This is a genomic window from Halorubrum hochsteinianum, from assembly GCF_023702125.1.
GTDB classification, from domain to species: Archaea; Halobacteriota; Halobacteria; order Halobacteriales; family Haloferacaceae; genus Halorubrum; species Halorubrum hochsteinianum.
The window spans coordinates 666,577-891,263 of record NZ_CP098415.1; the positions used below are offsets into that span (position 1 = coordinate 666,577).

At 70.9% G+C, this 224,687-nt stretch carries 217 protein-coding genes, 4 tRNA genes and 1 pseudogene (1 of these 222 running past the window's edge); 99 read left to right on the forward strand and 123 right to left on the reverse strand.

The features are described from left to right. The first annotated feature begins 8 nt into the window (after positions 1-8). From NAF06_RS03280 to NAF06_RS03290, 3 genes are all read left to right on the forward strand, one after another. On the forward strand, positions 9-269 hold the full coding sequence (locus NAF06_RS03280; RefSeq protein ID WP_008582060.1) for a glutathione S-transferase N-terminal domain-containing protein: 261 nt from the start codon (positions 9-11) through the stop codon (positions 267-269). 1 nt (position 270) lies between these two features. Next, positions 271-780 carry a redoxin domain-containing protein gene (locus tag NAF06_RS03285; RefSeq protein ID WP_008582063.1) on the forward strand — a complete coding sequence of 170 codons (510 nt, stop codon included), beginning with the start codon at positions 271-273 and terminating at the stop codon, positions 778-780. 76 nt (positions 781-856) lie between these two features. Further along, positions 857-1,486: an L-threonylcarbamoyladenylate synthase gene (locus tag NAF06_RS03290; protein ID WP_008582065.1), complete on the forward strand. Its 630-nt coding sequence runs from the start codon at positions 857-859 to the stop codon at positions 1,484-1,486. A 39-nt stretch (positions 1,487-1,525) separates the two neighbouring features. Here NAF06_RS03290 and NAF06_RS03295 read toward each other — a convergent pair whose 3' ends face one another. The 4 genes from NAF06_RS03295 to NAF06_RS03310 form a co-directional block, all read right to left on the reverse strand. After that, positions 1,526-1,792, reverse strand: coding sequence for an HAH_0734 family protein (locus NAF06_RS03295; protein WP_008582067.1), 267 nt, complete (start codon positions 1,790-1,792; stop codon positions 1,526-1,528). Between the two features lie 126 nt (positions 1,793-1,918). Beyond that, positions 1,919-2,662: a creatininase family protein gene (locus NAF06_RS03300; protein ID WP_008582069.1), complete on the reverse strand. Its 744-nt coding sequence runs from the start codon at positions 2,660-2,662 to the stop codon at positions 1,919-1,921. Between the two features lie 79 nt (positions 2,663-2,741). Continuing rightward, complete coding sequence (locus tag NAF06_RS03305; protein WP_008582071.1) at positions 2,742-4,559, reverse strand: ribosome biogenesis/translation initiation ATPase RLI; 1,818 nt, start codon at positions 4,557-4,559, stop codon at positions 2,742-2,744. Between the two features lies 1 nt (position 4,560). Continuing rightward, positions 4,561-4,869, reverse strand: a complete 309-nt coding sequence (locus NAF06_RS03310; RefSeq protein ID WP_006629623.1) for an EMC6-like membrane protein — start codon at positions 4,867-4,869, stop codon at positions 4,561-4,563. Positions 4,870-5,153: 284 nt separating this feature from the next. Between NAF06_RS03310 and NAF06_RS03315 the strand changes: the two genes are divergently transcribed. After that, positions 5,154-5,435: a MarR family transcriptional regulator gene (locus NAF06_RS03315; RefSeq protein ID WP_004598013.1), complete on the forward strand. Its 282-nt coding sequence runs from the start codon at positions 5,154-5,156 to the stop codon at positions 5,433-5,435. Between the two features lie 80 nt (positions 5,436-5,515). Here NAF06_RS03315 and NAF06_RS03320 read toward each other — a convergent pair whose 3' ends face one another. Further along, complete coding sequence (locus NAF06_RS03320) at positions 5,516-5,821, reverse strand: DUF7536 family protein (RefSeq protein WP_425601823.1); 306 nt, start codon at positions 5,819-5,821, stop codon at positions 5,516-5,518. Positions 5,822-5,961: 140 nt separating this feature from the next. Between NAF06_RS03320 and NAF06_RS03325 the strand changes: the two genes are divergently transcribed. Beyond that, positions 5,962-6,936 (forward strand): C-terminal binding protein, encoded by a 975-nt coding sequence (locus tag NAF06_RS03325; protein WP_008582078.1) that lies wholly within the window; start codon positions 5,962-5,964, stop codon positions 6,934-6,936. Between the two features lie 31 nt (positions 6,937-6,967). Here NAF06_RS03325 and NAF06_RS03330 read toward each other — a convergent pair whose 3' ends face one another. Then, positions 6,968-7,834, reverse strand: coding sequence for a DUF6663 family protein (locus NAF06_RS03330; protein WP_008582080.1), 867 nt, complete (start codon positions 7,832-7,834; stop codon positions 6,968-6,970). A gap of 206 nt (positions 7,835-8,040) precedes the next feature. On the opposite strand from NAF06_RS03330, the gene NAF06_RS03335 reads away from it, so the two are divergent. Further along, positions 8,041-8,724, forward strand: coding sequence for a methyltransferase domain-containing protein (locus NAF06_RS03335; RefSeq protein WP_008582082.1), 684 nt, complete (start codon positions 8,041-8,043; stop codon positions 8,722-8,724). 27 nt (positions 8,725-8,751) lie between these two features. Here the strand turns inward: NAF06_RS03335 and NAF06_RS03340 are convergent, their stop codons facing one another. Both NAF06_RS03340 and NAF06_RS03345 read right to left on the reverse strand, forming a co-directional pair. Then, the gene (locus NAF06_RS03340; RefSeq protein ID WP_049908613.1) at positions 8,752-9,195 is read right to left on the reverse strand and encodes a type IV pilin N-terminal domain-containing protein; all 444 of its coding nucleotides are present in this window, start codon (positions 9,193-9,195) and stop codon (positions 8,752-8,754) included. Between the two features lie 99 nt (positions 9,196-9,294). Further along, complete coding sequence (locus tag NAF06_RS03345; protein ID WP_008582086.1) at positions 9,295-10,656, reverse strand: DUF7096 domain-containing protein; 1,362 nt, start codon at positions 10,654-10,656, stop codon at positions 9,295-9,297. A 215-nt stretch (positions 10,657-10,871) separates the two neighbouring features. Between NAF06_RS03345 and NAF06_RS03355 the strand changes: the two genes are divergently transcribed. The 7 genes from NAF06_RS03355 (at position 10,872) to NAF06_RS03380 (ending at position 17,815) form a co-directional block, all read left to right on the forward strand. After that, entirely contained in the window at positions 10,872-12,224 is a 1,353-nt protein-coding gene (locus tag NAF06_RS03355) for a helix-turn-helix transcriptional regulator (RefSeq protein WP_008582088.1), read from the forward strand. Positions 12,225-12,348: 124 nt separating this feature from the next. Next, positions 12,349-13,137 carry an electron transfer flavoprotein subunit beta/FixA family protein gene (locus NAF06_RS03360; RefSeq protein WP_008582091.1) on the forward strand — a complete coding sequence of 263 codons (789 nt, stop codon included), beginning with the start codon at positions 12,349-12,351 and terminating at the stop codon, positions 13,135-13,137. Continuing rightward, entirely contained in the window at positions 13,137-14,081 is a 945-nt protein-coding gene (locus NAF06_RS03365) for an electron transfer flavoprotein subunit alpha/FixB family protein (RefSeq protein WP_008582094.1), read from the forward strand. The genes NAF06_RS03360 and NAF06_RS03365 overlap by 1 nt, the downstream gene beginning before the upstream one ends. An 88-nt stretch (positions 14,082-14,169) precedes the next feature. Further along, entirely contained in the window at positions 14,170-15,153 is a 984-nt protein-coding gene (locus tag NAF06_RS03370; RefSeq protein ID WP_008582095.1) for a replication factor C small subunit, read from the forward strand. Between the two features lie 433 nt (positions 15,154-15,586). Beyond that, positions 15,587-16,120 (forward strand): metallophosphoesterase, encoded by a 534-nt coding sequence (locus tag NAF06_RS03375; protein WP_008582097.1) that lies wholly within the window; start codon positions 15,587-15,589, stop codon positions 16,118-16,120. A 391-nt stretch (positions 16,121-16,511) separates the two neighbouring features. Further along, positions 16,512-16,640, forward strand: a complete 129-nt coding sequence (locus tag NAF06_RS15445) for a DUF7859 family protein (protein WP_256470648.1) — start codon at positions 16,512-16,514, stop codon at positions 16,638-16,640. After that, on the forward strand, positions 16,640-17,815 hold the full coding sequence (locus tag NAF06_RS03380) for an inorganic phosphate transporter (RefSeq protein ID WP_008582099.1): 1,176 nt from the start codon (positions 16,640-16,642) through the stop codon (positions 17,813-17,815). The genes NAF06_RS15445 and NAF06_RS03380 overlap by 1 nt, the downstream gene beginning before the upstream one ends. A gap of 35 nt (positions 17,816-17,850) precedes the next feature. Here the strand turns inward: NAF06_RS03380 and ygfZ are convergent, their stop codons facing one another. The 3 genes from ygfZ to NAF06_RS03395 form a co-directional block, all read right to left on the reverse strand. After that, positions 17,851-19,008 (reverse strand): CAF17-like 4Fe-4S cluster assembly/insertion protein YgfZ, encoded by a 1,158-nt coding sequence (gene ygfZ, locus NAF06_RS03385; RefSeq protein ID WP_008582101.1) that lies wholly within the window; start codon positions 19,006-19,008, stop codon positions 17,851-17,853. Positions 19,009-19,126: 118 nt separating this feature from the next. Further along, positions 19,127-19,426 (reverse strand): DUF6432 family protein, encoded by a 300-nt coding sequence (locus NAF06_RS03390; RefSeq protein WP_008582103.1) that lies wholly within the window; start codon positions 19,424-19,426, stop codon positions 19,127-19,129. A 63-nt stretch (positions 19,427-19,489) separates the two neighbouring features. Next, the gene (locus NAF06_RS03395; protein WP_008582105.1) at positions 19,490-20,011 is read right to left on the reverse strand and encodes an archaemetzincin family Zn-dependent metalloprotease; all 522 of its coding nucleotides are present in this window, start codon (positions 20,009-20,011) and stop codon (positions 19,490-19,492) included. Between the two features lie 39 nt (positions 20,012-20,050). Between NAF06_RS03395 and NAF06_RS03400 the strand changes: the two genes are divergently transcribed. Together NAF06_RS03400 and NAF06_RS03405 are read left to right on the forward strand one after the other, a co-directional pair. Beyond that, entirely contained in the window at positions 20,051-20,551 is a 501-nt protein-coding gene (locus NAF06_RS03400) for a UPF0146 family protein (protein ID WP_008582107.1), read from the forward strand. A gap of 101 nt (positions 20,552-20,652) precedes the next feature. Further along, on the forward strand, positions 20,653-21,516 hold the full coding sequence (locus tag NAF06_RS03405; protein WP_008582110.1) for a TIGR01548 family HAD-type hydrolase: 864 nt from the start codon (positions 20,653-20,655) through the stop codon (positions 21,514-21,516). Between the two features lie 48 nt (positions 21,517-21,564). On the opposite strand, the gene NAF06_RS03410 is transcribed toward NAF06_RS03405, so the two are convergent. The 3 genes from NAF06_RS03410 to NAF06_RS03420 all read right to left on the reverse strand — a co-directional run bounded on the left by NAF06_RS03410 (position 21,565) and on the right by NAF06_RS03420 (position 22,327). Next, positions 21,565-21,640, reverse strand: a tRNA-Ile gene (locus NAF06_RS03410). A 42-nt stretch (positions 21,641-21,682) separates the two neighbouring features. After that, the gene (locus tag NAF06_RS03415; RefSeq protein ID WP_049908609.1) at positions 21,683-22,150 is read right to left on the reverse strand and encodes a group I intron-associated PD-(D/E)XK endonuclease; all 468 of its coding nucleotides are present in this window, start codon (positions 22,148-22,150) and stop codon (positions 21,683-21,685) included. A gap of 68 nt (positions 22,151-22,218) precedes the next feature. Next, a tRNA-Asn gene (locus NAF06_RS03420) sits at positions 22,219-22,327 on the reverse strand. A 160-nt stretch (positions 22,328-22,487) separates the two neighbouring features. Between NAF06_RS03420 and cca the strand changes: the two genes are divergently transcribed. Beyond that, complete coding sequence (gene cca / locus NAF06_RS03425; protein ID WP_008582114.1) at positions 22,488-23,897, forward strand: CCA tRNA nucleotidyltransferase; 1,410 nt, start codon at positions 22,488-22,490, stop codon at positions 23,895-23,897. 67 nt (positions 23,898-23,964) lie between these two features. Here the strand turns inward: cca and NAF06_RS03430 are convergent, their stop codons facing one another. The 4 genes from NAF06_RS03430 to NAF06_RS03445 form a co-directional block, all read right to left on the reverse strand. Next, on the reverse strand, positions 23,965-24,279 hold the full coding sequence (locus NAF06_RS03430; protein ID WP_008582116.1) for a hypothetical protein: 315 nt from the start codon (positions 24,277-24,279) through the stop codon (positions 23,965-23,967). Positions 24,280-24,375: 96 nt separating this feature from the next. Then, on the reverse strand, positions 24,376-24,738 hold the full coding sequence (locus NAF06_RS03435) for a CrcB family protein (RefSeq protein WP_008582118.1): 363 nt from the start codon (positions 24,736-24,738) through the stop codon (positions 24,376-24,378). Continuing rightward, positions 24,735-25,139, reverse strand: coding sequence for a fluoride efflux transporter FluC (locus tag NAF06_RS03440; RefSeq protein ID WP_008582120.1), 405 nt, complete (start codon positions 25,137-25,139; stop codon positions 24,735-24,737). The genes NAF06_RS03435 and NAF06_RS03440 overlap by 4 nt, the downstream gene beginning before the upstream one ends. Before the next feature lie 63 nt (positions 25,140-25,202). After that, a complete protein-coding gene (locus NAF06_RS03445) occupies positions 25,203-26,339 on the reverse strand; it encodes an ATP-binding protein (RefSeq protein ID WP_049908611.1) in 1,137 nt (378 codons plus the stop codon). Between the two features lie 104 nt (positions 26,340-26,443). On the opposite strand from NAF06_RS03445, the gene NAF06_RS03450 reads away from it, so the two are divergent. Further along, on the forward strand, positions 26,444-26,920 hold the full coding sequence (locus tag NAF06_RS03450; protein ID WP_008582124.1) for a DUF7382 domain-containing protein: 477 nt from the start codon (positions 26,444-26,446) through the stop codon (positions 26,918-26,920). 25 nt (positions 26,921-26,945) lie between these two features. Here the strand turns inward: NAF06_RS03450 and NAF06_RS03455 are convergent, their stop codons facing one another. The 3 genes from NAF06_RS03455 to NAF06_RS03465 all read right to left on the reverse strand — a co-directional run bounded on the left by NAF06_RS03455 (position 26,946) and on the right by NAF06_RS03465 (position 29,098). After that, positions 26,946-27,746, reverse strand: a complete 801-nt coding sequence (locus tag NAF06_RS03455) for a protein-L-isoaspartate O-methyltransferase family protein (protein ID WP_008582127.1) — start codon at positions 27,744-27,746, stop codon at positions 26,946-26,948. 93 nt (positions 27,747-27,839) lie between these two features. Further along, positions 27,840-28,472 (reverse strand): protein-L-isoaspartate(D-aspartate) O-methyltransferase, encoded by a 633-nt coding sequence (locus NAF06_RS03460; RefSeq protein WP_008582128.1) that lies wholly within the window; start codon positions 28,470-28,472, stop codon positions 27,840-27,842. Positions 28,473-28,594: 122 nt separating this feature from the next. After that, entirely contained in the window at positions 28,595-29,098 is a 504-nt protein-coding gene (locus NAF06_RS03465; RefSeq protein WP_008582130.1) for an Hsp20/alpha crystallin family protein, read from the reverse strand. Positions 29,099-29,209: 111 nt separating this feature from the next. On the opposite strand from NAF06_RS03465, the gene NAF06_RS03470 reads away from it, so the two are divergent. The 3 genes from NAF06_RS03470 (at position 29,210) to cysS (ending at position 33,877) form a co-directional block, all read left to right on the forward strand. Next, positions 29,210-30,595 (forward strand): cryptochrome/photolyase family protein, encoded by a 1,386-nt coding sequence (locus NAF06_RS03470; protein ID WP_008582132.1) that lies wholly within the window; start codon positions 29,210-29,212, stop codon positions 30,593-30,595. 75 nt (positions 30,596-30,670) lie between these two features. Then, the gene (gene ilvA, locus NAF06_RS03475) at positions 30,671-31,933 is read left to right on the forward strand and encodes a threonine ammonia-lyase (protein WP_008582134.1); all 1,263 of its coding nucleotides are present in this window, start codon (positions 30,671-30,673) and stop codon (positions 31,931-31,933) included. A 468-nt stretch (positions 31,934-32,401) separates the two neighbouring features. Continuing rightward, positions 32,402-33,877: a cysteine--tRNA ligase gene (gene cysS, locus NAF06_RS03480; protein WP_008582136.1), complete on the forward strand. Its 1,476-nt coding sequence runs from the start codon at positions 32,402-32,404 to the stop codon at positions 33,875-33,877. Positions 33,878-34,382: 505 nt separating this feature from the next. Here the strand turns inward: cysS and pheA are convergent. The 5 genes from pheA to NAF06_RS03505 form a co-directional block, all read right to left on the reverse strand. Then, positions 34,383-35,189, reverse strand: a complete 807-nt coding sequence (gene pheA / locus NAF06_RS03485; RefSeq protein ID WP_008582138.1) for a prephenate dehydratase — start codon at positions 35,187-35,189, stop codon at positions 34,383-34,385. Between the two features lie 87 nt (positions 35,190-35,276). Further along, a complete protein-coding gene (locus NAF06_RS03490; protein ID WP_008582141.1) occupies positions 35,277-36,455 on the reverse strand; it encodes a DR2241 family protein in 1,179 nt (392 codons plus the stop codon). A 2-nt stretch (positions 36,456-36,457) separates the two neighbouring features. Next, a complete protein-coding gene (locus NAF06_RS03495) occupies positions 36,458-37,327 on the reverse strand; it encodes a CbiX/SirB N-terminal domain-containing protein (protein WP_008582143.1) in 870 nt (289 codons plus the stop codon). 61 nt (positions 37,328-37,388) lie between these two features. Further along, entirely contained in the window at positions 37,389-37,901 is a 513-nt protein-coding gene (locus NAF06_RS03500) for a DUF7523 family protein (RefSeq protein ID WP_008582144.1), read from the reverse strand. Between the two features lie 68 nt (positions 37,902-37,969). Continuing rightward, the gene (locus NAF06_RS03505) at positions 37,970-39,583 is read right to left on the reverse strand and encodes a BCCT family transporter (protein ID WP_008582147.1); all 1,614 of its coding nucleotides are present in this window, start codon (positions 39,581-39,583) and stop codon (positions 37,970-37,972) included. Positions 39,584-39,815: 232 nt separating this feature from the next. Between NAF06_RS03505 and NAF06_RS03510 the strand changes: the two genes are divergently transcribed. The 5 genes from NAF06_RS03510 (at position 39,816) to NAF06_RS03530 (ending at position 43,651) form a co-directional block, all read left to right on the forward strand. Further along, on the forward strand, positions 39,816-40,151 hold the full coding sequence (locus tag NAF06_RS03510) for a hypothetical protein (protein WP_008582149.1): 336 nt from the start codon (positions 39,816-39,818) through the stop codon (positions 40,149-40,151). Positions 40,152-40,181: 30 nt separating this feature from the next. Beyond that, positions 40,182-40,733 (forward strand): copper resistance protein CopD, encoded by a 552-nt coding sequence (locus NAF06_RS03515; RefSeq protein WP_394294981.1) that lies wholly within the window; start codon positions 40,182-40,184, stop codon positions 40,731-40,733. A 262-nt stretch (positions 40,734-40,995) separates the two neighbouring features. Continuing rightward, entirely contained in the window at positions 40,996-42,642 is a 1,647-nt protein-coding gene (thsB, locus tag NAF06_RS03520; RefSeq protein ID WP_049908615.1) for a thermosome subunit beta, read from the forward strand. A 307-nt stretch (positions 42,643-42,949) separates the two neighbouring features. Then, positions 42,950-43,204 (forward strand): glutaredoxin family protein, encoded by a 255-nt coding sequence (locus NAF06_RS03525; RefSeq protein ID WP_006629582.1) that lies wholly within the window; start codon positions 42,950-42,952, stop codon positions 43,202-43,204. A 78-nt stretch (positions 43,205-43,282) separates the two neighbouring features. Further along, positions 43,283-43,651, forward strand: coding sequence for a DUF192 domain-containing protein (locus NAF06_RS03530; protein ID WP_008582157.1), 369 nt, complete (start codon positions 43,283-43,285; stop codon positions 43,649-43,651). A 49-nt stretch (positions 43,652-43,700) separates the two neighbouring features. Here NAF06_RS03530 and NAF06_RS03535 read toward each other — a convergent pair whose 3' ends face one another. The 7 genes from NAF06_RS03535 to NAF06_RS03565 form a co-directional block, all read right to left on the reverse strand. After that, positions 43,701-45,242, reverse strand: a complete 1,542-nt coding sequence (locus tag NAF06_RS03535; RefSeq protein WP_008582159.1) for a PAS domain-containing sensor histidine kinase — start codon at positions 45,240-45,242, stop codon at positions 43,701-43,703. A gap of 132 nt (positions 45,243-45,374) precedes the next feature. Further along, the gene (locus tag NAF06_RS03540; RefSeq protein WP_008582161.1) at positions 45,375-47,972 is read right to left on the reverse strand and encodes a DNA topoisomerase I; all 2,598 of its coding nucleotides are present in this window, start codon (positions 47,970-47,972) and stop codon (positions 45,375-45,377) included. A gap of 102 nt (positions 47,973-48,074) precedes the next feature. Further along, entirely contained in the window at positions 48,075-48,242 is a 168-nt protein-coding gene (locus NAF06_RS03545) for a hypothetical protein (RefSeq protein ID WP_008582163.1), read from the reverse strand. Positions 48,243-48,780: 538 nt separating this feature from the next. Then, on the reverse strand, positions 48,781-49,275 hold the full coding sequence (locus NAF06_RS03550) for a hypothetical protein (protein WP_008582165.1): 495 nt from the start codon (positions 49,273-49,275) through the stop codon (positions 48,781-48,783). Between the two features lie 385 nt (positions 49,276-49,660). Further along, positions 49,661-49,742 (reverse strand) — tRNA-Ser (locus NAF06_RS03555). 27 nt (positions 49,743-49,769) lie between these two features. Continuing rightward, positions 49,770-50,030, reverse strand: a complete 261-nt coding sequence (locus tag NAF06_RS03560) for a DUF7981 family protein (RefSeq protein ID WP_008582168.1) — start codon at positions 50,028-50,030, stop codon at positions 49,770-49,772. Next, the gene (locus NAF06_RS03565; RefSeq protein WP_008582170.1) at positions 50,031-50,411 is read right to left on the reverse strand and encodes a RidA family protein; all 381 of its coding nucleotides are present in this window, start codon (positions 50,409-50,411) and stop codon (positions 50,031-50,033) included. It lies immediately after the preceding gene. Positions 50,412-50,533: 122 nt separating this feature from the next. On the opposite strand from NAF06_RS03565, the gene NAF06_RS03570 reads away from it, so the two are divergent. Continuing rightward, the gene (locus NAF06_RS03570) at positions 50,534-50,935 is read left to right on the forward strand and encodes a DUF7577 domain-containing protein (protein WP_006629575.1); all 402 of its coding nucleotides are present in this window, start codon (positions 50,534-50,536) and stop codon (positions 50,933-50,935) included. A gap of 64 nt (positions 50,936-50,999) precedes the next feature. Here NAF06_RS03570 and ubaA read toward each other — a convergent pair whose 3' ends face one another. From ubaA to NAF06_RS03585, 3 genes are all read right to left on the reverse strand, one after another. Next, on the reverse strand, positions 51,000-51,812 hold the full coding sequence (gene ubaA, locus NAF06_RS03575; RefSeq protein ID WP_008582172.1) for an SAMP-activating enzyme E1: 813 nt from the start codon (positions 51,810-51,812) through the stop codon (positions 51,000-51,002). A 96-nt stretch (positions 51,813-51,908) separates the two neighbouring features. Next, on the reverse strand, positions 51,909-53,285 hold the full coding sequence (locus NAF06_RS03580; protein WP_008582174.1) for a DUF4864 domain-containing protein: 1,377 nt from the start codon (positions 53,283-53,285) through the stop codon (positions 51,909-51,911). A gap of 136 nt (positions 53,286-53,421) precedes the next feature. Beyond that, a complete protein-coding gene (locus NAF06_RS03585; RefSeq protein WP_006629572.1) occupies positions 53,422-54,012 on the reverse strand; it encodes a 50S ribosomal protein L15e in 591 nt (196 codons plus the stop codon). A gap of 348 nt (positions 54,013-54,360) precedes the next feature. Between NAF06_RS03585 and NAF06_RS03590 the strand changes: the two genes are divergently transcribed. The 10 genes from NAF06_RS03590 (at position 54,361) to trxA (ending at position 64,221) form a co-directional block, all read left to right on the forward strand. Continuing rightward, complete coding sequence (locus NAF06_RS03590; protein WP_008582175.1) at positions 54,361-55,518, forward strand: nicotinate-nucleotide--dimethylbenzimidazole phosphoribosyltransferase; 1,158 nt, start codon at positions 54,361-54,363, stop codon at positions 55,516-55,518. Then, a complete protein-coding gene (locus NAF06_RS03595) occupies positions 55,515-56,831 on the forward strand; it encodes a cobyrinic acid a,c-diamide synthase (protein WP_008582176.1) in 1,317 nt (438 codons plus the stop codon). Before NAF06_RS03590 ends, NAF06_RS03595 begins: the two co-directional genes overlap by 4 nt. Then, positions 56,828-57,904 (forward strand): CobD/CbiB family cobalamin biosynthesis protein, encoded by a 1,077-nt coding sequence (locus NAF06_RS03600; protein ID WP_008582177.1) that lies wholly within the window; start codon positions 56,828-56,830, stop codon positions 57,902-57,904. The genes NAF06_RS03595 and NAF06_RS03600 overlap by 4 nt, the downstream gene beginning before the upstream one ends. Continuing rightward, positions 57,895-58,728: an adenosylcobinamide-GDP ribazoletransferase gene (gene cobS / locus NAF06_RS03605; protein WP_008582178.1), complete on the forward strand. Its 834-nt coding sequence runs from the start codon at positions 57,895-57,897 to the stop codon at positions 58,726-58,728. The genes NAF06_RS03600 and cobS overlap by 10 nt, the downstream gene beginning before the upstream one ends. Beyond that, on the forward strand, positions 58,728-59,462 hold the full coding sequence (locus tag NAF06_RS03610) for a GTP--adenosylcobinamide-phosphate guanylyltransferase (protein ID WP_008582179.1): 735 nt from the start codon (positions 58,728-58,730) through the stop codon (positions 59,460-59,462). Before cobS ends, NAF06_RS03610 begins: the two co-directional genes overlap by 1 nt. Further along, positions 59,459-60,538 (forward strand): aminotransferase class I/II-fold pyridoxal phosphate-dependent enzyme, encoded by a 1,080-nt coding sequence (locus tag NAF06_RS03615; RefSeq protein WP_008582180.1) that lies wholly within the window; start codon positions 59,459-59,461, stop codon positions 60,536-60,538. The genes NAF06_RS03610 and NAF06_RS03615 overlap by 4 nt, the downstream gene beginning before the upstream one ends. After that, positions 60,531-61,283, forward strand: coding sequence for an adenosylcobinamide amidohydrolase (locus tag NAF06_RS03620; protein WP_008582181.1), 753 nt, complete (start codon positions 60,531-60,533; stop codon positions 61,281-61,283). Before NAF06_RS03615 ends, NAF06_RS03620 begins: the two co-directional genes overlap by 8 nt. Further along, a complete protein-coding gene (locus NAF06_RS03625) occupies positions 61,280-62,011 on the forward strand; it encodes a cob(I)yrinic acid a,c-diamide adenosyltransferase (RefSeq protein ID WP_008582182.1) in 732 nt (243 codons plus the stop codon). Before NAF06_RS03620 ends, NAF06_RS03625 begins: the two co-directional genes overlap by 4 nt. 19 nt (positions 62,012-62,030) lie before the next feature. Beyond that, the gene (locus NAF06_RS03630; RefSeq protein WP_008582183.1) at positions 62,031-63,641 is read left to right on the forward strand and encodes a cobyric acid synthase; all 1,611 of its coding nucleotides are present in this window, start codon (positions 62,031-62,033) and stop codon (positions 63,639-63,641) included. 94 nt (positions 63,642-63,735) lie between these two features. Then, a complete protein-coding gene (gene trxA, locus NAF06_RS03635; protein ID WP_008582184.1) occupies positions 63,736-64,221 on the forward strand; it encodes a thioredoxin in 486 nt (161 codons plus the stop codon). Positions 64,222-64,230: 9 nt separating this feature from the next. On the opposite strand, the gene NAF06_RS03640 is transcribed toward trxA, so the two are convergent. Beyond that, a complete protein-coding gene (locus tag NAF06_RS03640; protein ID WP_008582185.1) occupies positions 64,231-64,926 on the reverse strand; it encodes a helix-turn-helix domain-containing protein in 696 nt (231 codons plus the stop codon). Between the two features lie 187 nt (positions 64,927-65,113). On the opposite strand from NAF06_RS03640, the gene NAF06_RS03645 reads away from it, so the two are divergent. From NAF06_RS03645 to NAF06_RS03660, 4 genes are all read left to right on the forward strand, one after another. Continuing rightward, complete coding sequence (locus NAF06_RS03645; RefSeq protein ID WP_049908616.1) at positions 65,114-66,040, forward strand: hypothetical protein; 927 nt, start codon at positions 65,114-65,116, stop codon at positions 66,038-66,040. Positions 66,041-66,119: 79 nt separating this feature from the next. Beyond that, on the forward strand, positions 66,120-66,755 hold the full coding sequence (locus NAF06_RS03650; protein ID WP_251106153.1) for an IS6 family transposase: 636 nt from the start codon (positions 66,120-66,122) through the stop codon (positions 66,753-66,755). Between the two features lie 87 nt (positions 66,756-66,842). Next, positions 66,843-68,960 (forward strand): formate dehydrogenase subunit alpha, encoded by a 2,118-nt coding sequence (gene fdhF, locus NAF06_RS03655; RefSeq protein ID WP_008582202.1) that lies wholly within the window; start codon positions 66,843-66,845, stop codon positions 68,958-68,960. A gap of 132 nt (positions 68,961-69,092) precedes the next feature. Then, positions 69,093-70,844: a globin-coupled sensor protein gene (locus tag NAF06_RS03660; protein WP_239638697.1), complete on the forward strand. Its 1,752-nt coding sequence runs from the start codon at positions 69,093-69,095 to the stop codon at positions 70,842-70,844. Positions 70,845-70,925: 81 nt separating this feature from the next. Here the strand turns inward: NAF06_RS03660 and NAF06_RS03665 are convergent, their stop codons facing one another. Further along, positions 70,926-71,096: a hypothetical protein gene (locus NAF06_RS03665; protein ID WP_160162865.1), complete on the reverse strand. Its 171-nt coding sequence runs from the start codon at positions 71,094-71,096 to the stop codon at positions 70,926-70,928. 53 nt (positions 71,097-71,149) lie between these two features. Then, positions 71,150-71,455: a MazG-like family protein gene (locus NAF06_RS03670; protein ID WP_049908618.1), complete on the reverse strand. Its 306-nt coding sequence runs from the start codon at positions 71,453-71,455 to the stop codon at positions 71,150-71,152. Between the two features lie 123 nt (positions 71,456-71,578). On the opposite strand from NAF06_RS03670, the gene npdG reads away from it, so the two are divergent. Together npdG and NAF06_RS03680 are read left to right on the forward strand one after the other, a co-directional pair. Further along, entirely contained in the window at positions 71,579-72,247 is a 669-nt protein-coding gene (npdG, locus tag NAF06_RS03675) for an NADPH-dependent F420 reductase (protein ID WP_008582210.1), read from the forward strand. Between the two features lie 601 nt (positions 72,248-72,848). Continuing rightward, positions 72,849-73,691 carry a polyprenyl synthetase family protein gene (locus NAF06_RS03680; protein ID WP_008582213.1) on the forward strand — a complete coding sequence of 281 codons (843 nt, stop codon included), beginning with the start codon at positions 72,849-72,851 and terminating at the stop codon, positions 73,689-73,691. 27 nt (positions 73,692-73,718) lie between these two features. On the opposite strand, the gene NAF06_RS03685 is transcribed toward NAF06_RS03680, so the two are convergent. Genes NAF06_RS03685 through NAF06_RS03705 form a run of 5 tightly spaced genes read right to left on the reverse strand, consistent with a single transcriptional unit; the run spans position 73,719 to position 79,963 of the window. Then, a complete protein-coding gene (locus tag NAF06_RS03685) occupies positions 73,719-75,029 on the reverse strand; it encodes an ABC transporter ATP-binding protein (protein ID WP_008582215.1) in 1,311 nt (436 codons plus the stop codon). Further along, entirely contained in the window at positions 75,026-76,297 is a 1,272-nt protein-coding gene (locus tag NAF06_RS03690) for an ABC transporter ATP-binding protein (RefSeq protein ID WP_008582217.1), read from the reverse strand. The genes NAF06_RS03685 and NAF06_RS03690 overlap by 4 nt, the downstream gene beginning before the upstream one ends. After that, entirely contained in the window at positions 76,294-77,313 is a 1,020-nt protein-coding gene (locus NAF06_RS03695) for an ABC transporter permease (RefSeq protein ID WP_008582219.1), read from the reverse strand. The genes NAF06_RS03690 and NAF06_RS03695 overlap by 4 nt, the downstream gene beginning before the upstream one ends. Position 77,314: 1 nt before the next feature. Then, positions 77,315-78,307 carry an ABC transporter permease gene (locus NAF06_RS03700; protein ID WP_049908620.1) on the reverse strand — a complete coding sequence of 331 codons (993 nt, stop codon included), beginning with the start codon at positions 78,305-78,307 and terminating at the stop codon, positions 77,315-77,317. Positions 78,308-78,337: 30 nt separating this feature from the next. Then, positions 78,338-79,963, reverse strand: a complete 1,626-nt coding sequence (locus tag NAF06_RS03705) for an ABC transporter substrate-binding protein (protein ID WP_008582223.1) — start codon at positions 79,961-79,963, stop codon at positions 78,338-78,340. Positions 79,964-80,147: 184 nt separating this feature from the next. Here NAF06_RS03705 and NAF06_RS03710 point away from each other — a divergent pair, with 184 nt between their 5' ends. The 6 genes from NAF06_RS03710 (at position 80,148) to NAF06_RS03735 (ending at position 86,277) form a co-directional block, all read left to right on the forward strand. Further along, positions 80,148-80,603 (forward strand): DUF7529 family protein, encoded by a 456-nt coding sequence (locus NAF06_RS03710; protein WP_008582226.1) that lies wholly within the window; start codon positions 80,148-80,150, stop codon positions 80,601-80,603. A 74-nt stretch (positions 80,604-80,677) separates the two neighbouring features. Further along, positions 80,678-81,391: a phosphoribosyltransferase family protein gene (locus tag NAF06_RS03715; RefSeq protein WP_008582228.1), complete on the forward strand. Its 714-nt coding sequence runs from the start codon at positions 80,678-80,680 to the stop codon at positions 81,389-81,391. A 126-nt stretch (positions 81,392-81,517) separates the two neighbouring features. After that, a complete protein-coding gene (locus NAF06_RS03720) occupies positions 81,518-82,897 on the forward strand; it encodes an NCS2 family permease (RefSeq protein ID WP_008582230.1) in 1,380 nt (459 codons plus the stop codon). A 132-nt stretch (positions 82,898-83,029) separates the two neighbouring features. Continuing rightward, the gene (locus NAF06_RS03725) at positions 83,030-84,472 is read left to right on the forward strand and encodes a glycerate kinase type-2 family protein (protein WP_008582232.1); all 1,443 of its coding nucleotides are present in this window, start codon (positions 83,030-83,032) and stop codon (positions 84,470-84,472) included. A 121-nt stretch (positions 84,473-84,593) separates the two neighbouring features. Beyond that, positions 84,594-85,652, forward strand: a complete 1,059-nt coding sequence (locus NAF06_RS03730) for an alanine dehydrogenase (protein WP_008582235.1) — start codon at positions 84,594-84,596, stop codon at positions 85,650-85,652. Positions 85,653-85,725: 73 nt separating this feature from the next. Next, entirely contained in the window at positions 85,726-86,277 is a 552-nt protein-coding gene (locus NAF06_RS03735; protein ID WP_008582238.1) for a dihydrofolate reductase, read from the forward strand. Positions 86,278-86,320: 43 nt separating this feature from the next. Here NAF06_RS03735 and NAF06_RS03740 read toward each other — a convergent pair whose 3' ends face one another. The 7 genes from NAF06_RS03740 to gatB all read right to left on the reverse strand — a co-directional run bounded on the left by NAF06_RS03740 (position 86,321) and on the right by gatB (position 93,525). Continuing rightward, positions 86,321-88,831 (reverse strand): extracellular solute-binding protein, encoded by a 2,511-nt coding sequence (locus NAF06_RS03740; protein ID WP_008582240.1) that lies wholly within the window; start codon positions 88,829-88,831, stop codon positions 86,321-86,323. A gap of 178 nt (positions 88,832-89,009) precedes the next feature. Continuing rightward, on the reverse strand, positions 89,010-89,792 hold the full coding sequence (locus NAF06_RS03745) for a 23S rRNA (uridine(2552)-2'-O)-methyltransferase (protein WP_008582242.1): 783 nt from the start codon (positions 89,790-89,792) through the stop codon (positions 89,010-89,012). A gap of 116 nt (positions 89,793-89,908) precedes the next feature. Continuing rightward, positions 89,909-90,403 carry a hypothetical protein gene (locus tag NAF06_RS03750; protein ID WP_239638699.1) on the reverse strand — a complete coding sequence of 165 codons (495 nt, stop codon included), beginning with the start codon at positions 90,401-90,403 and terminating at the stop codon, positions 89,909-89,911. Positions 90,404-90,455: 52 nt separating this feature from the next. Then, a complete protein-coding gene (locus NAF06_RS03755; protein ID WP_008582246.1) occupies positions 90,456-91,004 on the reverse strand; it encodes a GNAT family N-acetyltransferase in 549 nt (182 codons plus the stop codon). Further along, on the reverse strand, positions 91,001-91,216 hold the full coding sequence (gene samp2 / locus NAF06_RS03760) for a ubiquitin-like small modifier protein SAMP2 (RefSeq protein WP_008582248.1): 216 nt from the start codon (positions 91,214-91,216) through the stop codon (positions 91,001-91,003). Before samp2 ends, NAF06_RS03755 begins: the two co-directional genes overlap by 4 nt. Positions 91,217-91,258: 42 nt before the next feature. Continuing rightward, positions 91,259-91,579, reverse strand: coding sequence for a hypothetical protein (locus tag NAF06_RS03765; protein ID WP_008582251.1), 321 nt, complete (start codon positions 91,577-91,579; stop codon positions 91,259-91,261). Between the two features lie 458 nt (positions 91,580-92,037). Beyond that, positions 92,038-93,525 (reverse strand): Asp-tRNA(Asn)/Glu-tRNA(Gln) amidotransferase subunit GatB, encoded by a 1,488-nt coding sequence (gene gatB / locus NAF06_RS03770; protein WP_008582264.1) that lies wholly within the window; start codon positions 93,523-93,525, stop codon positions 92,038-92,040. A gap of 302 nt (positions 93,526-93,827) precedes the next feature. On the opposite strand from gatB, the gene NAF06_RS03775 reads away from it, so the two are divergent. Continuing rightward, the gene (locus tag NAF06_RS03775) at positions 93,828-97,250 is read left to right on the forward strand and encodes a PAS domain-containing protein (RefSeq protein ID WP_251106184.1); all 3,423 of its coding nucleotides are present in this window, start codon (positions 93,828-93,830) and stop codon (positions 97,248-97,250) included. A gap of 51 nt (positions 97,251-97,301) precedes the next feature. Then, positions 97,302-97,856, forward strand: coding sequence for an orotate phosphoribosyltransferase (pyrE, locus tag NAF06_RS03780; protein ID WP_008582268.1), 555 nt, complete (start codon positions 97,302-97,304; stop codon positions 97,854-97,856). Between the two features lie 19 nt (positions 97,857-97,875). Here the strand turns inward: pyrE and NAF06_RS03785 are convergent, their stop codons facing one another. Further along, the gene (locus tag NAF06_RS03785) at positions 97,876-98,838 is read right to left on the reverse strand and encodes an AAA family ATPase (RefSeq protein WP_008582271.1); all 963 of its coding nucleotides are present in this window, start codon (positions 98,836-98,838) and stop codon (positions 97,876-97,878) included. Between the two features lie 143 nt (positions 98,839-98,981). Between NAF06_RS03785 and NAF06_RS03790 the strand changes: the two genes are divergently transcribed. Continuing rightward, positions 98,982-99,066, forward strand: a tRNA-Ser gene (locus tag NAF06_RS03790). A 94-nt stretch (positions 99,067-99,160) separates the two neighbouring features. Here NAF06_RS03790 and NAF06_RS03795 read toward each other — a convergent pair. From NAF06_RS03795 to NAF06_RS03805, 3 genes are read right to left on the reverse strand one after another with little or no spacing between them, the layout of a single operon-like run. Beyond that, the gene (locus tag NAF06_RS03795; protein WP_008582274.1) at positions 99,161-99,784 is read right to left on the reverse strand and encodes a diacylglycerol/polyprenol kinase family protein; all 624 of its coding nucleotides are present in this window, start codon (positions 99,782-99,784) and stop codon (positions 99,161-99,163) included. Between the two features lie 4 nt (positions 99,785-99,788). Continuing rightward, positions 99,789-101,579 (reverse strand): glycine--tRNA ligase, encoded by a 1,791-nt coding sequence (glyS, locus tag NAF06_RS03800; protein WP_008582276.1) that lies wholly within the window; start codon positions 101,577-101,579, stop codon positions 99,789-99,791. Beyond that, a complete protein-coding gene (locus NAF06_RS03805) occupies positions 101,580-102,428 on the reverse strand; it encodes a CBS domain-containing protein (RefSeq protein ID WP_008582279.1) in 849 nt (282 codons plus the stop codon). 286 nt (positions 102,429-102,714) lie between these two features. Between NAF06_RS03805 and NAF06_RS03810 the strand changes: the two genes are divergently transcribed. Then, positions 102,715-102,936, forward strand: a complete 222-nt coding sequence (locus tag NAF06_RS03810) for a DUF7556 family protein (RefSeq protein ID WP_008582282.1) — start codon at positions 102,715-102,717, stop codon at positions 102,934-102,936. 72 nt (positions 102,937-103,008) lie between these two features. Here NAF06_RS03810 and NAF06_RS03815 read toward each other — a convergent pair whose 3' ends face one another. The 4 genes from NAF06_RS03815 to NAF06_RS03830 all read right to left on the reverse strand — a co-directional run bounded on the left by NAF06_RS03815 (position 103,009) and on the right by NAF06_RS03830 (position 106,940). Then, on the reverse strand, positions 103,009-103,905 hold the full coding sequence (locus NAF06_RS03815) for a ketopantoate reductase family protein (RefSeq protein ID WP_008582284.1): 897 nt from the start codon (positions 103,903-103,905) through the stop codon (positions 103,009-103,011). Between the two features lie 124 nt (positions 103,906-104,029). Continuing rightward, on the reverse strand, positions 104,030-105,286 hold the full coding sequence (locus NAF06_RS03820; RefSeq protein WP_008582285.1) for a pyridoxal-phosphate dependent enzyme: 1,257 nt from the start codon (positions 105,284-105,286) through the stop codon (positions 104,030-104,032). Further along, positions 105,286-106,242 carry a succinylglutamate desuccinylase/aspartoacylase family protein gene (locus NAF06_RS03825; protein WP_049908622.1) on the reverse strand — a complete coding sequence of 319 codons (957 nt, stop codon included), beginning with the start codon at positions 106,240-106,242 and terminating at the stop codon, positions 105,286-105,288. The genes NAF06_RS03820 and NAF06_RS03825 overlap by 1 nt, the downstream gene beginning before the upstream one ends. 62 nt (positions 106,243-106,304) lie before the next feature. After that, the gene (locus NAF06_RS03830; RefSeq protein WP_251106145.1) at positions 106,305-106,940 is read right to left on the reverse strand and encodes an IS6 family transposase; all 636 of its coding nucleotides are present in this window, start codon (positions 106,938-106,940) and stop codon (positions 106,305-106,307) included. Between the two features lie 156 nt (positions 106,941-107,096). Here NAF06_RS03830 and NAF06_RS03835 point away from each other — a divergent pair, with 156 nt between their 5' ends. Further along, the gene (locus NAF06_RS03835) at positions 107,097-109,289 is read left to right on the forward strand and encodes a caspase family protein (protein ID WP_008582296.1); all 2,193 of its coding nucleotides are present in this window, start codon (positions 107,097-107,099) and stop codon (positions 109,287-109,289) included. On the opposite strand, the gene NAF06_RS15550 is transcribed toward NAF06_RS03835, so the two are convergent. Beyond that, a complete protein-coding gene (locus tag NAF06_RS15550) occupies positions 109,286-109,417 on the reverse strand; it encodes a DUF7503 family protein (protein WP_008366192.1) in 132 nt (43 codons plus the stop codon). The two genes, NAF06_RS03835 and NAF06_RS15550, sit on opposite strands and share 4 nt — an antisense overlap. Positions 109,418-109,639: 222 nt before the next feature. On the opposite strand from NAF06_RS15550, the gene NAF06_RS03840 reads away from it, so the two are divergent. Continuing rightward, positions 109,640-109,888: a hypothetical protein gene (locus tag NAF06_RS03840; protein WP_008582298.1), complete on the forward strand. Its 249-nt coding sequence runs from the start codon at positions 109,640-109,642 to the stop codon at positions 109,886-109,888. A gap of 91 nt (positions 109,889-109,979) precedes the next feature. Further along, positions 109,980-110,777, forward strand: a complete 798-nt coding sequence (locus tag NAF06_RS03845) for a helix-turn-helix transcriptional regulator (RefSeq protein WP_008582300.1) — start codon at positions 109,980-109,982, stop codon at positions 110,775-110,777. Between the two features lie 17 nt (positions 110,778-110,794). Here the strand turns inward: NAF06_RS03845 and NAF06_RS15450 are convergent, their stop codons facing one another. Both NAF06_RS15450 and NAF06_RS03850 read right to left on the reverse strand, forming a co-directional pair. Then, positions 110,795-110,917 carry a hypothetical protein gene (locus NAF06_RS15450; RefSeq protein WP_256470649.1) on the reverse strand — a complete coding sequence of 41 codons (123 nt, stop codon included), beginning with the start codon at positions 110,915-110,917 and terminating at the stop codon, positions 110,795-110,797. A 97-nt stretch (positions 110,918-111,014) separates the two neighbouring features. Further along, positions 111,015-111,548, reverse strand: coding sequence for an inorganic diphosphatase (locus NAF06_RS03850; protein ID WP_008582301.1), 534 nt, complete (start codon positions 111,546-111,548; stop codon positions 111,015-111,017). A 364-nt stretch (positions 111,549-111,912) separates the two neighbouring features. On the opposite strand from NAF06_RS03850, the gene NAF06_RS03855 reads away from it, so the two are divergent. Beyond that, positions 111,913-112,263 carry a PadR family transcriptional regulator gene (locus NAF06_RS03855; protein ID WP_008582303.1) on the forward strand — a complete coding sequence of 117 codons (351 nt, stop codon included), beginning with the start codon at positions 111,913-111,915 and terminating at the stop codon, positions 112,261-112,263. 101 nt (positions 112,264-112,364) lie between these two features. Here NAF06_RS03855 and NAF06_RS03860 read toward each other — a convergent pair whose 3' ends face one another. The 3 genes from NAF06_RS03860 to NAF06_RS03870 all read right to left on the reverse strand — a co-directional run bounded on the left by NAF06_RS03860 (position 112,365) and on the right by NAF06_RS03870 (position 114,801). Further along, positions 112,365-113,162, reverse strand: a complete 798-nt coding sequence (locus NAF06_RS03860) for a DUF7108 domain-containing protein (RefSeq protein ID WP_008582305.1) — start codon at positions 113,160-113,162, stop codon at positions 112,365-112,367. Continuing rightward, complete coding sequence (gene rnhA, locus NAF06_RS03865; protein WP_008582307.1) at positions 113,149-113,745, reverse strand: ribonuclease HI; 597 nt, start codon at positions 113,743-113,745, stop codon at positions 113,149-113,151. The genes NAF06_RS03860 and rnhA overlap by 14 nt, the downstream gene beginning before the upstream one ends. A gap of 213 nt (positions 113,746-113,958) precedes the next feature. Continuing rightward, entirely contained in the window at positions 113,959-114,801 is an 843-nt protein-coding gene (locus tag NAF06_RS03870; protein WP_008582308.1) for a halocyanin domain-containing protein, read from the reverse strand. Between the two features lie 179 nt (positions 114,802-114,980). Here NAF06_RS03870 and NAF06_RS03875 point away from each other — a divergent pair, with 179 nt between their 5' ends. The 3 genes from NAF06_RS03875 to NAF06_RS03885 all read left to right on the forward strand — a co-directional run bounded on the left by NAF06_RS03875 (position 114,981) and on the right by NAF06_RS03885 (position 118,126). Beyond that, positions 114,981-115,493, forward strand: a complete 513-nt coding sequence (locus NAF06_RS03875) for a molybdopterin-binding protein (protein ID WP_008582310.1) — start codon at positions 114,981-114,983, stop codon at positions 115,491-115,493. Between the two features lie 167 nt (positions 115,494-115,660). Beyond that, a complete protein-coding gene (locus tag NAF06_RS03880) occupies positions 115,661-116,656 on the forward strand; it encodes a transcription initiation factor IIB (protein ID WP_049906479.1) in 996 nt (331 codons plus the stop codon). Positions 116,657-116,797: 141 nt separating this feature from the next. Then, positions 116,798-118,126 (forward strand): Nre family DNA repair protein, encoded by a 1,329-nt coding sequence (locus NAF06_RS03885; protein ID WP_008582314.1) that lies wholly within the window; start codon positions 116,798-116,800, stop codon positions 118,124-118,126. Positions 118,127-118,342: 216 nt separating this feature from the next. Here NAF06_RS03885 and NAF06_RS03890 read toward each other — a convergent pair whose 3' ends face one another. From NAF06_RS03890 to NAF06_RS03905, 4 genes are all read right to left on the reverse strand, one after another. Further along, positions 118,343-120,142 carry an aldehyde ferredoxin oxidoreductase family protein gene (locus tag NAF06_RS03890; protein ID WP_008582317.1) on the reverse strand — a complete coding sequence of 600 codons (1,800 nt, stop codon included), beginning with the start codon at positions 120,140-120,142 and terminating at the stop codon, positions 118,343-118,345. A 56-nt stretch (positions 120,143-120,198) separates the two neighbouring features. Next, the gene (locus NAF06_RS03895; RefSeq protein WP_008582318.1) at positions 120,199-120,495 is read right to left on the reverse strand and encodes a DUF7130 family rubredoxin-like protein; all 297 of its coding nucleotides are present in this window, start codon (positions 120,493-120,495) and stop codon (positions 120,199-120,201) included. A gap of 462 nt (positions 120,496-120,957) precedes the next feature. Beyond that, complete coding sequence (locus NAF06_RS03900; RefSeq protein ID WP_008582329.1) at positions 120,958-121,956, reverse strand: radical SAM protein; 999 nt, start codon at positions 121,954-121,956, stop codon at positions 120,958-120,960. A 164-nt stretch (positions 121,957-122,120) separates the two neighbouring features. Then, entirely contained in the window at positions 122,121-122,756 is a 636-nt protein-coding gene (locus NAF06_RS03905; protein ID WP_251106145.1) for an IS6 family transposase, read from the reverse strand. Positions 122,757-122,827: 71 nt separating this feature from the next. On the opposite strand from NAF06_RS03905, the gene NAF06_RS03910 reads away from it, so the two are divergent. After that, a complete protein-coding gene (locus NAF06_RS03910; RefSeq protein ID WP_008582343.1) occupies positions 122,828-123,550 on the forward strand; it encodes a DUF6517 family protein in 723 nt (240 codons plus the stop codon). A 113-nt stretch (positions 123,551-123,663) separates the two neighbouring features. Beyond that, complete coding sequence (locus NAF06_RS03915; protein WP_008582345.1) at positions 123,664-124,773, forward strand: DUF373 family protein; 1,110 nt, start codon at positions 123,664-123,666, stop codon at positions 124,771-124,773. Between the two features lie 36 nt (positions 124,774-124,809). Here the strand turns inward: NAF06_RS03915 and NAF06_RS03920 are convergent, their stop codons facing one another. The 5 genes from NAF06_RS03920 to NAF06_RS03940 form a co-directional block, all read right to left on the reverse strand. Continuing rightward, positions 124,810-125,862 (reverse strand): cell division protein CdpA domain-containing protein, encoded by a 1,053-nt coding sequence (locus NAF06_RS03920; RefSeq protein WP_251106185.1) that lies wholly within the window; start codon positions 125,860-125,862, stop codon positions 124,810-124,812. Between the two features lie 82 nt (positions 125,863-125,944). After that, positions 125,945-127,006 (reverse strand): phosphotransacetylase family protein, encoded by a 1,062-nt coding sequence (locus NAF06_RS03925; protein WP_008582354.1) that lies wholly within the window; start codon positions 127,004-127,006, stop codon positions 125,945-125,947. After that, on the reverse strand, positions 126,999-129,173 hold the full coding sequence (locus NAF06_RS03930) for an acetate--CoA ligase family protein (RefSeq protein WP_008582356.1): 2,175 nt from the start codon (positions 129,171-129,173) through the stop codon (positions 126,999-127,001). The genes NAF06_RS03925 and NAF06_RS03930 overlap by 8 nt, the downstream gene beginning before the upstream one ends. Before the next feature lie 89 nt (positions 129,174-129,262). Beyond that, on the reverse strand, positions 129,263-130,966 hold the full coding sequence (locus NAF06_RS03935; protein ID WP_008582358.1) for a PAS domain-containing sensor histidine kinase: 1,704 nt from the start codon (positions 130,964-130,966) through the stop codon (positions 129,263-129,265). A 100-nt stretch (positions 130,967-131,066) separates the two neighbouring features. After that, a complete protein-coding gene (locus tag NAF06_RS03940) occupies positions 131,067-131,453 on the reverse strand; it encodes a winged helix-turn-helix domain-containing protein (RefSeq protein ID WP_008582360.1) in 387 nt (128 codons plus the stop codon). Positions 131,454-131,567: 114 nt separating this feature from the next. Here NAF06_RS03940 and NAF06_RS03945 point away from each other — a divergent pair, with 114 nt between their 5' ends. The 6 genes and pseudogenes from NAF06_RS03945 to NAF06_RS03970 all read left to right on the forward strand — a co-directional run. Next, complete coding sequence (locus NAF06_RS03945; RefSeq protein ID WP_008582361.1) at positions 131,568-132,203, forward strand: helix-turn-helix domain-containing protein; 636 nt, start codon at positions 131,568-131,570, stop codon at positions 132,201-132,203. A 64-nt stretch (positions 132,204-132,267) separates the two neighbouring features. Beyond that, positions 132,268-132,426, forward strand: a complete 159-nt coding sequence (locus NAF06_RS03950; RefSeq protein WP_192813797.1) for a DUF7560 family zinc ribbon protein — start codon at positions 132,268-132,270, stop codon at positions 132,424-132,426. A gap of 150 nt (positions 132,427-132,576) precedes the next feature. Continuing rightward, the gene (locus tag NAF06_RS03955) at positions 132,577-133,032 is read left to right on the forward strand and encodes a pyridoxamine 5'-phosphate oxidase family protein (protein WP_008582367.1); all 456 of its coding nucleotides are present in this window, start codon (positions 132,577-132,579) and stop codon (positions 133,030-133,032) included. Between the two features lie 90 nt (positions 133,033-133,122). Then, positions 133,123-133,524 carry a type II toxin-antitoxin system death-on-curing family toxin gene (locus NAF06_RS03960; protein WP_049908625.1) on the forward strand — a complete coding sequence of 134 codons (402 nt, stop codon included), beginning with the start codon at positions 133,123-133,125 and terminating at the stop codon, positions 133,522-133,524. Between the two features lie 30 nt (positions 133,525-133,554). Beyond that, positions 133,555-133,725, forward strand: coding sequence for a hypothetical protein (locus tag NAF06_RS03965; RefSeq protein ID WP_008582370.1), 171 nt, complete (start codon positions 133,555-133,557; stop codon positions 133,723-133,725). A 55-nt stretch (positions 133,726-133,780) separates the two neighbouring features. After that, positions 133,781-133,945: pseudogene (locus NAF06_RS03970) on the forward strand (pyridoxamine 5'-phosphate oxidase family protein); the annotation flags it as partial. A gap of 384 nt (positions 133,946-134,329) precedes the next feature. Here the strand turns inward: NAF06_RS03970 and NAF06_RS03975 are convergent. The 8 genes from NAF06_RS03975 to NAF06_RS04010 all read right to left on the reverse strand — a co-directional run bounded on the left by NAF06_RS03975 (position 134,330) and on the right by NAF06_RS04010 (position 141,809). Further along, entirely contained in the window at positions 134,330-134,623 is a 294-nt protein-coding gene (locus tag NAF06_RS03975; RefSeq protein WP_008582373.1) for a type II toxin-antitoxin system RelE family toxin, read from the reverse strand. Further along, entirely contained in the window at positions 134,616-134,810 is a 195-nt protein-coding gene (locus NAF06_RS03980; protein ID WP_049908627.1) for a DUF7557 family protein, read from the reverse strand. The genes NAF06_RS03975 and NAF06_RS03980 overlap by 8 nt, the downstream gene beginning before the upstream one ends. Positions 134,811-135,116: 306 nt before the next feature. Beyond that, positions 135,117-135,566, reverse strand: a complete 450-nt coding sequence (locus NAF06_RS03985; protein WP_192813798.1) for an HVO_A0114 family putative DNA-binding protein — start codon at positions 135,564-135,566, stop codon at positions 135,117-135,119. A 12-nt stretch (positions 135,567-135,578) separates the two neighbouring features. After that, positions 135,579-135,917, reverse strand: a complete 339-nt coding sequence (locus tag NAF06_RS03990) for a toxin-antitoxin system TumE family protein (protein WP_008582380.1) — start codon at positions 135,915-135,917, stop codon at positions 135,579-135,581. Positions 135,918-136,201: 284 nt separating this feature from the next. After that, complete coding sequence (locus NAF06_RS03995) at positions 136,202-139,540, reverse strand: BGTF surface domain-containing protein (RefSeq protein ID WP_008582382.1); 3,339 nt, start codon at positions 139,538-139,540, stop codon at positions 136,202-136,204. An 813-nt stretch (positions 139,541-140,353) separates the two neighbouring features. Continuing rightward, the gene (locus NAF06_RS04000; protein WP_008582385.1) at positions 140,354-140,641 is read right to left on the reverse strand and encodes a type II toxin-antitoxin system RelE family toxin; all 288 of its coding nucleotides are present in this window, start codon (positions 140,639-140,641) and stop codon (positions 140,354-140,356) included. Further along, entirely contained in the window at positions 140,631-140,927 is a 297-nt protein-coding gene (locus tag NAF06_RS04005; protein ID WP_008582388.1) for a ribbon-helix-helix domain-containing protein, read from the reverse strand. Before NAF06_RS04005 ends, NAF06_RS04000 begins: the two co-directional genes overlap by 11 nt. A 249-nt stretch (positions 140,928-141,176) precedes the next feature. Further along, positions 141,177-141,809, reverse strand: a complete 633-nt coding sequence (locus NAF06_RS04010; RefSeq protein WP_008582391.1) for a TetR/AcrR family transcriptional regulator — start codon at positions 141,807-141,809, stop codon at positions 141,177-141,179. 261 nt (positions 141,810-142,070) lie between these two features. Here NAF06_RS04010 and NAF06_RS04015 point away from each other — a divergent pair, with 261 nt between their 5' ends. Both NAF06_RS04015 and NAF06_RS04020 read left to right on the forward strand, forming a co-directional pair. After that, positions 142,071-143,705 carry a COG1361 S-layer family protein gene (locus tag NAF06_RS04015; RefSeq protein WP_008582393.1) on the forward strand — a complete coding sequence of 545 codons (1,635 nt, stop codon included), beginning with the start codon at positions 142,071-142,073 and terminating at the stop codon, positions 143,703-143,705. Positions 143,706-143,708: 3 nt separating this feature from the next. Then, a complete protein-coding gene (locus tag NAF06_RS04020; protein ID WP_008582394.1) occupies positions 143,709-146,177 on the forward strand; it encodes an efflux RND transporter permease subunit in 2,469 nt (822 codons plus the stop codon). A 48-nt stretch (positions 146,178-146,225) separates the two neighbouring features. Here NAF06_RS04020 and NAF06_RS04025 read toward each other — a convergent pair whose 3' ends face one another. Both NAF06_RS04025 and NAF06_RS04030 read right to left on the reverse strand, forming a co-directional pair. Then, positions 146,226-146,957 (reverse strand): G protein-coupled receptor family protein, encoded by a 732-nt coding sequence (locus NAF06_RS04025; RefSeq protein WP_049908631.1) that lies wholly within the window; start codon positions 146,955-146,957, stop codon positions 146,226-146,228. Then, the gene (locus NAF06_RS04030) at positions 146,950-148,602 is read right to left on the reverse strand and encodes a methyl-accepting chemotaxis protein (protein WP_008582400.1); all 1,653 of its coding nucleotides are present in this window, start codon (positions 148,600-148,602) and stop codon (positions 146,950-146,952) included. The genes NAF06_RS04025 and NAF06_RS04030 overlap by 8 nt, the downstream gene beginning before the upstream one ends. 176 nt (positions 148,603-148,778) lie before the next feature. On the opposite strand from NAF06_RS04030, the gene NAF06_RS04035 reads away from it, so the two are divergent. Together NAF06_RS04035 and NAF06_RS04040 are read left to right on the forward strand one after the other, a co-directional pair. Then, entirely contained in the window at positions 148,779-149,228 is a 450-nt protein-coding gene (locus tag NAF06_RS04035) for an acyl-CoA thioesterase (RefSeq protein ID WP_008582402.1), read from the forward strand. A 263-nt stretch (positions 149,229-149,491) separates the two neighbouring features. Continuing rightward, positions 149,492-151,258 carry an L-lactate permease gene (locus NAF06_RS04040; protein ID WP_008582404.1) on the forward strand — a complete coding sequence of 589 codons (1,767 nt, stop codon included), beginning with the start codon at positions 149,492-149,494 and terminating at the stop codon, positions 151,256-151,258. A gap of 194 nt (positions 151,259-151,452) precedes the next feature. Here NAF06_RS04040 and NAF06_RS15455 read toward each other — a convergent pair whose 3' ends face one another. Both NAF06_RS15455 and NAF06_RS04045 read right to left on the reverse strand, forming a co-directional pair. Then, on the reverse strand, positions 151,453-151,575 hold the full coding sequence (locus tag NAF06_RS15455) for a hypothetical protein (RefSeq protein ID WP_256470650.1): 123 nt from the start codon (positions 151,573-151,575) through the stop codon (positions 151,453-151,455). A 228-nt stretch (positions 151,576-151,803) separates the two neighbouring features. Continuing rightward, a complete protein-coding gene (locus NAF06_RS04045) occupies positions 151,804-154,899 on the reverse strand; it encodes an FAD-binding and (Fe-S)-binding domain-containing protein (protein WP_008582405.1) in 3,096 nt (1,031 codons plus the stop codon). A gap of 134 nt (positions 154,900-155,033) precedes the next feature. Here NAF06_RS04045 and NAF06_RS04050 point away from each other — a divergent pair, with 134 nt between their 5' ends. Continuing rightward, entirely contained in the window at positions 155,034-155,402 is a 369-nt protein-coding gene (locus NAF06_RS04050) for a VOC family protein (RefSeq protein WP_008582407.1), read from the forward strand. A 376-nt stretch (positions 155,403-155,778) separates the two neighbouring features. On the opposite strand, the gene NAF06_RS04055 is transcribed toward NAF06_RS04050, so the two are convergent. The 3 genes from NAF06_RS04055 to NAF06_RS04065 form a co-directional block, all read right to left on the reverse strand. Continuing rightward, positions 155,779-156,690, reverse strand: coding sequence for an HpcH/HpaI aldolase/citrate lyase family protein (locus NAF06_RS04055; RefSeq protein WP_008582409.1), 912 nt, complete (start codon positions 156,688-156,690; stop codon positions 155,779-155,781). Between the two features lie 104 nt (positions 156,691-156,794). Beyond that, entirely contained in the window at positions 156,795-157,682 is an 888-nt protein-coding gene (locus NAF06_RS04060) for an ABC transporter permease (RefSeq protein WP_008582411.1), read from the reverse strand. Next, complete coding sequence (locus NAF06_RS04065; protein WP_008582413.1) at positions 157,679-158,734, reverse strand: ABC transporter ATP-binding protein; 1,056 nt, start codon at positions 158,732-158,734, stop codon at positions 157,679-157,681. Before NAF06_RS04065 ends, NAF06_RS04060 begins: the two co-directional genes overlap by 4 nt. 56 nt (positions 158,735-158,790) lie before the next feature. On the opposite strand from NAF06_RS04065, the gene NAF06_RS04070 reads away from it, so the two are divergent. Next, positions 158,791-159,249 carry a hypothetical protein gene (locus tag NAF06_RS04070; RefSeq protein WP_006629484.1) on the forward strand — a complete coding sequence of 153 codons (459 nt, stop codon included), beginning with the start codon at positions 158,791-158,793 and terminating at the stop codon, positions 159,247-159,249. Positions 159,250-159,294: 45 nt separating this feature from the next. Here NAF06_RS04070 and NAF06_RS04075 read toward each other — a convergent pair whose 3' ends face one another. The 4 genes from NAF06_RS04075 to NAF06_RS04090 all read right to left on the reverse strand — a co-directional run bounded on the left by NAF06_RS04075 (position 159,295) and on the right by NAF06_RS04090 (position 161,525). Next, positions 159,295-160,251 carry an ABC transporter substrate-binding protein gene (locus NAF06_RS04075; protein ID WP_008582417.1) on the reverse strand — a complete coding sequence of 319 codons (957 nt, stop codon included), beginning with the start codon at positions 160,249-160,251 and terminating at the stop codon, positions 159,295-159,297. Between the two features lie 70 nt (positions 160,252-160,321). Continuing rightward, a complete protein-coding gene (locus NAF06_RS04080) occupies positions 160,322-160,507 on the reverse strand; it encodes a hypothetical protein (protein ID WP_008582419.1) in 186 nt (61 codons plus the stop codon). A 62-nt stretch (positions 160,508-160,569) separates the two neighbouring features. Next, positions 160,570-160,842 carry a DUF8101 family protein gene (locus NAF06_RS04085; RefSeq protein ID WP_008582422.1) on the reverse strand — a complete coding sequence of 91 codons (273 nt, stop codon included), beginning with the start codon at positions 160,840-160,842 and terminating at the stop codon, positions 160,570-160,572. Then, the gene (locus tag NAF06_RS04090; protein ID WP_049908633.1) at positions 160,839-161,525 is read right to left on the reverse strand and encodes a class I SAM-dependent methyltransferase; all 687 of its coding nucleotides are present in this window, start codon (positions 161,523-161,525) and stop codon (positions 160,839-160,841) included. Before NAF06_RS04090 ends, NAF06_RS04085 begins: the two co-directional genes overlap by 4 nt. A 293-nt stretch (positions 161,526-161,818) precedes the next feature. Here NAF06_RS04090 and NAF06_RS04095 point away from each other — a divergent pair, with 293 nt between their 5' ends. Beyond that, the gene (locus NAF06_RS04095) at positions 161,819-162,577 is read left to right on the forward strand and encodes an HFX_2341 family transcriptional regulator domain-containing protein (RefSeq protein WP_008582427.1); all 759 of its coding nucleotides are present in this window, start codon (positions 161,819-161,821) and stop codon (positions 162,575-162,577) included. A gap of 44 nt (positions 162,578-162,621) precedes the next feature. Here NAF06_RS04095 and NAF06_RS04100 read toward each other — a convergent pair whose 3' ends face one another. The 12 genes from NAF06_RS04100 to NAF06_RS04155 all read right to left on the reverse strand — a co-directional run bounded on the left by NAF06_RS04100 (position 162,622) and on the right by NAF06_RS04155 (position 175,361). Beyond that, the gene (locus NAF06_RS04100; protein WP_008582429.1) at positions 162,622-163,704 is read right to left on the reverse strand and encodes a DUF8127 domain-containing protein; all 1,083 of its coding nucleotides are present in this window, start codon (positions 163,702-163,704) and stop codon (positions 162,622-162,624) included. Positions 163,705-163,824: 120 nt separating this feature from the next. Beyond that, positions 163,825-164,001 (reverse strand): hypothetical protein, encoded by a 177-nt coding sequence (locus NAF06_RS04105; protein ID WP_192813799.1) that lies wholly within the window; start codon positions 163,999-164,001, stop codon positions 163,825-163,827. Between the two features lie 74 nt (positions 164,002-164,075). Next, positions 164,076-165,128 carry a zinc-dependent alcohol dehydrogenase family protein gene (locus tag NAF06_RS04110; RefSeq protein ID WP_008582431.1) on the reverse strand — a complete coding sequence of 351 codons (1,053 nt, stop codon included), beginning with the start codon at positions 165,126-165,128 and terminating at the stop codon, positions 164,076-164,078. A 90-nt stretch (positions 165,129-165,218) separates the two neighbouring features. Further along, on the reverse strand, positions 165,219-165,392 hold the full coding sequence (locus NAF06_RS04115) for a hypothetical protein (RefSeq protein ID WP_160162866.1): 174 nt from the start codon (positions 165,390-165,392) through the stop codon (positions 165,219-165,221). A gap of 107 nt (positions 165,393-165,499) precedes the next feature. Then, complete coding sequence (locus NAF06_RS04120; RefSeq protein ID WP_008582433.1) at positions 165,500-166,504, reverse strand: alcohol dehydrogenase; 1,005 nt, start codon at positions 166,502-166,504, stop codon at positions 165,500-165,502. Positions 166,505-166,602: 98 nt separating this feature from the next. After that, on the reverse strand, positions 166,603-167,760 hold the full coding sequence (locus NAF06_RS04125; RefSeq protein ID WP_008582435.1) for a sensor histidine kinase: 1,158 nt from the start codon (positions 167,758-167,760) through the stop codon (positions 166,603-166,605). 82 nt (positions 167,761-167,842) lie between these two features. Continuing rightward, positions 167,843-168,787: a glycosyltransferase family 2 protein gene (locus NAF06_RS04130; RefSeq protein ID WP_008582437.1), complete on the reverse strand. Its 945-nt coding sequence runs from the start codon at positions 168,785-168,787 to the stop codon at positions 167,843-167,845. 107 nt (positions 168,788-168,894) lie between these two features. Then, complete coding sequence (locus NAF06_RS04135) at positions 168,895-171,039, reverse strand: ABC transporter ATP-binding protein (protein WP_008582440.1); 2,145 nt, start codon at positions 171,037-171,039, stop codon at positions 168,895-168,897. Continuing rightward, a complete protein-coding gene (locus tag NAF06_RS04140) occupies positions 171,032-171,943 on the reverse strand; it encodes an ABC transporter permease (RefSeq protein WP_008582442.1) in 912 nt (303 codons plus the stop codon). The genes NAF06_RS04135 and NAF06_RS04140 overlap by 8 nt, the downstream gene beginning before the upstream one ends. After that, positions 171,943-172,920: an ABC transporter permease gene (locus tag NAF06_RS04145; RefSeq protein ID WP_008582444.1), complete on the reverse strand. Its 978-nt coding sequence runs from the start codon at positions 172,918-172,920 to the stop codon at positions 171,943-171,945. Before NAF06_RS04145 ends, NAF06_RS04140 begins: the two co-directional genes overlap by 1 nt. Next, on the reverse strand, positions 172,917-174,578 hold the full coding sequence (locus tag NAF06_RS04150; RefSeq protein WP_239638700.1) for an ABC transporter substrate-binding protein: 1,662 nt from the start codon (positions 174,576-174,578) through the stop codon (positions 172,917-172,919). The genes NAF06_RS04145 and NAF06_RS04150 overlap by 4 nt, the downstream gene beginning before the upstream one ends. A gap of 24 nt (positions 174,579-174,602) precedes the next feature. Next, positions 174,603-175,361: a DUF1028 domain-containing protein gene (locus tag NAF06_RS04155; RefSeq protein ID WP_008582449.1), complete on the reverse strand. Its 759-nt coding sequence runs from the start codon at positions 175,359-175,361 to the stop codon at positions 174,603-174,605. A 345-nt stretch (positions 175,362-175,706) separates the two neighbouring features. Between NAF06_RS04155 and NAF06_RS04160 the strand changes: the two genes are divergently transcribed. The 7 genes from NAF06_RS04160 (at position 175,707) to NAF06_RS04190 (ending at position 185,354) form a co-directional block, all read left to right on the forward strand. Then, positions 175,707-176,603, forward strand: a complete 897-nt coding sequence (locus NAF06_RS04160) for a glycerophosphodiester phosphodiesterase (protein WP_008582451.1) — start codon at positions 175,707-175,709, stop codon at positions 176,601-176,603. Positions 176,604-176,782: 179 nt separating this feature from the next. Then, positions 176,783-179,233 carry a type II/IV secretion system ATPase subunit gene (locus NAF06_RS04165; RefSeq protein ID WP_049908653.1) on the forward strand — a complete coding sequence of 817 codons (2,451 nt, stop codon included), beginning with the start codon at positions 176,783-176,785 and terminating at the stop codon, positions 179,231-179,233. After that, positions 179,230-181,275, forward strand: coding sequence for a type II secretion system F family protein (locus tag NAF06_RS04170; RefSeq protein WP_008582455.1), 2,046 nt, complete (start codon positions 179,230-179,232; stop codon positions 181,273-181,275). Before NAF06_RS04165 ends, NAF06_RS04170 begins: the two co-directional genes overlap by 4 nt. Before the next feature lie 88 nt (positions 181,276-181,363). After that, positions 181,364-182,047 carry a hypothetical protein gene (locus NAF06_RS04175; protein ID WP_008582457.1) on the forward strand — a complete coding sequence of 228 codons (684 nt, stop codon included), beginning with the start codon at positions 181,364-181,366 and terminating at the stop codon, positions 182,045-182,047. Between the two features lie 367 nt (positions 182,048-182,414). Next, positions 182,415-183,107: a CRISPR-associated protein Cas4 gene (locus NAF06_RS04180; RefSeq protein WP_049908635.1), complete on the forward strand. Its 693-nt coding sequence runs from the start codon at positions 182,415-182,417 to the stop codon at positions 183,105-183,107. Between the two features lie 292 nt (positions 183,108-183,399). Beyond that, positions 183,400-184,962 (forward strand): alpha-isopropylmalate synthase regulatory domain-containing protein, encoded by a 1,563-nt coding sequence (locus tag NAF06_RS04185; RefSeq protein WP_008582461.1) that lies wholly within the window; start codon positions 183,400-183,402, stop codon positions 184,960-184,962. An 80-nt stretch (positions 184,963-185,042) separates the two neighbouring features. Beyond that, the gene (locus tag NAF06_RS04190; protein ID WP_008582462.1) at positions 185,043-185,354 is read left to right on the forward strand and encodes a DUF8081 domain-containing protein; all 312 of its coding nucleotides are present in this window, start codon (positions 185,043-185,045) and stop codon (positions 185,352-185,354) included. A 27-nt stretch (positions 185,355-185,381) separates the two neighbouring features. Here NAF06_RS04190 and NAF06_RS04195 read toward each other — a convergent pair whose 3' ends face one another. Together NAF06_RS04195 and NAF06_RS04200 are read right to left on the reverse strand one after the other, a co-directional pair. Next, a complete protein-coding gene (locus NAF06_RS04195) occupies positions 185,382-185,759 on the reverse strand; it encodes a group I truncated hemoglobin (RefSeq protein ID WP_008582465.1) in 378 nt (125 codons plus the stop codon). Positions 185,760-185,805: 46 nt separating this feature from the next. After that, complete coding sequence (locus NAF06_RS04200; RefSeq protein ID WP_008582467.1) at positions 185,806-187,251, reverse strand: MATE family efflux transporter; 1,446 nt, start codon at positions 187,249-187,251, stop codon at positions 185,806-185,808. A gap of 141 nt (positions 187,252-187,392) precedes the next feature. Here NAF06_RS04200 and NAF06_RS04205 point away from each other — a divergent pair, with 141 nt between their 5' ends. After that, positions 187,393-187,800 carry a gamma-glutamylcyclotransferase family protein gene (locus tag NAF06_RS04205; RefSeq protein WP_008582469.1) on the forward strand — a complete coding sequence of 136 codons (408 nt, stop codon included), beginning with the start codon at positions 187,393-187,395 and terminating at the stop codon, positions 187,798-187,800. A gap of 213 nt (positions 187,801-188,013) precedes the next feature. After that, positions 188,014-189,225, forward strand: coding sequence for a threonine ammonia-lyase (gene ilvA / locus NAF06_RS04210; RefSeq protein WP_008582471.1), 1,212 nt, complete (start codon positions 188,014-188,016; stop codon positions 189,223-189,225). Between the two features lie 476 nt (positions 189,226-189,701). Here ilvA (NAF06_RS04210) and NAF06_RS04215 read toward each other — a convergent pair whose 3' ends face one another. From NAF06_RS04215 to folP, 4 genes are all read right to left on the reverse strand, one after another. After that, a complete protein-coding gene (locus NAF06_RS04215; RefSeq protein ID WP_008582473.1) occupies positions 189,702-190,778 on the reverse strand; it encodes an NAD(P)/FAD-dependent oxidoreductase in 1,077 nt (358 codons plus the stop codon). A 95-nt stretch (positions 190,779-190,873) separates the two neighbouring features. After that, positions 190,874-191,641, reverse strand: coding sequence for a class I SAM-dependent methyltransferase (locus NAF06_RS04220; RefSeq protein ID WP_008582475.1), 768 nt, complete (start codon positions 191,639-191,641; stop codon positions 190,874-190,876). Positions 191,642-191,710: 69 nt separating this feature from the next. Then, a complete protein-coding gene (locus tag NAF06_RS04225) occupies positions 191,711-193,282 on the reverse strand; it encodes a DHH family phosphoesterase (RefSeq protein WP_008582477.1) in 1,572 nt (523 codons plus the stop codon). Between the two features lie 106 nt (positions 193,283-193,388). Next, complete coding sequence (gene folP / locus NAF06_RS04230) at positions 193,389-196,007, reverse strand: dihydropteroate synthase (RefSeq protein WP_008582479.1); 2,619 nt, start codon at positions 196,005-196,007, stop codon at positions 193,389-193,391. A 454-nt stretch (positions 196,008-196,461) separates the two neighbouring features. On the opposite strand from folP, the gene NAF06_RS04235 reads away from it, so the two are divergent. The 4 genes from NAF06_RS04235 to NAF06_RS04250 all read left to right on the forward strand — a co-directional run bounded on the left by NAF06_RS04235 (position 196,462) and on the right by NAF06_RS04250 (position 199,644). Further along, entirely contained in the window at positions 196,462-197,562 is a 1,101-nt protein-coding gene (locus tag NAF06_RS04235) for an ABC transporter ATP-binding protein (protein ID WP_008582481.1), read from the forward strand. Continuing rightward, positions 197,559-198,314, forward strand: a complete 756-nt coding sequence (locus NAF06_RS04240) for an ABC transporter permease (protein ID WP_008582483.1) — start codon at positions 197,559-197,561, stop codon at positions 198,312-198,314. Before NAF06_RS04235 ends, NAF06_RS04240 begins: the two co-directional genes overlap by 4 nt. Positions 198,315-198,387: 73 nt before the next feature. Beyond that, positions 198,388-198,531 (forward strand): DUF7560 family zinc ribbon protein, encoded by a 144-nt coding sequence (locus NAF06_RS04245; protein WP_008582485.1) that lies wholly within the window; start codon positions 198,388-198,390, stop codon positions 198,529-198,531. 99 nt (positions 198,532-198,630) lie between these two features. Then, positions 198,631-199,644: an aldo/keto reductase gene (locus NAF06_RS04250; RefSeq protein ID WP_008582488.1), complete on the forward strand. Its 1,014-nt coding sequence runs from the start codon at positions 198,631-198,633 to the stop codon at positions 199,642-199,644. 30 nt (positions 199,645-199,674) lie between these two features. On the opposite strand, the gene hisH is transcribed toward NAF06_RS04250, so the two are convergent. The 7 genes from hisH to NAF06_RS04285 form a co-directional block, all read right to left on the reverse strand. Continuing rightward, a complete protein-coding gene (gene hisH, locus NAF06_RS04255) occupies positions 199,675-200,334 on the reverse strand; it encodes an imidazole glycerol phosphate synthase subunit HisH (protein WP_008582489.1) in 660 nt (219 codons plus the stop codon). A gap of 90 nt (positions 200,335-200,424) precedes the next feature. After that, the gene (gene phnE, locus NAF06_RS04260) at positions 200,425-201,393 is read right to left on the reverse strand and encodes a phosphonate ABC transporter, permease protein PhnE (RefSeq protein WP_008582491.1); all 969 of its coding nucleotides are present in this window, start codon (positions 201,391-201,393) and stop codon (positions 200,425-200,427) included. Beyond that, entirely contained in the window at positions 201,390-202,214 is an 825-nt protein-coding gene (locus NAF06_RS04265; protein ID WP_049908640.1) for a phosphonate ABC transporter ATP-binding protein, read from the reverse strand. The genes phnE and NAF06_RS04265 overlap by 4 nt, the downstream gene beginning before the upstream one ends. A 27-nt stretch (positions 202,215-202,241) precedes the next feature. Further along, a complete protein-coding gene (locus NAF06_RS04270) occupies positions 202,242-203,243 on the reverse strand; it encodes a PhnD/SsuA/transferrin family substrate-binding protein (RefSeq protein ID WP_008582496.1) in 1,002 nt (333 codons plus the stop codon). 96 nt (positions 203,244-203,339) lie between these two features. Beyond that, positions 203,340-203,969 (reverse strand): uracil-DNA glycosylase, encoded by a 630-nt coding sequence (locus NAF06_RS04275; protein ID WP_008582500.1) that lies wholly within the window; start codon positions 203,967-203,969, stop codon positions 203,340-203,342. Positions 203,970-203,993: 24 nt separating this feature from the next. Continuing rightward, the gene (locus NAF06_RS04280; protein WP_008582502.1) at positions 203,994-204,626 is read right to left on the reverse strand and encodes an endonuclease dU; all 633 of its coding nucleotides are present in this window, start codon (positions 204,624-204,626) and stop codon (positions 203,994-203,996) included. After that, a complete protein-coding gene (locus tag NAF06_RS04285) occupies positions 204,623-204,805 on the reverse strand; it encodes a DUF5786 family protein (RefSeq protein WP_006629442.1) in 183 nt (60 codons plus the stop codon). The genes NAF06_RS04280 and NAF06_RS04285 overlap by 4 nt, the downstream gene beginning before the upstream one ends. 112 nt (positions 204,806-204,917) lie before the next feature. Between NAF06_RS04285 and NAF06_RS04290 the strand changes: the two genes are divergently transcribed. After that, positions 204,918-205,559: an MBL fold metallo-hydrolase gene (locus tag NAF06_RS04290; RefSeq protein WP_008582507.1), complete on the forward strand. Its 642-nt coding sequence runs from the start codon at positions 204,918-204,920 to the stop codon at positions 205,557-205,559. A 174-nt stretch (positions 205,560-205,733) separates the two neighbouring features. Here NAF06_RS04290 and NAF06_RS04295 read toward each other — a convergent pair whose 3' ends face one another. Together NAF06_RS04295 and NAF06_RS04300 are read right to left on the reverse strand one after the other, a co-directional pair. Next, positions 205,734-205,883: a 50S ribosomal protein L40e gene (locus tag NAF06_RS04295; RefSeq protein ID WP_006629440.1), complete on the reverse strand. Its 150-nt coding sequence runs from the start codon at positions 205,881-205,883 to the stop codon at positions 205,734-205,736. Positions 205,884-205,945: 62 nt separating this feature from the next. Next, positions 205,946-206,215: a thioredoxin family protein gene (locus NAF06_RS04300; protein ID WP_004598787.1), complete on the reverse strand. Its 270-nt coding sequence runs from the start codon at positions 206,213-206,215 to the stop codon at positions 205,946-205,948. Positions 206,216-206,388: 173 nt separating this feature from the next. Between NAF06_RS04300 and NAF06_RS04305 the strand changes: the two genes are divergently transcribed. The 3 genes from NAF06_RS04305 (at position 206,389) to hisE (ending at position 207,577) form a co-directional block, all read left to right on the forward strand. Further along, entirely contained in the window at positions 206,389-206,550 is a 162-nt protein-coding gene (locus tag NAF06_RS04305; protein ID WP_077152317.1) for a preprotein translocase subunit Sec61beta, read from the forward strand. Between the two features lie 83 nt (positions 206,551-206,633). After that, complete coding sequence (gene pdxT, locus NAF06_RS04310; protein WP_008582510.1) at positions 206,634-207,227, forward strand: pyridoxal 5'-phosphate synthase glutaminase subunit PdxT; 594 nt, start codon at positions 206,634-206,636, stop codon at positions 207,225-207,227. Next, positions 207,224-207,577, forward strand: coding sequence for a phosphoribosyl-ATP diphosphatase (hisE, locus tag NAF06_RS04315; RefSeq protein WP_008582512.1), 354 nt, complete (start codon positions 207,224-207,226; stop codon positions 207,575-207,577). Before pdxT ends, hisE begins: the two co-directional genes overlap by 4 nt. 7 nt (positions 207,578-207,584) lie before the next feature. On the opposite strand, the gene NAF06_RS04320 is transcribed toward hisE, so the two are convergent. Then, complete coding sequence (locus NAF06_RS04320) at positions 207,585-207,974, reverse strand: SHOCT domain-containing protein (protein ID WP_251106186.1); 390 nt, start codon at positions 207,972-207,974, stop codon at positions 207,585-207,587. A gap of 70 nt (positions 207,975-208,044) precedes the next feature. Between NAF06_RS04320 and NAF06_RS04325 the strand changes: the two genes are divergently transcribed. Beyond that, positions 208,045-208,965, forward strand: a complete 921-nt coding sequence (locus NAF06_RS04325) for a glycerophosphodiester phosphodiesterase (protein WP_008582515.1) — start codon at positions 208,045-208,047, stop codon at positions 208,963-208,965. Between the two features lie 214 nt (positions 208,966-209,179). After that, on the forward strand, positions 209,180-211,441 hold the full coding sequence (locus NAF06_RS04330; protein WP_008582516.1) for a hypothetical protein: 2,262 nt from the start codon (positions 209,180-209,182) through the stop codon (positions 211,439-211,441). A 44-nt stretch (positions 211,442-211,485) separates the two neighbouring features. On the opposite strand, the gene NAF06_RS04335 is transcribed toward NAF06_RS04330, so the two are convergent. After that, complete coding sequence (locus NAF06_RS04335) at positions 211,486-212,265, reverse strand: creatininase family protein (protein WP_008582519.1); 780 nt, start codon at positions 212,263-212,265, stop codon at positions 211,486-211,488. Between the two features lie 126 nt (positions 212,266-212,391). Between NAF06_RS04335 and leuS the strand changes: the two genes are divergently transcribed. The 6 genes from leuS (at position 212,392) to NAF06_RS04365 (ending at position 224,358) form a co-directional block, all read left to right on the forward strand. Beyond that, a complete protein-coding gene (leuS, locus tag NAF06_RS04340) occupies positions 212,392-215,076 on the forward strand; it encodes a leucine--tRNA ligase (protein ID WP_008582521.1) in 2,685 nt (894 codons plus the stop codon). Positions 215,077-215,148: 72 nt separating this feature from the next. Next, on the forward strand, positions 215,149-216,579 hold the full coding sequence (gene kynU, locus NAF06_RS04345) for a kynureninase (protein WP_008582523.1): 1,431 nt from the start codon (positions 215,149-215,151) through the stop codon (positions 216,577-216,579). Between the two features lie 99 nt (positions 216,580-216,678). Next, complete coding sequence (locus NAF06_RS04350) at positions 216,679-219,309, forward strand: PAS domain-containing protein (RefSeq protein ID WP_008582525.1); 2,631 nt, start codon at positions 216,679-216,681, stop codon at positions 219,307-219,309. An 87-nt stretch (positions 219,310-219,396) separates the two neighbouring features. Next, on the forward strand, positions 219,397-222,342 hold the full coding sequence (locus NAF06_RS04355; protein WP_192813800.1) for a DEAD/DEAH box helicase: 2,946 nt from the start codon (positions 219,397-219,399) through the stop codon (positions 222,340-222,342). A gap of 77 nt (positions 222,343-222,419) precedes the next feature. After that, the gene (locus tag NAF06_RS04360; protein WP_008582529.1) at positions 222,420-223,925 is read left to right on the forward strand and encodes a stage II sporulation protein M; all 1,506 of its coding nucleotides are present in this window, start codon (positions 222,420-222,422) and stop codon (positions 223,923-223,925) included. A gap of 85 nt (positions 223,926-224,010) precedes the next feature. Beyond that, positions 224,011-224,358: a PLD nuclease N-terminal domain-containing protein gene (locus tag NAF06_RS04365; protein ID WP_008582532.1), complete on the forward strand. Its 348-nt coding sequence runs from the start codon at positions 224,011-224,013 to the stop codon at positions 224,356-224,358. Position 224,359: 1 nt separating this feature from the next. On the opposite strand, the gene NAF06_RS04370 is transcribed toward NAF06_RS04365, so the two are convergent. Continuing rightward, positions 224,360-224,687, reverse strand: partial view of a DUF6276 family protein gene (locus NAF06_RS04370; protein WP_008582534.1) — the 3' portion only. 62 nt of this gene lie beyond the right edge of the window; the window shows 328 of its 390 coding nt (coding positions 63-390); the start codon falls outside the window, past its right edge — the gene reads right to left on this strand; it ends in the stop codon at positions 224,360-224,362.

The window sequence follows — 224,687 nt, forward strand, 5'->3', positions numbered from 1 at the left end:
CGAGGCGCATGAGCGAGCCACAGATCACCCTGTACCGGCTCCAGGCGTGTCCGTTCTGCGAGCGCGTGGTCCGGACGCTGAACGAGCTGGACCTCGAGTACCGCTCCCGATACGTCGAGCCGATGCACTCCGAGCGCGACGTCGTCAAGCGCGTCTCCGGCGCGCGGAGCGTCCCCGCGATCGTCGACCGGGAGACCGGCGTCACGATGTCGGAGAGCGCGAACATCGTGGAGTACCTGAACGGGACGTACGGCGAGGGAGGTGCCTGAGATGGTCGACTTCGACGTCGTCTCCCTGCCGGAGACCGACCACGTCGCCGAGGGCGAGGTCGCGCCCGACTTCACCCGCCCGCTCGTGAACGACGAGTACTGGGAGGACCGCGCGCTCGCCGACGCCGTCGACGGGCCGACGCTCCTGCTCTTCCACCCGATGGACGGTGCCTTTCAGGGGACGTACCTCTACAACACCGTCGACGACCACGGCTGGGCCGCCGACGTGGACGTCCTCGGGGTCTCCATCTCGACGCCGTACGCTCACAAGCGCCTGCTCGCCGACCGCGGCGACGGCGTCCGGGTCTTTTCCGACCCGGGCGCGGGCGTCATCGAGGAGTACGGGCTCGCCCACGACATCGACGGCATGACCGGTATCACGGAGAGCCGGCCGGCCGTGTTCCTCCTCGACGCCGACCGCACCGTCGAGTACGCGTGGGTCGCGGACGAACACCCCGCGTTCCCCGACGCCGAGGCGATCGACGACGCGGTCGCCGACCTCGTCGACTGAGCGGCCGAACGCTGCCGGTCGGTCCGGATATCGCACACGCGTCACCCTTTTTCAACTCCGCGACGAACGGACGCGCGTGACCGCCGACACGAGCGACGACCGGCCGGATCGAACCGAGGCGCTGCGCGCGGCGGCGACCGCCGTCGAGCGCGGCGACCTCGTCGTGTACCCGACCGAGACGGTGTACGGGCTGGGCGCTGACGCGCTCGACGCCGCCGCCGTCGAACGCGTCTTCGAACTGAAGGGGCGGGACCGAGACGATCCCCTCTCGCTCGGCGTCGCGAGCGTGGACGACGCGCTCCGGTACACCCGACCGACCGAGTTGGCCGTCGCGTTCGCCCGGGCGTTCCTCCCCGGGCCGGTGACCGTCGTCGTCGAACGCGACGACCGGGTGCCGGACGCGCTCACCGCCGGCCGCGACCGCGTCGGGATCCGCGTGCCGGACCACGACATCGCGCGGGCGCTGCTCGCCGAGACCGGCCCGCTCACCGCGACGAGCGCCAACGTCTCCGGGACGGGCAGCGTCACGCGTCTCGACGGACTCGACGGCCGGATCCGAGAGGGGGCCGCCGCCGTGATCGACGGGGGCGAGACGCCCGGCACCGAGAGCACGGTCGTCGACCCCGAGGCCGGGGAGATCCACCGCCGCGGCGCGATGGCCGGTGCCATCGAGGCGTGGCTGGCGGAACCTCCGGTGGACGGGTGAGGAGAGCTGAAAAGGGCCGGGTCGGAGCTTCGCGTCCGGTCAGACCGAGAGTTCGCCCTTCGCTTTGATCACGTCGAGGTCCTCGGCGTCGACGGTCTCGACGTCGAGCCAGTGCGGGACATACTCGCGTTTGTCGTAGGCCTCCCGCTCCGCTTCGGTGCCGACCGTACACCAGAGCTGCGGCTCGTCCGGGCCGTGCCAGCCGCCCTGAACGTTGATGCCGAAGCACACCAGCTCCTCGCCGTCGTGTTCGATCACCGCGTCCCGCCGGATCCCCGGGTCGCCGCGGACGATGAGGTGTTTCATGTGCCGGCGTTCGCGTGTTCCGGGCTTAATCGCTTCGATACCGCGGGTCGGACCGGGGGCCGCTCCCCGCCGCGCGAGCGGGGCCCCCTCACCGCCCCGCGTCGAGTTTATCACCCCGCGTCGAACTCACCAACCCGCGTCGAGGTCGGCGACGAGCGCGTCGAGGATCGCCCGGGTCGTCTCGGCCACGATCGGTTCGAGCGCGTCGGGGTCGCTGTTCGTCGGGTCGCCGAGCCCGCCCAGTTCGGTCACCTCGTCGAAGTACTCGTAGCTCCGGGTCTCGGGCAACTCCGCGGCCTCCTGCGGCTCTTTCCTCTCGGTGCGAACGAGGTCCGGGCGGTACAGCTCGACGAAGCTCGTCTCGTGGTCGCCGGCGTGGCCCCACCCCTCGCCGTACGCCGACTCCAGGTCCTCCCGCGCGAAGTCGGTCCAGTGGACGAAGTGGACCGTGAGGTCGGTGTCGCGGCCGAGCCGGTCGGCGGCGACCGACAGCGGCTCGCGGTTCCCGCCGTGGCAGTTCAGAAGGAGCAGTCGGTCGACGCCGTGCGCCGCGACCGACTCGCCGATGTCGCGGACCACGTCGACGTACGTCTCCGTCGAGAGCGTGACGGTCCCCGGGAACCGCATGTGGTGTTCGGACTGGCCGTACGGCAGCGGCGGGAGCCGCAGGAGGTCGAGGTCGGACTCGTCGGCGGCGTCCACCAGCTCGGCGGTGAGGTGGTCCGCGCGGAGCGTGTCGGTCGACACGGGGAGGTGCGGGCCGTGCTGCTCGATGCTTCCGGTCGGGAGGACCGCGAAGTCGGCGTCGTCGACCGCCGCGTCCGCCTCCTCCCACGTCATGCCGGACAGGTCGGCGTCCGTCTCTGGCATGGGGAAGCGTCCGAAACCGAGCGAGGAAAGGTTCTGGGTAGCGGCGAGGGCGAGCGAGCGGACCGACGGCCCCGTCGCTTCAGCCCGAGTAGTAGTACTCGCCGTCGCGCTTCTGCTGGCTGTCGAGCTGCGACCCCGGCTTGTTGATCCGGGGGCGGCCGGTGCGCTCGTCGCGGCGGAAGGTGATGTCGAGGTCGGCGAGGAAGTCGTTCATCCCGGCGCGCATCTCCTGCGGCGGCGCGGCGCGCCCGCGCTCGGCCGGCTCGCCGTCGAACACCATCAGGCGGTCGGCCAGCAGGTCGATCATGTAGATGTCGTGGTCGACCACCATCACGGTCGCGTCGTGGTTCTCGGCGTAGCGGCGGATCGCGGTCGTCGCCCGCACGCGCTGTTCCACGTCGAGGTGCGCGGAGGGCTCGTCGAGGAGGTACAGGTCGGCGTCCTCGGAGAGGCACGCCGCGATGGCGACGCGCTGGCGCTCGCCGCCGGAGAGGTCCGAGAGGTTCTGCTCCATCACGCGTTCGAGCTGGAGCGGCTGGGCGATCTCCGTGTTCCAGTACGAGGAGCCGAACTCGTCGGTGATGGACGCGAGGAACGCGTCGACGCGCATGTGCTGATCGATGTCGATGTACTGCGGCTTGTAGGAGATGTCGAGCGCGAAGTCGAGTTCGCCCTCGTCGGGCTCTAGGTCGCCGGTGAACAGCTTCGCGAGCGTCGACTTCCCGATCCCGTTCGGGCCGACGACGCCGAGCACCTCGGAGCGGTTGATCTCGCCGCCCTCGACGTGAAGCTCGAACTCCCCGTCGCCGTACGACTTCGTCAGGTCGGGGTACTCGATCAGCGTCTCGCTCCGGGAGGCGACTCGCGGTGCGTGCTCCTCGAAGGTGATCGCCGACGGGCGGATCCGCATGTTCTCGTTGTCGAGGTAGCCCTTGAGGTACTCGTTGATCCCGTTGCGGACCGACTTCGGGTCGGTGATGACCCCGTACGCGCCCGGCTCACCGTACGCGACGTGGAGGGTGTCGGCGAGGAGATCGAGGATGGCGAGGTCGTGTTCGACGACGAGCATCGAGCGGTCCGCGGCGTCGTCCGCCAGCTCGCGGATGAGGCGGGCGACGATCATCCGCTGGCCGATGTCGAGGTACGGCGTGATCTCGTCGAGGAAGTAGAAGTCGGCGTCGCGCGCGAGACACGCCGCGATGGCGACGCGCTGGAGCTCGCCGCCGGAGATGGAGTCGATGTCCTGGTCCATCACCGGGCGGATGTTGAGCCGGTCGACGAGGTCGTCGAGCGCCCCGCGCTCGTCGGTGCGCTCCAACAGCTCCCGGGTGTTGCCGTCGAACTGGTTCGGGATCTGGTCGACGTACTGCGGCTTGCGCGCGACGGTCACCTCGCCGTCCTTCAGCGATTCGAGGTAGTTCTGGAGCCCGGTGCCGCGGAAGCGGTCGAGCACGCACTCCCAGTCGCCGTCGGCCGCGTGGTCGCCGAGGTTCGGCACCATCTCGCCGGCGAGCGCGTGGACGGCGGTCGACTTCCCGATCCCGTTCGGCCCGAGGATGCCGGTGACGCTGCCCGGCTCCGGCGTGGGGAGCCCGTACAGCGAGAAGGCGTTGTCGCCGTATCGGTGGACCGGGTCGTCGTCGAGTTCGGAGGGGAGGTTGATGATCTCGATGGCGTCGAACGGGCAGGAGTTGACGCAGATGCCGCAGGTCTCGCCCAGACAGATCTCCTCGGAGATGTGGATCTGTTCGGGGTCGCCCTCCGCCGCGTCCTCGCCCCGCTTCGTGATACACTCCTTGCCCGTCCGGTTGGGCGGGCAGTCCTTCATACACTCGTAGTTACAGCGGTCGGGCTGACACCGGTCGAGGTCCACGACCGCGATGCTGTCGTCGGCCATCTCAGACCCCCAGATCGACGGCCGAGGTCAGCAGCACCGTGTAGCTGATGAACCAGAGGGTGAACGTGAGAAACGCCACGTAGAGGTTGTCCTTGATGCCGAGGTCACCGACGCCGACCGCCTTGAACACCGGGTACTGGACGATGACGAACGCGCCCAGCACGAAGACCGCGGTGGTGCTCGCGGCGGCGGCGGGGTCGGTCCCGACGTAGGCGGCCGAGACGAGGCCGGCGGCGATGCCGGCGAGACAGCAGATGGTCGTGACGACCACGCCGCGGGCGTGGTCGGACAGGCCCGAGTCGTCGCTCATGCCTTCGGATCCGCGAGCGCACGTGAAAAACCGTTCGTTCCGGGCGTCGGCCGGTTGCGTCCGAGCCGATCGCGGGGCCGATCCGAGTCGCCCGTCGGGTGCGCGCCGCCGCGGCCGAGGCGCGCGCGAGCCGAATCGCTGACTGACTGGTCAGTCTAGCGGGCAAAAACCGGGTATTATTACTGGTTTTGAACGCAAAATGCGGCGTATATCTCCGGTAAACGGCGTTTTCGCGGGGTTGCTCCATCAACATTTATGAGCGTGTGCGGTTTCGAACCGTAACGATGGAAGGAACCCAAACGGAGGGCCTCGACGACCTCCCCCCGAGCGCCAAACTCGTCTTCAAGGTGCTCGAATACAACGGACCGCTGACCCAGAAGGGGATCGTCCAGGAGTCGATGCTGTCGGCGCGAACCGTCCGATACGCGCTCGAACGGCTGGAGGGCATCGGCGTCGTCGACGAGGACGTCTACTTCGCGGACGCCAGACAGAACCTCTACAAGCTCACGGAGCCGGCACAGGAGTTCACCGCCGACGAGAGCGAGGCCTCCTGTACGGCCGACTGACGCGTCACCGTCGATCGCTCCGATCTCTTCGTCTTTCGTGCCGACGGTCCGGAGCGGCGCGTGCCGGTCGCTCCGAGCGACTACTCCGGCGGCTCCGCGTCGGTCTCCCGCGCGCCGCGGACCGCCGCGGCGATCGTGAGAGCGACCGCGACCGACAGCGCCGACGTGGCCGCCAGCACGAACGCCAGGAGGAGGAACCAGACGTCCGGCCCGAACAGCGGGTACTCCCGCGTGTCGATCACCGGACCGAGCAGTTCGAGCGTGCGGACGAGGTACAACAGCACCGCGAGCAGCGCGCCGACCGCCGCCCCGACCCGGGCGTTGCGGTAGAACGACAGCGACTCCAGCAAGACCAGCATCGGGGGTTTCGATGGCTCGTCGCTCACGTCAGGGTGTACGGCCGGCGGCCGCAAAGAGCCATCGGAACGGAGCGGTCCGACGCGGTTCCTCACGATCGAAACGGACGTATGAGGGCCTGACAGCGTTAGTGGCAGGCGTCAAGTGGGTCGACCGAGAAGCGCGGCGTATGCCCCGAGTCGTGCTGTCGGCGTTCCCGATGATAGACCCGGAGACGTACCGCGAGGTCCTCGCCAGCGCAGTCGACGAGCCGGTCGAGATCGAGGTCGCGGAGCTGGGCTCGACCGAGCGGCTGATCGAGGCGGCCGCCAACGCCGACGCGGTCGTCACCGACATCAACACCCCGGTGACGGAGGCGGCGCTGGAGGCCTCGGACCTCGACGTCGTCGTCCGCTCGGCCGTCGGCGTTGACAACGTCGACGTCGCGGCGGCGGCGGAGCGCGGCGTCACCGTCACCCGGGTCCCCGACTACTGCACCGAGGAGGTGGCGACCCACTCGGTCTCGCTACTTTTCGCCTGCCTGCGTTCGCTGAAGCCGTACGACGGCGCGGTCGACGACGGCGGGTGGGGCTGGGAGGCCGGCGAGCCGATCCGGCGCGTGAGCGCGTCGACGATCGGCCTGCTCTCGTTCGGCCCGATCGCGGAGCGCGCGGCCGAACAGCTCTCCGGGTTCGACGCCGACCTCGTCGCGTACGACCCGTTCGTCGACGCCGACGAGATGGCCGAGCACGGCGTCGAGAAGGTCGACTTCGAGGGGCTGTTCGACCGCGCCGACCACGTCGGCGTCTACGCGCCCCTGACGGACGCGACGCGGGGGATCGTCGACGCGGACGCGCTGGGGCGGCTGAGCGAGGACTCGGTCCTCGTCAACGTGAGCCGCGGGCCGGTGGTCGACGCCGACGCCCTGCTCGACGCGCTGGAGACTGACGGCATAAAGGCGGCCGGGCTCGACGTGCTCGAAGAGGAACCCCCCGAGGACGACCCGCTCGTCGGCCGCGACGACACGCTCGTCACGCCGCACGCGGCGTGGTACAGCGAGGAGGCGAAAGACGACCTGAACCGGAGCGGCGCGGCCGACGTGGCGGCCGTCCTCAACGGCGAGACGCCGGACGGCCGGGTCGACCCCGACGCCGACTGGCTGTAAGCGGGCGGGTCAGGGAAACGAGAACCGGGCGCTACAGGCGGTCGAGCGCGTCGAAGTCGTCGCCGTCTTCGTCTCCGGCGTCGAGGTCGTCTCCGCCGAAGTCGTCTCCGCCGAGGTCGTCTCCGCCGAGGTCGTCTCCGCCGAGGTCGTCTCCGCCGGAGTCGTCGCCGTCGGTCGGGTAGCTCGCGTCGAGTCCGGCGGCGAGGCCGGGACCGAGGTCGTACGTGTCCCGGACCGTCTGCGCGAGGACGCCGTCGCGGTCGAAGACGACGTAGACGGCGACGAACTCGTGTGCCGCCGGGCGCAACGCGAACACCTCCCGCGGGTCGTCGTCCTCGCGGGAGTCGTTCACGCGCGCGACGAGCGGCTCGATCGGGAGCCGGCCCGACCGGACCTCCTCGAAGGTGTCGCCGCTGGGGCCGTCCGCGAAGAGGTACAGCGCGCCGTTGGGGTCGCCGTCGTTCGAGCGGGTCGTGATCGAGCCGACCGGCTCCCCCTCGGCGCGGATCTGCTCCCAGGTCTCGACGGCCGCCTCGAACATCCCCTCTACCCCGTCGGCGAAGCGGAACCGCGTCTCGCGGACGACCTCGACCTCGCGGAAGCGGGCGGAGCCGTCGGTCCACGCGAGCGTCGCGTCGACGACGAAGCCGGGGCGGAGCCCGTCGACCGCGTCCGCGAGGTCGCCCTCGTACCCCTCCGCGGCCGCGTACAGGGGGTCGTACCGGTCCTCGGCGTCGGGGTCGGTCGGGTCGACCGGGCCGTCGGCGAGCTCGACGAGGACGAACTCCTCGGCGTCGGCCGTCGGGGTCGAGTCGGTCCCCGCGTCCGCGTCGCCGTCGATGTCCGGCCGCTGGCGGCGGTCGTGGACGCGGAACCGGCCGCTCGTCGTCGGGTCCATACCCGACGGTGGGGCGGCGGGCGGAAAAGCCGGTCGGAAGCGAGCGGACCGACCGAAGAGGCGGTCGGAAGCGAGCGTACCGGCCGAAGAGGCGGTCGGAAGCGAGCGGACCGACCGAAGATACAGGCGGAAGCGCCCCCACGGCGGGGCGTGAATCGCCCGCGGATCCGTGTCGTTATGGGGCGGGCGGCCCAAGGAATCGGCAAATGGGGATCCTCGAGGACAAGTCGAACGCCCGGCTCTTCTACAAGTACCTCTCGAAGGTGTACGACCAGATTAACAGCTTCAACTGGAACGAGGAGATGCGCGCGGAGGCGCTCTCGTGGCTGGAGTTCGGCGACGACCCGAAGGTACTCGACGTGGGGTGTGGCACCGGGTTCGGCACCGAGGGGCTGCTCGAACACGCCGACGACGTCCACGGGCTCGATCAGAGCATCCACCAGATGGAGAAGGCGTTCGAGAAGTTCGGGCGACACGACCGCGTGAACTTCTACCGCGGGGACGCCGAACGCCTCCCGTTCCGCGACGACGCGTTCGACGTGGTCTGGTCGTCCGGGTCGATCGAGTACTGGCCGAACCCCGTCGAGGGACTCCGGGAACTCCGTCGCGTCGCGAAGCCCGGCGGACAGGTGCTCGTCGTCGGTCCCGACTACCCGCACAACCCGGTCCTCCAGCGGGTGGCCGACGCGATCATGCTGTTCTACGACGCCGACGAGGCCGACCAGATGTTCGCCGAGGCCGGCTACGAGGAGTTCGAACACCACATCCAGCAGGCCACCCCGCAGAGCCCGCGAGCGATCACGACCGTCGCTCGGGTCCCGGGCGGCGACGAGGCGGACGACGCGGACGGCGACGAAGCCGACGGCGACGAGACGAACGCCGACGAGTAGCGCGTCGCCGACGCCGCGAGGACGTTCTCATTCGGACTCGACGACCGTCTCCAGCGACGCGACCGGTTGCCCGTCGACCGCGATCTCGACGGTCACCGTCCGGCCCGGCGCGAGCGTCGGGTCGTTGGTCCCGGCGACGCGGAACGTCGCCGTGTCGCCGGCCCGCCACGCGTCGTCGCTGGCGGCGTTGAACGGGCCGGTCGGCCCCGGACGGAACCCGGCCGCCGAGAAGAACGGGACCGGCGGCTGCTCGTCGAGCGGTTCGCCGTCGACGCGGACGCGGACCGTCGCGGCCGCGACGTCGATCGGGTCGCCGCCGCGGTGGTAGATCGAGACGCGGTCGTCGGTCGCTGACAGCGACAGCACCGCCGACGGTGCCGGTTCGGTCGGCGCGTCGAGCGTCGCGGTCGCGACGCCGCCGGCCAGCACGACCGTGATCGCGATCAGCAGCACGCCCGCGACGGGAGCGATTCCGCGACCGCCGCGGCGAACGACTGGTGACACGGCGGTGGTGGCGCGGGTTCGTACATAAGGAGTCGCACGCCCGGTCGGCTCGGTCCGGGAGGGGGATCACTCGTCGCCGACCGGCCTCGGCGTCGGGAGCGGGTCGATGTCGCCGACGACGACGACGCGGGGCTCGTCGACGACCGTGATGCGGTACGTCTCGGACGGGGAGAGCGTCCGGACGACCCCGGCCCCGTTCGTCGTGCCGATGGCCTGACTGTCGCCGTCGCCGACCGACTTGGTGACCGTGACGCCGGGGACCGGCTCGCCCGTCTCGTCGTCGAGGACGGTGACGGTCACCGGGCCGCCGGGGTAGGTCCGCTCGACCGTGACGTTGAACCCGTCGCCGCTCTCCGAGACCGGTTCGCTGTCCGGGAACGCGGCCAGATCGATCCGCTGGTGTTCGACGAACACCCGCTCGGTCCCCCCGCTGACGAAGGTGCGGAGGGTGCCGAACTCGTGGGGGATCGTGATCCGCTGGACCGCGCCCGCGCCGAACGCGTCCGGCTCGCGGAGCGCCGCCGTCTCGGGGTACGCGGCCTCGGTGACCTCGATCGCCAGATCGTTCGAGATGGGGCCGCCGCCGCGGTCCCAGCGGTCAGTCCGGAAGACCTCGCGGACGTACTCGCCGTCGACGGCGGTCGCGAGCACGACCGCGCCCTGACTCGACGCGACGTACATGTCGGTCTGAGGCGACTCTCCCCTGGCGGTCGCGAGCGCCTGCTCGCGGACGGGGCCCTCGTACACCTGTAGCGCCACCTGTAGCTCGTCGAGCCGGCTCGGGGAGCTGAAGCCGTCCGTCGCCTCGGCGAGCGTGTCGATCTCGTCGAGGCGCTCGTCGTACTCGCGGGCGGTCGCCGCGATCCGGACGAGTTCGTCGACCAGTTCGCGGTCAGACAGTTCCCCGGCGGCGTGCGCGGCGAAGGCGTTCGCCTGTCGGCTCTCGAGCGCCACCTCCGCGCGCTCGATCCGGTTGATCTCCGCGAGGATCTGCTGTTGGCGCTCGACGGTCGAGTCGGCGTCTTCGATCCGACTGACGACGGCCGCGGTCTCCACCGCGGCGTCGGCGTCCGCGGTCGCGAACCCGAGCGACGAGCCGAGGTCCGGTCCGCGCGAATACGTGCTGACGCGCGCCTCCGCGCCCGGCGGCGTCGACAGGGTGCGGAGCGTGAGGTTCGCTCTGTCGACCTGCGGTGTCGACATCTGTTCGGCGAGGGACGACGACCCGGAGGAGGAGGTCAAACCGGATGGGGCGGTCGAACCGGGAGAGACACTCGGTCCCGGGGAGACGCCGGAATCGTCGACAGCGCCCGGGTCGGAGGGGACGGTCGAACCGCCGGACGACGGGGACGCGCCCGGCGCGGCGACGGTCGCGACCGGTCCCGCGAGCAACAGGACCGCGACGACGGCGGCGAGGAGGGCTCTCATCGTCCGTCGATTCGCCCCGTGACACAAAAAATCCACCTACTGCGACCGCTCGTCCGGCGAGTCCGCCCGCGCGGACCGAACCGCCGACGGCGATCGGATCGCCGTCGGCGGACGCGCCGGCGACATTCGACGGCGGTGGCGGCATTCGACTGGTTTCGTGTCAAAAAACAGCGTATGGAAAGCGTTTTGCCCGGCGCGCGAGTGGGCCGAGACGTATGCGGAACCCCGCTCTTCGCGCGCTTCTGGCCGCGGCCGTCGCGTTCGCGCTGATAGCGAGCGCGGGCGCTGCGGTCGGCGGCGCGGTCGCCGTCCCTTCCACCTCCCACGCGGACGAATCCCCGCCGACCGCCGCCGTCGGCGGCGACGCGCCGCGTCCCGCCGAGTCGCCCTCCGTCGAGCGCCGGGCGACGGCGCTTCGACAGCAGACCGACGACGCCATCACGTCGCCGTCGGCGACGCGGATCCTCGTCGAGTTGAACCCAGACCGCAGCGCCGACTGGACCGTGGCGGTCCGGTACTCGCTGGCGGACGAGAACGAGACGGCCGCGTTCGAGACCGCCGGCGAGCGGTTCCGTTCGGGCGAGGTCGGCCCGAGCGCCGACCTGTTCGAGGGGTTCCGTCGCGAGGCGAACCGCAACGTCGACCGGTCGATGTCGATTCGGGACGTCGACCGCGAGTTCGTCGTCCACGAGGACACCGGGGAGTTCGACGTCGCGACGGAGGAGGCGGTCGCGGTCGGCGAACTGCGGCTGACGTTCACCTGGACGGCGTTTCTCGCGCAGGACGGCGAGAGCCTCGTGCTCGGGGACGCGCTGACGACGCCGGGCAACGAGACGTGGCTCCGGAGCCTCGAAGCGTCGCAGACGCTGGAGGTGGCGACGCCGGAGGGGTACACCGTCACCGGAACGCCGAGCACGGCCGTGACGCGGCTCTCCGACGGCGACGTGATCATCGAGGGCCCCCAGACGTTCGACGGCGGCGAGCCGGTGGCGATCGTCTACGGGCCCGCCGGCACGCCGCCGTGGGGCACGATGCTGGCCGCGCTCCTGCTCGCGGCGACCCTCGTCGCCGGGAGCGTCGTGGGATACCGCCGGATCAACGCGGAGGAGGCCGAAGCCGGCGGAGCGGTCGCGAACGGCGACGAGACGGGGAGGAGAGACGAGGGCCCGAATCCCGTCACCGGTCCGAACGGGAGCGGGAACGGCGGTCCGAACGGGAGCGGGAACGGCGGTCCGAACGGGAGCGGGAACGGCGGTCCGAACGGGGACGGCGGCCCCGAGACGGACGCCGGGGAAGCCGGGGATGCGGACGACGACGGACCGGACCTCTCGCTGCTGTCGGACGAGGAGCGCGTCGAGCGGCTCCTCGACGAGAGCGGCGGCCGGATGCGACAGGCCGACATCGTCGCCGAGACCGGGTGGTCGGACGCGAAGGTCTCGCAGCTGCTGTCGGCGATGGCCGACGAGGGGCGCGTCGAGAAGCTCCGGCTGGGCCGCGAGAACCTCATCTCGCTGCCCGACGACGGAGACGACGAGGACGCCGACGGGAGCGGCGGCGTCGACGACTGAGCGGTCCGACAGCGACTGAGCGGCCCGACGGCGGCTCGGAGCCTCGATCGGAGAGGGAGGAAACCGCTGGTCCGCCGTCGCGCGTTCCGAAAACCATTACAGGGCGAGCGGCCCAGTATCGATCATGAAGGTTCTGGTGACCGTCAAGGAGGTCGCGGAGGCGGACGACGACTTCGCGATCGAGGGGACCGACATCGCCGAGTCCGACCTCGAGTACGACCTCAACGAGTGGGACGACTACGCGGTCGAGGCCGCCGTCCAGTTGGCAGAGAGCGGGGTCGCGGACGAGGTCGTCGCCGTCACCGTCGGCCCGGAGCGCTCCGAGGAGACGATCCGGATGGCGCTCGCGAAGGGCGCTGACCGCGCGGTCCGCGTCTGGGACGACGCGCTGGAGGGGTCGTTCCCTGACGTCGCCTCGAAGGTTGACCTGTTCGAGGCCGTCGTCGACGAGGAGGAACCGGACCTGATCCTCGGCGGCGTTCAGGCGGCCGACACCGGGTTCGGCGCGACCGGCGTCGCGCTCGCCGAGCGGATCGGCTTCGAGCACGCCGCGGTCGTCAACCACCTCGACGTCGACGCGGACGAGGGGATCGCGCACGTCCACCGCGAGCTTGAGGGCGGCGTCGAGGAGCTGACCGACGTGGACCTCCCGGCGGTGTTGACCGTCCAGACCGGGCTCAACGAGCCGCGGTACGCGAGCCTCCGCGGGATCCGGCAGGCGCAGCGCAAGGAGATCGCCGCGAAGGACCTCTCCGACCTCGGTCTGACCGCCGACGACGTCGAGAGCGCGCTGACGATCACGTCGATGTACGAGCCGGAGAGCGAGTCCGACGCGGAGATCATCGAGGGCGACGCCGGGGAGTCCGCGGGTCGCCTTGCGGAGGTCCTGCGGGAGAAGGGGGTGGGCGCGTGATGAGCGTGCTCGTCGTCGCCGAACACCGCCGCGGAGACCTCCGAGACGTCTCGTACGAGGCGATCACCGCCGGGCGAGAGCTCGCCGACGAGCGGGACGGCGACCTCCACGTGGCCGTGGTCGGCGGCGACGTCGACGCGTTCGCGGAGGAGCTGAACCGCGAGGGCGTCGACGCGATCCACGCCGTCGACGACGGCGAGGAGTTCGACCACAACGCCTACCAGGCGGCGGCCGCGGAACTCGCCGACCGGATCGACGCCGGCGCGGTGGTGCTGCCGAACTCGGTCAACGGCCTCGACTACGCGCCGGCGCTCGCGGAGGATCTCGGCGTCACGCTCGTGACCGACGCAGTCGGGATCGAGTACGACGACGGGCTCACCGTCACCCGCGAGATGTACGGCTCGAAGGTGGAGACGACCGTCGATGTCGCCGGCGACCGATTCGTGCTCACGGTCCGCGGCGGCGAGTGGCCGCCCGCCGAGGGAGTCGGCGACGCGACCGTCGAGACGGCCGAGGTCGACCTCCCCGAGTCGGGCGCTCGCGTCACGGGCTTCGAGGAGGTCGGCGGCGGCGACGTCGACATCGCGGACGCCGACGTGCTCGTCTCGGTCGGCCGCGGCATCGAGGAGGAGGAGAACCTCGAACTCGTTGAGGAGCTCGCGGACGCGCTCGGCGCGACGCTGTCGGCCTCCCGGCCGATCGTCGACAACGGCTGGCTGCCGAAGAACCGGCAGGTCGGCCAGTCCGGGAAGGTCGTCACGCCGGACGTGTACATCGCGGTCGGCATCTCCGGCGCGGTCCAGCACGTCGCCGGCATGAAGGGCTCTGACACGATCGTCGCGATCAACACCGACCCGAACGCGCCCATCTTCGACATCGCCGACTACGGGATCGTCGGCGACCTCTTCGACGTGGTTCCCGAACTGGTCGACGAGTTCGCCTGAACGCGAGTTCGGCCGAAGCGGTTCGGGGACCGACTCGACCGCTCCGTTCTCGGTTCGTTTATCACCCCGCCGACCCTCGGATCCGGCAATGAGCGAGGGCGACGAGCAGACGGCCGCGACCGCGACGGGCCGGGAGATCTGGATCGAGAAGTACCGCCCGCAGACGCTCGACGACATCCACGGGCAGTCGGAGATCGTCGAACGGCTTCAGAGCTACATCGCGCAGGACGACGTGCCGCACCTGCTGTTCTCGGGCCCGGCCGGCATCGGGAAGACGACCGCGGCCACCGCGATCGCCCGCGAGATCTACGGCGAGGACAACTGGCGCGGGAACTTCCTCGAACTCAACGCCTCCGACCAGCGCGGGATCGACGTGGTGCGCGACCGGATCAAGGGGTTCGCCCGGTCGTCGTTCGGCGGCGACTTCCGGATCGTGTTCCTTGATGAGGCGGACAGCCTCACCGATGATGCACAGTCAGCGCTCCGCCGGACGATGGAGCAGTTCTCCGACAACACGCGCTTCATCCTCTCGTGTAACTACTCGTCGAAGATCATCGACCCGATCCAGTCCCGCTGTGCCGTCTTCCGCTTCTCGCCGCTCTCGGACGAGGCGGTCGGCGGGATGGTCCGCGAGATCGCGGCGGCCGAGGATATCGAGGTGACGGACGAGGGGATAGACGCCCTCGTGTACGCGGCCGACGGCGACATGCGCCGCGCGATCAACTCGCTTCAGGCCGCGGCGACGACCGGCGACGTGGTCGACGAGGAGGCGGTGTACGCGATCACGGCGACGGCGCGCCCGGAGGAGATCGAGTCGATGGTGACCGACGCGCTGAACGGCGACTTCGCGCGGGCGCGGTCGACGCTCGACACGCTGCTCACGGAGACGGGGATGGCCGGCGGCGACGTGATCGATCAGCTCCACCGCTCCGTCTGGGAGTTCGAACTGAGCGAGCGCGAGGCGGTGCGGCTGATGGAGCGCATCGGCGAGGCGGACTACCGGATCGCCGAGGGCGCGAACGAGCAGGTCCAGTTGGAGTCGCTGCTCGCGGCGCTTTCATTGGACGAATAAGTCCGTTCCGGGCCTCTACTCGTCTTTTTATAAATCGTTGACCGCGGATCTGCGGTGAACACCGCCGAAGCCCAGCCGCTCGGCCAGACGTATTCGCTAATAAATCGCTGACCGACACGAACGCCGCCGAAGCCCCAGTCGGGAGGCGGGCGCACGCTCGTTGCGGTCCTCAGTCGGTCGCTACCGCTCCCTCCTTGCGGTCCTTACATCGCCTGCGCCCGCCTCCCGACTGCCCCTTCGAGTCCACCCTGCTCCGCAACAGCCCCGCACCTCACGCCTCCCCAGCCTCGTCGGGCGCAGCCTTCGGACTCCCTTCGGTCGTCCTCGGTGCGCCCGACTCCCTCGCGCGTGCGGTTCGCGCCCTGGCGGGCGCTCACCGGCACGCGCCGCGGCAACGGGTAGTGTTTAAATCGCGGCGGCGGCGAGGGTCGGTATGCTCGTCGTCGTCTCCGACACGCACGCACGCGAGGAGTCGAAGCTTCAGGGACGGACCGCCGAGGCGGTCCGCGAGGCCGACCTCGTGATCCACGCCGGCGACTTCTACCGCGAGCCGGTCCTCGACGCCTTCCAGTCGGCCGCCGCGAGTCTCCGGGCCGTCTACGGCAACAACGACGACGCCGCGATCCGCGACCGGGTCCCCGAGGTGCGGACCGTCGAGTACGGCGGAGTGCGGTTCGCCGTCACGCACCGCCACCGCAGCGGGGACACCGGGCTCGTCATGCTCGGTCGCGGCCGCGACGCGGACGCCGTGATCTGCGGCCACAGCCACCGCCCCCGCTTCGACGACTCCGGCGGATTACCGATACTGAACCCCGGGAGCCACGCGCAACCGCGCGGCAACCGCCCGGCACACGCGGAGCTGACCTCGTCGGATGAGAGCGAGGGGGCCGGGTTGGACGGCAGACTGGTGACGCCCGGCGGCGAGACTTTCGAGACGTTTCAGATCGCGGGCGGGAGCTCGGAGTAGCGGGGAGTAGAGCGGGTCGCCGTCGCGGACGGCGGGGACCGGAACGCGACGCCCCGCGACGGCCCGGCCGGCCGACGGTCGTGTGCACGGTAGAGGACCCGGACTGCTGCGGGTGCGGGTGCCGGCGGTCGGTCGCACGGTGGGGGAGGGGTACCGGGCAGGGGAGGGAGCGTGCGAATCCGATCCGCCGGCGCGTCGGTCGGCGGTTCGAGCGTTTGAGGGCCGAAGCGGGGGTCGCACCAGTACGTACCGCGGCTGACAACATATACGTGGCTGAGAGACAAGCGGGCGTTTTAGTCACCGATCGCTCCGTCGGGGCGGCCGCGTCGCCGGGTGGTCGGGCGACTCGCCGCCTCGAAACTTATAACCGCGCCCCGACGGATTCGAACGTATGCTCCCGGTCCAGCCGCTGGTCGTCCTGCTGTTGGTGGGTCTTCTCGGGCTGTTCTTCTTCGGGTTCCTCCTCGTCCGTCGCACGGTGACGGGACTGAACGAGGGGTACAACGACGGGCGGAACTGATGGTCCTCGTCACCGCCGCGACGCTGGTCGTCGCCGCCGCCGCCAGCCTCTTCATGGCGTGGTCGATCGGTGCCGGCTCGTCGGGGTCGACCCCGTTCGCGCCCGCGGTCGGCGCGAACGCCATCTCCGTGATGCGGGCCGGGCTCGTCGTCGGCGTCCTCGGGCTGCTCGGCGCGATACTCCAGGGCGCGAACGTGACGGAGGCGGTCGGGACCGAGCTGATCGGCGGGGTGACGCTCACGGCGGTGGCGGCCATCGTCGCGCTCGTCACGGCCGCCGCGCTGGTCGCGGTCGGCGTCTTCGCCGGCTACCCGATCGCGACGGCGTTCACCGTCACCGGCGCGGTCGTCGGCGTCGGGCTCGCGATGGGCGGCGACCCGGCGTGGCCGAAGTACGCCGAGATCGCGACGCTGTGGGTGCTCACCCCGTTCGTCGGCGGCGGCGTCGCCTACGGCGTCGCCCGGACGCTCATCGGCGATTCGCTGCCGGAGCGCCCGCTCACGGCCGTCCTCGCCGGACTCGTGGGGGCGATCCTCGCGAACGTCGGGTTCGCGCTGCTCGGTCCCGCCGGGGAGCAGGCGTCGGTCGCGGCCGTCCTCGGGTCGGGACTCGGGATCGGCGGCGCGGGGGCCCCGGCGGTGAGCCTCGCGGTCGCCGCGCTCGTCGCGGTCGCCGTGTACGCTGACCTCGGCCGCGACCGCGAGGGCGCACAGCGCCGGTTCCTGCTCGCGATGGGCGGCCTCGTCGCGTTCTCGGCGGGCGGGTCGCAGGTGGGCCTCGCGATCGGCCCGCTCGTCCCGATCTTCAGCGAGGTCGGCGTCCCCGTGTGGGCGCTGCTCGTCGGCGGCGGGGTGGGGCTGCTGGCCGGGTCGTGGACGGGCGCGCCCCGGATGATCAAGGCCATCTCGCAGGACTACGCCTCGATGGGACCGCGGCGGTCGATCTCGGCGCTCATCCCGTCGTTCGCGATCGCGCAGACGGCCGTCGCCTTCGGGATCCCCGTCTCGTTCAACGAGATCATCGTCTCCGCGATCGTCGGGGCGGGGTACGCCGCCGGGGACGCGGGCGTGAGCCGCAAGAAGATGGGGTACACGGTTCTGGCGTGGATCGGGTCGCTCGTCGGCGCGTTCGCGCTCGGGTTCGTCGTCTTCTCGGCCGTCGACTTCGCGCTGTGAATCCTTCCGGTCGGTTTGCGGGACGGTCCGAACGCTCAGACGGGTAGCTCCGGGTACGTCGGGAGCCGCGCGGACCGGGCGCTCCCGTCGACGAACGGGAGGTCGGCGGCGGTCGCGGCGACCTCGTCGCCGTCGACCCGGACGGCGACCCCGTCGAGGTCGGCGTCGAACGCAACGAGCGCCAATGCGATCGGTACGTCCGTCGCGGGCCCGACCGCGGCGCGCGTGACCTCGCCGACCGCCTCGTCGCCGTCGAAGACGGCCGCGCCGGCGGCGGGGAGCGCGTCGTCGATCCCCCCCGGGTCGGCGTCCGCGTCGACGTCGGCGACCGCCTCGGCGAGGCCGTCGAGTTCGAGGCCGACGAGTCGCCGGCTCGGCCGGCCCTGATTCTCCACGCGGGAGACGACCTCCTGCCCGACGTAACACCCCTTGTCGAAGTCGAGCGCGTTCCGGAGGCCGAGGACGTTGGGGACCGTCCCGGCGAGTTCGTACTCGAAGAGGGGCGTTCCGGCCTCCGTGGCGAGCGCGTCCCACGTCCGGTAGCCGAAGGGCGTGGCGTTGAGGCCGCGGTTGATCAGGGTGTCGAACACGTCCTCGGCGTCGGCGGCGGCGCAGACGATCTCGTAGCCCTCCTCGCCCAGCGGCGCGTCTGTCGCGATCACAGAGACGCCGGCGTCGACCATCGACCCGCGGACGAACGAGAGCGGCTCCTCGGGCGCGCCGGGACCGCCGAGGACGGACGCGACCTTCTCCGTCGACTTGGGGCCGTGGACGCCGAACACGCCGAACTCCTCGGAGACGTCGTCGATCTCGACGTCCTGGATGAACACGTTCTCCGCCCAGTCGGCGGCGACCGACTCGACCCGTTCCGGCGGGAGGAAGACGAGCAGGCGCTCGTCGGCGTTGTACACGTACATGTCCGTCTCGATCCCGCCCTGCGGGTCGAGGAGCAGGGCGTAGGTCCCCTCGCCGTCCTCGGTCGGGACGCGGTTCGAGACGGCGTTGTCGACGAACTCGACGCGGTCGCTCCCCCGGACGGCGAGGACGCCGTACCCCATCTCGATCACGCCGGCGACCTTGCGGACCGCCTTGCCGACGCGGACGGGCTTGCCGTAGTGGTCGACCACCTCGCGACCGCCGCGGTCGCGGTACGCCGCGCCGTGCGCGTCGTGGGTGCCGGAGACGAGTGTCATGGTCGCAGGGACGCGATCGAGCGTCAAAAGGCCGCCGTCTCCGGCGGCGCGGGACGAGACGGTAGCGAGGGGGCGATGGTAGTGCGGGGCGAAACGACGGCGGCGCGCGACGAGGCGGCTACAGCCCGATCCGGTCGCGGATCGCGTCGACGAGGCTCTCCGAGGAGTCGTCGTCCGGCGCGTCCGGGTCGGGGACGACCCGGTCGTGGGCGTACACCCGGACGCGCTCCTCGGTCTCGACGACGATCAGGGAGTCCTCCTTCAGCGCGGAGAGCGCCTCCTCGACGGCGTCGATGTCGGCGTCGACGGCCGCGCGAAGTTCGAGGACCGTCATCCCCTCGTCGCCGCGGTCGACGAGCGCGTCGAGCAGCGCGACCTCGACGTCCGGCCGGTCGCGGTATTCCGGCTTTGCGGCCATACGCGTCCCTTGTACGGGGCGGACTTTACGTCTACCGGCGACGCGTCCGGAACGAACGGGCGGTCAGCGAACGAGCCGAGAACAGGTGCCACAGAGGTTCTCCTCTTTCACGTCGACCTCGCGGACGGTGGGGGAAAACGACATCACGCACTTGCTGTTGTCGCAGTGTTCCAAGCCGAGCGTGTGCCCGATCTCGTGGACGACCTCCTTGCGGACGCGGTCGCCGAACACGTCGACCGCGGGCTTCGTGGAGACGCCGCCGTCGGAGGAGGTGCGGAGGCGGTGCGTGGAGATGACGGAGCCGCTCCCGTTGAGGTACGCGAGGCCGAACACGTAGTTCCGGCGGCGGTAGTAGAGGTCCTCGGGCGTGATTCCGATGTTCTTCTCGCCGCCGCCGACCCGCGTGACCGTCTCGATGAGGTCCTCGGCGCGGTACTGGGAGCGGTCGGCGTCGAACGCGGACCCGGGGATCGGCTGATCGTCGTGGACCGTCACGTCGCAGTCGTACACGGAGCGCAGCGCGCCGGAAGCCTCCCGCTTCACTTGGGGGGTGACGTCTCCGACGGGGACGATGTCCACGAGCATGGAACCGCTTTTGGCCGCCGCAATCATAAAGCCCGCGCCGTGGGGCCACCACCGCCGTCGGAACGGGCGCTCGTCGACGCCCTCGACCGATACGAGCGACTGATCGAGGTCGGCGTCGGCCGGCGTCCGGGCGTCGCCATCGCGCTCGCGGACCGCGGCCGCGAGGTGGTCGCGGTCGACGTCGCGGTGAGCGACGCGGCACGGGATGCGGCGAGCGAGACGTGGGAAGCCGGCGGCGGGTCGCTCCGGGTCGTCGCCGCGGACGTGACGGCGCTGGCGACCGACGACGACCGAGCCGTCGGCCGCGCGCTCGGACTCGACGCGGACGAGTGCGGTGACGGCGCGGACGCGTCGGACGCGACGCGCGTCGACGCCGTGTACGCGCGGAACCTCCCCGCCGAACTCCAGTCGCCGACCGTCGCGCTCGCCGGGCTGCTCGACGCCGACTGCCTGTTCACCACGCTCGGGTTCGAGGAGCCGGTGGTCGAGGTGCGGCGGCGCTCGGCGGGGTCGGGGACGGTCGTGTACGTCGCGCGGTGACCGGCGGGTCCCGTCGACCGAGGAACGGGAGGGGCGAGACGGAACCGGCGACGGCGACCGCGAACCCGAACGTTCATTCCGCCGCCAGCCGGGGTAGCGGTATGCAGGTCGACGCAGTGGTCCTCGACATCGACGGGGTGTTGGTCGACGTGGCGGACTCCTACCGGCGGGCGATCCTCGAGTCCGTCGACCGGGTGTGCGGGAAGCCGATCGATCCGGCGGCGGTTCAGGCGTTCAAGGACGCCGGCGGGTTCAACAACGACTGGGAGCTGACGGACGCGGCCGCGCTGTTCGTGTTGGCCCGCCGCGAGGGGCTCCGAATGGACATCGACGAGTTCACCGACCGAGTCCGCGAACTCGGCGGCGGCCTCGACGCGGCCAAGGAGGTCGTCGGCGACCTCCCGCGGGTCGCGCAGGCCCGAGTCCGCGACCAGTGGGACCGGGACGCGCTCCGCGAGACCTTCCAGGCGCTGTACCTCGGCTCGGAGCTGTACCGGGAGCTGGAGGGCGGCGAGCCGCCGGTCGAAACGGACGGGTACATCCACGACGAGCCGACGCTCGTCGACCCCGAGACCATCGCCGACCTCACGGCGCGGTTCGACGTGGGCGTCCTCACCGGCCGGCCGGCCGCGGAGGCCGACATCGCCCTAGAGCGCGTCGGCTTCGACGTGCCCGACGACCGCCGGTTCACGATGGACGACTGGGAGGAGGGGAAGCCGCACCCGCGGGCGCTCGTGGAGCTCGCGGAGCGGTTCGACGCCGAGCGGGTCGCGTTCGCGGGCGACACCCTCGACGACGTGCGCACCGCGCGCAACGCCGACGAGGCCGATGCGACCCGGATCTACTACGGAATCGGCGTGCTGACGGGGGGACTGACGGGCGACTCGGGCCGAGAGAAGTTCGCCGAGAGCGGCGCGGACGCCGTCGTCGAGGACGTGAACGAACTGGTGGACCTGTTGGAGTAGTCGGCAGTAAATCGGATTCCGGGGATCGCAGTGCGGATCGGCGGAAAATGGGCCTTGCCGGATTTGAACCGGCGATCAATTCGTTATGAGCGAATCGCTTTGAACCAGACTAAGCTAAAGGCCCGTAGGCGTTCGGTACACGAGGCATACTCTTTAGGTTACCGCATTACCCCGATCGGAGCCGATCGAGGACGGCGTCAAGCCGGTAGTCCGCGTGCCAGTTCACGTTCGCCCGGTTGCCGTTCTCGGCAGGTTCGTACCTGATCGTCATCTGAGTCTCGGCCGTATCTTCGATCGGGACCAAGTACACCTCGTCATGGACAGGCACGTAAACCGCGAAGAGATCGACGCGTCCGTCGTATCCCTCCCGCTCGTATCCCGAACTCTTCGTCCGCGTGCTCCGGGTTCGGAACCGTACCGCGCCGTCGGTGGTCGCCTCAAACGCCGTCTTGATCTGGATGCGGTAGAAGTCACCATCTGACTCGATCGCGATATCGTACGGTTCGTTGTCATACCCGGGAACAAGCACGGAAACACCGCAATTCACGAACGCCGACTTTACGATCGCCTCAGCTGCCTGTCCCCGTTCGTGTGGCCCCTCGAGCGAAGCAAACCGTTCGCTTCGATTCGGCATACGCAACGAAGGACGGCGAGTAACAAGCAGGGTGGCCACTTGGTGGAAGTGGTGTCGCGAAGGGGAAGCGCCGAAGCCAGGACTCGAACCTGGGACCGCCTCGTGACTGTGACGGTCGGGGGAAGTTCCGCCGAGCGTCGTAACAGCGAGGCGCTCTACCAACTGAGCTACTTCGGCTCACTTTCGCGTACTCGCGTCGATTTGATATGGCTTTCGTTTCCGCCCGACGGGGCGAGGTTCGACGGACGCGAACGCTGCGGGACGGTGACGCGCCGGCCGGCCGCGGGGCCGCCGATCCGACCGACACGTTTTCGGCCGGACCCCGAGTGGTGTCGGTATGGACGATGAGGAGGCGCTCGGCGAGGAGTTGGACGCGGTGCTGTCTCGCGTCCGCGAGCGCGTCCTCCCGGAGCCGGAGGAGCGCGAGCGGCTGAAGACGGCGAGCGCGGCGCTGACCGAGCGGACCCGCGAGGCGATAGCCGACCTCTCGGTCGACGCCGACGTGGTTCAGGTCGGGTCGACCGCGCGCGGCACGTGGGTCGCCGGCGACCGCGACATCGACCTCTTCGTCCGGTTCGACGCCGACCTCGACCGCGCCGAACTGGAGCAGTACGGGCTGACAGTCGGACACGAAGTCCTCCCCGACGGGCACGAGGAGTACGCGGAACACCCGTACGTGAAGGGGAACTACGACGGGTTCGACGTCGACCTGGTGCCCTGTCACGACGTGGAGACGGCGGGCGACCTGGTGTCGGCGGTCGACCGCACCCCGTTCCACGACGCGTACCTCTCGGCGCGGCTCGACGACGACCTCGCGGCGGACGTGGTGCTTGCGAAGGCCTTCCTGAAGGGGATCGGGGCGTACGGCAGCGACCTCCGGACCGAGGGCTTTTCCGGGTACCTCACGGAGCTGCTCGTGTTGGAACTCGGCGGGTTCGTCCCGCTCGTCGAGTCGGCCCGGAGCTGGCACCCGCCGGTGGAGTTCGACCCCGAGGGACACGCCGAGCGCACGTTCGAGGACCCGCTGGTCGTCGTCGACCCCACGGACCCGACGCGGAACGTCGCCGCGGTGCTGTCGGCGACGAACCTCGCGCGGTTCCAGCACTACGCCCGAGAACTGCTCGCGGCTCCGAGCGAGGCCCTCTTCGAGCCGGACGAGCCGGAGCCGCTCGACCCCGGCGAGGTCCGCGACCACCTCGACCGACGGGAGACGACGCCCGTCGCGGTCGTCTTCGACGCCCCCGACCTCGTCGACGACCAGCTGTGGCCGCAGCTCCGCCGCTCGCTGGACGGGATCGTTCGCGGACTGAACGACCACGGCTTCGACGTCCTCCGGTCGCGGGCCATGACGGACGCGAGAATCGAGACGGAGAATTCCGCCGGAACGACGCGAGCGGCGCTGTACGCGGAGTTGGAGGTGACGGAGCGACCGGCCGTCGAGCGCCACGAGGGACCGCCGGTCGCGGTCCGGAAACACGCGGCGAGCTTCTACGAGTCGTACGTCGACGACGTCGACCCGGACACGTACGGCCCGTTCATCGACGGGGACCGCTACGTAGTCGAGCGCGAGCGCGAGTTCCACACCGTCAGGGAGTACTTAGAGAGCGACGCCGCGAGCGACGTGGCGCTGGGCGCGCAGGTGGAGTCGGCGTTCGACGACCGCGACGTGCTGGTCGGCGACGCGGTCGCGACGCTCGCGCCCGCGTTCGGCCGACCGCTCCGCGAGTTCTACGAGCCGCGACCGTGAGAGCGTCCGTCGGTGCGCGGCCGCGGGGATCCGGATCCGAATCCGGACGCCGGCGAGAGGGCGAGCGTCACCGAGAGACGCGGTCGAGAAGCCAGTAGACGACCGCCGCAACGAGAGCGACGACCGCCGCGAGCGCCGAGAGCAGCCCGGCGACGCGGGGGAACGACAGCCAGAACGCGGCGTAGAAGGCGAGCGCGAACGCGAGCAGGCCGACGACCAGCACTCCGCGAGAGGGGTTCTGGACCGCCGCGACGAACGCGCGCTGGAGGATCGAGAGGTCGCCGAGCTCGGGGACGTCTTCGGGATCCGCGTCCTCGGGGAACGATCCGGAGTCGCCCGAGCCTGCCGACTCGGCGTCGACGGAGCGGTCGGTGTCGGTCACGCGCTCGGATACGGGCCGGAGGATCCTGTACCTATCGCTTGTCGGCCCGGGGCCGAGCGGCCGACGAACGGAAACCGGTCGGGGATCGGACGGCGCTCAGTTCGGGAGGCCGCCGGCGGCGATCGAGCCGAGGAGGAACGCGACCAGCGCGGCCGCGAGGTTCGACGCCGCGACCGCCGCCGCGGCGCGGCCGCCGGTCTCGCTCGCCGCCCGGACGGTCCCGACGGCGAACGACGAGAACGTCGTGAACGCCCCGCAGAAGCCGACGCCGAAGAGCAGCGTCGCCGCCGACCCGACCGGTGCGGCGGCCACCGCACCGAGGGCGAAACTCCCGAGCGCGTTGACGGCGAGGATCGACCGGCCCCCCTCGACGCGAAGGGCGACCGCGTGACGCGAGATCGCGCCGAGGGCCCCACCGACGCCGACGAGGGCGGTCGCGAGGAACGGTTCGGCGGTCATCGCCGGTGCCGCCCCCCGACGGCGAGCCCGAGCGCGGCCGCGGCGAGCCCGGTGACGTAGCTGGCGGCGACGTACCACGCGCCCGCCGGAGTTCCGAGGGCGACCGCGTCCGAGACAAACGTGCTGTACGTCGTGAACGACGAGAGCGCGCCGGTCCCGACGAGGAGCCGGATCCGGTCGCTCGGCGCTCGAGTCAACAGGACCCCGAGCGCGAACGAACCGGCGACGTTCGCGGTCAGGGTGCCGACGCCGGTCGCCGTCCCGCCGAGGACCGCGAGGCCAGCGCCGGAAGTCGCGAGGGCGACGAGCCCGCTCGCCGCGGCGTCTGTCGCGTATCTGGCGACCGCTCCGAGGAACCCGCCGACCGCGACGAGGAGGAAGCCGTACGGGGTCCGATCCATGCCTGTCGGTCGTCCGGGAAGCGCTTGTGCGTTCTGACTCGGAGTGCCGCTCCGCGCCCGGGTTCACTCCGCCTCCGACGGGCGACTCGCGCGGGGGCTCTCCCCCTCGTGCGGCGTCCGCCGTTCGCGGATCCGAACGGTGTGGGCGGTCTCGGTGGCGTCGTCGACGACGAGCGCCTCGCCGACGCCGTCGGGGAGCCTGGACGCGAGGTCGCCGGCGAGGTACGTCGCCTCCGCCTCCGCCAGCCGGTCCACGTCGCGCTCGGCGGTGAGCCGGTGGGAGACGAGCAGGTCCGACTGCGAGACGGCGACGCTCGGCAGCGCGGCCGGTCGTTGGGTCGCACAGACGAGCGAGACGCCGGGGGCGCGTCCGCGGGTCAGGAGAGTTCGGAGCGCCGGCTCCGCGACGCCGCCGAAGAGCGCGTGCGCCTCGTCGACGAGCAGCCACGGGAGCCGCGGGAGGTCGTCTTCGACCCGCGCGTCGTAGAGCCCGCGGGCGACCGCGCGGACGACGGCGGCCGCGGCCGCGCCGGGAACGCCGGCGAGGTCGAGGACGACGGGGTCGCCGTCTGTCGCGAGCGAGGCGACCGGCGGCGCGTCGCCGTCGAAGACCCCCCACGATGCCGCAAGCCGGAGGTGGTTCGCCGCGGCGCGCCGCGTCTCAGCCGGGGCGTCGGCCGCGTCGACCGCCTCGCGGAGCGCCGCGAGCGACGGGGACGGACGGTCGGCGGCCGTCGACCCGGCGTCGCCGGCGTCCGTTCGGGCTCCGTCGCTCTCGTCGACCGCGTCCGCGACGACGCGCCAGACGAGGCTCCCCGGCCCGCTCGCCGGGTCGAGCCCGAGCAGGTCCGGCCACGCCGACGGCGGCATCGACGCGGGCCGGACCGCGGGGTCGACGACGCGACCGCCGGCCGCTTCGAGACCGCCGAAGACGCCCATCGGGTCGACGACGACCGGGACGACGCCGTCGGCCTCGGCGAGTTCCTCGGCGAGGACGCCGAGCGTGTAGGACTTACCCGTCCCGCGCTTGCCGAAGACGACCCCCGCGTGCGGACGGTCGAGGTCGACGCCGACCGGCGCGCCGGCGCTCCCGTCGCGCGCGAGGAAGGAACCGATACGGGCGGTGTGCGGCGGGTCGCGCTCCGTTCCGTCGTCGCCGTCGCGGCCGAGTACGTACACGCGGTCGGGTGGTCTCGGCATCCCGTAAAAACGGTCGGACGGGGAGGCGATCGGATTCAGTCGAGAGGTCGAACCTGACCGCCGCCGGCCGACTCTTTATATACCATGCCGCGGCCACCCGGCGTATGTCCGATCGAACACACGACTCGCGCACCGCGAACCGGCGGACGTTCAGCACCGACACCCGAGCGATCGAGGGGCTTCCCGTGCGCCTCGTCATCGCCCTGGTCGTCGGGGTCGCCAGCCTGAGCGTGATGATGGGGATGATCGGTGACATCGACGGGCTGGCCGCGACGGAGCTCGACGCGCAGCCGCAGCCGGAGGTGACCGCGCCCGGCGACCAGACGATCGACGTCGCGGTCGTCGACCCGGACGGCTCCCGCGTCGCGGACGCGACCGTTATCGTCCGCGGCGGCTCCGCGCGGATGGACGGGGTCGCCACCGCACAGACGGACAGCGAGGGCGTCGCGAGCGTGGACGTCGACCCGGAGCTCGGTCCGAATCAGGCGGACGGGACGCTCACGGTCGACATCAAGCCGCCGGCCGAGGGCGACTACGTCGACGAGCGGGGGAACACCGAGGTGCTCGTCGTCGAGGAGTGAGGCGGGTCGGAGGCCCGCGACGCCCTCAGATCCGGTCGTCCCAGTCGATCCAGTCCTGTTCCCAGCCGTGTCGCCGCTGTCGTCCCCGTTCTGCGTGTTCGGCGTCCTCACGGCGGGTGCGGTTCCGCTCCACCCCGGGCTGTTCGCCCTCGACGAGCATCGGCTGGAGCCGCGCCGGGCCGTGCGTCTCGACCGTCTCGAAGCCGGCAGGCGCGTCCGCGTCGGCGGCGGCGTCAGCCTCGCTCGCGTCGGCCGAATCGGAGTCGCCGGGCGACGACGGTTCGATCGCCGTGACCGTCTGGACCCCAGCGCCGCGCGGGTAGACGATCCGACCGTCGGCCGCGAGCTGCTCGCGGAGGGCGCGCGGCGGCTCGACCACGGCCGCTTCGAGGAGGATCCGGTCGTACGGCGCGTACGCCGGGAGCCCGTCCGCGCCGTCCGCGCGGTCGACGAGGACCGCCTCGTAGCCGGCCGCGTCGAGGTTCGACCGCGCGGCCACGACGGCGGACCGATCGATGTCGATCGCGTGAACCCGACGAGCGCCCGCGATCTCGGCGATCATCGCGACGGAGTACCCGATACCGGCACCGACGACGAGGACCGAGTCGCCCTCGGCGGCGTCGAGCGCGGTGACGAGGCGAACCACCGTTTCGAGCGAGAGCGAGTGGGGGTCGTCGCTGTCGACGGCCCCGCCGCGGGGGGAGTCGTCCACGAAGGGATCGCGGGGGACCCGCTGGAGCGCGGTCAGCACGGGGGGGTCGATCGGCTCGCCGATCGAGTGTTCGAGCCCCTCGATCATGTCCGCCCTGAGCGACGCTTCGTCCATGGCCGGACTCGGGACTCGGTCCTCTAAAAGCGTGCGTTCGTCGGGTCGGTACCGCGCGCCGACAGAAAACCGCCTCCGCGGGGGGGGGGGCGGTCACCGCATCGGCACGAATCGCACGCCGCCGTGGTCCTCGCGGTCGACGCCGCCTTCACGGACCGTCAGGCGGACGAGCCGCTGGCGGCCGGCCTCCCGGACGGGCGCGACGACGCGGCCGCCCGGGGAAACGCGGTCGACGATCGCCGCCGGTATCGACTCGGGCGCTGCGCAGGTGAGGTAGGCGGCGTCGAACGGGGCCTCGTCGGCGAACGCCTCGCGCCCGTCGCGGGCGACGACGGTCACGTCGTAGCCGAGGCGGGCGAGTCGCTCCCGCGCGTCGGCGGCCAGTTCCGGGACGCGCTCGGCGGAGAAGACGTTCCCGGGACCGACAACCTCGGCGACGACCGCGGCGTGGTAGCCGCAACCGGTCCCCACCTCGAAGACGCGGTCGCCGCGCTCGACGTCGAGGAGGTCCGTCATCGTCGCGACCATGTGCGGCGCGCTGACGGTCTGATCGCGGCCGATCGGGAGAGGGCGGTCAGCGTAGGCGGAGTCCCGGTGGGGCTCCGGGACGAACTCGTGACGCGGGACGGCACTGATCGCCGACAGCGTCCGCTCGCTCGCGTCGAGGCGTCGGCGGAGCGCGCTCACTAGTTCGCGTCTGGCGGCCGCGCGGTCGGCGTCGCTCATGAGGGGCGGTAACACGGGACACGTAGAGAAAGCATCGGCCGCGGAATAGAGGAAGCGATTCGGCCGCGGAATAGAGGAAGCGATTCGGCCGGAAGGCGGGCAGGCAGTTCGGTCGATCGGCGTCAGTTCACGTCGATCGTGTGTCCCCTCTCGTCGTCGGGGGAGCGCTTGGGGAGCGTGACGGTGAGCACGCCGGCGTCGAAGGACGCGGTCGCGGCGTCGGCCTCGATCGGCCGCGGGATCGGGACTCGCCGGGAGACGGACCGGAGGCGGCGCTCCCGTCGGTGGTAGCGGACGCCGTCGTCGGTCTCGTCCGCGTCGTCCGCGCCGTCCGCCTCGCCGTCGTCGGCGACGGCGAACTCGGTCGACTCCTCCCGGGAGCCGGCGATCACGAGCGCGTCGTCGCGGAGTTCGACGTCGACGTCGTCGGCGTCGAACCCGGGGAGGTCGGCGACGACGACGATCGACTCGTCGTCCTCGATCACGTCGACGTCGACGTCGCGGGCCCCGGGAAGCCGCGGAACCTCGGGGGCAGTCCCCTCCAGCGTCCCGCCGAGTTCCTCGAACTCGCGGCCCATCCGTTCGAGCAGTTCCTCGATCTCGTCGAAGGGATCGCGTCGGGTCATACAGGACAGGATTCGAGACGGAGCGTATTGAACGTACTGGCGGGCCGAGGGGCGGAGTCGCCCGGAACCGACGGCCGACAGACACTATCCGCTGGCGACCCATCGGATCGCATGGAGCTGTTCTGGCACCGCGGGGACGCTCGCACGCGAGACAACGCCGGCCTCGCGGCCGCGGCCCGAGAGGGAGAGGTCGTGCCGGCCTTCGTGTACGACGCCGACCTGCTCGCGACGGTCGGCGCGCGACAGCGCGCGTTCTTCCTGCGCCACGTGAAGCGACTGGAAGAGCGGTATCGGGAACTGGAGAGCGACCTGATCGTCCGCGCCGGCGACCCCGACGAGGTCCTCGCCGACCTCGCGGCGGAGTACGAGGCCGAGACGGTGTTCTACAACGAGCACTACCGCCCGGCGCGCCGGAACCGGCAGCGGGCGGTCGAGGACGCGCTCGCGGGGGCGGGCGTCGAGACCGACTCGCGGACCGATCTGGTGTTGGTGGACCCGGGGCGGCTGGAAGCCCGCTACCCCAGTCACGGGCAGTTCCACGACGACTGGGAGACCGTGCCGAAGCGCGGCCCGTACGCGGAGCCGGACCCCGAGGCGCTGGCCGACGTGCGCGACGGCAAGACCGTCCCCGAGCCGGACGCCGACATCGACCTCCCCGAGGCGGGGTACGAGGCCGCGCGCGAGCGGTTCGACGAGTTCCTCGATTACGGGATCACGTCGTACAACGACACGCGCGACGACCTCGCACGGGCGGTCGAGGAGCCGACGCACGCGGTCTCGCGGATGTCTCCGTACCTGGCGACGGGCGCGATCGGGATCCGGGAGCTGTGGGTGGGCGCGAGCGACGTGTACGACGCCGTGACCGGCGGCGAGCGCCGCAACGTCGACAAGTACCGCTACGAGCTGTCGTGGCGCGAGCAGATGTACCACCTGCTGTACTACGCCCCCGATCTGGCGGTGTCGAACTACAAGTCGTTCCCGAACGAGATCGCGTGGCGCGACGACGACGCCGCGTTCGAGGCGTGGACGCGCGGCGAGACGGGCTACCCGCTCGTCGACGCCGGGATGCGACAGCTGAACGCGGAGGGGTATATCCACAACCGCCCGCGGCAGGTGGTCGCGAGCTTCCTGACGAAGCACCTCCTGATCGACTGGCGGCGCGGCGCGCGCTACTTCACGAAACAGCTGATCGACCACGACTACGCCTCCAACCACGGGGCGTGGCAGTGGACCGCCTCGACCGGGACCGACTCCGTCGACGTGCGCATCTTCGACCCGGTGAGCCAGATGAGCAAGTACGACGCGGACGCCCGCTTCGTGAAGGCGTACGTCCCGGAGCTCTCGGACGTGCCGGCGGGGAAGGTCGTCGACTGGCCGACCCTGTCGCGCGCGGAGCGCGAGGAGCTCGCGCCCGACTACCCGCATCCGATCGTCGACCGGAACGAGGGGTACGAGCGGGCCCAGCGCGTCTTCGAGGAGGCGCTCGGGAAGCGGTAGGCGGCCGACCGCGGCGTCGGATCCCGCCGTTCCGTAACCGAGTCCTTTTCCTCGGTCCCCGAGAACGCCTCCGCCATGTCCACCGTCACGGTCGCCGACGTCGAGGCCGCCGCCGAGCGGGTCGCCGACACCGACATCGTCCAGCGCACGCCGGTCGAGCGGAGCCGGTCGCTGAGCGAGCGGTGCGGGGCGGACGTGCGCCTCAAGATGGAGCACCTCCAGCGCACCGGCTCGTTCAAGACGCGCGGCGCGTACAACGCGATCTCGCGGGCGCTCGACGGCTCCGGCGCGGGGACCGACGAGCCCGCGATCGAGCGCGTCGTGGCCGCGAGCGCGGGCAACCACGCGCAGGGGGTCGCGCTGGCGGCGGCGGACGCCGGGATCGACGCGACGATCGTGATGCCCGAGTCCGCGCCGGCCGCGAAGATCGAGGCGACGCGCGCCTACGGTGCGTCGGTCGTCCTCCGGGGGAACGCCTTCCCCGAGGCGATGGCGCACGCGCAGACGCTCGTCGACGAGCCCGGCGCGCGGTTCGTCCACGCGTTCGACGACCCCGACGTGGTCGCCGGGCAGGGGACGCTCGGGCTGGAGGTGATCGAGCAGGTGCCCGAGATCGACACCGTCCTCGTCCCGGTCGGCGGCGGCGGGCTCGCGGGCGGGGTGGCGGCCGCGGTCAAGGCGCGGTCGCCGGAGACGCGCGTGATCGGGGTTCAGACGGAGGGGGCGTCCACGCTCTCGGAGAGCCTCGCGGCAGGCGAACTCGTGACGCGCGAGGAGCCGGACACCATCGCCGACGGGATCGCGACGGGCGGGCTGAGCGAACTCACGTTCGGCCTCCTCGACGAGCACCTCGACGACGCCGTCGTCGTGAGCGACGACGACGTGGCGAACGCGATCCTGTTACTCTTAGAGCGCGCGAAGCAGATGGTCGAGGGCGCGGGCGCGACCGCCGCGGCCGCGCTCCTGAACGACGACGCCCTCGGCGATCTCGATCTGGCCGGCGAGACGGTCGTCCCGCTGCTCTGCGGCGGCAACATCGACGTGACGACGCTGAAGGAGGTGGTGACCCACGCCCTCGTGGACCGCGACCAGCTGATCGAGCTCTCCGTCCGGATCGACGACACTCCCGGAACGATGGGGGAGATATCCACCCTGATCGGCGCGGAGCGCGCGAACATCCGAACGGTGCGCCACGAGCGCAGCCGACCGGACCTGCCGGTCGGCGACGCCGACCTCGTCTTCGAGGTGGAGACCAACGGGCCGGCCCACGTCGACCGCGTCCTGAACGCGGTGCGCGAGGCCGGCTACGAGGTCGAGTGGACGACGCGGGAGGCGTGAGGGGCGGAGTCGATTACTTATAAGTCGAACTGCGGTGGCGCGTGCCGGCGAGCGCCCTGATAAGGGCGCGAGTCGCACGCGCGAGGGAGTCGCTGGCCCCGGAGCGAAGCGGAGGGTGCCAGCGACGAGGCTGGGGAGGAGTGAGGCGCGGTTGCGGTGCTGTGCGGGGCGGGACTCGAAGGGGCAGTCGCGAGGGCGAAGCACGCCGCAGCTAGCACCGCACGAGCGGAGCGAGTGCGGCGCGCAGCAAGGCGCGCGAGCCGTCGCGACTGGGGCTTCGGCGGTCTTGGTGTCGATCAGTCGGTTACAAGCGACTACGTACAGCCGAGCCACTGGGATTTCGGTGGAAGCGATCGCGACGTTGGTCGCCGCCGTTGCCGACCGATCGATCGGCCCGACGGGGTACCCGCAGGGGTACTCTCGCTCGATCCGACGATTTAAAACGCTCACTCCGGCAACGACCTCGTAATGAGTCTCGTCGTTACCGACACCTTAGGAGACGAGCGCGTCGAGTTCACGGCCGACGGCGACGTCACGCTGTACGTCTGCGGCCTGACGGTGTCGGACGACCCCCACCTCGGGCACGCCCGCCTGTGGTTCCACGCGGACGTCCTCCACCGGTGGCTCGAACACGTCGGCTACGACGTGCGCCACGTCGAGAACGTCACCGACGTGAACGAGAAGATCACGGCCCGCGTCGGCGAGCGCGACGAGTGGGCCGCGGAGCGCGACGTGGCCGAGACGTTCACCGCGAGCGTCTTCGACGCGATGCGCGGACTGAACCTGAAGCGGGCCGAGGTGTACCCCCGCGTCACCGAACACGTCCCGGAGATCATCGACCTCGTGGAGACGCTGGTCGAGAAGGGGTACGCCTACGAGTCGAACGGCTCCGTCTACTTCGACGTGACGAGCTTCGAGGAGTACGGGAAGCTCTCGAACCAGGAGCTCGACGCGCTCGAAGCGCAGGGCGAACCGGACGAGCGCTCGGAGAAGCGCAACCCGTCGGACTTCGCGCTGTGGAAGGCGGACGGCGTGAGCGAGACCGCCGCGCGCGAACACGCGAAACACGACCACGGCGCGGAGACGCCCGACGGCGAGACGTGGGAGTCGCCGTGGGGCGAGGGCCGGCCCGGCTGGCACGTCGAGTGCTCGGCGATGTCGACGACGCACCTCGGCGACACGCTCGACATCCACATGGGCGGCCGCGACCTGGTCTTCCCCCATCACGAAAACGAGATCGCGCAGTCGGAGGCCGCCACCGGCGAGACGTTCGCGCGCCACTGGCTTCACGTCGGCCTCTTGGAGATGGACGGCGAGAAGATGTCCTCCTCCATCGGCAACTTCTGGACGGTCCCCGACGCCCTCGAAGAGCTCGGCGTCAACGTGGTCCGCACCTTCTACGCCGGCGCGGCCTACCGCTCCGAGCAGGCGCTCACCGAGGAGACGATCGCGGAGGCCGAGGAGCGCTGGGAGCGGCTCTCCCGGACGTACGACCGCGCGGTCGACGCGCTCGACTCGACCGACGCCCGCGCGAAGGCCGAGGACGAACAGCTTCGCGGGGCCGTCGACGACGCCCGCGAGGACTTCGCGGCCGCGATGAACGACGACCTCAACCTCCGGGAGGCGACCGCGGCGCTCCTCGATCTCACGGACGCGGTGAACCGGCACGTCGATTCGGAGCCGCCACACGACTACCGCGCTCTCCGCGAGGCGGTGGAGGCGTTCGAGGAACTCGGCGGCGACGTGCTCGGCCTCCAGTTCGAGTCGCCGAGCGACGGCGACGTGGATCTGGCCGGCGAGCTGGTCGAGCTGATTCTGGACGTGCGCGAGACCGAGCGCGAGGCCGGCAACTACGAGCGCGCCGATGAGCTCCGCGACGCGCTCCGCGAGGTCGGCGTCGAGATCGAGGACGGCCCGGACGGCGCGACGTACCGGTTCGAGTAGGACGCGTACTCATGCTCTGCTATGGAGGCCGGTGGTCGGGGAGCGGCTGCCGAAGTGAGAAGCGCTCGTCGCTTTGCTGTTTGTAGTGATAGGGGGACCACCGCCGAAGCCCCAGTCGCTCGGCCGTAGGTGGTTGCTGATAAATCGCCGATCGACACGACGACCACCGAAGCCCCAGCCGCGAGGCGGACAGACGCTCGCTGTGCTCCTCGTCGCTCGTTTCACTCGCTCCTGCGGTGCTTACTTCACCTCTGTCCGCCTCGCGACTGCCCCTTCGAGTCCCGCCCAGCACCGCACCACAGCCTCACGCCTCCCCAGCCTCGTCAGTCGCCGTCGCTCCGCTCCGGGGCCAGCGACTCCCTCGGGCGTGCGACTCGCGCCCTTATCAGGGCGCTCGCCGGCACGCGCCACCGCACCGCTACATTCGTTTATTGGCTGTGACTGGCTGATCCGCCTGTTTAGACGCCTAATCGGCGTCGAGTCGTAATCTTCCGAGATCGGACTCTCAGTCTAACACGTGCTCGGTGTCGTACGAGCCGAGCACCTTCACCCACCCCTTGTCGGCGATGGCCTCGACGTCTCCGACCGCCTTCGCCATGTGGTCTTCGTAGAGGCCGGCGTCAACGTCGAAGTGGAACAGGTAGTCCCCGAGGCGCTCGCCGCTCGGGCGCGACTCGATCCGCGAGAGGTTGAGGTTGCGGTCGGCGAACGCCTCCAGCAGTTCGAGGAGGAGTCCGGGGTAGTTCGCGTTCGGGTAGACGATGAGGGTGGTCTTCCCGCCGGCGTCCGACCGCGCCGACTCGGGGGCGACCACGAGGAAGCGCGTCGCGTTCGAGGTGCGGTCCTGAATGTCCTGCGCGAGGATCTCGAGGTCGTCGCCGGCGTTGTCCGGGTGGCCGATCCCGGCGACCCGGGCGTCCTCGCGGGCGCGCTCGACCCCGCGGGCGGTGGAGGCGACGGCTTCGAGGCTCACCGACGGGTAGTTCGCTTCGAGCCAGTTGCGGCACTGCGCGAGCGCCTGCGAGTGGCTCGCGACGACCTCGAACCCGTCGTCCTGCGCGAGGAGGGCGTGGCGGATCGGGGTGACGACCTCGCGGGTGACCGACACGTCGTAGTCGGCGAGGGCGTCGAGGCTCTCCGTGACGGAGCCCTCGATGCTGTTCTCGATTGGGACGACCCCGCGCTCGAACTCGCCGTCGGCGACGGCGTCGACGATGGCGGTGACCGACTCCCGGAACGACACCTCGGCGGCGACGGCGCGCGCGGCGCGGTGCGAGTACGTGCCGGCGGGACCCAGCGTGACGGCGTTCATCACCCCATCGTACCGGGGGCGGTGAGAAAAGCCTGCGGGGCGCGGCGACGTTTGGGGCGGACGCGCTCCGACGGGAGCCGAGGCCCGTTACTCGTCGTCCGGCTCGGTCGGCACGCCGCCGAGGTTCCCCTCGTCGTCGAACAGCTTGGCGCGGAGGAACCGCGTCCGGTAGCGGTTCGCGCCCTCCTTCGCGTCCGCCTCGCGGATCTCGTCGATCCGGCCGTCCGCGACCGCGTCGATGATGTCTTCCACCTGCTCCTTCTCGCTCGGCGTCAGTTCGAACTCGTAGGTGCGCGGCTGCTCGCTCTCCAGCCGCGTCCACTTGCGCGCGGCCGACACCACCACGGAGCAGGGCTCGCGGCAGGGGAAGACGCCGTCGCCGCCGTCGACATCGAGGTCCGTGTCCTCGTCGTACCCCCACTCCCGTCGCTTCAGACACTGCGAGTCGTCGCAGCACGCCTCCGCGACCCAGTTCACGTGCTCGTGGCCCTCGCCGCGGTCCCACGTCTTCACGACGCCGTAGATGCCGGACTGGCGCTCCATCGTCTCGCGCCAGTGGTTCACGTCCAGGTTCCCCTCGCGCTCGCGGTGCCAGTTGGCGACGGTCGCAGGGTAGATCGTCTCGACCGTCTCGTAGAGGTCACGCGGACCGAGGTCGGGGAACACCCACCCGCCCGCGAGCGACGGCGCGGTCTTCAGCGGCCGGTATCGACCCTTCTCGTCGAGGGTGACGAGGTCGCGCGCGTCGAGCGGGTCGTCGTGCGCCTCCAGCTCGTCGACGGGAACGCCGGCGTCGTCCGCGTGGCGCACGTCGTAGCGGCGCTCGCCCCGGTCCGTGACGGTCGCCGTGATCTTCAGTTCGCCCCACGCGCGCTCGACGCCCGCCGCGAGCGCCGCGTAGCGGGTCGCCACCGTCTCGCCGTCGGCGTCCTCGATCCAGCGGACGAAGGCGCGTCGCGGCCCGAACTCGCCAACGACGCGCTCGAACGCGTACCAGTCCGTGACCGCCGGCGCGCGCTCGTCGAGCGCGGCGTGGAGGTCGCGCTCGGAGAGCCCGGTCCGGCGGTCGACGTCGTCGAGGACGTATCCGCCGTCCTCGTCGCGGGCGACGCCGAACCCCTCGAACCGGAGCGGGTCGCCCGCGTCGCGGTCGGCGAGCGCGTCGAGGACCGCGTCGAACGCGTCGCCCGGGAGGTCGATATCGGGGACCGCGGGCTCGTCGTCGCCCGCCTCGCCCTCGTCGGTCGCGGGGGTGGAGTCGGCCACGGTCAGTCCCCCGTGGCGACGCGGGTCGTCTCGCGCACGTCGTCGAGCGCGGTGCCGAGGGCAGCGCCGGCGTCGGCCGCGCGCTCCAAGACCACGTCGGCCATCAGCGGTTCGGTGCCGACCGCGCCGGCGTACCAGATCCGGGTGCCGTCGACGGTCTCGGGCACGTCGTACCCCTCGGTGTGGTCCTCGCAGAGCCCGACGTCCTCCGGGATGTCCTCCTGAGTGTGGTAGCCGTCGGCGATAAACAGGGGGACGAGGACCACGTCGTCGCTCTCGAAGTGCTCGGGGAGGTCGTCGACCTCCGGGTCCTCGTCCATGTACAGCGCCTTCACCTCGTCGAAGCGGTCGCGCTCGGCGATCCGGTCGGCGTGGTACTCGATCGCCTTCGCCGAGTTCTCGTTGCGCTCGGTGCCGTGGCCGACGACCGCCAGGCCGAAGTCGTCCCCCACGTCGGGGTCGTCGGTGACCGACTCGGCGCGGCGGACGATCACGTCGGTCATCGCGCGGTGGGTCCCCACCGGACCGCAGTAGTGGACCTCCCGGTCGATGTCCTCGGCGACGAGCGTGGCCTGGTCCGCGGAGAGGCCGTCCGACCCCCACTGCGAGACGTCCCACCCGTCGAGGCGGAGTTCGCGGGGGATCACCTGCTCGGTGAAGTACCCCTCCGAGACGAACAGCGGGACGACGTACACCTCGTCGCCCTCGACGGTGCGGAGCACCTCCCGGAAGTGCGGCTCCTCCTTCCAGAAGCCGGTGCGGACCTCGTCGAAGGCACCGGTGGCTCGGATCGTGTCGGCGTGGTCGTACGTCGGCGCGCTCGACTCCGGGTTGAGGTGGGAGCCGTGCGCGACGATGACGAGCGATTGCATACCCGTTCTGGGGCCGCGCCGCTCTTAGGGACTTCGGAGACTTCGGCGGGCCGGGAACGGGTCAGGACGCGTCGGACCTCGGCGCGGCGTCGAGCGCGGCCTCGACGATGCGAACCGCGTCGGGACCGTCCCGGCGACCGACGACGCAGACCAGCGCGTCCCCCGCGACGCCGGCGGCGACGACCGGGACCTCTCGGGCGGCGAACCGGCGGACGACGGCTCCGAGCGCCTCCGCGTCGACGTCCCCGGCCGCGACGACCGCCGTGTGGTCGCCGTCCGAGACGACGCCGGTGTCGCCGACGCGGAGGAGCGGAGCCGCTTCGTCGCCGAGGTCGGCGACCCCGACGCCGCTCCGCATCGAGACGGTCGTCTCACGCGACTCGGTCGCGTACGCCGGGAGGTCCTCGCGGAAGCGGCGGAGCGCGGCCGCGATCGCGTCCGAGTCGCCGTCGAGGTCGGCGGTCTCGGCGAGCCACTCGGCCGCGGCGCTGTGGTTCAGGAGTCCGGCGCGGAGCGCGTCGAAGACGAACGGGCGCGACCGGACGGCCTCGCGGGTGTCGGCTGCCAGCGACATGCCTCCCGGTCCGCGGGCGCGGCGCAAGGCGGTTTCGGTCGCGGTCCCGCGCGGCGGGCGATCGCCGCTCAGTCGTCCTCGGCGACCCCGGCCGTCGGCGACCGCGCGGACTCCGACGACTGGGCGGACTCGGCGGCGGGCGCGGGGTCCTCCGCCCGCGACAGCCACCGGAGGAACCCGCCCATCGCGACGAGGCAGACGACCGCGAAGGGAGCGCCGGTGACGATCACCGACGAGCGGAGCGCCGTCGCGCCGCCGACGACCACCAACACCGACGCGATAGCGCCCTGGAGAACTCCCCAGAACACGCGGTTCGCGCCCGACGGTTCCCGGCTGCCGCCGGTGGTGAGCATGCCGACGGCGAGCGTCGAGGAGTCGGCCGAGGTGACGAAGAAAGTCGTCACCAACACGAGGAACAGGAGCTGCCACAGCTCTCCGCCGGGGAAGGCCCCGAAGATGACGTACCCGGAGACGCCGTCGCCGAACTCGCCGACAGCGCCGAGCACGTCGACCGCCCCGGAGTCCTGGAGCCGGATTGACGTGCCGCCGATGACGGTGAACCACAGCGCGGAGACCGCGGTCATCGTGCCGAACGCGGTCCCGACGACCGACCGGATCGTCCGCCCGCGGGAGATCCGGGCGAGGAACAGCCCGACGAACGGGGCCCACGCGATCCACCACGACCAGTAGAAGACGGTCCACGCCGCGGTCCAGCCGGGACCGTTCTCGACGCCGCTCCCGGTGAACAGGCTCATCTCGAAGAATGAGGTCGCGTACGTGCCGAGCGCCGCCACGCCGACGTTCAGCACGTCCGTCGTCGGGCCGGCGACGAGCGCCACGCCGAAGAGGAGCGCCATGACGCCGACGTTGAACACGGAGAGCCGCCTGATACCGCGGCTGACGCCCGCGACGAGCGACAGCGTGAACAGGAGGGTGATACCGACGATGACCGCGACGGTCTCGGCGTCGCCGAACGAGACGCCGGTCCGGTACGTCACGCCGGTGAGCAGCTGCGTGGCGATGAACCCGAGCCCCGTCGCGATCCCGCCGATGGTGGCGACGACCGCGAGCGTGTCGACCGTCCGGGCGACGACGCCGTCGAGTCCGTCCGGACCGAGGAGCGGGTACAGGGCGGTTGAGACGCGGAACGGCGCGTCGTGGCGGTACGCGAAGTACGCGACCGGGAGGCCGATCGCGAGGTACCCGCCCCACGCGCTGATCCCGTAGTGGAAGACCGTGTACGCGACCGCCGGCACCGCCGCCGCGCTCGACTCCGCGGCGACCTCCCCCGCGAACAGCGGCGGGACGGTCTGGTAGTGGAGCAGCGCCTCGACGGGGCCGAAGAACACGATCCCCGCCGAGAGCCCGGCGGAGAAGAACATCGCGACGTACGAGAGCGTCCCGTACTCCGGGTCGCCGTCGCCGAGGCGGACGCGCCCGTACTTCCCGACGAGGAGGTAGCCGGCCGCGAGCACCAGCGCGAGGACCGATCCGAGGTACAGCCACGCGAGCCCCTGACCGAACCTCACGAACGCGGCGTCGATGGCGGCCGCCGCGCCGTCGGTGTCGGCCACGGTGTACGCGAGGAAGGCGAACGTGACGAGCGACCCGACGGCGAACGGGACGGGATCGACCTCGGCGCGGAACGAGCGTATCGACTCGACGACGGAGCGTTCACTCATAAATGGGCGTCTACCGATCGGTGGGGCGCGATCCGCTTAAACCTGTTTCTGAACCCGTTGAATCCGATATTACGGGAGAGGTTGACGCCGAATATTCGAGTATAAATACGCCGCCGTCCGAGCGGGCTGACCCGGGGCGAGTCGCGTCCGAGCGTGTGGACCCGGGGCGAGTCGCGTCCGAGCGTGTGGACCCGGGGCAAGTGACTCCTGTCGCCGGAGCGTACTCCGCGGCGTGAACCACGTCCCGAACGAGGCGCTGGCCGCGGTCGACGCGTTCGGCGAGGGCCACCTCCGCGGGGACCCGCCGGCGGTCCGGGAACGGCTCCGGTCGGACCTGCGGGTCCGCATAACCGCGAACGGGGACGGCCAGACCGCCCTGTGTCGGTTCGAGACGGAACACGCGCGAGCGCCGCCGACCCTCCGCGACCGCGGCTCGTTCCTCGCCACGTACGTCGACGGGATCGACGAGCGGCTCCGCGAGTGGGGGGTCGAGCCGCCGGAGGCCTACGAGTACCGCGAGACCGTCGACGGCACGCACCGGTACGAGGGGACGCTGTCGCTGCCGTGACCGGGGCGGCGGGACTCGCGTCGGGGATTTATGGGGCCGTCGGACGCAGGGCGTGACGTGATCCGAACCGCCGCCTACGCCGCGCACGTGCTGTCGGGGGCCTTCTGGACCGGGGCCGTCCTGTTCGTCGTCTACGCGGTCCTCCCGCGGGCGCGAGAGGGTGCGCTGTCGCGGGAGTCGTTCGCCGACGCCGCGCACCGCCTCCTCATGGTCACGCGCTGGACCGGCGTCGCGCTGCCGCTCACCGGGGCGTACCTCATCTGGCTGCTCTACCGGCCGCTGGAGCTTCTGACCGGCACGTCGCGGGGGTGGGCGGTCCTCGCGATGCTGTCGCTGTGGGGGGTCATGAACGGACTTGTCGAGTTGGGAGTCCTCCGAATGCGTCGGGAGATCGACCCCGACGTGGGGTGGGGGACGTACATGGCCGAGGGGTTCCCGACCGAGGCGCTCGGCGGTGCCGGGAACGCGCCGGAGGCCGCCCGGTTGGCGACCGTCGCGCGCCCCTACCTGCTGGCGAGCGCGGCTCTGGCCGTCCTGCTGCTCGTCGACGCCGCGCTCTTGGCCGGCGGGCTGCCGGGGTGAGGCTGGGGCGACCGAGAGGGCCGAGACGACTCGGGAGCGACCGAGAGCGTCGAACCGAGCCGTTCCTATATAAACGACCTCGAACCGGCCGTCGCTGCCGGACAAAGTTCAATGGTAACTCTCCACACGGATAGGCGACGACGGCCGCGTTGTAGTGCGGTTTTCGACGGCAACCCTCGGCGGCGATCGCTCGCATCCGTTCGCCGCTCACCGAGAAGTTTATATAGAATCACAATCAATCAAACGCTGTATGAGTCAGCGAATGCAGCAGGGCCAGCCGATGATCATTATGGGCGAGGACGCCCAGCGCGTCCAGGACAAGGACGCACAGGAGTACAACATCTCCGCGGCGCGCGGCGTCGCCGAATCCGTCCGCTCGACGCTCGGACCGAAGGGGATGGACAAGATGCTCGTCGACTCGATGGGCGACGTGACCATCACCAACGACGGCGTCACCATCCTCCAGACGATGGACATCGACAACCCGACCGCCGAGATGGTCGTGGAAGTCGCCGAGACCCAGGAGGACGAGGCCGGCGACGGGACGACCAGCGCGGTCGCCATCGCGGGCGAGCTGCTGAAAAACGCCGAGGACCTCCTCGAACAGGACATCCACCCGACCGCGGTGATCAAGGGATTCAACCTCGCGAGCGAGTACGCCCGCGAGCAGGTCGACGAGGTCGCCACCGCCGTCGACCCCGAGGACACGGAGACCCTCCGGAACGTCGCCGAGACGTCGATGACCGGCAAGGGCGCTGAGCTGGACAAGGACGTGCTCGCCGACCTCGTCGTCCGCGCGGTACAGGGCGTCACCGTCGCGGCCGACGACGGCTCCCACGTGGTCGACCTGGCGAACCTCAACATCGAGACGCGCACCGGTCGCGCGGCGAGCGAGTCCCGCCTGCTCACCGGCGCGGCGATCGACAAGGACCCGGTCCACGAGGACATGCCGACCGACTTCGAGTCGGCCAACGTCCTGCTCCTCAACGACCCCATCGAGGTCGAGGAGGCCGACGTCGACACCTCCGTCAACGTCGACTCCCCGGACCAGCTCCAGAAGTTCCTCGATCAGGAGGAGGAGCAGCTCCGCGAGAAGGTCGACACGATCGTCGAGTCCGGCGCTGACGTCGTCTTCTGTCAGAAGGGGATCGACGACCTCGCGCAGCACTACCTCGCGAAGGAGGGAATTCTGGCGGTCCGGCGGACGAAGAAGTCCGACCTGACCTTCCTGAAGAACGTCCTCGACGCGCCGATCGTCACGGACCTCGACTCGCTTTCCGCCGACGACCTCGCGGTCGGCTCGGTCGAGCGCGACGCGGACGAGGAGCTGTTCTACGTCGAGGGCGAGGACGCCCACGGCGTCACGCTCCTCCTGTACGGTACCACCGAGCACGTCGTCGACGAGCTCGAACGCGGCATTCAGGACGCGATCGACGTGGTCTCGACGACCGTCTCCGACGGGCGGACCCTGCCCGGCGGCGGCGCGGTCGAGGTCGAGATCGCGCGCCGGCTGCGCGACTACGCCGACTCCGTCGAGGGTCGCGAGCAGCTCGCGGTCGAGGCGTTCGCGGACTCGCTGGAGCTGATCCCGCGCGTGCTCGCCGAGAACGCGGGCCTCGACGCGATCGACCTGCTGGTCGACCTGCGCGCGGCCCACGAGGCCGGCGACGAGCACGCCGGGCTCGACGTGTTCGCCGGCGAGGTCGTCGACACGGCCGAGGCGGGCGTCGTCGAGACGGCCCACGCCAAGGAGCAGGCGATCGCCTCCGCGGCCGAGGCCGCGAACCTCGTGCTGAAAATCGACGACATCATCTCGGCGGGCGACCTCTCGACCGCCGGCGACGGCGACGAGGGCGGTGCCCCCGGCGGCGGCATGGGCGGCATGGGCGGCATGGGCGGCGCTATGTGAAATCTGTCGGAGACAGATTTCCATAGACCGTCAGGCCCCGCCTGACGCAGTCGATGTAAGCGAGGTTCCGACCGAACCCGCCCCGACCGCCGCAGCGACGACCGCTCGATAATTACCGCCGTTCACACGCTCTGTTTTCCCCCGTTTCACGCGACGGTCGACAGCGGCCGCCACGTCGGACCGAGCGACTCGACCGGGACGATGCGCTCCGACCGGACCGGAGAGATCCGGTCTCCGGGACCGTCCGTGCGCGGCGCGCGCATCCGCGGCCGCACCTCTTTACGGATCCGGACCGTACGGATCGGCGATGACGAACCTGACACTCTACGAGCTGGAGGGCTGTCCGTACTGCGCGAAGGTGAAGACGAAGCTCTCTGACCTCGGTCTGGAGTACGACTCGGTGATGGTGCCGCGCTCGCACAGCGAGCGCACCGAGGTCGAGGAGGTCTCCGGACAGACGGGCGTGCCGGTCCTCGTCGACGAGGAGCACGGGGTCGAGGGGATGCCGGAGAGCGACGACATCGTCGAGTACCTCGAAGAGACGTACGGCAACGCGAGCTAAGCGGCCGGTCACGCGGGAAGCGCGGTCGACGGACGCGGCGTCGACCGAACGAGAGGCTATTTATTCGGCGGGGGTGAGGTGTCCGGCGTGCGACTCCATCACCGTCCCGCCGCGGCGACCGACCCGTCGGAGACCGTCCTCGCGAGCGACGTCGACGTCGCGCGCTCGACGCTCGAACAGGCGCGGGGGCTGATGTTCCGCCGGTCGATCCCGGACGACTACGCCCTCGTGTTCCCGTTCGACGAGGCCGACACGCAGTGGCTCCACATGCTGTTCGTGCCGTTCGCCATCGACGCGGTGTGGCTCGTCGACGGCGAGGTCGCGGCGAAAAAGCGGCTCGCGCCGTTCGTCGGGCTGGGCCGCGGTCGCGCCGACACCGTCGTCGAACTCCCCGCGGGCGCGGCGGAGTCGGTGAGCGTCGGCGACGAACTGCGGCTCGTCGACTGAGCCCGCGACCGGTCGGGCGCTCCGGCCGCGAGCGGGGCGGCGGAGCGCGTCAGGCGTCGCGCTCGTTCGGGCTGAACAGGTCGTCGTCTGACGGCGGGCCCTCCGCGGCCCGCAGCGACAGTTCGACCCGGCTCCCGCCGGCCTTGCTCTCGGCGATGTCGAGCGTCCCGCCGCCAGCGGTGACGATCCAGTTCACGTACCAGAGGCCCAGCCCGCTCGCGTGTTCGAGCGGCGTCTCCTCGCCGGTGAGGACGGCGCGCTCGGCCGGCGGGATCCCCGGCCCGTCGTCGGCGACGACGAGCGAGACCCACGACTCGCTCGGCAGTTCCGCGGCCGAGACCCGGACTCGCGGTTCGTCGGCGTCGTTGTGACGGATCGCGTTGTCGACGAGTTCGGTGATCGCCTCGGGGAGGAACGAGACGGCGGAGACGACGAGCCCCTCGGGGACGTCGACCTCGACGGCGGCCCGGTCGTGGATCGCCGGGTCGAGCGATTCGAGCGCGGCGTCGACCGCGGGGGCGAGCGTGACGGGGCGCGGCGAGGGCCGCTGCGAGAGCAGCCGTTCCACCTTCCGGGACGTCTCGCCGAGGCGCAACAGCCGCTCGGCGGTGTCGACGACCCGCCGCAGTTCGGCGGTGAGGTCCGGGTCGTCGATCGACTCGATGGCGCGGGCGGTGAAGCCCGTGACCACGTTGAGGTCGTTCCGGAAGTTGTGGCGCAACACGCGCGTCAGCACCGCGAGCCGCTCCTCTCGCAGCGACGCCTCGGTGACGTCCTCGCCGACGCCGACCGCGCCGACGACCCGGTCGCCGTCGGTGACGGGGCCGATAGAGAGCCGGTAGGGGACGCGCTCGCCGGAGCGGGTGAGCAGCCGCGCCTCGCAGGCGGCGGGGTCGGCGTCGCGGTACACCCGTGAGAGCGCCTCGCTGACGGCGTCGCGCGTCGCCTCGTCGAACAGCGACGTGAGCGCCGTCCCGGACAGCGCCGCCGGCTCGTAGCCGGAGTCGGACGCCAGCCGGCCGTTCCACCGCGAGAGCGTCCCCTCCTCGGTACACCGGAACAGCGCGAGCGGGACGGTCCCGGCGAGCGCGTCGACCAGCCGCCGCTCGGCGTCGCGCTCGTTCGCCGCCGCGACGCGCGCGGTCGCGTCCGAGAACCCGACGACGAGCCACTCGCCGCCGGCGATCGTCGCCGTGTGGAGCGCCGCGTCGACCCGGAGTCCGGGGTCGCCGATCCGGACGTCCCACTCGAACCGCTCGGTCCGGGCGTCGTCGGGGGCGGACCCCCCGGCGTTCGAAGCCCGGGCCGCGACCTCCGAGACCGGCTCCCCGGCGACGGTGCGGTCGGTCTCGCCCACGTCCGGGAGGCCCATCAGCGTCAGCGTGCCGCGGTCGTGGCCGAGGAGGTCGGCCGCGGCGGGGTTCGCGGCGCGGATCGCCAGCGTGTCGGGGTCGCACACGAGCGTTGCGGTCGGGACCGCCTCGACGAACGCCCGGAGGACCCCGGTCGCGTCGACGGTCCCGGTCGGGTCGGCGGCCCCGCTCGACGACGGCCGGTCGTCGGTCGGCGGGTCCCCGTCGCGGTCTCCCATCTGTCGGTTACCGAGACACTCCGCGCATATGTGTTTATTGATTTATGGGTCGCGGCGACCCGGGAGGGGTGCGGGCCGAGACGCGCGTCGATCGTCGGCCGGGACGCCCGTCGGCTCTCGACCGGAGACCGGTCAGTCCGCCTTCACCTGCCAGTCGCGGACGGTGTCCGCGCCCACGCCGTCGACATCGGCCGCGAGGTCGTCCGGGTCGGCCGACTTGAGCTCGTCGACGCCGTCGATGCCGGCGTCTTTCAGCTTCTCCGCCGTCTTCTCGCCGATCCCTTCGACCGCCTGAAGCTCCGACCCCTCCTGCCGGGCCGTGAACTCGCGGTAGTTACAGATCGGACAGCCCAGCTCCCACGGCTCGTCGCCGGAGTGGACCCGGAGGTGCGGGAGGTCGTGCTCCTCGCAGCGCTCGTCTGTGACCTCGATCTCGCCGCGCCGCGGGAGCGGCAGCGAGTAGTCGCAGTCGGGGTAGCGCGTACAGCCGACGAGCCGGGAGCCGGAGCGGAGCCGCTTGATGGCCAACTCGCCCCCGTGTTCCTCCCCGCACTCCGGACAGACCCCGATCACCTCGTCCTCCTGCTCGTCCGCCTCGTCGGCCTTACACTGCGGGCAGCCGTGGACGAACGTCTTCCGGCCGGCGAGCATCTTCACGTGCCGGAGGTCGTGGTCCTCGCAGGTCTCGTCGAGGATGAGCGGCTTGCCGGTCGAGGGAAGCGGGAGGGTGTACTCGCAGTCGGGGTAGCCGTCGCAGCCGACGAAGTACGACCCCTGTCGCGACTTCCGGACGAGGAGGTCCGAGCCGCACTCCGGACAGGGACCGAGCGTCTTGTCCGCCTTCAGGGAGTTCTGGAGGTGGTCGCCGACCGTCTCGCGCGACTCGGTGAGGTCGTCGAACACGCTCGAAAGCAGCTCGCGAGAGGCCTCGGTCACGTCCTCGTACTCCCTCTCGCCGGCCGCGATGGCCGCCATGTCCCGTTCGAGCTGGGCGGTCATCTCCTCGCTCACGATCCGGTCGGCGAACTCCTCCGCCGCCTCGACGACCGCCTCCGCGAGCCGCGTCGGCCGCGGCGGGTCGCTCTCGACGTAGTTGCGGTCGTACAGCTTCTCTATCGTGCGGTGGCGGGTCGCCTTCGTCCCCAGCTGCCGCTTCTCCATCTCCTCGATGAGCCGGGACTGGCCGTAGCGGCGGGGCGGCTGGGTCTCTTTCCCCTCGGTGGCGCGGTCCGACAGCGACAGCGTCTCGCCGACCTCCACGTCCGGGACGATCCGCTCGTCGCTGGAGCGGTACGGGTACACCTCGTGGTACCCCGCCTCCAGCAGCCGCTTGCCGTTGGCCTTCAGCCGCAGTCCGCCGTCGGCGACGAGGTCCGCGGGCTTCGCCGCGTCGTCCGGATTCCGCAGCGCGGCGAGCCCGTCCGCGCGCTCGGCGATGGGGGTCGCCTCGCCGTTCGCGAGCGCGACGACCCGCAGCCGCTCCCACGTCGCCGGGTCGGCGCAGGTCGCGAGGAAGCGGCGGACGATCAGCTCGTACACCTCCCACTCGTCGTCGGAGAGGTCCGAGGCCGAGGGGAGCTCGCCGGTCGGGTGGATCGGGGGGTGGTCCGTCGTCTCCTCGTCGCCCTCGGTCGGCTCGATCTCGCGGTCGTCGTCGATCAGGCTCGTGGCGTCGGTCCCGAACGTCGACGACTCCGCGAGGTCGGCTATCAGCTCCTCGGGCTCCAAGTCGTCGGGGTACACCGTGTTGTCGGTCCGGGGGTAAGTGACGTAGCCCGCGGTGTAGAGGTCCTCCGCGAGCGACATGGCGCGCTGCGCGGAGTAGCCGAGCGAGCCCGCCGCGCGGATGAACGCCGTGGTGTTGAACGGCGTCGGCGGGTCGTCGGTCTGGGTCCGTCGCGTCACGTCGTCGACGTTCGCCCCGTCGGCGGCGTCGAGCGCCTCGGTGAGCGTCTCGGCGACGCCCTCGTCCCAGACGCGCTCGCGCTCGTTGCCCTCGTCGTTCAGGTAGAAGTAGCGCGCCTCGAAGGGGTCGCCGCCGGACTTCGCCAGCTCGCCGGTGAGCTCCCAGTAGGGCTCCGGATCGAACGCCTGTATCTCGCGCTCGCGGTCGACGATGAGCTTGAGCGTCGGGCCCTGGACCCGGCCGACGGAGATGAAGTCGTCGCCGAGCTGGCGGGCCGATAAGGAGAGGAAGCGGGTGAGCGCCGCGCCCCACGTGAGGTCGATGGTCTGGCGGGCCTCGCCGGCGGCCGCGAGCTCGAAGTCGAGCTCGTCGGGGTTCGCGAACGCCTCCTGCACCTCGTTTTCGGTGATCGAAGAGAAGCGCACGCGGTCGACGGGGGCGTCCTCGTTCACCTCGCGCACCAGCTCGTACGCCTCCTTGCCGATCAGCTCGCCCTCGCGGTCGTAGTCGGTCGCGATGACGACGCGGGAGGCGTTGCGGGCGAGCCGCCGGAGCGCGGCGACGATCCCCTCCTGCGTGGGCGTCTTCGTGACGGGCGCGTCGATCAGCTCGACCGGCTCGACGTCGCGCCAGTCGTTGTACTCGGCGGGGAAGTCGACGCCGACGACGTGGCCGGAGAGGCCGATGCACCGCTTGCCGCCCCACTCGTAGACGTTGACGTCGTTGGTCCGCTCCGCGGTCGCGGACTCGCCGCTCAGGATGTCGGCGATGCGCCGCGCCGCGTTGTCCTTCTCCGTGATTATCAGCTCGGGGCCGCGACTCATTGCGCCGAGATACGCCGCTGCCGGGTCTAAAGCTTTCGCGACGCGAGATTGGCGGCAGGCGCGGGGTCGAAGGGCCTCAAAAGGCGGGTCGGCGCGCGACCGTCACCGGGCCGCGTCGTCGGATTCCGCGAGGAACTCCGCGTCCGTGGGCTCCGCGTACGGTTCCGGCGGTTCGTCGTCCGCGTTGAGTTCGCGCCGTGCGAGGTGGTTCTCGAGTTGGCGGCGCTTGTTCCTCCCTTTCCGCTCGCGGCCCGATTTCGTGTCTGGCATCGTCACCCGTGTCAACTATACCCACACATATGAATCTTGTGTCGGTGTGCGGACGAGTCGGCGAGAAAACGGGCAGATAGACGACCAGCGGAGAGGGTTTAAATGCCGGCGAGCGGCAACGTCAATCGGTTGTAAACAGAGGATGCGGTGGCGCGTGCCTGCGAGCGGCCGCCGGAGGCGGCCGCGAGACAGCACGCGCGAGGGAGTCGCGAGCGGCCGGGCGACCGTCGGGAGCCCGGAGCGAGCGACGAGGCTGGGGAGAGGTGAGGTGCGGTTCGGTGCTGGGCGGGACTCGAAGGGGCAGCCGCGAGGCGGGCAGAGGCGACGTAAGCACCGCAGGAGGGAGTGAAACGAGCGACGAGGAGCACAACGAGCGTCTGCCCGCCTCGCGGCTGGGGCTTCGACGGTCTCTGTGCCGATCGGCGGTTTATAAACACCTCCTACATCGTACGGCCGAGTGGCTGGGGCTTCGGAGACACCTGCCGTCGGTCCGCGATTGGGTAGTTATAGACGCCTAACAAAAATCTGCCAGCGAATTTCAACAGCGAGTGTCTCTGGATACGATCTCGTCAGCAGGGTCAACGCGGAACAAGACCCCACCATCAATTGGTGCGAAGACCACCACATAGATGCAGCCGCTGTACTCCTCACCGAGAGGCTGGGTGACGACGGTCTCGTCTTCGGCCGAGTCGGGACCGTCATCGGGATACCCCGCTTTCACGTCCAGCCACAACGGCTCGTCACCGTTCCCGAATGGACCGTCGACGAGATCCACATCGGCCTCAGTGCCTTCAGTCGCATCGAGCTCGAAGGAATCCCAGTAGAGTACGCTCTCGGTGGACCGCAGAACGACGTCGAACGTTCGCGGAACGTCCTGCCCGTTCGCGATCTCGATCGTGTCGACGATTGTTGGATCGTTGTCGCTCTCCGTGGAATCACCGCGGAGGTCGGTACAGCCAGCGAAACTGGCTAGACCGGTACCGCTGAGGCTGAGGAGGAGCGTACGGCGTTCAGTAGATACCTTGGGGACCATCTGAACGACAGATCTATTTTTAATATATTCATTTATATTTTCTCACCGAAATCAGTACAGAACAAAAAAGTAAGCATATAGATCCCTATGGTGGCAGAATCCTCGCGCTACATAGGCTCGGTAATTCCGGACTCGCTCGTCGCTGACGCTCCTCGCTCGTAGTCGGCGTCGACAGAAACGCCAGGAGGGGGATTTGAACCTAAATCAGACGTGCTCGTTCGCGGCTCGCGGCTTCGCCGCTCGCCCACCGAGGTGCTCGCTTCGCTCGCACCTCGCACCGCTCACTGCGCGCGACTGATAGGGTTCAAATCCCTTGGTCTCGGTTCGTCGACGCCGGACTCGCTCGTCGCCGGCGCTCCTCGCTCGTAGTCGGCGTCGACAGAAACGCCAGGAGAGGGATTTGAACCCCCGATCCCGGATGGGAACACGCTTTCCAGGCGTGCGCCTTACCACTCGGCCATCCTGGCTCACGTGGTGATATTCCGGTGCGACTGTTAAGTCCTTCTTTTCGCTCGCAGTCGCGCCTCGGCGGCGTAGGAGATACCGGCCGACGCCGCGGCGACGGCGAACGCGACGAGCGCCTGCCCGCCGATGCCGACCGGCAGCGACCCGGAACCGAGGAGCCGGTACCCCTGCGCGAGCGCGAGGAACGCGAAGCCGCCGACGGCTCCCCACAGCGCCGCGGACCGCGCTCTGGCACGGGGGGTGGCCGGCGCGCCGGGCGTCACCGCCGACTCCTCGCCGCCGTCGGCCATCTACTCGACGACGGCGACCGCCTCGATCTCGACGCCGACGCCCTTCGGCAGCGCGCCCGCCTGAACCGCCGAGCGCGCCGGCGGGGACTCGTCGAAGTAGCCGGCGTACGTCTCGTTCATCTCGTCGAAGTCGTCGATGTCGTCGAGGAACACCGTCGTCTTGAGCACGTCCTCAGCCGACGCGCCCGCCTCCTCCAGCACCGCGAGGAGGTTGTCGAGCGCGCGCTCCGTCTGGACCGCGATCGACGCGTCGTCGAGTAAGTCGCCGTCGGGCGTCAGCGGGATCTGCCCGGCCGTGAACACGAGGTCGCCGTCGGTCGTCGCCTGACTGTACGCGCCCACCGCCGCCGGCGCGTCGTCCGTGTGGATGGTCTCTTTCATGCGAGTGCGACTTCGCCCGGCGGCCTCAAGAGTACTCTGGAGCGAGCCGGGCGGGGCCGGTCGAAGCCAGCCCAGCGGGACCACCGTCAGACACAAGACTTTCGAATGGTAACACGACACGTATGACGGGTGATCAGCTCCTGCCGCTCGCCGCGGTCTTCGTCGGCGTGGCGGCGGTCAACCTCGCGGTGATGTGGGTGCTCGTCCGGCGCGACCGCGACATCGCGGAGCTGTTCGGCTCGGCGGCGACGCGGTCGTCCGACGCCGACCGCGACGCAGGACCGGTCGATCCCGGTTCGACGCCCGCGACCGCGTCCGGCGCGGGCCCCGATACGACGGACGAGGCGGGAGAGCCGCGCGACCCGCCGCCGCTCGACGCGGACGGCGAGACGGTCGTCTGCCGGCACTGCGGTGCCGAGAACCGCGCCGGCTACCAGTACTGTCGGTGGTGCGCGCGCTCAGGGTTCGTCGACGAGGAGGCCGGGGTCACGGCGGGGACAGCGATGACCGACCGATCGCTGTGAGCGGGCGAGACAAGGGCGGTCGAAGCGGGAGCAGTCGGGAACGGAGCGCTCGAAGCGAGACCGGTCAGGCGACGTCGACCCGACAGCCGGCCGCGTAGTCGATCCCGTCGAGCGCGTCGATGCCGTCGTCGCCGCACACCGGACAGTCCGGGTTGCGCGCGTACGGTACCGTCTCGAACGAGAGGTCCATCGCGTCGTAGAACAGCACCCGACCGACGAGCGGGTCGCCCACCCCGATGAGCAGCTTCACCGCCTCCGTCGCCTGGAGGCAGCCGACGGTCCCCGGGAGGACCCCGAGGACCCCGGTGCTGGCGCAGTCCGGCACCGTCCCCGGCTCCGGCGGCTCGGGGAACAGACACCGGTAGCAGGGGCCGTCGGGCGAGAGCGTCGTCACCTGCCCCTCGAACTTGTAGATGGCACCGTGGGAGACGGGCACCCCCTCGATCCGCGCGGCGTCGTTCACCACGTACCGGGTGGCGAAGTTGTCCGAGCAGTCGACGACCACGTCGTGGTCGGCGATCAGCTCGCGGGCGTTGCTCGCGTCGAGGCGGGTCTCGTGTCTCTCCACGTCGACATCGGGGTTGAGGTCGGCGACGAAGTCGGCGGCCGAGTCCACCTTCTTTCGCCCCACGTCGCCGTCGCCGTGGATCACCTGTCGCTGGAGGTTCGAGCGCTCGACGACGTCGTCGTCGACGATCCCGATCGTGCCGACCCCGGCGGCCGCGAGGTACTGGATCGCGGGCGCGCCGAGCCCGCCCGCGCCCACGACGAGGACGCGGCCGTCGAGCAGCCGCTTCTGTCCCTCGGGACCGACGTCGTCCAGGATGACGTGTCTGGAGTAGCGGTCGAGTTGGGTCGCGTCGAGAGAGAGGCTCATGTGCGTCACCTGTGCCGGCGCGGATATAACCGTGTTCCCGGAGCGTCGGCCAATTCGTCGACGCCGCCGCAGGCACCGTCCTCGATTCTGCCGCGCTCACTCCGTCGACGCCGCCACCGAGTCGGTCATCCAGCAGCCGTCGACGTCGCCGAGGGCGTCGTCGGTCCCCTGACTCCCGCCGTCGATGAGTACGAGCCGGAACTCGTACCGCCCGGTGACGTCGCCGTCCTCGCGGGTGACGACCTCGACCTCGGCCGTCCCGCCGTCGACCGCCGGCACCGAGTACGCCGCGGTGTCGTACGTGCGCATCGGCGCGTACCGCTCCGTCTCGAACAGCGCGGCGTAGTCGTCCACCGAGCCGACGGCCGCCCGGTTCTCCGGCGACGCGAACGCCCGCAGGGTCCGCACGCCGTCGTTCGTCGCGTTGTCGTCGTACCGAAGCGCGTTCAGCTGGATCTGGACGACCTGAAGCGCCGACCGCTCGCAGGTGGGGACGGGCGCGGTGTTCCTGGCGGCCTCGTCGGTCGGGCCGTCCGTCGGCTCGCCGTCGACGCTCCCCACGGAGCCGCCGGCGTCTCCGTCGGCGTCCCCCGTTCCGCCCCCACCGTCGCTCGCGTCGTCCGAGCCGACCGCGTCCGACCCCGTCGGCGACGGCTCGGTCGACTCCTCGCCGCCGACGCCCGCGATCCCGCCCAGTCCGTCGGGCCCGACGGCGGTGCCGACGAGCGCGCCCCCGACGCCAGCGGCGAGGAGCGCGACGACCGCGACCGCCGCGAGAAGGGTCCGGGGGTACGTCCGCTCCGTCGCCGCGTCGGCGGATCCCCCCGCGTCGGTTCGGGAGGGAGAACGCGGCCGCGGTCCGGGGGCGTCTCGGCCCGCCGCGTCGCCGGCCGCCGCTCCGCCGGCCGTCGCTCCGCCGACGGTCGCTTCATCGGTCGCTCCCCCGGCGGTCGTCACCCTCTCGTCCGTCGGGTCATCGGCTGTCGTACCGCTGGCCACCCCGTCTGCCGTCGTTCCGTCGGCCGCCTCGTCGCCCGTCGACCCGTCCGCCGTCGAACCCGCGGCCGCCACGTCGTCGTACTCGGTCGAGCGGACCGGAACGCCGAGGACCCGCTCGGCGAGCGCGTTCGCGTCCGTCGGCGGCACGGCGTACAGGAGGCGCTCCCGGAGGTCCGCCGGGGTGACGACTTCGACCCCGTCGCCGAGGGGTTCGCCGTCGAGCGACTCGCGGGAGCCGCCCGCGACCGCGACGGCGTCGACCGACCCGTCCGGCAGGGGCTCAGCAGCGGCCTCGACGACGAGAATCTCGGTCCGCCGGTCGCCGTCCGACACCGTGACGCGGGGCGGGTCGACCGTCGCGCCATCGGCGGTCGCCGCGTACGTCTCGCCGACGAGCGTCGCGAGCGCGTCCCTGTCGAGCGACTCGACCGCGGTCGCGAACTCGTCGAGGGGGATGGGGTTGCTCGCGGTCACCGGTGGATCGCCACGTAGTACCGTTAGTATGTGACGCGTTGTCTTTGCTCTTGGGTCGAGCGGATCCGGTGCCGCGGCTGGGCGGGGAGAGCGAGTCGGAATAAAAGCGGGTGTCGTCGACCGCGGGGCGGGCCGGTTACTTGCCCTGCCGGTCGTTCGAGGTGACGCTCGGGCGCGTCTTCTCGGTGCCCTTGCCGCGCTTGCGCTGGCCGCGGCCCTTGGTGCCGGCGGAGGTGAGACCGCGGTACGCGCGGCCCTTGTGGTCGTCCGAGCAGATCCAGTTCAGCTCCTCGTCGTTCTCGATCGCGGGGTGGGCGGGGTCCACGAGGATGACCTCGTGCCACTTCTGCGAGCCGTCCTCACCGACCCAGTAGGAGTTGAGCACGCGGAGGTTGCGGTACTTCCGCGATGCGCGCTCCTCGGCGATGCGCTGGATCGACTTGCGCCGCGAGACGCGGTTGACGCCCTGTCGCTTCGAGCGACGGCCGGCCTTGAAGCGCTGCTTGCGCGAGCCGCCCTTGCGGACGCTCACGCGGGCGACGATGACGCCCTGCTTGGCCTTGTAGCCCAGTTCGCGGGCCTTGTCCAGCCGAGTTGGGCGCTCGATGCGCTCGATAGCGCCCTCGTCGCGCCACTCCTGTTTGCGCTGCCACTGCAGCTCAGCCAGTTTCCCCTCCTTGGGGGACCGCCACGCCTCCTTGATGTGCGAGTAGAAGCTTCGTGCCATTGTGTGTCCGCGGACGGTTGCGATTCAGCCGCGAGGGGCCACATGTCGTCTCGTCCCGGGACGCGCGTCGGTCGATCCGACGGCGGTCCCAGCGGCGAGTGCCCGCTGTGTCCGCACCAGCGAGTTGTCGGCAGTACCCGCGGTTCGCCCTTAACGGCTTCGTTCCCCGGATCGCGTGCGAGCGCGTGCCACGAGACGGCGGCGCAGCCGGTCCTCCCGAGCGCCCCGGTAGCCGCTCCCGTCGCGGCCGCGCGTCGATCGATTAAAGTTCATTTGTATCGATGAACCGCTAGTGGTACACAACGACGCCGCGCCGGGCGAACGCGGACTCGACGGAGGTGGTGTCCGGTGGGATCCGTGAGGCTGGTCGTCGTCGCGGGGACGACCGCGACGGCCGCGATCGACGGCATCAGCGCCGCGGGCGCGGACCCGGACCTGCGGACCGAGACGCCGAGCGCCGACCTCGAGATCGTCGAGACGGGCCGGCCCGCGCCGGACTCGCCCGTGCCGGTGAGCCCGACCGGCTGCCCGACGCCCGCGGTCGTCACCCGCGCGGTCCGCGAGCTACTGGGTCCCGACTCGCTGCCGGTCACGGCCGTCGACGCCGGGCTCGGCGCGCCGACCGCGGCCGCCGTCCGCGACGCGGGCGCGGCCCCGGGCGGCGACGTGCGCGACCCGGAGCCGGTCCCCGAGGCGGCGACCGTCTTCGAGCGGGCCCGCGCGCTCGCGCCGGAGCTCGCCGAACCCGAACGCGACGCGCCCGAGGGCGGCGACGGCGGTAACGGGCGAGACCGGGGAGCGGCCGGCGAACTGCTCGTCGCCGAGACGATCCCCGGCGGGACGACGACCGCGCTCGGCGTCCTGACCGCGCTCGGCGAGCGGGCCGCCGTCTCCTCGTCGCTGCCGGCGAACCCGATCGAGCGGAAGCGGCGCGTCGTCGCCGAGGCGCTGGACGCGAGCGGGCTCGAAGCCGGCGACGCGGCCGGCGAGCCGACCGAGGCGGTCCGGCTCGTCGGCGACCCCGTCCTCGCCGCGCTCGCCGGCCTGATCGTCGGCTGCGCTGACGCCGGCGTCGACGTGACGCTCGCGGGCGGCACCCAGCTCGCGGCCGCGGCGGCGCTCGCCCGACACGCCGGCGTCGACGGGGCGCTCCCGCTCGCGACCACGTCGCTTGTCGCGGACGACCCCACCGCCGACCTGCCGGCGCTCGCCGACGACCTCGACTTGCGCCTCGCGGCCGCCGACCCGGGGTTCGCCGAGAGCGACCACCCGGCGATGGCGGCGTACGCCCGCGGCGAGGCGAAGGAGGGCGTCGGCATGGGCGGGGCGCTTGCGCTCGCGGAGCGGGCGGGCGTCGCCGACGCCGCCGTCCGCGAGCGGATCGCCGCCGTGACCGACCGCCTGCTCGCCGAGCGCTCGGAGGGCGGCGAGGACGCGGAGGGCGGCGAGGACGCGGAGGGCGGTGCGATCGAGAGCGCCGCGGCGAACGGGGGCGACGCGCCGTGAAGGGGCTCGTCCTCGGCGGCACGGCCTCCGGCGTCGGCAAGACGGTCGCGACGCTCGCGACGCTGCGCGCGTTCGAGGCGGCGGGACGGACGGTCCAGCCCGCGAAGGCGGGGCCCGACTTCATCGACCCGAGCCACCACGCCCGCGCGGCCGGACGCCCCTCCCGGACGCTCGACCCGTGGCTTCAGGGCGTCGACGGGCTCCGCCGCAACTACGCCCGCGGCGACGGCGACGTCTGCGTCGTCGAGGGGGTGATGGGGCTGTACGACGGTAGCGTCGCCAGCACGGCCGGGGTCGCCGCCGCGCTCGACCTCCCCGTCGTCCTCGTCGTGGACGCGAGCGCCGGGATGGAGAGCGTCGCGGCGACCGCGCTCGGCTTCCGCGAGTACGCCGACCGGACGGAACACGACCTCGACGTGGCGGGCGTGATCGCCCAGCGGGCGCACGGCGGCCGCCACGAGTCGGGGATCCGCGACGCGCTGCCGGACTCGCTCGGCTACTTCGGCCGGATCCCGCCGAGCGATGACCTCGAAATTCCCGACCGGCACCTCGGGCTCCACGGCGGCGACGAGGCGGCGCTCCCGGACGACGCGCTCGACGAGGCCGCAGAGACGCTCCGGACCGACCGGCTGCTCGACGCCGCCCGCGAGCCGACGCCGCCGGAGGTCCCTCCGGGCGAGGCGCGGGGCGCGGCGACAGCCGGCGACGGCCCGCGCGTCGCGGTCGCGGACGACGACGCCTTCCGGTTCGTCTACCCGGCCACGCGCGAGCGCCTCCGCGAGCGCGCGACCGTCGTCCCCTTCGCGCCCGCGGCCGGGGACGACCTCCCCGACTGCGACGGCGTCTACCTCCCCGGCGGCTACCCGGAACTCCACGCCGAGGCGCTCGCCGAGGGGCCGGCGCTCGGGTCGATCGCCGACGCCGCGGCCGAGGGCACGCCGGTCCTCGGCGAGTGCGGCGGGCTGATGGCGCTCGCGGAGACGCTGACGACCGCCGACGGCGACACGCACGAGATGGCGGGGATCCTCCCGGCGTCGATCGAGCGCCGCGAGCGGTATCAGGCGCTCGACCACGTCGAACTCCGCGCCCGGAGCGACACGCTCACCGCGGGGGCCGGCGACCGGCTCCGCGGCCACGAGTTCCACTACTCCGCGGCCGACGCCGACGGCGACGCGCGGTTCGCCTTCGACGTGGTGCGCGGGACCGGGATCGACGGCGACCGCGACGGACTGACCGAACACCGCACCCTCGGAACGTACTGTCACGTCCACCCGGAGAGCGGGGCGTTCGACGCGTTCCTCGACGGGCTATGATCCCGAACGCGATCGCGGCGACCGCGGCGAACTCCCCGGGCGTCACCGCGCCGACCCCGACGGTCGCCGCCGCGGTCGCCGCCGCCCTCGCGGTCGCCGTCGCCGTCGCGCTCGACGCCGCGCTCGGCGAACCACCCGGCCGAGTCCACCCGGTGGCGCTGTTCGGGAACGTGATCGCCCCCGTCGACCGCGACTGGAAGCGGCCGGACGCGGTCGGGGTCGCCGTCGCCGTCGCGCTCCCGCTCGCGGCCGCGGTCGCGGTGGGCGGGGGCGTCTGGCTTGCGACGGGCGTCGGTCCGCGCCCCGGCGGCGTCCCGCTCGTCGGCGTCGCGGCCGCGGCGCTCGCGCTGTGGGTGACCGTCAGCCGCCGGATGCTCGCCGCGGTCGCGGCCGAGACCGTCGCGCTGACCGAGACGGACCCCGAGGCGGCCCGCGAGCGCGTCGTCGCGCTGGTCGGTCGCGATCCCGACGACCTCTCGCCGGCCGACCTCCGGAGCGCCGCGGTCGAGAGCGCGGCCGAGAACCTCGCCGACGGCGTGGTCGCCCCCCTGTGCTGGTTCGTCGCCGGGGCGACCGCCGGGGTCGCGGCGGCTGGCGTCGCGTCCCTCCCGCCCGCCCCCCTCGGGCCCGCGGCGCTCGCGCTCGGCGGCGGGGCGGCCGCGGCCGCCTGGGCGAAGGCCGTGAACACCCTCGACTCCATGCTCGGCTACCGGTCGAAGCCGGTCGGCCGTGCGAGCGCCCGTCTCGACGACGCCGTCATGTACCTCCCGGCGCGGGCGAGCGCCGTCTGTCTCGCCGTCGCGGCGCGGTCGCCGGAGTCGCTCCGGGACGCGAGACCCCTCGCCCGCGAGCCGGCGTCGCCGAACTCGGGCTGGCCGATGGCGACCGCGGCGGTCGCGCTCGGCGTCCGCTTGGAGAAGCGGGACGCGTACGTCCTCGACGGGGGCCCGGAGCCCCCGACGCCGGCGACCGCCCGCGCCGGGGTCCGGCTGGTTCGGATCGCCGGCGGGGTCGCGGCCGCGGTCGCTGTCGGCTGGCTGCTCGCGCTGGCGGGGGTGGCGGCGTGGTCCTGACGGATGCGGTCGCCGCGTTCCGCGGTGCCCTCGGCTTCTGCTCGCGGATCCCGGTCGGGAGCGGCGAGGCCGACTGGGAGGCGTTCCGGCGGCGACCCGCGGCCCTGCCCGCGGTCGGCTACGCGCTCGGGGCCATCGTCTCGCTCCCGGTCGTCGCAGCGGCGGCCGCCGCTCCCGTCCGCATCCCGGCGGCCACGGTCGCGGTCGCGTTCCCCGCGTGGCTCTACCTCGTCACCGGGATCACCCACCTCGACGGCGTCGCGGACCTCGGGGACGCCGCGGTCGTCCACGGCGACGCCGACCGCCGGCGGGAGGTGCTGAAGGACTCGTCGCTCGGCGTCGGCGGCGTGCTCGCGCTCGCGCTGGTCGTCGTCGGTCTCGCGGCCGCGGGGGCGAACGTCGCGGGCGCGGTCGGGCTCTCGGCCGTCGGCGAGACGGCCCGGTTCTCCGCCGTCGACGCGGCGGTCCTCGTCGTCGCCGCGGAGGTGAGCGCGCGGGGCGCGGCGGCGGCGCTGGTCTGTCTGGGCGACGCCGCACACGAGGGACTCGGCTCCGCGCTGACCGACGAGTCCGGCCCGCGCTCCCTCGCGGGCGTCGCGCTCGCGGTCGCGCCCGCGGTGCCGCTGGCCGGGGCGGTCGGCGGCTCCGCCGGCGTCCGGGCGACCGTCGCCGCCCTCGTCGCCGCGGCCGTCGTCGGCCTCCTCGCGTTCGCGTGGGCGCGGGCGCGGCTCGGCGGCGTCTCCGGCGACGTGCTCGGCGCGACGACGGAGTTGGCGCGGGCGACCGCGCTCCACGCGGGGGTGATCGCGTGGACGCTCTCGTGATGTGCGGCGGCCGCGGCACGCGGCTCGGCGGCGACGCCGAGAAGCCGCTGGCGGCGGTCGGCGGGCGGCCGATGGTCGACCGCGTCCTCGACGCCCTCGCCGCGAGCGGGGTCGAGACCGCGTACGCGGCCGTCTCGTCGCACACCCCGCGGACTCGCGAGCGGCTGGTCGCGCGCCGGAACGGCGAGGGGTCGGGACGCGAGGGGGAATCGCTCGAACTCGCCGTCGTCGACACGCCGGGCGAGGGGTACGTCGCGGACCTCCGCGCGGCCCTCTCCGAGGGGCCGACCGCGCCGACGCTCACCGTCGCGGCCGACCTCCCGCTGCTCGACGGGTCGGCCGTCGACGCCGTCCTCGACGCGCGCGCCGCGGCCGACGCCGACGCGCTGTCGGTCCGCGTCCCCGCGGCGCGCAAGCGGGAACTGGGCGCGAGCGCCGACGCCGCGACTCGGTACGATGACGCGGGCGACGCGGAGCCGGACGACGGCGACTCGACCGGCGACGTTCCGGCCGGGATCAACGTCGTCGGCGCGCTCGACGGCGCGGGCGACGAGGCCGTCCGCGCGACCCGGGACGCGCGCCTCGCGGTCAACGTCAACCGTCCCGCGGACCGGCGGCTCGCCGAGCGGATCCTCCGTGGCGACCCGGACGCTCCCGCCCGTCCGACCGGTGGGGTCGAGTGGCTCGACCGGCCCGACTCGTGGTCGGCCGCCGACGGGGGTGAGCCGTCGTGAACCGCGAGCGGGCGGCGGCGCTGGGGCGCGAGCCGCATGGGAGCAGCGACGACCCCGACCTGCTCGACTTCAGCGCGAACGCGAACCCCGAGGTGCCCGACGGCGTCGAGCGCGTGTACCGCGCGGCGTTCGAGACCGCGCGGACGTACCCGCCGGAGCCGCCGGAAGCGTTCCGCGCGGCCGCCGGGGAGTACGTCGGCTGCGACCCGGAGAGCGTAGTCCCGACGCCGGGCGGGCTGGCGGCGATCCGGGCCGCGGTCGCGCTCGCGGTCGACGACGGCGACACGGCCCTGCTCCCGGCCCCGAGCTTCGGCGAGTACGCCCGGGAGGTCGAGCTTCGGGGCGGCGAGCCGGCGTTCGTCGACGCCGAGCGCGTCCTCGACGCGGACCCGAGCGGCCACGCGCTGGCGGTCGTCTGTACGCCGAACAACCCGACGGGGACCGGCTACGACCGCGAGGCGCTGCTCGCGTTCGCGGCGCGCTGCCGGGCCGCCGGGACCGTACTGCTCGTCGACGAGGCGTTCCTCGGGTTCACCGAGCGCGAGTCGGTCGCGGGGACCGAGGGCGTCGTCGTCACGCGGGCGCTCACGAAACTGTTCGGGCTCCCCGGGCTCCGGACCGGCTTCGCGGTCGGGGTCGGCGACCTCGGCGCGGCGCTGCGGGGCGCGCGCCGCGCGTGGAACGTGAGCGCCCCGGCGGTCGCGACCGGGGAGTACTGCCTCCGGCGGGACGCGTTCGTCCGCGAGACCCGCGAGCGCGTCCGGCGGGAGCGCGGGCGGCTGCGCGCGGCGCTGACCGACGCCGGGTACGGCGTCGCCCCCTCCGAGGCCCCGTTCCTCCTGCTCGGCGTCGGCGACCGCGACGTCGACCGCGTGATCGAGCGCGCCCGGGAGCGCGGCGTGGCGGTCCGGGACGCCCGGACCTTCCGCGGCCTCGACTCGCACGTCCGGGTCGCGGTCCGCCGCCCGGCGGAGAACGACCGGCTCCTCGCGGCGCTGGGCGCGGGCGGCGGGGAGGGCGACGACGAGGGGAGCGAGGGAGGCGATGAGTACGGAGGTGCGGCCACCGATGTTTGACGCGACCGTCAGCGAGGGGGTGCTCCGGCTACACCGCCCGGAGACGCGCTGGCTCTCGACCGGCTGGAACGGGGGCCGAGCGCGGGCGACGGCCGGGTACAACGTGACGGTCCCGGAGGGGTTCGACCGGACCGACCTCGGGGCCTACCGCGACGAGCGGCTGGCGCGGGCGGGGTTCGGCGGCGGCGACGCGACCGGCCGCGACGACGCTCCCGACCGCGACGCCCCGCCGACGCTGTTCACGGGCGTCTCGATGGACCACGCGCGGGGCGCGCGGCTCGGGCCGGTCGTCGCGTACGCGACGGTCGGCCTCTCGAACCCCGCGATGCTGCCGATGGAGCCGGCCGGCGCGGGCGGCTCGCGCGGTTCGGCCGACGCGACCGACCGCTCCGAACGCCCCGGCACGGTCAACCTGATCGTCGGCGCGACGCGGCGGCTCGCGCCCGGGGCCGCGGCGAACCTCGTCGCGGTCGCGGCCGAGGCGAAGGCCGCGACGCTGCTCGCGACGGCGGGCGTCCCGGGCACGACGAGCGACGCCGTCGTCGTCGCCGACGACCCGACCGGCGAGCCGGCGGAGTTCTCCGGGAGCGCTACCGCGGTCGGCGCGGCGGCCCGCGCCTGCGTCCGGGACGCGGTCCGCGCGAGCCTGCGGTCGCGGTACCCGGACGGCGACGTGCCCGGGCCGGCGGGCGACGCCGAACACGGCGTCGTCACCGACGAGCGGGCGGAGGTATTCGATCCATGACCACGAACCACGACGACACCGACGACGCGACGGAACCGAGCGACGAACCGACCGCGCCGGACGCCGACCGGACGCGAACCCCGGGCGGCGGCGCGGCCCCCGAGCCGCGGCCGATCGAGCCGGCCGCGCCTGAGGAGTTCGGGCTGGTCCAGGCGTTCTGGGGCGGCGGGAAGGGGAAGACCACGGCGGCGATGGGGATGGGGTTCCGGGCCGCGGGGCACGGATACCGCGTCCACATGCTCCAGTTCATGAAGGGGGGCGCGGACAGCGTCGAGGGCGTCAGGGGCGAGTACAACGCGATCGCGGCCGTGCCCGGGTTCTCCTACGAGAACGCCGGCCACTACGGCTGGCACGGGCTGCTCGACGGGTCGGCCGACGACAAACACGAGGCGAAGGCGACCGCGGCCTTCGAGCGCGCGGCGGCCCTCGTGGCCGCGGCCGGCGAGGCGGACCTGACGGAGCCGTTCCCGCTCGACGGCGACCCCGAGGACGGCGTCCACATGCTGATCTTAGACGAACTGCTGTACGCGGTCGACCGCGGCCTCGTCGACGCGGACGCCGTCGTCGACCTCGCCGAGTCGAAGCCGTACGGCCTCGAACTCGTCCTCACCGGGAGCCACGCCGAGCCCGACTACCTCGACGGCGTCGCCGACCTGATCACGAACGTCCGGAAGGAGGCGCACCCGTTCGACGACGGGCAGCGCGCCCGCCGGGGGACGGAGTACTGACCGTGGAGGGCGGATCCGCGTGACCGACGCCGACGACGCGGCGGACGCGACGCCTGACGCCCCAACCGTCCTGATCGCGGGCACGGCGAGCCACGTCGGGAAGAGCACGCTGGCGGCCGGGCTCTGTCGGCTGCTCGCCCGCCGCGGCGTCTCGGTCGCGCCGTACAAGGCGCAGAACATGAGCAACAACGCCCGGGTGGCGCTCGCCCCGGACGGCGAGTGGGGCGAGGTCGGCGTCTCCCAGCACGTCCAGGCGCGGGCGGCGGAGACCGTGCCGACGACGGACATGAACCCCGTGCTGCTCAAGCCCCGCGGCGGCGGCGAGAGCCAGATCGTGATCGACGGCGGGGCGGTCGCGAACGCCCCGGCGTCGGCGTACTACGACGACTACTGGGACGAGGCGCGCGACGCCGCGATCGCCGCGCACGAGCGGCTGGCGGCCGGCCACGATGTCATCGTCGCCGAGGGCGCGGGGAGCGTCGCCGAGATCAACCTTCACGACCGCGACCTCGCGAACGTCGAGTGCGCGCGGTTCGCGGACGCGCGGATCCTGATCGCGGTCGACATCGAGCGCGGCGGCGCGTTCGCGAGCCTCTACGGGACCCTCGAACTGCTGCCCGACGACCTCCGCGAGCGCGTGTGCGGGGCCGTGATCACGAAGTTCCGCGGTGACCCCGACCTCCTCGAACCCGGCATCGACGAGATCGAAGACCGGACCGGCGTCCCGATAGTCGGCGTCGTCCCGCACGACGACCCGGGGCTGCCGGCGGAGGACAGCCTCTCGCTTCCCGACGAGGCGAGAGCCGGAGGGGAGACCGGGAGCGCGGGCGGCAGCGAAAGCGTCCTCGGCGGCGACGACGGCGTCCCCGACGGTGAGGCCGTCCGGGTCGGCGTCCCGCGGCTCCCCCGCATCTCGAACTTCACCGACCTGGAGCCGCTGGCGCGCGAGCCGGGGGTCCGCGTCGTCTACCTCCCGCTCGACGCCGGGCTGGACGGGGTCGACGCGGTCGTCCTCCCGGGGTCGAAGAACACCGTCGACGACCTGCTCGCGCTCCGCGAGCCCGGTCTCGACGCGGCGCTGCGCGCGTTCGACGGCCCCGTGGTCGGCGTCTGCGGCGGCTACCAGATCCTCGGCGAGCGCCTCGTCGACGCCGCCGTCGAGGGGACGGGGGACCGCGAGACGGTTCCCGGGGTCGGCCTGCTCCCGGTCGAGACCGGGTTCTCGACCGACAAGCGCGTCGAGCGCGTGACGTGCGCCGTCGACGGCGTCGGACCGATCGCGGGCGCGGCGGGGGAGGCGACCGGCTACGAGATCCGCGCCGGACGGACGCGACTCCTCGACGGGAAACAAGGGGAGTCGAGGCGGGTGGCGACCGAGCCGCTCGGCGCGGAGAGCGCGGCCACCGACCGGGTGCTCGGGACGTACCTCCACGGGCTCTTCGAGACCGAGGCCGTCCGCGACGCGTTCGTCGAGAGGGTCTACGAGAGCGCGGGGCGGACGCGCCCGGACGCCGCGGCGGTCGACCGCTCGCCGTACGACCGCGCGGCCGACCTCGTCGCGGACCACGTGGACCTGCGCGCGGCCGGACTCGGCGACCTCCTCGGGTCGCCGGACCGGGCCGACGGGTGAACTGACTCCGGGTCGGATCCCGAGGCGCTCGCCTTACGCCGCTCGTGGATCCGGTGGCGGAAGGTATATTGTCTTATGAGCCCAATACTGCGGCATGAGCGACGCAGCCGACGCGAACGAAGCGGTCGACGACGCGAAGACGGAGCGCGAGCGCATCCGGGAGCGGAAGCGCCGGGAGCTCGAAGCGCGCCTCGACGACGGGGAACCGCTCGCGGAGGCCGCCGGCAGCGGTTCGGGCGACGGCGGCGGGCCGGAGACACCGAGCGAGCCGGTCCACGTGAACGGGACGGACGAGCTCCGGCGGACGGTCGACGACCACGACGTCGTCCTCGTGGACTGTTACGCCGACTGGTGCGGGCCCTGTCAGATGATGGAGCCGACGATCGAGGCGCTCGCGGCCGAGACCGACGCCGCGGTCGCGAAGGTCGACGTGGACGCCAATCAGGCGGTCGCTCAACAGCTGGGGGCGCGCAGCATCCCGACGCTCGTCCTCTACGCGGACGGGGAAGCGGTCGACAGGTTCGTCGGCGCGCAGGACCGCGCGACGCTCGAGTCCGCGATCGACGAGCACGCCGCCTGAGGCGGGGTGTCAGTTCCCGGCGAGCGTCTCTTCGAGGAGCTTCCGCTGCGCCGCCGCGAGGTGCTCGGCGAACGTCGAGGGGGCGATGTCGAGCGCGTCGGCGACCGCGCTCGCGTTGGCGTCGCGGGGGCGCTCGAAGTACCCCATGCGGTAGGCGGTCCGCAGCACCTCGCACTGGCGGTCGGTGAGGCGGCCGCGGTCGACGAGGGTCCGGTCCGACAGCTCGTCGCCGCCCGTCGCGCCGTGGACGAGGTAGCGGACCTCGACGCGCTCGACGACCCCGTCGAGCGCCGAGACGACGTCGCGGAGGCGTTCGAGGTCGGGGAGGTGTAAGGTTAAGAGGAGGACGCCGTCTTCGGCGCGCGCGTCGGCGATCGGGCAGTCCAGCTCCTCGATGATCCGACAGGCGCACGCGCCGTCGTCCGGGCGGTCGTACCGGTACACCCGCTCGCTGCCGAGGTCGATCACCGACGAGGCCGACGGGACGCCCTCGGCGTCCTCGACCGCGTCCGGGTCGCGGGCGCGGAACTCCTCGGTGTGCGTGTCGCCGGCGTGCGTCCAGTTGACGCCCGTGATCGGGCCGTCGTGGGCGTTCGACGCGGCGACGACCGGGCAGTTCCCGGTCCCATGGATCGCGACGCCCGCGCGGACGCCGTCGGGCGTGGCCTCAGCAGGGCCCTCGGACGACTTCCCTTCGGTTCCCATCGCGTCGGGCTAAGGGGGACGGGCACAAAGTCCTGATCCCAGACGGCCGCTCGTTTCGCCCGTTACCCCCCGTGAACACCCGCAGTACTGAGGGTCCGACGGTATCGGTCCGGGGGCCGGAGTGGCGGCCGTGAACCGATCGATCCACGCCCTCGGCGCGCTCGCCCTGGCCGGTGCCGGTGCCGCGATGAGCGTCGCGGCGACCGCCGGCCTGGCGTTCGAGACCGGCGGCGGCCCGGACCCGCTCGTCGCGGCGGTCGCGCTCGCGGTCGCCGCGACGAGCCTCGGGTACACCGCCGCGACGGAGACGCGCGACGCGCTGCGGACCGACGGGTTCGGAATCACTCGCGTCGACCTCGGCAACGCGGCCGCGGTCGCCGTCGGAGCGCCCGCCACGTTCCTCCTCTCCGTCCGGGTCGGCGTCGGGCCGGTCGTGGCGTCCGCGCTCGTCGGCCTCTGCGCGTACCTCCTGGCGGAGACGTACGGCGCGCCCGCCTACTGCGGCTCGTTCGTCGGGATGGCGACCCCGGCGGCCGGGGCGGACCTCGGGGCGGTGGTCGCCGCCGGCCTCGTCGCGGCCGTCGTCTTCGTGCTCGCCAAGCACACGTTCAACGGCTTCGGCGGGAAGCTCGGGACGACGGCGTTCGTCGGCTGCCTGTCGGTCGCGGCGTTCGGCGGGCTGGCCCCCGGAACGGGGTCGGTTCCGGAGCCGGCCGTCGCGGGGGGGCTCGTCGGGGTCGCCGCCCTCGCCGCGCTCGCGACGTTCCTCCTCTCGGTCCGGTTCGACCACGGGCCGGTCGTCGGCTCCGCGGTCGTCGGACTCGTCGCCGGGGTCGTCTGCCCGCCGCTTTTCGCCGCCGGCGACGCGGTCGCGGCGGTCGCCTTCTGCGCGTCGTTCGCGGGGATGGCGACGCCGGAGCGGATCCCCGGCCCCGGGGCGATGCTTCTGGCCGGCGGGGTCGCGGGAACCGCGTTCGTCGGCGCGACGCCGTACTTCGTCGGCTTCGGCGGGAAACTGGGCACGATCGCGTTCGCCGCCTGCCTCGTGACCGCCGGGCTCCTGTCGCTCGGCCGCGTCCTCGCCCCGGCCGTCGGCGACGCCGTGACCGGGTGAGTCGCCCGCGAAGCCCCGTCGAGCGGGCGGTGTTCAGATAAGGTTTGAAAGGTGAGGCGGTGCGTTTTCAAAGTGATCTATGCCCGAAAACGACCGCCTCAGCGGCTGTTTAGACGAGATCAACTTAGAGTTTGTGGAGCGAGAGGCAACACCGAAACTGTTGATGAAGCTCAGTATTCAGCTCCATTTGTCTGGACTGTCGCTTTCGAATACTGTTTCATTTCTTGAGGTATTCGGTGTTGATCGAGTTCGATCCACCGTTCATAACTGGGTACACAAAGCCGATCTACAGCCGGAAGCTGGTCGGAGCCCGAATCACGTTGCGGTTGACGAGACTGTGATTCAGCTCGATGATGAACAATACTGGCTGTACGCTGCTGTCGATCCTCAGTCAAACGATTTGCTACATACAAAGCTTGAGCCAACAAGAACGAACGTGATCGCAGATCAGTTCTTCACGGAACTCCGCGACAAACACGACGTAGATGACGCGATCTTTCTCGTTGATGGTGCGGTTCCACTCCACCGAGCTTGTGACAAACACGGCCTCGATTTCAGATACGAACGACATGGAAATCGAAACAGCGTCGAACGTGTTTTTCGTGAGATAAAACGCAGAACTACCAGTTTCTCAAACTGTTTTAGCAACGCCAAAGCAGAAACAGCAAACGAGTGGCTCAGATCGTTCGCCTTCGCATGGAATCAGCTTATCTGAACACTGCCGTCGAGCGCGCACGAGTATTTAAAACACCACGCAACTCCGGTCACACCGGGAGGGGCGTGGAGGCCCTATCCGAACGCGATGCCCGATCCGAGCGAGACCTCCGAGCGCCGATTCGAGTCGAACCCGACCGTCTGTCCGTTCTGCGGGGTCGGCTGCAGCGTCGAGTACGCCGGCCGCGGGAGCGCGACGGGCGTCGAGGGGCCCGTGAACGGCCGCGGGGAGATCTGTCCGAAGGGGGCGGCCGCGTTCGACGTGGTGGACCACGGGGACCGCCTGACCGAGCCGCTGGTCGAACACGGCGGGACCTTCGTCACGGCCCCGTGGTCGGAGGCGCTCGACCGCGTCGCGAGCGGGATCGGAGAGGTGGTCGAGGAGCACGGGGCCGACGCCGTCCAGTTCTTCGCCTCCTCGAACTGTACGAACGAGGAGAACTACGTCCTCCAGAAGCTCGCGCGCGTCCTCGGCACGAACAACGTGGACAACTGCGCCCGGCTCTGTCACGCCTCGACGGTCGCCGCGATGAGCGAGCGGTTCGGCGCGGGCGCGATGACGAACACCCTCGACGACCTGGGGGAGGCGGACTGCATCTTCGTCAACGGAGCGAACCCGGCCGAGCAGCATCCGGTCGCGTTCCGGTCGTACATCCTCCCGGCGGTCCGCGACGGCGCGACGCTGGTCCACGTCGATCCCCGCGAGAACGACACGACGGAGGCGGCGGACGTCCACCTCCCGCTGCGGCCCGGCACCGACATCCAGCTGTTGAACGCGGTCGCCGCGGTGCTCGTCGAGGAGGACCTCGTCGACGAGGGGTTCCTCGCGGAGCGGACGACCGGCTTCGACCGGCTGCGCGAGCACCTCGCCGGCGTCGACGTCGCGGCGAGCGCCGAGGCGGCCGGCGTCGACCCCGAGACGGTCCGGGAGGCGGCCCGGGCGTACGGCGAGGCCGACCGCGCGGCGGTCATCACCGGGATGGGGACGAGCCAGCACCGCTGCGGCACCGACAACGTCCACGCCCTGCTCAACCTCGCGCTGCTGACCGGCAACGTCGGCCGCCCGGGAACCGGCGTGAACCCGCTCCGCGGCCAGAACAACGTCCAAGGGGCGAGCGACGTCGGGGGGCTCCCCGGCGTGCTCCCCGGCTACGAGCCGGTGACGGACCCGGACGCCCGCGAGCGCGTCGCCGACGAGTGGGGGGTCGAGCCGCCGGCGGAGCCCGGGCTCACGGAGGTCGAGGCCACCCACCGCTTCGGCGACGAGGTGCGCGCGGCGGTCGTCTTCGGCGAGAACCCGGCGGTCACGGAGCCGAACGCGACCGCGGTCGCGTCGGCGTTCGACGACCTCGACTTCTGCGTCGTCATCGACCTGTTCGAGACGCGGACGGCGGAGCACGCCGACGTGGTGCTTCCGGGGAGCGCGTGGGCGGAGAAGTCCGGCACCGTGACGAACACCGACCGCCGCGTGATGCGGATGCGGCCGAACGCCGACCTCCCGGGGAGCGCCCGGCGGGACTTCGAGATCCTGACCGAACTCGGCCGTCGCCTGACCGACCGGCCCGAGGAGTTCGCGTACGACGGGCCGGCGGACGCGTTCGACGAACTGACGCGAGTCGCTCCGATCTACGAGGGGATGAGCTACGCGGGGATCGGCGACGGCTACCAGCGGTGGCCGTTCGACGCCGAGGCGGGGACGGGGACCGACGTGTTACACGCGGAGACGTTCGCGACCGGCGAGCGGACCGCACCGCTCGCGGTCGTGGACGCGGTCCCGCCCGCGGACGACCTCGACGCGGGCGAACTGACGCTGACGACCGGTCGCGTCCTCCAGCACTTCAACAGCGGGGCGCTCAGCCGGCGCTCGGACCGCCTCATGGCGATGCGCGGCGAGGACGTCCTCCAGATCCACCCGGCCGACGCCGCCGAGCGCGGGATCGAGGACGGGGACCGGGTGACCGTCTCGAACGAGCGCGGGACCGTCGAGGCCGCGGCCGACGTGACGCCGGCGGTGCGCGAGGGGGTCGCGTTCTGCACGTTCCACTACGCGGAGCCGCTCGCGAACGCCCTGACGGGCGACGCGCTCGACCCGGCAGCGAAGATACCGGAGTTCAAGCACTCGGCGGTCGCGGTCGAACCGGCCGCCTCGGCGGCCGGGGAGAGCGGCGCGGCCGGCGAGGGCGACGCGGCCGCCGGGGACGACTGAGCGGCGTCGTCGCTGCCGGGGCCGGCGGGGGATCCGCCCGACTGCGCCGAAGTGTTCCCCGGCGACGGGGAGAGTATCGCTCGTGATATCCGGGTGGTACTCCTTTTATAACCCAAACGGAGAGGGCGCAGTATGGCTTCACGTGGGGAGTTCGGTCGAGGCGACTTCGGGCGGGGCGGTTTGAACGACGGACTCGACGCCGCCGAACTGGTCGAGGAGATCGGGCTCGACGCCGACGAGATCGCGTGGCGGAAGGAGTTCGTGGGATTCGACGAGGAGGACGAGCGGCGGCTGAGCCGGTACGAGGACGCGTTCGCGGAGAACGCGGAGCGGATCGCGGACGACTTCTACGACAACCTCACCGGGTACGACCAGACCGTCGACGTGATCGGACGGTCCGAGAAGGGGATCGAACAGCTCAAGCGGACGCAGTCGGCGTACCTCGTGACGCTCGCCGAGGGGGACTACGGCCCGGAGTACTTCGAGGACCGGGCGCGGATCGGGAAGCTCCACGACATGCTGGAGATGCCGATGAAACACTACCTCGGCCAGTACGGGGTGTACTACGACCTCATCCTCCCGCTGGTCGGCGACCGGCTCGTCGACTCGCTCACCGACCGGCTGGCCGAGGACGGTGCGGACGGCGAGGTGGACGACGAGACGGCGGCGGCGGTCGAAGCGGAGGTCGACGACGCGATCGAGGACATCCTCTCGGTCCTCCGGATCGTCAACCTCGACATACAGGTCGTCACGGACACGTACATCCACTCGTACAGCGAGAAGCTCTCCGAGGCGATCGAGGAGAACGAGCGGCTGATGGCCGAGGTGGAAGAGGAGGTCCGAGAGCCGATCGGCGACCTCCGCGAGTCGGCGAGCGACGTCGCCGACAGCGCCGCCGAGGTCGGCGACGCGGCCGAGGACCAGTCGCGGCGGGTGGCCGAGGTCTCGTCGGAGGTGGCGAACCTCTCGGCGACCGTCGAGGAGGTGGCGTCGACCGCCGACGAGGTGGAGCGGACGAGCGCTCGGGCGGAGACGCTCGCGGCTGACGGCCGGGACGCGGCGGACGACGCCGCGGCGGCCATGGACGACATCGGCTCCGCCGTCGACGAGGTGGCCGCCGACGTCAGGGCGCTCCAGGACCGCGTCGAGGAGATCGACGAGTTCGTCGACGCGATCAACGGGATCGCGGACCAGACGAACCTGCTCGCGTTGAACGCGTCGATCGAAGCGGCCCGGGCCGGCGACGCGGGGGCTGGGTTCGGCGTCGTCGCCGACGAGATCAAGTCGCTCGCGGAGGAGTCACAGCGCCACGCGAGCGACATCGAATCGATGGTCGACGGGATCCGCACCGACACCGAGGAGACGGTCGAGAGCCTCTCGGAGACGACCCAGCGGGTCGACGACGGGAGCGAGCGCGTCGGCGACGCGACCGAGAGCCTCTCCGCCATCGCCGAGGCGGTGACCGAGACGGCGAACGGGATCGACGAGGTCTCCGACGTGACCGACGAGCAGGCCGCCGCCGCCGAGGAGATCGCGGCGACGATAGACGGCGTGGTCGAGCAGTCGAACGACATCACCGAGGAGATGCGGGAGCTGGCGGCCGAGAGCGAGCGCCAGTCGGAGGCGGTCGAGGCGCTGGAACGGACCGTGCGTCGGTTGGCCGTGAGCGACGGAGGCGACGGGTCCAGTCGGGCGTCCCTGACGGACGGCGGGAGGCCGGCCGGGGGAGCAGGCGGCGGGAGGCTGGCCGGGGGAACGGACGGCGACCGAGAGGTTCCGCCGGGCGTTCCCGAGGGGATGCCGGAGTTCGTTGTCGACCGACTCTCCGACGAGGAGCTACGGGCGATCGCGGCCGAGGAGGGGGACGGGGACGACCCGTTGTGAGGTGGGCGGACCTGTGAGGTGACGGACCTGTGAGGTGGGCGGACCGATCGGCCGCGGGCGAACCGCGGCCGCGGACCGCGTTCAGGGCGTGAAGTACGCCTCCGCTCCCCGAAGGTCCGGGAGTTCGCGGAGCGCGCGGGCACCGCAGCGGCCGCAGGCGGTCGGCTCGTCGGGGTCGTCCGGTAGCGCGAACACCGTCTCGCAGGCGTCGCAGACGACGTAGCGGAGCGCGAGCGACGGGGCGTCGGTCATGGCCGCAGTAGGCGGGCGACGCACTTGAACCGACGCCCGCCCGCGACGCGTCGCTACTCGCCGGAACCCGGATCGCCGGACGACCCGATCCGCGCCTCGTACTTCGCCAGCGCCTCGTCGAGCGCCGCGGTAGCGTCGACGTCGGCCGCCTCGGCGAGCGCGAGCAGCGCGAACAGCGCGTCGCCGACCTCGTCGGTCGCGACCGCGGCGGCGGCCGGGTTGCGCCCGTAGTCGGTCGAGGTCGTCACCTCCTTGGCTATCTCGCCGACCTCGCTCTCCAAGTCGAGGGCGTGGTAGGTGAGGTCGGTCTCCAGGCCGTACTCGTCGACGAACGCGGCGACGCGGTCCTGCTCGTCCATGTGCGTCGCCTCCCCGCGGTCGGACAAGAAGCCCCCGCTCGACGAGGCCGCACCGCCGGCTTCGACCGTGGCGAGGACGGCCGGTCACGCAACCCTGAAGTCGCGAGCGACCGCACGGATCGTATGAAAATCGCCATCTTGGGCGGCACCGGAGACATCGGGGAGGGGCTCGCGCTGCGGCTGGCGGCGGACACGCCCCACCGGGTCGCGGTCGGCTCGCGGGAGGCCGAGAAGGCCGAAACCAAGGCCGAGGAGTACACCACCGAACTGGAGAGCCGCGGGCTCGACGCCGCGGTGACCGGCGGGGAGAACGCCGCGGTCGCCGCCGACGCCCGGATCGTCGTCCTCGCGGTCCCTCCGTACCACGTCGGGGACACCGTCGGGGCGGTGGCGGAGTCGCTCGACGACGGCGACGTGCTCGTCTCGCCCGCCACCGGGATGAAACGCGACGAGGAGGGGTTCCACTACCACAAGCCGGGCGCGGGGTCGGTGACGCAGATCGTCGCCGACGCGGCCCCCGAGGGGGTCACCGTCGTCGGCGCGTTCCACAACCTCGCGGCCGCACGGCTGGCGAACCTCGACGCGGAGCTGGGGGTGGACACCCTCGTCATCGGCGACGACGAGGACGCGAAAGCGACCGTGGCGGACATCGCCGAGGGGATCGAGGGGCTGCGCGCGCTCGACGCCGGCGGGATCGCCAACGCACCCGAAATCGAGGGGTTGACGCCGCTGCTCATCAACGTCGCGCAGAACAACGACGGGCTTCACGACCTGGGCGTCCGGTTCCAGTAAGACGATCCGGTTGTCGGCTGTGGGTCGTTGATCGGTCCGGACAGGGTCGACGATCCGGTCGGTCGCTACGACGCGGTTGCTGCTGGGGACACGACCACCGAAGCCCCAGCCGCTCGGCTACACGCAGTCACTGTTCCGACAGAAACCACCGAAGCCCCAGCCGCTCGGCTACACGCAGTCACTGTTCCGACAGAAACCACCGAAGCCCCAGCCGCTCGGCTACACGCAGTCACTGTTCCGACAGAAACCACCGAAGCCCCAGCCGCGAGGACTCGCGCGACTCGCTGCGCTCCTCGCTCAGTCACTACGTTCCTTCGCTGTGGTGCTTGCGTCGTCGTGCTTCGCCCTCGCGGCTGCCCCTTCGAGTCCCGCCCCGCACGGCACCTCACGCCTCCCCAGCCTCGTCGGCGGTCCTCCGCTTCGCTTCGGACCGCCGACTCCCTCGCGCGTGCTCCTCGCGGCCGCCTTCGGCGGTGCGCTCGGAGGCACGCGCCGACCGGTATCGTCTGCCTGTCACGGGGCGGTCGTCGCGCGGTCGGCGGATCCGACCCCGCCGGCGGTTCCGTTAGGCCTTTGCGCGGGCGTCCCCTCCACACGGTAGATGGAGTACTTGCAGCGTCGGGTCGGGTTAGTCGAGGACCGGATCGAGTCGGTCATCGACGAGGTCGAGCCCGACGAGCTGTCCGACGAGGTCGGCCACGTCGTCCTCGCGGGCGGCAAACGGGTCCGCCCCGCGGTGACCGTCCTCGCCTGCGAGGCGTTCGACGGCGACCCCGAGGAGGCGGTCGACTTCGCGGCCGGCATCGAGTTCGTCCACAACGCGTCGCTCGTGGTCGACGACATCATCGACCGCTCCGAGGTCCGCCGCGGAACCGCCGCCGCGTGGGCGGAGTTCGGCTACGGCCCGGCGATCATCGCCAGCGACGGCCTGCTCGGCGAGGCGTTCGCGCTGTTCTCGACGGACCCCCGCGCGATGCGCACCGTCGCCGAGGCGATGGTCGAACTCGGCGAGGGCGAGGCGACGGAGCTGGCGGCGCGGCCGACCAACGAGGCGGAGTACATGGAACTGGCCCGCCGGAAGACGGGCGCGCTGTTCCGCGCCGCCGCCGAACTCGGCGCGGTCGCGGGCGGCGCGGAGCCGCACGCGATCGACTCGTTCGGCGAGTACGCCGAGCGCGTCGGCGTCGCCTTCCAGATGCGCGACGACGTGTTAGACGCCACCGCCGACGCCGACGACCTCGGCAAGCCGACCGGGCAGGACGCCGAGATGGACCGCCCGTCGGTCCTCCAGGTCACGTCGCTGTCGCCCGAGGAGATCAACGAGCGCGCCCGTTCGGAGTCCGAGCGCGCGCTCGCGGCCCTCGACGACGCCGACCCGCCGGAGACCGAGGCGATCGAGTACCTCCGCGACCTGGCGGAGTTCGTCGTCGTCCGCGAGCGATAGGAGGGGAGAGGCGACCCGCCGGCGCGCTCAGTCGTCGGCCGGTTCTTCGACGGCGTTCTCGCCGATCGGCTCGCTGTCCCAGTACGCGTGGTCGTCGTCCGTCCGGAAGCAGGCCGCCGTCCGGCCGTCGCCCACGTCGTACGCCGGGGGCGTCGACTCCCGGCAGGCCGCGCGCGCCTGCGGACAGCGCGTGTGGAACCGGCAGCCCGAGGGCGGGTTCCGCGGCGAGGGCACGTCGCCGCGGAGGGTGTCGAACGCCTCGTCGCGCGCCTCCGTGGTCGCGCGCGGCACGCTCGACAGGAGCGCCTTCGTGTACGGGTGCGCGGGGTCGTCGAAGATTTCCTCGACCGGCCCGATCTCGACGATCTCGCCGAGGTACATCACCGCGACGCGGTCGCAGACGTGCCGGACCACGCCGAGGTTGTGCGCGATGAAGAGGAACGTGAGTCCGAACTCCTCTTGGAGGTCGTCGAGGAGGTTGAGGATCTGCGCCTGAACGCTCACGTCGAGCGCCGACACCGGTTCGTCCAGGACGACGAAGTCGGGGTCCAAGGCGAGCGCGCGGGCGATCCCGATCCGCTGGCGCTGCCCGCCGGAGAACTCGTGGGGGTAGCGGTCGAGCTGGTCGGCCGAGAGCCCGACGCGTTCGAGCAGGTCCCCGGCGCGGGCCCGGCGGATCGCTCGGTCCGAGGCGTCGACCGAGACCGTCACGCCGACGCCGTCGTCGGTCGTCTCGACCGTCGTTCCGAGCAGGTCGTCTCCCCGGTCGAGGACGGCAACGACCCCCTCCTCGTCCTCGCGGACGGTGACGCCGACCCGCGCGACCCCTTCCTCGGCGTCGACCACGCGGTCGACGTCGTCGTCGACGTGAACCGTGACGGCCGCGGCGTCGAGGGAGGCCCCCTCGACGGTCAGGTCGGCGGTCGTCTCGACGCTCGGGTCGCTCCGGGGGAGCCCGTGGATCCGGAGCCCCTCGGCGACGATGTCGCCGGTGGTCATCCGGGGGTCGAGACTGGAGAACGGGTCCTGGAACACGATCTGCGCGCGCTGGCGGAACTCCGTCAGCTCGCCGTCGCTCATCTCGCGGAGGTCCGCCCCGTCGAACGTGACCTCGCCGGCGGTCGGTTCGCGCAGGCGCAACACCGTCTCGCCGGTCGTCGACTTCCCGCAGCCGGACTCGCCGACGAGCCCGAGCGTCTCGCCCTCCCGCACGTCGAAGGAGACGCCGTCGACGGCCTTCACGCTCTCCGACTCCGCGCCGAGCAGGCGGTCGACGAGCGACTGGTCGTCGGCGTAGTACTTCTTCAGCCCGTCGACGGAGAGCAGCGGGTCGCTCATTCGCCCGCACCTCCGTCGTCGTCGAAATAGTCTTGCGGGAGCGCGTCCGCCGGGTCGTACTCGCGGTCGGCGAGGACGCACTTGGCCCCGTGGTCGGCGGCGGCGTCGACGGCGCGTTCGTCGGGGCGGTCGAGACACGCCTCCATCGCCTTCGGACACCGGTCGGCGAAGTAACACCGGTCGCCCATCTCGGCGTCGACCAAGCTCGGGACGTTGCCGCCGATCGGTTCGAGCCGCGCCTTCGGGTCGTCGACGTCGGGGATCGAGCCGAGCAGCCCCTGCGTGTACGGGTGAACGGTCTCGTTGAACACCGAGTCGAGCGTGCCGCGCTCGACGACCTCGCCCGCGTACATCACGCAGACGCGGTCGCACATCTCGGCGATCACGCCCAGATCGTGCGTGATGAGCACGATACTCATACCGCGGTCGTCCTGGATCTCCTTCAGCAGGTTCAGGATCTGCGCCTGAATCGTCACGTCGAGCGCGGTCGTCGGCTCGTCGGCGATCAACACGTCGGGCTCGCCGGCGAGCGCCTGCGCGATCATCGCGCGCTGGAGCATCCCGCCGGAGAACTGGCCGGGGTACTCGTCGACGCGCTCCTCGGGGTCCGGGATCCCGACCTGCCCGAGCAGTTCGACGGCCCGGTCCATGCTCTCCTCGCTCGTGTAGTCGCGGCCGGGGACGATCCCGTCGAGGAGGTACTTCCCCAGCCCGTACCCCTGCGTCCGCGAGCGCGTCGAGCGGGGGTTCGCCCGCGCTCGGCGCTGCACCTCGACCGCCTCGGCGATCTGCTCGCCGACCGTGATCGAGGGGTTGAAGCTGCTCATCGGGTCCTGGAAGATGACGCTGAACGACGGGCCCCGCAGCGACCGGCGGACGCGGGGCGGCGCGGTCCGGAGGTCGACGTGGCTCCCGTCGACCCGCACCGACTCGTTCCCGCGGAACTCGTCCGCGAGGTCGGGGTCGCGGTACCACACCTCGCCGGCGGTGACCCGGCCGGGCGTCTCCACGAGGTCGACGAGCGACAGCGCCGTCACCGACTTGCCGGAGCCGGACTCGCCGACGACGCCGAGGATCTCGTCTTCCCGGAGGTCGAAGGAGACGGACTCCACCGCGTTGATCTGCCCCTCCTCGGTGAAGAACCGGGTCGAGAGGTCCCGCACCGAGAGCACGTTGTCGGCCCCCGGCGTCCCGCTCGGGGTCGCGTCACCGATCGATCGGGAGGCGATCCCCTCCTCGGCGTCGCCGACGCGGGGGGCGTCGCTCATGCGGCACCCCCTTCGCCCTCGATGCCGGGGTCTAGGGCGTCGCGCAGCCAGTCGCCGAGCAGGTTGATCCCGATCACCGACAGCATGATCGCGAGGCCGGGGATCGAGGCGATCCACCACTGGCCGGAGGAGACGTAGTCGCGCCCCTGCGAGATGTCGAAGCCCCACGACAGCGTCGTCCCGGAGAAGCCGAGGAACGACAGGGAACTCTCCAAGAGGATGATCGCCGCCACCTGCACCGTCCCGAGGACGATGATCGGCGTCACCGCGTTCGGCAGGATGTGCCGGAGGATGATCGTGTTGTCGTCGGCACCGAGCGCGCGCGACGCCTTCACGTACTCCTGCCCGCGTAAGGAGAGCGCCTCCCCGCGGGCGACGCGGGCGAACCACACCCAGTTGACGAGGCCGACGACGATCACCACCGTTATCGGCAACACGAAGCTCTCCGGCATCTCGGGCGCGAGCCCGGCGGCGACGAACGGGTCGGGGACGTCGACCGCCGCGCGGCCCCACAGCCCGATTAAGGCGACCGCCAACACGAGCGAGGGGAACGCGAGGCTCACGTCCGCGATCCGCATCAGCACGTCGTCGACGCGGCCGCGGTGATAGCCGGCGAGCAGCCCCACGGGGACGCCGATGGAGGCTGCGAGCAGGGTTCCGAGGACGCCGACGACGAGCGAGGTCCGAGCGCCGTACACCACCCGCGAGAACATGTCGCGGCCGAGCCCGTCGGTGCCGAACACGTGCTCGGGGTCGGCCGTGATCTCGACCTCCTCGGTGACGGTCTGGATCTCGCCGTCGACCATCTGCGAGGTGGTCCGCTCCTCCGTCTGGGAGAAGCCGATCGGCGGGAGCTCGCTCTGGTTGAGCTGTTGGTCGGTCGGGTTGTGGGGCGCGATGAACGGCGCGAACACGGCGGTCAACGCGATGATGACCACCAGCGCCAGCCCGAGCTTCGCGAGCCCGCTCTGCCTGAACTCCTTCTTGAGATTTCGGATGACACGTGAAGATACCATGTTAGTCGTTCACTACCCCCGGGTCGAGATAGGCGTACACAACGTCGACGAGGATGTTCACGAGGACGAAGCTCGTCCCGATGACGATGAGACTCCCCTGAAGCGCCGGCCAGTCGCGCTGGTTGATGCTCTCGATGACCAGCGTGCCGAGGCCGGGCCACGAGAACACCGCCTCCGTGATGACGGCCCCCCCGATCAGCGTCCCGAGCTGGAGCCCGAGGACGGTGATGACGGGGATGAGCGTGTTCCGGAGCGCGTGTTTGTACCGGATCAGCGTCTGCGGGAGGCCCTTGGCCCGCGCGGCCTGGACGTAGCCCTTGCTGAGCTCGTCCAACATCCCCGACCGCGTCAGCCGGGTGATGAGCGCCATGAAGTAGGTGCCCAAGGCGATCGCGGGCAGCGTGATGTACGCGAGCCACGCCAGCAGCGTCCCGACGAACGGCTCGGCGTTCACCACCGACAGCGCCACGTCGCCGACGTCGACCCCGCGGCCGCTGGTGTTGAAGATGTCGAACTCCACGGCGAAGATCAGGATGAGCATGATCCCGAGCCAGAAGTTCGGCGTCGAGATGCCGCCGAGCGACAGCAGGGTCGCGCCGTAGTCGACCGGCTCGTTCCGGTTCGTGGCGCTGACGACGCCGAGCGGGATCGCGAGGACGATGGCGACGACGCTGGCGGCGACCGCCAGTTCGACGGTGGCGGGCAGTCGCTCGAACACGAGCGTCGTGACCTCCTGTCCCTTGATGTACGACCGGCCCATGTCCCCCTGAAGCAGGTCGAAGACGTACTGGCCGTACTGGACGTACAGCGGCTGGTCGAGCCCCAGCTCGGCGGCGATCGCGGCGCGCGTCTCCTGCGACGCGTCGAGCGGCGCGACCGCGTTGATCGCGCTGCCGGGCGTGACGAACCGGAGCGCGAACACGACTGTGATCACGCCCCAGACGACCCCGACCCCCTGGAGGCTTCTTTTGAGTGCGAATCTGCCGAATGACATTAATAACGGTATGGAGAGATGGCGGCGGCGTTACTGTTGCGTGGCGGTGTCGGGGTCGATGAACTCGTCGCTCCGCGGCACCCACGAGATGTCGCTGGAGACGCCGTAGACGCTGAACTGCTGGTGCATGAACACCCACGGGGCCAGATCGTGGGCGAGCTGGTTCGCCTCTTGGAGAATTCCGACGCGCTCGTCGGGGTCCTCCGTCGCCTCGGCGTCCGTGAGCAGTCCGTCGAGCTCCTCGTTCTCGAGGACCGTCAGCGCGCCGCTCGACGAGAGTAGCGGCGTCAGCGTCTGGCTGCCGTCGAACTCGCCGTTCCCCCAGCCGAGGAGGTTGAAGTGCGGGCGGTCCTCGATGTCCGGCGCGGTGACATCCTGAACGAGCGAGGAGAACTCGCGCTGTTCGACCTCACAGGAGACGTTCGACAGCGAGTCGATCTGGTTGGCCGCCGCCTGGGCGATGTCGACGTCCCGGAGGTACCGACCGATCGGGGTTTCCAAGGTGATCTCGACGCCCGCGTGGCCGGACTCCTCGACGAGCCGCTCGGCCTCGTCGGGGTCGTACGGGTACGGCTCGATGTCGGGGTTGTAGCCGACGTGCCCCTCCAGGGTCGGCTGGGCGGTGATGTTGCCGAAGCCGTTGAGCACGTTCTCGATGATGCTCTCGACGTCGACCGCGTGGTTCAGCGCCTGCCGGAACTGCTGGCTGGAGAACGGCTCCACGTCGTAGCGCATCTGGAGGAAGATGATCCGCGCGCTCGGCACGGAGTTGATCGACGCCACGTCGGAGTTGTTCACCCGGGAGACCTCGTTCGGGGGGACGTTCGTCACGATGTCTGTCTCCTCGGCGAGCAGTTGGTTGACCCGCGTGCTCGACTCGCTGGAGGCGCTCATCCTGAGTTCGTTGACCGCCGGCGCGCCGTCCCAGTAGTCCTCGTTCGGCTCGTAGAGGACCTCGGTACCCGAGTTGTACTCCGTGACGCGGAACGGGCCGGTTCCGTTCGCGTTCCGGTTGATGTAGTCGCCGCCGTTCTCCTCGACCCACGACTGCTGGACGATTTCGCCGTTCGTCGCGAACAGCTGGAAGGCGATCGGGTTGTACCCCTCGAACGAGACCGTCACCTCGCCGTCGCCGGCCGTCACCTCGTCGACCACGCCGAGGTCGTTCGACTGCGGACTGGCGATGCCGACGTCCTCGAAGACGATCCGGCGGATGCTAAAGCGGACGTCCTCCGCGGTCAGGTCGTCGCCGTTGTGGAACGTGACGCCGTCCCGGAGCGTGAACCGGACGCTCCCGTCGTCGGTCCGCTCCCAGTCGTCCGCGAGGCCGGCGATGATGCCGCCCTCCTTGTCGCGGTCGAGGAGGCCCTCGTACGCCTGCCCGACGATGATCTCCGTGTTCGTCTCGGCGTGGTCCTGCGGGTCGAGCCCGGAGTCCATCTGGCCCATGGTGACGCCGAGTTCGAAGGCGTCGCCGCCGTCCTCGCCGTCTTCGCCGTCCATCCCGTCCTCGCCGTCGCCGCCGTCCATCCCGTCCTCGCCGTCGCCGCCGTCGCCGCCGTTTCCGGAACACCCCGCGAGCCCGACCGCGCCGGCCGTCCCGGCGTACTTGAGTACCGTCCGCCTATCGATGTGATCGTCGTTGTCAGTAGGCATAGGCGATCCCATACGACAGAACGTTATGAACCTACCGGCGGACGCAGCGTCTGTCGCCACCGCCTGCTGGCGATCCGTTGACAGAACGTCTCGCCGAATTCCCGCCGGTCAGCGGCGGAACGGGCGTCTCCGGCGCGAGTGGAAACCGACGCCTATGTAGGGGCGCGGCCGGTAGCCGCGACCCATGAACGGAGCCGATCCCGGACCGCGATGGGGGGCGGTCGAGGAGGACGCGGAGTCGACCGCGGCGGCGTACCGAGAGCGCGGCTGGCGCGCGTTGACGGCCCATCCCGGCGACGTGAACCCCGTGCCCGACACGGCCCGGATCGACGTGTTGCTGCCCGGGTCGGAGTTCGAGGAGGCGCTGTCGGCGGTCGAGGACGCCGCGATCGACGGCGTCGACGTGTACGCGGGGGCCGCGGGAGGCGTCGCGTACCGGCTCGTGGTCGCGATCGACGAGGCCGCGGAAGTGGTGCTGTGCGTGCCGACGTACCTCCGGGACGGCGACCTCGCCTCGCTGCGCGCGGCCGCCGAGGCGTCGGGGTCGCTCACCGTTCGGCTGCGTCCCCTCGACGACCGCGATCACGTCGAGATCGCGGTCGACGACCCCGCGGTGTTCTTCGACGCGCCCGAGGCGTGAGAACCACGTGCGTGGGTATCGGGGCCGGCGTCTGACTTCGACGTATTCATAGTTGTGCGATCGCGATCATCGGTATGAATCGCGCAGAGAAGGCGGCCCTCCAGCTACAGGCGGTCGCCGTGTTGCGGATGCTGAAGGAGACGCGAACGTACGAGGAGCTGTCGGCGGTCACCGGGTTGCCCGCCGGGGACCTGAACCGGTACGTGAACGGCCACGTGCTGCCCGGCACGGACCGCGCGAGCGAGGTCGTCGAGTCGGTCGGGCGCGAGGCGCTCGCCGACGAACTGGTCGCGCGCGTCGAGTTCGACGACGAGGGGTACGTCGACAACTCCGGGGTCGTCTTCGACCAGTCGTTCCTCGACCTGGTGGCCCCGGTCGCCGCGGAGACGTTCGAGTTCGAGTCGCCGGACGTCGTCCTGACGGCCGCGACCGACGGGATCACGCTGGGCGCGGCGATGGCCTCCTTCTTCGACGCCCGCTTGGCGTACGCCAAGAAGTCGAAGGAGACCGCCGTCGAGGAGTTCATCGAGTCGCGCCAGCGGCTCGCCTCCGGCATCGAGCTCACCTACTACCTCCCCGCGAGCGCCATCGACCCCGGCGACACCGTCCTCGTCGTCGACGACCTGATCCGCTCGGGCGAGACCCAGGAGCTCCTCTTGGACATCGCCCTACAAGCCGACGCCGACGTCACCGGCGTGTTCGCGCTCATCGCGGTCGGCGACGAGGGGATGGACCGCGCGCGAGCGATCACCGACGCGCCGGTCGGGGCGCTGACGACGTTCGAGTAGCCACGTTCTCGCATACTATTCGAGTATAGACAGGAATTTACCCCGTTTCGATCCGCGTTCGTGTATTACTGAGCGGGGCGTTCAGCAAGGCTTATCACTCGATCCCGGGGAACACTCACCCGTTCAATGGGGCTTTCAGACACGCTGGCCGCGCGGTTCGACGTCGAGTCGCACGGGTCGGACGTCCGCACCGAACTGGTCGCCGGGCTCACCACGTTCCTCGCGATGTCGTACATCATCGTGGTGAACCCCGCGATCCTCTCGGAGGCGATCCAGATCGAGGGGTACGGACAGGGAGAGGTGTTCCAGATGATCGCCATCGCGACGATCCTCTCGGCGGCGGTCGGGACGGTCGTGATGGCGCTGTACGCCAACCGCCCGTTCGGGCTCGCCCCGGGACTCGGGCTCAACGCCTTCTTCGCGTACACGGTCGTGCTGGGGCTCGGCATCCGGTGGCAGACGGCGCTCGCGGCGGTGTTCGTCGAGGGCGTCCTGTTCATGCTTTTGACCGCGGTCGGGGCTCGCGAGTACGTCATCCGGCTGTTCCCCGAGCCGGTGAAGAAGTCCGTCGGGGCCGGTATCGGACTGTTCCTGCTGTTCATCGGCCTCCAGGAGCTCCAGATCGTCGTCCCCGACGACTCGACGCTCGTCACGCTCGGCGGGATATTCGGGAACCCGTGGGCGATCCTCGGCGTCCTCGGCCTCGTCCTCACGTTCATGCTGTGGGCGCGGAACGTCACCGGTGCCATCGTCCTCGGGATCGTGACCACGTCGCTCGCCGGCTGGGGGCTCACGCTCGCCGGGGTCTTCGACCGCGGGACGATCACCCCCGAGTCGCTGCCGGCGGCCCAGTACGACATCACGCCGCTCGCGGGCGCGTTCCTCGACGGGCTCTCCGGGATCGACCCCCTCACGTTCGTCCTCGTCGTGTTCACGTTCTTCTTCGTCGACTTCTTCGACACCGCCGGGACGCTGATCGGCGTCTCGCAGTTCGGCGACTTCCTCGACGACGACGGCGACCTCCCCGACATGGACAGGCCGCTGATGGCCGACGCGGTCGGCACCACCGCCGGCGCGATGCTCGGCACCTCCACGGTGACGACGTACATCGAGTCGTCGACCGGCGTGGAGGAGGGCGGCAGGACCGGTCTCACGGCGCTGGTCGTCGCGCTGCTGTTCGTCGCGTCCCTGGTCGTGATCCCCCTCGTGGCGGCGATCCCGGCGTACGCCTCCTTCACCGCGCTGATCGTCGTCGGCGTGATGATGCTCCAGGGGCTCGTCGAGGTCGACTGGAGCGACCCCGCGTGGGCGGTCTCCGCGGGGCTCACGGTCACCGTGATGCCGTTCGCCTACTCCATCGCGGACGGGCTGGCGGCCGGCATCGTCGCGTACCCGATCATCAAACTCGCCGTCGGCGAGGGCGACGAGGTCGCGCTCGGCCAGTACGCGATCGCCGCGCTGCTCGCGGTCTACTACGTCCTCTCGACCGCCGACCTCATCCTCTGAGGCGGCCCGGGCGGCGCGATATCACGGCGTCGCCGGAGCGCCTTCGATACGGTCCGGCGGAGCGCCTTCGACGCGACCCGCCGGTGCGCTCTTGTGGGGTCGGGGAGAACCCGAGGCCGAGAGACCGGACTCATGACCGATCACCCGGACGACTCCACCGTCACCGTCGCCGACCGCGACCGACACGCGAGCGACCCGGCCCGCGAGCTCGCGCTCGACTGCGTCACCGCCGGGATCGAGGCGGCGCACCCGGCCGGAGTCGTCGCGGACGCGCTCTCTTTAGAGGGCGACCGACTCGTCGTCACGACCGTCGACGGCGAGGCCGCGAGCCGCGACCTCGACGCGTACGACCGGGTCGTGGTCGTCGGCGCGGGCAACGCCGCGGGCCACTTCGCGGCCGCGCTGGAGGGGCTGCTCGGCGACCGGATCGCCGGCGGCGCGGTCGTCACCGACGACCCGGTCGAGACCGAGCGGGTCGCGGTCCTACCCGGCGACCACCCGACCCCGAGCGAGGCGGGCGTCGAGAGCGCCCGTCGGGTGCGGGCGGTCGCGACCGACGCCGGCGCGTCGGACCTCGTGATCGGGCTGATAACGGGAGGCGGAAGCGCGCTGTTGGCCGCGCCCGCGGCGGGGGTCGGGCTCGACGACCTGCGCGAGACGACCGAGGCGCTGCTGGCCAGCGGCGCGACGATAGCCGAGATCAACGCGGTCCGGAAGCACCTCTCGGCGGTGAAGGGCGGCGGGCTCGCCCGGGCCGCCGCGCCCGCCGACGCGCTCGGACTCGCCGTCAGCGACGTGACCGGCGACGACCCGAGCGTTATCGCGAGCGGCCCCCTCTCGCCCGATCCGACGACGCACGCGGACGCGCTCGCCGTCCTCGACCGGCACGGCGTCGAGGTCCCGCCCGCCGTCGAGAAGCGGCTCGACCGCGGCGTCGCCGGCGAGGTCGCGGAGACGCCCGGACCGGGAGACCCCGTCTTCGACGGCGTCGGGGTCCGGGTCGTCGCGAGCGCGCGCACGGCGCTGAACGCGGCCCGCGAGGTCGCGGCCGAGCGGGGGTACGAGCCGCTCGTGCTCTCCTCGCGGGTGCGCGGCGAGGCCTGGGAGGCGGCGAAGACGCACGCGGCGGTCGCAGAGGAGTGCCGGGCGGCCGGCGACCCGGTCGACCCGCCCGCGGTCGTCCTCTCGGCGGGCGAGGTGACGGTGACGCTCGGCGGCGACCCCGGACGCGGCGGGCCGAATCAGGAGTTCGCGCTGTCGGCGGCGCTCGAACTCGACGCCGCGGGACCGGACGGCGAGGGCGTCGCCGTCGCGAGCGTCGACACCGACGGGATCGACGGAGCCACCGACGCCGCGGGGGCGCTGGTCGACGACCGATTCGCGGGCGGAGACGGGGGGGACGGGTCGCTCGACCGCGAGGCGGCCGCGAGGGCGCTCGACGGGCACGACGCCTACGGGGTCCTCGACGACGCCGGCGCGCTGCTCCGGACCGGCCCGACCGGCACGAACGTCAACGACCTGCGCGCGGTCGTGATCTCGGCGGGCGCGGACGACTCTCCGGCGTCGGACGAGTAGCGCCCGGGGGTTCGGGGGAGGCCCGAAGCGCGTTCGGGAGGGACCGCGCGAGTCGTGTTGGGAAGGGGCAATCCGAGGCGCGTTCGGAAGTGACTAAGTGGCGGCCAGCAAATTCTGCGACATGCAGACGCTGCTCCTCAACGCGGACGACGTGTCGGAGAACGCCGAGATGGACCGCGTGATCGACGCGGTCCGCGGCGCGTTCACGGCCTACGAGCGCGGCGACGCCAAGATGCCGGCGAAGTCGTACATCGACCTGCCCGAGTACAACGGCGACTTCCGGTCGATGCCCGCGTACCTCGACGTGCGCGAGGAGGACGTCGCCGAGGAGACGGCGACGGGCGACGGGTGGGACGCCGCCGGTATCAAGTGGGTGAACGTCCACACCGACAACCCCGCCGACCACGACCTCCCGACCGTGATGGGGACGATGATCTACTCCGACCCGGAGACGGCGTTCCCGCTGGCGGTGCTCGACGGGACGACGCTGACGATGAAGCGCACCGGCGCGGCCGCCGCGGTCGCCACCGACCACCTCGCCGTCCCCGACGCCTCCTCGCTCGGGATCGTCGGCGCGGGCGTCCAGTCGTACACGCAGCTGGAAGCGATCGCGGAGGTGCGGGACATCGAGGAGGTCGTCGTGAGCGACCTCGACGAGGAGCGCGTCGCCGACTTCATCGACCACTTCGAGGACCGGTTCGACGTGCGCACCGGGTCGATCTCGGAGGCCGGCCACTGCGACATCCTCTCGACGGTGACGCCCGTCGAGGACCCGATCGTCGGTCCCGACGACGTGGGCGAGCACACGCACGTCAACGCGATGGGCGCGGACGCGGAAGGCAAACACGAGCTGGCCGACGACCTCCTGCTGGACGCCACGATCGTCATCGACGACCACGAGCAGTGCACTCACTCCGGCGAGATCAACGTCCCCTACGCCGCGGGGACGCTCGCCGACGACGACATCTACGGCGAGGTCGGCGAGATCGTCGTCGGCCGGCGCGCGGGCCGCCCCGGCGCGACGGGCACGTCCGCGGACGCCGACGGCGTGCGCGGCGTCAGCGTCTTCGACTCGACCGGCCTCGCGATCCAAGACGTCGCGGCCGCCCGGGTCGTCTACGAGCGCGCCGACGAACTGGACAACGGCTACCCGTTCGACCTGCTCGGACTGGACGACTGAGTCCGGCCCGTGCCCGGCCGCGGCGACCGACCCCGACGCGCGGATTTTTCACCGACGCCGCCCTATTGAACGCGTGAGACTCGTCAGCGTCGCCGCGCTCGCGGAGAACCGGGTGATCGGGAAGGACGGCGAGGTGCCGTGGCCGCACATCGAGGCGGACGTCAGGCAGTACCGCGAGCGCGTCGCGGGCTCGCCCGTAGTCTTGGGCCGCCGCACGTTCGACTCGATGCGCGACGACCTCCCCGGGAGCCGGCAGATCGTCGTGAGCCGCAGCGTCGACGCCGTCGACGTGCCGAGCGCGACGGTCGCGAACGACGTCGAGGCGGCGCTCGCGCTGGCCCGCGAGGTCGCCGAGGACGCGGTCGACGACGGGACGGCGGTCGCCGCCGAGGCCGACCCGACGCCGGGCCGGACCGACGGGGACGGGGTCGTGTACGTGCTCGGGGGCGGGACCATCTACGAGCTGTTCCAGCCCCATCTCGACGGGATGGCGCTGAGCCACGTCGACGGGAGCTACGAGGGCGACACCTACTACCCGGAGTGGAACGAGGAGGAGTGGGAGGTCGCGGCCAAGACCGACTACGACCGGTTCACCCTGCGCGAGTGGGTCCGTCGCGGGCGTTGAGCGGAGCGGAGATCGACGGCGCGATTTCCGGCGGACGCCGGGCCTACGACCCGTCTGCGCGCTCGTCGGCGTACCGTTCGAGCTGGAGCGCGGTACTGTCGGCGAGGCGGTCGAGCGCCTCGTCGACCCCGTGTTCGCGGGCGTCGACCGACGCCTCGGCGACGAGCGTCCGGACCGTGTCGAACGGACCGATCCGCGCGCCCGTCGTGGCGACGCCGTCCTCCGCGTCGAGGAGCTGGTTCACCGCGGTGCGGTAGCCCGGGTTCTCGTCGAACCAGCCCTCGCGGTCGAGCCGCTCGACCGCGCCCTCGTGGACCGGGAAGTAGCCGGTCTCGCGGTGCCAGCGCGCCTGTCGCTCCGGGGCCGCGAGCCAGCCGAGGAACGCCGCCGCGGCGCGCTGCTCGGCGGTCGACGCGCCGTCCGCGACCCACAGCGACCCGCCGCCGACGACGACGCCGTGGCGCTCGCCGGCGACCGGGAAGTAGCCGACGCCGACCGGGAACGAGGCCCCCTCCCGGACGTCGACCATCGCGGAGGTCGACCCGATGAGCATCCCGGCGCGCCCCTCGTGGAACGCCTCGCGGGCCTGTCCGCGGGCCTCGATCCCGGGGTCGTGGTAGAGGCCGTCGGCCGCCATGTCGGCGATCCACCCGTATATCCGCTCGCCGACCGGGCCGTCGAACCGGCTCTCCGTCGGCGTGCCGCCCCGGCCGTTGTCGGCGTCGACGAGCGGCTCGCCGGCCTCGGCGAACCACTGCTCGACGAACCACGAGTAGGTCGCGAAGGTGATCCCCGTCTCGGTCGCGCCGCTCTCGACGAGCCGCTCGGCGCAGCGGCGGACCTCGTCGAACGTCTCGGGCGGGTCGTCGGGGTCCAACCCGGCGCGCTCGAACGCCGCGCGGTCGTAGTACAGCACGGGCGTCGACGCGTTGAACGGCATCGAGTGGAGGACGCCGTCGGTCCGGTAGTAGTTGGCCACGGGGGCGAGCAGGTCGTCCGGGGAGAAGGCGGCCCCCGGACCGCCCGCGCCGCCGGAGCCGCCGAGCCCCCCGGCGTCCCGGTCGAGGAGGCGCTCGACCGGCGTGAACGCCTCGCTATCGAGCGCGCGCCGCGTCCCGATCTCGTAGAGGTGCGCGATCGCCGGCGGGTCGCCCCTGTCGGCCGCCGCGAGCGTCGCCTCGAACACGCCGCGGTAGCTCCCCTTCGAGGAGGGACGGACCGCGATCCCGTCGGTCTCCGCGGCGAACTCGGCCGCGAACTCGTCGAGGAGCCGCGCCTTGCGCCCGCCGAACGCGTGCCAGAAGTCGAGGACGACCGCGTCCTCGTCGTCGGTCCCGTCGGCGTCGTACGCGTCGAGCGCGTCGTCCAGCGTTCCGGTCCGGTCGGCGAGCGTCGACGCGCCGGCGGCCACCTCGGTCAGCGACGTCTTCTGGGCGTGCGCGACCGCGGTGGCGTCGCCCGCGTCCGCGGCCGTCTCCTCGGCGAGGTCGCCGACCGACTCGACCGCGTCGACGACCGCCTCGATCGAGGTCGCCTGATCGTCGGTGGCGTCGCGGATCTCGGCGACCCCGCTGGTCGTCTCCTCCACGTCCGCGGCGAGGTCGGTGAACGCCTCCAGCGCCGCCTCGGCGGTGGCGATCCCCTCGTCGGCGCGCTCGCGCATCTCGGCCATCTCGTCGACGGTCGCGTCCGTCTCCTCGCGCACCGAGCGGATCGACGACTCGATCTCGCCCGTCGCGTCCCGCGCCTCCTCCGCGAGGCTCTTGACCTCCTCGGCGACCACCTCGAAGCCGGCCCCCGCCTCCCCCGCCCGGGCCGCCTCGATCGAGGCGTTCAGCGCGAGGATGTTCGTCTCGTCGGCGATGTCTTGGATCAGGTCGGTGACGTCCTCGATCGCCGCGACCTCCGATTCGAGCGTCTCGACGCGGTCGAGGGCGGTCTCCGTCCGCTCGTCGACCACGCGGAGCTCCTCGATCGCCGCGGTCGCGGCGTCGGTCCCCTCGTCGGTCCGCTCTGCCACGTCGGCCGCGGTGGCGGCCACCTGATCGGCGGAGGCGGCGACCTCCTCGGTCGCGGCCGAGACGGTCTGAAGCTCGCTCGTCGCGTCCGCGATGTCGTCGCGCTGGCGGGTCGCCGCCGCCTCGATGTCGTCGACCGCGGCGTACACCTCGTCGCTCTGCGCCTTCGCGCGGTCGACGTTCGACCGGACGTGTTCGGTCGCGCCCGCGACCTCGTCGCCGAAGCCGTCGACCGCGGACACCGTCTCCGCGACGCCGTCGACGAACTCGTTGAGCGTCTCCGCGAGCGCCGCCGCCTCGCCGTCGGTCTCCGCGGCCGGGAACCGGGCCCCGAGGTCGCCGTCGGCGAGCCGCGCCGCGACCTCGCGGAACTCCGAGACCGGGACCTCGTCGTCGGAAGCGGTGCGGGAGGCGGCCGTTGTCTCGCCGGACGCGACCCCGCCGTCGGTGGTCGCGTCCGAGTCGGTCGATGCCGTCGAACGGTCCCCGTCGCCGGGGCCTCGATCGGACCGGTCGCTCGCGTCGTCGCCGTTCATCTGTCGCCACTCGCCCGCAGGGGTATATAAGTCTCAGAGTCGGATTATTCGGACTGATACTCGTCTGACGGGGAAGGCCCACACGTTCGGGTCCGAGGAAATCGGCGGAGGGCTCCGGCGCGGCCGCCCCGTCCGGTTCGGCCGGGCCGCGCCGTCCGGTTCGGGCGGCCCGCCCGATTCAGTCCGACTCGTCCGCGTCGACGCGCTCCGCGAAGGCGAACCGCGGCTTGACGTCGGTCACCTCGACGCTGAGCGTCTCGCCGACGTCGCCGTCGACGAAGAGGGTGTAGCCGTCGACGTAGGCGATGCCGTCGCCCTCGTCGCCCTCCTCCTCGACGGTCACGTCGACCCGGTCGCCCTCGGCGACCGGCGACCGGGTGTACCCCTTCCCGACGAGGTACACCTCCGAGGAGGAGTCACGCGACGCGGGCGGCGAGACGGTGCGGACGTACTGGAACGCCTCGCTCACGTCGTCGCGGAAGGCGTCGAGGTCGTCGCCCTGGAACACCTTCACGACGAAGTCGCCGCCGGACGCGAGCAGCTCGTCGGCGGTGTCGAACGCCTGCCGCGCGAGGTGGACCGACCGGGCGTGATCGAGGGTGTACTCGCCGGTCATGTTCGGGGCCATGTCGCTCACGACGACGTCCGCGCCGCCCTCGTCGACCGCCTCGCGCAGGTAGTGGCGGGTCCGCTCCTCGGTCATGTCGCCGCGGATCGTCTCCACGTCGTGGTCGTCGAGGTCGTCGATCCGCTGGAGGTCGACGCCGACGACGGTGCCGCCCTCGCCGACCGCCTCGGCGGCGACCTGGAGCCACCCGCCGGGCGCGGCCCCGAGGTCGACCACGGTGTCGCCGCGCTCGAACAGGTCGGCCTCCTCGTCGATCTGTTTCAGCTTGTAGGCCGAGCGGGCGCGGTACCCCTGCTGTTTGGACCGGTTGTAGTAGTCGTCTTTTCCGCTCATCTGTGGCTCACCGGCGTTCGGTGCTGAAGGTCCGTCGAAACGGCGGACGAATCGGCGCTCATGGCCGGAACGACGGGGTCGAACCGGAAATGGACATCGAATGTGCGGCCCGGCGCTCAGCCGTCCGCGCGGCGCAGCCACGCCGCGACGCGCTCCATCCCGGCGGCGACGGCGGCGAGGGGGCACGGTCGCGTCGACGCGGTCCGAGGCGCGTCGGAGGCGGGGTCCGACTCCGACCGGGCCGCGACGACCCGCTCGTAGTTGTCGATCACCTGCTGTCGCCGCTGCGCCTCCGACTCGACCGCCCGTTCGAGCGCGGCCACCCGGTCGGCGAGGCGGTCGCGTTCCGCCTCCAGCCGCTCGACCTCGGCGGCGAGCGCGGCGACGCGGACGCGGTCGTGGTACCCCGGACGACGGTCGCGGCCGACGCCGACGGTCCGGGCGGGGTCGCTCGCCCGGGAGCCGGCGGGGGCGATGGGCGAGGCCGAGCGGCGTCGCGGTCCGTCGGCCGAGTCCGCCGCCTCGGCGTCGGTGCCACCGGGCGCGTCGGGAGGGTCGGGAGAGTCGGGCTGAGAGGGCATGATCCGGGTGGGTATGTGTACACGTGCCACACGTTCAAAAAAGTCAGTCAGCCGCGAGTCGGACGCGCCGCTTGCGGCCGGTTCACGACGGCTCGGAGTTCGCCGTCGGCACCCGGCCGAACAGGCGGTCGTCGTCGTCGGAGTCGCGCGAGTCGACCGGGGCGGCCGCCGTGCCGCCCGAGCCGTCCGCCGGCCGGATCGCGAAGCCGAGGGCGGCGTAGAACGGTCGCAGTTCGGCGTCGAACGCCGCGGTGACGGTCTCGACACCGTCGTCGCGCTCGCCGCGTTCGACCGCGGCCGCGACGAGCGCCGAGCCGACCCCGCGGCCGCGACGCGCCCGCCTGACGGCGACGGCGTCGACGTGGAGCCGTGCGGGGTCGGGACGCGTCGCGACGAGCGCCCCGACGACCCCGCCGGTGCGCTCCGAGCGGGCGACGAGGGCGTCGCCGGACGCGATCCGGTCGTCGACGGCGTCGGCGTCGGTCTCCAGCATGGCCGCGTCGAGGACTCGGAGAATATCGAGGCGGTCGTCGGAAGTCGCGGATTCGACGGTCACGTCCGCCGGCGGGTCGGGTCGCTCGGGCGGGCGAGGCCGGTCGGGGGAGTCGGATTGGTCGCGTTCCCCGGTCACGCGCCGTCGGTCGCGCCGCCCTTTATCAGTCGCAGAATCTTGACCGCCTCTGCGTCGACGACGCGGTCTCCCGGGACCGGCGCGCCGTCGACCAGCGCCGACGCCTCCTGCGGGTGGTAGCCCGCGGCGCGGATCAGGTCGTCGTACGTCGCGTCGGCGGCGAGGCTGTACTCGTCGGTCCCCTCGCCGACGACCTCGACGGTCACGTCCATGGGCGCGGTAGCGGGCGAGCGGGGGTCAATCGCACGGTTCGGTCACCGGCTCGTCGACCGCGGCTCGCGGACGTTCCACTTCCAGAGAAGCCACGCCGTCGGGACGACAACGGCGAGCGTCGTCAGGAGGTCGGGGCGCGGCACCGCGTCCGTCCGCGAGTCGATGGCAAGTACTCCGACCCCCGCGGCCGCGGCGACGAGGACGAGCGCCGTGTCGCGGGCGAGCGCCGCCTCGCGTTCGGGCGAGAGGTCGCCGTCGTAGCCGGCTATCAGGCCGACCGCGCCGCGGTACCGGATCGCCCACGCGAGCAGGAGGCACAGTCCGATCGGGAAGGCGTACAGGAGGGTGGCAGCGAGGGCCATGTGCGCAGATCCGTTGTGGAATTGAAATAAAGCTGTCCGACGGGAACGGGGAAATCGGATCGAGGAAGGGTTCGATAAATCGGTGATCGACACGAACACCACCGAAGCCCCAGCCGGGAGGCGGACGCACGCTCGCTGCGGTCCTCACTCGGTCGCTACCGCTCCCTCGTTGCGGTGCTGCCGTCGCCTGCGCCCGCCTCCCGGCTGCCCCTTCGAGTCCCGCCCCGCACAGCACCGCAACCGCACCTCACGCCTCCCCAGCCTCGTCGGTCGCGCTTATAAGCGCGACCGACTCCCTCGCGCGGTGCTGCTCGCGGGCCGATGGCCCGCTCGCAGGCACGCGCCGACCGCATTGTTCATTATAAGTGAGCGTCGCCGCCGCTGGCGTTCACTTAAATACCAGATTGAAGTCGAGAAATCCGGTACGCGTCTCTGTTGTCGTTCGACGACCGGCCGTCTCAGCCGTCCAACTCCTCGCGGAGCAGGCCGTTCACCTGCCCGGGGTCGGCGCTGCCCCCGGTCGCCTGCATCACCTGCCCGACGAGGAAGTTGATCGCGCCCTCGTCGCCGTCGTGGTAGTCACTCACGGCGTCGGGGTTCTCGTCGATGGCGGCCGCGACGGCGGCCTCGACCTCGCCGCTCTCGGCCTTCCCGAGCCCCTCGCGGTCGATCACCGTCTCGGGGTCGTCGCCCTCGTCGAGCATCTCGCGGAGGACGGCCTCCTCGGCGTTCTTCACGGTCAGCTCCTCAGCGGCGACGAGTTCGATCAGGCGGGTGAACTCGTCGAGCCGGCCCTCGACGTCGGTTATCTCCATCTCGCGGTAGTTGAGTTCGCCGAGCAGGTTGTCTGCGACCCACGTCGCGGCGAGGCCGGGGTCGAACGACTCGGCCACGTCCTCGAAGAAGTCGGCGACCGCCTTCGTGGAGGTGAGCTTCGAGGCGGACTCGCGGTCGAGCCCGTACTCCTCGCGGAAGCGCTCCCGGCGCGCGTCGGGCAGCTCCGGGATCGCGATCTGTTCCTTCCAGTCGGAGACCTCCAAGGCGGGGAGGTCGGCCTCCCGGAAGTAGCGGTAGTCCTTCTCGGCCTCCTTCGAGCGCATCGAGACGGTGACGCCGCGCGCCTCGTCCCAGTGGCGGGTCTCCTGTTCGATCTCGCGGCCGCGGCGGAGCACGTTCTCCTGCCGAGTGACCTCGTAGGCGAGCGCCTGCTCCGCGCCCTTGTGGCTGGAGATGTTCTTCACCTCGGCGCGGTTCACGCCCGCGAGCGCCTCGTCCGTGATCGTCCCGTCGTCGTCGACCTGATCGTCCGGGACCAACGAGACGTTGGCGTCGACGCGGAGGCTCCCGTCGCGGGTCGGGTCGAAGACGCCCAAGTATTCGAGGACCTCCTCAAGCTTCGCGAGGAAGGCCCGCGTCTCCGCCGGCGAGCGGAAGTCCGGCTCCGTGACGATCTCCATCAGGGGCGTTCCGGCGCGGTTGTAGTTCACGAGGGTGTGCGTCGCCGACTCGATGGAGCCGCCGGCGTGCTGAAGGCTACCGGGGTCCTCTTCGAGGTGGGCACGGGTGATACCGATGGTGCGGCTCTCGTCGTCGACGCGGACCTCCAACTCCCCGGACTGGCAGATCGGGGCGTCGTACTGGGTGAGCTGGAAGTTCTTCGGCAGGTCGGGGTAGTAGTAGTTCTTCCGGTGGAACGTCGTCGTCTCGGGGACGTCGGCGTCGATCGCCTTGCCGACCTTCACGGCGGCCTCGACGGCGGCCTCGTTGAGGACCGGCAGCGCGCCCGGCAGCCCGAGGCAGGTGGGACAGGTGCGCGTGTTCGGCTCCTCGTCGTCGGCCGGCTCCGTCGAGCAGCCGCAGAAGATCTTCGTGTCGGTCTCGAGCTGGACGTGGACCTCCAGCCCGATCACGACTGTCCGGTCCGCCGTCGCGGCCTGCGTGCTCATTACCGGCCCGTTGTGAGCGGGCCGCCTAAATCGTGTCGGGACGAGCGGCCCGGACGGAACGGGCGGCGGGACGGGTGGGCGGCCGGCGTCGGGGAGCGGGCGGCCGGAGTCGTGCGGGCGCGCCAGCGACGGCCCCGGACGCGGATATCTCCCGTGAGAACGCGAGCGAACGATTATTACGACGCCGCTCGTACTCAGCGAGGTGATGGGATCGGACGGGGAGACGCGGCCGACGCTCCGGCTGAGGGGACCCGCCGGGGGGCGGTCGGCCGCCCGCGCGAAGCGACCCGCGGACGACGGGGATGACGGCTGAGGGAACGGTCGTCCACGTCGGCGAGCCGGTCGACGCCGCGTGGGGGACGCTCCCGGAGGGGACGCGAACGGTCGAGGACCCCGAGAGTCCCGAGTTCGGTCGCGGCGAGGCCGCGAGCGCCGTCGTCGTTCGACTGGCGGAGCCCGCCGAGTCCGACGGCCGCGCCGAGGGCGGCGAGAGCGACCGGACCGATCGAAACGGGCGGACCGGGCGGAGCGACCGGACCGACGCCGGCGGCCGCGTCGCCGGTCTCGCGGCCGCGCCGGTCGGGATCGAGGCGGTCCGGGAGCGCTGCCCGGACGCGCGGATCCTCGCGTACACCGTCCGCGACGACCCCGACGCCGCCATCGACGCGAGCCGCCTCGGGGTCGAGTACGTCTCCGGGCGGCGGCTCGCGGCCGACGGCGAGACGCTCGCGGACCGGGTGGAGCGCGCAGAGCGGAGAGGCGACTCCGACGGGGACCGGAGCGAGCGAGCCGAACCAGAGGAGCAGAGGCCGGACCGCGACGGGCCCGGGGAGTCGGAGCCGGGCCGCGACGGGCCCGGGGAGTCGGAGCCGGACCGCGAGTTCCTCGAACCGTTCGTGCGGATCATCTCCGACCGGTCCACGGGGTTCGACGCGACGGTCGACGCGCTGCTCGACCTCGGTCGGGACCACCTCGACCTGTCTATCGGCTACGCCTCGCAGATCGACGGCGACCGGATCGGGCTCCGCCGGTACCGGGACCCGACCAGCCTCGTCGACTCGCTTGCGGCGGACGAGCTCGATGCCGACGGCATGGTCCCGCTCGAACTGACATACTGTCGAGAGACCGTGCGGGGCGCGCTCCCGGGCGACCCCGACGGCGAAGACGGGGGCGACCGCGTGTTCTCGCTCACCGACCCCGAGGCCGAGGGGCTGGGAGACCACCCCTCCTACGAGCGGTTCGGCGTCGGCAGCTACGTCGGGGGGCGAGTCGTCGTCGACGAGGAGGTCTTCGGGACGATCTGTTTCCTCGACCCCGAGTCGCGGGACCGACCGTTCGACGCCGCGGAGGAGCTGTTCGTCGAACTGCTCGCCGCGTGGCTCGGGCGGGCGATCGAGCGCCGGCTGGCGGGGGAACAGCGCGAGGCCGCGATCGAGCGGTTCGAGGAGACGCTCGACCGGATCGACGACGGGTTCTTCGCGCTCGACGACGAGTGGCGGTTCACCTACGTCAACGAGCGGGCGGCGACGCTGCTCAACCGCACCCGAGAAGAGCTGCTCGGGGCCGATGTCTGGGACGAGTTCCCGGCCGCGCTGGGGGAGGCGTACGAGCGCCACTACCGCCGGGCGATGGAGACGCAGGAGCCGGTGTCGTTCGAGGACTACTACGAGCCGCTCGACCTGTGGACCGAGGTGACGGCGTACCCCTCGGCCGACGGGCTCTCCGTGTTCTTCGCGGACGTCACGGACCGGAAGCGCCGCGAGCACACGCTCGAACGCCTGCTCGGGACCGTCGAGGAGCTACAGCGGACCGGCGACCGCGAGGCCGTCGCGGAGCGGCTGATCGAGGCGGCCGACGAGGTGCTCGGGTACCGGATAAGCGGCGTGCGGCTCTTCGACGCCGACACGGGCCGACTCCGCCTCGCCGCCACGAGCGACGGGGTCGGCGACCGGTTCTCGGCCGGCCGCGGGCCGCGGCGGCCCGGCGAGGGGATCACCGGACGGGCCTTCGAGTTCGGGGAGACCCGGATCGTCGACGACCTCGCCGCGGGCGAGGAACTGGCCGCGGACGAGGAGCGCGACTACTACGGGATGCGCTCGGCGATCGCCGTCCCGCTCGGCGGCCACGGCGTGTTGGTCGTCGGCTCCACGGAGCCGGAGAGCTTCGGCGAGGACGACGTCTCCGTGCTCGAACTGCTGGCGACGAACGCGGTGGCCGCGATGGACGCCAACGAGCGGCGACGGCGGCTCCGCACCTACGAGGACGCGCTGAAGAACGTCGACGACATGGTCTGCGTCCTCGACCGGGACGGCGCGGTCACGTACGCCACCGCGCCGTTCGTCGCGTGGGTCGGCGCGGCCGACCTCGACGGCGTCGTCGGTCGCCGGCTCGACGCGCTCGTGAACGAGGAGGACGCGCCGCGGGTGGCCGACGCGGTCGCGGCGCTCACCGACGCCGCGACGGGGACCGGCGGGGGGCCGGAGCCGACCCGGACGGTCGAGTTGACCGTCGACCGCGAGGGGAGCGGCCGGCCGCGGCACGGCCAGTTGCGGCTGTCGGCGCTGTCCGACCACGGGAGCGGGCTCGTCGGGTCGCTGTCGGACACGACCGATCTCCGTCGGACGCGGACCGAGCTGTCGGCCGAGCGCGACCGCTTCAGGCGGCTGTTCGACCAGATCCCGGACCCGGTGATGGAGGTCGTCCTCGAGGAAGAGGAGACGGTGATCGACGGGGTGAACCCCGCGTTCGAGTCGCGGTTCGGCGCGGACGAGGCGACGCTCCGGGGCCAGCCGATCGGGGCGTTGGACATCCACGACAGCCGGCTTGGCGACCGCGAGGCGCGCGGCGGCGGGGCGACCGACCTCGACGCGCTGGTCCGCGAGCGCGGGTTCGCGACCGAGGAGGTCCGGCGACAGACCGTCGACGGACCGCGGGAGTTCCTCTTCCGCGGGTTCAGCTACGAGACCGAGGGCGCGCGTCGCGCGTTCGGCATCTACACCGACATCACCGACCGGAAGCGCCGCGAGCGGTACGTCCGGATCGTCAACCGGATCCTCAGGCACAACCTGCGAAACGAGCTGAACGTCGTGTTCGGCTTCGCGGGCGAGATCGCCGACCGGACGGACGACGACCGAATCCGCGACTACGCCCGGCGGATCGAGACCACCGGCAAGCGGCTCAGCGGCGTCGCCGAGGGGGCCGCCACCCTCCGACGCGTCGTCGAGGAGGGGTACGCGACCGACCCGGAACCGGTCGACATCGGCGCGGTCGTCGAGGAGATCGTCGCCCGCCGCGCGGCCGAGCGCCCGGACGCGCGCGTCACCGCGGACGTTCCGAGCGGAATCGCGGTCAGCGGCGACGACCGGCTCGCGATCGCGATCGACCACCTCGTCGAGAACGCGCTCGAACACGGCGGCGACGCGCCCCGCGTCGCGGTGACCGCCGAGCGCGACCCCGACGCCGAGGTCGTGCGGGTGAGCGTCGCCGACGACGGGCCGGGCATCCCGAGCGCGGTCCGGGAGGTGATCGCCGAGGACCGCGAGGTGACCCAGCTCCGGCACAACACCGGCGTCGGGCTGTGGATCGCCGCGTGGGTCGTGGAGGCGTACGGCGGCGACATCCGGTTCGACACCGGACTCGACGGCGAGGGGACGACCGTGACGCTCGTCCTCCCGGCGGCCGAGCGGGACGGGTCGGGGCTCGCCGACGGGGAGGCGGAGGAGTAACCGCCCGCGCGTTCCGACCCGTTTATTGTCGGGGGCGGCCCTTCTCGGCGTATGACCGACGACGACCGGCGGTCGGAGCTGATCGCGGCGCTCACCGCGGCCGACGCCGTCCGCTTCGGCGAGTTCGAGCTGTCGCACGGCGGGACGAGCGACTACTACGTCGACAAGTACCTGTTCGAGACCGACCCGGACGCGCTGACGCTCGTCGCCGAGGCGTTCGCCGACCGGCTCGCGGAGACGGACGCGAAGCTCGCGGGCGTCGCGCTGGGAGCGGTGCCGCTCGTGGCCGTCACAGCCGCTGAGCTGGGCCGCCCGTACGTCATCGCCCGCAAGCAGGCGAAGGAGTACGGGACCGGGAACCGCATTGAGGGGCGGCTCGACGAGGGCGAGGAAGTGATCGTCATCGAGGATATCGCCACGACCGGGCAGTCCGCGGTCGACGCCGTCGAGGCGCTCCGCGAGGCGGGCGCGACGGTGGACCGCGTGCTGGTCGTCGTCGACCGCGAGGAAGGCGCGGCGGAGCTGCTCGCCGACCACGACGTCGAACTGGAGTCGCTGCTCACGGCGTCGGAGCTGCTGGCGGAGCGGGACGAGGAGGGGGAGTAAAGGCGGTTTTCTCGGCCGCTCACGCCTCGGGCGCGTCGACCGTCGGCACCGTGATCCGGTCGAGCACGTCGGCGATCACGTCGCGCTCGTCCACGTCGTTGACCGCGGCGTCCGGCGTCAACACGAGCCGGTGGGCGAGCGTCGGCTCCGCGACGCGCTTCACGTCGTCCGGGGTGACGAACTCCCGGCCGGCGATCACCGCGGCCGCCCGCGCCGTCTCGAAGAGCCGCTGCGTGCCGCGCGGGGAGACGCCGGCCTCGACGCGGCGGTCCTCGCGGGTCGCCCGCGCGAGCGACGCCGCGTACCGCAGGAGGTCGTCGTCGACCCGGACGGACTCGGGGACCTCCCGCAGCGCGGTCACGGCGTCGGGATCGAGCACGCGGTCGACGCTCGGGGACTGCTCGACGCGGCCCGCGCGCCGTCGCAGCAGTTCCAGTTCGCCCGCCTCGTCCGGGTAGCCGATGGAGGTCTTGATCGTGAACCGGTCGAGCTGCGCCTCCGGGAGGGGGAACGCGCCCTCGCTCTCGACCGGGTTCTGGGTCGCGATCACGTAGAACGGCGAGGGGAGGTCGTGGGTCTCGCCGTCGACGGTCACCTGCCCCTCCTCCATCGCCTCCAGCAGGGCGGCCTGCGTCTTCGGCGGCGCGCGGTTGATCTCGTCGGCGAGGACGACGTTCGCGAAGATCGGGCCGGGCGAGAACGCGAAGGAGCCGTCGCCCTCGTCGAACACGTTGGTCCCGGTCACGTCGGCCGGGAGGAGGTCGGGCGTGAACTGGACCCGCGAGAACTCCAGGCCGAGCGCGGTCGCGAACGACCGCGCCGAGAGGGTCTTGCCGGTCCCGGGCACGTCTTCGAGGAGGACGTGGCCGCGGGCGAGGATGCCGAGCGTGACGCGCTCCAAGAACTCGCGGTCGGCGACGACCGCGCCGCCGACCTCGCTGACGACGCGGTCGCAGGCGTCGGCCGCTTCGGGGACGTCCATACCGACCGCACGGGAGCCGAGCCGAAAAGCGTTGCCGGAGACCGAAACGAAGCCGAGACCGAGAGACGGTCGGCCGGGAGAGCGGGGCGCGGCGCGGGCGCGATCGAAACGCATAACACCGGAACCGGCCAACGACGAGTCGAGCCGAGGTAGCCTAGCCTGGCCAAGGCGGTAGATTCGAAATCTACTGTCCATTCGGACACCGGAGTTCAAATCTCCGCCTCGGCGCTTCTCTCAGTTTCGTTCGACGAGCCGCGGCGTCGTCCCGTCCGACGAGCCGCGGCGTCGTCCTATCTGACTGAAAACCCCCCTGAGGGGCGCGCTACGCGATCAGCGCGGCCGCGAGGAACATCCCGGACGCGGCCGCCGGGGGGATCGTGAGGTTGTCGTCGACGGCCACGCCGCGGATGAGCGGCGGGAGGCCGTCGGCGACGGCGGCCGGGACCGCGCCCGCCAGGGCGACGATAACGCCCGGGTCGGGGCCGAACTCGGGGATCGCGTACGGGACGGCGATCCCGAAGCAGACGAACACCATCGCAGCGACCACGGGGAGCCGCTTCGGCTCCGTCGCCGCGTTCTCGCCGAGGCCGCCGCTTATGGGGTCGCCGATCGAGAGCATCCACATCGCGGGCACGGCGAACACCGGCGCGAAGAGGAGCGCGGTGACGGCCATCCCCACCTGATACAGCGCGTAGCCCGCGACCCCGTCCGCCTCGTACTCGCGGACGAGCGCGTCGTACAGGGGCGCGAGCGGGCCGACCGAGTCGGTGAGCCGCAGCGCTTCGAGGAGGGCCGCGACCGCGACGCTGCCCACCAGCAGCCGCCCCGTCGTCTCCCACGAGATCCAGCCGAGCAGGAACGGGACCGGGTACAGCGTGCCACTCGCGTGGACCAGCCGCCGCTCGAACTCCACGCGCTCGCGCCACGCCGCGGCCGGGAGGGGCACGCCCTCAGTTCCCCGCGGTCTCGACGTCGGTGTCGACCGCGTCGTAGCGGTCGGCGACCGAGGCGAACGGCTCGCCCGCCCGCAGCGCGGTCAGTTCGTCGGCGAGGTCCGCGACCGGGACCCGGACCTGCGCCGCGGAGTCGCGCTCGCGGAGCGTCACCGTGTCCGGACCGTCGCCCTCGATGCCGTCGCGGTCGACGGTGACGCAGAAGGGCGTGCCGACCTCGTCCTGTCTGCGGTAGCGGCGGCCGATCGAGCCGGAGTCGTCGTACGCGACCGCCAGCCCCGCGGCCCGCAGGTCGGCCGCGACCTCGTCGGCGAGGTCGGTGAGCCGGTCGTCGTTCGTCACCAGCGGGAAGACGGAGGCGTCCTGCGGCGCGACCTCGGGCTCCAAGGAGAGGTACGTTCGCTCTTCGCCGTCGACCTCGTCGGTCTCGTAGGCGTGCGCGAGGACCGTCTGGACGGTCCGACCGACGCCGAACGAGGGCTCGACGACGTGGGGGGTGATGTGCTCGCCGCTCTCCGTGACCGCCTCGACCGAGAAGTTCGCCACGTCGGCGTCGACTTCGTGCGTGCCCCCGTTCACTTCGACCGACACCGTCTCGGCGTCGAAGGCGTCGGGGTCGCGCTCGGCGAGCGCTTCGAGCGCCCCCGCGACCGCGGCGGCGTCGCCGCCGAACTCGGGCCCGAGGACGGACATGTCGGGGTCGACCGTCGCGCGCTCGACCGTCTTCGGCTCGTCGTAGCGCTTGAACACGGTGAAGGAGTCGTCGCCGTGCTCGTCGTGTTTCGAGAGGTCGTAGTCGCCGCGGTACGCGAAGCCGGCGATCTCGATCCAGTCGCCGTCGACCTCGCTCTCGGCGTCCCAGCAGTCGGCCGCGTAGTGGGCGCGCTCGCCGGCGAGGTGCTGGCGGAACCGGAAGCGATCGGTGTCGACGCCGACGCGCTCGTACCACTCCTGCGCGACGCCGAGGTAGTAGCCGACCCACGGAGAACCGATGACGCCCTCGTCAACCGCCTCGCCGACAGTCGTGTCGAGGTAGTCGCCGTCGTCGGCCTCCTGTTCGGCCGCGGGGTAGAGCCGCACTTCGACGTCCGCGACGCGGTCGAGCGGCGGCTCGTCCTCCTCGGGGTCGATGAACTGTTCCAGCTCCGCCTGCGTGAACTCGCGGAGGCGGAGCAGGCCGCCGCGGGGCGATATCTCGTTGCGGTAGGCGGGGCCGATCTGGGTGATCCCGAAGGGGAGGTTCCCGCGGGCGTACTCCTTCAGCCGCGGGAACTCGACGAAGATCCCCTGCGCCGTCTCCGGGCGGAGGTAGCCGGGCTGGGCGTCGCCGGGGCCGATATCGGTCGCGAACATGAGGTTGAACGCCTCCACCGGCTCGCCGGCGAGCGGGGTGCCGCAGGCGGGGCAGGCGATCTCCTCCTCGGCGATGAGTTCGGCGACCTCCTCGCCGGGCAGCGCCTCGGCGTCCTCGATGTCGGTGACCGCCTCGACGAGGTGGTCGGCGCGGTGGGACTCGCCGCACTCGGGGCACTCGACGAGCATGTCGTCGAACCCCTCCAGGTGGCCGGAGGCCTCGAAGACCGGCTCCGGCATCACCGTCGGGGCCTCGATCTCGCGGTTCCCCTCGCGGATCGTGAACCGGTCGCGCCACGCGTCCTCGACGTTCCGCTTGAGGGCCGCCCCCTGCGGGCCGAAGGTGTAGAAGCCGGCGGTGCCGCCGTACGCGCCGTTCGACCCGAAGAAGAACCCGCGGCGCTTCGCGAGTTCGGCGAGCGCGTCCGCGGCCATCTACAGCCCCTCCAGCAGGTCGACGTCCCGGACGATGCCGTCGAGGTCCGTGCCGGAGACGAGCGGGACCTGCTCGATGTCGTTGCTGATGAGCTCCTGTGCGACCTCCTTGGCCGTCCGCGTGGCGTTGACGGTGACGAGGTCGGCGGTCATGAAGTGGCGGACCGCCTCCGCGGGGATCTCGACGTTCCGGGTCGGGAGGTAGCGCGCGCCGGTCGCCTTGATCCCCTCCCACGACCACTCGGAGTCCTCCTCGGCGATCGAGTCGCCCGTGCTCGCCTCGCCCTCGACGACGCGGGCGACCTCCAGGACGTCGACCTCGGTGAGCATCCCGGCGATCGCGGCGTCGTCGTCGAGGACGACCGCGTACGGGACGCCGGAGAGCGCGATCTCCCGCTCGGCGACCGGCAGCGGCGTCTCGGTGTGCGTCGCGTTGATCTCGGGCGTCGCCAGGTCGCCGACGCGGGTCTCGCCGTCGACCTCGCCGCGGGCGATGGCCCGCACCACGTCGGTGACGGTGAGGATGCCGACGAGCTCGTCGCCGTCGACCACCGGCAGGCGGCGCGACTCCTCGGCGACCATCGTCCGGGCGGCGTCGACGATGTCGTCGTCGGCCGCCGCGGTCGGGACCTCGCGCATCAGCAGCGCGAGCTGGTCCTCGTCCGGCTGGTCGATCAGGTCGTCTCGCGTGACGAGCCCGCGGTACACCTCGTCGCCGTCGACGTCCTTCACGACCGGGACCGAGGAGAACCCGTGGTCCTGAATGTACTCCAACACGTCGTTCCGGCTCCCGGGGATCTCGACGACGACGAGCTCCGAGCGCGGCGTCATGGCGTCTGCGACGTTCATGCCCGTTGTTCAGCGTGACACCTCTTGTATACTGCGAAGGTGGGCGGAGCCGTCTCACGCGATCAGGGGGCGGATGGCGGCGTCGGATCGCTCCCCCGACGCTCTCGGGCCGGCGGCGGACGGGGATTTTCAGGCCGGTGAGAAACCCGACACGTTTCGACGGATCGTCGTCGTCGCGGCGTATTTCCGTCAGATACGTCGGCGGGCGGTCGTCGGAATCTCCGATTCGACGGCGGATCCGGTCAGGGTTCGTAACTCTTATATATACTGTGAACAATTCACAACCATGTCACGGAGTTCCACTCCTTGGGACGACCCGGACCCCGACCGCCGTCGGACGGCGCTGCCGACGGACCCGGCGCTCGACGCGCCCGACGCGCCGGACGTGATGGCGTCCGTCGACTCCTCGTCGTCGCGACCGGAACTCGTCATCGCGGACGTCTCGCGGGAGGACGCGTGGGTGTCGGTCGACGAGACCAACGCGACCGTCCTCAAGGAGTGGTGTTGAGCGCGGCTCGACGATAGCGCGCCGCCGCGTCCGTTCGTTCCGTTCCTTTTTGTCCCCGTTTCCAGAGATCCCCTACCGGAGCCCGCACCCCGCCTCCCAGCCCCGGATCAGCGACCCGACCGTCCGGCAGGTCGGGACCGACACGCCGTGCCGGTCCGCCCGCTCGGTGACCGCGCCGTAGATGGCGTCGACCTCGGTGCGGCGCTCGTTCGCGACGTCCTCGCGCATCGACGACCGGTTGGCGGCGGTGTCGGCGGCGACGCGCTCGACGGCGTCGACCGCCCGTTCGTCGGAGAGGTCGACCCCGATCGCGCGGGCGACGCGGGCCGTCTCGCGGGCGGCCTCGCGGGCGACGCCCCCCGCGGGACCGTCGAGCGTCGGGGCGTTCTCGGTCCGCGCGAGCGCCGAGGGGCCGTTGATCCCGGCGTTGACCGCGAGCTTCTCGAAGCGGCGGACGGGCATGTCCTCGGCGACGACCGTCTCGACGCCGGCCGCGTCGAAGGCCGCGCCGACCCGCGCCGCCTGCGAGCTGTGCCCGCCCGAGAGCGCGCCGACGACGACCTCGCCGACGCCGGTACAGGTGACGCGGCCCGGCTCCGCGAACCGGGCACCGTAGCTCGCGGTGCCGGCGAGGACCGTCGCGTCGAGCGCGGCGACCAGCCGCTCCTCGGTGAGGCCGTTCTGGAGCGAGCAGACCGCCCCGTAGTCGCCGGTCGCGAGCGCCCGGGCGGCCGCGTCGGTGTCGTACGCCTTCGTCGTGACGACGGCGAGGTCGGCGGCCCGGTGCGTCCCGTCGGTGAGCGCGCGCGGCGCGACGCGGACGTCGACCGCGCCGTCGATCCGGAGCCCGTCCTCCCGGATCCGCCGCATGTGCGGGTCGCGTCCGACGAGCGTCACGCCGTGTTCGCGCGCCAACAGCCCGCCCACGAGGCTCCCGAGCGCGCCGGCACCGTAGACGAGCACCTCCATACGCGGTACGTACGCGCGCCCGGTGAAAAGGGATACCGGTGGCGCGGTCTGCCGGCCGGAGGCCGCCGGCTGCGGACCGACCGGTCGCGGGCCGTTCGGTCCCGGACGCGGGGGACCGCCCGGCTCAGCCCTTCAGTCCGCTCCCGGTCAGCGGCACGACGACGTCCTCGTCGGGACCGATCGCGCCGCGCTCGCGGAGGGTCCGCAGCGCGGCGGGCGCGACGGCGCAGGTCGGCTCGGTGTAGAAGCCGGCGGCGTGGAGGCGGTCGAGTTCGCGCGTCGCGGCCGCCTCCGTGACCGCGAGCGCGTCGCCGCCGGTCGCGTCGATCGCCGCCCGGATCTCCGCCCCGCGCACCGGCTCGGCGATCTGGATCCCGTCGGCCGCATCGTTGACCGCGCCGTCCGGGTGCGCCGCCTCCGGCCCGTGGAGCGACTCGACGACCGGCGCGACGCCGGCCGCCTGCGCGCCGTAGAGCCGCGGGACGGCGTCGATCCACCCGGCGCGTTCGAGCCGTCGGAACCCACGGTGGACGCCGAGGAAGAGCGTCCCGTGACCGAGCGGCGTCACGACGGCGTCCGGGGCGTCCCAGTCGCGCTGGAGCGCGATCTCGTACGCCGCGGTGGCGGTCCCCTCGAAGAACGCCGGGTTCCAGGCGTGGCTGGCGTACCACGCGGCGGAGCCGTCGTCAGCGGCGGTTCCCGAACCGCCGCCGTCCGCGTCCGACTCGGCCTCGCCGAGCGCCGCGACGCACGCGTCCGTCACGTCCTGTCGACTTCCCTCGATCCGGACCGCTTCGGCCCCGGCGCGGCGGATCGCCCGGAGCTTCGACTCCTTCACGCCGGCCGGGACGTAGATCTCGGCCCCGATCCCGGCGCGGGCGGCGTAGGTCGCGATCGCAGCGCCCGCGTTCCCGGAGGAGTCCTCGACGACGCGCTCGACGCCGAGCTCGCGCGCCCGGGTCAGCGTCGCCGTCGCGCCGCGGTCCTTGAACGAGCCGGTCGGAAAGACGTACTCCAGCTTGAACGACGCGTTCCACGGGTCGAAGTCGGAAGCCCCGTCGTCGTCGGATTCGCTCGCTGCGCCGCCGCTGGACTCGCGTCCCCCGTCGGCGTCGACGAGCGGGGTCATCCCCTCGCCGAGCGTCACCCGGTCGGCGGGGTCGTCGCCGACGGCGAGCAGGTCGCCGAACGCCCAGAGACCGTCGCGCGCGTCGAACGACGCCGGATCGGGCGGGGTCCCCTCCGGACCGGGCGCGTCGGCGAAGGCGAGGGGCGCACCGCACCGGCAGCGCCACCGGTCGCGGTACGTCTCGCCGCAGTCGGGACAGCGCAGTCGACGGGGGGTAGGCGTTCCTCGGTCGGACGGGCCGGACGTTCCCATCAGTACTCGTCGACGTTGGTCCCGACCGAGCAGACGTACTCGCCCTGCGCCACCTGCGGGAGCCGGCGCGTGCGCCAGAAGATACCGTCCGTGTCGGCCGTCACGCGGCCCTCCAAGCTCCCGAAGGTGTCGGTCACCTCGAACAGCACGTCGCCGGCGCTGACGCGCTCGCCCAGTTCGCGTTCGAAGCGGACCAGCCCGCCGGCGGGCGAGCCGTACTGGTCGAAGCCGCGGGCGCGCGTCTGGGGTTCGAGCGGCGCGTCCCCGTCGAGGAACCCGTAGTGGCGGAGGACGTTGAACACGCCCTCGACGCCGTACCGAATGGACTCCTCGTCCCAGCCGACGCAGCCGCCCAGTTCCGGGTCGATGGTGGGGATCCCGTGTTCCGGGCCGGCCCGCGCGAGCTGGCCGTCGGGGCCCTTGATGTCGAGGACGTGGCCGCAGCCGAAGACCTTGGCGAGCTCCAGGCAGTCGCCGTGGAGCCGGTGGCGGACGCCGCAGCGCACGCGGCTCTCGTTTATCATCCGGCTCGTCGACCCCTGATGTAGGTCCAGGATGTAGTCGGCGCGGGAGGCGATCTGGAACGTCTCGTGGGCGATCCGCTCGCTCGTCGTCCCGTCCGCGTCGCCCGGGTAGCCCCGGTTCATCTTCCGGTCGTCGACCGGGTTTCGGTGTTCCGCGGCCTGGAACGCGAAGTGGTTCACGACACCGACGACGAGGACCGACCCGGACAGCTCCGTCGGGTCGATCCGCGGCACGACGCGGTTGACGACCCCCAACCCGTTCAGCTCGTCGCCGTCGCTCACCGCCTGGACGTACAGCGTCGGCCCGTCGGTCGCGCCGTTGATCGCGGCGACCGGCAGCCGGACGGGACTCCCGTCCCGCATCTCTCCCACCTCGAGACGGCCCGTATCCGTCTCGCCCGGAGAGGCGCGGGCCGTTCCCAGCGTTATCATTACGCGAAGGTGGGGCGGGCGGGACTTTATCCGTTCGGTCCGCGGCGATCCGACGGTAGTGTTCAGATAAGCTGATTCCATGCGAAGGCAAAGGATCTGAGCCACTCGTTTGCTGTTTCTGCTTCGGCGTTGCTGAAACAGTTTGAGAAACTGGTAGTTCTGCGTTTTACCTCACGAAAGACACGTTCGACGCTGTTCCGATTTCCATGTCGTTCGTATCTGAAATCGAGGCCGTGTTTACGACAGGCTCGCTGAAGTGGAGCCGCACCATCAACGAGAAAGATCGCGTCATCTACGTCGTGTTTTTCGCGGAGTTCCGCGAAAAACCGATCTGCGATCGCGTTATTTCTCGTCGGTTCAAGCCGTGTGTGTAGCAGATCATTTGATTCGGGATCGACAGCAGCGTACAGCCAATATTGCTCAGTATCGAGTTGAATCACGGTCTCATCAACCGCGACGTGATTCGGGTTCCGATCCGATTCCGGCTGTAGGTCGGCTTTGTGAACCCAGTTATGAACGGTCGATCGAACTCGATCAACACCGAATACCTCAAGAAACGAAACAGTATTCGAAAGCGATAGTCCAGACAAATGGAGCTGAATACTGAGCTTCATCAACAGCTTCGGTGTTGCTTCTCGCTCCACAAACTCTAAGTTGATCTCGTCTAAACAGCCGCTGAGGCGGTCGTTTTCTGGCATAGAACACTTTGAAAACGCACCGCCTCACTTTCAAACCTTATCTGAACACCGTCGATCCGACCGACACAAGCTTTATCGCCGCTATCGCACTACGGAGTGGCACGCACCGCCGCGGCGTCGGTCCCCGCGCCCCGACGACCGCCGCGGCGAGTCCACATGAGCATCGACATCGACCCGCTGCGTGAGACCGACGGCATCACCGTCACGGACCACATCGAGAACACGCAGTTCGAGGTGTACACCGACCGCCCCGTCGACCCGCGTCCCCGCCCGGAGTCCGACCACTACTTCCCGGTGGACGCGAGCGTCGCGGTCGAGACCGGGTCGATCGAGATCCCGCGCGTCGCGGTCGTCGAGACGCGGGCCGGCGACGGGACGCTCCTCACCCACGGCGACTGTTACGCGATGCCGGACGGGCGGTACCACGTCGGTATCAACCCGGCCCCGACGAAGCTGTACTTCGCCTTCGAGTCCGGGTTCTCCGTCTCGACGACCGACCGGACGACGCGGATCGACCTCGACACGCCCGGAACGGTCGCGCTCGGGTTCCGGTCGCTCCACCAGACCCCCGCGGGGACGATTACCACACCGACCGATCCCGAGTCGCTGATGGACGCCGTCTCGCTGCTCGGGTCCGCGCTCCAGACGACCAGCCCCGAGCGGTCGTTCCCCACGCTGCGAGGCCACCCGCCGCTCGTCGAACCCGGCGAGGAGTTCAGCGTTCCCGAGCGCGTCGAACCGGTCGACAGCGGGGTCCGGATCGTCGTGCCGCCCGAGTACCGCTACCTCTACCCCGTGGTCTCGCTGGCGTACTACTTCGCGGCCGAGGTCGTCCCCGGCGACGAGCCGCGGATCGAGGGCAACGGGTGGACGTACCCACTCGAACCGGGCTTCGAGGCGCGGACCGCGGAGGTGCTCAGGCAGTCGTTCCACATGGACTGTCTGGTTCGCACGGAGGGGTTTTACCCGGTCGACCTCCACGAGCGCGAGACGACCGACCTCGACCTCGACTGGGGGCGGCTGTACGACCTCCCGCTCGCGGAGCGGCTCGGCGAGTACCTCGACGTGCCGTTCGAGACCGTCGAACCCGAGCTGCCGCAGTGGACGCTGACGACGGACGTCCGCCCCGACCCCAAGAACGTGGAGATGCTCCCGTTCGTCGCCGGGGAGCTGTCGATCGTCCGCTCGCCGGAGACGGTGACGCCGGCCGACGAGGAGGGCGGCGTCGGGGTCGGATTCCTGCGGGCGTCGGACGACGGCGCGCCGGCGACGACGAACGTTCCGACGGGGCCGAACCGCCCCGTCCCCGCGACGAGCGCGGTCGACGCGTTCGACGAGCGGGATTTCGTCCGCGGCGGCGCGAGCGCCGAGGCGGCCCCGGACGCCGACCCGGTCCGGGGCGCGGACGCGTCGGCGGACCGCGGCGCGGTGGCGGCCGAGGCCGACTTCGTGCGCCCGGAGCCGGTCGACACCGTCGAGCACGCGTGGGTCGGGGACGGCGTCCCCCTCGACGCGAACAAGGCGACGCTCGACGCGTACCACCGTCGGCTCGAAGCCGGGCAGGTCGAGCAGTCGCGGATATCCGTCCTCGTCGTCTGTAACGACGAGCAGATGCGGGAAGAGGGCGACGTCGCGGACCTCTACGGGCTCCGCGACATGGTCCAGTTCGACATCGAGGTCCGCCACGACCTCGACCGCGTCGAGATGCGCGACGCGCTCGCGTCCGACGTGGACTTCCTCCACTACATCGGTCACGTCGACGACCGCGGCATGCAGTGCGCGGACAGCTACCTCGACCTGACCGACGAGGACCTCGAAATCGGCGTCAGCGCCTTCCTGCTCAACGCCTGTCAGTCGTACCAGCAGGGCGAGGCCTTGGTCCACCGCGGCTCCCGCGGCGGCATCGTCACCCTCTCCGACGTGGCGAACTCGCCCGCGACGAAGCTCGGCCGGATCATCGCCCGCCTGATGAACAGCGGGTTCAACCTCCGCACGGCGCTTCACGTCGCGAAGCGGGAACTGATCACGGGCAATCAGTACATCGTCGTGGGCGACGGGGGGACGACGATTTGTCAGAGTCGGAGTGGCGGAGCAATTGTGGTGGATTTAAACGGGGATCCAGATGAAAATTCCGAGATAGAGACCAAAATATACCCAAATGGGTCTCACGGGATCGGGTCACTGTCTAGGATCAACCTAGAATCAAGCAACACGAACCACTACGTCCCTTCAAAAATCCTCACTTGTCACGTATCTAACAGTGAGCTGAAAGACTTCTGTGATTTGGAACTCTTTCCAGTGTTTGCCGATGGAGAACTTCGGTGGAGTGACGACTATTCGGTGAATTAGGGTCCAGGGTTTACGACAGCAGCGTTCGCCGCCGCAGGCGCTGCCTGCGTCAACAGCAGCAGTGCGGTGAACAGGACGCCGGCCATCTTCGGGTGCTCTGCCACGTAGTCCGCGACACTTTCGTGCATACAACAGAAGTATCAGTATAAATAAATATCCGAGCTTGTTCTGCGGTTGAACGAAAGAGATATTTGAAATCGAAATTTTCTGTATTAAATAACAGTAGCCGCGGAGCGACCCGACATAAGCGGGTTCGGCGGGTATCGAAAGGCGGCGACGCCTCGCGAGCGTCCGGCCGGTTCGGTCAAGGATCTCGTTTTTTCACGACCGAGCGCGGAGTGCGAGTCGCCATGACCGACATCGAAGCCGCGATCCGGGAGGCGTTCGAACACACGGAGTACGACCTCGGGAGCGTCGCCGTCAACCGGCGGCAGGTCCGCGTGCCGGTGATCGAGGAGGGCGCTGACCCGGACGCGCTCCGGGCCGTGATCGAGGAGGCGCTCGGCGCGGACGCGCTCGCGACCGTGACGGTGACCACGGAGCGCATCGCCGGCGAGGACACCGTCGGCACCGTCGTATCGTTCCGGTACCGAGGCTGACGCGGGTTTCGGGCCGCTGAACTGGGGAGTCGACCGCGAGGCGCGACGCGGTACGGTTAACAGGTCGGTACCCGTACACACGGATCACACGATGACGGCCGAGGAGGGACACGACGGCGCACAGTACCTCGCCGGTTCGCCCGTTCGGGTCGCGATACTCCGGACGTTACGCGAGGAGCCCCGACGCCCGGCAGCGCTGACCGACGCGGTCGACGCGACCCGGACGACCGTCCAGCGGATCCTCGCGGGGTTCCGCGAGCGCGACTGGGTGGTGAAACGCGACGCCGCCTACCGGGTGACGCTGACCGGAGCGCGCGTCCACGACGCCTACGAGGCGCTGCTGACGGAGGTCGAGCGCGGGGAGCGCTACGGGCGGTTCGCCGCGACGGTCGAGCGCGTCGGGGTGGAGTTCCCCCCGGCCGGAATCCCGGACAGCGACCTCACCGTCGCGTCCGATCAGAACCCGCTGGCGGCGGTCGACCGGCTCACGGAACTGCTCCGCGAGAGCCACGACGCCGACATCCGGGCGGTCTCGCCGGTCGTCATCCAGCAGTTCAACGACGCCGCCGCCGCGGCGCTGGACGACGGCGCGAGCGTCGAACTGATCATCGACCGCGACGTGGTCGACGCCTCCGTCGCGGAGTTCGGGCCGGCGACCGACCGCGCGCTGGACGACGACGACGCGGAGGTGTACGTGAGCGCGGACCCGATCGAGTACGGGCTCTTCCGGTGCGACGAGGTCGCCTGCGTGACCGCGTACGACGACCGGAACAACCCGCGGAGCGTGCTCGAATCGACGGACAGGACCGTCGTCGAGTGGGTCGACGACGCGTTCGAGTCGCTCAGAGACGACGCGACGCGTCTCTCCTCGGTGGTCGAGCGCGCCTGAGAAGGGCGAGTCGACCGCTACGCGTCGTCGCTCGCGGTCCCGTCGTCCGTCGCCTCGCCGGTCGCGTCATCGTCCGGGTCGAAGTTCGCGGGGACGACCGTCGGATGGTCGATGGCGACGGAGGGCGTGGTTGCGCTCATGGGTGTATCAGCCGGTAGACGGCCGACACCCTAAAAATTACCCATAGGCATAACGCATCCGGGCGCTGCCCGGTGATGCGTTTCGGTTATACAGGAGTCAGGCGACCTGCTCGTCGTACAGGTCCTGCGCGTGTTCGATCGCGTCTTTCGCGGCCTGTTTGTCCTCCCACCCAAGCGTTTCGACCTCCTTGCCCGCTTCGAGGTTCTTGTAGGTCGCGAAGAACTCGTCAATCTCGTCGAGGGTCTGCTGGGGGATGTCGTCGAGGTCCTCGATGTGGTCGAACCGGGGGTCCTCCGTCGGCACCGCGATCACCTTGTCGTCCTGCTCGCCGTCGTCGTCCATCTTCATCAGCGCGACGGGGCGGGCCTCGATCACGCAGCCGGGGAACGTCTGGTCCTCGACGAGCACCATCACGTCGAACGGGTCCTCGTCGTCGTAGTACGACTGCGGGATGAAGCCGTAGTCGTACGGGTAGTGGACGTTCGAGTGGAGGACGCGGTCGAGGACGACGCCGGGAACGTCCTTGTCGTACTCGTACTTGTTCCGCTCGCCCTTGAGACACTCCACCACGGCGTAGATCTCGTCCGGCGCGTTCGGTCCCGTCTCGAGATCTTCCCAGAGGTTGACCATGTGTCCGTTGATGCGTCGATGCCGGCCAAAGTCCTTTCGGGATCCGTCGGTTCGGCGCGGTCCGCGTCGCGCCCCGCGAGGCGATCTCGGCCGATCGAACGGCCCCGAACGAACGACCGAACGCCCTCGAACGACCGATCGATCGGTTTCGATCGCGAGTCGGATCGGGAATCGTACCGACGGATCGTCGGCGTATCGAGGCGTGACGGAACCGATCGGTCGAAACGCGTTCGCGGCGCGGATCGCGCGCTCGCCCGCCCCGCAACCGTGAAAACGCGGAATTCGGACGAGCGTCCGGGTTGAGGCATCGCAACGGTCGTGAATGTTGAGAAAGACTATAAGTTCGGGTTCCCTTCTAGTAAGCATGTCAGAGGCACAAGCAGTCACTGATGAATCGACGGCGGCGAGCGACCTCACGGCGTTCCAGCAGAACATCCTCACCATCCTGGCCGAGGAACCGATGTACGGGCTCGCCATCAAGCGGGAGCTTGAGGCGTACTACGACTCCGAAGTGAACCACGGCCGCCTGTACCCGAACCTCGACGACCTCGTCGAGCTCGGGCTCGTCGAGAAGAGCGAACTCGACAAGCGGACGAACCAGTACGAGCTCACCGACGCCGGCCATGACGTCGTTCTCGGCCAGATCGAGTGGGTCCTCGACCGCTTCGTCACCGACGAGGAGCGGGCCGACGAGGTCAGCGCGCTCCTCGAGTAGACGGACGGGGCGCGCCCGCGCGGCCGGACGCATCGATCGGCGACCGACCTTTTGGCACACGGCGCGGCGAAAGCCGCGTTTTCCCACCCACCGAGCGGCCGCTACGCCGAGTCGTCGGTCGCGGGACCGTCGCCGGCGGAAGCGTCGTCGTCGGAATCCGCGGCCGCGGGGGCGTCGGAGGCGGGATCGGCGTCGACGGCGGGACCGTCGACGTCGGCCGCGATCGATTCGATGACCGACAGCGACTCGTCGACGACGGCGAGCTGTTCGTCGGTCGGCCAGCCGTTCCGGACGAGGTACTCCTCGCGGAACTCGGCGCGGGTCTCCGGGGTCGTGTCGTCGACCGGGCGGACGTAGTGGTTGCTCATGAACGCCGCGAACGTCTCCGCGGTCCGGGCGTGGACCTCGGCCTCCCGTTCGGCGACTTCCTCGGCGACCGCCTCGTTGTACGCCGCCACCTCGCGGTAGCGGTCGGCGTCGCCGGGGCCGGACAGCGACACCTCGACCGCGCGGTCGGTGTCCTCGACGCGGTCGAGCTGGACCGTCCCGTCGTCCATCCACTCGTCGGGGTACAACACGAGCGCGTCGTCCTCGTCGCGGACGCGCGCCGTGTAGCCGTACTCGGCCGCGAGGGCGTCCCGCCGCTCTCGGTACTGTTCTGCCGCCTGCTCGATCTCCGGCGTGGGTTCCGCGGACTCGGCCTCGCGGGCGAGCCGGGTGAGCCGCTCCGCCTCGTCGACCGCCTCGACCGGCACGTCCGGGACGCGCTCGTCGTCCGGGTCGGGGGCGGTCGCGCCCTCGGCGTCGGGCTCGTCCGGCTCCCCGTCGTCGTCCGCTGCCACCATCTCCCGCGCCCGTTCCTTCGCCCACTCCGGCGGTTCGTCGTCAGTTCGCGTCATCGAGTGCCTCGTTCGCCAGATCGTCGGCGCGTTCGTTTATCTCCCGCGGTACGTGGGCGATCGACCACCGGTCGAACCGCTCCAACAGCTCCCGGGCGCGGACCCGTCGCTCGCGGAGTTCGGGGTCGTTGGCGTTCCACTCGCCGCGGACCTGCTTGACGATGAGTTCGGAGTCGCCGCGGACGTCGACCGCGTCGAAGCCGTACTCGTCGGCCGCCTCCAGCGCGCGGACCAGCGCGGCGTACTCGGCCTGGTTGTTCGTCGCGCGCCCGATGCGCTCGCCGCCCTCCGCGACGACCCCGTCGGACGTGACCAGACACCAACCGACCGAGGCGGGCCCCGGGTTCCCCCGCGAGGCCCCGTCGAAGTAGACGTGCGCGCGGCCGCCGCCGTCGGACAGCAGGGCGGTGAGCCGCGTCGGATCGCTCCCCTGAACGACGACCTTGTCGTCGTAGGCGACCGCGACGGCCCCCTCGCGCTCGGCGCGCCACCGCTCGTGGGGGGTGTTCCCCTCGTCGACGCTGACGCCCGCGTCCGCGAGTCGCTCGCGCGCGGCGGTCGGATCGCAGTCGATCGTCGGCATTCGTCCGGGTTCCGCGCCCGGCGGACAAAGGGCTGTCCGTCCGCCGGCGGAGGGTATCTATCCCAGCGAGACGGAAGCCGCCGACCGCGGTACCACCCGCTGGCCTCGACACCCTCGGCGCGGTGACCACGGAGGGAAGTCCTCCCGGGGTCCCAGGTGGTCCGTTGCCCGTGCTGCCGGCACACCTCGATCCGCGACGGGAGCCGTTTCGGCTTACTCCACGATAATCGCGCCGCGGTGACCGATCGCCCGGTGAGGTCGGCAGGCGTACCGGAAGACGCCGGGCTCGTTGAACGTGTGCTCGAAGTGGACGCCGGGCTCCGCGTCGATCGTCTCGCCGCCGATGTCGGCGTCCTCGAAGGCGACGTCGTGTGCGCCGCCGCTGCCGGTCCACGACCAGCGGACCGTCGTTTCGGTCGAGACCTTCACCGCGTGCGGGTCGAACGCGAGGTTCCCGCCGTTGCCTTCCGCCCCGGTCGTGATCTCGACGAGCCTCTCGTCCGTCCGATCCGTGACGCTCCCGTCGTACCCGTTCGTATCGACCAACCACTCGTCGACGGCGGGATACCCGCTCGACGGCGCGGATTCAACCACGACGACGCCCTTCATTCCCGCGTCCGCCTGCGGTTCGCTGACGTACCGATACACCCCCTCCGACTCGAAGGTGTACTCGAACGTCGTCTCTGTCTCCCCGTCGGGTCCGCCGCTGTCGAACGTCCCGTCCGTGGCCACGACGTTGTATTCGTCGTCGCTTCCGGTCCACTCCCACGTCACCGTCGTACCGGGCGCGACCTTGATCGCGGGCGGCGAGAACGATTTCGAGTTCGATACGTCGAGATACACCGTCGGCGGATCGTCGAACCGGAAGTCGCGGATCTGTGGTGTTCGCGGGTCGTTGGCCGTCGCAAGCCAGTTCTCCAACGAGTCGTTTCCGTGCTCGCTCGTCGTGCGTTCCGTCTCGGCGTTCGCCGCGTGTCGGTTCCCGAGAGCGACCAGCGAACCGAGGCCGACGACGGTGCTCGCTCCGAGGAACGCTCGGCGGTTGGTGGAGGGCATATCCACTTCGAAGTTCGCTCGTGAACATACAAACGTGGGAGTCGGTTCCAAGATGTTTAGAATCGTGAGGGAATCCGGGGTAGCTCGACCGAGATCGACGCTCACCACCGGCGGACTAAAAAAAGCCGAATATGTGGGGCACAGGGGACAGGGGCGGCGCGTCCTTCGATCGAGACGTAGTGACCACGTCGAACGCCGATCCGATCCGAGAAAGCGCCGCGTCGACCGGCGAGCGGGCCGAGTCGGGCCTGCTTTCCGACCTCGACGCCGTCAGAGAGCGATGCGGCACCGTCACCGTCTCCTGTAGCTACCGGTGCGCGACCGGGACGGCGTTCGGCGGCGAGTGGCGCGGCGTCCCGGTGGGGCCGCTCCTCGACGCCGCGCCAGCGGACACGACCCACCTCCGCGCCGAGTCGGCTGACGGGTACTGGGCGCACGTCGCGGTGCGGAACGCGCTCGACGCCGTCGTCGCGACGGAGCGCCTCGACGGGACGGGGGACGGCCTTCCGCGCCTTGTCGGCCCCGGGTTCGACAGTTCGCGGACGGTACGAGACCTCGCCGCGCTCGTCCCCGTCGCGCTCCCGCCGGGCACCGATCCGGAGACGGCCGCGCTCCGCGACGACCCGTCGGAGGCGGACGCCGCCGGACGCGACGGCGGCGGGCCGACGGAGTCCGCGGGAAACGACGCGTGAACGCCGCGGAACGGCGAACGAATCACACCCGACCTAGAAGCCCCGCGGCTCGCGACCGATCCGACACGGGCGACTCGCCGTCGAGCTGACTGCGGCGACGTGGTGTGCTATACACTCGCATAGTAACGAACTTTTAAGTTAAACGGTTTCGATAGCATATAAATGCGATGACACGGCCCACCCGGCAACGGGATCACGACCGGCAGCGCGTGGGGGACGAGGACGCCGAAGAAGCGGAGACCGACGTCGCGGACATCGAGGACGTCGACGAACTGGATCCCGAGGACTTCGATCCGGAGGATCTCACCCGGACGGCCGACGGGGAGCTGATACACGAGGAGACCGGGCTCGTCATCGAGGACGAGCAGATCGATCCCGGCCCGGAGTGGCGCGCGTTCAACCACAACGAGCGACAGGAGAAGTCGCGCGTCGGAGCCCCGACGACGAAGACGATGCACGACAAGGGGCTGACGACGACGATCGACTGGAAGGACAAGGACGCGTACGGGCGCTCCATCTCCTCGAAGAAGCGGTCGCAGATGCACCGCCTGCGCAAGTGGCAGGAGCGGATTCGCACCAAGGACGCCGGCGAGCGAAACCTCCAGTTCGCGCTCTCGGAGATCGACCGGATGGCGAGCGCGCTCGGCGTCCCCCGGTCGGTACGCGAGGTCGCCTCGGTGATCTACCGACGGGCGTTGAACGAGGACCTCATCCGCGGGCGCTCGATCGAGGGCGTCTCGACCGCCGCCCTCTACGCCGCCTGCCGCAAGGAGGGGATCCCCCGCAGCCTCGAAGAGATCTCGGAGGTCTCGCGGGTCGACCGCAAGGAGATCGGGCGGACGTACCGGTACATCTCCCAGGAGCTCGGCTTAGAGATGCGGCCGGTCGATCCGAAGAAGTACGTCCCGCGATTTTCCTCGGAGCTGGAGCTCTCCGAGGAGGTCCAGTCGAAGGCCAACGAGATCATCGAGACGACGGCCGAACAGGGGCTGCTCTCCGGGAAGTCGCCGACCGGCTACGCCGCGGCCGCCATCTACGCGGCCTCGCTGCTCTGTAACGAGAAGAAGACCCAGCGCGAGGTCGCCGACGTGGCTCAGGTCACCGAGGTCACCATCCGCAACCGGTATCAAGAGCAGATCGAAGCGATGGGCATCCACAGTTAGGCGGCGGCCGACCCACGTTTCGCCGCGCCGGCCGCCTTCCGGCCCCGGCGCGGTCCCGCCGCTTCGCTCGCCGCCGCCCGTTCCCCGTTTTCCCCGGTCGCCAGCAACGTTCAAGCCGCCGCGCCGCCAACGCCGATCCGAATGCGGCTCGACGAGTTCATCGAGTTCGAGGCGAACGAGCGCGCCGAGCGGCGGCGACTCGCGAGCGAGAAGGACTACGGTATCCTCGATCACCTCGACTCCTTCGAGCGGCGCTTCGACGAGCACGTCTCCGACGACGCCGTCGTCGGCAGCGTCTCGCCCTCCATCTTCGTCGGCCGCGCGGACTACCCGAACGTCTCGACCGGGCTGCTCTCGCCGGTCGGCCGCGAGGAGCGCGCGGCGGCGTTCGAGACCTCCGCGGCGTGGTACGACGAGGGCGTCTCGATTTCGGACGTGTTCGACCGCCGGACGAGCCTGCTCAACTCGACTCGCGGGGTCGACGTGGCGGACGCGGGCGCGACGGGCGGCGTGACCTCGGTCGGGGGCGGTGGCGGGCCGGCCGAGAGCGTCCACGACGCGTGGAACGGCTGGCTCGGCGTTCAACGCGAGGTCGCGATCGCGGACCGCCCGGTCGACGTGGAGATCGGACTCGACGGCCGCCCCGACCTCGACTTCGAGGTCGGGACGGAGGACATCAAGACGCCGACCGGCCCGCGCGCCGCGGCCCGGACGGCCGACCTCGGCGAGAACCCGCACGTCCCCCGGCCGGTGAAGAAGACATTGGAGGACGACGACTGGCGCGCCGAGGGGGCGATGACGTACCTCTACCGCCGCGGGTTCGACGTGTACGAGATCAACACGATCCTCTCGGCGGGCGCGCTCGGGCGCGGCGAGAACCGGCGGCTCGTCCCGACGCGCTGGTCGATCACGGCCGTCGACGACACGGTCGGGCAGTTCCTCCGCGGGTCGATCCGCGACAATCCGACCGTCGACGGGATCGAGGTCCACCGCAACGAGTACCTCGGCAACGCGTTCTGGGTGATCTTGGTTCCGGGGCAGTGGGAGTACGAGCTCGTCGAGATGAAATCGCCCGGCTCCATCTGGAACCCCGACCCGGAGGCCGGGGTGTACCTCGCAGCCGCGAGCGAGGGGCGCGAGGGGCGCACCGACTACGTCGAGGAGACCGCGGGCGCGTACTACGCCGCCCGCCTCGGCGTGTTGGAACACCTCGACGACCGGGGGCGACAGGCGAAGGCGCTCGTCTTACGCCACGTCTCCGACGACTACTGGGGCCCGGTCGGCGTCTGGCAGGTCCGCGAGGCCGTCAGGAACGCCTTCGAGGGCGAACTCGGCACCGCGGAGACGTTCGGCGAGGCGGTCCGCGGCGTCGCCGACCACCTCCCCGTGTCGCTGGCGCGGCTCCGACGGAAGTCGACGCTGGCGGCCGGGCTTCAGGCGAACCTCGGAGACTTCGTCGACGCTGGGTGAGCCGGGCGGCTCGCCGGCCGGCAGAGGGCGTTTTTCGAATCCCAGACGGTCGGTCGCGGTTGGCGAGTTCCACGACGGCAAGCAAGCTGTCCAGGCCGAAGGAGTGGTCCCGCTCGTCGACGGTGACGGCGACGCCGCGTTCGCGGTGAAGGCCAGTAGCGTCACGGACATCCCCGGAGTCGACACGCTCTCCCGCGCCGGCACCGGCGAGGCCCCTCAGAAGGCGGCGGGGTCCGACGACATCCCGACCGGCGTCTCGCCGTCGACAGTCGCGTCGAGGTCGAGCCGCGCGAGCGTCTCGGGGGTGGGGAGTCCGTCGCGGTCCCAGCCGCGCGCGGCGTAGTAGGCGTCGAGGAGGCGTTCGAAGGCCTCGCGGTCGAGCCCGTCGGTCGCCTCGGAGCCGCCGGGGACCGGGTCGGTCAGCGTCGGGGGGAGTTCGTCGTCCCCGCGGTCGAACCCCTCGCGGGCGTTGAACAGCCGCACGAGGGTCCAGATCCGCTCGCCGGCCAGCCGGAGCGACTCGGCGTCGTGGTCGCGGCCGAGCGCGGCGAACCACTCGGCCCCGAACTCGTCCCACAGCGGCTCGCCGGCGAAGTCGTCGGCGACGAAGCTCCACAGCGCCGACCGGGTGTTCTGCGCGGTCACGACCGCGGCGACCCGCTCGCGCGTCGACGCCTCCTCGGCGACGGCCTCCCACTCGATGGGCCGGGCGCGACGGTGACAGCCGCCGCGGTCGCTCGTCGCGTACGCCAGCGCCATCCCGACGGCCGCGCGCGGGTCGTACGCCGGCAGCTCCATCGACTTGACCGTCGGGATGGCGTCGTCGGTGCCGTACGCGTCGGCGGCGGCGTCGACGCCGTCGGCGAGCGCGTCGGTGACCCCCGGCTCGCAGGGGCCGTCCGCGCCGGTCGCGATCGCCTCGATGAGCGCGCGGGCCCCGTCGGGGTCGCCGAACGACACGTCGCAGTCGACGCGGCCGGCCTCGGCCGCCCGGACCGCCCACGCGACGGCGTTGCCGGCCGAGATGACGTCGACGCCGAGGCGGTCGCAGCGCTCGCCCAGCGCCGCGACGGCGTCGAACGACTCCACGCCGAGCCCGGCACCGAGGGTCATCGGGGTCGCGCCGCGGGGGACGGACCGGCCCTCGTCGGTCTCGACCTCGAAGCCGCCGGGCACCGCGCTGTCGGGGCGTTCCCGGCCGACCGCGGCGTCCGCGGCCGCCTCGATGCCGATGTCGTCGGCGGCCGCGAAGCGGTCGCGCTGCCACCCCTCGGTGGCGAGCGCGCCGACCTCGTTGGCGAAGTCGACGCTCTCTAACGTCTCGCCGGCCGCCTGCCAGCGGCCCGTGTCGCCCTCGGCGTACGCGCGCTCGACGCGCTCGCGGAGCGGGACCAGTTCGGGCGGCACCGCGGGCGGGTCGTCGCGGGCCACGACGGCCTTGAGCCGCTTCGACCCCATGACCGCGCCGGCCCCGCCCCGGCCGGCGTGGTGGTCGCCCGCGTCCGAGGCGATCGTCGCGTAGGCCACGCCGCGCTCGCCCGCCGGCCCGATACAGGCGACGCCGGCGTCCGGGTGGACGCCGTCGGTCTCGACCGTGTCCGCGCCCCACGCCTCGGCCGGCTCGACGCGGGCGTCGCCGCCCTCGACGACGATCCGGACCGGCCGGTCGGCGGCCCCGGTCACGAGCAGGGCGAGGCAGTCGTCGAGCGAGCCGGCCAGCCGGCCGGCGAAGTCGTCGCCGGCGTACGAGTCGAGGAAGCCGCCGGTCAGCGGCGACTTCGTCACGGCAGCGTATCTGGTCTCGCCGGGGAGGTACCCCGAGAGCGGGCCGACGCAGAAGGCCAGCAGGTTCCCGGGGCCCAAGGGGTCGGTGCCGGGGTCGAGCTCGTCGTAGAGGTAGCGGGCACCGATCCCCTTCCCGCCGAGGAACCGGCGACGCCACGCCGCCGGGACGGGCTCTCGCTCGACGGTCTCCGAGGAGAGGTCGACCCGTAAGGCGTGGTCTCGGTCGGCCATCTCTTCGGCGGTTCGACGCCGGTACGCAAAAGCGTGGCGACGAGGGAGACCGGCGCTCAGTCCTCGGCCCAGTAGTACAGCTCCTCGCGGGGCGCGTCGCAGCTCGGGCAGTTCTCGGGGAGCTCGTCACCGATCTCGCCCATCTCGCCGCACTCCCAGCAGCGCCACATCACGTAGGCGGTGCCGAACACGTCGCGGGCGTCGGTGAGCGCCAGCGGGTCCGTGCCCGTCGGCGCGGAGACGTAGAAGCCGGCGTCGTCGACCCCGCGGACCGTCCCCAGCTCATCGCCCGACTCGTCGTACACCGTCTGTCCGATGCTCACGTCGGCGAATTCGGGTTCTTCGGAGGCCATACGCGCGGATACGCCCCGCGCCGTGTTAAATCATGATCTTCGTTGACAGGAAACACTCCAACGTCGCGGTGGCGCGTGCCCGCGAGCGGTCGCCCTCGGCGACCGCGAGACGGCACGCGCGAGGGAGTCGGTCGCCGAGCGGAGCGACGGCGACCGACGAGGCTGGGGAGGCGTGAGGTGCTGTGCGGTCGCGGTCGGGCGGGACTCGAAGGGGCAGTCGCGAGGCGGGCGCAAGCGACGCAAGCACTGGAAGGAGCGAACGGAGTGAGCGACTGAAGCGCGCAGCGAGCGTGCGCCCGCCTCGCGACTGGGGCTTCGGCGGTCTCGGTCGTGACGAGAACAAGTTCGTATAGCCGAGCGACTGGGGCTTCGGCGGTCTCGGTCGTGACGAGAACAAGTTCGTATAGCCGAGCGACTGGGGAGTTAGCGCGTCACAACGGCGAAAAGCCGGAAGTCACCTCGTCAAGCGACCGGCGTGCGCTCGACGACGGTGCCGTCGACGGTCGGGTACTGCTCGACGATCTCGCCGCGGTCGAGGTCCCCGTCCTCAACCATCTCTTCGAGGAGCCACCACGCCACCTCGACGTGCTCCGACTTGACGGTGTAGAACTCCTCCGGGACGCCGAGCGCCTCGAACCGGTCGGCGTCGGCGAACGCCTTCCCGTAGACCAAGGTGCCGTCGTCGGTCACCTCGTCGAACTCGCGGCGGATGTTCTTCGCCATCCGCTTCAGGCGGTTCCGGTGCTGGGCGGCGTCTTTGAACACCGAGGTACAGAAGTACACCTTCTCGTGGCTCGCCATCTCTTCGAGGATGGCGTCGTCCTTCGACCCCTCGACGGCGGACATGTGGTCCTCCTGCAGCTCGAAGCCCTCCTCTTGCATCCGGCGGTAGTTGCCGTCGGACATCTCGAACTCGTTGATGTTACAGAACTCGGCCGCACCCTCGTCTAAGAACTCCAGGAACTCCGGCTCCGCGCGGATGCCGGGGATCTCGAAGGCGGGCGTGAGCCCCTCCTCGCGGGCGATGTGGAGGATCTCCTCCCACTCGGTGCCGTGCATGTCGCCCCACATCTCCAGCGGCGGGTGGAAGCGGATCTCGTCGAGCCCCGCCTCAGAGAGGCGGCGCATGTTCTTGCGGCCGCCCGTGATCCCGGTGTAGAGGTGGGTGTGGTGGTCCTCGCCGAACTCGTCTTTCAGCAGTTCGAGGTAGCGGGTCGTCTTCGCCATCGCCTCCTGCGGCTCGCCGCCGGTGATCGACGTGCCGAGCGCGCTCATGCGCTTGGCCTCCTCGATCACGTCCGCGTCGGACTCCACCTTCCGCTCGTTGGCGTACACGTCGGTGACGTTCTTCCGGTTCTCTCCGAGGGGGCAGTAGAAGCAGTCCCGCTGGTCGCAGTAGCCGTAGACGAAAAGCACCATCTTCCCGCCCTTGGCGCACTGTTCACAGCCCTTGGAGATCATCTACCCGTCTCTATCGGCCGCGGCCTCAAAAAGCGTCCGAACCGCGCGTTCGCGGGAGAGCCGTTGTCACGGGACCGCGATCGCTGGCGCCCCGGGAGGGCCCTCCGGCGCGCGGAGGAGTCACCGGAACACAAAGTATGTACCCCCGCCGCCGGGGGTAGTGTTCAGATAAGCTGATTCCATGCGAAGGCAAAGGATCTGAGCCACTCGTTTGCTGTTTCTGCTTCGGCGTTGCTGAAACAGTTTGAGAAACTGGTAGTTCTGCGTTTTACCTCACGAAAGACACGTTCGACGCTGTTCCGATTTCCATGTCGTTCGTATCTGAAATCGAGGCCGTGTTTACGACAGGCTCGCTGAAGTGGAGCCGCACCATCAACGAGAAAGATCGCGTCATCTACGTCGTGTTTTTCGCGGAGTTCCGCGAAAAACCGATCTGCGATCGCGTTATTTCTCGTCGGTTCAAGCCGTGTGTGTAGCAGATCATTTGATTCGGGATCGACAGCAGCGTACAGCCAATATTGCTCAGTATCGAGTTGAATCACGGTCTCATCAACCGCGACGTGATTTGGGTTCCGATCCGATTCCGGCTGTAGGTCGGCTTTGTGAACCCAGTTATGAACGGTCGATCGAACTCGATCAACACCGAATACCTCAAGAAACGAAACAGTATTCGAAAGCGATAGTCCAGACAAATGGAGCTGAATACTGAGCTTCATCAACAGCTTCGGTGTTGCTTCTCGCTCCACAAACTCTAAGTTGATCTCGTCTAAACAGCCGCTGAGGCGGTCGTTTTCTGGCATAGAACACTTTGAAAACGCACCGCCTCACTTTCAAACCTTATCTGAACACCGTCCCGCCGGGACGTGAAGGCATGAAATCCGGTGAGACGCTCGATTCCGACGACGAGACCCACTCGACGACCGACGCGACCACCCGTCGGGGCGCGCTCGGGCTGGCGGGCGCTGTCGGCCTCGCGAGCCTCGCCGGCTGCACCGCGCTCGACGTGGCGACCGGCGGCGAGCCCGCGGAGTTCGCCGCCGGGACGGCGACGGTCGCTGACGCGACCCTCTCCGACACGGGGTACGAGCTCAACGACGTGAGCGAGGAGACCCTCTCTCGGGAGGTCGAGGCCGGCGGTCAGACCCGCGAGGTCCGGGTGACGAACGCGGTCGCCGAGTACGACAAGGCCGTCGAGCTGTTCGGCGAGCGCTATCAGGCCGCCGTCTTCGCCGCGGTGGCGACGCCCCGGATCGAGGTGCTCGGGCAGGCGCTCAACCCCATCGCCGAACTCAGCACGCGGGAGCGGGCGGATCTCATCCTGAGCCGCTTCGAGAACGTCGGCGACCTCGAACGCGGGACGGAGTACACGACGACGGTCCTCGAAAGCGACGCCGACGTCGTCGTGTACACGGCGCAAGGCGAGATCGAGGGCACCGGCGCGAGCACCGAGTTGGAGCTCCACATCGGCGAGCCGGTCTCGGTCGAGGACGACTTCGTCCTCCCGGTCGCGGCGTACCCGGCCGCGTTCAGCGACGGCGAGAACGTCCGGCTGATGATGAACGGGCTCGAACACGAGCCGAACGAGGAGAACTGACGCGACACGGCTGCGCCGCGACGGGACAACCGCGACGACGGCGAGGGCGGCGGGTTCGCGGCCGCGCGGCGCGAGCCGAAAACATATGCCGACCCCTCGCGTAGCCCGGGACGATGCTGCTCGTCCTCTGCGTCGACCTCGACGACGACCTCGGCCGCAAGACGGGGATCCCCACCCCCGTCATCGGCGACGAGGACGTCACCGAGGCCGCGGTCGCGCTCGCGACCGCCGACCCCGAAGACTCCGACGTCAACGTCCTCTTTCAGGGGGTCAACGTCCACGACGAGCTGGCCGCCGAGGGCGAGGCCGTCGAGGTGGCGGCCGTCACCGGGGTCGACGGCCCCGACGTGAAGGCGAACCGCGCCGTGGCTCAGGAGGTCGACCGCGTCCTCGCGGAGCTGTCGACCGGCGAGGAGGTCTCCGCGGTCGTGATCACCGACGGCGCGCAAGACGAGTCCGTCCTCCCCGTGATCCGGTCGCGGATGCCGATCGACGGGATGCGTCGGGTCGTCGTCCGACAGGCGCAGGACCTCGAATCGCTCTACTACACGATCAAACAGGTGCTGGCCGACCCGGAGACCCGGGGGACGATCCTCATCCCGCTCGGCGTCCTCCTGCTCATCTACCCGCTCGTCGTCGTCGCGAACCTCTTCGACGTCGCCGGCGCGGCGGTGCTCGGAATCCTCTCCGGCGCGGTCGGGCTCTACTCGCTGTTCCGCGGGCTGGGCCTCGAAGAGACCGTCGACGGCGCGGCCGAGAGCGTCCGGAACGTCCTCTACACCGGCCGCGTCACCCTCGTCACGTACGTCGTCGCGCTCGCGCTGATCGTCGTCGGCGGCGTTCAGGGGGTCGACACCGTCGACGCCGTCCGCGGCGTTCAGGGCGGGTCGCTCGCCGCCGGCACCGCCCTCGCGGCGTTCGTCCACGGGTTCGTCCAGTGGCTCGGCGTCGCCGGCGTCACCTCCAGTCTCGGCCAGATAACCGACGAGTACCTCGCCGGGCGGTTCCGGTGGCGCTACCTCAACGCGCCGTTCTACGTCGTGTCCATCGCGGTCGTGCTGTTCGCAGTCTCCGGGTTCTTCCTCCCGGACGCGCCGGGCGTGACGGCGCTCGGCCTCTCGGAGCTGGCGATGGCGCTCGCGGCGGGGACGCTCATCGGCGTGTTGAGCACGCTCGCGTTCGCGGTCGCGGAGTCGCAGCTCCCCTCGGCGGACCCGGTGTGAGAAGGTTCGTTCGCGGGGCGGAGAGAAGGTGACCGGTCAGCGCGGGGTCCAGGAGTCGCAGGCTTCCATGTCGTCCATGAGCTCGTCGTAGTGCGCGCAGTAGGGGCGCATGCCGTCGTCGGTGCGGACGTAGTCGAACTTCGCGCAGTTGCCGCAGTAGGCGTCGCCCGGTCCGTCGCGCGCGGCGGGGGAGCCGGGCGAGGGGGCGGCGTCGGGCGCGGCCGGCGACGACGGGGCGTCGGTCGGGCCGGCGTCGTCGAGCGGCGAGGTGATGTCGGCCTCCGCGCTGCCGCCGTCGCTCACGCCGGGCGACCCGGGACCGGAGCGGCCGTCGACCCCCGACCGGCCGTTCGTTCCGGAGCGGTCAGTCGCGCCGGACTGTCCCGTTCCGGTGGTCGCCGCCTCGGGGTCGCTCGGCGCTCCGGGGGAGCGGTCGGACGGAGATGCGGGCGACCCCCGAGAGGAGGCGTCAGCCGAGTCGGCCGGGCGGTTCGTCTGGGTCTCGACGTCGCCGTCCGGGGTCCCGCCGAGGAGGCCGACGCCGCCGCGGCTCCCGAGCTGGTCGCGGGGCACCTCGACGACCCTGGTCTCTCCCTTGTGGGTCACCTCCATCGTGACGGTACCGCCGGGGTCGTTGCGGGTCTTGAAGTTCGCGACGCCGACGAACACGCTCCACAGCGTCGTCGCCGCGCCGAGGAAGTAGACGCCCGCGGTCGGCAGCGTGAGGTCTGTCAGCTCCGGGCGCGGCCCGCCGACCCACTGCTGGGGGTACGCGTGCGCGAACAGCGCCACGCCGAGACACATGACGGCCGCGCCGACGACCGCCGCGGCGTAGGTGTTGCGGTCGGCCGGTAAGACGGCCATCACGCCGAGCAGCACAAGCGGGACGCCGACGCCGCCGAGGACGCCGCCGAGCTGCCGGGCGTCCCCCGCGGAGTACCCCGCCGGCACCGTCACCTCCGCCGCGACGAGGATCCCCGCCACGACGAGCAGCGCGCCCGCGACGAACGAACCCACACCGAGATAGAGCCGACGCGGGTCGACCCCGGAGCGCCCCCGTCCGCCGTACGCCTCCGAGAGACTGGTCATGGGCGGGGTACGTCGTCCACCGTGAAAACAGTACGTCAGACGATCACGGACCCGAGCGAGCCGGGCGGCGACGCGGGCCGGCTCAGACGAGCGCGTCCACGTCGACGTGGTCGCCGAGCAGTTCGGCCATCCGGTCGACGGTGCGGACGTCGCGCGTGCGGCCGCCGCGGACGACCGCCTCGGCGCGGTCGATGGCCGTGACCGTGTCGGTGTTCACCGCCAGCACGGGCTTGCCGGCGTCCGCGGCCTTGCCCAGCACCGCGCCGGAGGGGCGGTGGCCCCCGGTGAGGACGAGACAGGCGACGCCCGAGGCGTCGAGCGCGGCGGTCTGTACGTCCGCGCGGTCGCCGCCCGTGATGACGGCGGCGTCGCGGGCGCGCCGGAAGTACCGCAGCGCTTCGTCGCCGCCCATCGCGCCGACGAGGAAGCGCTCGACGAACGCGTCGGTGGGCGCGTCCGTGAGCAGTTCGGCACCCAGCTCGTCGGTGAGCTCGCCGACCGTGACGCCCGCGAGCTCCTTCTCGTACGGGAGCGCGCCGAACACCGTGATCCCCTTCGATTCGAGGAACGGGATGCCGTCCTGGTCGAGCGACTCGAAGGCGTCGTCGGACACCTTGTTGAACACGACGCCGGCGAGGCGGTCGCCGAACGCGTCGGCGGCCGCCAGCACCTCGTCCAAGTCGTTCGGCGAGCCGTACTCGGCGACGAGGACGACCCGCGCGTCGAGCAGCTCCGCCACGTCCACGTCGGTGAGGTCGACGACGCCGCCGGTGGTCCAGCTGCCGCCGCCCTCGACGAACACCTGGTCGTGGTCGGCGGCGATGCCCTCGTACTCCTCGCGGATCCGGTCGCGCAGGGCGTCGGGGTCCTCGGTGCCGCGGACCGCGCCCTCGACGAACGTCGGCGAGTAGACGACCGGTTCCATCTGGTGCATCTCGGCGTCTAAGCCGAGCACCTCGCGGGCGAGCATCGGGTCCTGGTCGAGCGTCTTGCCGACGTTCGACTGGAGCCGGGTGCCCTTCGGTTTCATGTAGCCGACGCTGCGGTCGCCCTCCGCGGCGAGCCGCGCTAAGGCGACGGTGATCGCTGTCTTTCCGGCGCTGTCTCCGGTCGCGGTGACGAGTGTGGTGGGTGTGTCAGTCATTGGTGGGTTCCTCCGCGTCGATCGGGGTCGGGTCGGTCTCCGGGTCGGCCGTCGCCGAGTCGAGTTCCTCCGGGTCGACGGTGAGTCTCACGTCGACGGCGGCGGCGTTCGTGCCGCCGTCGTCGTCGGGCAGTGCGACGAGGGGGTTGATGTCGAGTTCGAGGATGGCCGGGAAGTCGGTGACCAGCTGCGAGAGCCGGCCGATCGTCTCGATCACGGCGTCGACGTCGACCGGGTCGCGGCCGCGGGCACCCCGCAACAGCGGTGCCGACTGGATCTCCTCGGTCATCTCGCGGGCCTCCGGCTCGGAGACGGGCGCGACGCGGAAGGTGGTGTCCTCCATCACCTCCACGAAGATGCCGCCCAGCCCGAACATCAGCAGCGGCCCGAACTGCGGGTCGCGGTTCATGCCGACGATCGTCTCGACGCCGTCGTCGAGATCGACCATCTCCTGCACCTGCACGCCGAGGACGGTCGCGTCCGGCTGGTAGTTGCGCGCGCGGGTGATCAGGTCCTCGTAGGTGTCGGCCACGTCCTCGTCGCTCACGCCGACGGCGACGCCACCGATGTCGGACTTATGCAGGATGTCCGGCGAGACGATCTTCATCACCACGTCGCCGTCGACCGCTTCGGCTACCTCCCGGGCGCGCTCCGGCGAGTCGACGATCTCGCCGTCGGGCGTGGGGATGCCGTAGGCGTCGAGCAGTTCCATCGCCTCGACGCCCAGCCGGTTGTCGTCGCGGTCGCGCACCGTACCGAGGATCTCGCGGGCGCGCTCGCGGTCGACGTCGAACGACATCGGCTCGGCGTACTCCCGGGCTTTGATGTCGCGGTACTCGGCCAGCGTCGCGAGGCTGTCGATTGCGCGCGCGGGATCGAAGTAACAGGGGATCCCCTGCGCCTGAAGCCGCTGTTTCGGCTCGCGGGTCCGGTCGCCGCCCATCAGGCAGGCGGCGACGGGGGCGTCCATCTCGGCGCTCACGTCGGTGATCGCGTCCGCCAGCTCGTCGAAGTCGATCGTCGCCGTCGGCGCGGCCAACACGAGGGCGGCCCCGACGTTGTCGTCGGCGACGGTCGTTTCGAGCGCCTCCCGGAACCGCGCCACGTCGGCGTCGCCGATCACGTCGACCGGGTTGTGGATGTTCGCCTCCTCCGGCATCGACTCGGCGAGGGCGTCCGTCGTCTCGCGCGTGAACGACGCCATGTCGAGGTCGGCGTCGCCGACCGCGTCCGTCGCCATCACGCCCGGGCCGCCGGCGTTCGTGACGATGGCGACGCTGTCGGTGTCCGGCAGCGGCTGGCTGCCGAGGATGCCGGCGGCGTCGAACAGCTCGTCGACCGACTCCGCGCGGATGACGCCCGCCTGATCGAGGCCGGCCTCGTACGCCTTGTCGGAGCCGGCGAGCGTGCCGGTGTGCGAGGAGGCGGCCTGCGCGCCGGCGCTGGTCCGCCCCGACTTCACGGCGACGATCGGGGTGTCCTGGGTCGTCTCGCGGGCGGTCTCGATGAACTCGCGGCCGTCCTCGATCCCTTCGAGGTAGCCGATTATCACGTCGGTCTCCTCGTCCGCCCCCCAGTGGTCGACGAAGTCCGTCTCGTCTAACACCGCCTTGTTGCCGAGCGAGACGACGTCCTTGAAGCCGATCCCGTTGTCGTTGGCCCAGTCGAGGACCGCCGTGACGAACGCGCCGGACTGGCTCATGAAGGAGAGCCCGCCCGGGAGCGCGTTCTCCGGGCCGAACGTCGCGTTCATCCCGGAGGGCGTCGACATGATCCCCAGGCTGTTGGGGCCGACGAGGTTGAGGTCGTGCTCGTCGGCTAGCTCCGCGAGGCGCTGCTCCCTCGCGGCCCCGTCCTCTCCGGTCTCGCCGAACCCGGCGGTGATCACGACGACGTTCCGGACGCCGGCCTCGCCGCACGCCTCGATCGCGTCCAACACGATCGAGGGGGGGACGACGACGACGGCCACGTCGGCGTCGGCGTCGGCCACCTCGTCGACGCAGGGCGTCCCGAGCACCTCGTCGTAGTTCGGGTTGACGGGGACCGTGTCGCCGTCGAAGTCGTCGAGGAGATTCGACGTGACGGCGCGACCGACGGCACCCTCGCGGGCGGTGGCACCGACGACGGCGACCCGGTCCGGGTCGAACAGCTCGTTGAGCGTACCCATCAACGCGGAAGTACGCGAAGCGTGGGCTTAAGATCGGTGGGATGTTCTTCGAAATCGGAGTCAACGGTGAACGATCGATCGGGTTTCCGTCAGCCGTCCGTCGATCCCGGCGGGGGATCCGCGGCGGCCTCTCCGTCGGTCGCGGTCTCCGACGCCGCACCTCGATCCGGCCCCGTCTCCGACACCGCGTCCCGGTCCGCGGCGACGCCGTCGAGCCCGGCGGCCGACGCCGCGCCCCCGCCGTCGGGCTCCGCGGCCGAGCCGCCGCCGGAAACCGCCGACGGCCGGCCGTCAGCCGTCGTCGAGGCGGGGTCACGGTCGGCGTCGGGGACGCTGATCGTCACCTCGTTGCCGTCGACGCCGGTGTCGAACCGCAGGTCCCCGCCGGAGCGGTCCGCGATCCAGTAGACGAGCCACAGGCCCATCCCGTCGGTGTGTCTGAGGTCGTCCATCCTCCAGCGGTCGGTGATGGGGTCGCGCTCGGCCGGCGGGATCGGCGGGCCGTTGTCCCGAACCGCGATCTCGACGCGGTCGGCCGGGACCGTGACCTCGATCTCGACCGTCGGCGTCGCCTCCGCGTGTTCGATCGCGTTCTCGATCAGCTCCGCGATCGCGTAGTCGAGCTCGGGGTGGGTGAACGCGCGCGCGCCGTCGGGACAGGAGACGGACACCCCCACCGGCGAGTCGCCGGGGTCGCCGACCGCGTCCGCGACCGCGCTCTCGACGAGCGGCGCGACGCGGAGGGGCTGCGGCGGCTCGTGCTGGCGGAGCAGGTCGATCACGCCGCGCTGCTTCTCGGCGGTGGTGAGCAGGTCGTCGGCGACGCGGCGGACCGTCTCCGCGTGCTCGATCACGTCGGCCGCGAGCTCCGCGAAGTCGGCCTCGGAATCGACGGACTCGGAAGCCGAAGAGTCGGAGCCGTCGAGCGTCGGCGACGCCGATGACGCCGACGGCCCCGCCGCGTCGCGGACCCGGTCGGCGATCCGTTCGGCGGTCCCGTCGACGATGTTCATGTCGTTGCGGATCGTGTGTCGGAGCAGGTTGTCCATCACCGTGAGCTGGCGCTCGCGGCGGTACTCGTCGGTGACGTCGCGGGCGAACCCGGTGACCGCGACGACCTCGCCGCCCTCGGTCACGGGCCGACCGGGCACCCGGACCCAGCTCGTCGGCCCGTCGGGGGAGCCGACCCGGTAGTCGAGGTTCGTGGACTCGCCGGCGGAGAGCCGCTCCATCGCGCGTTCGACCGCGGGGCGGTCGTCGGGGTGGACCGACTCCAGGAACCGCCGCGGCCGGCGGTCGAGCGCGTCGGGGTCGATCCCGAACACCGGCTCGACCGCGCCGTTGACGAACAGCAGTTCGGTCCAGTCGGCGCTGAACATCCACAGCACGTCGGGGGAGGTCGAGGCGATGGTCTCCAAGCGCCGCCGGGACTCCACTTCGAGGGTGATGTCGCGGGAGCTGAGCGCGTAGCCGTCGATGCCGGTCTCCGCGGGCGGGAACACGAGGGTGCGGAACCACACCCAGTCGCCGTCGGCGGTCGCGTAGCGGTACTCGACCGGGGAGTCGGACCGCGTGCCGTCGGCGACGATAGACTCGAACGCGGCGCGGACGCGGTCGACGTCGTCGGGATGGACCAGGTCGAACGCGTTCCGGCCGACGAGCTCGTCGGGGTCGAACCCGAGGAGCTCTTCGGTGGCCGCGCTGAGGTACCGGAACCGACCCCGCTCGTCGATCACCGCGATCTTGTCTTGCGCGAGATCGATGAGGGTCTCTGGCTCCGGCGAGCGAGACATACGAGACAGGTCCGCAAACTGACCTAAAACCTTGACCGTTCGATTATCACGTCCGAAAAGCAGCGCCGGACGGCGCGGCTCCGCGCGTCCCGAACGGCGGTCAGTCGGCTGAGACGCCGGGCGCGTCGAGCGCGGACGCGAGGGGGTCGGCCCCGTCGCCGTCGACCGAGAGCGTCACGCCGTCGTCGCCGAGTTCGACCGCGGCGTCCGCGGCGTCGCGGACGTACTCGGCGGCGTGGTCGCCGTTCGGGTCGAACCGGACCCCCTCGGCGAGCAGCGGGGTCTCGCTCAGCAGTTCGACCTTCCGGTAGGCGGTCGAGAGCGCGATGTCGCAGGCCTCGGCGAGCTCGCTCGTCGTCCTCGGCGTCGCCGCGGCGGCGAGGATCGCCCGGCAGTCGCCGTCGGCGAGCGCCTCGAACGTCGCGTCGAGCGCCGCGTCGTCGTCGGTCGTCGTCGTCGCGTCGTTCGCTCGCGGGCTTCGCTTCATATTGATACGTAACGGCTCTGAGCCCCCGAACCGTGGCCCATCATATGCGGGGTGTTTTATACCGCGGTGCGCGCCCGTCAACGTTTTTGCCCGGGGCGGGCACGGACGAACGAGATGGGTTCGGGAATCCGGGCGGAGGTCTCGCTGCCGACCGAAGCGCCGTCGCCGTTCGACGGCGTCGTCGACGGGGCGACCCCGGTCACCGGCGTCTCGCGGTGTACGCCCGAGGACGACCGCGAGCGCGTCGTCGTGGAGTTCATCGCGGACGCCGACCTGTCGGTCCCCGAGGGGGTCGACGTCGTCTTCGATTACGGCGGCCGAGCCGCCTACCGGTTCGACGCCGCGGTCGACCCCGACTCGCCGTTCGCCGTGCTCGACCGCCACGAGACCCCCGTCTCGGAGGCGGTGGTCCGCGACGGGCGGCTCCGCGTCACCTTCCACGCGAGCGACCTGCCGACGCTGCGGTCCGTGTTGGAGGCATTCCGGGACGGCTGCCCGGACATGGAGGTGAAGCGCCTGCTCCAGTCGACGACGACCCCGACCGAGTCGGACCTGGTCACCGTCGACCGGAGCGAGCTGACCGAGCGCCAGCGCGAGGTGCTCGCGGCCGCCTACGAAGCGGGGTACTTCGACCACCCGAAGGGGGCCAACGCCGGCGAGGTGGCCGAGTCGCTGGGGATCGGCCGGTCGACGTTCACCGAACACGTCGCGGCCGCCCAGCGGAAGCTGTTCGGGGCGCTGCTCGATTGACCGCGTTCCGAATCCGCGAGAATCCGAAACCCGTTTGATGGGCGTGGGTGTCGTACCCACGAGTATGACGCCCCCACCGACGCAAACGTTCGTCTGCCCGGAGTGTCGGCGCTCGATCGAGGTGGACGACGCGATGCGGTCGACGCTGCTCGAGACGGGCTGCGTCGTCTGCGGGGCCCCGGTCACCGAGGAGGACGTCGGCGAAGCGCCGGCGATGAGCTGACCGGTCGCCCCCTCGCGCCCCACCGCGGTCGGCCCCGCAGCGCCCTCCAGCCCCGCAGCGCCCTCCGGCCCCGCAGCGACTCCCGACCCCGCACCGTCCGGTCTCGAATCGTCTCGTGCCCTTTATGCCGCCGTACGAAGAAGTTCGCGTATGGCGACGAACAGCGAGGTCGAGATGTCTCCGGCGGAGGTGGACGCGTTCCTCTCGCGCCACGAGACGGGAGTGCTCGCGCTCGCGCGCGACGACGCGCCGTACGCGATCCCGATCTCGTACGGGTACGACGCGGACGACCGCGCGCTGTTCCTCCGGCTGGTGTCGACGCCCGACAGCGAGAAGCGCGAGTTCCTCGCGTCGACGCCGCGGGCCCGCGTCGTCGTCTACGAGGACGAGGGCGACGAGTACGCGAGCGTCGTCGGCGTCGGGACGCTCGAACGGGTCGACCTCGACGAGCTCACCCCCGAGACGATCGCGCAGTACGGCGAGGCCCGACGCCCGCTCTTCGAGATCTGGGCGGATGACAAACCGGACCTAGACATCGAACTCTACCGCTTCGCGCCCGAGACGCTGACCGGACGGACCGTCGTCGTCGAACGGGACGAAGGGTAGATGGTCGGGGTAGTGACTGAGCGGGGACAGTGAGGCGACGATCGGGCCTGCGGACGTACCGATTATTTTGGAGACACAGAATAAAACAGCATGACCGATGAACTGTCGTATCCATCTCGAGAACTCGTCTGCGATCTACACGCCCAGATCGTCAGGGAAGGCGAGGTGACAGAGCCGGGAATCCGGTCGACAGATTCGATAGGGTCCGCGTTACAGTACGTTTCAGAGGGGTACTTCGGGGAGAGTCCGGAAACGATCCATCAGAAGGCGGTCCACCTGATGCGGTTGCTCGTCGCCGATCATCCGTTTGTCGACGGGAACAAGCGAACAGCGCTCCGGACGGTGGTCGTCTTTTACATGCTGAACGGGTACACGTTCGAGTACGGCGACGAGATTCGAGCGTTGCTCCACCGGTTTGCGACTGCCGAATCCGACGTCGACATCACGACGGCCGTCGTGTATTTTCGCGCGTGTGCGCGCCGCAACGGCTAAATGGGATGCAGAACGAATAACATCATATAAATGGCGTCCAGTAGCGATTCCACGACTTCGGTCGATGACGAAGTCCGCCGCCTGTACGAGCGGTATCAGTCGGCCGAGACGGACGCGGAACGCCGAGAGATCGCCTTAGAGATGGGCGAACTCGACGGCCGACGCCACGCGGCCATCTACGAACGACTCGAAACGGAGTAGCCGGGTCGAATACGGAACGACCCCGACGGGAATCCGTTCGCGCCCGCGCGAGTGGGTCGACGATCTCACCCCCGAGACGATCGCGCAGTACGGCGAGGCGCAACGCCCGCTCTTCGAGATCTGGGAAGAAGACAAGCCGGATCTGGACATCGAACTCTACCACTTCGCGCCCGAGACGCTGACCGGACGGACCGTCGTCGTCGAACGGGACGACGAGTAGCAGTCTTCGCGGTCGACCGGCGCTGTTTTTCGGGACGAGTTCGGTCGTGGCCGCTCTCAGTCGTTACGTAGACGAGCGTCTCGGAGAGCCAGTCAACGCGCACTCAGTCCGGAAACGGAGCCGACGACACCGCGAGATCGGAGCGGTGCCAAGTCGACATCCGATTCACAGTATGTCTCGGGGCGGTGTCGTCGGCAGCCTGCGGATCACCGGTCTGAGATAAGTAGCTGTTCGTTCGAGCAGTATTTCGGCCGCGAGCGCCGCCGCTGGTCGGAGCGAGCCGCGATAAAGAAGGACCGTGTGGGTCGGCCCGCGAGGGCCGATGGTTAGTGACTGCGAGTCGCGTCCGCGACAGCGGCGGTGGAACCGAAACGAAAGGCCGGCTCAGAAACCGTAGCGTTTGTGAGCCTCGCCGATGGGAACGATCTCCAGCACGCGGACTTCCGCGTCGTCCTCCAAGACCGTGTAAATCGCCGTGTAGGTCCGCGAGATGTGTATCCGATAGCGATCGCGACGACCGTCGATCGGGAGTTTCTCTTTGTCTCCGCGACCGCGTTCCGGGTACGGACTCGCCGCGAGATACTCGAGGTTCTCCGTACAGATGCGCTCGGTCTTCTCGTCGGCGACTTCAAGGAACTCCCGGGCCTCATCAGCGAGCAGGACGTCGTACTCAGACATCCGTGAGGGATGTTAACTCGTCTCGATCCGCATCCTCTAACTCCTGAAATCGCTGTTCAAGATCCTGACGCCGACGCTGTTGGGCGAGTTCGGCGAGCAGATCGTCGTACGTCTGCCCCGGTTCCTTCAGCTCGTGGAGCTCCTTCCGCGTCTCCTCGGTCACCGGAATGCGCTTGTCCGCGGACATCGGTCTGTACGGACGTATCAGGCTGATCGTCTTAACAGTTCTGGGGATCGCGATCGTCACGAGTCGACCGTCGCACCGAGACGGGACTCGGTAGCGACGAGCGCGAGCGCCGCCGCTGGTCGGAGCGAGGCGCGATAAAGAAAACCGCGTGTGGGTCGGCCCGCGAGGGCCGGTGGTTCGAAGCTACGAGTCGCGACCGTCAGGCAACGATGTTACTCGTTGCGGCGGGTCGCGAGCAGCGCAGCCGCGATGAGCGCGACGAGCGCACCGAAGCCGGGCGTTCCGTCATCTCTATAACCGTTCCGGTCAGGGCACGACGGTCGCCGCGTCGTTGCTGTCGGGGGCGACGGAAACCGAGATCACGAGCTCATCGAACCAGACGACCGGGCGCTTACGCTGGCCTTCGCGGTCGAAACGAACGATGCCGAGACGGGCAAGACGGGACAGTTCTTCGTGGACGTTTTTCACGTCGCGGTCGACGACACGGGCGGTCTCGTTGATACTGGCCGGCTCTTCCCGGCGTACGGCTTCGATGAGGTCGAGTGTGTTCGGCGTCAGCGTCCGGAGGAGCGCGTCGTAGCTCGTGAACGCGAGTCGCGGCGGCGACGCTGGATCGCCGCCGCGATCTAGCGACGCGATCCCGTCCGCGACATCGTCACGGAACTCGTCGGTTGAGCGAACGGTCACGACGAGCGTCGACGCGGCGCGGAGCTGTTCGCGTTCCATCGGGTGAAGCGGTGGCGTGTCATCGGTCATGATGGGGCGTAGTCAATCGATTTCGATCGTCGATTTCGGTATTTCACTCCAGAACCGGGTCCAGAGCGGGACGATGCCGGGAAACTCAATGCGGGTCGGCTCGGGGTCAGGTGCGACGTGGAGTTCGTGGCCTTTGGTGTCCTCGTGTGAGTTGTCATATCGCCGGATGGTCCCGTCGTCGAGCGTCTGAGGGGGATCGGGAACCGTCATTCCGTAGTGGAACTTGTACGCCCATCCGGAGGGGTACGCGTCCCGATCTGTCCGCATACAGAACACCCGGACGACCGTTCCGTCCGCGTAGGTCTGTCCCTCGCTGATACCGTCGAGGTCGTCGGCACTCGGCCCGACCATCTACGCGATGATACGCAGTCCGCCGATATCAAGGTATTGGTCTACAAGCCAATGGCTGGAGTCGGCACATCACCGTGGGCCGATACGATCTGGCCTGCTTTCCACGCATACCCTCGTAGGTCGCTGGTCGATCGTCGAGCCTCGGCCGTCGCGGTTGGCATGACGACGACCGCAAGCGCCGCCGCTGGTCGAAGCGAGGCGCGATAAAAAAAAAACCGCGTGTGGGGTCGGCCCGCGAGGGCCGATGGTTCGAAGCTACGAGTCGCGACCGTCAGGCAACGATGTTACTCGTTGCGGCGGGTCGCGAGCAGCGCAGCAGCGATGAGGGCGACGAGCGCGACGAGCGCACCGAAGCCGGGCGTTCCGTCGTCGGTGGAGTCGCCTTCGCTGTCACCTTCGCTGTCGCCTTCACTGTCACCAGAGGAGTCGCCTTCACTGTCACCAGAGGAGTCGCCTTCGCTGTCACCACTAGAGTCACCAGAGGAGTCGTCTCCGCTGGAGTCACCGCTGGCCTCGATGGTCAGCGTGCCAGTGGCCTCGTCGTCGTCGGTCGCGACGCCGTGCGTGTAATCGCCGGCTTCGAGACCGGACGTGTCGGCAGTGAACTCGACGGTGGTACTGTTACCGTCCGCGAGCGTCACTTCCTGACTGTCGAGCTCGTCGCCGTCAAGCGTGAGCGCGACATCCTGAGTGGCCTCCTGACCGCCGGTGTTCTCGATCGTCGCGGAGACGTCAACCGAGTCACCAGCCGTCGCGGTGGCTTCCTCAGGGTTCAGGTCCGAGACCTCGAAGGTCGCGGGGTCCTGCGTAGCCTCGACAAGGACAGCATCGCTGTCAGCAACGGTGGAGCTGCCGACACGGAAGTTGACGGTCGCTTCGTCGTCGACCTGACCTTCCGTCGTGTCGATGGTGGCCTCGAAGGTACCATCCTCGGCGATCTCCAGGTCATCATCCGTCAGGATGAAGCCGGGCGAAACGCCGGACGCGGAACGGAGACGGACGCTGATGTCCGTTCCGGGCGCAACGTTCGTCGTGCCCGTGACCGTCGCTTCCTCGCTCACGCCGACTTCAACGTCGCCATCAGCGTTCGTGTTATCGAAGGTCGCATCCCGGTCTTCGAGCGTGAAGCTCGCCTCGGTAGAGGCGTCAGATTCAGTGTCGTAGTACGGGAACGCATCGTCCGTGTCACCGACGTTGTACTCGCCACCAGCATTGTCGAACTCGTAGCGGTTGTCCTCGTCAGTCACGTACTCGTAGGTGACATCGAAGTCCTCACCGTCGGAGACGCTCTGAGTGAACGAGTCGTCGTTACTCGTGTCGACCACGACGAAGAACTGACCGTCACCGAAGTAGACGGTTGTCTCGGTGAAGTCGAGCTGCGCCGGTTCCTGATTCGCAGTCGCCGACGATGCTTCAACCTCGAAGTTCACGCCCTCGTAGTCGTTCGTGAGGAGCGCGTTGAAGGCGGAGCCCTCAACACCCTCGTCGAGTTCGTTGAGGTCAGCGCTGCTCTGCTGAGCCACGAACCCTTCGACACCGTCAGCTTCGACCTGAAGGACCATCCGGTCGTCCAGGGCAACGGTGTCGCTCGGGGTCACTTCTTCGAGCAGTTCGGAGACGTCGTCATCTTCGTCCGTGTCGCCGGACGGCGACGTGTGGACGGTGACACCGTCAATGGTCGGCTCGACGAGGTCGAGCGTCGCAATGTCGAGCTCGTCGTCAACGGTGAGGTCACCATCTTCGTCAACGGCGAAGACGCCGTCACCGCTAGCGACCATCTCGTATTCACCGGGCTGGGCCGGGCGGATCAGCTGGCCCTGGTCAAGCCCGTCCGAACTCGTCCGGAAGTCGTTGAGGTCACTGAAGGTGGAGGAGTCGCCATCCTCATCCTCGTAGGTGGCCCCAGACGGGGCGCGCTCGACGATGTCGTCCGCCGAGTAGTATGCGTCACTAGCCTGGTTCGTACCAAGCACACGCGTGTTAACCTCGAAGGTCACTTCGTCGTCATCGTCGTCGTCCTCAACGCGGACAACGTCGAAGAAGCCGGCGTCGGAACCGCCGATACCGATGTAGGCCTCACTCGTGTCCTCAAGGTCAACAGTAACGTTCGTCACGTCACCAGCCGCAGCAGTGGTGATGGAGTCACCGAAGCTGGCTTCGACGTCCTCTTCCTGAACGGTTACCGAAGCAGAGTCGCTTGCTTCGGTGTCGTAGACCTCCATGTCGAACTGGTAGTCACCAGAGTCGATGGAGGTGTTGCTGAAGTTTGCGATGATCTGGTCGTTGCGGTACCCCTCAACGATGATCTCGTCGTCTTCAGCGTTCTCGTCAATCTCGACATCGTTCACCGGCGAGTTATCGCCAGCGAACAGCGCTTCGAGGTCCTCGTAGTCGAGGCTGTCAGCGCTGATGATGACGTTGTAGCTGTTACGCTGCGACTCAGTGGTGATCTCAGCTGCAGTTTCGCCGGTGTCGTAGGAGTCCTCCTCCCACTCAGCGGCGAAGTTCTGAACAGTCAGCTCGAACGTGTTGTCGCGAGTCTCCGCGAGGTCGCCGCCGCGGAGGAAGTAGTCACCGCTCTCGAGATCCTCGGTGTCGAGGTCAATGAACCCGTCACCGTCGGACGTGTACTCGGATTCGAACGTGCTCGAGGAGATCTGATCCCCGTCGAACTCGTCAACCGAGCGGAGCGTGTAGTCCGTGTTCTGTTCGAGGTCAGTCGCGTTGATGTCCTGACCCTGGTAGTAGATTCCCTGAGAGTTGTCGTCAACCTGGAAGGTAACAGAGCCAGAGCCGCCGGTCGAGCCGACCTCAACAGGCACGTCGAACGTGATGTCGTTACCCTCGGAGTACGAGACAGTAACGGTGTAGTTCGTGCTCTGAGAACTCAGCGGAGCAGTAAGCTGATTGTTGAAGTTGTTGAACGTGGCCGTACTGTCAGCAGCGATAGTCTGGCCGCTGGTGTCGCTGCTGGTGGTCGAGCCGAGCGAGACCGAAACGTCAACGCCAGTCATCTGAGCGCTGTTGGGGCCATTGTTAACCTCAACAACGATGTCGCTGGCACTGACAGATTCGCCGGTGTCGAGTTCACTCGGGAGGTTGTTAGCCTGCGTGACGTCGCCCACGTTCAGCGTGAGGGCACTGGAACTGATGTCGCCCGAGCTGGTTCCGGTGACGACCTCATCGTTGCTCGAGTTGTACAGGACAACTCGGTGGTCGTAGGAACCGGGAGCGAGGTTGCCAATTGCGGAGGACGCACTACTGAACGTTACGTCCTTGGTGTCTCCTTGGGCGAGGTTAGTCCCACTAAAGTCGGCAGTATCGACGGTGGAGAACCCATCGCCAGAGTCAACTTGGAACGCGAAAGAGTCCGCGCTGGGCAGGTTGGTCGCGTTGAGATTCTCGGAATCCGTGTTTTCAACCGTAACGTCCGGCGTTACTTCTGTACCTTCTGTGATGGAGGCATCATCACTCGGCGTGTTGTAGGTAATGGTCACGTTCGTACCGTCCTGAACCGCAGCAGCGGGTGCTGCTGCAAAGCCGGCAGCGAACATGGACACTACCATAACCGCCGCGAAGAAGACCGCGTTGGCCTTCCCGCGATAGTTTGTGTCGTTTGTCATTGTTGTTGTGTTGTGTTCTGCGTCGCGACACCCTGCTTTGCCCCAATCTTGGTCGCCCGTTCGTCATCGACCAACATCGCATCGAGGGCGCGACCGGACTCGACCGGGAGTACTCGCAATCGGCGTCGCATTATCTGCGTGGGCAGGGGTACTGCGTTTCTAACATTTACTGTCGGGTATAAATGCTTTGTGTGCCCCCTCGGCGTGTGTGAACGCTACACACGCCCCGTAGCGAGCGTCAGACGGTCGTTTTCAAAGTTGAGACAAAGAGACGCGCACGGCCAGTTCACGGTTGGTCGTCGTCGTTCCGTGTGGGCCGTGCGACCGGAACATCTACATACGCGCCAAGACGAACATGAGGCAGGGTTCGGACCCTCTCAGGCGACTGGGTGCTGATTTTCAGGGTAGGGACCTGCCCAGTCGTCTGCGTTCCCCGCAGTATCGCGCCCCGAGTAGGGTCACCTACGCGTCCGTATCGTCGAACGCGGCCCCAGCTGCCTCACCCCACGAGCTGAAGCGACGCTGGTAGGTCGCGAGTCCGTACTCGCCCTCGCGAGCGACGTTCGGCGCGGCTACAGACTCGGATCGAACGCGGTCGGCCGCTGGGACCGGCGTGCGGTTGGCGTCCGTCTGAGCGACTGTGTTCGCCAAGTCTCCTCGCGTGCGTACGCGAGGACGGGCGCGATAGTGCCCTCGCGGGCGACCGGGGGCGGGAGGGGATCGCCAGGTCGTCTGCGGCCGGTTTTCGAGGTGATCGTCGCGCTCGGGAGCTGCGCGAGTACGCCGGTTCCGGATCGCAGACGACCGGTCAGATTAGTCGTCGTCGGCCGTGTACGCGCCGCTTCGGTGCTCGATACGGTGGACCTCGACGACTGACCCGCGACGGTCGAGAACACACGCGAGTCGATACTGCCCGACGCGAAGCTTGGAGAACGGGCCGCCGGTGAGCGGTTCGAGGAACTCGTCCGGGTCGCGCCACTCCGATTCGACGACCGAGTCGAGTTTCGACACGATGCGGTCTTGGACGTGCCCGTCGAGCGCGTCGAACTGGTCGGCTGCCCGCGACGTGAACGCCCACGTCCACGCGTCCTCACTCCCCATCGTCGTCGCGGTCCATACTCGCTACGACGTCCTCGCGCGAGACGAGCGACTCGTCACTGGCCCGGAGTTCGTGCTCGCTCGCCGCGATCTGTTTCCACCCCTCGCGCGAGAACGCCGGGTGTTTCACCGCGTCGCGGGCAGCGTGTCGCAGGAACTCGCTTCGAGAGTTGAATCCCTGCTCGTTCCACGTCGCGTCGATGTCGTCGAGGAACGACTTACTGAGCCGGAGGTTTATTTGGACCATCTCGGGGCCGTCACCGCCGTCGGGCGCGTCTGCGTTTGACATATACGTTTGGGTAGCAGACGTATATGCTTAAGCGTTGTCAGGGATCGGCGCTCGCAGTTTCTATGCGTCTTCGCGTGCGTACGCGAGAACGGGTGCGAGAGTGCCCTCGCGGGCGACCGGGGGCGGGAGGGGATCGCCCGGTCGTCCGCGACGGTTTTAGAGAGATCGTCGCGCTCGCGAGTCGCATCGATCTCGTGCGTCCTAACCGCAGGCGTCGCCGCGCGGCGCTGTCGTGCGACGACGGTCGCCTCACTCGGCGGCCGCCTCGTCCGCGACGTCGACGAACAGGCCGTCGACGATGGTGTCGATCAGCGCGCGGTCGACGCGGGCGGGCTCGGTGGCGGTGCCGGGCTCGCGCACCAGCTCCTGCGAGCGCGTGGTGAATATCAGCGAGGTGACCGCGTCCCGGACGAGGTCGGGGTCGTCGAACCGGAACGACGGCTCCTCGACCCATCGGTCGGCGTAGCCCAGCGGCTCGCCCGGCGGGTCGGCCGCGAGCGACTCCCGCTCGGACTCGGAGAGCTGATCGAGCAGCGCCTGGAGCTCGTTCTCGACTATCAGCCGCGAGATGAGCGGGTCGGAGCGCACCTCGTCGAACAGCGTTTCGAGCATCGTCCGGACCTCCTCGCGCGGCGTCGCGGCGGCCGCGACCGCGGCGTCGACGCGCTCGATGAGCCGGTCGCGCTCCCGCTTGAGCACCGCGACGTACAGCATCTCCTTCGAGTCGAAGAACTGGTAGAACGTGCTCGTCCCGATGTCGACGGCCTCGGTCACGTCCTTGATCCGCGTCCGCTCAAAGCCGTGTCTGGTGAACAGCTCGCGGCCCGCCTCGACCAACTCGCCGCGGATCCGCTCGCGGTCCTCGTCGCTGAACCGAGTCATCGTCTCGGTCGACGCGTCGGTTCGGGGTAATGGTTCTGAAACGACATACACCGGCGTACGATTCCACGAACGAAAACATTATTGGTTCGTGGGTTTTTCAGAGAGTGTGAAACGACTCCGTTCTCGATTGTGCGTCTCGGCTGCGGACCGACTGGCTGCGACTCCGACGAACCCCCGTCGCTCGGGTGAGAGGCGGGCGAACGACGACGCCGACGGGACCGGTCGGACTCCCGCGCGGCGCGACGACGCGGAGGTGGCGGCGTGAGGGGGCGTCGCGCGCTCACCGCGCTCCTCGTCGTCTCCCTGTTCGTCTCCGGGACCGTGGCGGTCGCGGGGGCCTCCGTCGCGGGGCAGTCCGGCGACGCCGTCGAACAGCAGGCCGGCGCGACGATCCGCGGCTCGCCGGATCTGGCCGTCTCCGTCGCGCAGCCGACGATCAACGTCGGCGAGACCAACTCCGTCTCGCTTCAGGTCACGAACGACGGCGACCTCGATCTGGGGCCGTCGGACGCGCGCGCTGTGGCGACCACGGCCCGGAACGTGCGCGTCGAGGCCGACGCCGGCGGCACGCCCCTCACCGTCGAGACGGGCACCGTGGCGATCGGCGCGGTCACCGAGAACCGACCCGGCGAAGCGCCGATCGCGGTCGGCGTCCCGAGCGACGTCGAACCGGGCACCTACGACATCGACGTCGAACTGCGGTACTCCCACACCTACCAGCAGTCCGGCAACGTCGTCTACGACCGGCAGGAGACCGTCGACCGCGAGGTCACCGTCGAGGTGAGCGACGACGCCCGCTTCGAGATCACGAACGTGACGACCGACGCGCGGATCGGCGACCAGGGGACGCTCGAAGCCGAGGTCGAGAACATCGGTGCCGACGCCGCCAGCGACGCGACGGTCACGCTGGAGTCGGCGAGCGCCGGGCTCGCGTTCGGCGAGAGCCCGCGCGACTCCGCCCGGATCGGGCAACTCGAACCAGGCGAGACGGCGACCGTGACCTACGACGTCGGCTTCGCGGCCGGCGCGCCCGTCCGCGACTACGCGCTCGACGGGACGGTCACCTTCGACACGAGCGAGGGGTACCAGCGCGCCGACGAGAGCCCGTCCGCGAGCGTCCGGCCGGGTGCCGAACAGCGCTTCTCGATCGACGACGTCGACTCCGACCTCTACGTCGGCGAGAAGGGCGACCTCCGGGGGACGGTCACCAACGACGGTCCCGCGACGGCGCGCAACGTCGTCGTCCAGTACGCCGAGCAGTCAGCGAACGTCGTCCCCGTCGAGCGTTCCGTCGCCGTCGGCACGCTCGGCCCCGGCGAGTCCGCCGACTTCCGGCTGCCGATCGAGGTGGGCGGCGAGGCCGAGGCGGTCGCTCGCACCGCGGACGTCGCGGTCCAGTACCGCACCGCCGACCTCGAACGGCGGGCGTATCAGGACTTGGAACTGCTCTTCGACGTCGCGCCCGAGCGCGACCGGTTCGATGTCGCGGTCGCCGACCGGACCCTCGAAACGGGCGGCGAGCGCACCCTCTCGGTCGAGGTGACGAACAACCTCGACGAGACTGTGAGCGACGTCGAGGCCCGGCTGTTCGCCGACGACCCGATCGCGACCGGCGACACGGACACGGGCTACGCGCAGTCGATCGAACCGGGCGAGACCGTGACGATGACCTTCGACCTGAGCGCCACCGCGGCGGCCACGCCCGGGAGCACGTACCCGATCTCGTTCGACTTCCGGTACGACGACGCCGACGGTGACAGCCAGCTGTCCGACACGGTCCGGACGCCGATCGACGTGACGGAGAGCGAGGGCGGCGGGCTGCCGGTCGGTCCGATCGTCGTCGCGCTCGTCGTCGTCGCGGCCGGTGGCGCGGTCGTCTGGTACCGGAGGCGGTGAGCGATGCGGCTCGGCGAGCGGATCGAGGCGGGAATACGACGCCTCAACGACGTCATCGTCGACCGCCCGCGGGCGGTCGTCGTGGCGTTCCTCCTGCTGACCGCGGTGTTCGCGGGGGGGATCGGGCTCGTCTCCACCGAGACCGAGCCCACCGAGGGGTTCACCGAAGGGCTCGACGAACAGGAGGCGCTCGACGCGGTCAACGAGGAGTTCGAGGACCCGTTCGCGGCCGACGACGAGTCGACCCAGCTGATCCACGTCAGCGGGAACGCCCTCTCGAAGGAGGCGCTCGTCAGGAATCTCCGGGTGATCGAACGCGTCGAGTCTCGGGAGTCGCTGCGGGTGGCGGACGCGAACGGTCCGGCCACCATCGTCGCGCAGGCGATCGACCCCTCGGCGACCACGGTGACCGAACAGCGGCGGGCGCTGGAGGGCGCGACCGAGACGGAGGTGCGCCGGACCGTCCGTCAGCTCGACGACGCGAACCCGGCGTTCTCGCGCAGCCTCGCGACCGACTTCAACCCGACGAGCGCCTCGGCGTCGGCCTCGATCACGGTCGTCTCGCACGACGTGCCGAGCGGGTTCGACGACCTCGCCGGGCTCCAGACGGAGGTCGCCTCGATCGCTGACGACGAGCCGGCGGACATCCGGGCCTTCGGCACCGGGATCACCAACGCCGAGACCGGGCAGGTGATCGGCGACTCGCTGACGATCGTGATGCCCGTCGTGGTGCTGCTGCTGTTGCTGTTCCTCGTCGTCGCCTACCGCGACCCGATCGACCTCTCGCTCGGGCTGCTGTCGCTACTGATGACGGTGCTGTGGACGTTCGGGTTCCTCGGCTACTCAGGGATCCCGTTCAACCAGCAGATGATCGCCGTGCCCGTGCTCCTGCTCGCGGTGGGGGTCGACTTCGGGATCCACATCATCAACCGCTACCGCGAGGAGACCGTTCAGGGGTTCGAGCCCGTCGAGGCGATGCGGACCGCCAACAACCAGCTGATGGTCGCGTTCGTCATCGTCACGGTGACCACGGTGTTCGGGTTCGGGGCGAACGTCATCTCCGATCTCACCCCGATCCGCGACCTCGGGCTCGCGTCGGCGATCGGCATCGTGTTCACCTTCCTGATCTTCGGACTGTTCCTCCCGGCGGCGAAACTGGAGGTCGACCGCCTGCGCGAGCGCTACGGCGTCCCCGAGTTCAACTCGAAGCCGATCTCCTCCGAGGGCTCGACGCTCGGCCGCCTGCTCGCGTTCCCCGCGCGCGCCAGCCGGTACGCGCCGATCGCGTTCGTCGTGGTGTTGCTCCTGACCGGCGGGGTCGCGGCCGCCTACGGGAGCGGCGTCGACACCTCCTTCGAGCAGGAGGACTTCCTCCCGCCGGCCGAACAGCCGGAGTACGTCACGTCGCTGCCCGAGCCGTTCGCGCCCGGGACCTACACCGTCACGGAGACGATCAACCTGTTGGAGGACCGCTTCGCGACGAGTCAGGACCAGTCGGTGACGATATACGTCGAGGGGAACTTCGAGTCGGACCACGCCCTGGCGGCGCTCTCGCAGCCGAACGCGGACCCGCCGGACGCGCTCGCGGTCGGTGACGGCGGGAGCGCCCGTCCGACGAGCGTCGCCACGGTGATCCGGTCGCACGCCGAGCGGGACCCCGAGTTCGGCGAACTCGTCGCGCGGAACGACCGCGACGGGGACGGGGTGCCAGAACAGAACCTCGACCAGGTCTACGACGAGCTGTTCGCGTCGGCGTCGGGCGACCGCGCCGAGCAGTTCCTCACGCCGGACCGGCGGAACGCCAAGGTCGAGTACGCGATCGACGCGGAGGCGTCGCAGGCCGAGGCCGCCGCCGACGCCCGCGCGTTCGCCGACGACTTCCGGTACGAGGCGACCGCTACCGGCCAGCTCGTCGTCTTCGACGCGATCACCGACATCATCTTCGACTCGGCGATCCAGGGGATGATCCTCGCCGTGGGGCTGACGGCCGGGTTCCTCGTCGTCGCCTACGCCGTGTTGGAGGGGAAGCCGTACCTGGGGATCGTGAACGTCTTCCCGATCCTGGTCGCGATCGCCTTCCTCATCGGGACCATGCGGGCGCTCGGCCTGTCGCTGAACGCGCTGACGGCGACGATCCTCTCGATATCCATCGGGCTGGGAATCGCGTACTCCGTCCACGCGACCCACCGGTTCATCGACGAGTACAACGACGGCCGGAACGCCTACGACGCGATGATCAAGACGCTGTCGGGCACCGGCGGGGCGCTGCTCGGGAGCATGCTCACGACGTCGCTCGGGACGGGGGCGCTCGCGCTCGCGATCACTCCGGTACTCGGCGACTTCGGGCTCCTGATGGCGCTCAGCGTGCTGTACTCGTTCGTGTTCACGGTCGTCGCGCTGCCGCCGGCGGTGTTGCTGTGGGAGCGCTACCGCGGCGCGCCGGCGGGACGACCCGCGACGAGTCCGGCCTGAGCCCCGAAGCGGCCACCGTCGGCGATTCGACCGCCTCGGATCCGACCGTCAGTCCGCGGCCGACGCGCCGGTCGTCGCGGACGCGACGCGCCCGCCGTCGTCGCCCTCCGCGGACTCCGTCTCCGCCGCCAGCGTCTCCACGTTCGCGAACACGAAGCCGGCGAAGCCGACGCGCAAGAGGAGATCCAGATACTCCAGCGTCACCGTCGCCGTGAACGCGTCGAACACCCCGGCTATCTGGAGCATCGCCCACGCGATGAGCACGCCGAAGGCGAAAAGCGAGAGGTTGCGCGTCTTCTTGTAGAACAGCTCGCGGGCGGGGGGCTGGCGCGACGCGGCGCTCGCCACCGGGCCGAAGAACAGCCCGACCAGCGCCGCGTACCCGACGAGGATGCCGAGCGTGCCCGCCGTCGCGAGCGGTCCCGCGAACACCTCGGCGAAGTCGTAGCCGAGCCGCATCGCGACGGTGACCGCGACGACCGCGCCAATGTACCGCCGGCTCGCCCCGGCGACGAACGCCGCGAACCCGAACAGGAACGGGTACGCCACGTAGTCGGTGAGTAGCTGCCCGCCCTCCAGCGTGCCGCTCGCGATGGGTATCGTCCCGATTCCCGCGCCCCAGAGTCCGACGCCGACGCCCGCGAGCGCCACGACCGCGACGAACGGGTAACAGTACCGGCGCAGTTCAGCGGGCTTGCGGCTCGCGAGCGCGAGCAGCGCGACCGCGGAGACCGCGTAGATCCCCGCCGACGCGAACCGCACCGTGCCCGGCTCAATCATCGGCGCTCACCTCCGCGTCGCCGCCGGCCGGGTCCGGTGGCGCGTCGCCCCCGTCCGCGGCCGCGTCGGTCGCGCCGGGACCCGGCTCGGCGTCGGCCGCTGCCGCGGTCGCCGCCGTCACGGAGCCCGGCGTCGCGTCGGTCGCCCGCGTCTCGAACTGGTCGAGCCGCTCGGTGAGCGACGCGGTGCGCTCGGCGAGCGCCGTCGCCGTCTCGGCGAGGTCGCCCACGGTCTCGGCTGTGTCGTCCGCGGTCTCGGCCAGCTTTCGGGCGCGGTCCGCGGCGTCGGTGGCGGAGCCGTGGACCGCCTCGACGCGCGCCGCGACCGACTCGATCCCCTCCGCGCCCTCGTCGGTCGCCCGCGCGATGTCACCCATCGCGACGTCGACGTCCTCGACGGTGCCGGTGAGCTCCTCGATCGCCGTCCCCGCCTCGCGCACCGCCGCGGTCGTCTCGTCCAACTCGGTCATCGTCCGGTCCATCTCGCCGGCGACCGCCGACACGTCCTCGGTCACCTCGCCGATCGTCGCCTCGATCTCCGTGGTGGACTCGCGCGTCTCCTCGGCGAGCCCCTTCACCTCGTCGGCGACGACCGCGAACCCGTCGCCGTCGCCGCCCGCGCGCGACGCCTCGATCGAGGCGTTCAGCGCGAGGATGTTGGTCTGCTCGGCGATGTCCGCGATCACGTCGGTCGTCTCCGCGACGCCGTCCATCCGGTCGTCCAGCCCGGCGACCAGTTCGTCCAGATCCGCGAGCAGGTCGCCGATCGCGACGATCGCCTCGATCGCCTCCCGCGCCCGGGCCTCGCCCTCCTCGCCGAGGTCGGCCGCGGCGCTCGCGTCGCCGGCCACCTCGTCGGTGGTGGAGGCGATCTCCTCGACGGTCGCCGAGAAGTCGTCGGTGTCCGCGGCCGTCTCGCGCAGCCGGTCGGTCTGTTCGTCTAACTCGTCGGCCAGCTCGCGCATCTCGGCGGCCACCTCCTCGTTCATCGCGGCCACGTCGTCGGCCTCGGCCGCCATCTCCTCGCTCGTCGCCTCCACGTCGCCCGCGAACGACTGGATGTCCTCGACCGTCGTCGAGAGCCCGCCGGTCATCTCGTTGTACGCGGCCGTGATGCGCTCGATCGCGTCGACGTCGCTGTCCTCGGAGAGCCGGCGCGTGAGGTCGCCCTCCGCGGCCCGCTCCATCGCGCCGCCGATCTCCTCGGCGCGGTCGAGCAGCGTGTCGGAGAGTTCCTCGGCCTCCTCGCGGGCCGTCTCCGCCTCGGACTGCGCGCGCTCGGACTCGGCGACCGCGTCCCGGAGCGACCGGCGCGTCTCGTCGAAGGCGTCGAACAGCCGCCCGATCTCGTCGCGGCGGTCGGAGGTCGCGTTCGCGTCGAACTCGCCGCGGCCGACCGCCTCGGCGGTCTCCGTCAGCCGCCGGAGCTCGACCGCGACGTTCCCGACGAGGACGATGCCCAGCAGGCCGAGGTTCAGCGTGACGACGACGCCGACCGCTGTCAGCGCCGCCGTCGCCGCGGCCGGCGTGCCCACCGTCGCGACGTGCCCCGCGAAGAGGGCGACGAATCCGAGCGTCGCGGCGAGCGTCAGGAGCACGGCCGCCCCGACCCGTCGGCCGTACCGCGTGGTGATCGCGTTCAGCATATGGTCTGTATGTACCAAACGAGATGCCCTATTTAGGAGTACAGGCCAAATTACACGCGTCGATAATTCGACGGACGGTGAGTCTTCGACCCGGTTTGGGTCCGAAACCCGCCGAATTCGGGGTGATGGGCCGCCTCGGGACCGGCCTTTTTCCGGCAGCCGCGCCACCCACGAGCATGCCCAGCGTCAGCGGCACGTACATCGAGAACCGCCAGCGCGTCCAGCCCACGCACACGAACAACTACGAGTCCGCCCACGGGGGCAACGTCGTCAAGTGGATGGACGAGATCGGCGCGATGTCCGCGATGCGCGCCGCGGGCGAGACCTGCGTCACGGCCAAGATCAACGGCCTCGACTTCAAGCGGCCGGTCCCGCAGGGAGACACCTGCGTCATCGAGTCGTACGTGTACGCGGTCGGGCGCACGAGCCTTCGCACGCGGATCCGCGCGTACCGCGAGTCGCCGCGCACCGGGGAGCGCCAGCTCACCACGGAGTCGTACTTCGTGTTCGTCGCCGTCGACGAGTCGGGGACGCCGACGGCCGTCCCGGAGCTGGCGGTCACGGGCGACCGCTGTCGGGAGCTCCGCGACGAGGCCCTCGCCGCGGAGCCGGACGAGGAGCGGTGATCGACCCCGCGGCGGCGCGACCGACCGCCGTCGCCCTCGACCACGACCCGTCGCATGTCAGTCTCCCGTCGTCGGACGCCACCACCGTAGTATCCCCGCCGTAGGGGGTTGACGGCGGGGTTTCGAGCGAAAGTGACAGTTTCGTTGAAACGCGAGTTTTTATAATTAATGAACGTGATGAACCCACGTCGCATGTGGGAGACTATTCCTAACACGAGCCGTGGAGGGTGTCGAACCGCTGGATACGACGGAGGGGGGTCCGAATGACGACCGGGGTCGACGTCGCGATCGCGGCGGTCCCGCTGCTGCTCGCCGGCGTCCTGCTCGTCGGCTTCCTCTGGCCGGCGACCCGCGCGATGCCGCTGGCGTGGGTCGCCGCGATCGGGGTCGGCTACTTCGCGTGGAACATGCCGGTGAACTGGCTCGCCGGGGCGTCCGCCGTGGGGGTGATGACCGCGATCGAGATCCTCTGGATCGTCTTCGGCGCGCTCGTCCTCCTGTACACGCTGATGGAGGCGGGCGCGTTCGACCGGATCAACCGCGGGTTCGCGACGGTCAGCGACGACCGCCGCGTCCAGATCGTCCTGATCGCCTTCTTCATGGCGACGTTCATCGAGGGGGCGGCCGGCTTCGGGACGCCCGCGGCGGTCGTCGCGCCGCTGCTCTTGGGGCTGGGCTTCCCGGCGCTCGCGGCGGTGGTCGCGGCGATCATCGGCCACATCATCGCCGTCACCTACGGCGCGGTGGGGACGCCGATCGTGGTCGGGATCCAGAGCCCGATGGAGAGCGTCGATTTCACCCGGACCGCGATCGAGGGCGGGGGGATGACCGTCCGGGAGTTCTCGGTCGAGGTGGCCGCGTGGGCCGCGACGTATCACGCCCTCGTCGGGTTCGTGATGCCGCTTTTCGCGGTCGGGATGGTCGTCTACTTCTTCGGTGACCCCGACGAGCGGTCGCTCGCGCCGGCGTGGGAGGTCGCGCCGCTCTGTCTGGTCGCCGGGATCTCCTTCGCGGTCCCGTACTGGGTCTCGGCGTGGTTCCTCACCGCCGAGTTCCCGGCGCTCATCGGCTCGATGGTGGGCGGCGCGATCGTCCTGTCGATCCTGCGCGCGGGGTACCTGCTCCCGGACGAGGACTGGGAGTTCCCCGAGCGCGACCGCTGGGAGGACCACTGGGTCGGCTCGATCGAACCGGGGCAGTCGAACGGGTCGAACGGCGGTGCCGAGAGCCGCGGCGGCGTCTCGCCCGAGGCGGAGGCGGCCGACATCACCGACGTCGACGAGGAGATGTCGCTCCTGAAGGCGTGGTCGCCGTACGTCCTGCTCGTGGTCCTGCTGGTCGTGACGCGGGCGGTCGGTCCGATCTCCGATTTCATCAACCGCAGCGCCTTCGTCATCAACTGGAACGACATCCTCGGGACGACGCTCAGCGGCTCCGTCGCGTGGATGAACGTCCCCGGGTTCTGGCTGCTCGTGAGCGCCGTGCTGGCGATCCCGATCTTCGGGATGTCCGGTCAGGAGGTCGGTGACGCCTGGAGGGAGGCCGCCCGGAAGATCGTCTCGCCGTTCATCGCCCTCGTCTTCGTCATCGCGATGGTTCAGGTGATGCTCCAGTCCGGCGCGCACCCGAGCGCGCCCGAGGTCGGGAGCATGATCGTGTTGCTCGCGCAGACGACCGCCGACCTGCTGGGGGTCGCGTATCCGGCGTTCGCGTCGCTGATCGGCGCGCTCGGTGCCGCGATGGCCGGGTCGAACACCGTCTCGAACATCACCTTCGGCGCGTTCCAGTTCGAGGCGGCGACGCAGCTCGGGCTCCCGCGGACGATCATCGTCGGCGCGCAGGCCGTCGGCGGTGCCATCGGGAACCTCGTCGCGATCCACAACCTCGTCGCCGCGCTGGCGACGGTCGGCCTCCTCGGACAGGAAGGGCGGGTGATGCGGCTGAACCTCATCCCGCTGCTGTACTACGCGACGGGCGTCGGGCTGTTGTGTCTGCTGTTCAGCTACGTGCTGTTCACCGGCGTGTTCTGAGCGTCGGGACCGACGCCGCGGCGCGGACTTTTTCGCTCGACGCGACCGCGACTCGCGAGCCGCGGCGCTGGCACTAACGGCGGAATCGAAGACGGAGAACCGCTCGACTCGGAAGCCTCGCCAGCGCTCGGGCCGTGGTTTCGAATTTCGGACGGGCCGGACGGCGCGTTACCGAGAGAAACGGGGAACGCGGTTCAGGCGCGGAGCCACTCGACGAGGCGTGCGACCGGGCTGGTCGCCGCGTCGAGGTCCTCGGGGCGCGGGGAGTCTTTCAGTCGCACGGAGCCGCTCTTGTAGTTCTTTTTGATATCTCCCATTACATCCCTAAATCGTACCCTCAGAGGCATAAGCGGCTCGAAATCGCAACATATCGTGGTGAATTGTTCATGATGTATCAACTGGATCGTCAGGATCGTTCGGGACGTTTCACCGGGCGGATCGGTCGGACCGAGAGAATAGGGAGTTCCGCGGCCGGTGGCGGGGTGGATCCCCCGCGCCGCCGCAGCCGCCGTCGGTCGTCCGCCATCGTCGGTCGTCCGCCGCCGTCAGTCGTCGGCGGCCGCCGGGCCGGTCGGCTCGGCGACGCTCGCGTCGGCGGCGACCGCGGGACCGGTCACCGCCTCGGCGACCTTCTCGATCGGGTGCGGCGGGGCCTCGGTGCCCTCGTCGCGGTCGCCCAGCTGGGACCGGCAGGACGCGCCGGGCGCGGTCACCGTCTCGCCGTCGCTCTCGTCGACCTGATCGAAGAGGATCCGCCCGATCGCCTTCGAGATGTCGTAGTGCTCCGACTCGTAGCCGAAGGAGCCGGCCATCCCACAACACGACGAGTCGAGCGGGTCCACGTCGTAGCCGGCGCGCCGCAACACGCCGACCGCGTGGTGGTCCTTGTTCGTGGCCTTCTGGTTACAGTGGCCGTGATAGGTGAGCGACTCCGCGGGCGCGTCGAACGCCAACTGCTCGTCGACGCGGCCGGCGTCGAGATACTCTAACACGCCGTAGGCGGCGGCGGAGACGGCCTCGACGTCGTCGCCGTCGAGGAGGTCGAGGTACTCGTCTTGGAACATCACGGCGTCCGACGGCTCGACGAACACGACCGACTGCCCGTCGCGGACCCGTGGCGCGAGCCGCTCGACGTTGGTCGCGGCGCGCTCGCGGGCCTCGTCGAGGAAGCCCGTCGAGAACGCCGCCCGGCCGGAGGGAGCGAGGTCGTCGGGCACCTCCACGCGGACGTTCGCGGCCTCCAACACCGAGACGGCCGCCTTCCCGGCCGCCGGGTAGCTGTAGTTGGTGTAGGTGTCCGGGAACAGCGCCACCGTGTCGACCGCCTCGTCGGGCGCGACCGTCGAGCCGCCGCGCGCCGCGAACCAGTCCTCGAAGCTCTCCGAGCGGAACGTCGGCAGTTCGCGGTCGGGCGCGATCCCTGCGACCGCGTCCATTACGGCGCGAGCGCCGGGGATCTTCGTCGCCGCGTTCGAGACCGGCGCGAGCGCGCTCCCCAGCGCGGAGAAGCGGTCGATGTCCCGGAAGATCCGCTCGCGGAGCCCCGACCCCTCCTCCTCGTGGTGCTCGTGTTTCACCTCGGCCTTCAGCTTCGCGAGGTCGACCCCGGTCGGGCAGTCGCTCTTACACCCCTTACAGCCGACACAGAGGCCGAGCACCTCCTCTTGGAACCGGTCGGAGTGGATCTCGTCGTCGTCCAGTTCGCCGCTGATGGCGGCCCGGAGCATGTTCGCGCGCCCGCGGGTCGCCTGGATCTCCTCCTCGGAGGCGCGGTAGGTCGGGCACATCACGCCGGAGTCGGTCTCGCGGCACGTCCCGCAGCCGTTACACAGCTCGACGAGATGGGAGAAGCCGCCCTCGTCGTCGAAGTCCAGCTCCGTCTGCGGCTCGATCGACTCGTACGCCGGGCCGTACCGGAGGTTCTCGCGCATGTCCGTGTCGGCCGCGGTGTCGGGGTAGCCGCGCTCGGCGGCGGCCTCCCCGTCGACGTAGACGACCTTGCCCGGGTTCATCCGCCACTCGGGGTCGAACGTCGACTTGAGCTCCTGAAAGGCGCTCCAGAGGTCCTCGCCGTACATTTTCGGGTTGAACTCGGTGCGCGCGAGCCCGTCGCCGTGCTCGCCGGAGAACGCGCCGTGGTGCTCCAAGACGAGGTCCGTCACGTCCTCGGAGATGGAGTGCATCTTCTCGACGCCCTCCTCCTCCTTGAGCGAGAGGATCGGGCGGATGTGGAGCGTGCCGGAGCCCGCGTGCGCGAAGTAGGCGGCGGAGGTGTCGTGGTCCGTCAGCACGTCCTCGAACTGCCCGACATACTCGGCCAGCTCCTCGGGCGGCACCGTCGCGTCCTCGATGAACGGGTACGGCTTCGGGTCGCCGCGCATGCTCATGAGGAGCGGGATGGCCGCCTTGCGGAGCTTCCAGAGGTCTTCCTGATCCTCGTCAGTGTACGCCTCCAGCACGTCGAAGGCGTCGCCCCCGTCAACGAAGTGGGCGGTCGTGTCCGCGATCGCCGCCTCGAAGTCGTCGACCAGCTCCGAGTCCCACTCCAGCATCAGCGCCGCGGCCGCGCGGTCCGGGATCGGCTCGGCGTACTGGGCGAACTCCTGTGACCCCGCGGCGAGCGAGAACACCTCGTCGTCCATCAGCTCGACCGCGCTCACGGGGAACTCCAGCGCCTCGGGCACAGCCTTCATCGCGTCGACCAGCGAGTCGAACGTGTACAGCGCGAGCGCCGTCTCCTCCGGGCGGGTGACCAGCGACACCTCGGCCTCGACGATCGTGCCGAGGGTGCCCTCCGCGCCGACGAACAGCTTCGAGAGGTTGATCACTTCCTCGCCGTCGTCGTTCTCGTAGATCACCTTATGGAGGTTGTACCCCGACACCGAGCGCTTGAGGTTCGGGTACTTCTCGTCGATCTGCGCCTCGTTGTCCTCGACGAGCGCCCGGGTCGTCTCGTACAGCGAGGCCTCCAGGTCGTCGCCGGAGACGATCGCCTCGTACTCCGGCGAGTCGAGGACGACCTCCCGGGCGTGGAGCAGCGAGCCGTCCGCGAGCACGACCCTCAGTTCCTCCGTGTACGCGTCCGTGATCCCGTACCGCACCGAGTGCGCGCCGGTGGAGTTGTTGCCGATCCCGCCGACGACGGTCGCCCGCGCGGATGAGGCGGGGTCGGGCGCGAACTTCAGCCCGTCCTCCGCCAGCCGGTCGTCGAGGTGGTCCTGCACGACGCCGGGCTGGACCACCGCCCGCCGGTCGTCGGGCCGGACCTCGACGATCTCGTCCATGTGCTTCGAGAGGTCCAACACCACGCAGCCCGGCCCGACCGTCTGCCCGCCGAGCGAGGAGCCGGCTCCGCGCGGAATGACCGGGACGCCGTGGTCGGCCGCGACCGCCATCGCGGCCTGTACGTCCTCGACGGAGCGCGGCAGGACGACGCCGGCCGGCCGCGCCTGATAGATGCTCCCGTCGGTCGCGTACAGCACCTGCGCGTACTCGTCGAACTGGACCCCTCCCTCGACCCGGTCGCGGAGGTCCGACGCCAGCTCCCGGTAGGCGGCCACGTCCGGCCGGTCGTGACCGAGCGCGGCCGCGGACGTGTCCAAGTCCGGCGCGTCACTCCCCCACGTGGGTTCGGTTGCCATGGTGTACTCCGGGGCGAGAAAGCGAATAAAACCTTTGTTAATGATAAATTTGCGAGGCGACGCCGACGCGGCCGCCGTCGCCGAGGGAGCGGTTCCCGCCGGGATTTATGCCGTCACCGCGAGAGCCGGGTCCCATGGAGATACTCCACACGTGTCTCAACGTGGCCGACGCGGACCGGACGGCGGACTGGTACGTCGAACAGCTCGGGTTCGAGCGCTCCTGGGAGTTCACGACGGCGGACGGCGACACGCGGAACGTCTACGTCGCCGACGACGCGGGCGTCGAGTTCCAGCTGTCCGACACCGACGGCGAGGAGCCGGGAGACGACGGCGACAGGTACGACCACGTCGCGGTCGGCGTCGACGACGTCGACGAGGCGTTCGAATCGATCGACCACCACGGCGTCGTGAAGGAGCCGGGCGACCAGCCGGAGGCGGGCGCGCGGACCGCGTTCGTGAAGGACCCCGACGGGCACGCGGTCGAGCTGATCGAGCCGCTGTAGATAGAGCGAACGAGCGACGGGCGATACGCAGTTGTCGTCGATCCAACTGCGAAGACCTCCAAAGCCCCGCCCACACAGCAACCGTACCTCACGCCTCCCCAGCCTCGTCGCTGGCACCCTCCGCTTCGCTCCGGGGCCAGCGACTCCAGCGAGGGACCGAAGGTCCCTCTGGCAGCCGGCGCGTAGCGCCGGCGACCTCGCGCGTGCGCCTCGCGGGCCGATGGCCCGCTCGCAGGCACGCGCCGACCGCGTCGTTCTTTGTAAGTGGTCGTCGCCCTCGCTCACGGTCGTTCAGAGCACGACCGCTCCGGGACTGAGTCGACGCGAAAAAGTTCGAGGTGTCGGCGGGACGCGGGTCGAACGGTCGGTCGGCCGATTACAGGATGCCGGCGGCCTCGGCCTTCTCGACGATGTCTTGGGCCATCTTGTTGGTCGCCTCGTCGACCATCTGGCCGTCGACGGACACCGCGCCCTTGCCTTCCTCCATCGCCTCGGCGTAGGCGTCGACGATGCGCTTGGCGCGCTCGGCCGTCTCCGGGTCCGGCGCGAACACTTCGTTACCGATCTCGATCTGCGACGGGTGGATCGCCCACTTGCCGTCGCAGCCGATCATGCTGGCGTTCTCGGCGGACTCGCGGAACCCGTCGGGGTCCTCGATGTCGGCGTACGGACCGTCGAGACAGGGGAGGCCGGCCGACTTCGCCGCGGAGTTACACTCCGAGAGCGCGTGGTGCCAGTAGTGGCCGGGGTACTCCGGGAACTGGCCGATGTCGAGGCCGGGGGTCCCCATCGCCGCGGAGTAGTCGCCGGGGCCGAAGATGATAGAGGAGAGGCGGTCGGAGGCGTGGGCGATCTCGTGGACGTTGTGGATCCCCTCGCCGTCTTCGATCTGAGGTTCGAGCCCGATCGCGCCGACCTCCAGTCCGTTGTTCTCCTCGACCTGCGCGAGGAGGTTCTCGACGGTGTGAACGTCGCTGGCGGACTTCACCTTCGGGACGATGATGTCGTCGATGAACTCGCCCGCCTCGCCGACGACGGTGATCACGTCGTCGTACCACCACTTTGTGTCGATACCGTTCATGCGGAAGCTGAGGACCTTGTCGCTCCAGTCCTCCTCGCGGGCCGCCTCGATCAGCGGCTCGCGCGCGGCCGGCTTCGCGTCGGGCGCGACCGAGTCCTCTAAGTCGAGGAAGACCTCGTCGGCGTCGCTGTCGGCCGCCGAGTGCATCATCTTCTCGTCGCTCGCGGGCGTCGCCAGCTGCGTCCGACGAAGGGTGACGTCAGTCATGTGTGACGGATCTATCACCCTTATCCATGAAAATAAAGCTACCCCAGTCGGGGTTTTTTACGAGATGTCAGAATCGAGTTAACGCGCGGGGCTCCCTCGGCGGGTCAGTAGTCGCCGAGCACGCCCAACCGCCGCGCGCGCCGCGTGGCCGACTGGAACACGAGGTAGCCGCCGAGCAGGTAGCCGACCGCCACGGCGACGAGCAGGCCCAGGTCGGCGAGCGGGAACTCCCACAGGCGGATCCCGTCGACCATCGCGCGCTGGAGCATGGCGCTCCCGTGCGCCAGCGGGAGGACGCGCGTCCACGACAGGTCGAAGACGGGCGCGGAGATCAGCGCCACGAAACCGAACTGGAGCAGGTTGAGCCAGTTGCCGATCCGCTTGTACAGCACCGTCACGCCGCCCGCGGCGAACCCGAGCCCGAGGACCGAAACGATCGACAGCCCCGCGACGACGACCACCGTCACCGGCGCGAGGCTGAGCCGCGTTCCGGTCGCGAGGAGCATCACGGCGAGGATCACCGCGCTCGTGAGGAACGTCCGCACCACCTTCGCGACCCCCTTCAACAGCGCGACGGGCGCGAAGCCGAACGGGGTGGTGATGTGGCGCTCCAGGGTCCCCCACTGCACCTCGCTGCCGATGTCGTTCGACACCGACGAGTACGCGCCCACCGACAGCGTCCACAGGAAGTAGCCGACGACGATCCCCTCGATCGAGTCCGTCAGCGCCTGCCCCGCGAGCAGCTGGCCGCCGAGGAACAGCGCCGCGAAGAAGAACAGCGACACCACGATCCCGCCGATCGCGTTCGCCGGGTAGCGCACGAAGATCAGGAACTCCCGGTACAGCACGGCCCGCGCGAGGTGGTAGTAGGTGGCCGGCCGCGGCTCGCCCTCCTCCACGGCCGCGGCGTCGGTCGCGTCCGCGGCCCGCGACCCGTCCGCGCTCGACGCGTCGGCGGCCGCCGCGTCCGCCGACGGCGCGTCGCCGCTCACGCGGAGTCACCTCCGGGAACGCTGCCGGTGCGTTCGAGGAACACGTCCTCCAGGTCGGGCTGGACCGTCCGGATATCCGAGACCGTGACGCCGGCCGCTCGGAGGGCGTCGGTGAGGTCGTACAGCCGGTCGCCGCCCGCGACGACCGACACCGCGGGCGGGGTCGCCTCGCGGTCGACCGCGACGACCTCGAAGCGCTCGCGGAGCCCCGCGACCGTCTCGCGATCGAGGTCGAGGCTCGCCACGCGGACGATGTCGCGGTCGGCCGCGCCAAGCAGCGCCGCGACCGTGTCGTCGGCGACGATCCGGCCGTTCGACAACATGACGACGCGGTCGCACACCGCCTCGATCGTCGTCATGTCGTGGCTGCTGACGACGATGGTGAGCCCCTCCTCGGCCGCGAGCCGGCGCAGCTCCGCCCGGAGCGTCCGCGCGCTCTCGACGTCGAGCCCCAGCGTCGGCTCGTCTAGGAAGACCAGCTCCGCGCCGCCCGCCAGTACGCTCGCCAGCGACACCTTCTGTTTCATGCCGCGCGAGAGGTCCCGGACCGGCGTGTCCGCCTTGTCGGTCAGGTCGAGCCGGTCGAGCAGCCGGTCGTGGCGCGCCGCCACCGAGTCGGGGTCGACGCCGCTCACCGTCGCGAAGTAGCGCAGGTTCTCGCGGACGGTGAGCCGCCAGTAGTCGTTTCGCGCGCCCTCCAGCATCGCGTCCACGTCGGCGTAGGCCGTCCCGCGCCCGTCGCGCACGTCGCTGCCGAACACCCGGACCGACCCCGCGTCGGGGATGACGATCCCCAGCGCGCACTTGATCAGCGTCGTCTTGCCCGCGCCGTTCGGGCCGAGCAGGCCGACGACCGACCCGCGCTCGACGGTGAGGCTCACGTCGTCGACCGCGGTCACGGCGTCGTCGCCGTCGCCGAACCGCTTCGTGAGGTTCTCGACCGCGAGGGCGGGCGGACCGGGCGTCCCGTCGCTCGGTGCGTCGTCCGCCTCGCTCCGCGTCTCGTCGCGCTCGCGGGGACCGCCGCGCGCGCTCGCCGCGCTCCGTGCCATTGCCCCGCGGTACGGGCCGAGCGGGGATATATCCGCGCTCGCCCCCCAACACGCTCGTGGACCTCGACCGATTCGCGGCGGACGCCCCCGACGACGACGCGCCGGGCGACGCCCGCGTCTGCGTCGTCGCGACGCAGTCGGACACCTTCGAGCGCTGCCGCGAGGGCTTTTACCCCGCCCCGCGCTCGTACGACCGCACCCGCGCCGACTTCGAGTACCTGGCCTTCTACCGGACGGCCCCCGTCTCCGCGGTCACGCACTACGCCCGCGTGGCCGCCCGCACCGAGCAGGCCCGCGGCGAGCCGGGGCCCATGGACGAAGACGACTGGACGGCGCTGATCGACCCGTTCTCCGAGGAGCGCGTCGTGGTCGTCTTCGAGTTCGACGACCTCGTGCCGCTGGACCGGCCGGTCGAGAACGACCGGAACGGCGTGCGCGGCGCGTGGTACTGTACGGTCGCGGACCTACGCGCGGCGGAGACGCTGTCGGCGCTCCGCGACCGATCCGAGACCTGAGGCGGTAGCCGCGCGGAGACCTGAGACGACGACCGCGCCGACCCCTCACCCGCCGTCGGCGCGGACGGACGGGGACGCCGCCTCGCTCCCGTCCCGCGAGACGCGCGCGACCCGGTCGTTCGCGGCCGGCGGCGTCGCGGCGTGGTCCGGGTGGAGACAGCCGAACAGCGCCTCCAGCGAGTCGACGAGCCGGTGGCTCGGCCGGTTGAAGAGTCCGTTGCCGTCGACCGCGTAGGCGCGGTCGCGGCGGACCGCGCGCAACTCGTCGAAGCCGGGGCGGTCCGCGAGGTCGCCGACCGCCTCGACGGCGCGGTCGCGGTCGAACCCGCAGGGCGCGACCGCCAGGGCCTCGGGGTCGGCGGCGCGGACGTCCGCCCACGCGACCGGCTCGGAGGGGCCGTCGGGCTGGAAGGAGGGGTCGCCGCCGGCGAGTTCGACCATGTCGCGCACCCAGTGGCCCGCCCGGATCGGCGGCTCCGTCCAGTCGAGGACGGCGGTCCGGGGGCGTCCCTCGTCGGCGACCGCCCGCTCGGCGCGCTCCCGGACCGCGTCGACGCGCTCGCGGAGGTCCGCGCGGAGCGCGTCCGCGGCCGCCGCCTCGCCGACCGCCTCGCCGATCCGCACGACGTCGTCGAGGGCGTCGGCGAAGGAGTGCGGGTCCAGCGCGAGCACGTCGGGCGCGGGGTCGAGGCGCTCGGCGGCCGCCCGGACCTCGCCCGCGTCGACGGCGCAGACGTCGCAGGTCGCCTGCGTGACGAGGAGATCCGGCTCCAGCGCGGCGAGCCGCCCCTCGTCGAGGTCGTACACCGCGCCGTCGACGTCGCGCATCTGGGCGTCGATGTCGCTCGCCGAGCGGTCCTCGTGGTCGACGACCGTGCTGGTCAGCGTCGGCAACTCGCGGGCGGCCGGCGGGTGGTCGCAGCTGTGCGAGGTGCCGACCGGCTCGACGCCGAAGGCGAACAGCGTCTCCGTGGCGGAGGGCAGCAGGGAGGCGACGCGCATGGTCGACCTGACGCACGCGAGCGACTAAAGTCAGAGGTCCGAGCGAAAGGCGAGGCCCGGACGCGGTCGCTCACCGGGCGCGGAGCCACCCGAGCCGGGGGCGAACGACGGCGTAGCCGGCGTAGAGCAGCGTCCCGTACGCGAGGGCGAACGACGCCGTCCGAAACCACTCGGCCGTCGGGGCGTCGAGCGTGTTCAGCAGGGTACACGCGAGGAGGGTACTCAGGAGGGCGAAGCGGGCGTCGCGCTGGTCCATAGTTGCGCCCGATGTTCCGCGGTAGCAAATGCGTGACGGCGGCCGCGGGGGCGCTCGCGAACTCACTCGCCGTCGGCGACGGCGTCGGCGGTCGCCGTCGCGTACGCGGCCGCGAGGTCGCCGTTCGGGAGCGCGTCGACCGCCGCGGCACAGCCCCACCGGATCCGGTCCCGCCGCTCGCCGGCCGGGAGCTTGTTCGTCGCGACCGTCTCGGCGGTGTCGAGCGCCGCCCGGGCCGTCTCGTCGTCGCCGTCGGCGGCCGCCGACGCCGCCGCCGCGAGCAGCTGTTCGAGGCTCGCGCGCACGTCGTGGGGCACCTCGTCGGGGTCGCTCACGGGCCGTTCGGGTCCGTCTCGGTCGCGTCCGTCTCCCCCGCCTCGCTCGTGTCCGCCTCCGCCGCGCGGTCCGGGTCCAGCGTCGCGAAGACGAACTCGGTGCTGCTGCCGAGGGGGTCGGTCGCGGTCGTCGTCTCGACGTCGGTGAACCCCGCCGCGCGGAGCTGGTCGAGGGTCCGCTCGCGGCCGGGGGCGGAGAAGAACATCCGCCCGCCCATCCAGCCCCGTCGGACCGTCTCGAACCGGCCGCTCGGGAGCGTCATCAGGAGTCGGCCGCCCGGTCGGAGGACGCGGGCGAACCCCGCGTACACCTCGGGGTGCCGCTCGCGGTCGACGTGGAACACCGCGTGGTACGCCGTGATCCCGTCGAACCGGTCGTCGCCGAAGGGGAGCGCCGTCATCTCGCCGTGGACAAGGCGGGCGTCCGGCACCGTCTCGCTCGCGAGGTCGAGCCCGCGCCGCGAGACGTCGAGCCCGACGCTGCCCGGCGGGAGGTTCGCGAGGGTCCGCGCGCCGTCGCCGCAGCCCACGTCGAGGACGCGCGGGGCGTCCGCGGAGCCGGGGGTCGACAGCGAGTCGAGCAGGTCGCCGACGAGCGCCGCGTCCGAGCCGTCGGGGTCGCGGCGGGCGGCGTACGTCTCCGCGACCTCGTCCCACGCGCGGCGCACGGCGTTGCGGTCCATGTCGAACGCCACGGACGCCGGCGGCTTGACGGTGTGGGTGGATCGCGCGGGTCCCGGCGAGACCGCCGACGAGGTCCCGGCGGGGAGGGGCGGACCGACCGCGGGGACCGGAGGAGGGCCGAACGGGCCGACCGCGGACGGCCGACCCGCGTCGTTCGGAGGGAGCGGACAGCGGGAGACCCCGTCTGCGACCGAAAATAGCGAGTCCGATCGGATAGGAATTATGCCGTCAACGACGAAAACAACGACAGTGTGATCACAACTGTCAATATCGTCACGTCGCGTGGTAACACATGAGCGACCTCGACGTTCCGAGGCGGGTCCACGTCGTCCCGTTGGGGTACGAGTTGGACCGCATCGTCCGGCCGGTCGTCGACGGCGACGCCGACGAGGTGATCTTCCTCGAACCGGACGCGGACCGAGAGGGGGTCGACCGGCCGTCGTATCACGAGACCGCCCGCGAGCGGATCCGCGCCGAGGGGGTTCAGACGGAGACCGTCGAGTGCGACATCTTCAACCTCTTCAGCTCGCTCGGGACGATCGCAGAGCTATCGGACGAACTGCGCGACCACAACGTCTACGTGAACCTCGCGTCGGGGTCGAAGGTGACCGCGATCGGGGGGATGATCGCCTGTATGGTCACCGGCGCGATCCCGTACTACGTCCGCGCCGCGGAGTACGCGGGCGGCGAGGAGCGGCCGGTGGCCTCCGGCGCGAAGCCACCGGAGACGCTCCCGAAGTACCCGATCGAGGAGCCGAACGCCGAACACGTCGCCGTCCTCGCGCACGTCGAGCGGGAACAGCCCGTCACCAAGGGCGACCTCATCGAGTACGGCCGCCGGGAGGGGCTCCCCTTCGTCGAGCGCTACGACACCGAGGGCGTCCAGAACCCGGAACGGGGGTACTACCGGCGGCTCAACGCCCACGTCGTCGACCCGCTGGAGGACCGCGGATTCGTCGAGACCGAGGAGCACTCCAAGTACCAGTACGTCTCCGTCACCGAGAGCGGGTCGAACCACCTCCGCGCGTTCCGCTACCTGCTCCGAGACTGATCGGAAGCCGAGACGGCGACCGGTCGGCGCGTCGCGGACCGGGGTCAGGGACCGGCGTCGCGGTCTTCACGCCCCGCCGAGTCTGACGGACTTGTCGCGTCCGACGCGGGCCGCGCGAACCAGTAGCCGTACCCGAACGGGACCGCGCCGGTCGCGATCCCGAACAGCACGGCGAGGGGGCCGAAGAGGAGTCCGATCGGGCCGAGGGCGGCCGCGATCGCGGCCGTGGCGAGCAGTCCGATTCCGACGGTCACCCCGACGAGCGAGCGCCACCGGCTCCGGGCGACGCACGCGCCGGCGACGACGCCCGACGCGACGACCGCGGCGGTCGCGGGACCGGTGACGAGACGGGAGAGCGAGCCGGTCTCGAAGGTGGCGCTGGCGACGAGCGCAAGCGGGAGTGCGAGCGCGGCGACCGCGGCGGCGCGGCGGACCGTCAGGAGTCGGTCGCGGGTGGGCTCCCGGTAGCGGTACGCCAGCAGTCCCAGTCCGACGGCGGCGTAGCCGCGGCCGACCGGCGTGAGCGCGAACCCCGCGAACGAGGCCGCGATCCGGCTCACGACCGCGGCCTCGCTCTCGATCGCGACGGCGTAGTACGCCCCGTCCCGACGGTACAGCCCCGTCCGGACGCCGGAGCCGTTCGCGGTCCCCTCGTCGATGATCCGGCGGAGGTCCGACGACGACTCGGCGGCCGGGCGGGCGACGGCGGCGAACACCGACTCGGCGTCGGTCGGGCGCATCTCGATCGTCGCGTTCGCCGTCTCGCCGCGCGTCGACAGGTTCCAGACGTAGTAGCGCCCGTCGTACCGGGCGTACGGCGACCGGGCGTCGTCGAGCGCGATCTCCAACTCCGAGGAGATTTCGCCCTCGAACGATCCGGTCGCGGCGGCGGTGCGGACCGGCTCCCGGTTCCGGTCGGCGGCGTCCGAGAGCCGCTCGTCGAGGTCGGTGACGTCGGGGGACGCCTCCGCCACCAGATCCGGATCTTCGCCGGGTTCGACCGGCGTGGCCTCGTAGGCGATCTCCGAGCCGGCGGCCGTCGCGTGGAAGGCGAAACTGAGGATGACGCCGACGAGAAGCAGGGCCACGATCGCGGCGGTTCGGGCGGAGGGGAGGGCGGGGGACACGAACGGGGCGTTCGTGAATTCCAGTTGAAAGTTTTTCGCTCGGGAGCGCCGCGGCCGCGGCTGGCGGGGCGACGGCGCGATAGAAAGTCGGGGTTCGGGGCGGGGTCGCGCCCGACCGCGTCAGTCGTCGGCCGGGGCGCGCGGCTCCGCCGGCGGCTCGGTCTCCTCCGTCTCGTCCGCCGGCTCGTCGACCGCGTCGACGTCGGGGATCTCGTCGACGTTCTCGTCCGCCTCCTCGGCCCGGTGACGCGTCTGGATCTCCGTCCACGTGCGCGCCTCGTCGTAATGGTGGCACATGACAACTATCCGCATGGGCCGAACGGTTCTAAAAGTTACGCCAAATCGGTCGAAATCGGTCGGTACGCGTCCGTCTACGCGTCGCCGTGCGGCTTCACCAGCACCTTGATCGCCTCGCGCTCGTCCATCATGCGGTACCCCTCGGGGACGCCGTCGAGGTCGACCGTCTCGGTGAAGATGGGCGACGGGTCGAGCGTGCCCTGTAACACGTCGGCCATCAGCTCCTCGGCGTACGCGCGGACGGGGGCGACGCCGCCCGCGAGCGTGACGTTGTCGCCGAACATCCCGAACACGTCGAGGCCCTCGTCGTCGACTCCGTACGGGACGCCGACGTAGCCGATGGTGCCGCCGGGACGGACGACGTCGACCGCGGTGTTCATGGCGCTCGCCGCGCCGACGCACTCCATCACGTGGTTCGGGCCGCCGTAGGTCAGTTCCCGGATTCGCTCAACCGCCTCGTTGCCGCGCTCGGAGACGGTCTCCGTGGCCCCGAACTCCTCGGCGAGTTCGAGCCGGTCCTCGTGGTGACCGACGGCGATGATCCGCTCCGCGCCGAGCCGCCGGGCCGCGAGGACGCCGCAGAGGCCGACCGCGCCGTCGCCGATGACGGCCACCGTCGAGCCCTCGTCGACGCCCGCGCTGACGGCCGCGTGGTGGCCGGTGCCCATCACGTCGGTCAGCGGGAGTAGCGAGCGGAGCGTGTCCTCGTCGTCGGCGTGGCGGTCGGGCACCCGGACGAGCGTCCCGTCGGCGTGGGTCGACCGGACGTACTCGCCCTGCCCGCCGCCGTTGTCGCCGCCCCACGAGTCTCCGTTCTCGCAGGAGGTGTGGAGCCCCTTCCGGCAGAACTCGCACTCGCCGCAGGAGATGGCGAAGGGGGCGAGCACGCGGTCGCCGGGGTCGACGGAGGTCACGTCGTCGCCGACCGCCTCGACGATTCCCATCGGCTCGTGGCCGACCGGGGATCCGGGGTCGCGGTCGCTGTCGCCGCGGTAGAACCAGAGGTCCGACCCGCAGATCGCGGTGTGTGTGACGCGGACGATCGCGTCCGTCGGGGCCTCGAGCTCGGGCCGCGGTCGCTCTTCGACGCCGATCTCGCCGGGGCCGTTGAAGACGGCTGCGCGCATGCGATCGACTACTGGCGGACGGGGCAAAAGTGAGGGGGTGCCGGAAACCGGTCGGAGCGGAAATCGGACGATCGATCGGCCGGCGGTCGGTCAGGCGGCTTTGAGGAACCCCCACACGAGGTACACCAGGAGCAACGGAGAGAGCAGTACGAGCGCCGAGATCGCCGACCCGACGATCGCCACCGAGTACGCGACGGTGACAGCAGTTACCACGCCTGCCGAGAGGAACTGTACGCGGGAGAGCGCTGGCGGAGACCAGTACATCGCACGAAGGTTTCAGGCCCCGTGTTATTAAATTTTGAGCGATTTAGCGTATCAGCGACTTACCAGCGGTACCGACGCAGACGGACGCGCTGACGCGAACCGCGCCGTTACGGCTCCAACACGACGCGGAACCGCGCCTCGTTCTCGGCCATGCGCTCGTAGGCCGCGTCGACGTCGCCGAGGTCGAACGTCTCGATCTCCGGCGTGATGTCGCGCAGCGCGCTGAACTCCAGCGTGTCCTGCGAGTCGCGGGCGTGGCCCGACCCCCAGCCCTCGACCGCGCCGCGCGTTCCGACGAGCTGCCCGGCGTCGACCGACACCGGCTCGCCGGGGATGCCGGCGATTATCACCGAGCCGTCGGTCCCCAGCCCGCCGACGACCGACTCGATCGCGTCGCTCGCGGGCGCGGTCGTGAGGACGACGCTCGCGCCGCCTAACTCCCGGAGCCGCTCGGCCGGGTCCGCCTCGGCGGCGTTGACGAAGTGGTCCGCGCCCAGATCGCGGGCGAGCGACTCCTTGTCGGGGCTGCGCGAGATCGCGACCGTCTCGTAGCCGGCCGCGTGCGCGTACTGGACCGCGAGGTGGCCGAGCCCGCCGACGCCGACGACGGCGACGAGGTCGCCGGCGCGCGCGTCCGAGTTGCGCAGCGCGTTGTAGGTCGTGATCCCGGCGCACAGTAGCGGCGCGGCGTCGACCGCGTCGAGCCCGTCCGGGATTGCCGCCAGCGCCTCGGCGGGGACCGTCGCGTACTCGGCGTACCCGCCGTCGAACGTGAGCCCGGTGATCTCGGCGTTCTCGCACTGGAGGAACTGGCCGCGGCGGCACGCCTCGCAGGTGAAACAGTGGCCGCCGTGCCAGCCCGCGCCGACGCGCTCGCCCGGCTCCCACGCGTCGACGTCCTCGCCGACCGCGTCGACGGTCCCGGCGATCTCGTGGCCCGGGACGCGGGGGTAGCTCACGCCGGGATAGCCGCCCTCGACGACGAACTCGTCGCTGCGGCAGATCCCGCACGCCTCGACGGCGACCCGGACCTCCTCCGGGCCCGGCTCGGGCACGTCCCGCTTGACGACCTCGAAGTCGGCTCCCGGCTCCGAGACGACCGCGGCTCGCATGGTGTCTGACATCGGTCGTTCATCGCCCCGAGACGCGGAAGAACGTGTCGTCGCCGGCGAGCCGGTCGGTCTCCTCGGGAGAGAGAGCGACAAGTGGATCAGTCGTCCGCGCCGACGGCGTCCCGGACCCCTCCCGCGCCGGCCGGGTCCTCGCTCGGGCCCGCGGCCGGGACGCCCTCGGTCTCCTCGACGCGCTCGAACCGGATCCGAACGACCTGCCCGTCCGCCGTCGACTCGAAGCCGAGGTCGGCGTCGGACCGGTCGACGACCCACTGGACGAGCCACAGGCCGAGTCCGTCGGTGTGACGCATCGAGGTCTCGTAGCCGCGCCGGAGCGTCTCGATCGTCTCCGCGGGGATCCCCGGCCCGTCGTCGGCGACGCGGACCGCGACGCCGTCGCCGACGCGGCGGAGCGAGACCGAGACCCGCGGCGCGTCGCCGCCGTGGACCGCGGCGTTCTCGATCACCTCCGACGTGACGGCCTCGGTGAGGGGGTGCGCCCGGACCCGACACGTCGCCGCCGCGGGGGCGTCGAACTCGACGTTCGGGTGTTCGGTTTCGAGCCGCTCGATCACGCCGTCGACGACCTCGACGAGGTCCACGACCGTCTCCACGTCCCCGGGGCCGTCGGGACCCTCGGACCCGATCACCGCGCCGATGTGGCGGGCGTGCTCGCTGACCGACAGCAGCCGGTCGACGTTCTCCTCCACGACGGCGGCGCTCTCCCCGCCGCCGTCGGCGCGGTCCGCCAGGAACTCGACCCGTCCGCTGACGACCGTCATGGCGTTGCGGATGTTGTGACGGAGCACGCGGTTCAACACCGTGAGCTGGGCGTTCGCCCGTTCGAGTTGGTCCTGCGTGCGCCGCTGGCGGGCGTCGGTCAGCCCGAACGCGAGCCCGAACGCCGACCCGGCCGACGCCGCGCCGCCGATGACGACGAGCGGGCCGGTCGGCGACGGCCCCTGACTCGTCTCGTAGGTGACGAAGAGCAGCGCGACCGCGCCGAGCGTCACCGCTCCGAGGGCGCTCCACCCGGTGATGCGGAGCGTGTGCGCCGGCGAGAGCGGCGAGCGAGCGATGGGCACCGTCGCGGCGGCGACGAGCGCGCTACAGGCGATGGGAACCGCGACGCCGCTCACGATCGCGAGGGGGTCGCTCATCGACGACAGCGAGCGCAGGTGGTACCCGAGCGGGACGAGACCCACGGCCGCGAGCAGGCCGAGTTCGGCCGCGTTCCGGAGCCGTGTGGTCCGCATTCGTCGGTGAGTCGTCGCGTTCGGGTAATAACCGTTCGCGACGAGCTATCAGATCGGAGAACTGCGGTCCCGCGCGGCGGACTCACTTCCCGTCCGGGTCGAGGACGGTCACGTCGTACAGCGACTCCCACCGGTACCGGCGTCCGGTCCACTCGAACTCGTCGCGGGCGAGTCCGTAACAGAGCAGGAGGAGCGCCAGCGCGTACCCCGGCACCGCGAGGAGGAACGTCCAGCGGTGGACGCCGAGCGCCGCGTACGCCGCCGCGGCGACCCCCGTCACCAGCGGGACGGTGACGAACGGCGCGGCGAGCGTCCCGGCGATCACGGCGAGCGGCAGCAGCGCCCGGGTCGCGATCCCCGCGGGGTCGAGGTACAGCCCCATCCGCGTCCACCGCACCCGCCGCGAGAGGGTCCCGCAGAGGGTACCGTCGACCGGCATCTCCCGCACGAGCGAGCGCGCCGTCTCGATCCCGTCGGCGCGCTCGGCCAACAGCGCGTCGTCGCCCGCGGTCCGCCGGAGGTCGGCGACGTACGCGTCCACGTCGACCTCGCCGCGCCGGAACGCCATCGTCCCGCCCCAGACGCCCGAATCGAACCGGACGCTCGTCGCGACGCCCACGGCGCTCGACGGCTCCAACAGCTTCCCGACCGGGCCCTCGCTCGCCAGCACGGGCGCGGTCGAGAGGACGTGGCCCTCGGGAACCCGCGCGAGCAGCCGCCGGACGGTCGCCAGCCACTCCTCGCCGTGCTCGAAGTCCGCGTCCGTACACACCAGCCGGTCGCGGCTCGCGCGCTCTAACCCTGCCGCCAGCGCGTTACACTTCGCCGAACAGCCCGTCGGCTCCCCGGCGACGACGACCGTCGCGGCCGTCCCCTCCGCCGCGTCGACGACCGGATCGCTCGGCCCGTCGCAGGCGACGAGGAACTCGTCCGCCGGCCCGACCTGCGCCGCCAACTCCGCGCAGGCGGGCGTCCACTCGCGGGTCGGCAACACGACGCTCACCGGGGCCGCCGGGTCGTTCGGCATCGGATCGATCGTTGTGCGAACCCGGTCAAATAGTCACCGGCCGCAGCGCGGTTCCCGACGGGAGGCTCGCCGTCCGGTTCTCGCCCAGCAGAGGGACTACGGCGGATTCAGTCCGCCGTGTCCCAGTCTACCTCGTCGGCGTACTCCTCGCGCATGAGGTGACAGCCAATGGTCTCGCCGTCGACCGCGTGGTCGGTCGGGTCCTCCCGCTCGCAGACCTCGCCGATCTTGCGCGGACACCGGGGGTGGAACCGACAGCCTGAGGGGACGTTCGACGGGTCCGGGACGTTACCCTCCAAGACGATGCGGTCCTCGTGCTGTTCTCCCCCGGGAATCGCCGAGAGGAGCGACTCCGTGTACGGGTGGTACGGCGGGTCGAACACCTCTCCCGTCGGACCGTGTTCGACGATCTGCCCGAGGTACATCACCGCGACTCGGTCGCAGACGTGTTCGACCACGGAGAGGTCGTGGCTGATGAGCAGGTACACGAGCCCCAACTCGTCTTGGAGGTCGGCGAGCAGGTTCAGGATCTGCGCTTGGACCGAGACGTCGAGCCCGCTCACCGGCTCGTCGAGGACGATCACCTCCGGGTTCACGGCCAGCGCCCGCGCGATGCCGACGCGCTGCTGTTGGCCCCCGGACAGCTCGTGGGGGTAGCGTTCGAGGTGCGACGTGTCGAGGCCGACGGCGTCGATCAGCTCCGCCACGCGGTCGGCGCGGTCGCCCTGCGACCCGATCCCGTGGAGGTCCATCGGACGGCGGACGATCTGTCGGACCGTCCGACGGGGGTTGAGGCTCGACTGCGGGTCCTGAAACACGATCTGGAGGTCGCGGCGGAGCGACCGGAGCTCGTCCGATCCCGCCGCCGTGACATCGGTCTCGCGGTAGGTCACGGAGCCGTCGGTCGGCTCGATGAGCCGGAGCAACGCCCGCGCGGCGGTCGATTTCCCGCAGCCGGACTCGCCGACCAGCCCCACGGTCGACCCCGCGTCGATCTCGATGTCGATCCCGTCGACGGCCCTGACCGGCTCCGGATCGCCGAGGAACCGCTCGATCGGACCGCTCGTGTCGAAGTGTTTGACCAGCCCGTCGGTCTCGACGACGGGGTCGTCTCCGGCGTCGCCGCGGCCGTCCGCGCGGTCGGTCTGCCACGAGAGCGAGCGCGACTCGTGGTCGTACTCGTACGCCATCTCGCCGACGTGCTCGTGTCGGTAACAGGCGACCGAGCGTCCCGGATCGGTCGGGACGGGTTCCAGATCGGGGTGCGCCTCGCGGCACTCCTCGGTCGCGCCGGGACACCGGTCCGCGTACTTACACGCGTCCGCGGTGCCGGTGAGGTCGGGCATCTGCCCCTCGATCACGTCGAGCCGGTCCCGGTCGCCCGGTCCGGCCCCGTCGTCGACGCTGTTGATGCTCGCGAGCAACCCCTTGGTGTACGGGTGCCGGGGGTCGCTGAACAGCGACTCCGCCGGGCCGCTCTCGACGACGCTCCCGGCGTACATCACCGCGACCCGGTCGCAGATCTCTCTGACTACGCCGAGGTCGTGAGTGATAAAGAGGATCGACATCCCGAGGTCCTCGCGGAGGTCGTCGAGCAGTTCCAGTATCTGGGCCTGTATCGTGACGTCGAGCGCGGTCGTCGGCTCGTCGGCGACCAGCAGGTCAGGCTCCGAGGCGATCGCGATCGCGACGATCACCCGCTGTTTCTGCCCGCCGGAGAACTCGTGCGGGTAGTCGTTCGCCCGCGACGCCGCGTCGGGGATCCCCACCCGGTCGAGGAGGTCGACCGCCTCGCGCTTCGCGGCGCTTCGGGACAGGCCCCGCGCCGTCCGGACCGCCTCGGCGACCTGTCGCCCGACTGTCATGGTGGGGTTCAGCGTGGTCGTCGGGTCCTGAAACACCATTCCGGTGTTGGACGCGCGGAACTCCCGAAGCCCCTCGTCGGAGAGGGACCGAACGTCCGTCCCCTCGAAGTCGACGCGGCCGCCGACGATCTCGCCCGGATCGTCGATGAGCCGGAGCACCGACCGGGCCGTCGCGCTCTTGCCGGCACCGCTCTCGCCGACCAGCCCGAGGATCTCGCCGCGGTCGAGGTGGAAGTCGACGCCGTCGACCGCGTGGACGACTCCCTCCTCGGTGTGAAACACCGTGGTGAGGTCGCTGACGGTCAACAGGCGGTCGTCCGGGGGCGTTCCCGCGGACGCCGTCGATTCGTCCGATCGCCGTCGCGTGTACGCCGGTTCGTTACTCATTTTCGGCCCCCAGTTCCGCGCTCATGGTCGGATCGAGGACGTCGCGGATCCCGTCCCCGAGGAGGTTGAAACCGAGGACGGTCGTCGCGATCCCCAGTCCGGGGAAGATCGCCATCCACGGCGCTTGCGCGAGGTACTGTTTCGACTGTCTGATCATCAGCCCCCACGACGGCTGCGGGGGCTGCGCACCCAGTCCGAGGAACGAGAGCCCCGCGGCCGCGAGGATGGCGAACGCGAGGCTGATCGACGCCTGAACGATGATCGGTGCGGCGGCGTTCGGCAGCACCTCCCGGAACAGCACCCGGCTGTCGCGCTCGCCGAGCGCCCGCGCCGCCTCGACGAAGTCCTCCTCGACGACGGAGACGACCTCGCTGCGCGTGACGCGGGCGAAGTACGGGACGTACGTCACCCCGATCGCGATCATCGCGTTCGTCAGCGACGGACCCAGCACGGCGACGACGGTGAGCGCGAGCAGGATCGGGGGGAAGCTCATCAAGATGTCCATCGTCCGCATGATCGCGTCGTCGACGTTGCCGCCGACGTATCCCGCGACCGCCCCCAGCGGGACGCCGGCCGCGGTCGCGATCCCGACGCTCAACCCGCCGATGTAGAGGCTGATCCGCGCGCCGAGGACGATCCGGAGGAGGACGTCTCGACCGAGGTGATCCGTCCCCATCGGATGGGCCGGACCGGGCGGCTGGAAGCGGTTCGCGACGTCTAACGCGTTCGCCTGCTCCAGCGAGACGAACAGCGGTCCGAACAGCCCGACGACGATCAGCAGTCCGATGAGGACCGACCCGGCGACGGCCTTCGAGTTCGACCGATACCGGGCGAACAGGTCCGCGAGCTTCCGGCGGCGGGCGTCGGTGAGCCACCGCGCCGCGTCCGCGCTCTCGGCGGCCATCAGGCACCACCCCCGGTCTGGACCCGCGGGTCCAAGACGGCGTACAGCAGGTCGACGATCAGGTTACTGAGCATGAACACCGTCGCGATCGTCAGCACGGAGCCCTGGATCAGCGTGGTGTCGCGGTTCAACAGCGCCTGGAACGCGAGCCGACCCAGTCCCGGGTACGCGAACACCTGCTCGATGATGACGATCCCGCTGAACAGGAACCCGATCTGGAGCCCGATCACCGTCAGTACCGGGAGGAAGGCGTTTCGGAGCGCGTGTCGGTAGACGATGTCGCGCTCCGAGACCCCCTTCGAGCGGGCGAGCCTGACGTACCCCGCCCGGAGCTCTTCGATGAGCGACGATCGGGTCATACGCGTGAGGTGCGCCATGAGCGCGAAGCCGAGCGAGAGCGCCGGGAGCGCCACGTGTCTGAGTCCGCCAATTGGGTCCGCGGCCGGGTTCACGTAGCCGGAGGGCGGAAGCACCGAGAGGAACTCGGCGAACACCAGGATCAGGACCAGTCCCCAGAAGAAGTCCGGGAGGCTGATCCCGGTGAACGCCACGACGCTGGTGGTGAAGTCCTTCCACGTGTTGCGGGCCTGTCCGGCGACCACGCCGAGCGGGATGGCGACCGTGACGGCGATCGCGACCGCGGCACCGGCGAGGAACGCGCTCGCGGGCAGCCGCTGGACGATCAGCCGCGCCACCGGGTCGCCGAACCGGAGGGACTCGCCCATGTCGCCGGTGAGGACGCCGCCGAGCCAGTCCAAGTACCGGATCCAGATCGGGCGGTTCAGCCCGAGGCTCTGGCGGAGCGCCTCCAGCCGCTCCGGGCTCGCCCGGTTGCCGAGGATCAGCAGCGCCACGTCGCCCGGAAGGACGTTGACGATCCCGAAGGTGACGACTGACACGCCGAGCAGCGACACGATCAACAGCCCCATGCGGCGCGCGGCGTACCGGGCGAACTGGGCGTCGATGGCCGACCTCATTCGTCGAGCCACGCCGACCCGAAGTTCACCTCGGTGTTGTTCGGGGCCAGCACCGTGTCGAGACCACCGACGGACGGTTTCCCCGCCATGGCCCCGTCGCGGAACCACAGCATCGGCGACGGGACCTCCTCGTGGAGGACCCGTTGCGCCTCGCGGTAGTACTCGACCTCCTCCTCCTCGCTGGGCGCGGTCTCGGCGTTCTCGATCGCCGAGTCGAAGTCGTCGCTGGCGTACGCGAAGGAGTTGAACGACCCCTCCGAGTGGAACAGCCCACGGTACATCTGCGCCGGCTCCCAGCCGCCGAACCAGTTGACCATCGCCATCCGGTAGTCCATGTTCGAGGTGACCTGCGTCAGCCAGTCGCCCCACTGGAGCTCCTGGATCTCGACGTCGAGACCGACCTCGGAGAAGTGCTGTTCCATGATCGTCGCCGCCGTGACGTGCCACGGGTAGTTCGTGGTCACCTTGAACTCCAGCGGCGCGAACTCGTCGATGCCGTACTCGGAGTCTTCGATCAGCGACCGCGCCTGTTCGACGTCCTGCGGCCGCGGATCGAGGTCTTCGTTCCGGTACGGACTGTTCGGGAAGCTCGGGGTCGCGAGCGTGCTTCCCTGCCCGAACAGCGCCCCCTCCACGAGCTCCTGCTTGTCGATCGCGAAGTCGATCGCCCGCCGCCAGTTGACGCTGTCGAACGGCGGCCGGTCGTTGTGGAGGTACATGTGGTTGAACGCGAGCGGCCGCCACGTCGACGTCTGGACGGCGTCGTTCGCGCCGTCGACGTAGTCGGACATGTCGTCGAGCGGGATGTCGTTGATGTAGTCGAGGTCCCCGTCCGTGAGCCCGGTGAGCCGGGTGTCGGGGTCGGTCATCGTCCGCTCTTCGAGCGTGTCCACGTACGGCCCCTCGCCCCAGTAGTCGTCGAACGCCGACAGCTCGGCGCGGTTGCCCTGCTGTCGCGACTCGAAGACGAACGGACCGGTCCCGACCGGGTTCGAGGCCTGCTCCGAGGCCGACCCCTCGGGGATGATCGCCGTTCCGGTGAACGCCAGCTGTCGGAGCAGCGGGTTGTACCGCTCGCTCATCGACAGGACGACAGTCGACTCGTCCGGCGTCTCGATCGACTCGACCGCGGTGAGGACGCCGCTGTACCGGGCCCCCACGTCGGGGTCCATGATCCGCTCGAACGTGTACCGAACGTCGGCGCTGGTCAGCTCCGACCCGTCGTGGAACGTCACGCCGTCGCGCAGCGTGAACGTGTACTCGGTCCGGTCGTCGTTGATCTCCCAGTCCGCGGCGAGTCCGGGTCGCGTGACGTCGGCGGCGTTCGATATCTCCAGTTCGCCGCTCAGGCCGACGAGCGTCTCGTGAACGTTGTTCAGGAACCGCGACGAGGCGGCCGTCTGCGCCAGATGAACGTCCAGTTCCTGGGTGACCTCGCTGTGGCCCCAGACGAGCGTCCCGCCCTCCTGCGGCTCGCCGGACGGTCCCGTCGCGCCGCCGCCGCTGCCGTCGCCGCCGTCACCGCCGGACCCGCCGTCACCGCCGGACCCGCCGCCGGAACACCCGGCGAGGGTGGTGCCGACGCCCGCCATTCCCGTGGCGACGAGGAATCGCCGCCGGTCGATACGACTCTCCGCGTCCGCAGATCTGTCACTCATTGTCAGTATCGCGCATGTCGTTCGTTAGCGTTTGATTCCGAAGTCGACGATCGCGTCGGGGTACTCCCCGAGCTGGTCCTCGGCGACCGCCGGCAGCTCCGCCTCCGTCTCGACGGCGAGGTCGTACGCCGCTCTGAGCTCGTCGACCGGGTCGTCGCTGTTGTCCACCCGCAGGTTGTGGGACAGCTTCGGCTCCGGTGCCGCGACGAGCAGCGCGGCGCTGATCTTCCCGCGCTTGTCGCCGCCGGCGGCTTGGCCGGCCTCCAGCCCGGCGATGAGTCGGTCGGCGAACTCCCCGTCGGCCTCCGCGTATCCCCGGCTCACCGCCTCGATCACGTCGCCGCCGTCGAGCATGTTGCCCGCGACGGTGTAGTCGTCGCCGGCGAGGTCGCCGGCCCAGTCGACGCAGTCGCCACCCGTGTATCGGAAGGCGTCGTCGTCGGTCACGCCGTGGAGTTGCCGGTAGGTGTCGTGCGGGTCGTCCGCGAGCAGGGCCTCGCACGCGGTCGAGACCGACACGCCTCTGTCGGCGAGGTCGACGGCGTTCCGTCCGTGAGACACCTTCACGTACGACTGCGTCGCGACGGCCGCGTTCTCGCTGACGAACGGACACAGCGCGCCGACGCCGACGAGAGCCGTGCTGACCGCGACGCCGAACGCGCCGGTGTCGGGATCGCGTGCGGCGATCGAGAACGTTCCGGGGGCGAAGCGGTCCGAGGGCGACGAGGGGTCTCGGTCCGTAGCCGCGGTGTCGGTGCTATCGTGTGTGCTGTTCTCTGACACAGGTATGTCACGGCATGGCAACATAGATATTAAATTTTGGCTTCAGAGACACATCGTCCGTCAAATAGATGATACCGACGAACCGCAGTCGGAAACCGAGCTATCTCGGAGATATCTTCGCGTTTGGTATCTGTTCTAAAACCGATAAATTATTGCTTATAAACCGCGTATGATATCGCCTCGACGGACCCCTGCGACGGACCGGAACGCGCGGTCTCGCTGAAATTCTCGGAATACGGGTGGCTCGATACCGCGATTGAGAGCTATTTTCCGTTCAAACCTTTTTTGATTGATACGTCCACCTCATATAAACGAATATCAGCGCGCCCCCCGCGGACCCACCCGATGGTACACGACCTCACCGCCATCGCGGACGCGGTCTCGCGTCGAAACGTCGTCAGAACGGCCGGTGCGGCGCTCGGGGTCGCGGCGGCTTCCGGTGCGGCAGCCTCGGGTACGGCGGCCTCCGGTGCGACGACCGGGGACCGATCGAGGGTCGGGAACGGCCGCGGGTCGGGGGGACCGTACGTCAGCGCTCACCGCGGGTATCGTGACGTGTTCCCGCAGAACACGGTCGCCGCAGTCTCCGGGGCGGCCCGGTTGGGTGCCGACCGGATCGAGGTCGACCTCGAAGCGACGAGCGACGGGGAGATCGTCGTCTTCCACGACGCCCGCCTCGACGATCTGACGGACGAGTCCGGCCTCGTCGCCGAGACGCCCTCCGAGGAGGTCCTTCAGGCGGAGGTCCTCGGCTCCGGCGAGACGATCCCCACGCTCGCCGAGGTGCTCTCGGCGACCAGGCCGCCGGTGACGATGAACCTCGAGTTCAAGGACCGCGGACCGCTCTCGTGGGAGGAGTTCGCGAAGCGGGCGCTGGACGCCGCGTATCGGTACCCCGGTCCGTTCTACGCCTCCTCGTTCGACCACGACGCCATCCGCGCCGTTCGGGAGGTCGATCCCGACGTCGACGTCGCGCCGATCTTCGGGAGCGACACGGAGGAGAACCTGGCCGTGGCCCGGGAGCTGGACGCGGAGGCGCTCAACTGCTCGACCGGCGTCCTCGACCGGGAGCTGGTCGAGATCGCCCACGAGGAGGGGCGGGCCGTGAACGTCTGGACGATCGACAGCTGGCGGGAGGCGGCGACGCCGATCGAGCTCGGCGTGGACGGACTGATCGCCGACTACCCGGAGATGGCCGCCTTCGGGACCGACGGCGGTGTCGGACCCCACCGCGGCCGGTGACGGGGCCCGAGTGTCGGCCGTCCGCGACCGTTTGCGCAGACGTTTTCGAACGCTGAAATAATGGGTTCGAAGTGGAAAATAACGCTTAAATCGGCCCGACCGTCACCCGCGGATCGAACGATGACGTGGAGCCGAGACGCGAGTGCCGCGACGACCCGGCCGTCGCGGGGAGCCGAGCCGTGAGCGACGGACCAACGCTGCGGATCGGGGCGGAGACGAGCGGGGGCGACGAGTCCGTGCCCGCGCCCGTGCCGCCGGACGACCCGGAGGCGTGGTACGCGCCGGACGTCCGGGCGCAGTACGAGTCGGCACCCGGCGTGGTGGCGACGGTCCGCGAGCGCGACGGCGGGCGGTTCGGCTACGACGTGCGCGAGCCGCCGCTGTCGCCCGCCGACGAGCGCGCCCTCGACCGGGTCCGCGACCGCTTCTCCGCGGTGCGACACCGCCGCCCGCTCACCCGGGTCGGGGTCGTCGAGCGGGCCGAGCGGGGGTTCGACCCGAAGTACGCGGAGGCGATCGACCGGTTGGTCGACGCCAGCGCGGCCGCGCGCCGCCGGATCGACTACCACGCGCTGCGGGAGTTCCGGCTGCTCGGCGAGCTCACCCCGATCGCCTTAGACGACCGGATCGAGGTCGCGGACGTGGGCGACGAGCGCGAGCTGGTGGTCCACACCGAGACGTTCGCGCCGCTGGAGACCGGGATCGACGCCGACGCCGACTACGTCGAGCGGGTCGCCGCCGAACGGCTCGCGCAGTACGCGGTCGAGTTCGCGGGGCTCGCGGTCGACGTGGTCGTCTACCGCGAGCGGCTGCTCGGGTCCGACGCGTTCGAGACGAAGTACGCGGTGTTGGAGCCGGACCTGCTGCCGGGCGACGAGGAGCTCATCGAGGAGTGTAAGTCTCGGATCTGGGAGACGACCGTGAGCGACGTGGTCGAGGACCGCGAGTCGTTCGTCGCCGCCCGCGCCCGGCGGTTCCTCTCGCGGCGGCTCACCGCGCGCAACACCCGGGCGTGGCTCGACGCGGCGGCCCACCGGGCGCGGGCCGCGCTGGCGGAGCGGGGGCTCGCCGCGCCGCCGGTCGACTCGCGGTACGCCCGCGACCGGCTCGACGACCTCGCGTACTACGTCCTGCGCGACCTCGTCGGCGAGGGCATCCTGACGGTCCCGATACGCGACCCGTACCTGGAGGACGTGGAGGCGAACCGCGTCGGCGAGCGCGTGAAGGTCGTGCCGCGGGCGTCGGTGCTGTCGGGGGCGGACGGGGCGGAGGCGACGGGCGCGGCGGAGACGACGGACGCGGCGGAGGACGCGGAGACGGGGGCGGGCGGGGAGCCCGGAGCCGACGTCGACCCGCCGACGGCCGGGGAGCGCGTGCCGACGAACCTGTCGTTCGACGACGAGACGACGTTCGTCAACGTCGTCACCGGGATCGCCGCCCGCGACGGGACGGAGCTGAACGCCTCGACGCCCTCCGCGAAGGTGAACCTCGAACTCGACGGCGTGCCGCAGACGATCCGGTGTGCGGTCGCGCTGCCGGTCATCTCCGAGGGCGGCCCGCACGTCTCGATCCGGAAGCAGCGCGCGGACGCGCTGACGCCGGTCGATCTGGTCGAGCGCGGCGCGCTCTCCGTCGAGCTGGTGACGCTTCTGTGGCTGCTGTACGAACACCGCGGGGTCGTCCTCTTCGCCGGCCCGACCGGCGTGGGGAAGACGACGCTGCTCAACGCCCACGCGCCGTTCATCCCGTTCGACGCCCGACCGGTCTCCGTCGACGAGGGGTCCCGGGAGGTGCGGCTCCCCCACGAGACGGGCGTCTCGCTCACCACCCGCGACCACGAGGACGCCTACAAGTCGGTGGGGATGGCGGAGCTGATGACCGAGGCCAATTACCTCAACCCCGACGTGGAGGTCATCGCCGAGATCAACACCCCGGAGAGCTTCGAGACCTTCGGCGAGAGTCTGGCGACCGGGCACGGCGTGATCGGCACGACGCACGCCGAGGACATCGGGGCGCTCGCCGACCGCCTGCGCGAGCGCGACCTGCCCGCGCGCCTGCTGCGCGAGGTCGACCTCGTCGTCTTCCCCCGGCAGGTCGACGGGGAGCGCTACGTCTCCCGGGCGATAGAGCCGCTCTCCGAGGCCGCCTACGAGGGGCTCGACCCCGAGGCGAAGCGGAGCCCGAGCGGCGACCCGAAGCGGGGCGGCGCGGGCGTCGTCGAGGTCGGCGACGAGTCCGTCCGGTACAACACGGTCGCGTGGCGCGACGGCGACGGGGCCTTCCGGTTCCCCGGCGCGCCGGGCGGGAGCGACGGTCGGGGAGACGCACCGGGAGCCGGGCCGCGGTTCCGCGTCTTCGACCGGATCGCGAGCCGGACCGACCGCGACCGCGAGGCCGTCGCGGCCGAGTTCGAGTCGAAGCGGCGGTACGTGGAGTACCTCGTGCGCGACGGCGTGGACGACCCGGAGGCGCTCTTCGAGTTCCTCGCCGACCTGCGCACCGACGAGGCGGCGACCGTCGAGCGCGCGGCGCGGACGAGGGGCCGGAGTAACGACCGCGGCGGCGGCGGGAACGGCAGCGACGGCGGCGAGGACGGCGAGAGCGACCCCGCGGGACGGAGGCGGTCGTGAGCCGGCGGCGGACGACCGGCGCGACCAGCGCGACCGGCGCGAGCGAGGGGACCGCCGGGGCGACCGGCGCGACCGAAGCGGGCGGGGCGGGCACGGAGGACCCGCTCCCGACGGGTGGCCGACTGGCGGTCGTCGACCGGGTCTGTTACGCGCTGTTCGCGCGCCACGCGAGCGACCGCCGCCACGACGCCGACCGGAAGCGGTACCGCGGGACCGCGCTCGATATCGGATTCGAGACGTACCTCGCGCGGACGTACGGGCTCTCGTGGGTCGTCGCGGCCGCCGTCTTCCTCCCGGCGCTCGTCGTCGCTGCCGGCGCGGCCCCCGCGGTCGCGGCCGCGGTCGAGGCCCGGTTCGGCGCGGCGCTGCTCTCCGGGGGACCGACGGCGACGCCCGCGCCGACGCCCGGCTCGGTCGGGCCGCTCAGCACGGACCGCGCCGCGGCGCTCGTCGCGGTCGCGGTCGCGCTCCTCGCGAAGCGCGCGACCGTGGCGGCCGCCGGGCTCCACCTCCGGTGGGTGGCCGCCACGCGGCGGACCGACATCGAGCGCACCCTCCCCGGGGCGGTGCGGTACCTCGAACTGCTCGCCTCGGGGAGCGACGGGCCGCGGGCGATGCTCCGGAAGGCGGCCGACGACGACGCGTACGGGGCCACCGCGACCTCGCTGCGGAAGGCGCTCAACGCCGCCCGGCTCGCCGGGAGCCTGGACGAGGGGCTGCGGCGCGTCGCCCGCGACACCCCCTCCCGGGAGCTGCTCGCGCCGTTCCTGTTGAAGTTCCGGAAGCGCGCGGCGGCCGGCGACGAGGCGCTCTCGGCGTTCCTCGCGACCGAGCGCCGGATGCTCTCCCATCGGCAGGACCGCGCCCGGAAGCGCGCCCGTCGGTTCCTCGAACTCCTGACCGAGCTGTTCGTCGCCGTGCTGGTGTTGCCGGCGCTGCTCGTCATCGGCGCGACGGCGCTGTCGGTGGTGATTCCCGAACTGCTCCCGCCGGTCGAGACGCCCGTCGGCGTGGTGCCGACCCGGGCGGTCGTCCTCTACGGCGCGGTCGCGTTCCTCGTCGCGTTCGGGCTCGCGGCCGCGGTCGCGGTCGGCACGCTCCGCCCGCCGAGCCAGCGGGCGAGCTACGAGCTTCCGGCGAACCCCCGGACGGTTCTCGCGAGCGCCGGCCGGAACCCCGCGAGCACGGCGGTCGTCGCCGCGGGGCCGGCCCTCGCGCTCGCGTGCTGGCTCGCGGTCGCGGGCTACACGCTCGTCAACGTCGTCCTCATCGGGTACGCGGCGTTCGCGGTGCCGGTCGGGCTCGTCGCCGCGCGGCGCACCCGGATCGACGACGCGAGGGACCGCGAACTCGCCGACTTCGTCCACGCCGTCTCGGGCCACGTCGCGCAGGGGCGGCCGCTCGCGGAGGCGGTCGACGCGGTCGCGCGCGACGCGGACCTCGGCGTCCTCAACGACGACGTGGCCGACCTCGCGTTCGCGCTGCGGTCGACGACCGCGACCGAGGCCGTGACCGGAGAGGCCGACTCGGCCGAGGGGGCGGTCGCGGTCGACGTGCGCGCGGCCGCCATCGAGCGGTTCGTCGACCGCGTGGGGACGCCGCTCGCGGCCGGGACGCTCGGGCTGGTCACGGGGGCGCTGAACGCGGGCGGCGACGCCGACGCCGTCTTCGAGACACTCCGGATCGAGGTCGGGCGGCTCTACAGCGAGCAGCGCGCGCTCCGCTCGGCGATGCAGCCGTACATCGCGGTGGGCTGGGCCGCAGCGGTCCTCGTCGCCGGCGTCGTCGCGGTCGTGAACACGCAGGTGGTCGACGCCGCGCGGCTGGCAGAGATCGCCGCCGCGTCGGAGGCGGTGACGGAGCCGGAGGGGGTGTATCCGGAGTTGGAGCGGTTCCGGCTGTACGTCGTCACGCAGGCGACCGTGCTGGCGTCCGGGTGGTTCGCCGGGACCGCGGCGCGCGGGCGCTACGCCGCGCTGCTCCACTCCGGCGCGCTGGTGGCGTGCTGTTACGTGGTGTTCACCGTGGGCGGGTTAGTGTGAGCGCGGCGAGAGGGCTCGGACTGTTTTGTTTCCCGCGCCGCCATCCCGACACGAGCCTTTTCTACCGTGCCGACGCATACACACGCACATGGACGAGAAGACCGCCGAACTCCGCGATCTGTTCGTCGAGACCACCGGGTCCGAGTCGGTCACCGAGCGACAGGACGCGGCGCGCGGGACCCTCGTCGACGCCGACGCGGAGTCGGTCGACGGGACCGCGCGCGACCTCGTCGCCGCGATGCGCGAGCGGTACGGCTTCTCAACGGATCTCGCTGACGACGCGTACGTCCTCGTCGCCCGCAGTCGATTCGAGGAGGAGAACGACGAGGCGGTCGCCGCGACGCTCCGGGACGCGCTGGCGGAACTGGAGGACGCCGCCGTTGACCCCGACGCGGTCGACGCCGAGACGGTCCGCAGGGCGCGCCTCGACCTCCACCTCGTGCGGGAGTCGGACCGGGAGGTCGGCGAGGACGACGCAGACGGTGACGGCGCGGACGACGAGTTCGCGTACGACGACCTGAAGCGGCTCACCGCGGCGGGGAACTCCATCGTCGAGTGCGCGGAGGAACTCGGCGCGACGCCCGACCGAGTCGCCCGTTACGCCGCCGTCGCGCGGACCGACATCGCCTCGACGCGGGCGAACGACCGGTTCCGCGACGCGTTCCGCGATCTCTTCGCCGACGCCGACATCGAGGGGTCGCTCGCGAGCGACGCCCGCGAGGACGGTCTCGAAGAGGCGACCGAGGACATCGAGACGGACGTTTCGTTATAAATAGTTGGCTGTGGATCGTCGGTGAACGCCTCCGAAGCCCCAGTCGCTCACTTATAAACAGTTGACCGCCGATCGACGACGAACTCCTCCGAAGCCCCAGTCGCGAGGCGGTCGCACACTCGCTGTGGTCCTCACTCGGTCGCTTCGCTCCCTCGCTGCGGTCCTTGCGTCGTCTGCGACCGCCTCGCGACTGCCCCTTCGAGTCCCGCCCCGCACCGCAACCGCAGCCTCACGCCTCCCCAACCTCGTCGCTCCCTTCGGTCGCGACTCCCTCGCGCGTGCTCCTCGCGGCCGCCTTCGGCGGCGCGCTCGGAGGCACGCGCCACCGCAGTTCTATTTATAAATGAAGCCGGGGCCAGCCGGTCGCGTGACGCTGGTTCCATTCAGCGACTTGGCCCGCGCGGCGTACTGCCCCCGGCAGCTCTACTACGTTCGGCGCGACGACGGGCGGAGCGTCCCGCCGAAGGCGCGCGAACGCATCGATCTAGCGTTTCGCTACGACGAACTGGTCGACGCGCCGGATCGGGTGCTGCGGCGGCTACCCCTTCACCGGTCGCCGGCCGCGTACCGCCGGAATCTGGACCGGTTGCGCGAGCTCGGCGAGTACGACGCCCTCGTCGACCCCGCGAGCGAGCGCGGGTTCCTCTCGGGCAAGGACTGTCACGGGACGGTTCACAAGGTGCTGGAATCGGGAGACGGCGGATCGAACGAGAGCGACGGGGAGCAGTCGCCGCCGGTCCCGACGCTGGTCTCCTCCGGCGAGCCGCCGGAAAACGGCGTGTGGGAGCCGCAGGCGGTCCGCGCGGTCGGGATCGCGAAGGCGCTGGCGTGGGAACGCGAGCGGGAGGTCCCGCGGGCGCTCGTCGAGTACCCCGCGGTCGGCGTCGTCCGCGAGGTCCGGCTCACGACCCGCAAGAAGGCGGCGTATCGGACGGCCCTCCGGAGCGCTCGGTCGATCGACGGCCCGCCGCCGCGCGTCGACGACGGGCGTTGCGATTCCTGCGAGTACGCGGGCGAGTGCGGGACGCGGCGACGGTCGCTCCGATCGCTGCTGGGGTGAGGCCGCGCGGTCGGCGCGTCCGCCTCCGTCGGGCCCCGCCGAGAGATCCACGACGAAACCGGAGTCCAACCGACGGTCGCTCGGCCATTCCTGACGCGACCCGGCAGTTTATACGTGTGTGTGTCGTCCGCATGGGTACGAATGGCGCGAGACGAACGCGTTCGTTCGGAGGATAGAGGAAGTCGCCTCGCGGCGGCTGGCCGCGAAATTCTCCGGCGATAACGACTCCGGGGCACGACCGCCCCGCGGCGGCACCGACCCCCAGACCACCGACGAGCCGACGGACTCCCTTTTGACCCGAACACCACTCACCGACCTCGACGAGGTACAGCTGTTAGACACCACGCTGCGCGACGGCGAGCAGATGCCGGGCGTCTCGCTGTCGCCGGGCGAGAAGGTCGACGTCGCCCGCGAACTCGACGCCGCGGGCGTCCACCTGATCGAGGCCGGCTCGGCGTGCACCTCCGCGGGCGAGCGCGAGGCGATCCGGCAGGTCGCCGACGAGGGGCTCGACGCCACCGTGACGAGCTTCGCTCGGGGGGTGAAACGGGACGTGGACCACGCGCTCGACTGCGGCGTCGACGGCGTGAACCTCGTCGTCCCCGCGTCCGACAAGCACGTCGAGACGAAGGTGGGGTCGACCCGCGACGAGGTGGTCGAGACGACCGTCGAACTCGTCGAGTACGCCAAAGACCACGGCCTGTGGGTGGAGGTGCTCGGCGAGGACGGCTCGCGGGCCGACCTCGACTACCTCGAACGCCTGCTCGGTGCCGGGCTCGACGCCGGCGCGGACCGCATCTGCTACTGCGACACCGTCGGCGCGGCCGACCCCGAGCGCACCGCGGCGGTCGTCTCCCGGCTCGCCGACCGCGGCCCGACGAGCCTCCACACCCACGACGACCTCGGCTTCGGATTGGCGAACGTCCACGCCGGGCTGAAGGCGGGGGCGGACACCGTCCACGGGACGGTCCTCGGCGTGGGCGAGCGCGCCGGCAACGTCGCCCTCGAGGAGGTCGCGATCGCGCTCGGCGAGTCGTACGGCGTCGACACCGTCGAGCTCGCGCGGCTCTACCGGCTCTGTCGGACGATCTCGGAGGCGACCGGCGTCGCGCTCCCGCCGAACAAGGCCGTCTGCGGCGCGAACGCTTTCGCCCACGAGTCCGGCATCCACACCGACGGCACGCTCAAGGACGGGACGATGTACGAGCCGTACCCGCCGGAGAGGGTCGGCCGTGAGCGCCGGCTCGTCCTCGGCAAGCACGCGGGCCGCGCCGGGGTGAAGGCCGCGCTCGCCGAGCACGACGTCGCGGTGACCGACGACGAGCTGCGCGAGGTCGTCGCGCGCGTCAAGGAGCTGGGCGAGCGCGGCAAGCGCGTCACCGACGCGGACCTGCTCGCGGTCGCCGACGACGTACGCGGCCGCGAGCGCGAGCGCCACGTCGAACTCGTCGACCTCTCCGCGACCTCCGGCGGGAACCTCCCGACCGCCTCCGTCCGGCTCCGCGTGGGCGACGACGAGCGCGTCGCCGCCGGCACCGGCTCCGGGCCGGTCGACGCCGGGCTGGAGGCGGTCCGGACGGCGCTGGCGGGCGACGGAAGCGACGACGAGGGCGCGGGCGGCGGCGTCGCCTTCGACCTCGACTCCTACCACGTCGACGCGATCACCGGCGGCACCGACGCGGTCGTCACCGTCGAGGTGGACCTCTCGCGGGGCGACCGCTCCGTGAGCGTCTCGGCGTCGGACGCCGACATCACCCGCGCGAGCGTCGTCGGGATGGTCGACGGACTCGACCGCCTGCTGGCCGCCGAGGCCGACGCCGCGGACGCCGATCCGGGGGCGGTCGCCGACGACTGACTCGCGGGACAGCGCGCCGGCGACGACCGATCCGCCGGCGTCTGACGAGGTTTTTATCTGAGGGCGTCCGAACGCCGGGTGTGAGCGTCGTCGTCGCTATCAAGCCGTCCGCGCGCAAGCGGAACGCGAAGGTTGGCAAGCTCGTCTTCGAGGACGGGTCCCGCCACGACTTCGAGAGCCGCGCGGCCGCCGAGCGGTGGGCGGACGACCTCTCGGCCGGCGACGGCCACGTCTGGATCGCGAGCGCGCACCCCCGCGACGACGGCGACGCGGACTGTTACCTCGTCTCGCGCGCGACGAACGCGAAGTTGGAGGCCGCCTACGACAAGCGCCGCCGCCGGCTCAGAGGGGACACGGGGTCCGAACAGGAGTCGCTCGGCGGCGAGCCGTGAGCCGGGCGGTCGGACTCGCCCCGCCCGTCACTCCGCCGTCCCCGGCTCCTCGACCACGTCGTCCTCGAAGCCGGCGACCGCCTCCATGACCGCCTCGCGGTCCGCCTCGTCCACGTCGAACGCCCGCAGCGCCTTGTCGAGGTGGGTCGCGATCACCCCGAACTCCTCGCTCGTGATCCCCAGTCCCGCGTGAGCGGTCGCCATGTCCTCGCCCTCGTACTGGATGGGGCCGCCGGTGACCGCGCTCAGGAACTTGGTCTGGTGCGAGCGCTGCGCGGCCATGTCGACGTCCTCGAAGTGGTGCGCCACGCGCTCGTCGGCGAGGACGCGGTCGTAGAACTCCCCGACGACCGCGCCGATTGCCGGTTCGCCCCCGAGGCGATCGTACAGCGTCTCGTTCGGCATACCTCGGCGACGACCGCCGGCCCAATCAGTGTTCGGCCGCCCCGCCTCACGACGACCGCTCGTCCGCCGCCGGCTCGCCGCCGTCCTCCACCGTCGGCTCGCCGCCCGCATCGGGACCGGTTCCCCGCGCGTCCATCATGTCGGCGGCGCGGGTCGCCCAGTCCGAGTACCGGAAGCCGAGGGCGACGACGAGCGCCATCCACGCGTAGGCCGCGGACACCCCGACGTACGCGCCGACCGGGCCGAACCCCGCGGTGCGGCCGAGCAGCCACGACAGCCCGAGGAAGAGCCCGAACATCGCCGAGACGCGCGCGACCAGCGGGATCCGCGTCTCGCTGGCCCCCTGAAGCGAGCCGGAGAGCGCGGAGAAGCAGACCAGCGCGGCACCGGCGACACCGTACACCCGCGCGAAGTCGACCGCGTACGCGATCGTCGGGGCGTCGTCGGTGAAGATCGGCACGAGCCGCGGCGCGGCGACGACGAGCCCCAGCCCGATCGTCCCGACGGTGAGCACGCCGAGCCCGGCGACCGCCCAGCCGTTGAACCGCGCGGCCTCCGGGTCGCCCTCGCCGAGCGCCTGTCCGACCAGCACCGACGCCGCGACGTTGTAGCCGCGCGAGAGCGGCCCGGTCACCTGCTGGTAGACGCGGCGGCCGATCTGGAACCCGGCGTTGACCGCCTCGCCGAAGCCCAAGAGGAGCGCGTTGAACGGGAACTCCGCGATCTCTGAGCCGAACCCCTCCAGGACGCGGGGGGCGCTCACGGCGAGCAGCTGTTTCGCGATCGTGAGGTCTCGCGGCCGCGCGAAGTCGGCGTCGGTCCACGACCCCCAGATCGCGAAACAGAGCAGGCCGGCGGTGAGGACGTTCGCGCCCGCGGTCGCGAGGCCGACGCCGAGGACTTCGAGCCGCGGGAGGCCGAACAGCCCCAGCCCGAGGACGACCGAGCCGGCGATGTTGACGGAGTTGGCGGCGACGTTGACGTACATCGGGGTCCGGGTGTCGCCGGTCCCCTGAAGCGCCCGCGCGCCGACGAGGGCGACGTGGCGCGCCGGCGCGGTCGCGAACACGACCGCGAGGTACGTCGAGCCGAGGTCGACGACCGCGGGCGAGGTCTCCTCGCCGACGATCCGGCCGAACACGTCGATCGCGAACTCGCCGAAGAGGAAGCCGAACAGGACGAACGGGATCCCGGCGAGCGCGCCGAGCAGGATCGCCTGCGTCACCGCCTCGTCGCGGTTCTCCGCGGCCCCCGCGCCGGTGTCCTGCGAGGAGAGCGCGATGGCACCGCCGCCGAGCCCCAGTCCGATCCGCAGCGGGAACCGGGCGTACAGGTCGGCGAGGCCGATCGCGACGACCGCGGCCGGCGAGAACAGCGCGGTGACCAAGACGTCGGTCGTCCGCATCGCGGTGCGGAACGTCTGCTCGGCCATGACGGGCCACGCGAGCGAGAACACGCGCCGCCAGACGCGCCGCAGCCGCGGGAAGTCCATGTACCGCCGCCGACGGTCGCCCGCGGTATTGATATACCGGAGGCGGTCGGCGTCGCCGCCACTCCGCGCCGCGGGCGCTGGTCGGCCGCCTCGGGACGGGCGTCCCCGAACGTTGAAGCCCGCCAGCGACCCACACGGCCCATGGACGTCTTCGTGTACGGCACGCTGACCGAACCGGAGCGGGTCGCCGAGGTGCTCGACTCGTTCGTCTTCGTCGGGCCGGCGACGCTCACCGGTCTCAGCCTCGTCGAGGGGCGGTACCCGACGCTCGCGCCGGGCGGCGAGACCGCGGGGCGGCTCCTCCGAACGGAGGCGGTCGACGCGCTCGACGCGTACGAGAACGTGGACGACGGGCTGTACGTCCGAGAGCGCGTGCCGCTGGACGCGCCGGCGGACCACCCCGACACCGCCGCGGTGTACGTCGGCGACCCCGACCGGCTCGACGCGGACGCGACGTGGCCGGGAAGCGGCCCGTTCGCCGACCGGGTGCGATCGGTGCTCGACGAGCGCGACGTGCGGGTGCGACTCACACCAACGGATCCCGTCTGACGGGCGGATGACGGCCTCGCAGTCGTGCGGTTTTACTTTCGCTCTGGTAGCCTCACCTTTTTGTATTCCCGCGGCGTCGTTTCACTCGCACGTCACACGCGTGCATTCCCCCACCCTTCCTCTCCCCCGAGCCGACGGCTCGGGGATCGACTCCCCCGACCGCGCCGTCGGCCGACCGCAACCGATTAGCGGTCGGCGCGGCGACTCGGTGGCATGCTCACTCTTGCCGACATCCGCGAGGCGCGCGAGCGGGTCTCGGGCGTCGCCCGACACACGCCGTTGGAGCGGTCACGCTCCTTCTCCGAGATGAGCGGCGCGGACCTCCACCTCAAACTGGAGAACTTCCAGCGGACGGGCGCGTTCAAGATCCGGGGCGCGATGAACCGGATCGCCACCCTCTCCGAGGCGGAACGCGAGGCCGGCGTCGTCACCGCGAGCGCGGGCAACCACGCGCAGGGCGTGGCGCTGGCCGCCAGCCGCGCGGGCGTCGACGCCACGGTCGTCATGCCGAGGTTCGCGCCCGTCTCGAAGGTGAAGGCCACCCGCGGGTACGGCGCGAGCGTCCGCCTGGAGGGCGTCGACTACGACGAGGCGCAGGCGTACGCCCACCAGCTGGAGCGCGAGGAGGACCGGACCTACGTCCACGCGTTCGACGACCCGGTCGTGATGGCGGGTCAGGGGACGCTCGGACTGGAGATCGCCGACGACTGCCCCGAACTCGACACGGTCGTCGTCCCGATCGGCGGCGGCGGGCTGATCTCGGGGGTCGCCGTCGCGATCAAAGAACAGCTCCCGGACGTGCGCGTCGTCGGCGTTCAGGCGGAGGGGGCCGCCTCGGCCGCGAAGTCGCTGGAAGCGGGCGAACTCAGAGAGATCGACAGCGTCGACACGATCGCCGACGGGATCGCCACGCGGTCGGTCGGCGAGCGGACCCTCGAAGTCATGTCGGAGTACGTCGACGAGGTCGTCACCGTCGACGACCGCGAGATCGCCTTGGCGCTCACGCTCCTACTCGAACGCGCGAAGACGCTCGTCGAGGGCGCGGGCGCGGTCGCGCTCGCGGCCGTCCTCTCCGAGGCGTTCGAGTACGACGACGGCGAGACGGTCGTCGCCGCGCTCTGCGGCGGCAACATCGACCTCAACCGCCTCGGCACGGTGGTCCGCCGGGGGCTGGTCCAGATGGGCCGGTACCTCAAGATCACCATCGATCTGAAGGACCGCCCCGGCGAGTTGGAGCGCGTCTCCAGCATCGTCGCGCGCACCGGCGCGAACGTGTACGCGGTCCACCACGACCGCACCTCGCGGGACGTGGCCGTCAACGCCGCCGAACTCGAACTCGAATTAGAGACCGACGACGCCGAACACGCCGCCGACATCGTCGACGCGCTCGAAGCCGAGGGGTACGAGGTCGAGATCCTGTCGTAGTCAGCCGCGATTATTTATAGACAAACGGCGGTGGCGCGCGCCTACGAGCGGCGCGAAGCGCCGCGAGACAGCTCGCGCGAGGGAGTCGACCGGTCGGAGCGAAGCGGAGACCGGTCGACGAGGCTGGGGAGGTGTGAGGTGCGGTGCTGTGTGGGTGGGACTCGAAGGGGCAGCCGGGAGGCGGGCGCAGGCGTTCACGAGAGCTCCGCTCTCGTGAGCCAGTCAGAACGCTTCGCGTTCTGATGACGACGTAAGCACCGCAGGAGCGAGTGAAACGAGCGACGAGGAGCACAGCGAGCGTGCGCCCGCCTCCCGGCTGGGGCTTCGGTAGTGTTCGCCGTCGGTCCACGGCCGGCTATTTATAAACGAGCGGCCGGCGCTGCGAAGGCCGTCAGCGCAGTGGCGACGCCCGATTACCACACGGATGACTCGAAGCGTCCGAAAGTAGCGGCCGAAACGGCGGAGTTCCTCAATTATTAGTCGTCCGCGGTCGCGGCGTCGGCGTCGGCCTCGGTCTCGTACAGCTCACCGGCGCGCTCGCGCTCGGAGAGGTACTCGTCGGCGTCGAGCGCGGCCTTCACGCCCATGCCGCTCGCGGTCGCCGCCTGCTGGTAGTGGAAGTCGACCACGTCGCCCGCGCCGAACAGCCCCTCGACGCCGGTCTTCGTCTGGCCGCCGCCGCGGCCGCCCTCGGCGACGAGGTAGCCGTCCTCGTCGGTCTCGATCCCCGTTCCCTCCAGGAAGTCGGTGTTCGGCGTGTGGCCGATGGCGTAGAACGCCGCCCCCACGTCGAAGTCGTACTCGTCGACCTCGTCGGCGGTCGCGGGGTCGTCGAGCTTCTCCTTCGGGTGGCCGTCGGGGTGTTCGACGAGCGTCACGTGGTCGATCCCGTCGTCCTTGCTCCCGTGGATCTCCGTCAGCTCGGTATTGAGGAGGAGTTCGATCTCGCCGTCCTCGACCTGCTCCATCGTGCGCTCGATCCAGACGTCCTCCGCGCGGAACTCCTCGCGGCGGTGGGCGATGTAGACGGTGTCCGCGAACTTCGTCAGGAAGTTCGCCTCCTCCATCGCGGCGTCGCCGCCGCCGACGACGAGCATGTCCTCGTCGCGGAAGAACGCGCCGTCGCAGGTCGCACACGTGGAGAGGCCGTACCCCATCAGCTCGTCTTCGCCGGGCACGCCGAGCGTCCGGGCCGAGGCCCCGGAGGCGACGATGACGGCGTCGGCGGTGTAGACGTCGCCGTCCGAGAGCGCGACGCGGAAGTGGCCCGCCGGCTCCTTCGAGACGTCCTCGATGACGCCGTTTCGCGTCTCGGCCCCGAACTTCGTCGCCTGCTCTTTCATGTCGTTGATCAGCCCCGGGCCGGAGATCCCCTCGGGGAAGCCGGGGTAGTTCTCCACCTCGCTCGTCAGGGTGAGCTGGCCGCCCGGCTCGTCGCCCTCGATGAGGAGGGGGTCGTTGTTCGAGCGCGCGGCGTAGATCGCCGCCGACAGCCCCGAGATACCGGTGCCGGCGATGATCAGTCGACGGTGTTCGACGACGTCGTCGGTCATGTGAACGGGTTCGCCGCCCCGCCGTATGTACGTTGCGCCCGCTGTCGAGGGGGACGCACGACCGGGGGGCCACACCCGGCGTCGGGGCCCCCGCGCTACCGCACCGCAACGAACACGCTCCGGTCGTCGTCCGGCCCGTAGCCGTCGGCGACGGAGACGGAGTCGAACCCCGCGGCGGCGAGCGCGTCGCCGATCCGGGCGTCGGAGAACGGCGTCATCCGACGGCGGTCGACGAACGGGTCGCCGTCGGGCGTGAACGTCACCGCCCGCCAGTCCAGCCGGCCGTCGTCGGTCGCGACGTGGTGCGCGACCCGGACGTACTCGATCGCCCCGTCCGCGTCGCGGCCGACGTCCAGCCCCGGCCGGTTCCCCTCGGGCGGCAGCGGGGAGTTGTCGAAGACGAGGACGCCGCCCGGCCGGAGGGCCTCGCGGAGCGCCCCGATCGCGGGGTCGAGGTCGCTCGGCGAGAGGTGGTTCACCACGCCGCGGATCGCGACCGCCGCGTCGAACGGCCCGTCGTCGCCGAGGTCCGGGTCCGGGAGACCGGTGTGACGGAACGCGACCGCGCCGCCGGACTCGGCGGCTCCGCCGGTCCGGTCGCCCCCGGCGACCGCGCCGTCGCACTTCTCGCGCGCGACGGCGAGCATCCCCGCGTGAACGTCGATCGCGGTCACGTCGAGCCCGCGGGCCGCGAACCGCCGCGTGTGCTCGCCGGTGCCGCAGCCGACCTCCAGCAGGCGCTCGGGGTCGACGCCGCGGTCGGCGAGGGCGTCGCGGACGAACGCGACGTCGCGGTCGTACTCCCATCCGGACTGGATCGCGTCGTACAGCCGCGGGCGCTCGTCGTAGAGGGCGTCGCCCATGTGCGGGCGTCCGCGGCGGAGGAAGGACTGCCTTTCGGCGGTGCGAGACGGAATGCCACGCCCCGCCGCTCAGTCCGTCGGGAACTCCGGCGGGAGGCCGGCCGGCTGGGTGGGCGCGTCGTCAAGCGCCTCGAAGAACCGGCCGGCGACGAACGTCTCGACCACCTCGGCGAGCGACTCCGCCTCCGACTCGGAGACCTCAGCGAGGAGGCCCAGCGGGACCTGCGCGCCCGCCATCGCGGCGTGGCCCCCGGCCGACCCCACGGGGTCGAGTGCGTCGCGCAGCAGTTCGCCGGCGTCGAGGTCGGCACCGCGGGCGCGGGCGGAGCCGTAGATCACCCCGTCCATGTAGCCGTAGACGAACGTCACCGTCACGCCGTCCAGATCGAGGAGGCGCTCGGCCGCCTGCGCGAGCGCGTCGCGGTCCGCGATCTCGCCGACGCAGGAAGCGGCCACCGACCCGCGGACGTCGCGGTTCTCGATGGCGGCCGCGAGCACGCGCAGCGTCTCGGGGCTCACGCTCGGGCTCTCGACGCGTTCGAGCGTCGACTCGTCGGCGTGCGCGAGCAGGGCGGCCGCGGCCCGGAAGTCGTCGATCGCGGTCGCCCGCGTGAAGTCCTTCGTGTCGATCCGGATCCCGTACAGGAGCGACGTGGCGAGGTCGCGGTCGGGCGCGATCCCGAACCGCGAGAGGTACTCCGCTATCAGCGTGCTCGTCGCGCCGACCGCCGGGCGGATGTCCACGAACGACCCCGCGACCGGCCCCCGCGGCGGGTGGTGGTCGATGACGACATCGACTGGATGGCCCTCGGGGAGGCTGTCGTTGATCCCGGCGCGGGAGTGGTCGACCAGGGCGACGCCGCCGTACTCTTCGAGGTCGATCTCGTCGACCGGTTGGAGCCCGATGTCGAGGAGGTTCACCATCGCGCGGTTCTCCTGATGGGCGATCTCCCCGCCGTAGCAGGCGTCCGCGTCGACGCCGATCGACTCGGCGACCCGGGTCAGCCCGATCGCGCTCGCGATGGCGTCCGGGTCGGGGTTGTCGTGGGCGACGACCAGGAGCGGCCCCGACAGCCGCCGGAGCGTCGCGAGCAGCCGGGCGGGCTTCTCGTCGTCCGGGGCCTGAGCGGGACCGGCGGCCAGTCCCGCTTCCACGTCGGTCTCGACGTCCGCGTCGGTCGGTTCGGTTCCGCCGGCCGCGTCTGCGGCGGCCTCCGGGCCGTCCGCGTCGCCCGGGTACTCGCCGTCCAGCCCGAGCGCCTCGCAGACGCGACCGGTGACCGCCTCGACGGGGTCGATCACGCGGTCCGCGACCGCCGCGATCGCGGCCCGCTGTGCCTCCGTCGCCGCCGTTCCGAGGTACGCGACGAGCATCGCGTCCGGGTAGCGGTCCCGGGCCGCGCGGGCGGCGGCGACGTTGCGGTCGGCGTCGTCGCTCGCGACCACCACGATCGCGGCCGCGTCCGGGTAGTTCGCGGCGTCGGTCGGGTCGGCCTCGACGGTGGCGACGTTGCGGTCGCGCAGCGTCGACGACCACCCCGTGTCGTCGGTGATCGCCACCAGCTCGCCGCGCTCCTCGCGAGTGCGCTCGGCGAGAGCGTTGCCGACCGCGCTACAGCCGAGGAGCAGGCGACGGGTCATACGGACGCGACGGGATCGGGAGGCAAAACGCTGGCGTCGGCGCGCTCCGACCGATCCCTCCGATGCGCGGTGTTCCGCCGACCCGGCGTCGCGCTCCGCACGAGGGTCACTCCGCGTCCCCCGCCTCTTCCGCGTCCCCGTCCTCCGCCCGGCCGTCGCCGTCGCGGAGCGACCCGCCGACCGCGGCGGCGACGTCGACCGCCGCGCGGTTCTCGGCGACGTCGTGGACCCGGACGATGTCGGCCCCGCGGTCGGCGGCGAGCGCGGTGCCCGCGACCGTCGCGTGCTCGCGGTCGTCGGCGTCGCGCCCGACCGCGCCGTACAGCGACTTGTGCGAGTGGCCGACCAGGACCGGACAGCCGAGCGCCGCGAACTCGCCGCAGCGCGCGAGCAGTTCGAAGTCCTCCGCCGGCGACTTGCCGAACCCGATACCGGGGTCGACGATGACGCGGTCGCGGTCGATCCCGGCCGTGTCGGCGAGCGCGAGGCGCTCGCGCAGCGAGTCGAGCACCTCCGCGACCACGTCGTCGTACTCGGGGTCGGCGTCGGGGTCGACCGGCGCGTCGAGGCTGTGCATCACGATCACCGGGCAGTCGGCGTCGGCGACGACCGCCCGCATCTCGGGGTCCTCCAGCCCGGTCACGTCGTTGATGATGTCCGCGCCGCCGTCGAGCGCCGCCTCGGCGACCGCGGGCTTGCGGGTGTCGACGGAGACCAGCACGTCCCCGGACCCGACCGCCGGGACCGACTGTATCGCCTCGATAGTGGGGACGACGCGGTCGATCTCCTCGTCGACCGGGACCGGCTCCGCGCCGGGTCGGGTGGACTCGCCGCCCACGTCGACCACGTCGACGCCCGCCTCGGCCATGCGCTCGACGCCCGCGACCGCGTCGTCGAGGTCGGCGTGGCGGCCCCCGTCGTGGAAGGAGTCCGGCGTGACGTTGAGCACGCCCATCACGGCGGCGCGGTCGGTCCACGGGTAGTCGGGTTCGGCGTCCGCGGAGTCGGCGTCCGCGGAGTCGGCGTCCGCGGAGTCGGCGTCGACCCCGACCGCGGCCGCGAGGTCGGCCGCGACCCCGTCGAGTCCGCCGGCGTCGGCCGCGGCGAGCCGGTCGACGAGCGCGCGGAGTTCGGCGACCGTCCCCGCGACCGTGACGGGCACCTGCTCGCCCGCAGCGCCGCGGTCCTCGTCCGCGCCGAGCCCGCCGAGGGCGGCGTCGCCGCCGACGGCCCGGGCCTCGGCCGCGACCCGCTCGGCGCGGTCGCCGCGCAGGCGGAGGGTGAGGACCCGGTGGTCGACCCCGTCGCGGTGGCTCTCGACGCCCGCCGGCGGGACGCCGGCCGTGTCGAGCGCGTGGGCGGCGTCCGCCGCGTCGCGGACCGTTCGCTCGCGGACCGTCCGCGTCCGGGCGGCCCGGGCCTCGGCGACCGCGAACAGCGAGCCGACGAGCAGCACGCAATCGCCCGCGTCGGCGCGGTCGACCGCGTCGTCGAGGGCGTCCGCCACGTCGTCGCCGGCCGTCACGCGCTCGATCCCCGCCGAGCGGAGCGCGGCGGCGAGGACCTCGGGGTCCTCCGCGCGGTCGATGGCGGGCCGGCAGGTGACCGCCGTCGCCGCGTCGGGGAGCGCCGCGGCCGTCTCCGCGTGCTCTTTGTCGTGCATCGCGGCGTACACGAGATGGAGGTCGTCGTAGTCGTACTCGTCGAGCGTCGCGGCGAGCGTGCGGGCGGCCGCGGGGTTGTGCGCGCCGTCGAGGACGGTCAGCGGCGCGGTGTCGACAACCTCGAACCGGCCCGGCCACGTCGCCCGCGCTAGCCCGTCGCGGACCGCGCGGTCGGGGAGGTCCGTCCTCAACGTCTCCGCGGTCCGGTCCGCGAGCCCGACGGCGACCGCCGCGTTCGCCGCCTGATGGCGGCCGACGAGGGGGATCCGGTAGGTCCCCTCTCGCTCGCCCGAGAGGGTGATCTCGGCGTCGGTGGCGCTCACTCGGCCCTCGTACGTCGCCGCGAACGCCGGGCCGTCGGCCCCGTCGTCTGAGTCCCGCTTGTCGGCGTCGGCGTCGCCGGTCGCCCGCGTCACCGGCGTGCCCACCTCGCCCGCGACCTCGCGGACCACGTCGAGCGCCTCGCCCTCGCAGGCGGTCACGAACGGGGCGTCGGGCCGGGCGATCCGGGCCTTCGTGCGGGCGATCTCGCCGACCGTGTCGCCGAGGACCGCGGTGTGTTCGAGGGAGACGTTCGTGATCGCGGTCGCGACCGGGTCGACCGCGCTCGTCGCGTCGTACTCGCCGCCGAGCCCGACCTCCAAGACGGCGACGTCGACCTCGCGGCGGGCGAACTCGCGGACCGCCATCGCCGTGACGACCTCGAAGAAGGTGAGCGGCTCGCCGGCGGCCGCCCGGTCGATCAGCCACGGGCGGACCTCCTCGACGAAGTCGGCGACCGCGGCCTCGGTCATCTCCCGGCCGTCGACGCGGACGCGCTCGGTGAGCGCCGAGAGGTGCGGCGAGGTGTACAGGCCGACCGAGAGTCCGGCCTCGCGCAGGACCGACTCCGTCAGCCGCGCCGTGCTGCCCTTCCCGTTCGACCCCGCGACCTGGACGAACGGGACGTCCTCCTGCGGCGAGTCGAGGTGCGCGAGGAGCGCCTCGACCCGCTCCGTGCCGGGCTTGACCGAGAAGCGGCGGAGGTCGAAGAGGAACGCCGCCGCCTCGTGGTAGTGCATACGCCGTGGGTCGGCTCCGCGTCGCTTAGGCGTAACGGACCGAAACGGCGTGGCGTTCGACGGAGGTTCGTACCGCGCGGTCGGTGTCGGAGACCCGACCCCGAAGCCCCAGTCGCGATGACTCGCGCGCCTCGCTGCGCGCTTCAGTCGTTCGCTTCGCTCACTCCTTCCAGTGCTTGCGTCGGTGTGCTTCGTCCTCGCGACTGCCCCTTCGAGTCCCGCCCCGCACAGCACCTCACACCTCCCCAACCTCGTCGGCGGCTCCCGGTGGTCACCGCCGACTCCCTCGCGCGCGCTGTCGCCGGCGCTTCGCGCCGGCTACCAGAGGGACCTTCGGTCCCTCGCGGCTCGCGGCCGCCTTCGGCGGCGCGCTCGCAGGCACGCGCCGGGTGGAGTTGTCGGGTCGCGGAGCCGAAGAGCAACCCTTACGCGCGCGGCTCCCGGACCGGGGTTCATGGACGAACCGACAGCCGAGGCGGACGCGTCGAGCGCGTTGGCCGCGGCGTCGTCGACGGCGGGCGACGGCGGTCCCGGAGCCGAGACCGCGGTCGTCGCCGAGGGCGTCCGGAAGGCGTACGGCGACGTCGTCGCGCTCGACGGGATCGACCTCGACGTCGCGGCCGGCGAGGTGTTCGGGCTCATCGGCCCGAACGGGGCCGGGAAGACGACGCTGGTGCGCGCGCTCACGGGCACGACAGAGGCCGAGGGCGACCTGCGCGTCTTCGGCGAGTCGCCGCGGGACGTCGAGCCGAGCCGGATCGGGCTGCTTCCCCAGTCGTTCGACCCGCCCGCGCGGCTCACGGCCCGCGAGCTGGTCGACTACTACGGCGGGCTGTACGACGCCGCCCGCGACACCGAGTCGGTCCTCGACGACGTGGGGATGGCCGACGACGCCGACGCGTGGTACGAGACGCTCTCGGGCGGCCAGAAGCGCCGAACCTGCGTCGCGACCGCCGTCGTCAACGACCCCGACCTCCTCTTCCTCGACGAGCCGACGACCGGGATCGACCCCGCCGGCCGACGGGCGATCCACCGGCTGATCGAGCGGCTCGCCGCGGACGGCACGACGGTCTTCCTCACGAGCCACGCGATGGACGAGGTCGAGCGGCTCGCCGACCGGGTCGCGATGCTCCGCGACGGCCGTGTCGTCGCCGGCGGCGCGCCGGACCGACTGATCGCCGAACACGGGGGCGCGCCCCGGCTCGACGCCGAGACCGCGGAGGCGGCGACCGACGGCGTCGTCGAGCGCGTCGCCGCCGGGGTCCGCGACCGGCTCGGGGACGACCCGACCGTCGCGGCGACGGACGAGGGGATCCGGGTCCGGGGCGTGCGCCCGGAGGCGATCGGCGACGCGGTCGGCGCGCTCGACGACGCCGGCGTCGCCTTCGAGTCGCTCTCGTGGTCCGAACCGTCGCTTGAGGACGTGTACCTGCGTCTCACGGGCGAGGAGTACGCGAGAGACGGGGGAGACGGGGCGGTCGAGTCGGTCGAGTCGGCCGCGGCGGTCGAGTCGGTCGGGCCGGTCGCGACGGACGACGAGGTGGGCGACCGATGAGCCGGATCGGCCGGATCCGGACGGAGGCCGTCGCCGCGGCGCGCTCGTTCACCCGCCGCCGGACGGCGGTGTTCTTCACCTTCTTCTTCCCGGTGATCCTGGTCGTCATCTTCGGTGCGCTGGTGCGGACCCAGCCGACCGGCGGGGGGCTGTTCGCCGAGCCCGCGGGCTACTACATCCCGGGCTACCTCGCGGTCGTGGTCCTGTTCACGCCGCTGTCCCGGGTCGGCTCGGAGATCGCGCGCCACCGCGACGGCGGCCGGTTCGAGAAGCTCGCGACCACCCCGCTCTCCCGCGCCGAGTGGCTCCTCGCGCACACGCTCGTCAACGTCGCGATCATCGGCGCTGCGAGCCTGCTCATCCTCGGCCTCGTGCTGGCGGTGACCGACGCGACGCTCGTCGTTTCGCCGGCGCTCGCGGCGCTCCCGGCGTTCGTCGCGGTCGCGGTCGCGCTCTTCTGCGGCCTCGGCGCGGTCCTCGGCGCGGTCGCGGACTCGCAGGACGGCGTGATCGCCGCGAGCAACACGGTCGCGCTCCCCCTGCTGTTCCTCTCAGAGACGTTCGTCACGCCGGCGCTGCTGCCGGCGTGGTTCCTGCCGGCGGTCGCCGCCTCGCCGCTGACGTACTTCGCCCGCGGCACCCGCGCGATCACCTACGAGGGCGGCGCGTGGGCCGGCGACCTGCTCGTGTTGACCGCGCTCGCCGCCGGCTTCCTCGCGGTCGGCGCGTACGCGGTCCCCCGAACCGAGTGACCGCGCGGGGGTCGCCGCGGAACCGTCCATTTATGTCCGCAGCCTCCGTCTCCGTGACACGAGAGGGAGAGCGTTGACAACCGTTCACTTCACCTGTACCGACTGCGCGCAGACCATCGAGGTCAACGACGCGATGCGCGAGACGATCCTCGAGACCGGCTGTCCGGTGTGTACCGCGGCCGCGACGGAGGAGGATTTCGCCGTGACCTGCGAGTAGCCGTCGCGACCGCCGCGGAACCCCCGACGGTCGCCGCCCGTTGACACACCGCATCCGGTTGCTGTGGCTTTTTGCGTCGACCGCGACAACGACGGGCCGATGACGCCCGAACTCGACGAGATCGATCTCGGAACCGTGCCGCTCGGCCGAACCGGCCTGCGGACGAGCGAACTCCAGTTCGGCACGTGGCGGTTCGGCCGCGTGACCGAGGCGGGGAACGTGGAGATCGACGAGGAGCGCGCCCACGAGCTGCTCGACGCCTACGAGACCGCCGGCGGGCGGTACATCGACACCGCCGACGTGTACGGCGGCGGCGACTGCGAGCGGTGGATCGGCGACTGGCTCGCCGAGCGCGACCGCGAGCGCTACACGATCGCCTCGAAGGTGTACTGGCAGATCCGCGACGGCGACCCGAACAGCCGCGGCACGAACCGCAAGAACGTCCGGCACCGCGTCGACGCCCTCTTAGACCGGCTCGACACCGATTACATCGACGTCCTCTACATCCACCGCTGGGACGACGAGACGCCCGCCCGCGAGCTGATGAAGACGCTGAACGGCCTCGTCGAGTCCGGAAAGGTCCACTACCTCGGCGCGTCGACGCTCCGCCCGAACGCCTGGAAGGTCGCCCGCGCCAACGAGATCGCGCGCAGCGAGGGCTGGGAGCCGTTCAAAGTGCTCCAGCCGCGGTACAACCTCGTCGACCGCGAGATCGAGGGGGACTACCTCGAGTTCGCGCGCCAGCGGAACCTCGCCGTCTCCCCGTGGAGCCCGCTCGGACAGGGGTTCCTGACCGGGAAGTACGACCGCGACGAGGACCTCCCCGAGGAGTCGAAGGCCGCCGAGTCGAGCCGCTTCCAGGAGGCGTACCTCACCGAGGAGAACTTCGACGTCCACGACGAACTGGACGCGGTCGCCGACGAGGTGGACGCCTCGCCCGCCCAGACCGCGCTGGCGTGGCTCGCCCACCGCGACGGCGTCACCGCGCCCATCGTCGGCGCGCGCACCGTCGACCAGCTGCGCGAGAACCTCGCGGCCGCGGCGATCGACCTCTCCGACGAGCAGGTCGATCGCCTCACCGCCGCGAAGCCCGGTCCGTACGACGAGCTGTAGAGACCGACGCGCTCGGAGCGTCCGCGACGCCTACCGCTCCGCGCAGTACTCGACGAAGTTCCGCAGAATCCGCAGCCCCGTCTCGCCGCTCTTCTCCGGGTGGAACTGCGTCCCGAACACGTTGCCGGCCTCGTTGGCGACGACCGCGGGGAAGTCGACGCCGTAGTCCGCCGTCGCGACGACCGCGTCCGGATCGTCCGGCTCGGCGTAGTAGGAGTGGACGAAGTAGGCGTACTCGCCATCCACACCGTCGACGAGCGGGTGATCGCGCGCGACCGCCAACTCGTTCCAGCCCATGTGGGGCACCTTGCGGTCCACTTCGAACCGGACGTTGGTTCCGGGCACCAGGTCCAGTCCCGTCACCTCGCCCTCGCCCTCGTGGTCGGCCTCCTCGCTGGACGTGAGGAGCATCTGCATCCCGAGACAGATACCGAACAGCGGACGGCCCGCCTCGGCGTGGTCGGTCAGCGCCTCGCGCAGCGGGCCGGCGTTCTCCATCCCCTCGCGGAACGCGCCGACGCCGGGGAGGACGACGCCGTCGGCGGCCGCGAACGCCTCGGGGTCGTCGGTGATCTCCACGCTGGCCCCCGCCCGCTCTAACCCGCGGGTCGCGGAACGGAGGTTCCCGAGGCCGTAGTCGACTAAGACGACGTCCGCCAGCGTCTCCGCGGGCGGCTCGAAGGTGCTCATACGTCCCCTCGGAGGGGGACGGAAAAGTCGGTTTCCCTTGCTGCGGTCGCGCCGCGCGGACCGAAGAGGGGAGCGCGAGACGCGCTCAGGTCACTTCAGCGCCGCCTCGGCCATCCGCTGCGGGAAGCCGAGGAGGAGCGCCACGATCCCCTGCGCCTCGTCGCCCTCGCGGAGCGTCGACCGGATCCGCTGGGAGAAAATCTCCACGGAGATGATCAACACGAGGATGACGAGGATCGTCGCCATCATGTTGGTGAACGCGAACAGCCCCTGCTGGACCGAGAGCACCTGTCCGAGCCCGCCGCCGCCGATGATCCCGAGCGAGACGGCGATCCGGACGTTGATCTCGAAGATGTACAGCGTCCACGCGATGAACGGCGTCGTCACCTGCGAGAGCATGCCGAAGGTGATCGTCTGCGGGCGGTTGGCCCCGGTCGTCTCCATCGCCTCGATCGGGCCGTCCTCGATCTCCTCGAGTTCGTCCGTGAACAGCCGCCCGAGGTTGCCGACGGTGTCGGTGGCGATGGCGAGCGTCGCGGTGACCGGGCCGATCCCGCCGAGCGGGATGTAGATGAGCCCCCACACCAGCGCCGGGATGGCGCGGATGGAAGACATGAGCCCGCGGAAGATGAAGTTGAACGGGAACGGCGTGACGCGACCGGAGCCGAGGATCCCGAACAGCAGCGCGAGCGGGAACCCCATCACGGTGCCGGCGAAGCCCATGGCGAGCGTGATGCCGGCCTCGCCGAGCAGCGGCGTGTCGCCGCCGAGACCGCCCCAGATCAGGTTCCGTTCCTGGATGAACGTCCAGTAGTCGACGAAGCCGCTCGGGTCGATGAACGGGAACGACGACGCGAGGAACGGGAAGAAGTCGCGGAGCGCGTTCAGGAAGTTCGGGAAGTAGTTCGGGAGGTTCGCCTCGAAGAAGCCGACGGAGGTGAGCGCGTAATAGAACACGCCGGCGAGCAGGAGCAGGCCGACGCCGAACACGAGCGCCTTCACCCGCCGGGCGAGCGCGATCGCCTCGTAGCGCCGGGTGACCGCGTCGTCGTGGCTCATTTCGCCATCCCTCCGCTGGAGGCCCGCTTCGAGGAGGCGTCGTCGGTCGACCCGCCGGAAGCCTCGGTCGCCTCGTCGGGATCGGCCGCGAACATGCCCTCCGTGTCGATGTCGCCGTAGATCTGGTCGATGACGTCCATGTCGAACTCGTCGCGGTAGCCGTCGAACACCTTCTGCCCGTCGCGGAGGCCGGTGAACCGCTCGCCGAACTTCCGGGCGAGGTTCACCTGATGGAGGCTGATGACGGCCGTCAGGTCGCGCTTGCGGGCGGCGGTGCGGAGGTATCCCATCACCTGCTGGGAGGAGCCGGGGTCAAGGCTGGCGACCGGCTCGTCGGCGAGCAGGATCGTCGGGTCCTGAACCAGCGCCCGGGCGATGCCGACCCGCTGTTGCTGCCCCCCGGACATGCGCTTCGCGCTCTGTTGGGCCTCGTCGAGCAGTCCCACGGTGTTGAGCGCCTCCAGCGCCTGGAGCTTGTCGCTCTCGTCTTGCAGCTGGAGCAGCGAGCCGATGAAGGAGTTGCGGTTGAGCGACCCGGTGAGCGCGTTGGAGTACGCGGTCATCTGGTCGATGATGTTGTGCTGTTGGAAGATCATCGCGATGTCGTCGCGGGGACTGGTGACGGGGTCGTCGCCCACTCTGATCTCCCCCTCTGTGGGGGTTTCGAGCGCGTTCATACACCGAAGCAGCGTCGACTTCCCCGAGCCGGAGACGCCGAGCACGATGACGAACTCGCCCTGCGGGATCTCGAACGAGACGTCGTCGAGCGCGACGGTGTCGCCGAACCGCTTTGTCACCCCATCGACTGTGATGCGACTCATTAGCTATAAAGAAAGGTTGTAGAGGGGTTACGAAAGGTCTTCGAACTCCAGACCGAGCTGGTCGAGGACCCGCTGGATCGGCTGGTAGTCGTCGATGCTCCCCTCCTGAACGCCGGTGAACCAGAGCGGCTCTCCGTCGTAGTCGTCGCCGTGGCTGAGGTCGTCCTCGCTCACGTTCAGGATCGCCTCCTCCAACTCGGCTTTGACCGGGCTGTCCCAGTTGGACCGGGTCGCGAGCGGTGCGCGCGGGATCGGGTCGGAGACGGCGAGCAGCTGGAGCTCGGTTCCGGACGACTCGATCTCGTCGCCGGCACCCTCGTACTCCGCCGAGATGTCGACGAAGTCCTGCGACATCTCCTCGAACTGCTCCTGCGGGACGTAGGGCGCGGAGGAGAACGCGCCGGTCGTCGCCGCCATCACGTCGTCGCGCTGGACCATCTGCTCGCGCGCGGTGGTGTGGTCCGAGAACTCGGCCTCGAAGTTGCCCGGATCGCCGTTGGGGGCGTTACCGACGTCGAGACCCGCGTCCTGAAGGATCGTGAGCGGGACGAGCGTCCCCGAGACCGAGAGGATGTCGCCCATGTAGACGAGCTCGCCTTCGAGGTCGGAGAGCGACTCGATGCCGCTGTCGGGCGTCGTCGTGATCGTCGAGAAGTACCGCGCCGCGCCGTACGCGACCCGGACGCCGACGATGTCGAGGATGTCCTCCCCGGCGATGACCGCCGACGGGGAGATGTCCGCAATCTCTCCCTGATCGTTGCGCATCGACTGGAGCGTCGCGGTGTAGCTCTCCGCGCGGTCGGCCTCGATCTCGACTTCGACCTCGGACTCGAGGTACTCGAACATCGGCTGGTACTGCTGTGTGATCTCGACGTCGGCCTCGGCGGGGTTCAGGATGAACTGCGCCGTCGGAGTGCCGTCCGTCTCCCCGGAGGTGCCGCCGTTACATCCCGCGAGGGCGACCGCACCGGCCGCGCCGGCTGTCTTGACAAACGTTCGCCGATTCGCCGACCACCTGTTGTCGGACATACACAGGGAGATTCCGCTGGCGTGACTAATCGTTTTCTATGTTTTCTATATAGATACTGAACGACCGTCGGCGGCGAGCGCCGTCGACCCGGCGGATCAGAACTCGCCGAGCCGCGACTGCCCGTCCCCCCCACCGTCGCGGTCGCCGACGCCGCTCAGTTCGGCCGCCCGCGCGATCGTCTCGAAGAAGCCGTCGCGCTGGCTCCGGTCGTACAGAGTCGCGGCCGGATGGACGGACAGCAGGACGCGCCGCGACGCCCCGGCGAGCCTGGCGTCGACCACGTCGCCGGACTCCGAGGTGATCGCAACCGACCGATCGAGGAGGTGCTCGCTCGGCACCTTCCCGAGGGTCACGATCAGCTCCGGAGCGAGCCGCCCGACCTCGCTTTCGAGGTACCCCCGGCAGTTCGCTAACTCCTCGGTCGTGGGGTCCCGGTTGTCCGGCGGTCGACACCGCACGCAGTTCGTGATCCGCACGTCGGCGCGGGCGAGCCCCGCGTCCCGCAGCGCCTCGTCCAGCACGTCGCCCGAGCGCCCCACGAAGGGTTCGCCCTCCTCGTCTTCGGTGGCACCGGGCCCCTCGCCGACGAACAGTAGGTCCGCGTCGGTCGGCCCGACGCCGTCGACGATCCGACTCCGGGACTCGACCAGCGCCGGACACCGCTCGCAGGCCGGAACGCACAGGTTCTCGTCGAGGACGGAGTCGTCGCCGCCGTGTTCGCTCATGGAAACGGCTCCGGGCGCGGGCGTCTAAGTAGCGTCGGTCGCCGTCGCCTCGCGGTGGGCGCTCGCGGCGAGCGCCGCGATCCGGAGCGGCTCGCAGCGCCGGAACCCGTCGCGGGTGAGCGCGCGGACCGCCGCCGCGGCGCGCCCGGGGTCGACGCCGACGGCGCGGACGAACCGCGGGTCGCGGTCGTCGGCGCCGTCGGTCGCGTCGCCGTCCGCCCGCTCGCTCACCTCGCCGTCACCCCCGACTGCCGAGGCGACCGGAACGCGCGGCGGGAGCGACCGGTAGACGGCGAGCCGGTCGGCGAGCGAGTCGCCGTCGAACGCCTCGCGCAGGGCCGGTTCGAGGCCGGGGCTGGCCTCGTAGCTCACGGCGTAGACCGGCCGGTCGATCGCCGCTGCGAGTCGGTCGAGGTCGAGGAGGTTGAACCACGCGGGCGCGACGCCGGCGCAGGCGACGTGGCGGACGTCCTCGCGGCCGAGCGCGCGCCAGCAGTCGATCACGGCGTCGGTCGCGTCCGTCCCGCCGACGGTACACTCGGCGAACGCGAAGCCGTCGGGCGTCCCGTCGGCGCGGACGACGACGCCGGCCGCGCGGCTGGCGTCGCGGTCGTCGGAGAAGGCGACGCCGAGCGTGCGGCTCGGCGGGGTCCTCACGTCTCTTCGGACTTGATCTCCTGAAGTCGGTCGAGGAGTTCGTCGTTGGACGCGCCGGGCTCGTAGTCGACGGACCCCTCGTGGGTTTCTTGGGCAGCCTGAACGCCGTCTTCGTCGTCGAAGTCCGCGTCCAGGTCCTGATTCTCCTGTTCGGACTCGTCGTAGCTGCCAAAGCCCATTTGTGTGTGAAACTAACAGGGGGCGAGGCATAAATCCACGGGCGAGAACGACCTCGACCGGCGGGTTCGAGCGCGACTGTACCCTTTTGTCCCTCGGCGAGCGAGTACGGGTATGGAACCGATCGCCGTCACCGCGGACGCGGAGGAGTTCACCTGTAACGCGTACCTCGTCGCCGGGGAGAGGACGACGCTCGTCGACGCGGGCACGATGCCGGGCGTGGGGGACGTGGTCGCCGAAGCGCTCTCCGGGGCCGACGCCGACGGACTCGACCGCGTCGTGATCACGCACCAGCACCGCGACCACGTGGGCGAACTCGACGCGGTGGTCGACCGCTTCGAGCCGGAGGTGCTCGCGTACGCGGACCACCCGCACCGCGACGCGGCGCTCGAAGCCGGCGACGAGGTGCTGGTCGGCGACGAGGCCTGCGAGGTCGTCTACACCCCGGGCCACGCGGACGACCACGTCTCGCTCGTCGGCGACGAGCGGCTCTACTCGGGCGACGTCGTCGTCTACAACGACGGCGCGTTCTCGGACGGATCGTTCGGTCGGACCGATATGGCCGGCCAGTCGCGCGAGCGCCTGATCGAGAGCCTTCACGACATCCTCGACCGCCTGCCCGACACCGCCGCCGCGATGTTCCCCGGCCACGGCGACGTCTACCGCGCCGCGGACGGCCCGGACACGGTCCGCGAGGTGATCGAGCGCGCGACGGAGCGCGCCGAGCGCCGCGAGCCGAAGTACCCCGACGAGTGAGGGCGGTCGGGGTTTGAAGCCGGGGACGGCGACCGCCGGGCGTCGGCCCGGCCCCGCCCGCACCGGGCCGTCCGCCGGGGCTGGGGAGGTGCGAGGCGCACGCGCGGCTGGCCATCGGATCAAAAATTCGGGAGAAGGGCCGAAATCGACCGCGGGCCGGTCCGAAACGGTCGGTTACGCCGCGCGGCGCTCGGTCGCCTTCGGACGGAGCTTGGTGTAGCCGCACTTGCGGCAGCGCTCGGCCTCGGAGGCGTTGCGGGCGTTACAGCGCATACAGATCTGTCGGTCGAGCATCCGGCGTTCGGCGGCGTCGAAGCTGGCCATACGCCTACTGAGCGAGCGGTGCTGTAAAAGGTTGCGAGACGCCGCTGCGCGGGGCGGGCCGCTCAGGCCCCGGCTTCGGTGAGCGCGGCCTCGATGTCCTCGCGCTGGGTGACGCCGACGAAGCGGTCGACGACGCCGTCGTCGTTCTCGACGATGAGGGTGGGGAGCGAGCGGACCTGGTACTGGTTCGCCACGTCCTGCTCCTCGTCGACGTCGACCTTCTGGAGCTCGAACGCGTCGCCGAGGTCCTCCTGAATCTCCTCTAGGATGGGGTCTTGCGTCTTACACGGGCCGCACCACTCGGCGTGGAAATCCAGCAGTCGAACGGTCATAGTCTGGCTCAACTACCGCCGGCCCGCGCATAAGGGTTTCCCACTCGTGTGCGGGACTCACGAAACCTCGAGAAGGCGCGGGTGAACGGCGGGTCCGGGGGCGGGGACCGGAGACCGCGTCGACGGGCGCGGCGAACGAAACGTTTAGAACGCGGCGACGCGCAGGAACGGGTATGAGTGGTTCCAACTCCGGCGGGCTGATGTCCAGCGCGGGACTGGTCCGCTACTTCGAGAACGAGGACCGGAACGCCATCTCGATCGACCCCAAGACGGTGGTCGCGTTCTGCGTCCTCTTCGGCGTGTTCGTCCAGATCCTCTCGCTGACGGTCGCGTAGGCTCCCCCGTCGTTCTCGTTTCCCGATCCGTTCCCCGGTCGCGTAGCGCGCCCTTTTTCCACGCGCCCGCCCCATCGATCCGTATGAAAGCAGGCGTCATCGCCGTTCAGGGCGACGTGGCCGAACACGCCGCCGCCGTCCGCAACGCCGCGGCCGCCCACGACGAGACCGCGGAGGTCGTCGAGGTCCGGGACGCGGGGATCGTGCCCGACTGCGACGTCCTCCTCATGCCGGGCGGGGAGTCGACGACCATCTCGCGGCTGATCCACCGGGAGGGGATCGCCGCGGAGATCCGCGACCACGTCGCGGCCGGCAAGCCCGTCCTCGCCACCTGCGCCGGGCTCATCGTCTGCTCGACCGACGCGAAGGACGACCGGGTCGACCCGCTTGGGCTGGTCGACGTCTCGGTCGACCGCAACGCGTTCGGGCGACAGAAGGACTCCTTCGAGGCGAAGATCCCGGTCACCGGACTCGACGACCCCTTCCACGCCGTGTTCATCCGCGCGCCGGCCATCGACGACGTCGGCGACGGCGTCGAGACGCTGGCGACGGTCGACGGTCGTCCGGTCGCGGTGCGCGACGGGCCGGTCGTCGCCACCGCGTTCCACCCCGAACTCACCGACGACCCGCGGGTCCACGACCTCGCCTTCTTCCCCGAGAGCGAGGTGGTCGCGTGAGCGATCCCGACGCGACCGGAGACGCCGCGGAGGGCGCGACGGGAGCCGAGGCGGCCGACGCCCCGCCGGCGGCCGTCCTCGACGAGCTGTTCGCCACCATCGAGTCGCGGAAGGAAGAGCTGCCGGAGGGGTCGTACACGGCCTCGCTTTTCACCCACGAGAAGGGCGAGAACGCCGTCTTGGAGAAGGTCGGCGAGGAATCGACGGAGGCGATCCTCGCGGCGAAGGACGACGACCTCGACGACCTCACCGCCGAGAGCGCCGACCTCGTCTATCACCTGCTGGTGTTACTCGCGATGAAGGACCTCGACCTCAACGACCTGCGCGACGAACTCCGAGACCGGTTCTGACCGCGCCTCACCGCTCCCGTGCGAGCTCGCGGTCGATGTCGTCTCTCTCCTCCGTCTCCAGTTCGTCCGCGATCCGGCGCTCGAACTCCGCCTCGCTGATCTGCCCCTCGACGTACTGTCGCCGGAGCCGGTCCTGCCGGCTGTCCGCGGCGTCGACCGAGGTCGACGAGGAGGACCCGACCGCGTCGATCGACGGGGAGTCGTCGTCGCCGAGCAGCCACGAGCCGGCCTTGTACGCGACGTAGACCAGTCCCGCCAGCACGGCGAGCGTGACGATGCCGGAGACGACCGCGGTCGCGAGACCGATTATCGCCGAGACCACGGAGAGCACGACGCTGACGCCGACGAGGATCGCGACGGCGATCGCGCCGTAGTAGAGGGCCTTCTTCCCGTCCATGTCCCGAAGTCGGGCGGCCGGCCGCAAATACCTTCTCCCGCGCCGCCGAACGGTTCGCACGGGAACCGCCGTGAACGACGCCGAATCGTCCGGATCCGACGGGTACAGCCGATCGACCCGCAGAGCGGCGCTGCGACGAGGGGGGTCGCTCGGGGTCGGCGCGCTCGCGACGACTGCCGGCTGCGTCGGTCGCGAGGGAGAGGCGGGCGAGGCCCACGGCCAGCGCGACGGGTCGGACCCGCCGCTGATCGCGCACCGCGGCTTCGCGGCCGAGAACCCGGAGAACACGGTCGCGGCCGTCGAGGCGGCGACGGCGGCCGTCGACCGGGTCGAACTCGACGTGCGGCGCTGCGGCACCGGAGAGCTCGTCGCCTTCCACGACGCGACGCTCGGGCGGGTGACGGACGCGACCGGGCGGGTCGAGGAGACCGCCTACGACCGGCTCGCGGGGCTCTCCGTCGAGGACTCTGGCGAACCGGTGGCGACGCTGGCGGCGGCGCTCGACGCCGTGCCGGCCGACGCGTGGGTGATGCTCGACCTGAAAGAGCGGGGGATCGCCGCGGACGCGCTCGCGGTCGCCGCGGACCGCGACCACGATCTCGCCGTCGCCGCGGACGACCCCGCGGTGCTCGAAGCGGTCCGAGCGGCCGATCCGACGGTCGCGACCGTCTACGGCGTCCGCGAGTCCGTCCCGGCGCGAGTTCTGCGGCCCCTGGTCTCGGGGCGGCTCGGCGGAGCGGGGCTGCCGCGGTGGGCGTACCCGCCGCAGGACGCCGCGGGGGCGGTCGAGACGGCGACCGCGCTGGGCTGTGCGGCGGTATCGCCGCGATACGAACTGTGCCTGCGGACGGACCTCGTCCCGCGGGCGAGGGACGCCGACCTCCGGGTGTTTCCGTGGACGATCGGGTCGGAGCGGGAGTACGAGGCGGTGGCGGGCGCGGGAGTCGACGCAGTCGTGTCGGACGTTGCCCGCGGACCGTCAGAGAAATGAGACGACGCCGGAGAAGTGAGACGATGCCGGAGAAGTGAGACGATGCCGGAGAAGTGAGACGATGCCGGAGAAGTGAGACGATGCCGGAGAAGTGAGACGATGCCGGAGAAGTGAGACGATGCCGGAGAAGTGAGACGACACCGGGGGGAGAGCCGAGAGCCGGGAGGCGCGGGCGGCAGAAGCGTTATTCGTCCGGGTCACGTCGCCCGAGCAAATGGATCGGGACTCGGAGAACGGCGGAGACGAGCGCCTGACCGGCCGGGACGGGGACGGCGAGCCCGGCGGACCGGTCGACCGACGGACGGTGCTCGGCGCTGTCGCGGGGGCCGGGAGCGCCGCGGTCGCCGGCTGCGCCGGCTCGGAGCCGGACGACGCGTCGACGACCGGGCTGGACCCAGAGCGCTTGGAAGGGCTCGCGGCCCGGTTCGCGCCGACGCTGTACTTCGACGCCGCCGAGCCGTGGTTCCCGACCGACCCCCGCCCGTACGCGAGCGAGGAGGACGGCGAGACGGTCGTCGACGGGTTCGCCGCGTTCGACGGCTACCACGAGCGGTACGACGAGGCGGGCGAGCCGCCGGACCCGACCGTCTTCTACAACGGGATGCGCTACGAGGACTCGCCGCTCGCGGTGGTCCAGTTCTGGATCTACTCCGCGTTCGACCAGTTCACGGCGAACTTCCACTGGCACGACTGGGAGGCGCTCCACGTCTTCGTCGACCTCGACACGGGCGACCCGCAGCTGTACGTCGCCAGCTCGCACTCCCGGAGCGTCCCGAACAACGAGTTCCTCGACCCGGATCCGGACCGAGTCCCCCGGATCCTCACCGAGCTCGGCTCCCACTCCAGCGCGCTGTCCGTCAACGAGGTCCCCGACGGCTTCCGGCGCGTGGGCGAGGGAGGGCTGCTCGCGGACATCACGAACGCGGCGATAGACACCGTCGAGGACCTCCTCGGGATCCCGCTCGCGTACGGCCTCCCCCGCGACGAGGGGGCGCGGCTCCCCTTCGTCGTGCCCGAGTACGAGGGCGAGCCGATCTACGACCACCCGGACCTCCCTTCGGTGACCGCCGACTCGCTCGTCGACGGGGCGCTCACCGTCCGGTCGCTCGACGCGCTCTCGTCGCCGCCGACCGATCTCCCGGCGCGGGAGACGGGCGTCGCCTTCCGCCACCGCGAGCGGGACGACCCCGAGGCCGCCGAGACCGCCGAGACGGTCGTCGAGTACGACCTCGTTCCGAGCGCCGAACTGGAGCACATCGACGAGTTCGCCGGCCCGCAGCTCAGCTTCGAGTTCGCCGTCCCCCAGGCGGTCGAGGACGCCGTCGCTGGCCACATCACGACCACCGGCGTCCCGTGGGAGCAGCCCCGGTACGAGAACCCGGCGCTCGACGTCAGCGCCGGGAACCACCGGTCCGAACTCGCCGACCGGTACGACGCCATCGCCGACGACCCGTCGTTCGGCGACGGCGCTGCCGGCGCGCTCGACGCCGTCGTCGCCCGCGTCACCGAGGCGACCGAGACCGACGACGCGCCCGACGGCGAGGGGCTGACGACGACGGAGACGAGCGTCGAGTCGTTCGTCCTGATCGAGAGCGACCCCGAGGCGGTCCCGACGTTCGCCGGCGGCGTCGCGGTCGCGAACGGCGTCCCCGAGGGCGACCACCGGCTCACGGTCAACGGTGCCGGGCAGGCCCCGCACAGCGAGCGGCTGACCGTCGCGGCCGAGGAGTCGGTCACCGCGGCCGGCGTCGACGGCGAGATCCCGCTCGTCGCCCGCGAGAGCGCGCGGAAGGTGGAGGTCGACGACGCCGAGAGCGACGTCGACGTGACGCGGACCGCGATCGAGGACGACTTCGCCGGGCGGATCTACGACTCCGCGGTCGACGGGAGCGACGCGACCTACGTCCACGCCGGCGGCGCGTACACGACGGAGGTCCGCGACGCCGACGACGAGGTCGGCGCGTACCGCGTCAACCCGGACCCGCCGGGAGCGGGGAGCGACGACGACGACGGAGACGACGGGGACTCGGACGACGGGGACGCCGCCGGTCCGGGGGAGGCCGACCCGATCCGGATCGACCGCCCGGAGACCGGCGCGGCCTCCCTCGCCGGCTACGTCGCCGACGTGGCAGAGGAGACGCGCGCCGCGGTCGCGGAGGTCGCCGACGACGACGGCGATGACGACGACGGCTCCGGCGGCTCCGACGGGGGGACCGACGGCTCCGGAAGCGGCCCGTCGAACGCGGTGAACGGGCTCGAACGGGCGCTCGCGGCCGCGGTCGATCAGGCGGAGCGGGCCGAGGAGCGCGCCCGCGAGGGCGACGCCGAGGGGACGGACCGCCAGCTTTCGAACGTCCTCGACCGGATCGCTCGGATCGAGGATCGACTCGCCGCCGCGCGCGAGGGGCTCCCGCCTGGGCTCGCGAACGCGACCGGGAAGCGGGTCGAGCAGGCGCGGGGCGCGGGGAAGCTGTAGGCCGGAGCGCGGGGAAGCTGTAGGCCGGAGCGCGTCGGTCCCGGCTACTCCGCGAGGTCGTCGACGAGGAGACAGATGTCCGAGACGGCGGCCTCGACGAGCGCCTCCCCCTTGTCGGCGGTCGCGACGGTCGGATCGCCGATGTTCCCGGAGGGCGTCAGTTCGTCCATGTCCCGCGCCGTCAGCGACCAGCCGACCTTGTTCTCGCCGAGCGCGTCGTAGTCGGTCAGCGGGGGCGACTCCGCGGGCGGGTCGACGCGCTCGGCCCGGTCCATGTGGACCAGTTCGGGGAGCAGCGCCAGCATGATGCTGGTCTCGAACTCCGAGGCGTGGAAGGAGACCTCGCCCGTGCGGATCTCCTCGGCGACGTCGGCGAAGACGTTGACGAGCGGGACGTGGAACGCGGTGAGGTCCGCCTCCGAGCGGAGCCGTCGAACCACGATCTCCAGTTCGGGGTCCTGCGCGAGGTAGTGGCCGTTGAGGAGGAGCACGTTCTCGATCCCCCACTCGCCCGCGGAGGCGCAGATCTCGAAGAGGTACCGCTGGAACGTCTCCGTCGAGACGGTGAACGTCCCGGGCTTGAACGTGTGGTGCGGGCTCACGCCGTACCAGACCGGCGGCGCGAGCAGCGCCGGGCTCCGCTCGGTCACGCGCTCGCCGATCGCCTCCGGCATGTACGCGTCGACGCCGAGCGGCAGGTGGCGGCCGTGCTGTTCGGTGCTCCCGACCGGGACCAACAGGGTCCGGGTCTCCTCCAAGGCGGTCTCGATCTCCGGCCACGTCAGCTCCGCGACCCGACCGGATCCCGCCGGCGCGTCGGACATGGGTCGGGGTCGTCGGCCGAGGATAAAAGAACGCGGTACTCCGATCGGCGGCGTCCCCGCCGTGCCACCGCGCACCAACGGATGGAAAGCTATAGGACGCCGAATCGACCACGCGTATATAAGCAGATGTCTCAGGAGGGATACGACCACGCGACGGTGGAGAAACGCTGGCAGGAGGCGTGGGACGACGCCTCCGTCTACCACGTCCCGGACGACGCGGACGACCCGACGTACGTCCTCGGGATGTACCCGTACCCGTCCGGGAAGCTCCACATGGGCCACGTCCGCAACTACACGATCACCGACGCGTACGCCCGCTACCGCCGCATGCGCGGCGACGACGTGCTCCACCCGATGGGGTGGGACGCGTTCGGGCTGCCCGCCGAGAACGCTGCCAAGGAGCGCGACACCAACCCCCGCGACTGGACGTTCGACTGCATCGACACGATGCGCGGCCAGATGAAGTCGATGGGGTTCGGCTACGACTGGGACCGCGAGGTCACCACCTGTACCCCCGAGTACTACCGCTGGAACCAGTGGCTGTTCCGCCGGTTCCACGAGGCCGGCCTCGTCGAGCGGCGCGACGCCGAGGTGAACTGGTGTCCCTCCTGCGAGACCGTCCTCGCCGACGAGCAGGTCGAGGGCGACGCGGAGCTGTGCTGGCGCTGTGACACCCCCGTCGAGACCCGCGAGCTGGACCAGTGGTTCCTGAAGATTACCGAGTACGCCGACGAGCTGTTGGAGGCCATCGACGGGCTGGAGGGGTGGCCCGACTCCGTGCGCCAGATGCAGCGCAACTGGATCGGCCGGCAGTACGGGGCGGAAGTCGATTTCTCGGTCGAAGGCCACGGCGCGGTCACCGCCTTCACCACCCGGATCGACACGATCCACGGCGCGACGTTCTTCGCCATCGCCCCCGACCATCCGATAAGCGAGGAACTGGCCGAGGAGGACGCCGAGGTCCGTCGCTTCATCGAGGAGGAGGCCGACCCGGACGGCGACGAGCCGAACGGCGTCGCGACCGACCTCACCGCCACCAACCCGGTCACCGGCGAGGAGATACCCGTCTTCGTCGCGGACTTCGTCCTCTCCGACGTGGGGACGGGCGCGCTGATGGCGGTGCCCGGCCACGACGAGCGCGACCACGCGTTCGCGGAGAAGATGGGCGTCGAGATCCGGCCCGTGATCGCGCCGGAGCCGGACGACTGGGACGGCGAGACCGTCCCGGACGCGCCGGACGTGAGCGACGCGGCGTTCACCGACGACGGGGTCGTGATCGACTCCGGCGAGTACACCGGCCTCGACAGCGAGACCGCGCGCGAGCGGATTACGGCCGACACCGACGGCGCGGCGGAGACGACCCAGTACCGCCTGCGCGACTGGGGCATCTCCCGCCAGCGCTACTGGGGGACGCCGATCCCGATCGTCCACTGCGACGACTGCGGCGCGGTGCCGGTGCCCGACGAGGACCTGCCCGTCGAGCTGCCGGAGTTCATCAACACGACCGGGAACCCGCTGGACGCCGCCGACGAGTGGCAGGAGACGACCTGCCCGGACTGCGGCGCGCCCGCGACCCGCGAGACGGACACGATGGACACGTTCGTCGACTCCTCGTGGTACTTCCTGCGGTACGTCTCGCCGGACCTCGACGACGCCCCGTTCGACCTCGACCGCGCGAACGACTGGATGCCGGTCGACCAGTACGTCGGCGGCATCGAGCACGCCGTGATGCACCTGCTGTACTCGCGGTTCTTCACCAAGGTGCTGGCCGACGAGGAGGGGTTAGAGGAGCGCGAGCCGTTCACGAACCTGCTGGCGCAGGGGATGGTCCAGCTGGAGGGCGAGAAGATGTCCAAGTCGAAGGGGAACGTCGTCTCGCCCCAGCGCATCGTCGACGATTACGGGGCCGACACCGCGCGGCTGTTCATGATGGAGGCCGCCCAGCCGGAGCGCGACTTCGACTGGTCGGAGGAGGGCGTCAGGTCCACCCACCGCTTCCTCACCCGACTGAACAGCCTCGTCGAGGACTACGCCGCGGGCGACGTGGCGCTCGCCGGGGACGGTGACGGCGACGCCGCCGAGCGCGGCGAGATTGACGACTACGTCGCCGACGAGACCGACGCCGCGGTCGCCATCGCCGGCGCGGAGTACGACGACCTGACCTTCAACGTCGCGCTCCGCGAGGCGCAGGAGCTGGTCCGCACGCTCCGGAGCTACCGGGAGTACGCCGACCCGCACCCCGAGGTCTTCGAGCGCGGCGTCGACGTCGCGGTCCGGCTGCTCGCGCCGGTCGCGCCCCACCTCGCCGAGGAGCTGTGGGAGACGCTCGGGCGCGACGGGTTCGTCGCCGAGGCCGAGTGGCCGACCGCGAGCGTCGACCGCGACACCGTCGAGCGCCGCCGCCGGCTCGTCGCGAACACCCGGGAGGACGTGCGCGACATCGTCGAGGTCGCCGGGATCGACGACCCCGAGCGGATCGACGTCGTCGTCGCGCCCGACTGGAAGTACGACGCGCTGTCGATCGCGATCGACAGCGACGCCGACAACCTCATCTCGGAGCTGATGGCCGAGAGCCACATCCGCGAGCGCGGAGACGCGGCCGCCTCCTACGGCCAGGACCTCCAGGCGAACCGCGAGGCGCTCCGGGAGACGCTCGGCGGCGACGCCGAGTACGACGCGCTGCGCGCGGCCGCGTGGCTGATCGAACGCGAGTTCGACGCGCCGGTCCGGGTCGATCGCGCCGCCGACGCCGACGAGAGCGTGGTCAGTAAGGCTGAGCCGGGCCGCCCCGCCATCGACATCGTCGAGTAGCGCTCGCTCGGCTCTCCTGCTATTCTCGCCCGACGCCGGAAACGCTTAGTCGCCGGCGCGGTCCCTTCGCGTATGGACGACCCGTACGCCCCCGCGCGGAACGCGCTCGCCGGCAAGGGGCTCGGCGGCGCGGACGGCGGGACGGCGGCCAGCGACGCCGCCGCCGACCCCGCGGTGCTCGCCGCCCGGCTCGACGACGCGGACCCGCTCTCCGGGTTCGCGGACCGGTATCACGTCCCCGACGGCGTGCTGTACATGGACGGCAACTCGCTCGGCCCCGCGAGCGACGCCGCCCTCGCGAGCCTCGACCGCGTCGTCGACGAGTGGCGCGACCTGCTGATCGCCGGCTGGACCGACGCCGACCCGCCCTGGTTCGAGGTCGGCGAGCGGCTCGGCGACGCGCTCGCGCCGCTCGTGGGTGCCGACCCCGACGAGGTCGTCGTCGGCAACTCGATCACGGTGAACCTCCACACGCTCGTCGGCACCTTCCTCGACGAGCTGCTGGCCGGGAACGCCCCCGACCGCGAGGGGTTCGAACGCGCCGACGGGACGTGGGCACCGAACGGAGAGCCCGACATCGACCCCGCGGTCCTCGTCAACGAGTTGGACTTCCCCTCCGACCACTACGCGATCCGGGCGCAGCTCCGCCAGCGCGGGATCGATCCGGACGAGAAGCTCCGGGTCGTCCCGAGCCGGGACGGCCGAACGATCGATCCCCGAGATATCGAGGCCGCGCTCGACGCGCACGAGGACGTCGGGATCGTCTGGATGCCGACCGCGCTGTACCGGTCCGGCCAGCTGTTCGACGCGGCGCGGATCACCGAGGCGGCCCACGAGGCAGGCGCGTACGCCGGGTTCGACGCGGCCCACTCCGCGGGCGCGGTGCCCCACGCGTTCGACGAGGCGGGCGTCGACTTCGCGGTCTGGTGCACGTACAAGTACCTCAACGCCGGGCCGGGGTCGATCGGCGCGCTGTACGTCGCGGAGCGCCACCACGGGCTCACGCCCGCGCTGGCGGGGTGGTGGGGTCACGAGAAGGCGACGCAGTTCGAGATGAACATGACGTACACCCCCGCCGACTCCGCGGGCGCGTGGCAGATCGGAACGCCGCCGCTTTTCGCGGCCGCACCGCTCGAAGGGTCGCTCGAACTCCTGCGGGAAGCGGGGATCGACCGGCTGCGCGAGAAGTCGCTCGCGCTGACCGACTTCCTCATCGCCCTCGTCGACGACCGGCTTCCCGAGATCGCGGTCGGAACCCCCCGCGAACACGCCGCCCGCGGCGGCCACGTCGCCTTGGAACACCCGGACGCCGAGCGGCTGAGCGAGGCCTTGAAAGACCGCGGCGTGGTCGTCGACTTCCGCCCCCCGAACGTGGTCCGCGTCTGTCCCGCGGCCCCCTACACCGCCTTCGCCGACGTGCTGGAGGTCGTCGACGAGATCGAGGCGATCCTCGAATCCGGCGCGCACGAGTCCTACGCGACGAGCGACGGGGGCGTGACGTAGGTCGGGCGGCCGGAGTCGCGCGGGAGTGTCGATCCGCCGCGGGAGGCACCTACAGTATTATGAGCCGCCCCGGCCTACACAAATGTAAGACAGATGGGAATGGATCCACAGCCAACCGACGACGCCGATCGGTCCAAAGCGGACGGCGACGAGGTGAGCAACGCCTACGAGGCGATGTTTCGCGAGGCGGACGACGCGATTTTCCTCGTCGACGTCGCGGAGACGGACGGCGAGTACGAGTTCACGTTCAAACAGAACAACGCCGCACACCAACGACAGACCGGCCTAGCGGAAGACGAGATGTTCGGGCAGACGCCCCGGGAGCTCCTCGGCGAGGAACAGGGGGCCGCGGTCGAGGCGAACTACCGCCGGTGCGTCGAACGAGAGACGACGATCGAGTACGAGGAGCGACTCGACTTCCCGGGCGGGACCTCCGACTGGCAGACGAAGCTGACGCCGGTGACGGACGACGGGAAGGTGACGCAGATCATCGGCGTCGCCCGAGACATCACGGAACAGAAGGCGCGGGAGCGGGAACACCGGCGAACGTACCGCCGGTTTCAGACCGTGCTGGAGACGATGTCGGCGGCGGTGTTCCTGAAGGACGCCGACGGGCGGTACCTCCTGATGAACCAGGCGTGTCGGGACCTGTTAGACATCGACGAGGACCCCGTCGGAACGACCGACGAGGATCTCTTCCCGGAGGCGGTCGCGGCGCGGGCCCGGGCGGACGACCGGCGGGTGATCGAGGACGGCGAACGGATCGAGATCGAGGAGACGATCCCGACCCCGTCGGGAGAGAGCGTTCGGCTGACTTGGAAGTCGCCCGTGTACGACGACTCGGGAGAGATACGGGGAGTCTGCGGCGTCTCGACCGACATCACCGAGCAGACGGAGCGGGAGCGAGCGCTCGAACGGCTCAAAGACCGGCTCGAACTCGCGGTCGAGGGCGCACAGATCGGCGTCTGGGACTGGGACATGACCACCGACGAGGTCGAGTTCAACGACCAGTGGGCGGAGATGCTGGGCCACTCGGTCGACGAGATCGAGCCGCACCTCGACGCGTGGGAGCGGCGCGTTCACCCCGACGACCTCGGGCCGGCCGAGGACGCCCTCTCGGCCCACGTCGCGGGCGAGACGGAGTTCTACGAGGCCGAACACCGGATGCGCACCGCGGCGGGCGGGTGGAAGTGGATCCGCACCGTCGGGAAGGTCGTGGAGCGCGACGAGAGCGGAGCGCCGGTCCGAGCGGTCGGAATCCACCTCGACATCGACGACCAGAAGCGACGCGAAGAGGAGCTGATACGGACGCGACAGCTGATCGAGCGGACGCAGGAGAGCGCGTCGATCGGCTGGTGGGAGCTCGACCTGGTCGACGAGTCGATCACGTGGAGCGACGAGGTGTACCGGATCCACGGCGTGCCGACCGACGAGTCGGTCGAACTGGAGGAGGGACTGGACTTCTATCACCCGGGCGACCGCGACACCATCGAGGAGGCGCTCGACCGGCTGAGGGAAGCGGGCGAGTCGTACGACCACGAACTGCGGATCGTCACGAGATCGGGACAGACCCGGTGGGTCAGGGCGATCGGCGACCCGAAGTTCGAGGACGGGTCGGTCACCGGGGCGCTCGGACTGTTCCAGGACATCACCGAGCGAAAGCGGTACGAGCTGGCCCTCGAATCGACCCGGGAGGAGCTGCGGAAGATCATCGACCTCGTGCCGGACCTGGTGTTCGTGAAGAACCGCGAGGGCGAGTACCTCCTGGCGAACGAGGCGACCGCGGCGGCGTACGGGCTGTCGCCGGAGGACGTCGAGGGGCGATCCGAAGGGGAGATCATCCCGGACGCCGACGACTCCGCCGAGTTCCGACAGGACGACTTGGAGGTGATCGAGTCCGGGGAACCGAAGGACATCGGGGAGGAGACGCTGACCACGGCCGACGGGGAGACGCGGGTTCTCCAGACGACGAAGATACCGTACAAGGCCCCCGACACCGGCGAGGACGCCGTCTTGGGCTACGCCCGCGACATCACCGACCTCAAGCGGTACGAGCAGACGCTCGAAGAGCAGCGGGACACCCTCATGCTGCTCAACCAGGTCGTGCGCCACGACATCCGGAATCAGCTGATGGTGGTCGAGTCGTACACCGAACTGCTCGAGGACTCGCTGCCGGACGACCAAAGCCGGAGGTACGCGCGGACGGTCATCGAGGCGGCGAAGCAGGCCGCCGACATCACGGAGACCGCGAGAGACGTCAGCGACGTGCTGTTACAGGTCGGCTCCGAGCGAACGCCGATGAGCCTCCGCGCCAAGCTCAACGGGCAGATCGAACAGCTCCGGTCGGACAAAGACCGGGCGACGGTCTCCGTCGACGGACCGATCCCGGAGGTGATGGTGTTGGCGGACGACTTACTGGAGGCGGTGTTCCGGAACCTGCTGACGAACGCGGCCGTCCACAACGACAAGGAGCTGGCCGAGATCACGGTGTCGACCAGCGTGTCGGACGAGACGGTGCGCGTGTCGATCGCGGACAACGGCCCCGGGATCGACGACGATCACAAAGAGCAGATCTTCCAGGAGGGCGAGAAGGGCCTCGAAAGCAGGGGGACCGGGATCGGGCTGTACCTCGTCAAGACGCTCGTCGACAGGTACGGCGGCGACGTGTGGGTCGAGGACAACGAGCCGGTCGGGAGCGTGTTCACCGTCGAACTGCCGCTCGCCGAGTGACCGGCACCGGAGGCCGCCGCCGAGGGGTCGATCGGTCGCGTCCCGAACGGCGACGGCCTTAATCGCTCGAATCCCCAACCCCGAGTGATGGCAGAGTCGTCGGGGATGGACGCGTTCGCACACCTCGGGAGCGAGATCCGGGAGGCGCTCTCGGACCGGGGGTTCACCACGCCGACAGAGCCCCAACGCGAAGCGATCCCACCGCTCGCCGACGGGAAGAACGCGCTCGTCCTCGCCCCCACGGGGACCGGGAAGACGGAGACCGCGATGCTCCCCGTCTTCGACGCGCTCGTCGAGGCCCGGAACGCGCCCGGCGACCCGCCGAACGAGGGCATCTCCGCGCTGTACATCACCCCGCTGCGCGCGCTCAACCGCGACATGATGGACCGGCTGGAGTGGTGGGGCGACCGCCTCGACGTCGAGGTCGCGGTGCGGCACGGCGACACCACGCAGTACGAGCGGAGCAAACAGGCCGACGACCCGCCGGACGTGCTGATCACGACGCCGGAGAGCCTTCAGGCGATCCTCACCGGCTCGAAGATGCGCGTCGCGCTCGAATCGGTCGGACACGTCGTGATAGACGAGGTCCACGAGCTCGCCTCCGCGAAGCGGGGCGCGCAGCTCACGGTCGGGCTCGAACGGCTCCGCCGGCTGTCCGGCCCGTTCCAGCGGGTCGGCCTCTCCGCGACGGTCGGCGACCCCGAGGAGGTCGGGAAGTTCCTCGTCGGCACGGGGACGCGCGACCCCGACCGGCCCGGCGACCGCGGATTCGAGACGGTCGAGGTCGCGGCGGGAACGCGGACCGACGTGCGCGTGCTCGATCCCGAGATCACCGACCGCGACACGACGCTCGCGGGCAAGCTGGCGGTCGACGAGACGACGGCGAGCCACGTCCGGACGATCCGCGAGATCGTCGCCGAGAACGACTCCACGCTGATCTTCGTCAACACGCGACAAACCGCGGAGGCGCTCGGGTCGCGGTTCAAGACGCTCGCCGAGAACGAACGCGAGGCGGCCGAACGCGGCGACGGCGATGCCGGTGCGGACCCGGACGAAATCACCGAGATCGAACTCCATCACGGCTCGCTGTCGAAGGACGTGCGGATCGACGTGGAGGACCGGTTCAAGTCGGGCGAGCTCGACGGCCTCGTCTGTACCTCCTCGATGGAGCTCGGCATCGACGTGGGGCGCGTCGACCACGTGGTCCAGTACGGGAGCCCCCGCGAGGTCGCCCGCCTGCTCCAGCGCGTCGGGCGCGCGGGCCACCGCCGCGACCTGGTCTCCGAGGGGACCGTCGTGACGCAGGGCGGCGACGACACGCTCGAAGCGTTGGCCATCGCCCGCCGCGCCGGCGAGGAGCTCGTCGAGCCGGCGAACATCCACCACGGCAGCCTCGACACGGTGGCGAACCAGATCGTCGGGGCGGTGATGGACGAGGGGGAGATTCACGCCCGCGAGGCGTATCAGACGGTCACGAACGCCTACCCGTTCAGGGACCTCTCGGAGCCGGCGTTCCAGGAGGTCGTCCGCGAGCTGGACGGCAACCGGCTGCTGTGGCTCGACGAGGAGACGGACACCCTAGAGAAGTCGGGGGGCACGTGGCAGTACTTCTACGCGAACCTCTCGATGATCCCCGACGAGTCCACCTACGAGGTGTACGACATGTCCTCCAGACGCGGCATCGGAACCTTGGACGAGCAGTTCGTCGTCAACTTCGCCGGGCCGGGCGAGACGTTCGTCCAGCGCGGCGAGATGTGGCGGATCACGGAGGTCGACGAGGAGGAGGAGCGCGTGAACGTCACGCCGATCCCGGATCCCACCGGCGAGGTCCCCTCGTGGGTGGGCCAGGAGATCCCCGTCCCGAAGCCCGTCGCCGAGGAGGTCGGCCGGATCCGCGGCGAGGCCGCGGCCGCGCTCGACGCCGGGTCGACCCCGGAGGCGGTCGCGGCCGATCTCGCCGAGCGGTATCCCACCGACGAGGAGACGGTCGTCGCGGCGCTGAACTCCGTCGTCGATCACGTCGACGCCGGTCACCCCGTGCCGACGGACGACCGGATCGTGATCGAGGGGAGCGCGCGCACCGTCGCGGTCAACGCCGCCTTCGGCCACGAGGTCAACGAGACGCTCGCGCGGCTGCTCGCGGCGCTCGTCGGCCAGCGCGCCGGCTCGTCGGTGGGGATGGACGTGGACCCGTACCGGATCGAGTTCGAGGTCCCCCACGGCGTCGACCCCGGAACCTTCCGCGAGGTGCTGGAGACGACCGACCCCGAGCGGCTGGAGGCGTACCTCGAACTCGCCGTCAAGAAGTCGGACGCGCTGAAGTTCACGCTCGCGCAGGTCGCCGCGAAGTTCGGCGCGGTCAAGCGGTACAAGGAGGGCAGGGGGCGGTTCGGCGGCGACCGCCTGCTCGCCGCCCTAGAGGACACGCCCGTCTACGACGAAGCGCTCCGCGAGGTGTTCCACGCCGACCTCGCGGTCCCGGAGACGGCCGATCTGCTGGCGGGCGTCCAGCGCGGGTCGATCGACCTCGCGATCGCCCGCGAGCGCACCCCGCTCGGCACCGCCGGCCGCTCGGCGGGCACGGAGTTCCTCGTCCCCGACAACGCCGACGCCGACGTGATCGAGACGGTCAGAGAGCGGATTCAGGACGATCGGGTGATCCTCTTCTGTCTCCACTGTACGGACTGGAAACACACGACGAAGGTCAGGCGCGTCCGCGACCAGCCGGAGTGCCCCGACTGCGGCTCGACTCGGATCGCGGCGCTCAACCCGTGGGACGACGAGACGGTCGCGGCGGTGCGCGCGGCCGAGAAGGACGACGAGCAGGAGCGCCGCACCGAGCGCGCCCACCGCGCCGCGAGCCTCGTCCAGACCCACGGGAAGCGGGCGGTGATCGCCCTCGCGGCGCGCGGCGTCGGGCCGCACAACGCCGCGCGGATCATCAACAAGCTCCGCGAGGACGAAGACGAGTTCTACCGCGACGTGCTCAGACAGGAGCGCGAGTACGCCCGCACGCAGTCGTTCTGGGACTGACGCGCGCCGGTCGGCGCTCGCGGGTCCCGCCCGTCGACACGCTCGTTTTTAAGTGCCGGACGAACGAACCGGACGACATGGACCTCTCCGCCGCCGTCACGGCAACGACAGCGACCCTCCGCCGACGCCCCGCCGACCTCCTCCCCTTCTACCTCCTCGGGACCGCCGTCCCCGTGATCGCCCGTCTCGGCACGTTCGCCGCGCTCGCGGGCATCTTCGCGTACCTCGAGGTCACCGGGCGGCTCGCGGCGGCCCGCGACGCGCTGGCCGGCGTCGAACCGCCGCCGGAGACGCAGGATCCGGAGGCGCTTCAGGCGTGGGCCGAGGGGCTGGCCCCCGCGTTCGAGCCGCTGGTGACGCCGACCGTCGGAGCCCTCTTCGCCGCCGGCGTGCTCGTCACGGTCCTCCTCGCGATTTTCTCGTACGCGGTCGTCTCGGCGGGTCAGCTCTCCGCCGTGATCGCCAGCCTCCGCGACGAGCGAGGACTCGTCGGGGGGATCGCGGGCGCGCGGTCCCGCTGGCTCACGTTCCTCGGCCTGTACGTCGCCGAACTGCTCCTGTGGGCCGGGGTGATCGGGCTCGGGTCGGTCGCGGTCGGCGCGGCGTTCCTCGCGAACCCGCTCCTCGGGGCGGCGGTGGCGGTCGGCGCGCTGCTCGCCGGCTTCGTCGCGCTCGCGCTCGTCCGCATCCTCTTCGCGTTCGCGCCCGTCGCCGTCGTCGTCGACGACGCAGGCGTGGTCGGGGCGGTCGAGGGCGCGGGCGGCTTCGTGCGGTCGAACCCGGTCGACGCCGCCGCGTACCTCGTCGTCGCGGTCGGCACGCTGGTCGCCGTCGCGTCGGTCGCCTCCGGGGTCGCGTTCCTCGGCGGCGGTCCCGTCGTCGCGCTCGCCAGCGCGGTCGTCGTCGCGCCCGCGCTCGACCTGCTGAAGACCGTCCTCTACGGCGACCACCGCGGGACGGTCGACCCCGTCTCGCCGCCCGAAGTCGGCATCCGCACGCAGTTCGTCGGCGGACTCCGCCGCGGGTGGCGCGAACTGACCGCCTTCGTCCGGTCGACGCCGGGCCACCACGCGCTCGCGGTCGCGGTCGCGGTCGGCTTCGGCGCGGTCGGCTGGCTGGCCGCCGACCCGTTCGTCGGGATGGTCCCGACCTCGATCGAGACGCGGATCGCCGGACAGATCCCGCCCGTGGCGGCGCTGACGTACTTCGGCAACAACTGGGGGGTCGCGATCGCCACCGGCTTCTCCGGGGTCGGGCTCGCCGTCCCCGCGCTGTCGTCGCTCGCGTTCAACGGCGTCGCGCTCGGGGCCACCGCCGCCTTAGAGGAGAACATCCCGGCGCTCGTCGCGTTCGTGGTCCCTCACGGGATCTTCGAGATCCCCGCGCTCGTCGTCTCGGGGGCGCTCGGCGTCCACCTCGGCGTCGTCTCGTGGCGGACGTTCCGGGGCCGCGCGAGCCGCGAGCGGTTCGCCGACGCCTTGGAGACCGCTTTCTGGGTGACGGTCGGCCTCGGGATACTCCTCGCCGTCGCCGGCCTGATCGAGGGGTTCGTCAGCCCGTACTACTGGCGGCCGTTCCTGTGAGCGGAGCGAGAGCCCGGGTACGTCGCCGCCCGAGCGCGGCCGCGACCCGCCCGCAGCCTTATTAGCGCGGGCTCGAAGCGACGGTATGCAGCCCCTCGTCGCCGCCATCCTCGTCGGCGTCCCGCTCGCGTGGCTCGTCGGCTTCGCGGCCTACGCCTACGTCGACGCCCCGAAACACGGAATGAACCCGCGCAAGTGGGCGGTCATCGCCTTCGTCGTCCCGCTGTTCGGCTTCCTCGCGTACGTCTTCGAGCGCGACGAACAGGGGTACGACCCCGAGACCGACCCGTACGCCGAGGGGAGCGAGGAGCGGACCGGCGGGTTCGCCGTCCACGAGTCCCGGCAGGGCGAGAAGCGCCTCGGGCCGGCCGGAACAGAGGCCGAGGGGGACGAGGACGACGAGTGGAACGACCCGGACGGCGTCGACCTCTGACTCAGAGCGCGTCGATCAGCGCCGCGCGGCGGCGGTCGAGGTCGAACGCGGCGTCGGCCGCGTCGAGGCGGCCGAGGAACGCGAAGACGTCAGCGCCCGCCCGCTCGGCGTGACCGATCAGCGCCTCGATCGATTCGCGGTTCAGCGCGAACGACTCCAGTTTGCCACAACAGAGCGCCAAGGCGATCCCCGCCTCGCCAGAGGGAAACGCCGGATCGACCGCGGAGAGGTCCGGGTCGGCGGTCGGGTCGCCGTCGACGCCCGCCTCGCTCGCGGGGACGACGCGCAGACGCCGGGTACAGATCGCGGCCGCGTCCGCGGGCGCGTGC

Bases quoted from the DNA above. Each gene is read 5' to 3' on its own strand.
- NAF06_RS03280 (WP_008582060.1), top strand. From the start codon at position 9: ATGAGCGAGCCACAGATCACCCTGTACCGGCTCCAGGCGTGTCCGTTC.
- NAF06_RS03285 (WP_008582063.1), top strand. From the start codon at position 271: ATGGTCGACTTCGACGTCGTCTCCCTGCCGGAGACCGACCACGTCGCC.
- NAF06_RS03295 (WP_008582067.1), bottom strand. From the start codon at position 1,792: ATGAAACACCTCATCGTCCGCGGCGACCCGGGGATCCGGCGGGACGCG.
- NAF06_RS03300 (WP_008582069.1), bottom strand. From the start codon at position 2,662: ATGCCAGAGACGGACGCCGACCTGTCCGGCATGACGTGGGAGGAGGCG.
- NAF06_RS03305 (WP_008582071.1), bottom strand. From the start codon at position 4,559: ATGGCCGACGACAGCATCGCGGTCGTGGACCTCGACCGGTGTCAGCCC.
- NAF06_RS03310 (WP_006629623.1), bottom strand. From the start codon at position 4,869: ATGAGCGACGACTCGGGCCTGTCCGACCACGCCCGCGGCGTGGTCGTC.
- NAF06_RS03315 (WP_004598013.1), top strand. From the start codon at position 5,154: ATGGAAGGAACCCAAACGGAGGGCCTCGACGACCTCCCCCCGAGCGCC.
- NAF06_RS03325 (WP_008582078.1), top strand. From the start codon at position 5,962: ATGCCCCGAGTCGTGCTGTCGGCGTTCCCGATGATAGACCCGGAGACG.
- NAF06_RS03330 (WP_008582080.1), bottom strand. From the start codon at position 7,834: ATGGACCCGACGACGAGCGGCCGGTTCCGCGTCCACGACCGCCGCCAG.
- NAF06_RS03335 (WP_008582082.1), top strand. From the start codon at position 8,041: ATGGGGATCCTCGAGGACAAGTCGAACGCCCGGCTCTTCTACAAGTAC.
- NAF06_RS03345 (WP_008582086.1), bottom strand. From the start codon at position 10,656: ATGAGAGCCCTCCTCGCCGCCGTCGTCGCGGTCCTGTTGCTCGCGGGA.
- NAF06_RS03355 (WP_008582088.1), top strand. From the start codon at position 10,872: ATGCGGAACCCCGCTCTTCGCGCGCTTCTGGCCGCGGCCGTCGCGTTC.
- NAF06_RS03360 (WP_008582091.1), top strand. From the start codon at position 12,349: ATGAAGGTTCTGGTGACCGTCAAGGAGGTCGCGGAGGCGGACGACGAC.
- NAF06_RS03365 (WP_008582094.1), top strand. From the start codon at position 13,137: ATGAGCGTGCTCGTCGTCGCCGAACACCGCCGCGGAGACCTCCGAGAC.
- NAF06_RS03370 (WP_008582095.1), top strand. From the start codon at position 14,170: ATGAGCGAGGGCGACGAGCAGACGGCCGCGACCGCGACGGGCCGGGAG.
- NAF06_RS03375 (WP_008582097.1), top strand. From the start codon at position 15,587: ATGCTCGTCGTCGTCTCCGACACGCACGCACGCGAGGAGTCGAAGCTT.
- NAF06_RS15445 (WP_256470648.1), top strand. From the start codon at position 16,512: ATGCTCCCGGTCCAGCCGCTGGTCGTCCTGCTGTTGGTGGGTCTTCTC.
- NAF06_RS03380 (WP_008582099.1), top strand. From the start codon at position 16,640: ATGGTCCTCGTCACCGCCGCGACGCTGGTCGTCGCCGCCGCCGCCAGC.
- ygfZ (WP_008582101.1), bottom strand. From the start codon at position 19,008: ATGACACTCGTCTCCGGCACCCACGACGCGCACGGCGCGGCGTACCGC.
- NAF06_RS03390 (WP_008582103.1), bottom strand. From the start codon at position 19,426: ATGGCCGCAAAGCCGGAATACCGCGACCGGCCGGACGTCGAGGTCGCG.
- NAF06_RS03395 (WP_008582105.1), bottom strand. From the start codon at position 20,011: ATGCTCGTGGACATCGTCCCCGTCGGAGACGTCACCCCCCAAGTGAAG.
- NAF06_RS03405 (WP_008582110.1), top strand. From the start codon at position 20,653: ATGCAGGTCGACGCAGTGGTCCTCGACATCGACGGGGTGTTGGTCGAC.
- NAF06_RS03415 (WP_049908609.1), bottom strand. From the start codon at position 22,150: ATGCCGAATCGAAGCGAACGGTTTGCTTCGCTCGAGGGGCCACACGAA.
- cca (WP_008582114.1), top strand. From the start codon at position 22,488: ATGGACGATGAGGAGGCGCTCGGCGAGGAGTTGGACGCGGTGCTGTCT.
- NAF06_RS03435 (WP_008582118.1), bottom strand. From the start codon at position 24,738: ATGACCGCCGAACCGTTCCTCGCGACCGCCCTCGTCGGCGTCGGTGGG.
- NAF06_RS03440 (WP_008582120.1), bottom strand. From the start codon at position 25,139: ATGGATCGGACCCCGTACGGCTTCCTCCTCGTCGCGGTCGGCGGGTTC.
- NAF06_RS03445 (WP_049908611.1), bottom strand. From the start codon at position 26,339: ATGCCGAGACCACCCGACCGCGTGTACGTACTCGGCCGCGACGGCGAC.
- NAF06_RS03450 (WP_008582124.1), top strand. From the start codon at position 26,444: ATGTCCGATCGAACACACGACTCGCGCACCGCGAACCGGCGGACGTTC.
- NAF06_RS03455 (WP_008582127.1), bottom strand. From the start codon at position 27,746: ATGGACGAAGCGTCGCTCAGGGCGGACATGATCGAGGGGCTCGAACAC.
- NAF06_RS03460 (WP_008582128.1), bottom strand. From the start codon at position 28,472: ATGAGCGACGCCGACCGCGCGGCCGCCAGACGCGAACTAGTGAGCGCG.
- NAF06_RS03465 (WP_008582130.1), bottom strand. From the start codon at position 29,098: ATGACCCGACGCGATCCCTTCGACGAGATCGAGGAACTGCTCGAACGG.
- NAF06_RS03470 (WP_008582132.1), top strand. From the start codon at position 29,210: ATGGAGCTGTTCTGGCACCGCGGGGACGCTCGCACGCGAGACAACGCC.
- ilvA (WP_008582134.1), top strand. From the start codon at position 30,671: ATGTCCACCGTCACGGTCGCCGACGTCGAGGCCGCCGCCGAGCGGGTC.
- cysS (WP_008582136.1), top strand. From the start codon at position 32,402: ATGAGTCTCGTCGTTACCGACACCTTAGGAGACGAGCGCGTCGAGTTC.
- pheA (WP_008582138.1), bottom strand. From the start codon at position 35,189: ATGAACGCCGTCACGCTGGGTCCCGCCGGCACGTACTCGCACCGCGCC.
- NAF06_RS03495 (WP_008582143.1), bottom strand. From the start codon at position 37,327: ATGCAATCGCTCGTCATCGTCGCGCACGGCTCCCACCTCAACCCGGAG.
- NAF06_RS03500 (WP_008582144.1), bottom strand. From the start codon at position 37,901: ATGTCGCTGGCAGCCGACACCCGCGAGGCCGTCCGGTCGCGCCCGTTC.
- NAF06_RS03505 (WP_008582147.1), bottom strand. From the start codon at position 39,583: ATGAGTGAACGCTCCGTCGTCGAGTCGATACGCTCGTTCCGCGCCGAG.
- NAF06_RS03515 (WP_394294981.1), top strand. From the start codon at position 40,182: ATGGGGCCGTCGGACGCAGGGCGTGACGTGATCCGAACCGCCGCCTAC.
- thsB (WP_049908615.1), top strand. From the start codon at position 40,996: ATGCAGCAGGGCCAGCCGATGATCATTATGGGCGAGGACGCCCAGCGC.
- NAF06_RS03525 (WP_006629582.1), top strand. From the start codon at position 42,950: ATGACGAACCTGACACTCTACGAGCTGGAGGGCTGTCCGTACTGCGCG.
- NAF06_RS03535 (WP_008582159.1), bottom strand. From the start codon at position 45,242: ATGGGAGACCGCGACGGGGACCCGCCGACCGACGACCGGCCGTCGTCG.
- NAF06_RS03540 (WP_008582161.1), bottom strand. From the start codon at position 47,972: ATGAGTCGCGGCCCCGAGCTGATAATCACGGAGAAGGACAACGCGGCG.
- NAF06_RS03545 (WP_008582163.1), bottom strand. From the start codon at position 48,242: ATGCCAGACACGAAATCGGGCCGCGAGCGGAAAGGGAGGAACAAGCGC.
- NAF06_RS03550 (WP_008582165.1), bottom strand. From the start codon at position 49,275: ATGGTCCCCAAGGTATCTACTGAACGCCGTACGCTCCTCCTCAGCCTC.
- NAF06_RS03560 (WP_008582168.1), bottom strand. From the start codon at position 50,030: ATGGCCGACGGCGGCGAGGAGTCGGCGGTGACGCCCGGCGCGCCGGCC.
- NAF06_RS03565 (WP_008582170.1), bottom strand. From the start codon at position 50,411: ATGAAAGAGACCATCCACACGGACGACGCGCCGGCGGCGGTGGGCGCG.
- NAF06_RS03570 (WP_006629575.1), top strand. From the start codon at position 50,534: ATGACGGGTGATCAGCTCCTGCCGCTCGCCGCGGTCTTCGTCGGCGTG.
- ubaA (WP_008582172.1), bottom strand. From the start codon at position 51,812: ATGAGCCTCTCTCTCGACGCGACCCAACTCGACCGCTACTCCAGACAC.
- NAF06_RS03585 (WP_006629572.1), bottom strand. From the start codon at position 54,012: ATGGCACGAAGCTTCTACTCGCACATCAAGGAGGCGTGGCGGTCCCCC.
- NAF06_RS03600 (WP_008582177.1), top strand. From the start codon at position 56,828: ATGATCCCGAACGCGATCGCGGCGACCGCGGCGAACTCCCCGGGCGTC.
- NAF06_RS03610 (WP_008582179.1), top strand. From the start codon at position 58,728: ATGTGCGGCGGCCGCGGCACGCGGCTCGGCGGCGACGCCGAGAAGCCG.
- NAF06_RS03620 (WP_008582181.1), top strand. From the start codon at position 60,531: ATGTTTGACGCGACCGTCAGCGAGGGGGTGCTCCGGCTACACCGCCCG.
- NAF06_RS03625 (WP_008582182.1), top strand. From the start codon at position 61,280: ATGACCACGAACCACGACGACACCGACGACGCGACGGAACCGAGCGAC.
- trxA (WP_008582184.1), top strand. From the start codon at position 63,736: ATGAGCGACGCAGCCGACGCGAACGAAGCGGTCGACGACGCGAAGACG.
- NAF06_RS03640 (WP_008582185.1), bottom strand. From the start codon at position 64,926: ATGGGAACCGAAGGGAAGTCGTCCGAGGGCCCTGCTGAGGCCACGCCC.
- NAF06_RS03645 (WP_049908616.1), top strand. From the start codon at position 65,114: ATGAGCGTCGCGGCGACCGCCGGCCTGGCGTTCGAGACCGGCGGCGGC.
- NAF06_RS03650 (WP_251106153.1), top strand. From the start codon at position 66,120: ATGCCCGAAAACGACCGCCTCAGCGGCTGTTTAGACGAGATCAACTTA.
- fdhF (WP_008582202.1), top strand. From the start codon at position 66,843: ATGCCCGATCCGAGCGAGACCTCCGAGCGCCGATTCGAGTCGAACCCG.
- NAF06_RS03660 (WP_239638697.1), top strand. From the start codon at position 69,093: ATGGCTTCACGTGGGGAGTTCGGTCGAGGCGACTTCGGGCGGGGCGGT.
- NAF06_RS03665 (WP_160162865.1), bottom strand. From the start codon at position 71,096: ATGACCGACGCCCCGTCGCTCGCGCTCCGCTACGTCGTCTGCGACGCC.
- NAF06_RS03670 (WP_049908618.1), bottom strand. From the start codon at position 71,455: ATGGACGAGCAGGACCGCGTCGCCGCGTTCGTCGACGAGTACGGCCTG.
- npdG (WP_008582210.1), top strand. From the start codon at position 71,579: ATGAAAATCGCCATCTTGGGCGGCACCGGAGACATCGGGGAGGGGCTC.
- NAF06_RS03680 (WP_008582213.1), top strand. From the start codon at position 72,849: ATGGAGTACTTGCAGCGTCGGGTCGGGTTAGTCGAGGACCGGATCGAG.
- NAF06_RS03685 (WP_008582215.1), bottom strand. From the start codon at position 75,029: ATGAGCGACCCGCTGCTCTCCGTCGACGGGCTGAAGAAGTACTACGCC.
- NAF06_RS03690 (WP_008582217.1), bottom strand. From the start codon at position 76,297: ATGAGCGACGCCCCCCGCGTCGGCGACGCCGAGGAGGGGATCGCCTCC.
- NAF06_RS03695 (WP_008582219.1), bottom strand. From the start codon at position 77,313: ATGGTATCTTCACGTGTCATCCGAAATCTCAAGAAGGAGTTCAGGCAG.
- NAF06_RS03700 (WP_049908620.1), bottom strand. From the start codon at position 78,307: ATGTCATTCGGCAGATTCGCACTCAAAAGAAGCCTCCAGGGGGTCGGG.
- NAF06_RS03705 (WP_008582223.1), bottom strand. From the start codon at position 79,963: ATGCCTACTGACAACGACGATCACATCGATAGGCGGACGGTACTCAAG.
- NAF06_RS03710 (WP_008582226.1), top strand. From the start codon at position 80,148: ATGAACGGAGCCGATCCCGGACCGCGATGGGGGGCGGTCGAGGAGGAC.
- NAF06_RS03715 (WP_008582228.1), top strand. From the start codon at position 80,678: ATGAATCGCGCAGAGAAGGCGGCCCTCCAGCTACAGGCGGTCGCCGTG.
- NAF06_RS03720 (WP_008582230.1), top strand. From the start codon at position 81,518: ATGGGGCTTTCAGACACGCTGGCCGCGCGGTTCGACGTCGAGTCGCAC.
- NAF06_RS03725 (WP_008582232.1), top strand. From the start codon at position 83,030: ATGACCGATCACCCGGACGACTCCACCGTCACCGTCGCCGACCGCGAC.
- NAF06_RS03730 (WP_008582235.1), top strand. From the start codon at position 84,594: ATGCAGACGCTGCTCCTCAACGCGGACGACGTGTCGGAGAACGCCGAG.
- NAF06_RS03740 (WP_008582240.1), bottom strand. From the start codon at position 88,831: ATGAACGGCGACGACGCGAGCGACCGGTCCGATCGAGGCCCCGGCGAC.
- NAF06_RS03745 (WP_008582242.1), bottom strand. From the start codon at position 89,792: ATGAGCGGAAAAGACGACTACTACAACCGGTCCAAACAGCAGGGGTAC.
- samp2 (WP_008582248.1), bottom strand. From the start codon at position 91,216: ATGGACGTGACCGTCGAGGTCGTCGGCGAGGGGACCGACGAGTACAGC.
- NAF06_RS03765 (WP_008582251.1), bottom strand. From the start codon at position 91,579: ATGGCCCTCGCTGCCACCCTCCTGTACGCCTTCCCGATCGGACTGTGC.
- gatB (WP_008582264.1), bottom strand. From the start codon at position 93,525: ATGAGCACGCAGGCCGCGACGGCGGACCGGACAGTCGTGATCGGGCTG.
- NAF06_RS03775 (WP_251106184.1), top strand. From the start codon at position 93,828: ATGACGGCTGAGGGAACGGTCGTCCACGTCGGCGAGCCGGTCGACGCC.
- pyrE (WP_008582268.1), top strand. From the start codon at position 97,302: ATGACCGACGACGACCGGCGGTCGGAGCTGATCGCGGCGCTCACCGCG.
- NAF06_RS03785 (WP_008582271.1), bottom strand. From the start codon at position 98,838: ATGGACGTCCCCGAAGCGGCCGACGCCTGCGACCGCGTCGTCAGCGAG.
- glyS (WP_008582276.1), bottom strand. From the start codon at position 101,579: ATGGCCGCGGACGCGCTCGCCGAACTCGCGAAGCGCCGCGGGTTCTTC.
- NAF06_RS03805 (WP_008582279.1), bottom strand. From the start codon at position 102,428: ATGAACGTCGCAGACGCCATGACGCCGCGCTCGGAGCTCGTCGTCGTC.
- NAF06_RS03810 (WP_008582282.1), top strand. From the start codon at position 102,715: ATGTCACGGAGTTCCACTCCTTGGGACGACCCGGACCCCGACCGCCGT.
- NAF06_RS03815 (WP_008582284.1), bottom strand. From the start codon at position 103,905: ATGGAGGTGCTCGTCTACGGTGCCGGCGCGCTCGGGAGCCTCGTGGGC.
- NAF06_RS03820 (WP_008582285.1), bottom strand. From the start codon at position 105,286: ATGGGAACGTCCGGCCCGTCCGACCGAGGAACGCCTACCCCCCGTCGA.
- NAF06_RS03825 (WP_049908622.1), bottom strand. From the start codon at position 106,242: ATGATAACGCTGGGAACGGCCCGCGCCTCTCCGGGCGAGACGGATACG.
- NAF06_RS03830 (WP_251106145.1), bottom strand. From the start codon at position 106,940: ATGCCAGAAAACGACCGCCTCAGCGGCTGTTTAGACGAGATCAACTTA.
- NAF06_RS03835 (WP_008582296.1), top strand. From the start codon at position 107,097: ATGAGCATCGACATCGACCCGCTGCGTGAGACCGACGGCATCACCGTC.
- NAF06_RS15550 (WP_008366192.1), bottom strand. From the start codon at position 109,417: ATGCACGAAAGTGTCGCGGACTACGTGGCAGAGCACCCGAAGATGGCC.
- NAF06_RS03840 (WP_008582298.1), top strand. From the start codon at position 109,640: ATGACCGACATCGAAGCCGCGATCCGGGAGGCGTTCGAACACACGGAG.
- NAF06_RS03845 (WP_008582300.1), top strand. From the start codon at position 109,980: ATGACGGCCGAGGAGGGACACGACGGCGCACAGTACCTCGCCGGTTCG.
- NAF06_RS15450 (WP_256470649.1), bottom strand. From the start codon at position 110,917: ATGAGCGCAACCACGCCCTCCGTCGCCATCGACCATCCGACGGTCGTC.
- NAF06_RS03850 (WP_008582301.1), bottom strand. From the start codon at position 111,548: ATGGTCAACCTCTGGGAAGATCTCGAGACGGGACCGAACGCGCCGGAC.
- NAF06_RS03855 (WP_008582303.1), top strand. From the start codon at position 111,913: ATGTCAGAGGCACAAGCAGTCACTGATGAATCGACGGCGGCGAGCGAC.
- NAF06_RS03860 (WP_008582305.1), bottom strand. From the start codon at position 113,162: ATGACGCGAACTGACGACGAACCGCCGGAGTGGGCGAAGGAACGGGCG.
- rnhA (WP_008582307.1), bottom strand. From the start codon at position 113,745: ATGCCGACGATCGACTGCGATCCGACCGCCGCGCGCGAGCGACTCGCG.
- NAF06_RS03870 (WP_008582308.1), bottom strand. From the start codon at position 114,801: ATGCCCTCCACCAACCGCCGAGCGTTCCTCGGAGCGAGCACCGTCGTC.
- NAF06_RS03880 (WP_049906479.1), top strand. From the start codon at position 115,661: ATGACACGGCCCACCCGGCAACGGGATCACGACCGGCAGCGCGTGGGG.
- NAF06_RS03885 (WP_008582314.1), top strand. From the start codon at position 116,798: ATGCGGCTCGACGAGTTCATCGAGTTCGAGGCGAACGAGCGCGCCGAG.
- NAF06_RS03890 (WP_008582317.1), bottom strand. From the start codon at position 120,142: ATGGCCGACCGAGACCACGCCTTACGGGTCGACCTCTCCTCGGAGACC.
- NAF06_RS03895 (WP_008582318.1), bottom strand. From the start codon at position 120,495: ATGGCCTCCGAAGAACCCGAATTCGCCGACGTGAGCATCGGACAGACG.
- NAF06_RS03900 (WP_008582329.1), bottom strand. From the start codon at position 121,956: ATGATCTCCAAGGGCTGTGAACAGTGCGCCAAGGGCGGGAAGATGGTG.
- NAF06_RS03905 (WP_251106145.1), bottom strand. From the start codon at position 122,756: ATGCCAGAAAACGACCGCCTCAGCGGCTGTTTAGACGAGATCAACTTA.
- NAF06_RS03910 (WP_008582343.1), top strand. From the start codon at position 122,828: ATGAAATCCGGTGAGACGCTCGATTCCGACGACGAGACCCACTCGACG.
- NAF06_RS03915 (WP_008582345.1), top strand. From the start codon at position 123,664: ATGCTGCTCGTCCTCTGCGTCGACCTCGACGACGACCTCGGCCGCAAG.
- NAF06_RS03920 (WP_251106185.1), bottom strand. From the start codon at position 125,862: ATGACCAGTCTCTCGGAGGCGTACGGCGGACGGGGGCGCTCCGGGGTC.
- NAF06_RS03925 (WP_008582354.1), bottom strand. From the start codon at position 127,006: ATGACTGACACACCCACCACACTCGTCACCGCGACCGGAGACAGCGCC.
- NAF06_RS03930 (WP_008582356.1), bottom strand. From the start codon at position 129,173: ATGGGTACGCTCAACGAGCTGTTCGACCCGGACCGGGTCGCCGTCGTC.
- NAF06_RS03935 (WP_008582358.1), bottom strand. From the start codon at position 130,966: ATGTCTCGCTCGCCGGAGCCAGAGACCCTCATCGATCTCGCGCAAGAC.
- NAF06_RS03940 (WP_008582360.1), bottom strand. From the start codon at position 131,453: ATGAAGCGAAGCCCGCGAGCGAACGACGCGACGACGACGACCGACGAC.
- NAF06_RS03945 (WP_008582361.1), top strand. From the start codon at position 131,568: ATGGGTTCGGGAATCCGGGCGGAGGTCTCGCTGCCGACCGAAGCGCCG.
- NAF06_RS03950 (WP_192813797.1), top strand. From the start codon at position 132,268: ATGACGCCCCCACCGACGCAAACGTTCGTCTGCCCGGAGTGTCGGCGC.
- NAF06_RS03955 (WP_008582367.1), top strand. From the start codon at position 132,577: ATGGCGACGAACAGCGAGGTCGAGATGTCTCCGGCGGAGGTGGACGCG.
- NAF06_RS03960 (WP_049908625.1), top strand. From the start codon at position 133,123: ATGACCGATGAACTGTCGTATCCATCTCGAGAACTCGTCTGCGATCTA.
- NAF06_RS03965 (WP_008582370.1), top strand. From the start codon at position 133,555: ATGGCGTCCAGTAGCGATTCCACGACTTCGGTCGATGACGAAGTCCGC.
- NAF06_RS03975 (WP_008582373.1), bottom strand. From the start codon at position 134,623: ATGTCTGAGTACGACGTCCTGCTCGCTGATGAGGCCCGGGAGTTCCTT.
- NAF06_RS03980 (WP_049908627.1), bottom strand. From the start codon at position 134,810: ATGTCCGCGGACAAGCGCATTCCGGTGACCGAGGAGACGCGGAAGGAG.
- NAF06_RS03985 (WP_192813798.1), bottom strand. From the start codon at position 135,566: ATGACCGATGACACGCCACCGCTTCACCCGATGGAACGCGAACAGCTC.
- NAF06_RS03990 (WP_008582380.1), bottom strand. From the start codon at position 135,917: ATGGTCGGGCCGAGTGCCGACGACCTCGACGGTATCAGCGAGGGACAG.
- NAF06_RS03995 (WP_008582382.1), bottom strand. From the start codon at position 139,540: ATGACAAACGACACAAACTATCGCGGGAAGGCCAACGCGGTCTTCTTC.
- NAF06_RS04000 (WP_008582385.1), bottom strand. From the start codon at position 140,641: ATGGGGAGTGAGGACGCGTGGACGTGGGCGTTCACGTCGCGGGCAGCC.
- NAF06_RS04005 (WP_008582388.1), bottom strand. From the start codon at position 140,927: ATGTCAAACGCAGACGCGCCCGACGGCGGTGACGGCCCCGAGATGGTC.
- NAF06_RS04010 (WP_008582391.1), bottom strand. From the start codon at position 141,809: ATGACTCGGTTCAGCGACGAGGACCGCGAGCGGATCCGCGGCGAGTTG.
- NAF06_RS04020 (WP_008582394.1), top strand. From the start codon at position 143,709: ATGCGGCTCGGCGAGCGGATCGAGGCGGGAATACGACGCCTCAACGAC.
- NAF06_RS04025 (WP_049908631.1), bottom strand. From the start codon at position 146,957: ATGATTGAGCCGGGCACGGTGCGGTTCGCGTCGGCGGGGATCTACGCG.
- NAF06_RS04030 (WP_008582400.1), bottom strand. From the start codon at position 148,602: ATGCTGAACGCGATCACCACGCGGTACGGCCGACGGGTCGGGGCGGCC.
- NAF06_RS04035 (WP_008582402.1), top strand. From the start codon at position 148,779: ATGCCCAGCGTCAGCGGCACGTACATCGAGAACCGCCAGCGCGTCCAG.
- NAF06_RS04040 (WP_008582404.1), top strand. From the start codon at position 149,492: ATGACGACCGGGGTCGACGTCGCGATCGCGGCGGTCCCGCTGCTGCTC.
- NAF06_RS15455 (WP_256470650.1), bottom strand. From the start codon at position 151,575: ATGGGAGATATCAAAAAGAACTACAAGAGCGGCTCCGTGCGACTGAAA.
- NAF06_RS04045 (WP_008582405.1), bottom strand. From the start codon at position 154,899: ATGGCAACCGAACCCACGTGGGGGAGTGACGCGCCGGACTTGGACACG.
- NAF06_RS04050 (WP_008582407.1), top strand. From the start codon at position 155,034: ATGGAGATACTCCACACGTGTCTCAACGTGGCCGACGCGGACCGGACG.
- NAF06_RS04055 (WP_008582409.1), bottom strand. From the start codon at position 156,690: ATGACTGACGTCACCCTTCGTCGGACGCAGCTGGCGACGCCCGCGAGC.
- NAF06_RS04065 (WP_008582413.1), bottom strand. From the start codon at position 158,734: ATGGCACGGAGCGCGGCGAGCGCGCGCGGCGGTCCCCGCGAGCGCGAC.
- NAF06_RS04075 (WP_008582417.1), bottom strand. From the start codon at position 160,251: ATGCGCGTCGCCTCCCTGCTGCCCTCCGCCACGGAGACGCTGTTCGCC.
- NAF06_RS04080 (WP_008582419.1), bottom strand. From the start codon at position 160,507: ATGGACCAGCGCGACGCCCGCTTCGCCCTCCTGAGTACCCTCCTCGCG.
- NAF06_RS04090 (WP_049908633.1), bottom strand. From the start codon at position 161,525: ATGGACCGCAACGCCGTGCGCCGCGCGTGGGACGAGGTCGCGGAGACG.
- NAF06_RS04095 (WP_008582427.1), top strand. From the start codon at position 161,819: ATGAGCGACCTCGACGTTCCGAGGCGGGTCCACGTCGTCCCGTTGGGG.
- NAF06_RS04105 (WP_192813799.1), bottom strand. From the start codon at position 164,001: ATGTGCCACCATTACGACGAGGCGCGCACGTGGACGGAGATCCAGACG.
- NAF06_RS04110 (WP_008582431.1), bottom strand. From the start codon at position 165,128: ATGCGCGCAGCCGTCTTCAACGGCCCCGGCGAGATCGGCGTCGAAGAG.
- NAF06_RS04115 (WP_160162866.1), bottom strand. From the start codon at position 165,392: ATGTACTGGTCTCCGCCAGCGCTCTCCCGCGTACAGTTCCTCTCGGCA.
- NAF06_RS04120 (WP_008582433.1), bottom strand. From the start codon at position 166,504: ATGCGAGCCGCGGTCGTCTCGGAGCCGGGAGCCGACTTCGAGGTCGTC.
- NAF06_RS04125 (WP_008582435.1), bottom strand. From the start codon at position 167,760: ATGCGGACCACACGGCTCCGGAACGCGGCCGAACTCGGCCTGCTCGCG.
- NAF06_RS04130 (WP_008582437.1), bottom strand. From the start codon at position 168,787: ATGCCGAACGACCCGGCGGCCCCGGTGAGCGTCGTGTTGCCGACCCGC.
- NAF06_RS04135 (WP_008582440.1), bottom strand. From the start codon at position 171,039: ATGAGTAACGAACCGGCGTACACGCGACGGCGATCGGACGAATCGACG.
- NAF06_RS04140 (WP_008582442.1), bottom strand. From the start codon at position 171,943: ATGGCCGCCGAGAGCGCGGACGCGGCGCGGTGGCTCACCGACGCCCGC.
- NAF06_RS04145 (WP_008582444.1), bottom strand. From the start codon at position 172,920: ATGAGGTCGGCCATCGACGCCCAGTTCGCCCGGTACGCCGCGCGCCGC.
- NAF06_RS04150 (WP_239638700.1), bottom strand. From the start codon at position 174,578: ATGAGTGACAGATCTGCGGACGCGGAGAGTCGTATCGACCGGCGGCGA.
- NAF06_RS04160 (WP_008582451.1), top strand. From the start codon at position 175,707: ATGGTACACGACCTCACCGCCATCGCGGACGCGGTCTCGCGTCGAAAC.
- NAF06_RS04175 (WP_008582457.1), top strand. From the start codon at position 181,364: ATGGACGAGAAGACCGCCGAACTCCGCGATCTGTTCGTCGAGACCACC.
- NAF06_RS04195 (WP_008582465.1), bottom strand. From the start codon at position 185,759: ATGCCGAACGAGACGCTGTACGATCGCCTCGGGGGCGAACCGGCAATC.
- NAF06_RS04200 (WP_008582467.1), bottom strand. From the start codon at position 187,251: ATGGACTTCCCGCGGCTGCGGCGCGTCTGGCGGCGCGTGTTCTCGCTC.
- NAF06_RS04205 (WP_008582469.1), top strand. From the start codon at position 187,393: ATGGACGTCTTCGTGTACGGCACGCTGACCGAACCGGAGCGGGTCGCC.
- ilvA (WP_008582471.1), top strand. From the start codon at position 188,014: ATGCTCACTCTTGCCGACATCCGCGAGGCGCGCGAGCGGGTCTCGGGC.
- NAF06_RS04215 (WP_008582473.1), bottom strand. From the start codon at position 190,778: ATGACCGACGACGTCGTCGAACACCGTCGACTGATCATCGCCGGCACC.
- NAF06_RS04220 (WP_008582475.1), bottom strand. From the start codon at position 191,641: ATGGGCGACGCCCTCTACGACGAGCGCCCGCGGCTGTACGACGCGATC.
- NAF06_RS04225 (WP_008582477.1), bottom strand. From the start codon at position 193,282: ATGACCCGTCGCCTGCTCCTCGGCTGTAGCGCGGTCGGCAACGCTCTC.
- folP (WP_008582479.1), bottom strand. From the start codon at position 196,007: ATGCACTACCACGAGGCGGCGGCGTTCCTCTTCGACCTCCGCCGCTTC.
- NAF06_RS04235 (WP_008582481.1), top strand. From the start codon at position 196,462: ATGGACGAACCGACAGCCGAGGCGGACGCGTCGAGCGCGTTGGCCGCG.
- NAF06_RS04240 (WP_008582483.1), top strand. From the start codon at position 197,559: ATGAGCCGGATCGGCCGGATCCGGACGGAGGCCGTCGCCGCGGCGCGC.
- NAF06_RS04250 (WP_008582488.1), top strand. From the start codon at position 198,631: ATGACGCCCGAACTCGACGAGATCGATCTCGGAACCGTGCCGCTCGGC.
- hisH (WP_008582489.1), bottom strand. From the start codon at position 200,334: ATGAGCACCTTCGAGCCGCCCGCGGAGACGCTGGCGGACGTCGTCTTA.
- phnE (WP_008582491.1), bottom strand. From the start codon at position 201,393: ATGAGCCACGACGACGCGGTCACCCGGCGCTACGAGGCGATCGCGCTC.
- NAF06_RS04265 (WP_049908640.1), bottom strand. From the start codon at position 202,214: ATGAGTCGCATCACAGTCGATGGGGTGACAAAGCGGTTCGGCGACACC.
- NAF06_RS04270 (WP_008582496.1), bottom strand. From the start codon at position 203,243: ATGTCCGACAACAGGTGGTCGGCGAATCGGCGAACGTTTGTCAAGACA.
- NAF06_RS04275 (WP_008582500.1), bottom strand. From the start codon at position 203,969: ATGAGCGAACACGGCGGCGACGACTCCGTCCTCGACGAGAACCTGTGC.
- NAF06_RS04285 (WP_006629442.1), bottom strand. From the start codon at position 204,805: ATGGGCTTTGGCAGCTACGACGAGTCCGAACAGGAGAATCAGGACCTG.
- NAF06_RS04290 (WP_008582507.1), top strand. From the start codon at position 204,918: ATGGAACCGATCGCCGTCACCGCGGACGCGGAGGAGTTCACCTGTAAC.
- NAF06_RS04295 (WP_006629440.1), bottom strand. From the start codon at position 205,883: ATGGCCAGCTTCGACGCCGCCGAACGCCGGATGCTCGACCGACAGATC.
- NAF06_RS04300 (WP_004598787.1), bottom strand. From the start codon at position 206,215: ATGACCGTTCGACTGCTGGATTTCCACGCCGAGTGGTGCGGCCCGTGT.
- NAF06_RS04305 (WP_077152317.1), top strand. From the start codon at position 206,389: ATGAGTGGTTCCAACTCCGGCGGGCTGATGTCCAGCGCGGGACTGGTC.
- pdxT (WP_008582510.1), top strand. From the start codon at position 206,634: ATGAAAGCAGGCGTCATCGCCGTTCAGGGCGACGTGGCCGAACACGCC.
- NAF06_RS04320 (WP_251106186.1), bottom strand. From the start codon at position 207,974: ATGGACGGGAAGAAGGCCCTCTACTACGGCGCGATCGCCGTCGCGATC.
- NAF06_RS04330 (WP_008582516.1), top strand. From the start codon at position 209,180: ATGGATCGGGACTCGGAGAACGGCGGAGACGAGCGCCTGACCGGCCGG.
- NAF06_RS04335 (WP_008582519.1), bottom strand. From the start codon at position 212,265: ATGTCCGACGCGCCGGCGGGATCCGGTCGGGTCGCGGAGCTGACGTGG.
- leuS (WP_008582521.1), top strand. From the start codon at position 212,392: ATGTCTCAGGAGGGATACGACCACGCGACGGTGGAGAAACGCTGGCAG.
- kynU (WP_008582523.1), top strand. From the start codon at position 215,149: ATGGACGACCCGTACGCCCCCGCGCGGAACGCGCTCGCCGGCAAGGGG.
- NAF06_RS04350 (WP_008582525.1), top strand. From the start codon at position 216,679: ATGGATCCACAGCCAACCGACGACGCCGATCGGTCCAAAGCGGACGGC.
- NAF06_RS04355 (WP_192813800.1), top strand. From the start codon at position 219,397: ATGGCAGAGTCGTCGGGGATGGACGCGTTCGCACACCTCGGGAGCGAG.
- NAF06_RS04360 (WP_008582529.1), top strand. From the start codon at position 222,420: ATGGACCTCTCCGCCGCCGTCACGGCAACGACAGCGACCCTCCGCCGA.
- NAF06_RS04365 (WP_008582532.1), top strand. From the start codon at position 224,011: ATGCAGCCCCTCGTCGCCGCCATCCTCGTCGGCGTCCCGCTCGCGTGG.